The organism is Advenella sp. RU8, assembly GCF_048381675.1.
In the GTDB taxonomy this organism is placed as follows: Bacteria; Pseudomonadota; Gammaproteobacteria; order Burkholderiales; family Burkholderiaceae_B; genus Advenella.
The window spans coordinates 1-177,357 of the sequence record NZ_JBLWIS010000006.1; the positions used below are offsets into that span (position 1 = coordinate 1).

Sequence of the window (177,357 nt, forward strand, 5' to 3'; positions counted from 1 at the left end):
TAACCAGCCAGCATACACAAACTCGTTACCACGCCGGAGCGTGGGAACGAGCAACGAGCAAGTAATACTACCTGCAAGCTTGCCTCTGTAAAATTCAAGAACGACGCTCTTGACCCTCTAGGCAGGCCAGCTTTCCTGACTTTAATCCTTGCCCTATGCTGACAGGTGCCTGCAAGGGCAGGTATAATGCGCACAGTTCGTCTATTGGGTTAGGTCAAGCAAGTCTATTTGAGCATAACCAGATTAAGAATAAACGGAGAACATGCTCATGAAAACATTGCCTGTACAGACCGTCAATCAGTCTAGTCAGACCACGAAAAGCGCTGTCTATTATTTTTGTGCCGTATTAATTGGAGTTTTGACCGGGATCGTTGGTGGCGTGTTTCATCAATCGCTCCAAGGAGTCACCAGTTTGACCGCTCATTTGCCCTTCTTGCTGGGGCTGGAGGGGCCCTTGCTGTATTTGTTTATGGGGCTTTTTTCCGCCCTGATGTTCTGTGGCGCGGTTGCATTAGTCCGTTCTTTTGCACCCGAGGCCAGTGGCTCGGGTGTGCAGGAAGTGGAAGGCGCAATGGCGGGTTTGCGACAGGTGCGCTGGCAACGTATTTTGCCAGTTAAATTCATGGGTGGTATCTTGGCTTTAGGTGCCGGATTGGTGGGTGGGCGTGAGGGGCCGACGATTCATATGGGGGCTGCTATCGCCCAAGCTATTAGCGCCCGGTTTGCTTTTGGGGTTCAAGAAGCACGCGCCTTGTTAGGGGCGGGGGGAGCTGCCGGCCTGACTGCCGCATTTAATGCACCGCTAGCATCCATGATTTTTATTCTGGAGGAAGCCCGTAACGTTTTTCCGAATACGGCCCGTACCTATACGGGTGTTATCATTGCATGCGGCTGTAGTGCCGTGATAACGATGCTGATGTCCGGTACGACACCCTTCATGGCGCTCACTGCTACGCAAATGCCATTAGAGTTTCTGCCTGTATTTGTGCTGTTGGGTGTGATATTGGGCGTGGCGGGAGTAGTATTTAATAAAACCATTCTGTTTGGACTGGATAAAGCACAGGATATTGGTTTGCGCGTGTCCCCTTATTTTTTACCTGCTTTGCTGGGGCTTGTTATTGGTCCTTTGGTCATTGCATTTCCAGCGGCGACGGGGGGTGGCGAGTCGCTGGTTATGACGATTGTCAATCATCCTTTGCCAGTGGGTTTATTGGGACTCGTGGTACTTATACGTTTTTTTGCTACCGCGGCAAGTTATTCTTCCGGGGCGCCATCTGGTGTTTTTGCACCGATTTTGGCTTTGGCTACCTCATTAAGTGTATTTTTATTAGGATTGCTTGAGTTGGTGATGACCGTGCCCCCAGGGGCAATCGTGGCATTTGCCGTGGCGGGTATGGCAGGCCTGTTTGCCAGTACGATCCGTGCCCCTTTAGTGGGCATGGTTTTGGTGGTTGAGTTAACCGGTACTTATGCATTGATAATGCCGGTTTTGTTAACCGCAGTCACTGCGAACCTGATTGCGGAAAGCCTGGGCGGAAAACCGCTGTATGAGGTATTGCTAGCACGCACCTTGAGGTTAGCCAAGTCGAGTACCTAGTGGCAGATTGCGACTGGTGGTACTCGACATACTGAAAAACTCAGGACATTTGGCTGAGCATTTTCCGGAAACGGTTGAGTGAGAACACAAACAGGACAAAGCCAATAATAAAAAGGTAAAGAAATTGTGTCCACACAACTTCAAAGTCCGCACCGCGATAAAGAATGGCCTGGCCCAATGAGACAAAGTGGGTAGTAGGCGCCAGCAACATGATGTCCTGTACAAATTGGGGCATGCTTTCCCTTGGGGTACTGCCTCCTGAAAGCATTTGTAAAGGTAGCAGAACCAGCACCATCAGGAGTCCGAACTGGGGCATGTTGCGTGACAAGGTTGCCATGAATATGCCCAGGGAAGTCGTGGCAAACAAATGCAATGCCGCACCCGCAAGAAAAAGCATGATTGAACCTTCAATTGGTATTTTTAGTGCATCTTGGACAATCATCTGCAGTGAAAATGCCGATGAAACCAGAACTACCAGGCCCATTGACCATATTTTGGAAAGCATGATTTCAGTGGGGGTCACGGGCATGACCAACAGGTGTTCGATGGTGCCGTGTTCACGTTCGCGGATAAGGGCTGCCCCGGTCAGGATAATCGAAAGCATGGTGATGCTGTTGATGATTTCCATCAAGGCACCAAACCAGGAACGTTCCAGGGTTGGGTTGAAGCGCATTCGCAAGGCCAGATCCACCATGGGGGCCTCGGTGGCTTTGTAGCCCTGAACAAACTCCGCGACTTCACTGTTGACAATTTGCTGGATATATCCGCTTCCGGTAAATGCCTGTGACATTCGGGTGGCGTCTACGTTTAGCTGGATTTCCGGTTGCTTGCCTGCCAGTACGTCTTTCTGGAAATCAGTGGGGATATTAAGCGCGAAAGTAAAACGGCCCTCATCCATGCCGGAATCCATCTCATTGATGGAAATCATTTCCGGATGGGTAAAGCGAGGAGGGAAAAAGGCACTGACGATCCGGCCGGATAATGGGGAGCGGTCTTCATCAACAATCGCGATGGGGGCCCCATGCAGGGTTTCTGGCATGGCCGTTGCTGCGGTATAGACCGAAACGGTGAAAGTATAAATAATCAGGAACAGCATAATCGGGTCCCTGATAAGGCTCCAGAATTCTTTGATGCCTAGGCGATAAACATTTTTGAAATTGGGCATGATCAGCTGTCCTGTTTTTTCAGTAATGCAATGGACAGCAGCAGAATAAACATGGCTGCCACCAACAGAGGCCAGTAATAAAAAAAGAGGTCCTGAAAGCCGAGTGCCTTGTTGAAAATGCCCCGGCTGATCATGAGGAAGTAGGTGGTTGGAAAAATGTGGCCAATGAATGCGGCAAAACCCTCAAGGGCGGAAACCGGATTGAGCAGGCCGGAGAACTGGATAGCGGGCAACAGTGTTCCGATCATGGTAAAGAACATGGCGGCAATCTGGCTTTTGGTGAATGTTGAGGAGAACAGTCCTACCCCGGTGGCAAACAGAACGTACAGAAAGGCAGCTAGCAAGAGTGCCAGGAAATTACCCTTGATGGGAACATCAAAAACCGTGACCGCCAGAAAAGACATGAGCAGGAAGTTCATCATGCCAAGGATGACATAAGGCACCTGTTTGCCCAGCAGGAATTCGCTGCGGGTAACCGGTGTAACGTACAGGTTGATAATTGAACCGAGTTCTTTTTCCCGTACCACCGCCAGGGCGGAAAGCATGGCCGGGATCATGAGCAGCAGCAGGGGTATGACAGCCGGTACCATGGCTGGCAGGCTTTTGACATCGGGGTTATAGCGGAACCGGGTCTGAACCTGGGCCAGGAGCGTACTTGTCGGGTCTATGCCCAAACGTTCCGTGGCCATGGTGGCCAGCCAGCCTTGGTGCATCCCCATGACATAGCCTTGGACGGTTTCTGCCCGTTGCGGATTGGCGCCATCAACCCATGCGCCGATTTCCACTTTTTTTCCTTGCTTGATATCGCGGGCAAAGCCTGGGGGTATCTCTATTGCTAGCACGATTTCGTTGCTACGCATGCGCCGGTCAAGATCGGCATAGTCCTTGATAGGGGGCTTTTCAATAAAATAGCGGGAGCCGGCCAGGTTGAGCGTATAGTTTTGGCTTAATGAGGTTTGGTCCCGGTCCAGTACGGCAAAAGTCAGGTCTTCCACGTCCATGCTGATGCCATAGCCCATAATGAACATGAGAATGGCGGTTCCAAGCAGGGCAAGGGTACGGCGTACCGGATCACGCTGCAATTGCAGGGTTTCAAGCCGGGTATAACTGAAAGCTCTTGAAAAGCTGAAGCCTCTAAACCCGGGCGATTCCGGTTTGGGTTCAGGGGAGGGGGAGGCATGTTCGGGTGCTGCTTGCGATGCTGGTGTTTTACCTGCATTTTCTTCGGAAACCGCATCTTCCAGATAGGCAATGAAGGCTTCTTCCAGCGTTTGGGTACCACGTTGTTGCATCAGTTCTGCCGGTGTACCGCTAACCAGCACCTTGCCTGCATGCATGAAGGAGATGCGGTCGCAGCGTTCGGCCTCATTCATGAAGTGGGTGGAAATAAAAATGGTTACCCCGTCTTTGCGGGCCAGGTCTATCATGAGTTGCCAAAACATATCCCGTGCAATCGGGTCCACACCTGAAGTGGGCTCATCCAGGATGAGCAATTCAGGCCCGTGAACCACAGCAACAGCCAGGGACAGTCGCTGGCGTACACCCATGGGCAGGTTGTCGGGCAAGGCGTTAACTGCATCCGCAAGGTCAAAGCGCTGGATCATGGCTTCAACACGGGCAGGAATTTGTGCTTCGGGTACCTTGAAGAGGCGGGCATGCAGCACCAGGTTTTGCTTTACCGTCAGTTCCGAGTAAAGGGAAAAGGCCTGCGACATATAGCCTACCCGGCGCCGGGTATCAATGTCTTTGGGGTTAACCTCTTGGCCAAACAGCCAGGCCTTGCCTTCAGAGGCCTCTAGCAGCCCCGTCAGCATTTTCATGGTGGTGGATTTACCGCAGCCGTTGGAGCCCAGAAAACCGAAAATTTCACCCTTTTGGATGCGAAAATTGACATGGTCAACCGCCACAAAATCACCGAAGCGCATGGTTAAATCTTGTGCTTCAATGGCAATGTCGGCATTCTCATCATTGAATGGAGGGATGGCAATGGCATGGTGCGCTACCCTTTTTTCTTCGGGGAGCAGCTTGATGAAGGCCTCTTCCAGTGAACTGGAGCCGGTTTTTTCATGCAGTTCATGGGGTGTCCCGGTTGCCAGCACCTTGCCATCATCCATGGCAATCAACCAGTCGAAGCGGTCGGCTTCTTCCATATAGGCGGTTGCCACAATCACACTCATGTGTGGCCGGTTTTGCCGGATACGATTGATCAGGTCCCAGAACTGGCTGCGGGCCAGTGGATCAACACCGGTAGTTGGCTCGTCAAGAATCAATAAGTTTGGGTCGTGAATCAGGGCACAGCACAAACCCAGTTTTTGCTTCATGCCCCCGGACAGTTTGCCTGCCGGGCGGGATAAAAAAGGATACAGGCCGGTGCTTTGGGTAAGGTCATCAATCCGCTTGCGTCGTTCCTGTTCATCGTGACCGAACAGGCGGGCAAAAAATTGAAGGTTTTCTTCAATAGAAAGGGTGGGGTAGAGGTTTTTACCTAGCCCTTGGGGCATGTAGGCAATATGGGGACAAACCTGGCTGCGGTGTGCTGCATCGGCCATGCTGCCATTTAATACCTGCACGCTACCGGACTGAATGGCACGGGCACCGGCAATGAGGGATAAAAGACTGGATTTGCCAACACCATCGGGGCCAATGAGTCCCACCATCATGCCTGCTGGAATAGTCAGGCTGATATTGTCCAGTGCCTGCTTTTTGCCGTAGCTTAGGCTGACCTCATGCAGGCTGGCTACCGGTGTATTCATGGCTTGCTTACTCCGGCAGCTTTACGCTTAAATGTTCGGGCCAAGGCTTGTTCTGGTCCAGTTTGATCCAGGCCATGCCTGGCAGGCCTGTCTTGACTTGTTCAAGATGTTTTTGCAGCAGTTCGGGGGGGATTCGAGCCTTGACGCGGAACATGAGTTTTTGGCGTTCACTGGCGGTTTCAACGGTTTTGGGGGTGAACTGTGCTGCGCTGGCCACAAAAGAAACCTTGGCCGGGATGACGTACTCTGGGGCGGCATCAAGGACAATATGTACATCGGTACCCAGGGCAATGCGTCCCACTACGGTTTCGGGCAGGAAGAAAGTCATATAGACATCGTTAAGGTCGATGACATTCAGGATTTTGCCACCGCCACCCACAACTTCGCCTGGCTGGGCAATGCGAAACTGAACGCGTCCGTCACGTGGTGACTTCAGGATGCTGTCATCAATATCAGCCTGGATGCGCTTGATGGCTGCTTCTGCCGCAAGTACTGCCGACTCTGCGCCGATTACCTGGGCCTTGGCTGCCTTGATGGCTGCCTGTGCGGCATTGAGTTGGGCGTTTGCTGCATTCAGTCCTGCTTCGGTGCTGCGTGCCGCTGAACGGTCATCGTCAAGGGTTTGTTTGGGTATGGCACCTCGGGCCGCCAGGGTTTCGGTTCGGCTCAGGCGTTGTTTGGCCAGGGTGAATTGACTTTCACGCTGTGTGACTACCGCCTGGCTGGCGGTGTATTCGCTTTCACGGGCGTTAACCTGTACTTTGGCAATGTTCACATTGTTCAATGCCTGCTGATGCTCTGCCTTTGCCTGCTCAAGCTGGGCTTTCAGGACATCAATTTGCATGTGGGCCAGGGGTTGGCCTGCCTTGATGAAGTCTCCTTCGTTGACCTGGATTTCCTGGATGCGCCCGGCGAGCTTGCTGGAAATATCCAGTTCGGTTGCCTCGATGCGGCCATTGCTGCTGATAAATCCATCAAGCTGATTGTTGGACTCGGCCTGTTTCCAGTAATAGACGCCGATGGCAATAGCCGCAAGGATAATAATGACGGGGATAATCGGTTTTTTGTTTGATGCGCGCATTGAGAAACTCTGATGGCAGGAAACCAGGATGTCATCATGAGACGGTCAAGCCTGGCGGAATGATGACAGGTGAGGTATTGGTTTTAGTAGCCAAAAACTTCGATGGCTTTCTGGATGATGACATAAATCATGACGAACAGGCCTAGGCCCATGACGACAATGCCCGGATTATGGTCTTTCAGGCCGATACCGATAAAAACAATAATAATGCCAATGACAAAAACAAGGTGTAAAGGTATATCACTGAAAAACATGGTGCATCCTAATTTTAATGACAGTCACAGGGTTATGCCCAACTGTAGATAGGGCTGCCTATTTTTTATCTGTTAAGTATATCAAATGCACATAAGGCATTTATTAAAAAGAAAATTTTAAGGGTTAAAAGAAACAGTACGTAAATGCGGATTTAAACCAGCCGGAAAGCAGTGGGGGAGCAGGGGAAATAGGTTGGACAGGCCCACGCAGCTGTTAGGTTAGCGTGGGCCGTTTGATTATTATTGGCGGGCCTGGCGGGCTGTCGCCAGGGAATGGACGGGATAAGTGCTGCGCCAGGGGTTGATATCCAGGCCGCCCCTTCGGGTATACCGCGCATACACAAAGAGTTTGGTGGGCTGGCAGTGTTTCAGGATGTCACAAAAAATCTGTTCCACGCATTGCTCATGAAAACCGTCATGGTTGCGGTAAGAAATAATGTATTCCAGCAGGCTTGCGTGGTTAATTGCCGGCCCTTCATAACTGATTTGCAGGCTACCCCAGTCGGGTTGCCGTGTGACCGGGCAGTTGGATTTAAGCAGGTTCGAGACCAGGGTTTCATGCGCGATGGTTTCAGGTTCGCATTGAAGCAGGCTTGCCGCAGGCTCATAGTGCTTGGGGACTATATCCAGTTCGTCAATGAGCGTGCCATCAAGATTGTGTATGCTTTGCTGTTCAAAATTGTCTGGCTCGACTAGCAGGATTGAGACCGGAGCGCCGCTGGCGGCAGATAAATCTTTTTGCAGGTGGGCCAGCAGGTTTTCTGACGATTCCAGCCGGGTCTGGTTAAATGAATTCAGGTAAAGCTTAAAAGATTTCGATTCGATGATGTTGGGTGCGGCTGCATCAAAAGTAAATGTGGCCATGGCTACCCGTGGCTTGCCTTTGGGATTTAGCCAGGATAGCTCGTAGGCAGTCCAGATATCGGCACCATACCACTGGGGGTGCGGCTGCAAAGAAAGTTGCGCCCTGCCAGTAGAGCGGGGAATCGGAAACAGAAGGGATGGGTCGTATTGATCCGGGTATTGCGTTTCTTTTCCCAAAGGAGCCTGGTGAAGTTCACGATTGGTCATGGCTGGCGAACAATTAATTTTGAGGTTGTATGAAAATGGTTTTGTTGCGTGAGACAGACTGGATTTGATCAGCTTGCACTGCGTTTTCCGGCTCAAGATCGGGAAAGGTTTCTGAGTCAAAGGCCTTGTCACCGTTTTCATCGGCCAGCCCGGTAGGCTTGAGGCCGACAAAATCAAACAGCTGGCGATCCATCAAATGTGAGGGGGTAACCGCAGACAGGGATTTGAATATATTCCATACTTTTTTGGGGCTTTCTTTTTCCCATGCCCGGATCATCTGGTTGATCTCCTGTCGTTTCAGGTTTTCCTGGGAGCCGCACAGGTTGCATGGAATGATGGGGAACTGTTTCATTTCGGCATAGGCAATCAGGTCTTTTTCGGCGATATAGGCAAGTGGCCTGATGACCGTATGTTTGCCATCGTCGGAAACCAGCTTGGGCGGCATGGTTTTAAGTTTGGCTGCATAAAACAGGTTCAGGAAGAAGGTCGCCAAAATATCATCCCGATGATGACCAAGGGCAATTTTGGTTGCGCCCAGCTCATCGGCTACACGATATAAAATACCGCGCCGCAGTCGAGAGCATAATGAACAGGTTGTTTTGCCTTCCGGAATCAGTCGCTTGACGATGGAATAGGTGTCCTGGTTTTCAATATGAAAAGGAACCCCGATTTTTGTCAGGTACTCGGGCAGGATGTGCTCGGGAAATCCGGGTTGTTTCTGATCCAGGTTGACGGCCACAATGTCGAATTTGATGGGGGCTCGTTTTTGCAGGGTCAGGAGGATATCCAGCATGCCGTAAGAGTCTTTGCCACCCGAAAGGCAAACCATCACTTTGTCGCCATCTTCAATCATGTTGTAATCAACAATGGCGGTAGCCGCTTCCCGGATAACTCGTTTGCTTAGCTTGTTGTTTTCAAGGCGGACTTTTTCGGCAGCTGCGCCACTATGCTCGGTACTCATGTTTATCTTCCTGCAACAACTTCGATGCCAACCGCATCACAATCGGCAAAAGCCATGGGTTTGCTGATCCTGAGCATGACTTTCTGGACCTCAGGGAAATCTTTCAGCAAACGGTTGGCGATCATGTCGCCCAGTGATTCAACCAGGTGAATGTGTGCACGGGTACATTCTTCGATAATGGCTTCACGTAGTTTGCGATAATCAAGAACGCTGCTGATATCGTTGTCATTCAGTTGTCTGGGGACATGAATATCTATTTCTGCATCAATATGCAGGGGTTGGGTTGCACGCAGCTCATGTTCAAGAATGCCAATACGGGCATCAAGGGCAAGGCGAGAGAAGAATATACGACGAGTTGACATAGAATTAAGGTTAATATGTAGCGACAAAGAATAACGCGTTTTCTTTGCAATTTATCAAGGGCTTAATTGTAGTGGTTATCTCATTTGAAGAGGCTACAATGAGGCCTTCAAGGTAAAGAAAATCATTGATTTTTCATGGAAAAAAGGATTTGGCTTAATGCAACCGGTTGTATATGATGCGATTGTGATTGGCGCAGGCCCTGCGGGCGCTTCTTGCGCAGTATGGCTTGCCCATTTGGGCTTTTCCCCGTTAATTCTTGATGCCTCTGAGCAGGTGGGGGGCTTGGCTGCACATAACCCCTTCGAAGATGCATGGAACGTAACCGCTCCCGGGTTGACCGGCGAAGAGGTGGCGGTGCAGATCAAGCGTAGCCTTGATGGTGCCAGGGTACCCGTACTATTGAAAATGCGGGTGGATAGGGTGGAGATTATCGAAGATCCCGGGCAGATCAATACTTTGTTGAACAAGGCGGATAACCATGAAACAGCGGTTTTTCAAAAACTGTTTCGGGTTTACTTTGATGGTCATTCTCTCCTGTCACGCTTTGTGGTAGTGGCCAGTGGCGTCACCGCCCGTTTTCCAACCGAATTGGCCAATCAAAAATATGATCATGTCTTGGTTGGACCCGGCAGGCATATCTCGAAATATGAGTTTGCCAACAAGAAGGTCGCTGTCTTGGGAGGCGGTGACAATGCTTTTGAAAATGCCATTTTTGCGCAAAAAAGAGGCGCCTTGTCGGTGGATATTTATGCCCGTCATGTCAGGGCACAAAAACAATGGTTTGAATCCCTGGCACAAAACCGGATTCATACCGGAGAGTATGTGTTTGATCCGCTAGCCAGGACCGTAAACGGGCATCAGTATGATGTGGTTATGGTATTTTACGGCTGGCAGGCGCAGCTTAATGGCGTGGAAAGCCTGGGTCTTTCTTGCAGCGAAAAAGGCTATGTCAATACAAATGTACATACCGCCGAAACGAATGTGCCGGGAGTGTATGCGATTGGGGAAGTGGCTAACCGCCATCATCCCTGTATCATTACGTCCATGGCAGACGGGGTAGTAGCCGCCAAGGCTATACAGCAGAGGCTGGAGCAGGAAGAACTTGAGTTGGTTCGCTAAGCAAGAGCTAAGGGCGTGCGCTGGCACGAACCTGGTCTATAGACTTGCAAAGCCCGGGCAGGGCACGAATCAGCCGTGCTGTAGGGCGAAATAAAATATCGGGATGTTGGGTAACAATGTCCCGCTGTTCAAATGCAAACCCTTTGTTGTTGAAAAAGGCCAGTATGTCTTTGGGCGTTTCTTCCTTGGCAGCGCCAGCCAGTATGAGTTGTGGCCTGCGCTGCATAATGCTTTCCATACTTACAATAGGAGAAGGGGTATTAAGGTCTTTGAAAATATTGTAGGCACCGCACACTTGCAGCATTTCATTCAGGATAGGCTTGCCCCCCAGCGTGTAAAGCGGCGTGTTACCTAAGAAAATATAAACAGGAACAAGGGTTCGGGCGCTGTATTCGTCACGGGTATGGCTAATGATTTCTTCCAGTTCATTAGCCAGTGGCCGGGTTTGTTCCAGCGTGCCGGCAAGCGTGGCAATTTGCAAAAGGTCTGCTGTGATGTCTGCCAGTTTTTCTGGCTGAAGAGACAAAACCGGTACCATGCGTTCAGCCTGTTGAAGCCCTGAAACGGGCAAGCCACCAGAGGACCAGGCCACAACCAGGTCGGGTTTCAGGCTAAGCAATAACTCGGCATTGGGGCGCAGGCTGTCGCCAACACTGGGAATGTTGTTTGCTGCGGGTGGGTAGTTGCTGCCTTTGGCTACGCCAATCAGGTTTTCTTCAGCCTGAGCTGAAAATATAAGTTCTGTAGCATGGGGCGACAGGCTAATAATACGCTTTGCCGTGTCCGGCAAGGGGGCGCTTAAAGTGCCTGCCCGGGTGGGCAGGGCAGCATTCCATGAACCGGCCAGAAGGCAAATGCCGGTGAAAAGCCAGTGATGAAGCTTCATGTTTTTGATCCGAAAAAGCCTGCTTGTATATATGCAGGTTCATGGTTTTCAAACCTGCAGACAGCTTGGGTGGTCCAGAAAATCCATCAGCCGATTCCGGTTCTCCCTGCCAATGAGATAGGCAGGGAGAACCGGAAACTCATGGCTAGCCTGTTACATGCGCCAAGCCAAGTTTAGAAATACATTGGAGCCCTGGGTATTGTATCCGTAGGCAGTATTGTATTTCTTGTCGGTTACATTGTTCCAGAAGATCTGGCCCTGCAGGTTTTTGTTGAATTGGTAGGACGCATGCAGGTTGAGCAGGCCGTAGCCCCCCAGTTTTTTGGCATCAGTGTTATGTTTGTCATCATAGCGTTTGCTGACAAATTGATAGCTGGCACCCAGTTCGGCATTGTCCAGCTTATGGGTAACCGAGAGACGATAAACCTGCTTCGCCCTGCGGACCAGGGTTTTTCCGCTGATGTCATCTTTGGGATTCAGGAAATCGGCGCCGGCGCTGAGCAGGGTGTTGCCAAACTGGTGGGAGGCTTCCAGTGACAGGCCGCGAATCGTGGCTTTTTCTGTATTTTCAGAGGTGCAGTTGAACATCGCATCGCATACGTAAGGATTGATCAGGTCTCTGAATTTGTTCTGGAAGATCACCAGGCCTAGTTGGGTGTCATCGCTTTGGTAGCGCAGGCTGGCCTCGATGTTTTTGGATTTCTCCGGTTTCAGGTTGGGATTGCCCTGGTAGCCCCAGCTAAGTGGCGTGTACAGGTCGGCAAAGGTTGGTGCACGAAACCCGGTGCTGGCTGCGACTCCCAGCTTGAGCGAAGAGGTCAGGTCGTAGTCATAGCCCAGGCTACCTGTGGTTTTGTCGCCATAACCGGAAATATTGTCGTTGCGGACGCTGGCCTGCAAGTGATGACGGTCAAAATCACCCCGGTAGATCAGGCCAATCGCATTGGTGTCACGGTGTTGGCGGGTTAAGATGGAAGTGCCACCTGCCCGTTCGTCAAGGTGCTCCAGTACCAGTGAGAGTGAATTGTTCTTGTCTAGCTTAAGGTTGTTTTGCCAGCTGTATTGGCGCTGGATGGTCCCTAATTCGGAGCGGCCATAAGAGGCTTGGGAGTCATAGTCGCTTTTGCTGTAGCCAAAACTCAGGATGCTTTCCCAGTTATCGGTGATTTGATTGGTACTGCTTAGTGTATACGCTTGCTGGCGGGTAATGCCGTAGGTATCCGCATAATACTCTCCGGAATCAAAGTCACCATGGTTATAGCCATGCAGGAAAGTCAGGTCAACCCGCTGGCCGGGATTCCATTCATAACCCAACGAACCGGTCAGGCTGGTTTGGGTATAGCCATCGTCATCGGGATTGTAAGTGTAAGGGCCTGAGTCAGGATTGGTGGCATTAAAGCCGTCGCTGGATGCATAGCTGGCTGCCAGGCTATAGTTCCAATTATTTTGTGCCCCGGAAAAACCGAAACCGGCCTTGAACGTGCTGTCGGTGCCGACTCCAAAATTGCCAAAGGCACTGAAGGGGCGGTCTTGTCCGCCGGGTTTGGTAATGATGTTAATCACGCCACCCATGGCGTTCGACCCATACAGGCTGCTGGCTGCACCACGAATGATTTCAATCCGTTCAATGGTACTGGGGTCAATGGCTGACCAGTGAGTGGAGCCTGACATGTTGTCATTGATGCGCATGCCATTGACCATGACCAGCGATTGCTGGGGGCTTGCGCCACGCATATAAACGCCAGAAAGCGTTTGTGGCCCACCCGAGTTATAGATTTGAAGACCCGGCTGCCTGGACAGAATATCAGTCAGGGGTTGCATGCCGGAATTTTGCAGTGTTTCAGCCTGAATTACTGTCACATCACCAATGACCTTATCCAGCGGCTGCGTCATGCGGGCAGGGGTGGCAACAATGGTGTCCAGGACAGTGGGATTAACGGCAGGGCTGGTTGGGGTTTGGGCAAAAAGCAATGTCGGTGCGAAACAGGCAGTCAGTGCCAGCGCACGAGGGTGGAGCGTAAAATTCATTTAAATGGCCTTCACAATATGTGCGACCCCGCACATAGGAATTGGAGAATGTTTATTGTTTGGCTGGTATCGGGCTGGTTGCGGGTAATTGAATACCTGGCAGCTTACCGTTGCGGGGGCAGCACAGGCTGAATATGACGGTGTAGTGAAGTGACCGGCTTTATTTCCTGTTTCCCATTTAACTTTCACAGATACGAACGACCTGAAAGCACCTTGCAATAAGGGCGATACTGTAACACAGCCATAATATTTAGTACACTAACGGCCATGACAATTTAATTTTCAGGTCCAACGTGTCTTATCCTAAACTTCCATATCCGCTTTCCGCCTATACAAAGGGTGCCGAATTTGTACGTCAGCTGGGTTCCGGCCGCATTCTTGTCCTTGATGGCGCCATGGGAACCATGATCCAGCAATATAAACTTGGCGAATCCGATTTTCGTGGTGAGCGGTTTGCTGATCATGGCAAGGATGTAAAGGGCAATAACGAGCTCTTGTCACTGGTGCGTCCCGACCTTATTCTGGATATCCATCGCAAGTATCTGGCCGCAGGTGCCGATGTGATTGAAACCAATACATTCGGAGCAACAGCGGTTGCCCAGGGTGACTATGATTTAGCCAGCCTGGCCTATGAGTTGAACCTTGAATCGGCCAAGCTGGCGCGTCAGGCCTGTGATGAGTTCAGCACGGCCAAACATCCGCGTTTTGTGGCGGGTGCATTGGGCCCACAGCCCAAGACGGCTTCCATTTCTCCCGATGTGAATGACCCGGGTGCGCGCAATATTACTTTCGAGGAATTGGCCGAGGCCTATACCGAACAATTAAATGGTCTGCTTGATGGTGATATTGATATTGTCCTGATTGAAACCATTTTCGATACCCTGAATGCCAAAGCTGCCATCTTTGCGGTGGAAAACGTCTTCGAAGCACGTGGCGTACGCCTGCCTGTCATGATTTCAGGCACGGTGACCGATGCTTCCGGACGTATCCTTTCCGGGCAAACCGTCGAAGCTTTCTGGAACTCGATCCGCCATGCCCGTCCTGTTACGATTGGATTGAACTGTGCGCTGGGAGCAGCACTGATGCGCCCCTACGTGGCCGAGCTTTCAAAACTTAGCGATACCTATGTTTGTGTGTACCCCAATGCGGGTCTGCCCAATCCCATGAGCGATACCGGCTTTGATGAGACACCTGCCGACACCTCTTCTTTGCTGGCAGAGTTTGCCCGGGCCGGTTTTGTGAATATGGTGGGTGGCTGTTGCGGTACTACGCCCGAGCATATTCAGGCGATTGCGCAAAGCGTGAAGAGCCTGCCAGCCCGTGAAGTGCCTCTGGTGCCAGTTAAAACCCGCCTGTCTGGCCTGGAAGCACTGAATATTGATGATGATTCTTTGTTTATCAACGTTGGCGAGCGGACCAACGTAACGGGTAGCAAGGCATTCTTGCGCCTGATTCGTGAAGAAAAGTTTGATGAGGCGCTGTCAGTGGCCCGTCAACAGGTGGAAAACGGTGCGCAAATTATTGATATCAACATGGATGAAGCCATGTTGGACTCCAAAGCCAATATGCGCCGGTTCCTGAATTTGATAGCCTCCGAACCGGATATCGCCCGTGTGCCTGTCATGATTGACAGCTCCAAATGGGAAGTCATTGAGGAGGGCTTGAAGTGCGTACAGGGTAAGCCAATCGTCAACTCTATTTCCATGAAAGAAGGCGAAGAAGCTTTTCTTGAGCATGCCCGTTTGTGCCGTAAATACGGGGCAGCCGTGGTCGTGATGGCCTTTGATGAACAGGGCCAGGCGGATACCCTGCAACGACGTAAGGATATTTGTGGCAAGGCCTATCGCTTGCTAACCGAAGAGCTGGATTTTCCGGCCGAGGATATTATTTTTGACCCCAACGTCTTTGCCGTAGCTACTGGTTTGGATGAACATAACAATTATGGCCTTGATTTTATCGATGCCGTTAAATGGATTCATGAGAACCTGCCTCATGCCCGAATTTCTGGTGGTATTTCCAACGTAAGTTTCTCGTTCCGTGGCAACGAAGCGATGCGAGAGGCGATTCATACCGTTTTCCTTTACTACGCGATTCGTGAAGGCTTAACGATGGGTATTGTGAATGCCGGCATGTTGGGCGTGTATGCCGACCTTGATCCTAAAATCAAGGATCTGGTTGAAGACGTTATTTTGAATCGTGCCTCTCCGCTGGGTAAAACCGATCCTGCCGATGAACGGACACCAACTGAAAGGCTGGTTGAGTTTGCCGAAACCGTCAAGGGTGGCAGTGGTGCTAAAAAAGTGGAAGATTTGGCCTGGCGTGAACAGGATGTTGAAAAGCGCCTGGCTCATTCGCTGGTGCATGGCATTACCACGTTTATTGTTGAAGACACTGAAGAAATCCGCCAGAGGATTGCCGAACGCGGAGGACGTCCCATCGAGGTCATTGAAGGTCCCTTGATGGATGGCATGAATATTGTGGGCGATCTTTTTGGTGCCGGTAAAATGTTTTTGCCACAGGTGGTCAAGTCTGCCCGAGTCATGAAGCAGGCCGTGGCGCATCTGGTGCCTTACATTGAAGAAGAAAAGCGGCAGATTGAAGCCCAAGGGGGTGATGTCCGCGCTAAAGGAAAAATGGTGATTGCCACTGTAAAAGGCGATGTGCACGATATTGGCAAGAATATTGTGGCCGTGGTCATGCAGTGCAATAACTTTGAAGTCGTGAACATGGGCGTGATGGTGCCTTGTGCCGAGATCCTGGCCAAGGCCAAGGAAGAGAATGCCGATATCGTTGGCTTGTCGGGCCTTATTACACCCAGCCTGGAAGAAATGGCTTATGTGGCCTCTGAAATGCAGCGTGATCCCTATTTCCGTGAGCGGAATATTCCACTCATGATTGGTGGCGCCACGACCAGTCGGGTTCATACCGCGGTTAAAATTGCCCCCCATTATGACGGCCCGGTCGTTTACACCGCCGATGCCAGCCGTGCTGTTGGCGTGGCTACACAACTGGTGTCCGAGCAGGCCGAATCCTTTATTCGTGAAACGGCTGAAGAATACGAAAAAGTGCGGGAGCGCCATGCCAACCGGAAAGCCACGCCGATTATTCCGCTGTTGGAAGCCCGCAAGGCCAAGCCACAAATTGACTGGCAAAACTACACCCCGCCCAAGCCTAAATTCATTGGCCGTCGTACGTTCAAGCAGTATGATTTAAGTGAAATTGAAAAATTCATCGACTGGACGCCGTTTTTCCAGACTTGGGGCTTATTTGGGCAGTTTCCGGCTATTCTAGATGACAAGGTAGTGGGTGAGCAGGCCCGTAAGCTTTATGAAGATGGCAAGGCCATGCTGAAAAAGGTTATTGAAGGCCGTTGGTTGACCGCCAGTGGCGTGGTGGCGTTTTACCCAGCCAATACGGTTAACCATGAAGACATTGAGGTTTATAAAGATGAGTCCCGTTCCGAGGTCCTCTTTACCTGGCGTAACCTGCGCCAGCAAACCGCCAAGCGTGAAGGGGTGGACAACAAGTGTCTGGCCGACTTCATCGCCCCCAAAGAAAGTGGTGTTAAAGACTATATTGGCTTTTTTGCCGTAACCGGTGGCTTGGGCATTGAGGTCCATGAAAAGCGCTTCGAGCAGGAGATGGATGATTATTCCAGCATCATGCTCAAGGCACTGGGCGATCGTCTGGCAGAAGGCCTGGCTGAATGCCTGCATGCCCGGGTACGGAAAGACCTGTGGGGTTATGTGCCCGATGAATCACTCGGCAATGAAGAAGTCATCGCGGAAAAATACCAGGGTATCCGTCCTGCTCCGGGCTATCCGGCGTGTCCTGAACATACCGTCAAACGGGCCATGTTTGATGTCTTGCAGCCCGAGGAAATCGGCATGCAGCTAACCGAAAGCCTGGCCATGTATCCGGCATCCAGCGTTTCCGGTTTCTATTTAAGCCATCCACAGTCCTCCTATTTTAATGTGGGCAATATAGGTGAGGACCAATTGAAGGATTATGTTGAACGCAGTGGCCTTGATGAAGAGGAAGTGCGCAAGGCCCTGATGAGCAGTCTTGGGTAAAACCGGCCATGGTTACCAAGTCCGGAGTACCGGCCAATAAACAGGTGTTGGGCGAATTCGTTCGTAATGCCCGTTCCAGGGTAACACCCCAAATGGCCGGACTCAGCCATGGGCAGCGTCGTCGCACCCCGGGACTGCGCCGAGAAGAGGTTGCACAACTATGTGATATTAGTGTCACTTGGTATACCTGGATCGAGCAGGGGCGCGATGTCTCCGTTTCCAGTGCAGTATGGTCCCGCCTGGCCGATGTCCTGCATATGACCAAGGCGGAGCGGGCCTACCTGTTTGAGTTGGCTGAAGTGACTGATCCGGACCACGGCAAAGCACAGCATGGCAGCCTGCCTTTATCGCTGCAGGCTTGCGTCAATAATTGTGCCGGGCCGGCTTATATCCTTGATCGTTGCTGGAATATCCTGTTTTTCAATCAGCCACTGGATACGCTTTTCAATCATTGGCCCAGTTGCCAGCAAGCGCCAAATTTACTCCGCTTCATTTTTCAAAACCCTGATGCCTCCAAGGTGGTCGTTAATTGGGAGCAACGCGCGCGCCGTTCGGTCGCCGAATTCAGGGCCGATATTGGTGCCCATCTAGATGAACCGGATATCAGCCAGATTATTGAGGAATTACTGGCCTCCAGCGAACTGTTCCAGCATTGGTGGTCAAGACAGGCGGTGGTTGAGCGTGAGGGCGGGGTACGTGAGTTCATGAATCCGGAAAAGGGCTATCTGGAGTTTGAGCAGATTACCTTCAGGCTGGCTACCCATCAGGATTACAAGCTGGTGATGTTATTGATAAAACCCGATTAACGCCACACCATCAAATATTCTACAAATTATTGCGGATTGTTATTAAAATGTAGATATTGACCATCCTTCTTAATATAAAAAACCATTGCAAACCAACAAGATAGTGGTTTTTTTGGATTTTCTTGCTTTATAAAAGGAGATCTTGGTAGTGCTTGTATTTGACTTAGTGTGTTAGTATTCGCAGCGGAAAGCGTATTAAATTTAATATATGTTTTTTAACCATATATTCTTTTGATCATACTTGCCGTGATTCATCATCAAGAACACAGATTCCAATAGGAGAAGTACATGAATTATCGTTTAACACGTCTTGCCGGTGTTCTGGTCGCCGGATCCATTATGGCAGGTTGCGCAACACAAGGTGGTAATACTGCCGCGGGTGGTGGCATTGGTGCTTTAGTAGGGGCTGGCTTGGGAGCGCTGATTGGTGACAGCTCGAAAGCGGCAGGTATTGGTGCCGGTATCGGTGCGGTAACCGGTGCAATTGTGGGCTATAACTGGGATCGTATTGTTGGCAAGGTTGACCAGGCCGGAGGCAAACAACTGGGCGTTTCAACTACCCAAATGCCCGATGGTAGCCTGAAAGTCAATATCCCTGACGGTGCTACGTTCGATATCAGTCAAGCCACGCTTAAACCGGCCATTTATCCAGTCCTGAATGCATTGGCAACCTCCATGGTTGAAGAGCCAACGTTGCGCCTGAAAGCAGTCGGCCATACCGATAGTACCGGTTCCGCTGCCTTTAACCAGACCCTGTCTGTCAACCGCGCTTCCAGCGTGGTCAATTACCTGGCTTCTCAGGGTGTTGCATCTGGCCGGATGAGTGTAGAGGGTCGTGGTCCTAACGATCCGATTGCTGATAACAGTACACCTAGCGGACGTGCCATGAACCGCCGCGTTGAGCTTTATCTGTACGCTGTTCGCTAATCCAGGATAATAAGCCTTGCCCGCATGCGGGCAAGGCAAACCCTGATATAAAGACCCTTGATACGAAAGTACAAGGGTCTTTGGCATTTTATTTAGCTGTTGGCATGGCGAACTCGGCACCTTTGGCCATGCTTTCGGGCCAACGCTGCATGATGGATTTTTGGCGGGTGTAAAAACGAACGCCTTCTTCCCCATAGGCATGCATATCACCAAAAAGACTTTTTTTCCATCCGCCAAATCCGTGCCAGGCCATCGGCACCGGAATAGGTACATTAATGCCAACCATGCCCACCTGAATGCGCCTGCCAAACTCCCGCGCCGTATGTCCGTCGCTGGTAAAGCATGAAACGCCATTGCCAAACTCATGATTGTTGATCAGTTCAATGGCTTCACCCAGATCCTTGACCCTTACGCAGGAAAGTACGGGACCAAAGATTTCTTCCTTGTAAATACGCATTTCGGGCGTGACATGGTCAAACAGGGTTCCACCGGTGAAAAAACCGTTTTCATGTCCGGGAACACGGTAGCCGCGTCCATCCACAACAAGGGTGGCGCCTTCCTGGATGCCCGAATCAATATATGATTCAATTTTTTCCAGTGACTGACGGGTCACGATGGGTCCCATTTCGGCCTCTAGATGCATGCCATCCATGATTTTCAGGTTGCGGGCTCGCTCTGCAAGCATCGGAATCAGGCGGTCACCTACATCACCGACCAGCAAGGCAACGGAGATGGCCATGCAGCGCTCACCAGCAGAACCGTAGCCGGCACCAACAAGGGCATCTACGGCAAGTTCCAGATCGGCATCGGGCATCACGACCAGATGGTTTTTGGCGCCACCCAATGCTTGTACCCGTTTGCCGAAATGGGCGGCTTGCTCACTGATATAGTGTGCGATCGGGGTGGATCCTACAAAGCTGATGGCGGCAATATCCGGATGCTCAAGCAAGGCATCAACTGCCGGTTTTCCGCCTTGAATGACATTGAAAACGCCATCAGGAAGCCCTGCTTTTTTAAACAAATCGGCCATGAACAGGGATGCGCTGGGGTCTCGTTCACTGGGCTTGAGAATAAAAGTATTACCTGCCGCAATCGCAATCGGGAACATCCAGCAGGGGACCATGACGGGAAAATTGAAAGGGGTAATACCGGCCACTACCCCTAAAGGCTGGCGCATGGTCCAGTTGTCGATATTGGTGGATACCTGGTCTGTGTAGTCACCCTTAAGCAATTGGGGGATACCGCAAGCAAATTCGATGATATCAATGCCTCTGGCGACTTCGCCCTGGGCATCGGTAAAAACCTTGCCATGTTCGGCAGTAATGATGGCTGCCAGGGTATCGGCATTCTCCTGTATCAGACTAAGGAACTTGTTGATGATGCGGGCCCGGCGAATGGGCGGGGTATTTGCCCAGTCATGCGCGGCAGCCTTGGCAGCGGCAACGGCCTGATCCACTTCCCAGGCACCGGACAGCACCACGTGACGGGTAACGGCACCGGTTGAAGGATTATAAACAGCCTGTTTCTCGACACCGTTTGGTGTTGATTTCTGGCCATTGATATAGTTGACGATATCTTCATTGCCCGTGTAGGCAGGGGTCGGGTTGATCACAGTCTTGCTCCTTTGGTGAATGATGTTTATATGCAGTATAGATAGGTGAAGAAAGTCAATCAATATCAAAATACTGGATTTATTGTTCATATTATTGGACAATAAAGTAATGGATATACGAAAAATAGAACCGCTTTGGTCACACATTTTCTGGTTGGGCATTCTTGAGTCAACCGGTAGCTATACGGCTGCTGCCCAGCGTCTGGGTGTTAGCAAGGCCGCCATGAGTCAACGTATCCAGGAGCTTGAGAAAGCCATGGGGATCATGCTGGTTCGGCGTACGACTCGCAGCGTCCGTTTAACTGAAGCCGGTCGTGCATTGGTAACTTTTACCCGCCCGGCTTTTGCCGACATAGAAACCGGCTGTGAAAAAATCCGGGAACTGGCCGAAGAGCCCAGGGGTGTGATCAGGGTTACGGCGCCGGTCGCATTGGCGCGGCAGCAAATTATTCCCCGCTTGCCGGTGTTCATGCATCAATACGCTGAAATCAAAATTGAAATTGAATTATCGGATCACATCAGCGCCCTTGCCCAGGAAGGTTTTGATTTGGCGATCAGGCATACGTCTACCGTTCCGGAAACCCATGTGGCCTGGAATTTGTGCCAGACCCAAACCTTGCTGCTGGCAAGTCCTGGCTATATCAAAAAGCATGGCATGCCAGTGCATCCTGATGATCTTGTCCGCCATAATTGCCTGTGCTATCTGCGTTCAGGTTCTTTGCCTACCTGGCATTTTGAACGAAGGAAAGGCGGGGGCGAGAGGGTTAGTGTGCCGGTGAACGGTTCTTTTTCTGCCAATAACAGTGAAACACTCCGGGAGCTGGTGCTGGCGGATTTGGGTATTGCCGCCATACCCGATTTTTCAGTCGTTGCTGAGTTGAAGAAAGAAAGGCTGGTGCCGGTCTTGCCGCAATGGAAGCCGGTTAGTGTATTTGGGGAAAACATTTACGCGCTTCGGCCGTACAGCCCGCATGTGCCCAATATTATCCGTCTTTTTGTTGATTATCTGAAGGCAGCGTTAAAGAACGATTCATTCATTTAATCTTGAATCAAAAAGTCAAATTTTGTCTCTGAAACGGGCTCTCCTGCAGGGTTGTAGATTCTTTCACTGAACAGGGTTTTTCCACTTTTATGTATCGCGATAATGGTTGAGCAGCGCGTGCCATAATCGGGGCTGACAATGAACGGGCTGCTGAGCAGCCGTTCACGTTCCAGAGAAAGTCCGGTGTTGGGCAAATCATGATCGGGGGGCCGGGTATTGTCACGTAAAATATCAAAAATATCGGGCAATTGGTCTGGCAGGAAATCAAGCTCAATGCTGTCCAATGCCTTGCGCAGCCGCTCTGCCTTGGGCCACGGGGTATCCATCAGGTGGTTGGACAGGACATGGCTGCCCTGCTGCAGTTCCACGGGTTGGGCCTGGAGACCGCGATTACTGATATAAATACTTCTATCCCGATTGCCCACCACCAGGTTGAAGGCATTGTATTGTTTTCCCTTAGCCAAAATCGTGCTGGCATAATCAAGGGCCGGCATATCGTTTAGCAGGAATTCACTCACCAGATAGCCGCGGCTTGGCGCGGCTGGCATGATCGAATGGATATCCCGGTAATTGGTGAGCAGGGCAAACCGGCCATTTTTATTAAGGCCAAGCCAGGTTCCGCCCGCCTCGCAGTCTATGCCGGCAATAAGGTCTGGCTTGTTTTTCCACGGGGCTGCCGCCAATGCCTTGCGGTGGTGAAACTCATCCCGGTTGGCGGCGATGAAAAGCGGCCACTCGGGATGCTTCTTGATTGATAGGTAGGCAATACACATAAAATTGTTTTCCAGTAATAATCAGACCCTGTCTTCCCAGTCTATCCATTCAACAATGTATGCATTCAGATAGCCATTGACGGCTTGTCCGATTGTTGGAAAAAAACGCTCATTGCCAAAGCGCTCTGACAGGCCGAACTTGCGCAACTTATCCCTGACCGGATCTTTCATTTCAGCAAAGCACAGTTCTATACCGGCTGCTTTCAGTTGTTCGTCCAGTTCAACCAGCATGTCGGCAGACGTGACATCAACATTGGTCACCGGTTCGGAGGTAATGACAATCCGTCGAACGGCATGTGGTGATTTGCTAATGGAGTCAAGGACGCAATGATGGAAAAGTTCAGCATTGGCAAAGAAAAGCGGCGCATCCCAGCGAAGCAGGATCAATCCAGGTATAAGCCGTGCTGTTGGATGGCGGCTGATATCATGATAGCCCTTGAGTTGATCGACCCGGCCAAGAATCGCGTAGTGTGGTCGCCAGCCATCCCATAAATATTCCAGGATGGCAATGGTGATTGCGATGCCGATGCCGGGTAAAACACCAAATACGGCGACTCCTGCAAAGCAAACAATAGAGAGCCAGAATTCCCATCTTTGAATCTGGTAAATGCGCTTGAGATCTTTAAACTCAAAAATATTGATGATAGAGGAAATGACCACAGCGGCCAGGGTCGGGGCCGGCAGGAAATAAAGCAGGTTGGGTGCCAAAACCAAGAGCAGGCCCACAATAACGGCTCCGGTAATGCAGGCTAATTGGGTTTTTGCCCCTGCCGCCTCAGATACCGGCGTGCGCGAGGCGCTGCTGCTGATGGGGAAACCTTGAAAGAAACCGGTGAAAAAATTGGCAACACCCAGCCCGAAAATTTCCTTGTTGGGGTTGATGTAGTTATTGTATTTGGCCGCATAGGTGCGGGATAAAATGCTGGTTTCCGAGCTCGATAACAGGGCAATCGCGCCGGCACCCAAAATCACCGGAATCACGTCATCGTTGCTGATCAGCGGTAGGGTGAAGGCGGGTAATCCTTCTGGCAATGTTCCCAGGATTTGAACGCCATGCTGGTCAAGTCCGAAGTACGCAACCACAATGGTTGCCAGGGCCAGTACCAGCAATGGACCGGGGAAATGCCTGAAGCGCTTGAGAATTAGCAACAGGGCAAGTGAAGTGCCTCCGATGATAAGGGAGGTGTTATTGGCTTGCGCGTTGGCCAGTGCCAGCCAGATTTCTTGCAGTTTGGCAAAAATTCCGCTTGAGTCCACCGATATTCCTGTCAGGGCAGGTGTTTGGCCTATAAGCACAGTCAGTGCAATACCGTTCATGTAGCCGTAGCGGATAGGCTTGGAGATCAGTTCGGTAATAAAGCCAAGTTTCAGAAGGCTGACAAGGATGGTAATAATGCCGGAAATAATGGCCAGCGCACTGGCCAGGGTGACTAACCGCTCGGGGTTGCCTGCCGCCATCGGCACAATAATTGCAAAGATGATGCCTGCCAAGGCAGAGTCGGGGCCAATCACAATTAAACGGCTGGGCCCGAAAATGGCATAAGCGAGCAAGGGGATAATGGTGGCATAGAGACCATAAATGCCGGGCAGCCCGGCTGCAATTGAATAGGCAATGCCAATCGGAATCAGTACGGTGGCAAGGACCAGGCCAGCTGCCAGGTCATGTCGAAGCCACTCCTTGCGATAGTGAAGCAGTGTGTGAAGACCGGGCATCCATGCTAATAGGCCAGTAGTTTCATCTTTGCTAGAAGGCAAAGGTCCACCAGAGGGAGGTGACGGAAGGGGCTCTTGATTGCTTTTTGCCATGTTCAATTTGAAAAATCAGTAGGTATACGCTTTAATCATTGGTATTGTAATGAAAATGTTTCATAATTGACTGGATTATGTTTTTTGGCTTGATGTTCATCCCTTTGCGTGGTCAATGTACCCGGGTAAGTATAGGAAATTTTTTATGAATCGAAACGATCGTTTTCAGGAGCTGGTGAATACAGCCGCCAACCTTGAAAAAAAGCATGTTTGTGTCGTTGTTCACCCTTGCGATGAAGTTTCCCTGTCCAGTGCCGTACAGGCAGGCAGGTTAAACCTTTTTATCCCGGTCTTGGTGGGACCTGAAGAGCGGATTCGTCAGGTGGCCCTGGAAAATTCCCTGGATATCAGTGGCTTGCAAATTATTAACACCGAACACAGCCATGCGTCGGCCGATGCGGCGGTAGCCGAAGTACAGGCAGGCAGGGCAACGCTGATGATGAAAGGCAGCTTGCATAGTGACGAGTTGCTGCATTCGGTATTGTGCTATAACGGTGGCCTGCGTACCGAACGCCGAATATCCCATGTTTTTGTCATGGATGTGCCCAGCTACGATAAACTGCTGTTCATTACCGATGGTGCGATTAATATTTTTCCGACTTTATGTGAAAAAGCCGATATTATCCGTAACGCGATAGACCTGCATCTTGCCCTGGGGCTGGATACCCCTCGTGTGGCCATCCTGTCGGCCGTAGAGCAGATCACTGAAAAACTGCAAAGCACCATTGATGCGGCAGCCCTATGCAAAATGGCTGATCGGGGGCAAATCAAGGGGGGCATCCTGGATGGTCCGTTGGCCATGGATAATGCCATTAGCCCCGAGGCCGCCCAAATCAAGGGCATTCAATCCGCAGTGGCCGGTCATGCCCAGATTTTGGTGGTGCCAGATCTGGAAGCCGGCAATATGCTGGTGAAGAATTTGACGTTTTTGTCCGGTGCCGATGCGGCAGGGATTGTGTTGGGTGCGCGCGTCCCCATTATTCTTACCAGCCGGGCAGACAGTGAGCGAACCCGTTTGGCTTCATGTGCGGTTGCAGTGGTATATGCTGACAGTTTGCTGAAAAAAAAGGCAATTGGAAAATAATGAGCGGGTTGACGATGCAAGACACAATTTTAGTCATGAATGCCGGAAGTTCAAGCTTGAAATTCCATGTGTATGAAACTGATGGCCTCAATGCGCTTGAGTTTGCTTTTGGCGGGCAGGTATCGGGTATTGGTGGCAAGCAGCCATTTTTCAAGGTTAAGGGCAGAGACCAAAAGGTCCTGATAGAGCAGGCGCTGCAGCCGGAACAGGCACAAAACCTGCAACTTTCCCAGCGTGTCGTTGGTGATTGGCTGGGTACCGTTATTACCAAAGAGCCACTGGCCGTGGGGCACCGCATTGTGCATGGTGGCCCTGATTATGATCGCAGTGTCATGGTGAATGATGAGGTGCTAAGAAAGCTGGATGCCCTGGTGTCGTTGGCTCCCCTACATCAGCGCAACAACCTGGAGCCGGTTCATGTGATTTTTGAGAATTGGCCGCATATCAGGCAGGTGGCCTGTTTTGATACCGCTTTCCATCGTTCCAAGCCTGAAGTGGCAGACCGCTTTGCCTTGCCCCAGTTTTACTATAAGGAAGGCATTCGCCGTTATGGCTTTCATGGTCTGTCGTATCAATATATCGCTGGAAAACTGCGCCAGGATTATCCTGATCTGGCGGCGGGCAGGGTGGTGGTGGCCCATTTGGGCTCTGGTGCATCGGCATGCGCCATGAAAGACGGTCGCAGTCTGGAGTCCACCATGGGCTTTACCGCGCTGGATGGCTTGCCCATGAGTACCCGTTGTGGCCAGATGGATGCTGGAGTGGTGTTATGGATGCTTGAGCAGGGCATGACACATGATGAAATCCAGCACCTGCTTTATAAGGAATCGGGATTAAAGGGCTTGTCCGGCATCAGTGCCGATGTTCGTGACCTGCAGGATAATCCTGATCCGCGTGCAAAGTTGGCCATGGCGTATTTTGCCTACCATATTGCCAAAGGCATTACAGGGTTGCTGACCGCAACCCAGGGGCTGGATGCCCTGGTGTTTACTGCCGGTATTGGTGAAAATAGCCCGCTAGTACGACAAAAGGTATGTGAGCACTTGGCCTGGCTGGGTATTCGCATTGACCCGGTCCGCAATGAAAGTAATCAGTCGTGCCTGAGCACCAATGACAGTAAAGTCGGTGTTTATATCATTCCCACCAACGAAGAATGGGTGATTGCACAGCAAACGCTTGCCTTGATTACCAAGGGGCATGGCCAGGCAGTTACCTGAGCGGGTATCTTGCCATCAATCGATAGCTTGTATGGACAGCCTTGCCATAATGAGCTAGACTGCCAGCATCTTGTCGGGGTGCCTTGCCCATTATGGTAAGGCTGAGAAAACACCCGTGAACCTGATCCAGTTCGTACTGGCGGAGGAAATAGGATGCGTTTTACTGGCCTGTCCATGGCCGGTATTTCTTCATGGTTTCCTTTTGCCCACCACGCAATGATCAGAATAATTATCCATTGCTGTGCTAAAGGAGTCGTTTTCAATTATGTCACCGGGAATCAGCCTGCAGAATATAGGCTTGGGTTACGCAGGCCAACCTTTGTTCAGCCGTTTGGATGGTCACTTCAAGGGCGGGTGTTGGCATAGCATACTGGGTCGCTCCGGGGTTGGCAAAAGCAGCTTGCTGCAAAGTATTGCGGGCTTGTTAAGCGGTACGGCACTGACCGGTCATATTGAGGCCGATGATGGGTTGCCTTTGCATGACAGGATTGCCTGGATGGGACAGCGTGATGCTTTGTTGCCGTGGCTTACGGTAGAGCAAAATGTGTTGCTGGGGGCCCGTTTGCGTAAACAGGTCTCGGCCCAACACCAGGAACGCGCCAATGCGATGCTTGGGCAGCTTGGCTTGGGTGGCCTGGCGCAAAGCAGGCCCGAACACCTGTCGGGTGGCCAGCGGCAGCGTGTGGCACTGGCCCGTACCTTAATGGAAGACAAGCCAGTGGTGTTAATGGATGAGCCATTCTCGGCATTGGACGCCATTACCAAGCTCCAATTACAAGATTTGGCCGCTACCTTGCTGCATGGCAAAACCGTATTGTTGATTACCCACGATCCACTGGAAGCGTTGCGTTTAAGTGACCATGTCTGGGTCATGACAGAGCGCCCGGTGGTCTTGAAAATGATGTTTGCCATTGATACGCCGGCACCGCGTGCCCTGGAGGATACGCAAATATTATCCTGGCAGGGGCAATTGCTGGCCTATTTGCAAAAAGACCAGGAGGGGCCTGTCCTGTGAATATCCATAAAACCTCTCCCGGGCTACGGCTGTTGCTGATTACCGCTGGCCTGCTGGCCTTGTGGCAAACCGTTGTATTGCTGACCAATGCTCCGCATTTTATTTTGCCAGGCCCGTTACGGGTATTGAATGCCTTGTGGGAGCAACGTTCCCTGATTGCCGGACATGCCCTGGTCACGCTGGCTGAAATTATCATGGGTATGGTGCTGGGATGCCTGTTGGGATTTGCCAGTGCCATGCTGTTGCAATGGTCACGATCGTTCAGGGTATGGCTGTTGCCGGTGCTGATTGTAAGCCAGGCCATCCCGGTGTTTGCCCTGGCACCGATTCTGATGATCTGGTTGGGTTATGGCATGGCCTCCAAGGTGGTCATGGCAGCCATTGTTATCTTTTTTCCGGTGACTTCGGCCTGTTATGACGGTTTGCAGCGCACGTCCCGTGACTGGTTGCAACTGGCGCAAACCATGGGGGCAAGCCATGCGCAGGTGCTATGGCAAATCCGTCTGCCAGCGGCCTTGCCATCACTGGCATCGGGTTTGCGGGTGGCAGCCACGGTAGCCCCTATTGGTGCGGTAATCGGAGAGTGGGTTGGCTCCAGCAACGGGCTGGGCTACTTGATGCTGCACGCCAATGCCCGCATGCAGGTGGATACCGTATTTGCCTCGCTGATTGTGCTGGCCTGCCTTTCATTGCTGTTGTACTTTAGTGTTGATTACCTGTTGCGCAAATTGATTTGCTGGCAGGCATAAATTATTTTAATTTAAAACTAACCTTTCGTAAGATGAGAACGTTCAGGAAGAATATGAAAAATTCAGTTTCAGGTAAAAAATGGCTGGCCGCGTGTGCTGTTAGCCTGTTTGTCAGTGCCCAGGCCTTGGCCCAAGACAAGGTTACGCTTTTGCTGGACTGGTTCGTCAACCCCGATCATGCGCCTATTGTGGTTGCTGAAAAGAACGGTTATTTTGCCGAGCAGGGTTTGGCGGTGGAGATACAGGAACCGGCAGATCCTTCAATGCCCCCCAAGCTGGTGGCGGCAGGCAAGGCGGATATGGCAGTGACTTACCAGCCCCAGTTGCATATGCAAATTGATGAAGGCTTGCCCCTGACACGCGTATCCACCCTGATTGCCACTCCCCTGAATACCTTGGTTACGCTTAAAAGCAGCAACATCAAGTCAATTGCCGATTTGAAAGGCAAGAAAATCGGATTTTCCGTGGGAGGCTTTGAGGATATCCTGCTAAAAGTCATGCTTGGGGCAAAAGGCCTGACGGTTGATGATGTGGAGCTGGTGAATGTGAACTGGTCATTGTCTCCTTCTTTGATTACCGGCAAGGTTGATGCCGTGGTGGGAGCATTCCGTAATTTCGAGCTGAACCAGCTTGATATTGAAAACCATCCCGGCCATGCTTTCTATGTTGAAGAGGAAGGGGTGCCTGCCTATGATGAGTTGATTATGGTGGTCAACAACAAAGACCGAGATCATGATAAATATCGCCGTTTTAACGTGGCACTGGAAAAAGCGGTGCAGTTCATTGTGAATCACCCCGATGAGGCATGGACAGTTTTCAAGGACTATAAACCCAAGGAACTGGATAATGAACTTAACCGCCGGGCCTGGAAAGATACCTTGCCACGTTTTGCCTTGCTGCCGGGCGCACTTGGCCAACGACGCTATGAAACCTTTGCCCGTTTCATGCAGGAACAGGGCCTGATTAAAAACAAGGTACCGGCACTGGCTGATTACGCGATTGAACCTTGATTACTTATTGACACGAGTCAGTGCGAGGCAACCCCCGGTCTTCAGGCAAGGCAAGGGTACCGTTAATTAACTGAAACAGTAAAACAGTCATAGTGTTTATTACTGTTTTACTGTTAATACTTCAAGTTTGTTTTATTTTCCAGGAGCTTTTTGGAAATGTCATATTTTGAGCAGCTAAAGCAATCATGTGCCGAAGATTGGCAGGCCTATACACAACATGAGTTTGTGCGCCAGTTAGGGGCGGGAACGCTGCCTGCGGAAAGTTTCCGGCATTACCTGAAACAGGACTACCTGTTCCTGATCCAGTTTACCCGTGCATGGGGACTGGCCGTATATAAAAGCGATAACTTTGCCGATATGCGTTACGGGCAGGCGGGCATCAATGCATTGCTTGACCTGGAAATCGGGTTGCACATTGATTACTGCAAGGAGTGGGGCATCAGCGAGCTGCAATTGTTGGAAGAAAAGGAATCTTCCGCCTGTGTGGCCTATACCCGTTTTGTACTGGATCGTGGCTTAAGCGGTGGGCTGGCTGAATTGCATGCCGCCTTGGCGCCTTGCATGATGGGCTATGCCGAAATTGGTACTTGGCTGATGCAGCAACCGTTTACCAAGCTGGAAGGTAATCCCTACCGGAAGTGGATAGAAATGTACGCTGGCCAGGAGTTTCAGGATGCCATTGAGGTGGAAAAAGAGTTGTTAGAGCGCTTGTGTGCCGATTTGACCGAGGTAGGCATGAATCGGGTAAAACAAACGTTTGGCACTGCCACCCGCATGGAAGTCGCATTTTGGGAGATGGGGTTATGGCGTTTGATGTAGGTTGCTTGGCGCAATACGATTTTAGGTAGTGGAGTCGTCTTGTTATTGATATTAAAAATTAATATGTTATTTATGCATATAATCATATAATAACAATTAATTTTAATTATTATTTTTCGGGTGCTATTCTCTTAAAACAATTTCTGGACTGTTGTCAGTAAGTTATTTTGAGAGAAGCCGATGAAAAAATATATAACCCTAAATAAAATAGCAAAATCATTTGCTGTGGCAGGTATGGCCATATTATGCAGTGTGGCTCATGCTGCGGATTGGCCATCAAAAACCATTACCTTGATTGTGCCATTTCCTCCAGGGGGTGGTGCCGATACCATTGGCAGATATTATGCAAAAGAATTGTCTAACGCTTTGGGGCAGCCAGTAGTGGTTTCCAACAAACCGGGTGCCGGCACTGCAATTGCAGCCGAAGCGGCGGCAAAGGCCAAACCGGATGGTTATACCTTATCGGTCGCAACGACTGGACAGCTAACGATATTGCCGAATCTGGCAAAAGAAATTCAGTTTGATCCTATTAAGGATTTTGTGCCTGTGTCATTAGTGGCTTCTGTTCCTAATGTGATTGCCGTTAATCCAAAGGTTAATGTTGATTCATTGCAGGATTTAATCGCATTGGCAAAAGAAAGGCCGGGTGCCCTTACTTATTCTTCATGTGGCAATGGAACATTATGTCATTTGACGGGAGAGTTGTTTAAAAGTCTGGTGTCAGTGGATTTATTACATGTTCCCTATAAGGGCAGTGCACCGGCCATTACCGGTTTGCTTGGCGGAGAGGTAGATGTATCAGTAGATACGCTGACCATTTTGGCGCCTCATATCAAGAGCGGGAAAGTGAAAGGATTGGCGTTAAGTACACAGAAACGTTCGCCGTTATTGCCCGCGGTTCCTACTGCTGCGGAAGCTGGTTTGAATGATTTTGAGGTTTCGGGCTGGTTTGGAATTGTTGCTCCTGCAAATACTCCTCAGGAAATTGTTGATAAATTAAATTTGGAAATCAAGAAAATATCAGAGCTGCCGTCCACCGAAGACAGTTTCATAAAAAACGGCATCACGGTTGAATATAGTACCTCAGCTGATTTTTCAAAAATGATCAGTCGTGATTTTGGTAAATGGAAAGATATTATAGGAAAGGCTGAGATCCAGTTGAATTAGTGGATGGAAAACAGATAATCCGGATTTATTGTTTTTGCTGCAGAATACAAAAGGACATGCCAATGCATGTCCTTTTTATTGATGGCAGGTCTAGCAGGGGTTGCCGGACCTTTGTTTGAGTTAATTCAGGGTTTCAGATTTGGCAAGGCGGTTGGACGGCAGGAATGGCATGCCGTTATTAACGCGTTGATAGCTGTGCTGAGTGCGTTTTTCAGCATTGTTTTTGCTTTCGGCTACGGTTACGGTGTGACTGGAAAATTCTTCACGAAGTCTGGTTAATAGTTTCATATTTTTTCTCTTTATAAAAATAATTGTTGATAATGCTTTGGTGTGAGCAAACGTCTCGGATTTGCCCCCAGTTTTATTTGCAACAAAACGAAGAAGCATTGATAGATTACCCCGTTATTATTGCAATTTTATGATTTATGTTTTTTTTGCAAGCCCGAATGGAGAGATTGCTGGTTTTTTTATGTGCTTATATAATAAATCGCTATAAGTGCTTGGTTTTATTGCCTTATTTTTTAAGCGATTTACCCAAGTATACCTTTATTTTGAAAATTAAGCAAGTTGTTTTGAATGATGCTTTAGATAGTTGATTTTCATGGTTTTTTTGGTTTTTCGAAAAAATGTCTGCGTCAATGTGGATTAATCTGGATTTTCAAGTTTTGCCAAGTAAAAATCAAGGCTGCTGTTGGCGGGGTATCTGTTTTGATGGGGTATTTTACGTATGGATCCAGGCATCCACTTCAGCAGAAAAAAACGGCTACCGGGGAAATATTCAATGAGTTTCCTGACCGCATCGCTGATACCTTATTGATTGTCGCCTTGCTTTCATTCACTACCCGCTTTTTGATTGGGGCTTTGCCACGCTGGCAGGTCAGGCAGCCCCAAAACCTGCTGCTGTTAATGTACTTGTTGCTGGTGGTTCAATTTTTGTTCCCTGAAAGATACTTGTCAAGCGGGAGTGTGCCAGAGCAGATTCCTGCATAAAGGACATAAAAAAAACCGGACGTATGGTCCGGTTAAAGAGGGTTGTTGGTGTAATGGCTAGTTTTTAATGGCCTGCATGGTTAATATCAATAGCGTGCATCCTTGGGTTTGTTGCCTTTGGCCCAGTCATTGACTTTACCCGGGAAGTCGGGGCGAGGCATGTGGGTAAAGTACTCGGCAATGTCTACCGCTTCCTGGTCGCTTAAGACGTTGCCTTGGCCCCAGGCTCCATGCTTTTGCACACCCATCGGCATATTGTATTTAATAAAAGCGGCTGCCTTGTAGGTGCGTGCCATGCCTGCACCGATATTGAAGGACTCATCTCCCCATAATGGCGGAAAAACAATATCCCCCCGGCTGTCTTTCAGGCCTTCACCATTGTCTCCATGACAGCTTGCGCATTGTGCAGCGTACAGCGCCCTGCCATTGACAGGATCAGGAACCAGTTCTTCATTGATTTTGCCGGCATTCTGTATTTTTACCTTCAGCGCTTTGGGTACTTTCTGGCCAACCCAATCAACATACGCAATCATGGCTTTCATTTCACGCGAGTTCGGGTCCAACGGCTTGCCATTCATGGAGCGCTGGAAACAGCCGTTGATGCGGCCGGTCAGGTCAACTTCTTTGCCCGCGCGTGGCATCACTTTTGGATAGCTGTTGGATGTCGTGAAATAAGGTGCGCCCATGTTTAACTTGCCTTGCGCCACGTGACAGCTGCTGCAGTTCATTGAGGCACCGACATGTTGAGGCAACAGTCGTTTGGTTTCATTCATTAGCCGTTTGCCATACATGATTTCCTCAGCGTTGGGTTCCTGGGCAATGGTGGTGTCATCAGGAATTTGGTATTGACCGACGACATTTTTGTCTTTATCCAAAATATCAAAGCTGATGGGTTTGGCGTCAGTCAGGGAGGGAGACTGGACCAGATAAACACCCGCACCGATGGCGATGACGGTTGCTGCCATGACAGACCATTTGATAATTTTATTCATGTTGATCTCCTGTTGCGGTGATATGGGGAGCTTTGCCTGAGATGAAATGGCGTATTTTTGCGATCTCGCCTGCATCAATCAGCGGTGCCTGGTTGGTCCAGCTATTGCGGATAAAGTTAATGACCTCGGCTATATCCTGGTCGCTCAGGTGGTTGAATGCGGGCATGCTGAAGGCCATTCTGTCAGCGGGTGTATCAGGCATTTTGCCGCCCTCCAGGGTGATCTGGATAACCGATTGGGCATTATTGGCGAAGACTGCGCTGTTTGCATCCAGGGCAGGAAAAATACGTGCTACGCCTTTGCCGTCAGCCCGGTGACAGGTGGTACAGTGTTCTGTGTATAAAACGGCGCCACGGCTGGTGTAGTTGCCATTAAGCAGTTCCTCGGTTGTGGTATCCGCTTTGGCAGGCAAGCTTATTTCCCTGCCCTTGACGGGCGGCAGCTGTTTCAGGTATTTGGCCATGCTGGCAATATCTTCAGGTGTGAAGTATTGGGTGCTATGTTGTACAACATCAGCCATGGCACCAAAAGCGGCAACCTTGTCGGTGCGGCCGGTAGACAGGAATTGTTCCAGTTCTTCCTGGCTCCAGGATGCCAGCCCGCGGGCTTCTCCACGCAGGCTCTTGGCTCGCCAGCCGTCAATCACGGCACCCGAAAGGAAATCATCGCCATCGCTCAGGCTCAGGGCCAGTTCTTGATAGGCAATCCCACGAGGCGTATGACAGGCACTGCAATGGCCCGGTCCTTCTACCAGATAGGCGCCACGATTGATCACTTCATCGGCGTTGGGGTCGGGCACAAAATCCCGTTCAGACGCAAACACCAATTGCCACCAGGCCATGGGCCAGCGCCAGTTCAATACCGGCGGTATGGTGGAAGCAGCATTTTGTTGCTTGACCGGTTTGACCTCAGACATGAAATAGGCATAAAGGGCCTCCAGATCTTCGTCAGGCATAATCACATAAGACGGATAGGGCATGGCGGGATACAAGGCCTGTCCATCACCACGAACACCGTGCTTGACAGCGCCGATGAATTGCGCCAAAGAGTAATTGCCGATACCTGTTTCAGGATCGGGCGTAATATTGGTGGAGTAAATCGCGCCAACCGGCGTCTCCATGGCCAGTCCACCCGCATATTCGGCACCGTTTGGGCTGGTGTGACAGGCTACGCAGTCTGCAGTCCGGGCAATATAAGCGCCACGTTTGATCAGCGCTTTATCGTTGATATCTACTTTTGTAGCGGTATCCGGGACTCTGGTCTGCGGAAGGATGGCTGCGCCACCATAAGCCACGACGAATAGAACTGCGGCGGCCATCAGGCTTTTATGCAGTGTTCTCATGTTAAATTCCTATAAAAATGACAACGTTCCAAAGTAAGACGGCGGGGCCAATTGCCTGATGCCAGTTCAAACCGGGGGTTGATAGGGCCATTTTCGGAAATAGACGAAACCGTTGATATTGTGGAACTCCACATAAGCCGGGTGGTTTTGATTTAGGACAAATAAACAATGAAATTTTCCTGCAGGCATTTTTACCAGATGTTGTTGCTGTTCTGTATGGTGGCTTATTCGGGCGTGCTTTCTGCCAAAACCTGGTATGTAGGCATACTGGCACCACGTGGGGTAGAAGTAGCCCAGCAGGAATGGCAACCATGGTTGAATTGGCTGTCTGCACAATGGGAAAATGAAACGTTTATTTTGGTGCCTATGAAGCTGGCGGATGCGGAACAGATGATTGCGGATAACAGAGTCAACTTTGTGCTGGCGCCACAGGCGCAGTTTTTATCCATGAAAACGGGGGCGGAAATGCGTTGGCTGGCTACCTTGAATCGAGTGGATGATACGCAGCCAAAGGCTGCCGAGTTGGTCGGTAGTGCATTATGGGTCCGCAAGGACAGTGGTTTGCGTGATATAACCCAGTTGCACGATAAAACCATTGCTGCGGTACAGGAAAATGCCTTTGGCGGTTTTTTGCTGGCTTATAAATTGCTGCATGATGCGCAATTGCGTGAAAATCGGGATTATGCATTGGTATTCACCGATTATCCCATTGACCAGACCTTATTGTTGCTTGACCGGAAGCAGGTGGATGCCGCTATTGCCCCTTTGTGCCTGATGGAGGAAATGCACGCTCAAGGTATTCTGGACCGCTCGCACTTTCAACTCTTGCATCCGGTCAATAACCAGAGTGCCTGTGCGGGCAGTACCGAGCTTTTCCCTAACTGGTCATTGGCGGCTTTGCCAGATGTGCCTGATGCCCTGGCCACCAGGGTAGGTTCGTTGTTATTGCAGAATCGTGCTGGCGCTTCATTGCCGGGATGGTCTCCGGTGGTGGCTTCAACCCGGGTAGAGGAAATTTTGCACAGTATTCGCCGGCACCCTTTTCAGCAATCGGTCTGGATTGGCATTCAGGACTGGGTGGCTGAGTACAAAACCTGGGTTGGGTTGGCCTTATTGCTTGTTTTGCTGTCTTTCCTGAATTATGGCTGGGTAAGTTGGCTGGCCTGGCGCAGGCAAAAACAGATAACGCAGGCTTATGAGCGAATGCGTACCTATGAGCGAATGATGATGCATGCAGACAGGTTGAATATTCTTGGAGAAATGGCGTCAGGCGTCGCGCATGAGGTGAACCAGCCGGTTTCGGTGATCAGGCATTATGCCGAAGGGACCCGGTATCGCTTGCAAAAGCAGCAAACAAATTCAGAAATGATTCCGGTGCTGGATAAAATCATAGAACAGGTTGAGCGCATTACACAAATTATTGAGAATTTGCGTAAATGGGTCAAATCCGATCGCAATTATCAGAGTATGCCGGTGAATATTGCCCAGGCTGTAGGCAAGAGCATTCAGTTTGTGCGTTTGCAAAATGAACGGCACCCTATGGATATACATATCGATATCCCGGCTGACTTGGTATTGGTTACCGTGCCCAGTGTGATAGAACAGGTGTTGGTGAATAGCTTGCTGAATTGCTGGCAACAGCAGGCCACACAGGTTGATATTTCCATTCGGCACTTTGACGATGGTTTTTTAGGTATCGCAATTATGGATAATGCCGGTGGTTTTTCCCAAGAGCAGCTTGACTTTCCCTTTGTTCCTTTCCGGACCAATAAAGAACAGGGGCTTGGATTGGGGCTGGTGATCTGTGAGCGCTTAATGCGCGTGATAGGGGGGAACCTGTTGCTGGATAATCGCGGTGATGGTGTTGCCGGTGCCATGGTCACCTTGAAATTGCCAATTAAAGAGAATGCGACAAACCAGAAGGAGCTGAAGCGTAACGATGAGCGCTAATACTGAGACTTTACCTATCCATATAGTCGATGATGATGTTTCGGTAAGGGAGGCTTTGCTTTTCTTGCTACAAAGCCTTGGCTATGATGCTCGTACCTGGCCTGATGGGCGTTCTTTTCTGGAAGGGGCTGATATTGGCAAGGGAGGTGTTGTTATCCTTGATATTCGTATGCCGCATTTAAGTGGGGAGGAGCTTTACCAGCATTTGCTTGAGGCCAATAGCACCATGGCGGTGATTGTTCTTACAGGTCATGCCGATGTGCCCATGGCTGTTAATATGTTGAAAAAAGGGGTCGTGGATTTTCTACAGAAACCGGTTACGCTGGCGCAGATGGATGTTGCCCTTGGGAACGCGCTGGCGCAGGCTGAACAGAACCGGCGTTCCGGTCATTTGCGAGCGCTTTATGAATCTTTGTCGCCAAGGGAGAAGCAGGTGACGGACTTGGTTTTGCAAGGAAAAACGAACAAGGTGATTGCCGATGAGCTTTATATTGCCGTGCGTACCGTAGAAGTCCAGCGATCCAGTGCCATGCAGAAAATGCAGGTGGATAACCTGCCCGACTTTGTCCGGGCGGTTAACCAGGCCTGCATGAAGAAATAAAAACGGCCTTAATACTTGATATTCAACATTGCCCAGGCAGTACGGCCGGGTTCGTTGATACGGGTGTTGGCTGCATAGCCAAATGAGCCGACACCCGCCAGGTTCAGGTGCTCGCTGTAGGTTTTATCAAACAGGTTGTCGATACCTACAGTCAGCTTGATCTTATCGTTAAAGGCATAGCCGGCATTCAGGGCCAGTGTGCCAAAACCTGCGCTGGGGCCAAAGTCTTTGCTGGCAACATTACCCTGATTGGTGGCGTAGCGTTTTTGTGGGGCAACCAGGCGCCATAGCGCACCGGCAGACCATGAGCCATCATCATACTGCAGGCTGATCCGTGCCTCGAGGGGGGGCATTTGTGCCATGGGGCGACCGTCATCACTGTTTTTGCCCCAGGCATAGGCTAAAGTGCTACTGATCTTGAGGGAATCAGACATATCGTAGGATGCGCCCATTTCCGCACCCATGATACGGGCATTGACATTACGGACCTGCTTCACGCCGCTACCGGCAGAGGCATAGTCGAACAGGATGAAGTCGTTAATGTAGCCGAAATAGCCCGAAAACCAGGCTTGTAAGCGGTCGCCCGTGTATTGGGCGCCAAAATCAAGCTGGGTTGTTTTTTCGGGCTTGATTCCCTGAAAGGCGTTAACCGAGCCTTTGGGGCCGGCACCGGGAGAGACCAGTTCCCAGAAATCGGGGAAGCGCTCAGTGTGTCCTATGCCCACATAGACCGTGGATGAAATGCCGTCCAGGTCATGTTCGTAGCGCAGGAAACCGCTGGTCAGCGTGTCATCACGCTTGTAGTCTGTGGTCAGTGAGGCCTGTCTTTGGTCTTTGGCTGTGGCATGGTCAAAACGCAGGCCACCAATCAGCCTGCCTGATTCTGATGTGTGCCAGGTCAGCTCTCCGAACAGTCCGACATTGCTGAATTTGGCATTGTCATTCCAGGGCATGTCGGTAGCGGGAATCCATTGCATGCCTTGGCGGGCAAACTTGCGCAATTCATGTTTGCTTTCCTGGAAATCCAGGCCGGTAACCAGGCTTAGCTTGTCATTGAAACGGAAAGTGCCCGCTGCCCGACCACCCCAGGTGGTGCGCCTTGGATTGGATTCCATTTTCATGGTGTAGGGTCTCAGGCGAAAGTTGTCCATCACGTGATCGGCCTGGTTATAGTAAAGCTGGGCTTCAAACTCATCAAGTACGGAACCGATGTTTGTCTTTTTGAAGCGCAGGCCATAACTTTTACGTTTGAATTTTGTGCCATCCATGCCGCGGGTTGCATAGGCGGTTTTTGCATCGCCAGTGCCAGCGGTCAACTCCAACAGTGTGTTTGCATCAGGCGTGAGGCCCAGGGTGAGATCGGTATTCCATTTATCCCAGCGTGAATGCACTTTATTTCCATCACCGTCTTTATAATCCTGGGAGTGTGAATGATTGGCAGTCACGCGGGCATAGAATTTGTCATTGCCCGCCTCCAGGTCTGCTGTCTGGTCATTGCGTCCCCATGAGCCTCCGACCAGGGTTCCCTGGAAGTTGATGTTTTTACCCTCTTCAAAGGTGGGTGGGGTTCGGTCAAAGCGCACGGTTCCCGCTGAGGCGCCTGGCCCCCAAATAACGGTTTGTGGGCCTTTGGTGACCGTCAGTACATCAAAGTTTTCGGGGGAGATATAAGAGGCGGGATTATCCATGCGGCCGCCGCAGGCGCCAGGCATTGATGAACCATTAGTCAGTATGTTAATGCGTGAGCCGAACATGCCGCGTAAAACCGGGTCACCATTGGAACCCCCGTTACGTAAAGCTGAAAAACCAGGGATGGTTTTCAGGTAATCGGTGGCGTCACTGGCGGGAAGGGGCTGGCGTGGCAGTTTTGGGTCTGTGGTATAAGTAAGCGGGGAGTCAGGGTTGACTTGGGTAACCAGGATTGTTTCAAGCTGGGTAACGTCGGCTGTTTTTTGTGCCATGACGGGTTCGGCCAGGGCTACTAGCAAGGTGGATGAAAGCAGGGTATAGGAAAATGCGGGAAAACGGTTATAGGATTTCATGTTTCTGTATTTGTTGAAAATTGGATAGACACCGTTCCAGCATTGCCTGATAAAAAAAAGAAAACACACGGCACATGATGCTTGCACAAAAAACAGGCAAGGTCAGTACGGGTTTATATCAGGCAAGGGAATGCAGGAAAACGGTGAGATTAATCAGGCAAGTACAGAAGGAGGGGCGCGCGGACCTAAAGGAGAGCCGCGGATATTGAAAACCGGATAGTGGGTGTTGTTGAATGCAAATAGCCTGACCATGGCTGGTCTGGCGATAAGCGGATCAGGTAGTGGGGGTGGGTCAATGAAAAATTGCTGGGCGAGTATCCCATACGGGCATTCGTTGGCAATGGTGGTTTCACTGTCTGGCGTAGCGGTGTCGCCAATGGGAACCTGAATGGTATAAAAACCGTGTTCGGGGTTACAGATGGTCAGGGTCATGAACCCCGATGCCGTTGCATTGGATGCCGGCATATAACCAATCGGAATGAGGCTGCGCAATACCAGGGCCAGCAAGAGGAAACAGGCGGCAATGCGCGTTTTCCAGTGTGATGGCGGGTGAGGTGTTTTCAAGGTGCTGAGCATTATTGGATTCTAATAATGCTTGCAATTGGCGTCAATTAATGAAAATTGTATTGATAACAGTAATGATGCATATCAAATCTAATGTTGTGATTTGTCATCACAGTTTAATTTTTATCATTGTAAATGCGAATAGGCCAGGCAATGCCGCAGATTACCTGGCCGATAAAAATTACATAATGGTGGCTTCGGGCTCGGCGCCGATAATTTCCTTGATGGTGTTGTTTTCACCCATGATGGCTACTTTAGGTTGATGGTTTGCGGCTTCGTTGGCATCAACATACACATAAGACATGATAATGACGATATCGCCTTTCTGAACCAGGCGGGCTGCCGCACCATTAAGGCAGATTACGCCACTGCCACGTTGGCCCGGGATAATATAGGTCTCAAGGCGGGCACCATTATTGTTGTTGACAATATGCACCTTTTCATTGGCAAGCATGCCAACGGCATCAAGGATATCCTGGTCGATGGTTATGGAGCCGACGTAGTCTAAATTCGCCTCGGTCACTTGAGCGCGGTGAATTTTGCTATTCATCATCATTCGAAACATTTGTTTGTTACCTTTTTACAAAACACAAAACTTGCGGTATTCATTAAAAAAATATAGATGCATGGGCCCCTTGGCATGATATTTCGGGTAACAATGAGGGGCGAGGGGTGCAAATATAAATGGGACAGTGCTAATTATATGATTTGCTGAGCAATTTTTTTGCCTGTCAGGCATAACGGGTTGAAAATATTCAGGCAGCCCGCTGGCTAAGAAAAAACCGGACCGATGGGGTTACCATCGGTCCGGTTTTTCATGAGTTGCAGATTACCTAAAGGCGGTGGTCATGCCCAAGAGGGCCAGACCTGCCACTTGCCATCTTAAGCCTGGGCTTCAGCTTTGGCTTTAAGTTTACGGCTGGCGAAGAATTTGCCCAGCAGCACAATGGTAAGGGCACCAATAACTTCAGCGGCCAGTTTCAGCGTGCCTGAAGGCTCGCCAATTTTTTCCACGATGAAAATATCGGTTAACAGCATACCGCCAGCAATCCAGCCCAACAAAGCGGCACCTAAAGTAATCACGACAGGGAATTTGTCGATCAGTTTCAAGACGATTGTGCTACCCCAGATAATGATAGGGACGCTTACGATAAGGCCAAAGACCACCAGGCCAATCTGGTGATCGGGGTTGGCGGTTTGGGCCGCGCCGGCAATCGCAATCACGTTGTCCAGGCTCATGACGAAGTCAGCCACGATAATGGTTTTGACTGCCGCCATAATTGACGTACTGCCTTCAATATTGCCATGGGCATCATCTTCGGGAATCAGTAACTTAACGCCCACCCACACCAACATTAAGGCCCCGACAATTTTCAGGAAAGGAATCGTTAATAAGGTGAGTGCAAAAGCAATCAGGACGACACGCAGGCCAATGGCACCGGCGGTACCCCATAAGATGCCTTGCATACGCTGTTTTTTGGGTAGGTTGCGGCAAGCCAGGGCGATAACCACGGCGTTGTCACCACCAAGCAAAATGTCAATCAGAATAATCTGGAAGATTGCCGCCCAGCTTAGTGTTTGTAAAAATTCAAGCATCAGTTACCCTTTGAAATAACAAAAATTGGAAAGAGAAACGGATCTGGCTTGAGTCTGTCCATGCGTATTCCATATAGATGAGGGGAATGGTACGCATAAAAAAACAAAAAGGCCTGATCCATCAGGACACAGGCCGTCTTTTAGAGAGAAGACGCACCTTGCCCGTAATGGCAAGGTCTTGCTTGCAACAGTTGGACTGTTACCCGGGCACCGGACGTTTGCGTAACAGGCAAACCATCGAAATGACGATGCGGCGGAAGAAAGCTACTCCCCTTGATTGGCGTAATTATATGGGATGTTTGAGGGAAGTCAAGAAATAATTGAATTGATTATGGTAAACCCCAGTGTTGATGAAATGGGCTTGCCTAACGATATCTAAATTCAATGTTACGATGTTGGTCATTTACGCCAGGCCAAACAGTGCCTGCCTTGATGGTTGAGCGGTACAGTTATCAGGTACGGCAGGCAGGTGGGATGGCTGGCTATTGGTACTTTTTTTTTGTAATAGGGGATTTGAATGTGGAATGAACGGTTTGCAGGAGAAGAGTATGTTTATGGTACTGAACCCAATGATTTCCTGAAAGAAAACAAAGCCTTGTTTGATACGCCGGAAACGCCGCAAAAGATTTTGTGTGTTGGCGAGGGGGAAGGGCGTAATGCGGTGTTTTTGGCGCAAATGGGTAATCAGGTCTGGGCGCTGGATTATGCGCAATCGGGTCTTGAGAAAACCCGTAAATTGGCTGCTCTCAGGCAGACAGAAGTACATACCATCCATGCCGATCTTACGATGCATGAGTTACCTGAAGCAGAATATGATGCCGTGATCATGATTTTTTGCCATCTGCCTTCGGTAAACCGGCCTTTTTTGTATCAACAAATCCGTAAAACCCTTAAACCCGATGGAGTGTTATTGGCCGAGCTTTATACGCCCGATCAGCTTGAGTATCGCACCGGTGGTCCGGCCAATCCGGATATGCTGGTCACCGCAGAGGAGCTGGCGCAGGCTTTTGCATCCTATTCCATTCTGGAAAGCAGGGAGTGTGTGCGGGAAATTCATGAGGGCCAGCTTCATACAGGCAAGGGTGCTGTCGCTCAGTTTATTGCTCGCAAAGCCTGAGACCCCGGGCGTCGCGCAAAGGAAGCCTTGCCCACGGGCAAGGCTTGTCAGTAATGTCTTACGCAAAAAAATGCCAATCCATCTAATGGCCTGATCATCTAGTTAACCGGTCATATGTATATTGACAGGCGCCTGCTTCTTGAAGAGTAAAATAAGACCGTGTTTAATACGGGCGTGGCCTGGTGAGTATCCGGAGAAAATGATGAGTCAGCTGAAAATCGATATAGCAACCTTACTGGACAAGATTCGTGCCAGCACGCCATTGGTTCATCATATAACTAATTATGTCACGGTCAATGACTGCGCCAATATGACCCTTGCGATCGGCGCTTCGCCCGTCATGGCGGACAGCATCCGTGAAGTAAAGGACATGGTTTCTATTGCTTCAGCACTGGTTATTAATATCGGAACCCTGAATGAAACAACCGTCACTTCAATGTTGGCAGCTGGCAAACAGGCCAATGAGCAGGGCATTCCGGTGGTATTGGACCCTGTCGGGGCGGGTGCCACGCCTTATCGAACTGAAGCGGTCCGTTTGTTGCTGGCGCAGTTAAGATGCTCGGTCATCCGGGGAAATTTGTCAGAAATGAAAGTGTTGGCCGGACTGGATGAGCAGACCCGGGGGGTTGACGCTGCCACGTTTTTTGATGGGGACAGGGAGGCAATGCAGGTGTTTGCAAAGAAGGTGGCCCAAAAATTGAATGCGACCATTGCGATTACCGGTGCTATTGATGTTGTTTCAGATGGAACGCAGGTGTGTTTTATTGAAAACGGTCGCCCTGAGATGTCCCGTGTCACGGGAACGGGCTGTATGTGCAGTTCCCTGGTGGGGGCATTTTTATCGGTGACAGATTCTCCGTTTTTGGCAGCGGTTGCCGCGGTGTCGTGCATGGGGATTGCCGGAGAAATTGCCCATGAAAACCTGCAAAAGCAGGAAGGCAATGCCAGCTATCGCAACCGGATCATTGATGCAGTTTTTAATTTGACGCTTGATCAGTTTGGGAAGCGTGCAAGGATAATGGCATTTATTTAGATAATTAATGAGTTTTATGCATTAACTGGTGAGATAAGATCGTTTGACCGTAAGCAGGACAGGAACATAGAATTGCCTGAATTCTTCCTTTTTTGTCTTTGCTGTATGAGCGGGGCAATTTGATTTTTAACTTGTTTGGCAGCTATTAATGACTATTACTCAATTTATCTCTGCAGATGAAATCCGCTCCCGTTTTTCCAGGGCCATGTCCGACATGTATCGTGAAGAAGTGCCTCTGTATGGAACACTGCTGGACATTGTGAGCGAGGTTAATGCGCAGGTTTTGAAAAATAATCCTCAATTGCGGGAAAGTCTTGCCGATACCAATGAACTGGCCCGACTGGATGTTGAGCGTCATGGGGCAATTCGTTTAGGAAAGCCCGAGGAATTGCATACCATGCGCCGTGTGTTTCGTGTCATGGGCATGTATCCGGTGGGTTATTATGACCTATCGGTGGCCGGTGTGCCTGTACATGCAACGGCTTTCCGGCCTATCGACGAGGCATCTCTTAAAATCAATCCTTTTCGCGTGTTTACTTCTTTGCTGCGTCTGGAGTTGATCGAAGACGCCTCGTTGCGATTGACGGCAACTGAGATTCTTGCAAAAAGACAGATTTTTTCAGGTGAATTAATCCACCTGCTAGCGCAACATGAAGCTGGCAAGGGGTTCTCGGATGAAGAGGCAGAGCGGTTTGTATCAGAGGTCAAGGAAATTTTCCGCTGGCACCAGGAAGCGACCGTTTCAAAAGAAATGTATCGGCAATTGCATGATGCACATCGCCTGATTGCAGACGTCGTGTGTTTCAAAGGTCCACATATCAATCATTTGACGCCAAGAACATTGGATATTGATGCGGTCCAGGCGCAGATGCGTTTGCAGGGAATGGATCCGAAAGCCGTGATTGAGGGGCCACCCAAACGGCAGCATCCTATTTTGCTGCGTCAAACCAGTTTCAAGGCACTTGAGGAAAAGATCATGTTTGCAGGAGATCAGCAAGGCGGCACGCATACGGCCCGCTTTGGCGAGATCGAGCAGCGTGGTGTTGCCCTGACGCCTAAAGGTCGTGCTTTGTACGATAGTTTGCTGGAACAGGCACGTAGCCATAATAATGAAGGCAGTGCAGGCTCAGCCTATGGTGATCGCCTGGCGGCCGTTTTTCAGTCATTCCCTGATGACCTTGAGCAGTTGCGTAAAGAACAGTTGGCTTTTTTCCGCTATGAAATGAAGGATGAGGACCTGTTCAGGCAATTGGCAGAGAATGGCGAGACAAGGTCACTGGATGCATTGCTGGCAGCGGGTGCGATTGTGGCCGAGCCAATCGTGTATGAAGATTTTCTGCCTGTGAGTGCGGCCGGTATTTTCCAGTCAAATCTTGGCGGTACCGAGCAGAAGCATTATGCAGCGCATTCATCCAGGGCCCGGTTTGAGGAAGATCTTGGGGTTCCGGTGCAAGATGAAATGAAGCTGTATGAACAGGTCAGCCAGCAGTCTGTCACACGGCTGTTCCAGATGCTGGAAGCGGCAACAGCCAACCCGTAGGCGGATCAATCCTGGAGGGCGGTGTAGCTGGCAGCCTGTTCCTGCAACCATGTCCTGAACAGTTCTAGCGGTTTGCCGTGACTGAATTCGGTGGGATAAACCAGGTAATAGGCGCCCGCTTCCTGGCTGGTCGAGGCGAAGGGGGCAATCAGGCCCGATTGTTCGAGCCTGTCTTCGATAAAAAAACGGGGAATAAGGGCAATGCCCATTCCTGCCGCGGCACCGCTGATGAGCATGGTATGCAGTTCATAGCGAACGCCTTCCCTGGATTTCGGAGTATCAATGCCATGTGAGTTGAACCAGTGGTGCCAGCCATTCGGGCGGGTAGTGGAGTGCAGAAGCGGATATTGCAACAGGTCTTTTGCGTGCTTGACGGGTTCTTTCAGCAGTTTGGGTGAGCACACGGGAATGACTTCCTCTCCAAACAGATAGTCTGCCGAGGTGCCCGGCCAAGTAGGTGTGCCATAGTGGATGGCAGCTTCAAAGTGGGTTTGGCTGAAATTGAAGGCTTCGGTGCGAACACCCATATTGATAAAAATGTCGGGATGGCGTTGATGGAATTCGGGCAGGCGGGGAATCAGCCAGTGTGAGGCAAAGGTGGGCAGAACCGCCAGTTCAAGATGGCCGCCCCGGGAGCCAAAGGCAATTAGGTTAAGCGTGTTACGATCCAGGTCTTCCATGGGTTGGCGGATCTGGCTGGCATACAGTGAGCCTGCGCGGGTAAGCAGAACTCTTTGTTTCATGCGTACAAACAGCCGTACGCCCAATGTGGATTCTAGCGTTGCAATTTGCCGCGAGATGGCGCTTTCTGTCAAAGACAGTTCTTTGGCTGCCAATGAAAAATTTTCATGCCGGGCCGCCGCCTCAAAGGCGGAAAGGGCGGACATACTGGGTATTTTGAATTTTCTCATGAGCGTGTGCGATGTAGCTAGGGCAATAGCGTCCAATCTCACTCCTGAAGTGATAAGTAACGCTTGTTCAAGTTTCATGTCCTTGAACGCGTGTTACCCGACAGAATCAGGAGTAATGAAAATCAAGCGTGGTTGGGGGTTGTAATTGCCAACAAGTCCTGCAAAGCCTCTAGCAAGGCTTCTCTTGAAGTACTGGCATCCAGTACGGGAATTTTTCCCTGTTCAACGGCTGCCGGCTTTTTCAGGCTATTAATATAGTCATCCCAGTTGGCAAGCTTCCATTGGTCCCGGGGGTCTCCACGGTGGATAATACGCGCTTTGCGAACCGGATGGGGCAAGTCTAGCCAGACATGGTATAAGCGCGTGTTTTCCGGCAGACCCAGGGCTTGTGCTGAAAATAGCGCCCCGGTTGCCAGTTCACGGCTCCAGGGGCCCGGGAATACCACATTCAGGCCCAGTGCCAATTGCTCTTTGCCAATCAGCAGGGTGCTTTTGTATTGTAAGTCACGTATTGTTTCCTTGAAAAAAGGACTGTCCCGGTCATTCGGGTCTTGGCCACAAGCCTCTAGAAAAGGGCCGGTCCAGTATTCACCAACGGTATCTTTGTCCAGTACACACCAGGTGTGTTGCTGTTCCAGTTGTTGTTGAATAAACAGTGTGGTCAGGGCAGATTTGCCGGTGCCGGCATGACCCAGAATGAAAAGTGCGCAAGGGGCAGGCATGAGTGTCCTTAAAGCAAGACGGTTTGCAGGTTAAAAAATCCGGTGAATTGCGCCGGATAACGTGAAATGACCATTATAAGTCTTGCGGCTTTGTTTGCCGATGAATTTACCGATGCGGGTAAGCTTAGCCGGCCTGTGTCATGATGGCGGAACCGCATTCGGGTAAAATTCGCAAGGGTAGTTGCTGCTTGTCCAGCCAGGCTTGCAGGCTTGCAGCAGCAGGCGTTGCTTGCTGTTCAGGTCGAACGGGGTGAGCATAATCTGCCCACATCAACATGGTAAGTGCCTGTAGCAGCAGGCCAGGCTCTTTTTTGAAAGGCAAAATCTGGCGCAGGTCATGAAAAGATTGCGGCCCTTTTTTCAGGGTGGCCAGTAAGGGTGAGAATATTTCAGCAGGACCGGGAATGCTGCCAATCGATGTTTTGAATTCAAGGGGGCCCGGCGCGGGCATTTTGGGAAGCGCCTTGAAAACGGTTTTGTCCATCAGACCGAGATGATTGGCGGCATCCAGTGTTTGCGGGCTTGATTGAAAAACATCCAGTCGCTGGTGCTGGTTGCGTGCCATGTCCTTGACAGTTTCCCGCAGGGCATGGCCAGGCAGGTTTTTCAGGATCGGCTGTAAATTGCCCGGAATGGACAGGGTATCCAGATTTTCAAAGCCATTGGCACTGCCAATGAAGCTGACGCCGGTTTGGCTGACAATACGATGTACGTCGGCCGAATGCTGGGGATTCCAGTGCTCGGTCAGGAATTCATGTGCCAGATAGGCGGGTAATTCTTTTTCAAGTTCAAGCAGCTCTTTTTGAATTTCCGGGTTGTCCACGAACAGGCCTGCCCCCTTGTTGGCCAATGTGCGCAGTAGCGTCATGCCGTTATTGATGCCTTGTATGGAACCGCCTTTCGTGATTTTTGCGGCCTCATAAAGTACTTTTTGCATGGCCGTCAGGCGTGCGGCACCGGGGTAACACATATAGTGCAAATACACCAGGCCTTGTGGTATAAGCGATTGGTGAATCAGTTGCAGAATGCCGGCCTGAGCCTTGGGCGGCAACCATGACCAGGTACCGTGGCTGACGATAAAGTCAAATTTTTCGGTGTTTTTTTCAGCAAATTCATCGAACCCGGCTTCAATAAAACGGATGTTTTCAATCTTCAGGGCTTTTGCCACTGCCTGTGCGCCAGCAATATGCGTTTTATTGAAATCAACCCCCACAAATTGTCCGACCGGGTTGCTGGCAGCGGCAACCAGCAGGTTGATGCCAGGGCCGCAGCCTAATTCGCAATAGCGGTAAGCTTTGTCAATATCCGGCACGGAGCAGCCTAGTGTTTTGATGGTTTGGCATAGCCACACCGGCTGCATTTCCTTGTGAAAATGAAGTGGGTAGGAAACGTCAATTATATAACCGTCACGATGTTGCGTCATTGGCATCTTGCTGGGTCCGGGGGAGTTCGAAATTATATCTCTAAAAACAATAGGGAATTTCGGTATCATGCCCGAAATTCCCTTTCGCAAAGGTGACTTTAGCCTTAGAAGCGGGCTGTCAATCCCATATAGTAGGTCCGGCCATTGCCGTCACCATAATCATCATCGGTTCTGGCGATATTATTGGTCAGGTTCTGGATGCCGGCACGCAAAGACAGGTTTTTGTTAACGGCATAGGTAGCGCCGATATCAAGCGTGGTGTTGGCATAGGCAAAATGATTGGCAGCGGTCGAGTCTGCTGGCGGTGTATAGAGCTGCTTGCCAATATACTGGACAGAGGCATAGGTGGACAGTTTTTCTGTAGCCTGCCAGTCAAGCAAGGCGTTTGCTGTCCATTTCGGGGTCATGTTCAGCCAGCTGCCGGTGGTTTTGTTTTTTGACTTGATCATGTAGGTGGCATTGCCGCTAAATCTTAAGTCATCCATAATGGGCAGGCCAAATGAAGCTTCCAGGCCCGCGGTTTCACCTTCTTCAATATTGAATTGCTGGGTGTACCATGTGCCGTTGATTTCGCCCAGAACGCCATTTTGGATCATATCCTTGATTTTGCTGTGGAAGTAGGTCAGGTCAAACGAGTAACCGGCCTGGTCAAAAGCCACGCCCAGCTCATAGTTTGTACTGACTTCGGGCTTCAGGTTGGGATTACCAATCATGTAGCATTGACCACCGGTATAGCCCAAGGGACGCAGTGAAGAACAACCCATTCCCATGGAAGAGGTGCCCGAGGTCAGTGAACGCTCTTTCAGGTTGGGGGCGCGAAAGCCTTTTGAGACACCGCCCTTGATGGTCCAGGCTTCGGTAGGATGATAAACCAGATATCCACGTGGGCTGACATGCAGGTCAAATTCGTCTGATTTGTCGCCACGGACGCCCAGGGTCAGGATCAGGTCGTCCCGCAGGAAAATCTGGTCTTCAACAAAAAGCGACCATGCCCAGCCCTTGGGGTTTTTCTCGGCAGTGACGGTGTCTCCATCCGGCAGCAGTACGCTTAGGATATTGCCGATGTTGCTGGGGTTTTCAACTTGCTCCCGTTTGTATTGGGCCCCCACCGTCAGCCAGTGTTCTACGCCAGCAGTACTAAAGGGCATGTCAACCTTGAAGTCCACAACGTGTTCTTTGGACTTCGCACCCAATTGGTCTCCGTCACCTTTGTTTTTATAGCTGTTGGAGTACAGATCCAGTTTGGTGCGGACTTCACCGAAACGGCCTTCATGTCCGATACCAAAATAAGTGTGACGCATGTCAGAGCCAAAGATTTCATCGGTCACGTCATTACCGGCTTCGCGCTGGGCTTCGCGCAGGGCCAGGTTGGGTAACTCTTCCGCCCTGTTGCGTCCAAATGAGCCGTCCAGATAGAAGCTGTGGTTTTCGTTCAGTTGCCAGTTGAGTTTGGCATTCATATTCTGGTTGGCAGAGCCACTGGAACCGCGCGAGCCTGTATCGGGCTCGCGATTGGTATAACTACCACCCAGCCGGATGCCCAGGCTTTCCGTAAGGGGGCCGCTTATATTGAAGCTGTGTGAGTGAGTATCGCCGGAAGTGCCGGAGTCGGGGATGCTCAGGTTATTGGTTAGCGAACCGCTCCAGACGTTGTCGATTTTGCGGGTAATAATGTTAATGACGCCGCCCATGGCTTCAGAGCCGTACAGGGTGGACATGGCGCCGCGCACGACTTCGATTCTGTCAATGGCATCGGGCGACAGCCAGTCAAGGTCCTGGGGAATGGTGTCAGGGCGGTGTCCAAGCAGGTTGGAGCCGCCAATGCGCTTGCCATCAACCAGAATCAGGGTGTATTTGTCGGGCATGCCACGGAAGGCGATTTTTGATCCGGCTCCGGCAGGTGCAAAGCCACCGGTAACACCTGGAATGGTGCCTAGCACTTCTGCAATGCTGGCGTTGGGTTTGCGATCCAGTTCTTTACGTGTAATGACACTGACGCTGGCAGGTGCATCACGGATTTCACTTTCAACACTGCTGGCTGAGGCGAAGATGGTTTCGAGTTCAACCGCAGCATCATCATCTGCAATGGTATTGTCCTGTGCGTAAGCGGAAGTGGCAGCCATTGCCAACAAAATTGCACTGGCCAAACGGTTCAGTTTGAAAGAAGGGGACATCCTGGGGGGCTCCAAAATATACAAGAAATATTAAATAAGGTTAATCACGGATCGTGACGGCTGGCAGAGAGGCAATCCAAGCGGGCTGATTATTTTCAATTTTGTTGATGAGGCGGTCTGTGACGAAGCTGAAGCTTTTGCCTGATAGATGCCGGATTGGGTTATTGTCCTGCTCATGTCATGAATAATAGGTACAAAGCTAATTTTATTAATACTGATATTGATAATGATTATCATTAAATATATAACATGAGAATCAAAATCCTGTAAAGAGTTATGTGGCAACAGGACCTTGTTTTGTTGTTTTTCATCAAGATGGGCTGGCCAAGTCGTGCGGGTGAATTTTGTCTGTCCTGAATAGAAAGATCGTATTATTTAATCAGTTTTGCTACACTAAACGGCAGTCTAACCAGTAGAAAGGCATTTCATGAAACTAGCGTTGTTGCTAACGGTTCCCGTTTTTTTTATTGTGGCCGGCTGTGCCAATCCGGTTAAAATCGTGACCCCGCTTACCGAGGCCGAAAAACAAACCTTGACGTGCAAGGAAATTGGCAGGGAGTCCGACCGATTGAATATTTTGTTGAGTCAGTTGCGTCATGGCAATGAGCCACTGTTTGGCAATGATCCCGCCCGTGTGCAAGAGGGAGAGCAGGCTGCGCAATTGCGGTTGAACCAGATTCGTGAGTTAAGTGTCCAAAAATTGTGTGTTTTTGGTTAAATATAATTAAGTCCGGATTGAGAAATCCATATGCCTTTTAAGAGTAAGTGAATGAAAAAATTAATGATTCTTCCATGTTTGCTGTTGGCCGCTTGTGCCAATGGTCCGGTTGATGATAGTAAGGCCGCCGAATGCGCCCAGGTGCAGTCCCGGATTATCCAGCAGCCTGGCATTCCTGGTACCACTAACTTTCTGTCGCGTGCCAATGCTGAAGTTCGTGCGGATTCCGAGCGTGAGCGGGCCCGTCGTATGGGTTGTCTTAAGTAAAACGGCTTTAAAAACCAATCACTCTACGGAGTGATTTTTTTTGCCATCAGAACCCCTTCATTGGCTAATTGGTCGGCGCGTTCATTCCCGGGATCACCGGCGTGTCCCTTGACCCATTTCCATGTAATGTCATGTTTCGCCACCTGTTCATTCAGTTCCAGCCATAAATCCACATTCTTGACCGGTTTCTTGTCGGCGGTTTTCCAGTTGCGCCTGATCCAGCCGTCCATCCATTCGGTAATGCCTTTTTGGACATATTGCGAATCAATGTGCAGCAGCACTTTACAGGGGCGTTTCAGGGCTTTAAGGGCCTGGATGACGGCGGTCATTTCCATCCGGTTATTGGTGGTTTCGGTTTCTCCACCGCAAAGCGTTTTTTCATGGGGGCCTTGCCTTAGCAGAACGCCCCACCCACCCACGCCGGGATTGCCCTTGCAGGCTCCGTCAGTCCATATTTCTACTGTTTTTTTATCCATTTTCAATATTGAACAATTGCGTGATATCTCTTTGGCTAATAATGGCAGGCCTTCTGTTTGCCAAAGGTTTTTTGCGTTTTTTCTTTAATAACGGCCCTACAAGGTGCATGCCGCGTGCCCGTTTTTCAGCTGAAAGCAAATAGACGCCACCGGCGACGGGCCACCAGCGATCTCCTGCCTTATTCATGAAATCCCAGCGTTTAAGCCACTTTTCTGATTGGCAGGCAGGAGTATAACAGCCGAAATGACCCCGGTCGATGTCGAGGGATAATAATTTGAACCAGTCTTTCAGGCGACGTACCGACACCATGTTGCGGTGATGAATCGGCATCCAGGGATTAAGGAACGGCATGCGATTGCGAAGGCCCCACAAGCTGTTGGGATTAAAACCGGTAATGACGACCCGGCCTTCGTAAACCAGCACCCGTTCTACTTCCCGTAAAATTTGGTGGGGATCCTGTGAACATTCCAGAATATGGGGCAGGATAACCAGGTCCAGGCTGCAATTGGGGAAGGGGAGTTGATCAAGGCGGCCATGAATGATTTTGGGCTGATTGGCCAATGTTACATTTTTTTCTGATTCATCCGTTAAAATCAATTTCGACCTGATCCGGTTATTGCGCAGAAAATCCCATGCAGGCAAGCCTATTTGCAAGGCATTGAAACCAAACGCGTTGGCAACGATTTGGTCAAACTTTTCCATTTCCCATCTAATGACAGTTTGACCGGGATCAGAGTTCAGCCATTGCGTAAGGTTTAAAATCTGCGAATTGGTTTGTGCCACGCCTGCCTCGGGGTAAGTGTAAATATTTCTTGAAACATTTAAGTATTGGATATGACCAGTAAAATTCTGCCCATCAGTGCCTTTAACGATAATTATATCTGGATAATTGTACAGGGTAACAATGCCGTGGTTATTGATCCCGGCCAGAGCGAACCGGTGCTTAAGGTGCTTCAGGCGAAAAACCTGAATTTGCAAGCCATTTTGGTCACCCATCATCATGCTGATCATGTAGGGGGGATTGCAGGTTTGCGTGAGCATACCCATGCAAAAGTCTATGGGCCGGCCACCGAAATCATTCCTTTCTGCGATATACCGCTACAAGAAGGTGATACCGTCGCCATAGACGGTTTTTCCTGGTTCCTTTCCGTACTTGAGGTTCCCGGTCATACTTTGGGACATATTGCCTATTTCGGTTACCTTAACCCGGATGAGCCCGTGCTGTTCTGTGGAGATACCCTGTTTGCGACCGGTTGCGGCAGAATATTTGAAGGCACTTCTACGCAAATGAACCAAAGCATTGATAAATTTAGAAAGTTGCCTCAAAATACGCTGATATTTTGTGCTCATGAGTATACCTTGGGTAATATTGAATGGGCCTTGGCAGTAGAAGGGGATAATCCTGATTTGCAGCAATGGTCACAAGAAGCGCGCTTAATCAGGGGTCAGCAAAAGCCTACCGTTCCCACCACGGTGGGGCATGAACTCAAGACCAATCCGTTCATGCGGGTTGATCAAGCATCAGTTATTAATGCAGCACAGGCAAAAGCCGGGCGCAGTTTGAGCGCCCCTGATGAGGTGTTTGCCGTGTTGCGTGATTGGAAGAATTCATTCTAAGGAAATTCATGAAATTAGTTAAGCTTGCCGTTTTAGCTTCAGTTGTGGTTTTGACCGGGTGTGCGTCCTCCGGCAATTCTTCCAAAAATTATTCATCATCATACGGACAACAAAAAGATGTCTGGGAGCGAATCCGTAAAGGATTCAAGATGCCAGACCTGCAAGATGAGAGGGTTGATTACTGGACCAATTACTATGCTGCCCGTCCTGCTTCCGTGCAAATAATGGCGCAGCGTTCAAGCAAGTATATTCATTACATTACCCAGGAACTGGAACGGCGCAACATGCCATCCGAGTTGGCTTTGTTGCCGTTTGTTGAGAGTGCCTATAATGCAAAAGCGGTGTCCAGCGCAAAAGCGGCGGGGTTGTGGCAATTCATCCCAAGCACCGGTACGCATTACGACCTGACACAAGACTGGTGGAAAGACGAAAGACGGGATCCCGTTGAGTCCACGCATGCCGCCCTGAACTACCTGTCTTACTTGCACGGTTTTCAGGACAACGACTGGCATTTGGCATTGGCCTCTTACAATTGGGGAGAGGGTGCGGTTAAACGGGCGCGTGAACGTAATGCCGGTTCAGGCTTGGGCACCGACTACCTGTCATTAAGAATGCCCAAGGAAACCCGCGATTATGTACCAAAGTTACAAGCCATTGAAAATATCATAAGGAATCCGGCTCGCTACGGTATCAAGTTGCCTGATGTGCCAGACCAGCCTTATTTTGAAAAAATCCGTCCTAACCGGGATATTGATATAGATGTTGCCGCACGGCTGGCTGAAATTTCCCTTGAGGAGTTTCGTGCGCTGAACCCATCGTTCCAACGCAATGTATTACTCGGGGAACACAACCCGCAAATTCTGTTGCCTAAAAATAAAGTGGCTGTTTTCAAGCGGAATCTTGACAATTACAAAGGAGCACTTTCTGCATGGGATGGTTATACGCCGGCTCCAGGCGAGTCTCTGGCCAGTATCGCAGACAAACATGGTATTTCTCTGGACAAGCTGAAGTCGCTAAATGGTTATGGTGCAAAACAGTCGGTTGCGCTGTCATCCAGAACCATGATCGTGCCACGCAACTCGGGTAACTCACCGGCTGCGCCATCTGTGATTACGCCAAACGATATCATGGCACCTGCCATTAACACGGCTGCGCCCGCTATGCTGGCCAGCAACGATAATGTAGCAAGCGCTTCTGGCATGTCTCCAACCGTGCCAGCCCAAGTTACTGCACCGGCTCCTTCGCTTGTGCGTAATAACAGGCCTGCGCTGGCAGCTGCATCAGCCGTCAGCACTGATCCTCTGGCTGATATTATTTATTCAAGAAGTGACCGTCCTGTATTGGCTGCCGGGGTGCGTGCGGTGCCGGTGGCTGCTTCAAAATCAGCGGTTCCTGCGGCAATTGCACGTCCTGCGGTATATAAGCGTCCAGCGGTTGTCGCCGCAGCCAAGACCACTGGCAAGCCGGCCGTGCGCACGGCCTCTTTAACCAAGCCAGCCCCTAAGGCCGTTGCAAAGAAAAAGGTATCTGTTCACAAAGTGGCCAAGGGAGATACACTTTACTCTTTGGCAAAACGTTATAATACGTCCGTTCAAGATTTGAAAGCGTTGAATAATATGAGTGGCACAGCACTGAAGCCAGGGGCGTCGCTACGTATTCCCGGTGCAGGAAGCCGTGGCTAGGCCGAGCTGAACCGGTAAATTTTCAAGATGAAAATTGCGTAAAACTTTTGGGTTACGCAATTTTTTTATAATAATTCCGTTTTGCAAAATAGGATAAGAAACAATGGGTTTTCTTGCAAATAAAAGGGTCCTGGTCACAGGCGTCATTTCCAATCGTTCCATTGCTTATGGCATTGCGCGTGCCTGTCATCAGCAAGGTGCCGAATTGGCATTCACTTATGTCGGAGACCGTTTCAAAGACCGTGTCACAGAGTTTGCCGCCGATTTTGGCAGCAATATCGTAATTCCTTGCGATGTTGCTTCAGATGAAAGCATTGATAGCGCGTTTGCCGAACTGGCAACGCATTGGGATGGCCTGGACGGGCTTGTGCACTCAATCGGATTTGCACCCAGGGAAGCGATTGCCGGCAATTTTCTGGAAGGCATGACCCGTGAAAACTTCCGTATTGCCCATGATATTTCAGCCTACAGTTTTCCGGCCATGGCAAAGGCTGCGTTGCCATTGCTGCAGGCACGGCAGGGTTCAGTGCTTACCATGACCTACCTTGGCGCAGAGAAATCCATCCCGAATTACAATACCATGGGATTGGCCAAAGCCTCTCTGGAAGCCAGTGTCCGTTATCTGGCCAGCGCGCTGGGCGAACAGGGTATCCGTTCCAATGCGATTTCTGCCGGTCCCATCAAGACTTTGGCTGCCAGTGGCATTAAAGACTTTTCGGTTATCCTGAATTTCGTTGAAAAACATGCACCGTTGCGTCGCAACGTTACCATTGAAGATGTCGGCAACACGGCAGCCTTCCTGTTGTCTGAATTGGCAGCAGGCATAACTGGCCAGGTAGTTCATGTTGATGCCGGTTTCTCGGCCGTTGTTCCAGGCATGGCCTAAATGTTTTTCTGGGGTTGTCAATAAAATGCGTCAGATTATTCTTGATACCGAAACCACTGGTCTGGATCCTGACCAGGGGGATCGCGTTGTTGAACTTGGTTGCGTAGAAGTCATCAACCGGGAATTAACCGGGAATAATCTGCACCTTTATTTCAACCCCGACCGTGACAGTTCGCCCGAGGCATTGGCGGTTCATGGCTTGACAACCGAATTCCTGTCACAGCACAGCCGTTTCAAAGATGAAGCACAGCGAATTGCCGCTTATCTGGAAGGCGCGGAAATCATCATTCACAATGCCGCTTTTGATACCAAATTCCTGAATGCCGAGTTTGCCAGGGTAGGCATGCCCAGCGTCAATAGCATCGCGGGCCAGATTACCGATACCCTTGCCATGGCACGGGAACGATTTCCTGGCAAGCGCAATAACCTTGATGTCCTGTGCGAGCGATTTGATATTTCCAACAAGCACCGTATCCTGCACGGCGCCTTGCTGGACGCAGAGTTGTTGGCTGAAGTCTGGCTGGCCATGACACGAGGCCAGTTTGGCTTGCTTATTGAAGAGGCAGGCGAACAGGGTACCCAAAAAAAATCCTTAGGTACACAGGTACTGGATCATCTGGTGCTGCCGGTTATCAGGCCCTCTGGTCCGGAGTTGCAGGCGCATCAGGAATATCTCGATGCGCTGGACAAAGCATCCGGAAAAACCTGTTTATGGCGTGAGTTGGCCTAATCCTGTTCTTTGGGAACCGTACGGCTGCCTTCGCCTATTTCCCGTTGCATCAGGACCGTATCAATCCATCTATTATGTTTGAAGCCCGTATTGGGCTGAATGCCTGTCAGGGTAAAGCCGTGACGCTTGTGCAGATTGATGGAAGCCAGGTTTTCGGTTCCGCCAATGACGGCAATCATCTGGCGCCATGGTCCCCGTTCACACGCTTTGATCAAGGCTTTCAGCAACTGGCTGCCAATTCCTTTTTGTGCCATGTCATGGCGCAGGTAAATGCTGTTTTCCACCGTGAACCGATAGGCAATGCGTGGACGGTAGGCTGAAACATAACAATAGCCAACCACCTCATTGTTGTAGACGGCAACCAGATAAGGGAAGCCGGCAGCGGTGATTTTTTCATAACGTTGGTGCATTTCTGCCATGTCAGGGACCTTTTCTTCAAAGGTGGCCATGCCATAAAGCACGTGGTGTGCATAGATGGACTGAATAGCGGTTATATCACCAGCCTGTGCGGGGCGGATGTGGCAGGTATTGGCTTGCATGATTGATCTGGGTGTAAATTGAAAAATAATTGTTTACAATCAAATAAACTAGCATAAAATCACATAACCGAAAAGGATAAAGAGTACGATGTCTTTGTGTCCTTTAAACAGTTCATTCTAGAGGAATCCATGTCTACACCGATTACACCCTTAAGTGATACCGTCGCAGTTGCACCTCAGTTAAGCCCCGGAGACATGCAGGCTGTCAAGGCTGCCGGTTTCAACAGTGTCATTATCAATCGTCCAGATTTGGAAGGTGGTGATTCACAGCCTCTTTCAGCCGAAATCATCAAGGCTGGGCAAGAGGCTGGCCTCACAGTGGTGTACCAGCCAGTAGTCAGTGGTGCCATGACCCAGGAAAATGTAAACCAGTTTCATGAATACCTGGAATCCTTGCCAACCCCCATTCTTGCTTTTTGCCGTACAGGAACCCGTTGTACACATTTGTACAATGCTGCCAAACAAATATCCTAGTCCAAAGGAGCTCACTCTATGTATAAAAAAATATTGCTGCCTATCGATGGTTCAGAAATTTCTGCACAAGCTGCAAATTCCGGTATTTCTTTTGCCCGGCAAATTGGCGCCGAGATCGTCACAATCAATGTAACCCAACCGTTTTCAACACTTATCGGTTTTGATGGCATGGCTGCTTCATATGCCATTTCTGACGGTGATTACGAAGAGGCGGCTAAAAAAGAGGCCGAGCAATACCTGAAGCCTGTTCTTGAGCGGGCCGAAACGGCAGGTGTCAAGGCTACTTCCATCGTTACCTCCAATTACAGCGTGGCCGACGGTATCGTGGAAGCTGCCAAAGAGCATCAATGTGACCTGATTTATATTGCCAGCCATGGCCGCAGTGGCCTGTCACGTCTGTTGTTGGGTAGCGTCACTGTCAAGGTCTTGTCTTTGGCCCACACCTCGGTGCTGGTATATCGTGTCAAGGAAAGCACCTGATCTTCAGTCCGTTTTTAGATAAGCATTAACGGTTCAATCAGCCGCCTTTTTCCGCCAAAGGAACAAGGCGGTTTTTGTTATCCAGAACATTTATTTTTTTTAAGGGCGTGTAATGATACACTTTCCTTTTATACAGGCTTATTTCAAGGAGAAATCATGACAATTAAAATTGGCGATAAAGTTCCAGACGGTACATTGACAGAGTTTATTGAAACCGCTTCCGAGGGATGTTCCCTGGGGCCAAATGCATTCAAGGTATCTGAGCTGGTCAAGGGCAAGAAAATTGCCCTGTTTGCGGTACCTGGTGCCTTTACGCCTACATGTTCTGCCCAACATCTGCCCGGTTATATAGAACTGGAAAGCCAGCTTAAAGCCAAGGGGATTGATGAAATCTGGTGTGTGGCGGTTAATGACGCATTTGTAATGGGGGCCTGGGGCCGCGAACAGAATGTACAAGGTAAAGTGCGCATGCTTGCCGATGGTTCGGCAACCTGGACTAAAGCCATGGGCCTTGATCTTGATCTGGCTGCCAGGGGTTTGGGTGTGCGTTCACGCCGTTACTCTGCTGTTTTGGATGATGGTGTCGTTACCCTGCTGAATCTTGAAGAGGGTGGTGCCTATGAAGTGAGTGATGCAAAGACACTACTGGCACAGTTAGGCTGATTTTTTTGTTGTTTGCAAGGCCCCCGCAATGGCAGGGGCCATTTCCTGTTATGAATTGTGGGTTGCAGGTGTCCGGGTATGATTGCATTGTTTTTGTCCTTTTTGTCGCTTTATACCGCAATTCTTTTCCTGTCGCTGGGAACAGGTTTATTCAATACTTATATAGCGCTGTCCCTTACAAAAAATAATGTCAGCGAAGTCTGGGTGGGCCTTCTGATGGCAGCCTATTATGCAGGGCTTGTTCTGGGGGCGCGTACCGGGCACAAGCTGATTGTCTATGTAGGGCATATCCGGGCTTATGCGATTGCGGCGGCCATCGTGACGATCATGGTTTTAATGCAAACCATCGTGTCCGATATTACCTTATGGCTGGTTTTCCGGGTTATTGTGGGCATGGCCATGGTAACGCAGTACATGATTCTTGAAAGCTGGCTGAACGATCAGTCTGATTCGACGACTCGTGGCAGTATCTTTTCCTTTTACATGATTATGTCCAGCCTGGGTCTGGTGTTTGGCCAGGCATCAATTTCCATTTTTCCGTCATTGGACCATACGCCTCTTATTGTCGTGGCTATTGCAACGGCCCTTTGCCTGATACCGGTCGCCATGACCCGACGGGTTCACCCGGTGATCCATTCGCAGGCCCCCATCAAGCTGCAGGTATTTTTCAGACTGGTTCCCATGTCTTTGTTTATTCTTTTCATGGCAGGCTGTATTACCGGCACATTTTATAGTCTGGCGCCGGTATATGGCATTAAGTTGGGTTTGGATACCAACCAGATTGCCATCTACCTGTCTGTTTGCGTGATCGCCGGCGTGTTGTTCCAGTGGCCAATGGGTTGGCTGTCCGATCGTGTTGATCGGGTCAAGCTGATTGGCATTAATGTTTTTCTGCTAACCCTGGTAACGATTCCCATGTATGGATATTGGGAGATTCCATTTTCACTGTTGATGGTATTGGTGGCGATTGTGGGGGTTTTGCAATTTACCATCTATCCATTGGCGACTGCGTTTGCCAACGACCATGTGGAACCTTCTTTGCGTGTTGGCTTAAGTGGCGTCTTGCTCATGATTTACGGAGTGGGTGCAGGGCTGGGGCCTGTCGTGGCAGGAAAATTGATGGACGTAGGGGGTGCAGGGATGTTCTATATCTTTACATCAGCCTGTGCATTGGTATTGACCTTGTTCATTAGCCGCCAAAAAGTGTCTGGTAAATACCGTGTCCAGCAAGCGCCTTTTGTGCCCATGCCGGTTGATATCCAGCCTTCACCTGCAGTTCTGGAACTTGACCCGCGTGTTGATCGCAGTATCGATATCTCTGCAGATGAAGCGAAAATGGAGAAAGTGATCGAGCAGCTTAAAGCGGATGAAGAGCAGGAGCGCTTGGAGCGGGAACAGTTAGCGCGGGAACAGTTAGAGCAGGAACGACAGGAATCAAATGAGATAGAAGCAAGAGCAGAGGCAGATGAAGGACGGCAAGCCAATAAACGGGATGCCGGGTTTGAGACGGATTCGGCCGTTGCTGATGCAGATCTAATGGCTGACGGAAAGCGGTGATCGGCCGAACCCTGGCAAAATGCCCCCTGTTTTTCTAGGGGGCAGCAGGCGTCATTAATTAATAACCCAATAATAAAGGCAGAATACGGCCAGCATGGCAAGGACAATCCCTATTGCATTGATCAGGCTGATTTTTTCCCTGAAAACCAATGCGCCCGTTAGGGTGCCAAGGCTGATGACGCCAATATTCATGCTGGTAAAGACCAGGGTCGGGTTTTCGCTGAAGTGCTGGTGTGCCTTGATGTAGAAAAGGATATTGCCAAAATTCAGGCAACCCAGGAGCAGGCCGCCCGCAGCATTACGCAGGCGCCATGATGCCTTGCTGGCAAATAAATAAAAAAACATCAGCAGGCCGGCCAAGGCAAAGGCAATAAACAGCCCGGTTGGGAAAGCGGTACCGGTTTTGGCCATTTGTTTGAACAGGATGTCTATGACGCCATAACCAAGCCAAACCATTAGCAGGTATAGCGCACTGCTGCGGGTTTGCAGGGCGGTAGTGCTGCTGGCAGGGCGCCAGAGCAGGCAAAACAGCGCAATGAAGGCGATTAGAAGGCTAATGCCCCGTGGCAACGACAGGGTTTCTCCAAAAATCGTGAATGAAGCGATTATCGGCAGGAACAATGACAGTCTTTGTGCGGCATCAGCACGAACAATGCCGGCAAATTCAACTGCCTTGAACATGGCCAGGAAAATGAGCGGTAATAATATTCCCAAGATGGCAAACAGTTCCCAGGGCAAGGCTTGGATGCTGGCACCCGAGAGCTTGGGCTGCAGCAGCAGCCAGCATAAAGCAATGGCCGTGACATAATTGAAGGCAATCGCCTGCTTAATGTCAATCGCATGTTGCCGGGCTATTTTCAGCAGGACGGACACCGTCACGCTGCATAAAATGCTTAAGATGAGATAAATCATGATGTGCTTTTCTTGTTGCAGGGTGGTTTAAGGGTGCAGATTGACGCCTGTTGCCTTCAGGTTAAGCCGTTCCAGTAAATGTTGGTCGGCTTGTACCTGGGGGTTGCTGCTGGTAAGCAGTTTTTCTCCATAAAAAATAGAGTTTGCACCTGCCAGGAAACACAAGGCCTGAATGCCATCAGTCATTTGCTCTCGTCCGGCGGACAGGCGTACAGATGCCTTGGGCATGGTAATGCGGGCCACGGCAATCGTGCGGATAAATTCAAACGGGTCCAGGTCTTCATTGCCGGATAATGGGGTACCTTTTATTTTGACCAGGTTGTTAATGGGTACTGATTCCGGATAAGGATCCAGGTTGGCCAGCTGGGCGATCAGGCCCGCACGTTCCTGGCGGGATTCTCCCAGGCCGACAATGCCGCCGCAGCACACGTTGAGTCCGGCCTTGCGTACGCTTTCCAGGGTTTTCAGACGATCTTCATAAGTCCGGGTGGTGATGATTTCACCGTAAAACTCCGGAGAGGTGTCAAGGTTGTGGTTGTAATAGTCAAGACCGGCATCACGTAATTGCTCTGCCTGGCCTTCTTCCAGCATGCCCAGGGTGACACAAGTCTCCAGGCCCAGGCCTTTGACGGCTGTGATCATTTTGGCAATTTCATCCAGTTGGTGTGGCTTGGGATTACGCCACGCCGCACCCATGCAAAAACGTTGGGCACCATTGTTCCGGGCGATTTTGGCTACCTTAACCACTTCTTCAAGTGGCATGAGTTTTTCTGCCTTGACTTCGGTGGTGTAGCGTGCCGACTGGGGGCAGTAGGAACAGTCTTCGGCACAGCCACCGGTCTTGATGGATAGCAGGCTGGATAACTGGATTTCATTGGGGCGGTGGTGGGTGCGATGAATTTGTTGAGCCTGAAATAACAGATCCATGAAGGGCCGTTCAAATAAACCGACAATTGATGTGATATTCCACTTGGTATTCTGATGGGAAGCGCTTTGTTGTGTTAATGTATTCATTTGCAGTTATTCACTTAAGTAAATATTGAGATTGGCCCATCCTAAAGTTGCAAAGGTAAATAATCAATAACTTCACACAAGCGTGTTTTTTGTTTTTTAGCGTAAGTAATGCCTGTTATTGCTGATTTTCTTGTGTTTTGAAGTTGTTTTGCAGATTACTTAAGTATGGTCAATATTTTTTGCTTCGTTTTTTGAAATTTTTGTTTGTGGAACATGTCGTTCAAAGACTATTCGCGTCGTTTAAGTGGGAAAATAAGAACTAAGGATGCAAATTCATCACTGGCTTATTATTTGACATTTATTGCCGGGGCAATCAATGCAGGCGGTTTTTTGGCTATTGGCCAATATACTTCGCATATGTCGGGTATTGTTTCGGGCATGGCCGATTCCCTGGCCTTGTGGAACTGGACCATCGTGTTGTCTGGCCTGGGCGCTTTCATGGCTTTCACGGCAGGAGCCGGTTCAACGGCCATTATCATCAATTGGGCCAGACATTCTTATTTGCGAAGCGAATACGCCCTGCCCATTTTGCTGGAAGCCATGATGCTGATCCTGTTTGGGGCACTTGATGGCATGCAGTGGTACTATGATTGGCTCTGGACGTCGGTAACCGTGGCGGTGTTGTGTTATATCATGGGCCTGCAAAATGCCATCATTACCAAAATGTCCCATTCTGAATTCCGAACCACCCATGTTACCGGGATGGTTACCGATATAGGCATAGAATTGGGCAAGCTGTTTTACTGGAATCCGGACAAGGGTGATCCCAAAAAACCAATCGTCAGGGGAGACCGGCAAAAGCTCAAGCTGCTAAGTACATTGGTGTTGCTGTTTTTTCTCGGGGGAGTAACCGGTGCTTTCGGTTTCAAGCACTTGGGCTTTACATTTACGGTGGTTCTGGCTTCCATTCTTGTGTTAATTGCCAGTGCGCCCATACTTGATGATATTCATGCCGCAAAGGTTTTGTTAAGGCGGCGGCGCCATCACGAGCCTGAATTGGGTAAGAGCGAAAATCATCCTGAATGAATGTTGTCCGGCTTATTTTGGATGCTCCTCAATATTCAATTGGACTATTCTCTATTCCGTGCGCAAAGATGCAAGGGTCAATGAATATTGGGCATAATAAAGCAGGAAGGATCGGGTTGCCACAATAAAAGGGTGTCTAAGTGTCTTTTATTCCTCAGGAATTTCATGCTTTTATATATACGGCCTGGACGGTGTATATTGTCGCGATCGGCGGCTGGATTCTATTGCAGAAAAGATCTCCGGTATCCACACTTACCTGGATTCTTACCCTAAGTCTTATTCCTGTTCTGGGATTTTTCATTTATTACTTGTTTGGCCCCAAGAAAATCATCCGGCACCGGCTTAGCCGTCGCCGCAGCAAGCAGATTGTTGAGCGCAACTATGCAATTTGGGATCCTTTCATCCTGTCGGAAGATTTTCCCGAAGAATATAAGTCAATGGCCCGGCTGATTTTCAATATTACGAATATCCCCTTGTGCCATTCGATGGATTACCGCCTGCTGTCCGAAGGCGCAAAAACCTATGATGCCATTTTTGATGCCATCCGCAAGGCTGAAAAATATATCCTGCTCGAATACTATATTTTCGAGACTGACCAGACCGGTCAGGCCATGCGGGATTTACTTACAGAAAAAGTCAAAGAGGGCGTAAAGGTTTATTTGCTGGTTGATGCGCTAGGCTCTTCGCGGCTGACTCGTCACTTCATGCGCGATTTTATCCAGGCGGGTGGGGAACTGGGTTTTTTTCATAATATCACCTGGCGTCGCCTGTTTTCCCTGATCAATTTCCGCAATCACCGGAAAATCGTTGTTTGTGATGGCTTGATCGGCTTTACCGGTGGTGTCAATATTAGTGATGAGCAGGATTTAAGAAGAAACCCGAATGCTTACCATGATGTGCATATACAGGTGGATGGCCCGGTTATTGCCTGGCTTGAAAGCATTTTTATTGAAGACTGGCATTACTCGACCGGCGACCTTTCTTTAATCAGGACCTTGAGAAAGGTCGAACGCAACGATATTGACGTGGGGCGTGTGGTGAAGGAACCTTCCCAGGCTTATCGCATGCAGGTTATCCCTTCGGGGCCTGATTCCGATTTTGCACCCATTTTGCGGGTTATGTTGTCTGCCATGTATCGGGCCCGGCAGCGCATTTATTTAACCACCCCCTATTTTGTGCCTGATGATGCTTCGCTGTTTGCCCTGACCTCTGCCGCTCTCAGGGGTGTGGATGTGCGTTTGTTGGTGCCCCGGAAAAGCGACAATCTGGTGGTCACGCTGGCCACCCAATCCTGGTACGATGATCTGATCAAGGCAGGTATCCGGATCTATGAATATACGCCACGCATGCTGCATACAAAGACCCTGGTCATTGATGAAGACTTGTCTTTTATTGGCAGCGCCAATTTTGATTATCGCAGTTTTTACCTGAATTTTGAGGTTTCGGTACTTTGCTATGAGCCCAAGGCCAATGCACTGCTGGCCCAGGAGTTTTATGAAACTTTGCAGTCTGCCGAGGAAGTTGTGCCCGGGAAGCAAGGTTTTGCTTATCGTCTTTTGACCTCTACGGTCCGTTTGTTTTCCCCATTGCTTTAATTTGAATCTAAAGAGTATTTTATGTCTGATAGTTGTCTTGTCGAAATCCTGAAAGAAAGTCGTCCGGTATTTTCCGGGGCAGTGGTCAAGTTGTCGGTTGATACCGTGGAGTTGCCCAATGGCAAGCAGGCTACCCGTGAGGTGGTACGCCATTGCGGTGCGGTTTGTGTATTGGCTGTCAATGCCGATGATAAAGTGGTCTTGGTAAAGCAGTTTCGTCATCCGGTTGGCGATGTGCTGCTTGAAATTCCGGCTGGCAAAATGGATATGGATGGAGAGAGCCCCGAACAATGTGCCTACAGGGAACTGGCCGAAGAAACGCCTTATACTGCCCAGTCCATGAGATTGATCCAGAAATTCTATACAGCCCCCGGATTCTGTGATGAGCTGATGTACCTGTATGAAGCCATGGGCATTACAGAGAATAGTGAACTGGAGACGGATGAAGACGAATTTGTCCAGACCGTCTTGTTAAGCCGGCAGGAAGTCAGGCAGGCCATTCAAGACAGAAGTATTCAGGATGCCAAAACCTTGATTGCTTTGCAAAACTGGCTGCTGAACTGAAACCGGCCCGGGTTTTGAAGTATAAGTGCTTATGGTTAAAGGCCCTGCTGGCAGGTTGTGCGTGCAGGGCATAAAATGCTGGCATGATAAAGTCATATGTGAATTATCTGATCCATTTCAATTATTAAATCCACCATTCAAAGACAATTACTAATGAGTACACAGGAACTTCGTTCATTTATCAGGGATTTACCCAAGGCAGAATTGCATTTGCACATAGAGGGCACGCTTGAGGCCGAGATGATTTTTGCCTTGGCCGAGCGTAATAAGGTCCAGTTGCCTTATGCCAATATAGAGTCATTGAAGCAAGCCTATCAGTTCACCGACTTGCAGTCTTTTCTGGACCTGTATTATGCCGGTGCCGCTGTCTTGCAAACCGAACAGGATTTTCATGACATGACCTGGGCTTATCTGCAACGCGCAGCTGCAGATGGGGTGGTGCATGCCGAAATCATGTTTGATCCGCAAACGCATACGAGCCGCGGGGTAAGCATTGAAACGGTATTTGACGGTTTGGCCAGTGCCTTGCGGCAAGGGCAGAAAGAGCTGGGTATCAGCAGTAGCCTGATCCTGAGTTTTCTGCGCCATTTAAGCGAGGCGGATGCTTTTGCCACGCTTGAGCAAGCCTTGCCTTTGCGCAGGCAATATGAAGACCTGTGGTTGTCGGTTGGGCTTGATTCGTCTGAAAACGGGAACCCGCCTGAAAAATTCCGGAAAGTTTTTGCCCATTGCAAGGAGTTAGGCTTCAGGCGGGTAGCCCATGCCGGAGAAGAAGGGCCGGCTGCTTACGTACGTGATGCCCTGGACCTGCTGCACGCTGAGCGGATTGATCACGGCGTGCGCAGTGAAGAAGACCCTTTGCTGATGCAGCGCTTGCAAGAGGAGCAGATTTCGCTCACGGTCTGCCCCCAGTCGAACCTGAAATTATGCGTAGTTTCTGATATGAAACAGCATAACCTGAAACGGATGCTGGAACAGGGCCTGTGCGTAACCGTTAATTCGGATGATCCGGCTTATTTTGGCGCTTATTTACTGGACAACTATATGGCAGTGGCAGAAGCGCTGGATTTGTCCAGAAGTCAACTGGTGCAATTGGCCCAAAATAGCATGGACGCCCGGTTTTGATATTGTCATTGGCAGCGGCGGTTTGCCGCTTGCCGTTCAGGCTTTGCCGGGGCTATGTACCCAGTGTTGGTACAATTTTTGTGCCAACCCGTCAAGAATAAATCCAAGTGCGCCAATCAGCACAATGACGGCCATCAGTTCAGAGTAGGCAAGCCGGTCACGGGTGTCCAGAATAAAATAGCCCAGTCCCGAGCTGACGCCCAGCATTTCGCAAGGTACCAGGACAATCCAGATAACCCCAATAGCCAGGCGCACGCCGGTCAGGATATGGCCTAAAACGCCAGGCAGGATAATTTTCAGCAAAACTTCCTTGCGGGTAGCACTTAAACTTTTGGCCAGCATCAGCCAGCGCGGGTCCAGTTGTTTAACGCCGGAAGCGGTATTCAGGATAATGGGCCACACTGCGGCAAAGCTTAGCAGGAAGTAGATGGGGGCGTCGCCAATGCCGAAAACCATGACGGCAATGGGCATCCAGGACAAGGGTGAAATCATGCGCAGGAATTGGAATGCCGTACTGGTGGAGTTTTCCAGCGCGCGTGAGGAGCCAATCGCAAGCCCCACCGGAACCCCGATCAACAAGGCAAAGCCAAGGCCAACCAGTACTCGTTGTAGGCTGGTTAAGGTATGCAGGGTAAGCTGGTTTTGTGCCAGCAACTCATACAGGCTGCGAAACGTTTCAGCGGGACTCAAGAGGCTGGCCAGTGAAATATTGCTCTCCAGCCAGCTGGTTCCCAGCCCCCAAAGGGCAATCAGTATGAGCAGCCCGCCCATGCCCAGTGAAAAGCGTGCACTAATATTGGGTTGTTTGGTGATAGGGTACATGATGTGGTTTTCCTGTGAAGCCAGCCCTGCAACCAAGGGATTGCAGGGTGTAATGACTATCAGCTTGTAATAATCTCTTCCCGTGTAAAGGATTCAAGTCCAAACTTTGGAAGACCGCCATTGTCAAGAATGGCTTTTTTCACAAAGCGGTCGTCAACCAGGTCACTGGCCACAAAGGCCGGATCTAGCGCTTGCAGGAAATCGTTCTGGCCGGAAACCAGGGTGGTTTTAAGTTTCCTGACCAGTTCCTCGGTATAGCTGGGAAATGGATAGGGCTGGAAATCAATCCGTTTTTCGTTCCATTGCGTATTGACGATTGCTCCATTGCTTTCATACAGTTCGCGGTTCAGTAATTCGGGTACCAGAACTTGGGACAAGGCTTCACGTGAATGCGGGGTATAGCGTCGGTCGTGATCCTTGGACAGGATATGGGCCGTTTCGCTGCGGTTATCCTGTATCCAGGCCTGGGCTTTGACGACGGCATTAACCACTTTCTGGGTCCATTCGGGACGCTGTTGCAAATCCTGTTCATGCATCAATACGACACAGCAGGCATGGTCTTTCCAGACGTCACCGGTAAAACGCAGGATTTTGCCTACTTTAAGGACTTCAGCCGAGGCATTGAAGGGTTCGGCAACGGTGTAGCCGGCAATCTGTTTGTTGGCCAGGGCTGGCACCATGTCTGACGGTGACATGACTACCAGTTTGACTTGCAGGGAGGAAGGATTGCCTTCGCTGATGGGTTCAAGGCCCTGGCTCTTGAGCAGGTGCTGCAATACTACGTTGTGCAGGGAATACCAAAATGGAATGGCGACGGTTTTGCCACCAAGGTCTTTAATTTGATTGATTTCGTGTAAAACCGTCAGGCCAGATCCGGACATGTGGTTCCAGGCAACCACTTTGGCCTTGGATTGGCTACCATAGCGCGCCCAGATGGTCATTGGGGCAAGTAGGTGCACCACGTTGACCTGGCCGGCCAGAAAGGCTTCCACCAGTTGCGCCCAGCTGCGGAACATGCGGGGTTTTTCCACCTCGAGTCCCTGTTCCTGGTAGTATCGCAGGTGGTCGGCGACCAATAATGGCGTGGCATCGGTAATTGGCAAATAGCCAATTCTTACCGGCGCATTGGGATCGGCAGCACGGGCCAGATTGTGCATTTGCAACAAGGGCAAGGCGCCCATGGCAGTAAACAGGCCGGACAGTTTCAGGAACTGGCGGCGGGTTTCCGAAGTGGTATTGTTAGTGTCTTTCATGTGTCTTCTCTGGGCTCGCTTTGGCGGCTGTTTTTTTGGGGTTTCAGGCCGCCTGGACGGCGATGTCGGTGGAGGTTTTGTTGCGTGCTTGCCTGAGCAATTGAATGATTTCTACCCTGATCTGTGTAAGCTCGGGGGAAATGGTGTCACGGGGGTGAGGGTGGTTGATCTGCCACTGGCCAATCTGGCGGCCAGGCATGTCGCCGATCAGAATAATACGGTCCGCAACAATCAGGGCCTCATCGATGTCATGGGTCACCAGAATCGCTGCCGATTGGTGTTTTTGCGTGACTTGGAGCAGAAGTTCCTGCATTTCAGCGCGGGTGATTTCATCCAGGGCGCTGAAAGGTTCGTCAAGCAGAAGAATTTCGGGGTGACGCGCCAGGCTGCGTGCCAGCGCCACGCGTTGGGCCATGCCACCGGATAATTCTGCCGGATAGCGCAGCCGGGCGGCAGTCAGGTTGACCTCTTCAATCGCTGCCCTTACGCGGGTAGCGATTTGTTCCTTGCCAATGTTGGGCTGATGCTTGAAATCCAGGCCAAACCGGACATTTTCTTCCAGGTTCAGCCAGGGTAACAGGCTGGGATCCTGAAAAACGAAACTTAAGCGAGGATGGGGGCCTTGTAAAAGTTCATCCTTGACCTTTACGGTTCCCTTGTCGGCATTTTGCAGGCCCGCCAGTACGCGTAGCAGGGAAGATTTACCTACTCCGCTGGGACCCAGAATGGCTACAATTTCACCTTCGGACAGTTGCAGGGAGAAGTCGCGCAACACTACCAAGGGCGATTGTTTGGGCCTGTGGTAACTGAGTTGGATTTGTTGGGCATCCAGAACGATTGGCCTGGCTGACGGGGCGGAGCTTGCCATGAGGTATCCTTGCTTAATCAGGGATAAGGTAGAAATCGGCTTTGGTGACGCCGCAGTCGGGGCATTCCCAGTCATCAGGAATGTCCTCGAATTTGGTACCGGGTGGAAGTCCATGCTCGGGAAGGCCAAGGGCTTCATCGTAAATCAGGCCGCAAGGGCCGCACATCCACTGTTTCATTATGCTGCCTCCATTTCGGTTTGCTGTTCAAGATCGTGAATTTCCTTGCGCAAATGCTTCAGGGCCGGTGTAACGATAGCGACAAAGATGGCCTCACGCAGGCGACGTTGCGCAGGGTGACGCATCAGGTAGCCTTTGGCGCCGGCGTGTAGCAAGGCTGACTGGGCTGCCGCAAGGGTAGCTTCAGAACCGTTGGCACGGGCGCGTAGGATATCAATAATGCGGGCTGTACCGTTTTCCGCCTGTGACGACAGAATGGCAATCTCTTTTCTTTGGCTATCAAGGTTGGCAGCCAGTTCATTTTCCTGTTCATCCAGGTAAATGTTGACATGTGCGGTGGTGACATTGCTTTCACGGATGGTTTTCAGGCTGCCCTCTATAATGCCAAAGCCAATGCCCAGTTGCCCCAGAACAAAACCGGGTTTGATGCGGCTGATAAACGCCTTGAATTGATCGGGGTGTGCCAGCACGTCATCGGCATTGATGCGAACATTTTTGAATCGCATGTTCAGGGTTTGGGTACCTTCAAGCCCGGAAAACTCGGGGCAGGGGTTCAGGGAAAGTCCTTCGCTGTCACCGCGTACCGCAAACATGATATAGCCTTCTTCTCCGACCGATGCCGCCACAATGGCCAGATGTGCCGTGCCGATATTGGAAACCCATGGCAGGGAGCCACTAACTACGTAGTCATCGCCCTCGCGTACGGCGGTTAGATGGATTTTTTCTATCCCGGCAAGGTGCTTGACGGTGTTGGACATGCCGGTGCCAGACAGCAACTTGCCCTGTGCCACCTGGGGCAGGTAACGGCGTCTGACGGTTTCATTGGGGGCATGCAGCAAATACCAGGCGCAAGTGGACTGACACCAGGTAAGGAATGCCGTGGAGCCGCATTCACGGCCAACCGCAGCGGTAATGTCAATCTGGGTATTCAGGCCCAGTTCAATACCACCATATTCTTTTGGAATCGCTGCAGAAAATCCGCCCAGCTCGCCCAGCTTGTGCAGGAATTCGGCGGGGTAAACCCCTTCCTGGTCTATGGCACTGGCCAGCGGGGCCAATTCGGTTTTTACCAGACTGGCAACGGATGCTAAAAGAGCGGTAGTATCGGTTTGACTCACAACGATATTCCTTACGGGCAGAGAAGAATAAACAAGGGATCAGGCAAAAGGCTGCAATTCTGGATTAATGGGTGTTTTGGCCAGATTGTTGGCATAGTTGCACAGGGTAGCCAGGCTAACGCCCAGCACCGCATCCAGTGCATTGGCTTGTGTATAGCCGGCGGCCAGGAAATCATTAAGCTGTTCATCGGATACCTGACCCTTGTTTTCCATCAGGGCAATGGTAAATTGGGCCAGGGCGTTCAGTTTTGGATCGCTAAGCGCCTGGGTGTTGCGCAAGGCCTGGAGAAGTTCTTCGGGCATCAGGTTTTTTTTGCGGGTGATGGCGGTATGACCGGCAACGCAAAAACCACAGCCATTCAATGTGGCGGCGGTAATCTGTACGACTTCTCGCTCGGCGTCGGTTAAGCCATTGCGGGCATTGATGCCACCCACGACCTGATAAGTTTCCAGTGCGGTAGGGGCATTAGCCAGTACGCCGATCAGGTTAGGGATAAAGCCATTGTTTTTCTTGACGTTGTTCAGGCGTTCGCTGGCTTCGGCAGGCACGGTTTCAAGTGTGTGAATAGTTAAGCGGCTCATTATTTTAAACTTTAAATAAATGGGTTTATATTACCTATAAGTATAATGAGCGCTGTTATGTATGAAAAAGAATAAGTAGTAATTTGCATATACGTTATTGTTATGAAGGAAGCAAGAAGATCCCGTTTCATTGTTGGTGCGCTGGTTTTATTTTGTCTGTGTTGGTCGTGGACTGTTTGTATGGCCGGAGCTTGCGGGATAAGATGGTGTTCCAGATCAATGCTCTTGAGTAGCGTTGACGGGAATGGATTGGGGGATAGTGAAGCGGGCCTGGGCTCTGTGGGAACTTGGTGAGGTCTTGGGTATATCCGACAATGAATAGTAATAGTCGAACAGCATTACTCATGCACAGGGCACGAATGTGGTGGTTATAAATTTGAAATAAAACAGAGGGGGATATAAATGAAGTGGCGGAGCGGACGGGACTCGAACCCGCGACCCCCGGCGTGACAGGCCGGTATTCTAACCAACTGAACTACCGCTCCGCAGCGGTATGATAAAGTCAAACATCAAACTTAAAAAGTTTGGCGTCCCCTAGGGGATTCGAACCCCTGTACCCACCGTGAAAGGGTGGTGTCCTAGGCCTCTAGACGAAGGGGACAGGACTTGGTCTAACAAAATTAATACTACGTATGGTGTAGCATTAAAAAGGCCCTGATAAATAGTCAGGGCTTTTGAAACTTTTGGCGGAGCGGACGGGACTCGAACCCGCGACCCCCGGCGTGACAGGCCGGTATTCTAACCAACTGAACTACCGCTCCGCAGCGATATGCTAAAGTCAAACATCAAACTTAAAAAGTTTGGCGTCCCCTAGGGGATTCGAACCCCTGTACCCACCGTGAAAGGGTGGTGTCCTAGGCCTCTAGACGAAGGGGACAGGACTTTGTGTAACACTTACTACTTTACAACTTACTTCGCTAAACCTTTCCAAGGAAAGTTGGTGGAGATAAGCGGGATCGAACCGCTGACCTCTTGCATGCCATGCAAGCGCTCTCCCAGCTGAGCTATACCCCCAAATGAGTGACTAGCGAAGAATTAGAATTATGCATGAGTCCGGGCTTTTGTGCAAATCTTTTTTGTGGTCTATGTACAAAAAAGCCACATTTCAGTTTATTGATACTAAAAGTGATGTTTTTTTGCCAATAAAATGTTGTTTGAGCTTGTTTGAAAATTTTTTTATTGAAAAAAAGAAAAATCTTATTTGAATAAATAATGGCGTTTAAGGTTTTTTTCTGAAAAAGACGCCCAGGCCAATGCAAAGCAGGGACAGCACAAGCACCAGGCTGTTTCCGGCACGCGCGTAAAGGGTGTAACCTTGGGTGCCCTGTACCTGTACATCTAATACGCCAGGAATGGTGGTGGGCAGGGCCGCAATCAGGTTTCCACTGGCATCTATGGCTGCGGTTGTTCCGGTGTTGGTGGCACGTACCATTGGGCGTGCAGTTTCCATGCTGCGCATGCGGGCTATTTGCAAGTGTTGGCCCAGGGCGAAGGTATTGCCAAACCAGGCCAGGTTGCTGACATTAAACAGGATGCTGGCACCCGGAGAACCATCGGGGCGGGCAAACAGGGCGGGCAGCAGCTCTTCGCCAAACACGTCCTCATAGCAGATATTAGGTGCAAAAACCTGGTCCTGGACCACGAAGTTACGCTGGGTAGAGGTACCTCGGTCAAAGTCGCCAAGCGGTATGCCAATGGCGTGAACAAACCAGCGAAAGCCGTAGGGAATGAATTCGCCAAAGGGAACCAGATGCTGTTTGTCATAAACCGGCAGCCCCAGGCCGGACATCAGGGCTTCAACACTGGTATTGCCATCAAGGGCGATCACGCTATTGGTGACACGCTCGCCACGATGATCCAGGGTATGCAGGGGAACGCCCATGAAAAAAACACTTTGCGTGTGTTCGGCCAGTTGGGCGACCGATTGCCAGAAATGTGGGCTCATCCTGTTCTGGAAGCCTGGAATAATGGTTTCCGGGAAAATGATGACTTTTGGAGGGGCTTCGGGATCAGCGGGCTCAAGCAGGGCGAGATCAAAGTTTTCATTCATGCTTTCCATCATGGTGTCAGGATGAAACTTGCGGTCTTGTGAAATATTGCCCTGGACCAGCCGGATGGAAATGGGGTTGCCATGCGGCTGATGCCAGGCAATTTGTTTCAAGCCTAAACTGATGATGAATACGCCCGCAATGGATGCCAGGCAGAAGATGGATTTTTTGGGTTGTGCTTTTTGCAGGAAAGCAAGGCACGCCACCAATAGTGCGGACACCAGTGCTGCCATGAAACCCACCCCGTAAGCGCCCAAGACGGGCGCCCAGCCGGACAGGACGCTATCGGTGTGGGCATAACCCGTGCTGTTCCAGGGGAAACCGGTAAATATGAAGCTGCGCAACCATTCTGACAGCGCCATGCTGCCAGCCCAGACAAGTACAAAGCTGACTATATGATTGCGTGACAGATAGCGCGTTATACCCGCAGCAAGGACGGGATAAAGACTTAAATAGGCTGACAGCAGGAAGACCGCGGTGGCCGCTAACGGTGCGGCCAGTGCCCCGTAGGTATTCATGCTGATAAACAGCCAGTAAATGCCCGTGCAAAAATTGCTGATGCTGAACCAGGCGGCAGACCAGGCTGCCTGGCGAATGCTATTGGCCTTAAGTACATACCAGGCCAGTATGGCCAAGGTAATGATTTGGGTTGATGACAGGCTCCATGCAGGAAGCGGGGAAGCGGAAAAACTCAGGGCGTGCAAGACGCCCGCTGCAAGCAATAAAAGCCGGTGCATCATGGTTTAATTGTCTTTGTTGGGAACCGTGGAGGGGGTTGAACGTTTGACATGCAGCCATAAGGCCCTTCGTGCATCGGCGCGCAAGACCCGGAACCTTAGGTTTTCGTAGTCATGCGTGTCTCCACGTTGGGGGATATGGTCCAGTTCAGCCGCTAGCCAGCCACCGATGGTGTCATATTCATCTTCGGGAATATTGCTGTTGATGGTTTCATTGAAGTCGCTGATTTCGGTAATGGCCATGACTCGCCAGGCATTTTCCGATTCGGGGAAAATGGTCTGTTCGGCTTCTTCATCGTATTCGTCTTCAATATCGCCAACGATTTGCTCAAGGATATCTTCCATGGTGATAAGGCCGGTTATGCTGCCGTATTCATCGATGGCGATGGCCAGGTGATTGCGGTTTTCCTTGAAGTCGCGCAACAGCTGGTTGAGTTTTTTCGTTTCAGGTACAAAATAGGCGGGCCTGATCAGGTTGCGGATTTTAAGGTTGGGTTCATTGAAAAAACGCAGTAAATCCTTGGCCAGCAGGATACCGATAATATTGTCACGCTCATTTTCATAAACAGGAAAACGGGAGTGTGCCGTCTCGATAATGGTGGGCAGGAGTTCCTGCAGGGATTGTGATGCATCAAGGATGTCCATGCGCGAGCGGGACACCATGATGTCGCTGACATTTTTTTCGGTCACTGAAATGGAGCCGAGGATCATCGTGTAGGAGTCATCATCAAGGATTTCCTTGTCATGCGCGGCGCACAGGATTTCCTGAATGTCCTCACGATCTTCGGGCTCGCTTTGGCCAATAAGGGTTTTAAAACGCTGCAATAAAGAGCGTGTGGCTGATTTCTTGGCTGACTTTAATTCCGGGTCAGCCTCGCTGGAAGGGTATGGGTCTGTTGACATCTCTGGACGTCTAGTTAATGGGAATTCAAGCATAACTCAAAATTATTGTTTTTTGATGAATTTTCGGCTTGTTCATTGAAAATGCCTGAAGTCCCCTTTAACCGTGTTTATTTTTTGCCCCTCATCCGCGTTCCAGGTAAGGGTTTTCGATATGTAAACGTGCCAGGATGGCAATTTCCAGGTTTTCCATGTGTTCGGCTTCTTCGTTATCGATATGGTCGTAGCCAAGTGCATGAAGGGTACCGTGAACAACCAGGTGGGCGGCATGGTTTTTGAAGGGTTTGCCCTGTTCGGTCGCTTCTTTTTTGAGGACATCAAGGCACAGGATGATATCGCCGTGGGCGGTCCCTTCCGGATCGACGCCATATTCAAAGGTCAGTACATTGGTAGCGTAATCTTTGTCGCGGTAGCTGGCATTCAGTGCCCGGCCTTCTTCGGTGTCTACCAGGCGCAGGTTCAGTTCGGCACGCTGGAATGCTTCGGGGTCGTCCGCCCATGCGGCCTGAACCGCTTTCAGGGCCCAGGCGCGCAGCTGCTGGCGGGACAGCTCTGGCGCTTCGACGGCATATTGAACGGTAAAGCTAAGTACGGGTTCTGGCATGATGATTAACGATAATGGGGTTGGGAAGAGGTTGGACTGGTCGCCGCTTCCGATTCATCGTAGGCATCAATGATGCGTGCGACCAGCGGGTGACGGACCACGTCTTTGCTGGAAAAGCGTGAAAAAGCAATGCCTTCGACCGATTGCAATACCTGCATGGCATGGGACAGGCCGCTTTTTTGTCCTTTGGGAAGGTCCACTTGTGATGGGTCTCCGGTAATAATAGCCTTGCTGCCAAATCCGATGCGGGTCAGGAACATTTTCATTTGTTCCGGTGTGGTATTCTGGGCTTCGTCAAGGATGACAAAGGCATGGTTAAGCGTGCGTCCACGCATGTAGGCCAAAGGCGCAATTTCGATGGTTTGTTTTTCGAACAGGCGCTGTACTTTTTCAAAACCCATCAGGTCGTAAAGCGCGTCATACAAGGGGCGCAGGTATGGGTCTACTTTCTGTGCCAGGTCACCGGGCAGAAACCCTAAGCGCTCACCGGCCTCGACCGCCGGTCGGGTCAGGATGATGCGCTGTACGTTTTCACGCTCCAGCGCATCAATCGCACAGGCGACTGCCAGCCAGGTTTTGCCGGTACCGGCCGGCCCGGTGCCAAAGGTAATGTCATTGCGCAGGACATTATTCAGGTATTGGCGCTGGCTGGGCGTCCTGGGACGCAAGTCGCTGCGCCGTGTACGCAGGATAATGGTTTCGCTTTCATCATCCAGTGGCGGCAGGTCATCCGGTTCTTCGGGCCGGCTTGCAGCAGGCACTCCTTTGTGGGGAGACGCTTTCTGCTCTACCAGGCCCAGCTGGATGTCATCAATCGTCAGGTCTTTATGGCGGGCTCGCCGATGAAAAATCTCGATGCTGTTGCCCGCTTTCAGGGCCTGTTCACCCTCTAGCGTGATGCGATTGCCGTTACGTCCCAGCTTGACCCCCCAAGCCTGGGCGATTTGCCGCAGGTTTTCATCAAGGGGGCCGCACAGGTTGGCCAATTGCATATTGTCACCATCAAGGGTGATGATGACCGGTTGGTTGCGTTTGACAGCCATTAGCTAACCTGCTCGCTGGTTACCACCTCGCCACGCAGTGAGTTGGTGTAGACATCGGTGATGCGTACATTGACGATTTGGCCAATGAGGCGTTTGGGTGCGGAAAAATTGACGATCCGGTTGTTTTCGGTACGTCCGGTCAGCTCGTCTTTGTCGCGGCGGGATTCGCCTTCAACCAGGACCGGCTGAATCGTGTTGAGCATGCCATGGCTGATGGCCTTGGCCTGTTTGTTGATTTGCGCCTGCAGGCGTTGCAGGCGCTTGAGTTTGACCTCGTAGGGGGTGTCATCATGCAGGTCGGCAGCCGGGGTGCCGGGGCGACGTGAGTAGATGAAAGAAAATGAAGTGTCAAAATTGACGTCTTCAATCAGTTTCAGGGTGGTTTCAAAGTCGGCATCGGTTTCACCGGGAAAACCCACGATGAAGTCGGAAGACAGCGTCAGGCCAGGGCGTGCCGCATACAGTTTGCGGGCAATCGCCTTGAACTCAAGGCCGGTATAACCCCTTTTCATGGCGGCCAGGATACGGTCGCTGCCGGTCTGGATGGGCAGGTGCAGGAAAGGCACCAGCTTGGGCAGGGCACCGTGCGCTTCAATTAAGCGGTTGGTCATTTCCTTGGGATGGGAGGTGGTATAGCGGATGCGTTCAATGCCCGGAATCTCATGGACATATTCAAGCAGCATGGCGAAGTCGGCGATTTCACCGCTGTCTCCCATGGTGCCACGGTAGGCATTGACGTTCTGGCCCAGCAGGTTGACTTCTTTCACCCCTTGGTCTGCCAGGTCGGCCACTTCCTGCAGGACGTCTTCAAACGGACGGGAAATTTCTTCGCCACGGGTATAGGGAACCACGCAAAAACTGCAGTATTTGCTACAGCCTTCCATAATGGAAACAAATGCCGACGGGCCATCAACGCGAGCCGGTGGCAGGGCGTCGAATTTTTCAATTTCGGGAAAGCTGATATCTACCTGCGAACGGCCGGTTTCTTGGCGCTTGTTGATCAGGTCTGGCAGGCGGTGCAGGGTCTGGGGACCGAACACGACGTCTACATAAGGGGCACGGCGAATGATGGTAGCGCCTTCCTGGCTGGCGACGCAACCGCCTACACCAATCACCAGATTGGGTTTTTTCTGTTTGAGCTGGTTGGCGCGTCCCAGGTCGGAAAAAACTTTTTCCTGGGCTTTTTCACGGATTGAACAGGTGTTGAACAGGATGACGTCGGCATCTTCCGGATCGTTGGTCAATTCCAGGCCCTGGTTTTCACGCAGGACATCGGCCATTTTATCTGAGTCATATTCATTCATCTGGCAGCCGAAAGTCTTGATGTAAAGCTTGCGGATGCTGCCATCGGGGGCGGCCAGGGAAGACAGGGGGGATTCAACAGGCTTAACCGTTTCGGGGTTAAGGCCGGCGCGTTTGATATTGGTTTCTTGCATAGTTGGATACCGGTGCGGGTTTGAGCCCGGGGGCAAAAAAAGGAAAAGCAGATTGTACTCTTATTGTCGCTCTTTTTTCTATCTGTTTGTTTTTGCATTGAAAAATGAGCGTTAATTAAATTGCCCCCAAGAAACCGGTGATAGGCGGTTGTTGGGGGCAATTTAACGGCTAAGTCTTTAACTAACCCTTTTATTGAAGGGCAACTTAATGAAGCCTGGGCTTAGCCTTCGATGATTTCGGCAGCCGGGTCTTCTTTTTTGGGTGCTTTTACCATGTCTTCCCGTTTGACGCCCAGCCACATGGCAATGGAAGCGGCCACAAAGACTGAGGAATAAATACCAAACCAAATACCAATGGTTAGGGCCAGCGAGAAGTAATGCAGGGTGGGGCCGCCAAAAAAGAACATGGCCAGCACCATCATCTGGGTAGAACCATGGGTAATAATGGTCCGGGAGATGGTTTGGGTAATGGAGCTGTCAATGACTTCACGAACACTTGTTTTGCGCTGTTTGCGGAAGTTTTCACGAATCCGGTCCATGATAACCACCGATTCGTTGACCGAATAGCCCAGTACCGCCAGCACGCCAGCCAGTACGGGTAAAGAGAACTCCCATTGGAAAAAGGCAAAAAAGCCCAGGATGATCACCACGTCGTGCAGGTTGGCAATCATGCCGGCGATGGCGAATTTCCATTCAAAGCGGAAACCCAGGTACACAATAATACCCAGGACCACAAAGAAAAACGCCTTCAGGCCATTGCTGAACAATTCACTACCCACCTGTGGTCCGACGAACTCAACCCGGCGCAGTTCGACGCCGGGGTCAACCTGTTGCAGGGCTTGCATGACTTTTTCACTTTGCGCGGCTGAGGTGACCCCTTCCTGAATGGGAAGGCGGATCATGACGTCTTGTGACGTGCCAAAGTTTTGTACCTGGAAGTCGGTATAGCCCAGGGACGCGACCGATTGGCGGATCGAGTCCAGTTCGGCAGGTTGCTGGTAATTGACTTCCATGACGGTCCCGCCGGTAAATTCGATCGACAGGTGAAAACCGCGGGTAACGATGAAAAATACCGCCAGTGCGAAAGTAATGGCACTGATCACGTTAAGGATCAGGGCGTACTTCATGAACGGTATGGTTTTACGGATTCTGAATAATTCCATTTTAATTCCCGGCTCCTGAACCGCTCGGGTTCAGGAACATTGTTTACGTGTTAAGCCTTGCTTGCGGGTGAATGCATTTATTTCTCTGCATCCGGTTTCCAGACAGTACCGATGGCCAGGGTCTTGAGCTTTTTACGGCTGCCATACCAAAGGTTGACCAGTGCCCGGACACCCACGACGGAAGAGAACATGGAGGTCAGGATGCCAAGGGTATGCACCACGGCAAAGCCACGGATGGGGCCACTACCAAAGGCCAGCAATGCCAGACCAACAATCAGGGAGGTCAGGTTTGAGTCAAGAATGGTCCCCCATGCCTTGTCAAAGCCGATGTTGATCGCCTGTTGAGGTGAAGCACCGTTTCGCAGTTCTTCGCGGATCCGTTCATTGATCAGCACGTTCGCGTCAATCGCCATGCCCAGGGTCAGGGCCAGCGCAGCAATACCTGGCAGGGTAAGCGTGGCCTGCAGCATGGAGAGCAGTGCCAGCAGCAGCAATACGTTGAAGATCAGACCCAGGGAGGAGAAAATGCCAAACAGGTGGTAGTAAATAATCATGAATACGGCAATCATGATGAAGCCGTACAGGGTGGAATCAAACCCTTTCTTGATGTTTTCCGCACCCAGGCTTGGGCCAATCGTGCGCTCCTCGATAATGCTCATGGGCGCGGCCAATGAACCGGCACGCAGCAACAGGGATACGTCGGCCGCCTGCTGGGCCGTCATGCTGCCTGAAATTTCAACTTGTCCGTTGGGGATTTCACTGCGAATAACCGGTGCGGTCACGACTTGTCCACGGTTGTTTTCAAACAGGATAATCGCCAGCCGTTTGCCAATGTTATCGCGGGTGGTATCGCGGAAAATGCGGGCTCCCTTGTTGTCCAGGGTCAGATTGACGGTAGGTTCCTGGGTTTGCTGGTTACGGCCGGCCTGGGCGTTTTCCAGGTTTTCACCAGTCAGCAGGACCTGGCGGCGCACCAGAATGGGACGGCCATCACTGTCCTTGAAAGACTCCAGTCCGAATGGCACCGTGCCACTGGCCAGGGCAGACATGGCTGCGGGGGAGTCATCGACCATGCGCAATTGCAGGGTGGCGGTACGGCCAAGAATTTCCTTGGCTTTGGCCACATCCTGGATGCCGGGCAACTGGACAACAATACGGTCGTTGCCCTGTTGCTGAATCACCGGTTCGGCAACGCCCAATTCATTGATGCGGTTATGCAGGGTAAGAATGTTTTGTTTGAGGGCGGTTTGCTCTACCCGGGCGATTTCGCTTGGGCTGATTTGTCCGGTCAGGATGAATTTGCCATTGTCGACAGATTCGGTAAAGGTCAGTTCATTGATGCGGTTGCGGAACGCACCGACGGCTTTGTTGCGGTCGTTCTCGGAGGCAAAAGTGGATACAATGCTGGCGCCTACCTTGTTGACGGATTCAACCTCTATTTTCTGATCGCGCAGAATGCTGCGGATGTCGGTGGTCAGGGTGTCGTAGCGCGATTCCAGGGCGCCTTTCATGTCAACCTGCAGCAGGAAGTGGACGCCGCCACGCAAGTCAAGGCCCAGGTACATGGGGTTTGCGCCAAGGTTGGTCAGCCAGTCGGGCGATCCGGACAGCAGGTTCAGGGCAACCGTATAATCGGGCTCTTGTGTATTGGTATTCAGGCTGCGCTCAAGAATGTCTTTGGCCTTGAGTTGGTTGTCGGTGGAATCAAAGCGGATGCGGATGGTGCCCACCGGACCATTTTGCTGAAAATAGGAGCCCGTGTAAGGAAGGTTATTCTGTTTAAGGATATTGTCAACGCGGCTTAACAGTTGTTGATCGACCTTGAGTGTAACGTTTGCGCTAGAAACCTGGACAGCAGGCGATTCCCCGAAAAAGTTCGGGATGGTGTAAATAATACCGATTACCAATGCAACCAGTACCATTAGGTATTTCCAGAGAGGATAGCGGTTCATGCCGTAGCCGTATAAATATGTTGATTAAAAAAAGAAAGCCCTTAAAAAATTAAGGGCAGGGCAGCCTTATAGGGATTTGATGGTGCCTTTGGGCAGAATATTGGTAACGGCTCCGCGCTGCAGCAGGACTTCAACGGGTTTTTCGGCCAGTTCAGCCACTTCAATGGTAATGTAGTTGTCGGTTACCTTGCTGACTTTACCCAGCAGGCCACCTGAAGTAATCACTTCATCACCTTTGGCCAGTGCTTCGACCATGGCTTTATGTTCTTTCTGGCGTTTCATTTGTGGGCGGATCATCATGAAATAAAGCACCACAAACATGAGGATGATTGGTAAAAAGCTTGCCAATCCACCTGCGGCACCCTCGGGGGCGGCTTGAGCGATAATAAGTTGTGATAAATCTGTTGCCAGCATGGGGTAACTCCAAAAAAATAATTATATTAACGGGATATTGTAGCGGAACTTGATTATTCGATGCCTCTTGCGCGATCTTTTGCGAATTGTTCTTTCCATTGTGCAAACGTGCCGTTTTCCAGTGCCGTGCGCATTTCTTTCATCAGGTTCAGATAGTAATGCAGATTGTGAAGGGTGTTCAGGCGGGCACCGGTAATTTCATTGGCTTTTTGCAGGTGATGCAAGTAGGCGCGGGAAAAATGGCTGCAGGTATGGCAGTGGCAGCTCGGATCCAGTGGACGGGTATCATCCTTGTAACGGGCGTTACGGATCTTGATGTCGCCAAAGCGGGTAAACAGCCAGCCATTGCGGGCATTGCGTGAAGGCATGACGCAGTCAAACATGTCAACGCCGTTGGAGACACCATCAACCAGGTCTTCGGGGGTGCCCACGCCCATCAAGTAACGGGGGGCATTTTCAGGCAGTTGATGCGTGATGTGCTGCAAAATACGCAACATGTCTTCTTTGGGCTCACCCACTGACAGGCCGCCGATGGCATAGCCATGGAATCCGATATCGGTCAGCCCGGCGAGGGACTCATCGCGCAGGGACTCATACATGCCCCCCTGGACAATGCCAAACAGGGCGTTGGGGTTTTCCAGTTTGTTAAAGGCGTCCTTGGAGCGTTTGGCCCAGCGTAGCGACATGCGCATGGAACGGGCCGCCTCTTCTTGCGTGGCCGGCCGGCCATCAATCATGTAGGGCGTGCATTCATCAAATACCATGACGATATCGGAATTCAGGGAGCGCTGGATGCGCATGGACTCTTCGGGTGTCAGCAGCAGCTTGGCGCCATCAATGGGTGAAGAGAACTTTACGCCTTCTTCGGTTATTTTGCTGCGCAGGTCACTGAGGCTGAAGACCTGAAAGCCACCGGAATCGGTCAGGATGGGCTTGTTCCATTGCATGAATTGATGCAACCCGCCGTGTTTTTCAATCACCTCGGTACCCGGACGTAGCCAAAGGTGGAAAGTGTTGCCCAGAATAACCTGGGAGCCGATTTCTTCGAGCTCGTGCGGCAACATGGCCTTGACACTGCCATAGGTGCCTACCGGCATGAACATTGGCGTTTGCACGGTGCCATGGTTCAGGGTAATGCTGGCGCGTCGGGCCTTACCTTCGGTTTTTAACAGTTCAAACTTGAGTCCTGACATATCTTTTCTATATAAATAATTTTGATCGGGGCAGATGGGCTGCGTTTGGTTTAGGCGCGTGGCGAGATGAACATGGCGTCACCATAGCTGAAAAAACGGTATTGTTGCTGGATGGCATGTTGATAGGCATGGCGCATGGTGTCAAGCCCACAGAGGGCAGAAACCAGCATGAGCAGGGTGGATTGGGGCAGGTGAAAATTGGTAAGGAGCCCGTCAATGACCTGGAACTCGTAGCCTGGGGTAATGAACAGGCGGGTATCGGCCGAGTGGGCAAGCGGACATTTTGGCCCGGCCAGGCCACCTTGATGGGCTGCCGATTCCAGCGCACGCACGCTGGTCGTGCCTACGGCAATCACGCGTCCACCGTTGGCCCGGGCTTGTAAAATGGCATCCACGGTTTCCTGTCCAACGGTATACCACTCGGCATGCATGATATGGTCTTTTAGCTGTTCAACCCGTACCGGCTGAAAGGTGCCTGCACCCACATGCAAGGTGACAAAGGCACAGGCAATACCGGCGGCTTTTAGTTCCTGTAACAGGGCATCGTCAAAATGCAGGCCGGCAGTCGGTGCGGCTACCGCACCGGGTTCCTGGGCGTAGACGGTTTGATAGCGCTGTTCATCGGATGAATCGGCGTCGTGCTGGATATACGGTGGCAAAGGTGTTGCACCGTATTGATCCAGCAGGTCCAGCACATTGCCAGGAAAGCGAAGGTCAAACAATTCACCTTCGCGGCCAAGCACTTCCGCTTCAAAGGCGTTTTCAAAAACCAGCCTGGTGCCTGGCTTGGGTGATTTGCTGGACTTGATGTGTGCCAGGGTGCGGGTAGGTTCGATAATGCGCTCGATCAGGGCTTCGATTTTTCCGCCACTTTGTTTTTGACCGTGCAGGCGTGCCTTGATGACCTTTGTATTGTTAAAGACAAGCAGGTCGTTGGGTTTGAGCAGTTTCACGATATCGGGAAAGGCAAGGTCGTGCAGCTGGTCTTGCGGGTCGATATGCAACAGGCGGCTTTGTCCGCGAGAGGCAGGAGGTGTTTGGGCGATAAGCGCTTGTGGCAACTCATAATTGAAGTCGGCAACAGTTAGCGTATTATTGATCTGATACATGAAAACAGCAAAGGTAAATGGAAAAATATCGGAGGGCGTATTATCATTCGGCATGGTCATCGCCGCGGAAGGGGTTATTATAAAGCGAGTTTAACCCTACGCCATTGAAATGAATGGATCGGGAAAGTTATGCCCCTTTCCAAGGCTGGCAGACCGAATATATTGATTTGTGAATCCATCGGAGAAATTATGGCCATCCACGAGATCCGGCACCCCCTTATCAGACATAAACTGGGCATCATGCGCAGTGCAGATCTGAGTACCAAAAGTTTTCGCGAACTGGCCCAGGAAATTTCGGCATTGCTTACTTACGAGGCCACTAAAGACTTTCCGCTTGAAAATACGACCATCAAGGGGTGGTGCGGAAATGTGGTGGTGGAAAAGATTGCCGGCAAGAAAGTGACGGTGGTGCCTATCTTGCGTGCCGGTATTGGCATGCTGGAAGGCGTTCTTTCTTTGATCCCGGGTGCCAAGGTCAGCGCAGTAGGCATTGCCCGCAATGAAGAAACCCTTGAGGCCGGCACTTATCTGAAAAAACTGGTGGGTGACCTGGACCAGCGGATTGCCCTGATTATCGATCCGATGCTGGCTACCGGCGGTTCCATGGTGGCAACCATTGACATGCTGAAGGCGGCTGGTTGCCGCGAGATCCGCGCTCTGGTTCTGGTGGCGGCACCGGTGGGCATTGAAAAAGTGCTTAGCCTTCATCCTGATGTGGATATTTATACGGCTTCAGTTGATGAGGGTTTGAACGAAAATGGCTATATCATTCCCGGTTTGGGTGATGCCGGTGACCGGATTTTTGGCACCCGGCAGAAAGATTAAGGTGTCATCCACCAGGCAGTTTTTATATTGGGGCGATTCGCCTGTTGCCTTGTTGTTATACATGAAACAATAAGTTGACACTTTTTTTAAGTGTTTTATCTAGGGTGATTCCCAAAAATCATATATGATGTTTCGAACCCCTTAACTTTTTGGAGAAAGCAAATGGCCGTACGAAAAAGTCTGGAGCAAACCGAAGAGCAGTTGCTGGAAAGCCTGCGCAAAAGTATTGAAGATGCTGAATCGTTGTTGAAAGAGGCCGCAGGTGCCGGTGAAGAAAAAGCGCATGAATTAAGGGCAAGGGCGATGAATGCCATTCACCGGGCGACTGACAGCTTCAAGGAAACCCAGGAAAAAGCGATTGTCCAAAGCAAGGAAGCCGTGCGGGTGACCGATGAGTACGTACATGAAAATCCATGGCGCTCAATTGGCATGGTGGGTCTGGCCGGCTTGTTGTTGGGTGTTATCATTGGTCGTCGTTAAGCATTATTAAAGGGTATCGCCTTTATGACCGTCAGGCATGATCTGAAAAATGCGGTTGGCAGCCTGTTTAAAATCGCTGCCACCCGCATGGAGTTGTTTGGGCTTGAAGTGGCCGAAGAAAAAGAGCGTATGCTGGGCATGCTGTGGTTGAGCATGTTTGGTTTCGTTTTTTTCATCTTGGCCCTCATGAGCGCAACTGTATTGGTTGGCCTGTATTTTTGGGGTACCGAATACCGTTTTGTCGTGTTGCTGGGGCTGGTGTTGTTTCATACCCTGGCTGCACTGGCCTGCTTTTTCTATGTCCGTTCCTGTCTCATCAGGAAAAATCTGCCGTTTTCTGCAACGGTCAAGGCCTTGCAAGATGATGCGCAGTGTCTGCGGGGCAACACGGCAGCAGCCACAGAGGAGCGCCCATGAACCGAAAAGAACGGGAGTTGCACAAACAGTTGCTGGTTGCCCGGATAGACGTCGAGCGGGAAATTGCCAGCCTGAGCTTCAGGAAACTGAGCCTCTCGGCTTCTCCGCGTGCGCTGAGGCAGCAATTGTGGCAAAGCGGCAGCCTGGGCTTATCCCGCATGACTGGCATTCCTTCAACCTTGTTTGCTTACCTGGAAAAGAACCCACGTCTTAGCCTGCTGGTTGGCCGGTTTTTGCTGCGCTCCAGCAAAACCCGTTCAAAAGTGCTTAAGCCGGTGGTGCTGGCGGCGGTTTCCTGGTTTGTGTACCATAAATTCCAGAGTCGGGAAAGCAAGTCGCCTTCCCGCCAGCCGGTGGCTACAAACCCAGATCCTTCCATAGAGAATCCACCCGGGTTTTGACATCAGGATCCCGCTGGATGGGGGTGCCCCATTCCCGTTGGGTTTCGCCTGGCCATTTATTGGTGGCATCCAGCCCCATTTTGCCGCCCAAGCCAGAAACCGGAGAGGCAAAGTCCAGGTAATCAATGGGGGTGTTTTCCACCAGTAGCGTGTCGCGTACCGGGTCCATCCGGGTTGTCATGGCCCAGACGACTTCTTTCCAGTCTCGGGTGTCTACATCGTCATCAACCACAATAATGAATTTGGTATACATGAACTGGCGCAGAATGCTCCAGACACCAAACATGACGCGTTTGGCATGGCCTGCATACTGTTTGCGGATGGAAACCACCGCCAGCCGGTAGCTGCAACCTTCCGGTGGCAGGTAGAAGTCGACGATTTCAGGTAATTGCTTGCGTAGCAGGGGAACGAACACCTCGTTAAGGGCAACCCCCAGTACAGCAGGCTCATCGGGTGGTTTGCCGGTGTAGGTTGAATGGTAGATGGGGTTTTTGCGCATGGTAATGCGCTCAACCGTAAATACCGGGAACCAGTCCTGCTCGTTGTAATAGCCGGTATGGTCGCCATAAGGGCCTTCCAGTGCCATTTCGTAAGCGGATTGTTTGGGTGGCGTCATGCCTTCGGGGACCGCGGGTGCCAGGGCCCGTGGATCGGATGATGGCAGGATATGCCCTTCAAGGACGATTTCTGCCGAAGCGGGAATGGATAAATCACTGCCAATCGCCTTGACCAGCTCTGTGCGCGAGCCGCGTAGCAGGCCGGCAAACTGGTATTCCGACAGGCTGTCGGGAACAGGCGTCACGGCACCCAGGATGGTGGCCGGGTCTGCCCCCAGCGCAACGGCGATGGGAAACGGCTTGCCCGGGTTAGCTAGCGCGAAATCACGGAAATCAAGGGCACCGCCACGATGTGACAGCCAGCGCATGATTAATTTATTGCGGCCAATCAATTGCTGGCGGTAAATGCCAAGGTTTTGGCGCTTGGCAAGTGGGCCTTTGGTAATGACCAGGCCCCAGGTAATCAGGGGCGCCACATCGCCCGGCCAGCATTTTTGGATTGGCAGGCGGTTAAGGTCAACGTCATCGCCTTCAAAAATAATTTCCTGGCAGGGGGCGTGGCGATGCATTTTGGGCGCCATGTCCCACAGGGCCGATTTAAGCATGGAGACTTTGCCAAAAGCGTCTCTCAGGCTTTTGGGGGCTTCAGGCTCACGCAGGGTAGCCAGCAATTCGCCAATTTCCTTAAGGGCGCTGGTGCTTTCGGCTCCCATGCCCCATGCAACCCGCTGGGGGGTGCCAAACAGGTTGGCAAGAACCGGTATGTCAGAAAGCTGGCCATTGTGCATGGTTTTTTCAAAAAGCAGGGCGGGCCCTTCCTTGCGCAATACGCGATCGCTGATTTCCGTCATTTCAAGATGGGTGGAAACCGGTATTTGAATGGCTTTCAGGTTATTCAGTTTTTCGAGCTGACTGAGGAAGTCACGCAGGTCACGGTATTTCAATTTATTCGACCTATCAGAAGTTTGATAAAGAAGATTCATTATAGGGTATCCGGTGGCCATTGGCGCATGCCGCATCTTATTTATTACTGTTGAACTAAACGTGCGTAATTCTCCACCTATCATCTCTGATTTAGGTGGAGATGTAAGCACTCACGTCCTATCAGGGCGTTCCTGTTTTTCGATATACTGCCTAATCGTGTCAATAGTGGCACCACCCGTCGTCAGTAAACAATATGCCCTGGTCCACAGTACAGGTTTCCAGTAAAACTGGGCTAAATGCGTTGCAAATTCCTTTCTCATTAAACGGCTGGTGACCGTTTTCAGATTATTGATAAACTTGCTTGGCATGATATTAGGGTGCATATCAAGCAGTAAATGAACATGATCGGCTTCGCCATTGAACGCCAGCAACTGAACTTCCCATTTTTGGCAAAGGTTGGTAATCATAATTTTGAGCCTGTCAAGCATATCGTCCGTAAAGCACTTTCTGCGGTATTTAGTGACTAACACTAAATGGTAAGTAAGTTTATAAACACAGTGGTAATGTGATTTTATCTGATTATTCATCATTGACACCAAGTATAAATAATGCTAGTTTATACCTATATTTCACTAGCCTGACAAGCGATGCTAAAAGCCTATAAATACAGGATTTATCCAAACCGGGAACAAGCCTTGTTGATTGAAAAGCATTTTGGCTGTAGTCGTTTTGTGTTCAATTGGTCGCTGGCATTGCAAAAACGCTATTATGCGATGTTCAAAAAATCGTTAACACGCACCCAAATCCAAAGTCAGCTCGTCAAGAAAAAGAAAAAAGCTAAATACGCCTGGTTGAATGAAGTGAATAGCCAGTCGTTACTGAACGCCTTATTAAACGTCTATACCGCTTTTACTGGCTTTTTCAAAGGAAGTGCCCAGTTTCCACGTTTCAAATCCAGGAAAATTCCACAGCGTAGCTACCAATGCCCCCAACATTGCACCTTGGACTTTGTGCAAGGCGTTATCCATCTACCCAAGCTCAAGGGCATTAAAGCGGTCTTTAGCCGTGAATTCGTGGGGAAAGTCAAAACCGTTACGATTAGCAAAACGGCCACGGGCAAATATTATGCAAGCGTACTGGTTGAGAACGACGAGGTATTGCCAACACCGACTACCATTGAGCCCAATTTGACCGTTGGCATTGATTTAGGCATTCGTCACCTGCTCACCTTGTCAGACGGCAGTAAATTTGACAATCCAACGCATTTAGCCAAAGCAGGCAAACGCCTTGCCATACAGCAAAAAATCTTTGCCCGCAAACACAAGGCCAGTAAGAACTATCAAAAACAGAAACTAGCCGTTGCCCGTATTCACGAAAAAGTACGTCACCAGCGCCTGGACCTACACCATCAAATCACCCATAGTCTTATCTGTGAGAACCAAGCGACAAGCTATGCCTTAGAGGATTTAGGTGTAAAAAACATGGTAAAAAACCGTAAACTGGCCAAAGCGATGAGTGATACAGGCTGGGGGCAGTTTGTCACCTTGCTTACTTACAAGGCAAAGTGGTACGGTAAAAACATACTCAGGGTAGACCGGTTCTTTGCCAGTAGCAAAATTTGCTCACATTGTCATCATAAGCTAGAGCGTTTGCCGTTGTCTGTGCGTGTTTGGACGTGTCCTGGCTGTCACGCCCGGCATGACCGTGATATCAATGCAAGCAACAATATACGCGCCCAAGCGTTAGCTGATGTGGCAGGACTTGCTACTGCATAAAGAGTTCCCCCAATACAATACTTATCAGCGTAAGTGTATTGGCGAAAGGTAGCAATGCAGATTGCTATGGGTCGCAAAGATTCCCCCAGCATAGCCGGTAGGCTTGATGGTGGGAATGTGTCAATATAAGTCAAGAGGCCACGCTTTTAACTGCTGAGCTCGTGGGAAATGGGCGGCGAGTTTTAATGAGATATTTGGATGGTGAAAAAATTGATCCTGAAACGATTGCCGGCTTATTGTTATTGATAAGTCATGTTTGAGATAGGTAAATTAATAAGGAAATGGCTATTATGCTGGATTTACAAAAAACCAAATTAGCAGTAGAGCAGGCTTATCAGCAGTTTAGCCAGATACCTGGCGGTGCTAATGCCGACTACATTCCTTTTTTAGCGAATATCCCCGGCAATTTGGCGGCTGTTGCTGTAGTTACGACTCGGGGGGATGTGGTTTCAGCCGGTGAGGCGCAGTATCGTTTTGCGATTGAGTCAATTTCCAAAGTGTGTACTTTGGCTTTATTGCTGGAGGATTGGGGATCAGAAGTTGTACAAGAAAAAATAGGTGCAGAAGCTACAGGTATGCCATTTAATTCCGTAATGGCGTTGGATTTACATGGAGGCAAACCTTTGTCCCCGTTGGTGAATGCAGGCGCGATAGCGAGCACCAGCTTGGTCAAGGCCCATTCCGTAGAAGAGCGTTGGCAACGCATATTGTTGATGCAGCGCCAAATGGGCTCAGGACAAATTGCATTATCTGCCGAGTTAAACGAATCGGAACAAAGCACTAATTCTCACAATCGTGCGATAGCATGGTTATTGCACTCAGCGGGTTATATGTATTGTGATCCCATGGAAGCTTGTGATGTGTATACGCGTCAATGCTCTACTTTATTAACGACTGTTGAACTGGCGACCATGGGAGCGACCTTGGCCTCGGGTGGTATTAATCCATTAACGAAAGAAAGGGTATTGAAACCTGAAAACACGCCTCGTATTTTGGCAGAAATGACCATGGAAGGTCTGTATGACAGTTCAGGTGATTGGGCTTATACCGTGGGTTTACCAGGTAAAAGCGGTGTTGGCGGTGGTATTTTGGCTGTGGTTCCGGGTGTCATGGGTATTGCTGCTTTTGCACCGCCCTTGGATAAAGTGGGAAATAGCGTACGTGGACAGAAAATGGTTGCTGCCGTAGCCAAGATATTGGGCTTTAATTTGTATAAGGGAGCTTAATGTGCCTGACATCCCGCTCTCCTGGTTGCTCCCTAAAAAGCAGCCCCGGCGTTTAAGCGTATATGGCAACCTGGTATATGGTTTTCAGGTTATAGTCAGGCTTTGTCCGTTTGTTGAAAATGAATGATGGCTTTGTTTGATATCAGCCCGCAAGCCCGACAGGTTCGTCAGGGTATTGTTTCTTTTTTTCATGACTTTATTCGCTTGATGGTCATGTATCTTGGCATTGCGGCGATGGTGCTGGTAGCGGCCATCTTCATCTTGCCAGCAGCACAGGATCGGTTCCAGCAGGTGAGGCTGGCGGTGCTTGATGCGCTTGAACCCGATAACTCCATGGTGTCCGAGCAGGATTTTCTTAGCCTGTTTGCGGTGAACGATCAATATGAGCGATCCAGGCAAGATGTTTCTACAGAGATCGTGAGCGGAGAAGAAGCCGCAACGGAAAAGGGCTTTTTTGCCAACCTGACGATTGACCAGCCGCAGTTCAGCCTGCCTGGTGTGCCCGCACACGAGGCGCAGTTGTTAAGGGATTACATTGCCCGCAAGTTCAAGGTGGCCCGAAATGTTACTGGCTCGCTGATTCTTACCGTTTATGAAAACGCCCGTGAAAAAGACCTTGACCCCCTGCTGGTGTTGGGAGTCATTGCGGTTGAGTCACGTTATAACCCTTTCGCTGAAAGTCATGTGGGCGCACAAGGGCTGATGCAAGTGCTTACCCGGGTGCATGCCGAAAAATTTGATGAGTTTTATGGCGGCAAGCTGTCTGCCCTGAATCCGGTGGCCAATGTGCGCGTGGGTACCCGGATATTGCGTGATTGCATCAAGCGCAGGGGGTCGGTGGACGGCGGACTGGCCTGCTACGTTGGGGCAACAGGCCCTAATGGCGGCAGTGGTTATGCCGCAAGGGTCCAGGCTGAGCGCCAGCGCATTGCGCTTGAATCAGGGATTCCTTTAGGCAAGAACCTGGGGCAGTTCTATTGATTGTCTGTCCGCCAGTTTTTGCAGGAAAGGCTCCATCCGGGCAATCGCTTCTTTCAGTCGATCCAGGCCGGTTGCATAAGAAATGCGAATCATGCGGCTGGCATGTTCCGGTCCGAAATCAAGGCCGGGAATGACTACCACACCGGTTTCATTCAACAAGCCCCGGGCAAATGCTTCACTGTCATTGGCATAATAGCTGATATCGGCATAAATGTAGAAGGCGCCATCGGGTACGACCGGTACTTTCAGCTTCAGTCGTTCAAGCTCTGGCAGCAGATAATCCCTGCGCTCTTTAAAGGCAAGCCGGCGTTTTTCGTAAATGGCCATGGCTTCATCGGTAAAACAGGTGATGGCTGCATGCTGGGCCAGGGTAGGGGGGCAAATGCAAAGACTGCTGGCGAGCTTTTCTACAGCGGGCACAATGTCTTCAGGAACGATCATCCAGCCCAAACGCCAGCCGGTCATGTGAAAATATTTTGAAAAACTGTTGATGACGATAATGTCCGGGTCAATCGCCAGGGCCGAAATCGGCTCACGGTCATAACTCAGTCCCAGATAAATTTCATCCATGATGACCAGGCCGTTACGTGCTTTGACCGCCTTGAATATTTTTTTCAGTTCTTCAGGATCGACGGACGTGCCGGTAGGGTTGCTAGGGGAGGCAATCAAGACGCCACGGGTTTTGCTGCTCCAGTTGGCAATGATTTTTTCGGCTGAAAGCTGAAACCGTTCTTCTGCCGTGCAGGGTATCAGGCGGGGCCTGGCGCCGGCACAAATGATAAAGTTGCTGTTGGCTGGATAGGCCGGGTCTGGCATCAGGATTTCATCACCCGGGTTCAGTGTGCTTAGGCAGGCCAGGGACAGGGCGCCAGAGGCTCCTGAGGTGATAATCACCTGCTCGGGATTGACGCGGGCACTAAATTTTTTTTGGTAATAATGGGCAATTTCCGCCCGTAATTGAGTGATGCCCAGTGCCGGGCTGTAACCGCTTAAACCGGCCTCTGCTGCATGGTTAAGGGTTTCCACAACGATGGAGGGGGCGGTGAAGTCGGGCTCACCAATTCCAAGGCTGATAATATCTTGTCCTTGCTCTTTCAGCTTTTGGGCTGTTTTGGTAACTTCCACAGCCTGAAAAGTCAGGGCTTCTTCTATTCGGTTGGCAATACGTGACATTGTAAGCTCGGTGGCAAAAAATAAAACAGCAGACACTAGCCGAAATCAGGGCAATTCGGCTGAATATAATAGGGATTGTAGTTTGTGAATGGCATCCCGTCATTCACATCCGTGGTGTAGCACTTAAAATGTGCCAGTTTGTTTAATTGTTTTCAGGTGGCAATGTCATTATGACCATGAATCGTCGTGCGTTTTTGAGTTTTGGCAAAAAAGCGGTCAGCCAGAGCCCATGGCAAAATTTTTGTCAACGGGTTGCCCGCTCTGTCAAGGGGCAAATCCGGGATCAGGGTGAGCTTGAGGGGTATGGTGCCGCGTCGGTAACCATCAGCCGGCTTGCCGATGCACTGCATTTACAGGCGCTGTGTGCTGAATATGATGCTGCTATGGTACTGGACGGGATTGCCGTGCGGGATAACGTGATTGGCCGTTCATGCCTGAGTGTCAGGCTTGAACCCGCTTTGTCGCAAGTGGAGCCCTTGGGCGATAATGCCTGCCTGGCCCAGCCGGCAGCTACCGCTGGCCAGTTGCTGGCAATGGGGTACTGTCAATTTGAGCATGTACCGGCTGAGGTGACGCTTGCGCACTGGCTGGCAAGCCCGGAATATCATGATGTCAGGCCCGGTTATACCCATACTTCGGGGCTGGAGCGGATTCATGTTATGTTTGCTGACGGTAAAACCGCTGTTTTGGGTGGTTTTGGGGTTAATGACGAGTCTCCGCTTTCCATTCCAAGCTTGCAAAGAATTATTCCCAATCTGTTTGAGCTTTTGCGTGAAGACGATGTTGAATGGAGCCTGGGCTTGGCGTGTTGGCCTTTTTCATATCGACTGGATGCGCTCAAGGCCCTGCATGCGGATATCAACCTGGCCCGCTTGTTTTTGGGGCACCGGGCAACGCTGGTTTGGGCCCAGGAAATGGTGATTCGCAAAATGCCCCAGGCACCGTTGGTAACGCCGGGGAAGGCCGTGTTAAGCGAGCAGGAGAGGGAGCGCCTGGTGCATTCGATTACCCATGTGGAAGGCAGGGTCAAGGGATTGTTTGATCCGTCCGGCCTCTTTCTTTATTTGGACGAGTGTCTTTGAGCGCTCCGTAAAAGGCCGTGAAGGCGTCTTTAGGGAGCAGGCGCACAAATTGAGTGATTCATCGTGCAATTCATGCGTATTTTTCGTATGATAGAGAGCTCAATACTCATACACTAGTCAGTACAGGATTCAAAAATGGATGAAAGTTTACGCGCTGCTGCTTTGGAATATCATAAAAAAGGCCGTCCTGGCAAGATTTCCGTAACGCCAACCAAACAATTGTCAAACCAGCGCGATCTGGCGCTGGCTTACTCGCCCGGTGTGGCGGCTGCGTGCGATGAAATCGTTAGCAATCCAGCCAATGCGATTCAATATACTGCCCGTGGTAATTTGGTTGGTGTGATTACCAACGGAACGGCCGTGCTGGGATTGGGCAATATCGGCCCTCTGGCTGCGAAGCCTGTAATGGAAGGTAAAGCCGTCCTGTTCAAGAAATTTGCCGGTATCGATGTTTTCGATATCGAAATCAACGAGAACGATCCCGATAAACTGGTCGAGATCATCGCCGGCCTCGAGCCCACTTTTGGTGGTATCAACCTTGAGGACATCAAGGCGCCAGAATGCTTTACGGTAGAGAAAAAACTGCGTGAGCGCATGAAAATCCCGGTTTTTCATGATGACCAGCACGGTACAGCGATTACGGTTGCTTCCGCCTTCCTGAACGGCCTGAAGGTGGTTGGCAAGGATATCAAGAAAATTAAACTGGTTACATCCGGAGCAGGGGCTGCTGCACTAGCTTGCCTTGACTTGTTGGTTGATCTAGGCTTGCCGGTTGAAAATATCTGGGTTACAGATATTGAAGGGGTGGTTTACAAGGGACGCAAGGAATTGATGGACCCTGCCAAAGAGCGTTTCGCTCAAGAGACCCCATTGCGTAAATTGGGTGAGGTCATTGAAGGTGCTGATGCTTTCCTGGGCCTGTCGGCAGGTGGTGTTCTTAAGCCTGAAATGCTGTTGAAAATGAACAATAACCCGCTGATCCTGGCGCTGGCCAACCCAAGTCCTGAAATCCTGCCTGCGGATGCGCATGCCGTGCGTGATGATATCGTGATGGCCACCGGCCGCTCCGATTATCCCAACCAGGTCAATAACGTGCTTTGCTTCCCTTATATTTTCAGGGGTGCGCTGGACGTAGGTGCGACAACGATTACCCGAGGTATGGAAAAAGCGGCGGTATACGCCATTTGCAAATTGGCCCAAGAAGAGCCAAACGATATTGTGGCAACTGCTTACGGTGGCAACCAGCTTGATTTTGGGCCTGGCTATCTCATTCCCAAACCCTTTGATCCTCGCTTGATTGTCAGGATTGCCCCCGCCGTTGCCAAGGCGGCAATGGAAGACGGTGTGGCCACCCGCCCCATTGAAGACCTGGGTGCCTATGCAGAACAGCTGCAGCAGTTTGTCTATCATTCCGGTTCTTTCATGAAACCCATGTTCTCACTGGCCCGTTCATATGTCCGCGAAGGTGGCAAATCCCGTATCGTGTTTACCGAAGGCGAAGACGAGCGTGTTTTGCGTGCGGTACAGGTTCTGATCGATGAGAAAATTTGCCGACCCATCCTGGTTGGTCGCCCCTCTGTTCTTGAAAGCCGGATACGCCAATTTGGCCTGCGAATTCGTTTAGGTGAAGACGTTGATGTGACCAACTCTGAAAATGATCCACGCTTCAAACAGTACTGGACGACTTACTGGGAAATGATGAATCGCAAAGGCGTGACCCAGGAATTTGCCCGGGTTGAAATGCGCCGTCGCTTGACCTTGATTGGTGCCATGATGGTCAAGCTGGGTGATGCTGATGGCATGATTTGCGGTACGGTTGGTACTTACGCCAATCACCTGCGCCTGGTTGATCAGGTCATAGGTAAAGTGCCAGGTGTTTCAACCTACGGCGCCATGAATATCCTGCTGATGTCCGAGCGAACCGTTGCCGTGGCTGATACTCATGTGAATGCCGATCCTACCGCCGCTGAAATCGCTGAAATTACACGGATGGCGGCTGAAGAAATGCGTCATTTGCAAATCGAGCCCAAGGTTGCTTTATTGTCCAGTTCCAACTTCGGTACTGATAACCCGATGTCTGGCTCCAAGATGCGTGACGCCCTGGATATCATCCGTGAGCAGGAACCCGGGCTGGAAATTGACGGTGAAATGCATGCGGATGCAGCGCTGGACGAAGATGTCCGCAAGCGTATTCTGCCATCCAGCACCCTTACGGGCAGTGCCAACCTGTTGATTTGCCCCAATGTGGATGCGGGTAACATTGCCTATAACCTGCTTAAAACATGTGCCGGGGGTAACGTGGCAGTAGGGCCGTTCCTGCTGGGGGTCAATGCGCCTGTTCATATCCTTACAGCCAGTTCGACAGTGCGTCGTATTGTCAATATGGCGGCCCTGACGGTGGTCGATGCCAATACGCCCCGCCAAAAATTCGCCGGCATCTGACCGTATCGGTTCGCACCGGGAAGCACCTGTTGGATTGGTGTTTACCGGTGGCGGAGCCAAGGCGGCTTATCAGGTAGGGGTGCTTTGGGCCCTGCTCGATATCCTTGATCCCCAGCGCAGTCCCGGTTTTCGTAATCCGTTCCAGATTATTTGCGGATCTTCCGCCGGGGCAATCAATGCAACGGGGTATGCCTGTCGGGCCGCTTTTCCACATGCTTCAGTCAGGCGCCTGCGTCATATCTGGAGCAATATTAAAACCAGTCAGGTCTACCGTTCTGATCCGGTTGGGGTTTTTGGTAATGCAACCCGTTGGCTGTCCCTGCTCATGTTTGGTTGGGCCAGCCCGTTCATCAGGTCCCAAAGTCCCAAGTCTTTGCTTGATAACCGGCCTTTGGCCCAATTGCTGGGCCGGTTCATGCATTTTGACAATCTCAGGCATAACCTTGCCAATCACGATTTGTCCGCCCTTGCCATTACGGCAACCAGCTATACCACGGGCACTCATTTAACGTTTTACCAGTCCAAACATACCATGCAGGAATGGCAAGGTGTCCGGCGAAAATCGCTTGCCTGTGACATTAACTTGTGCCATTTAATGGCGTCCAGTGGTATCCCGTTTGTTTTTCCTGCTCAATGTCTTCCGGTCCAGAACCATACCGAGTGGTGTGGTGATGGGTCCATGCGACAGTTGGCACCCATTAGCCCGGCGATTCATCTGGGGGCTGAAAAGGTGGTGGTCATCAGCACGACCGATCACAACCGGCAGGAAGCGGTTTCTTTGGATCACTGTTCGGAGAATTATCCAACGCTGGCGCAATTGGGTGGACATGCCCTTTCTGATATTTTTGTGGATGGCCTTTCGATTGATCTTGAGCGAATTCATCGCATCAATTCCTTGTTAAAGGCTATTCCCAAAGAGGCTGATGACCGGCCCGCCTTGAAAACCATTGATGTTCTTACGCTAAGTCCTAGCAAATCTATTGACGAAATTGCCATGATGCATTTAAATTGCATGCCACAGACCGTGCGTGCGTTTTTACGTGTGTTGGGCGTCTCTTCAAAAGGTGGCGTTCATACCGGAAGTATAGTAGCCTCTCATTTATTATTTGAGGCAGATTTTACAACAGAGTTGATAAATCTTGCTTATATGGATACGATGCAGCGAATAGATGAAATTAAGGCGTTTTTTAATGAGGGCGCATCATGAGTAAGAAATCAGAAAATATTTTAACGACGATTCTGTCCTCAGGCGGAGAAATCAAGGCTAAAACAGAGAAGATGGAAGAGGTTGCTTCCTTGGCTGAAGAAATGGGCCTGGCATTTTTTGCCGCCGATTGTGACAAGGCAAGGAATCGTTCTGCTATTTTAAGGGCGTTGGCCAAAGCCGTGGATTATCCGGTTTTCTTTGGTAACAACATGGATGCCTTGCTGGATTGTTTGGGAGAGACCCTCCTGGACCAGAAAAAGGGCATGGTGCTTTGGATTAAGAACCTGCACTCGGGTGATCCATCCCTGGCCGAGGATGCCCAGGATATTCAGGGTATCCTGAAGGATACCCTCGAGTTTGCCACAGACAAGGAACGGATTTTTGTATATTCAATCGAGCACGTGGGCAAGCATTCCGATCCGGAGCCCGGTGTGGCGCCTGCGCCTTACGCAGAAAGCCAGGGCAAATAAACGCCAATAAACAAGCGGAAAGTTGTTTTTCCGCTTTGGGCTGCCCCTGGCGCCTTCAAACCCAGTCCATTAATGCCGAGCAGGCCGCCGTAAGCGCAAGGCCAGCCGTTTCCGTGCGCAGGACCCTTGACCCATAAGTAACCTGGCTGGCGCCACTTTTTGTGAGTGCATCAAGCTCTCGCTTGGACCATCCCCCTTCCGGCCCCACAATCAGGCAAATTTCCTGGATGTCAGGCTGCGTCTTCAAATAAGCGGCCAGACTGGTGCCACCTTCCGGGTGACACAGCAGCTGGTGTGCCAGATGGGCATGATCGGCTATAAACTGCGCCAGGGTTTGCAGGGGTTCTATTTGCAATATCCGGTTCCTGCCGCATTGCTCTCCGGCTGAAACAGCCACTTTTTCCCAGTGATCCTGGCGCTTTTCAAGGCGATTGCCGCTTAAGTTCAGCACGCTACGTTCGGCCTGGACGGGAATTAAATGCTGTACTCCCAACTCGCTGGCTTTTTCAATGATCCAGTCCATTTTGTCGCCCGAAGGCAAGCCCTGGACCAGGGTGATTTTGCCTTTGAGTTCGTGCTCTTGTGCATTGAAGTGTTTGATATCGGCCATGGCTTTGCCGTTCATGAATAACAGTTCGGCATGGTATTGCCCCTGCTTGCCGTCAAACAGGATGATTTCGTCACCTTCACGCAGGCGCAGGGCCCGGGAGGCATGGTGGGCGACATTGTCGGGCAGTGCGATGGTTTGATGAAGGGGCAGCGGGATAGGGCAATAAAACCGGGGAGTAGCCATTGAAATAAACAGTATGAATAAACAGGTTAATCCTGATTGACAGGGGCAGGTCATAAGCCTGTGCGAAAATTTATCCTTGCAGGCAAGCCAATTGCAAGGATAAATTTTACTTTATACAGGCAGTCGGCAAAGTGCAAGGTTTAGAGTGCTAAAATTATAGGTTATTGAAAAAATTTGTTCGCAAGAATTCATAGGACACACATGAAGAATACTGCCACAAGCAATAATCCGTCACTTCTTTCAAATGCAATCCGTGCACTTGCCATGGATGCCGTGCAAAAGGCAAACTCCGGTCACCCCGGTGCCCCCATGGGTATGGCGGAAATTGCACAGGCTTTATGGACCCGCCATTTGCGTCATAATCCGCAAAATCCGGCCTGGTTTGATCGTGACCGCTTCGTGCTGTCCAATGGTCATGGTTCCATGCTGTTATATGCCTTGCTGCACCTTACCGGTTATGATCTTTCCATCGAGGAATTGAAAAATTTCCGCCAGTTGCATTCCAAAACACCGGGCCATCCTGAAGTGGGTGTTACCGCTGGTGTGGAAACCACCACCGGCCCCCTTGGACAAGGTATTGCCAATGCCGTCGGTTTTGCCTTGGCCGAGCGTCTGCTGGCCCTCGAGTTCAACAAGCCTGGTTTGCCGGTTATTGATCATTTTACCTACGCTTTTGTGGGTGATGGCTGCCTGATGGAAGGTATTTCCCACGAAGTGGGTTCATTGGCCGGTACCCTCAAGCTGTCCCGTCTGATTGTCCTTTACGATGATAATGGTATTTCCATCGATGGCCAGGTTGAAAACTGGTTTGCCGATGACACGCCCAAACGCTTTGAAGCATATGGCTGGAACGTTATCCGTGATGTAGATGGCCACGATGTTGATGCGGTTGATCGTGCCATTGCACAGGCCAAGGAAACGGCGCTGGCTGGTAATGTTGGCCCCACCCTTATCTGTTGCAAGACGGTTATTGGTAAAGGTGCTCCTAATATGGCCGGTTCTGAAAAGGTTCATGGCTCGCCGCTGGGTGCTGCCGAGATCGAAGCCACCCGTGCCGCGATTGGTTGGGACCTGCCTGCCTTTGAAATTTCCGATGAGGTTTACCAGGGCTGGAGCCAGGTAGAGCGTGGCCTCCAGTTGCAAGGCGAGTGGCAAGCACGTTTTGACCAGTATGCACAGGCTTTTCCTGACGAAGCCAAAGAGCTGGCCCGCCGCATGAATGGTGAACTGCCCGCCGACTTTGCCGATAAATTCAATGCTTACCTGCAATCAACCGTTACCAAGGCTGAAACAGTTGCCTCACGCAAGGCTTCACAGTTTGCAATTGCGGCCTTGGCTGAAATCCTGCCCGAGTTTCTGGGTGGCTCCGCCGATTTGACCGGATCCAACTTTACCGACTGGAAAGGTGTAGCGCCGGTTCGTGCTACCAGCAGTGGCCTGCAGTTTGGCCGTCATATCAATTATGGCGTGCGTGAATTCGGCATGGCCGGCATCATGAACGGTATTGCCTTGCATGGCGGTTACCTGCCATTTGGTGGCACTTTCCTGACTTTTTCCGATTATTCCCGTAACGCGATTCGCATGGCTGCACTAATGAAGCAGCGTGTGGTGCATGTTTTCACCCATGATTCGATTGGTTTGGGTGAAGATGGCCCCACCCACCAGTCCGTCGAGCATGCCGCCAGCCTGCGTCTTATCCCCAACCTGGATGTTTGGCGTCCTTGCGATACCATCGAAACCGCTATCGCCTGGAAGGCTTCGGTAAGCCGCCCGGCCAGCGTGGGTACAAATGTACAGCATGGTGGTCCCAGTGCCTTGCTGCTGTCACGTCAAAACCTGCCTTTTGTTGAGCGTAGCCCTGAAGTGCTGGCCAATATTGAAAAAGGTGGCTATGTATTGCGTGATGCAGACCAGGCCAAAGCCATTATTATTGCCACTGGCTCTGAAATTGAAATTGCCCTGAAAGCCCAGGAATCCCTGGCCAGTGAAAATATTCCGGTACGTGTGGTTTCCATGCCAAGTACCAATGTATTTGACCGCCAGCCAAAAGCGTGGAAAGATTCTGTCTTGCCAAAAGATTTGCCTTGTGTGGCTGTAGAGGCAGGCGTTTCTTCCATCTGGTATAAATATACCGGACGTGATGGCGTCGTGGTAGGTATTGACACCTATGGCGAATCGGCACCCGCTGGCGTTTTATTCAAGCACTTTGGCCTAACTTCTGAAAAAGTGGCCGACGCTGTCAAACAAGTTTTATAAACCAGGAGAGAATGTAATGACCATTCGTGTTGCAATCAATGGATACGGTCGTATCGGCCGCAACGTACTACGTGCCCACTACGAAAGTGGCAAATCACATGATATTGAAATTGTCGCTATCAATGACTTGGGTGACCCTAAAACCAATGCTCATTTAACCCAGTATGATACCGCCCACGGAAAGTTTCCTGGCACGGTAACGGTTGATGGCGATTTCATGGTTGTTAACGGAGACAAAATCCGTGTGTTGGCAAACCGCAACCCGGCAGAACTGCCATGGGGTGAGCTGAATGTTGACGTAGTGCTGGAATGTACCGGTTTTTTCACCAGCAAAGAAAAAGCCAGTGCCCACCTGAAAGGCGGTGCCAAAAAAGTCATCATTTCCGCTCCCGGTGGCAAAGATGTTGACGCAACCGTGGTTTATGGCGTTAACCATCAAGTCCTGAAAGCGACCGATACCGTTATTTCCAATGCATCTTGCACCACCAACTGCCTGGCTCCGCTGGTTCAGCCTTTGCACGAAGCCCTGGGTGTTGAAACCGGTTTGATGACCACTGTTCACGCCTACACCAATGACCAGGTGCTGACAGACGTTTACCACGAAGACCTGCGTCGTGCCCGTTCTGCCACCATGAGCATGATCCCGACCAAAACCGGTGCTGCTGCTGCCGTTGGCCTGGTATTGCCCGAATTGAATGGCAAACTGGATGGCTACGCGATCCGCGTTCCCACGATCAACGTTTCCATGGTAGACCTGTCTTTCATCGCCAGCCGTGAAACAACCGTTGAAGAAGTTAACGCTATCCTGAAAACCGCTTCCGAAGGTGCCTTGAAAGGTATCCTGGATTACAACGAAGCACCGTTGGTTTCTATCGACTTCAACCATAATCCGGCATCAAGCTCATTTGATGCTACCCTGACTAAAGTTTCCGGCAAGCTGGTTAAAGTTGCCTCTTGGTATGACAACGAGTGGGGTTTCTCCAACCGTATGCTTGATACCACTGTTGCCTTGATGAACGCCAAATAATCAGTTCATTTTGCAACCCACGAAAAACGGCATCCGGTTCTTCAAGATGCCGTTTTTCCTTATCACTATCAATATTGTCAAATCACAATGAATGGATGCGCGGTCTGCATGAAATGGCCTGCTCCATGCAGACGATAATCATAAACTAAGGACCTGCAAAAATAATGGTAAACGTTCAAACGCTTTCCGCACTGGCCAAGGCGGACCAACTCAAGGGTAAACGCGTGTTTATCCGTTCTGACTTAAATGTTCCCTTGAATGATCAGGGCGTTATCACTGAAGATACCCGTGTCCGGGCTTCGGTACCCGCCATTCAAATGGCTCTTGAAGCCGGCGCTGCCGTATTGGTTACTTCCCATTTGGGTCGTCCCACTGAAGGCACCCTGACTGATAAAGACAGTTTGGCACCCGTGGCTGCCCGTTTGTCCGAATTGTTGGGCAAGCCTGTTAAGTTGCTTCAGGACTGGGTTGATGGCGGTTTCGAAGTTGCGCCAGGACAGGTTGTGTTGCTGGAAAATTGCCGCGTTAATGTGGGCGAGAAAAAGAATAGCGAAGAACTGTCGCGTAAAATGGCAGCGCTTTGTGATGTATATGTGAATGATGCGTTTGGTACGGCTCACCGTGCCGAAGCAACTACCCATGGCATGGCCCGTTTTGCACCGGTGGTTTGTGCCGGTCCGCTGCTCGAGGCTGAACTGGCTGCCTTGGGCCGTGTGTTGCAAAACCCCAAGCGTCCGATGGTTGCCATCGTGGGCGGTTCAAAAGTATCCAGCAAGCTTTCCATCTTGCAAGCTTTGGCCGAACGCGTGGATCAGCTGGTTGTGGGTGGTGGTATTGCGAACACTTTCATGCTAGCCAGTGGCCTGAATATTGGCAAGTCCCTGGCAGAACCCGATCAGGTAGAACAGGCTAAAACCGTGATTGATATCATGGCCAAGCGGGGTGCCGGTGTGCCTATTCCGGTTGATGTGGTTTGTGGTAAGTCTTTTTCCGCCGATACCCCCGCCACTGAAAAAGCCGCTACCGAAGTGGCCGATGACGACATGATTTTTGATATTGGTGAGCAAACCGCCAATACCCTGGCAGATATCCTTAAAAAAGCCGGAACCATCGTCTGGAACGGTCCGGTGGGTGTGTTCGAGTTCGACGCTTTTGCCAATGGCACGAAAAAAATTGCCGAAGCGATTGCCGACTCTGAAGGCTTTTCCATTGCTGGTGGTGGTGACACCCTGGCTGCGATTGCCAAGTTTGGCATTGCCGACAAGGTTGGCTATATCTCTACCGGTGGCGGTGCTTTCCTGGAGTTCCTCGAAGGCAAGACATTGCCTGCCGTCGATATCCTGCAACAACGGTTTGCCGAATAATTTTTTACCAGACAAGTAAAACTTTATTACATTTCAAACTGATGCCATAATAAGCGTTCAGAATAGAACGTAAAATTATGGCATCAGCCGATGCCCTTCAGGAATAATAGGGGTAGGGGAAATGTATAAAAGACATTTTGTGTCCTTGGGTTTTGTGTTGCTGGCGGGTACGATTTCTGTCGTCCAGGCGGCAGAAATAGCGTCACTGATACCCACCGGGCGCATTAATGAAGTCAGCAGCGTCAAGGCCCGTTTCAGTGAGCCGGTGATTCGTCTCGGACGTGCAGACAGCCCCGATCCCCTGTTGGTCAAGTGTGATCATCCTACCCTGAAAGGCCATGGCAAATGGAGCGATCCATCCAATTGGTCGTATGATTTTGAAGGCAGGGTGCCTTCTGGCGTCACTTGCACTATTACACCCAATGCCGATTTCCGTGACCTGCAAGGCAAGGCTGTACAGTCAAACTCCAAATACACCTTCAATACGGGTGGCCCTCGTGTTGATTATGTGGTTCCCTATGGTGACCAGGTTGATGAAGAGCAGGCTTTCGTCATTAATTTTACGGCTCCTGTCAACCCGCAGTCCCTGGCCCAAAAGGCCGTTTGCACGGCAACCGGCTACGGTGAACAAATTCCTGTCCGTGTCTTTGACCAGCAAGAAAAGCTGGAATTATTAAAAGGATCCCTGGATTATCTCTTGGATCGTGCCGGGCAGGTTGAAGTGGTGCAATGTAGCCGCCGCTTGCCTGCCAGTGGCAAAATGCAACTGTTTATCGATAAAGGCCTTAAGGGGCAAAGTGGCTTGTTGTCCGAGCTGCCTTATGAACGCAATTATGAGGTCAGGGAGCCATTCAAGGTCAGTTTCAGTTGCCTGCGTGAAAACCAGAACCAGGCATGTATGCCTGTCAAACCTGTTTCCTTAAGCTTTAACGCACCGGTGCCACTTGAACAGGCCAAGGCTATCCAATTAGAAGTGGGTGGCAAAATTCATTCCCCTTCATGGCAAGACGATGATGATGCCCCCGAGAATCTGGTTGAGAGCGTCAGGTTTATGCCGCCATTCCCTGAGAATGTAGCAATGCGGGTCATATTGCCAGCCGATTTTCGGGATGATGCGGGCAGGGTATTAAGCAATGCCAGCCAGTTTCCCCTAAAAAGCAGCTTTGGACGTACCCCACCGCTGGTGAAGTTTGCCTCATCCACGTTTGGCATCATAGAAATGCATGCTGAAACCGAGCCCGGCAAATCACTCAAGGAACAGCCTGCCTTGGTGCCATTGACGGTACGCAATGTGGAAAGCAACTTGCAGGCGGATGATCATCTTGTTTCTCCCGGGCAGGTCAGCGATTTTGTGCCGCAATCCGACCAGGATGTGTTGAACTGGTTTTACCGGGTTCGCCGTCTGGAAGAGGCCCGCTACAGTCCGGCCAATATCCGGGCCATCATGAATGACCAGGCCATTAACTGGGGCAATGAAGACCAGAAAACAGAGATTGACACCCGTTCGGTTTCCATTCTTTCCAATAAGGAAGGCGTTACTAAAGTTGATTTGCCCGCGTCAGGCAAAAATAACGAGCGTGAGTTTGAAGTGATCGGGCTGCCTTTGCGGCAACCCGGTTTTCATGTACTGGAGGTTAAGTCAGCGCATTTGGGGCAGTCCTTATTGAAAGACCGCAACCTCATGTATGTGCGTACATCGGTTTTGCTTACCAATATGGGCGTACACGTCAAGAAAGGCAAGGATGATTTCCTGGTCTGGGTAACCACGCTTGATGATGCCAAGCCGATTGCCAATGCACAGGTCAATGTGCTGGCCTGTGATGGACAGGTGGTGGCCGGCGGGCAAACCGATGAACAGGGGATCTGGCACTTGCGCAAAGCCGTTAAAGGCAAGGATTACTGCGAAAGCAATGGCATGAGCGGTTATTTTGTGTCTGCCCGTCTTCCTGAAAATCACCCTATGGCGAATGGCGTTCCCGATTACTCCTTCGCATTCACCAGCTGGGACCGGGGTATTGAGCCTTGGCGCTTTAATGTTCCGATGGGCTACAGCAGCGATCTGCTTGATCTTAAAACCCATACTGTATTTGATCGCAGCCTGTTCCGGGCCGGTGAAACCGTCTCGATGAAACATTTCATCCGTACCGAAACCCGGGATGGCTTTGCCTTGCCTGATGTTGAACGCAGGCCCAAACAGCTTACCATTTCGCATATAGGCTCATCCGACACTTATGAAATCCCTGTGGAATGGCAGCCTACTCCTAGCGGTGGATTAAGCGCGGTTTCAAGCTGGACGATTCCCAAATCGGCCAAGCTGGGCGAATACGAAGCACGCTTCGATAGCGTAGGAAATGATTATTTTTCCGGGGCCAATTTCCGGGTCGAGGCCTTTAAATTGCCACTACTGACCGGTAGCCTTAAAATTGTCCAGCCCGGGCAGGAAGGAAAGGCAATTGTTGCACCGCATAAACTTGACCTGGATCTGCAGCTTAATTATATTGCCGGCGGGGCAGCGGGGATGTTGCCGGTAACGGTTTCTGCCATGGCACGTGACCGTTCGGTCAGTTTTGCCGATTACACTGATTTTTCTTTTGAGCCGCCACGCAGTTTACAGGAAGATAATGCGTATGGGCAGCCGGATTCTGCCGTTAAGCTGTTTGTGGATAAAAAACGGCTTGTGCTGGATGACAAGGGCGGAGCACGGGTAGAAATTACCCCGGTTCCAGAGGTTAAACAAGCCAAAACCTTTACCTTTGAAGCCAGCTTCATGGATCCGAATGGTGAAATCCAAACCCTGAGCCAGCAGGTTGCGGCGTGGCCGGCCAATATAGTGGCCGGTATTCGTACCGGTTACTATATTGAAAAGGGCAAAAATGCAAAAATCACGGCCCTGGCCCTGACGCCTGCCGGCAAGCCGGTTGGACAAACCGATATTCGCGTCCAGGCCGTCAAATACACCTCCCATACCGTGCGCAAGCGTCTGGTAGGCGGTTTCTACAGTTATGATACGCAGCAACTAAGTCAGGATATGGGGACGGTTTGTGAAGGCCGCACCGATAAAGACGGGCGTCTTGAATGTGAAGTTGCCCTTGCGGAAACCGGGCGCCTCAGCCTGATCGCAGAAGTTCGTGACGAACAGGGAAATCAGTCCCGGGCCGAATCAGGAGTGTGGGTGATTGGTCAGGAAGAACTCTGGTTTGCCGGTGAAAACAATGATCGCATAGATATTATTCCCGAACGCAAGGAATACTCGGCCGGTGACAAGGCCAGGTTTCAGGTGCGGATGCCATTCCGCCAGGCCACTGCATTGCTTGCCGTAGAGCGGGAAGGGGTGCTGGAAGCCAGGGTGGTGAATATTGATGGGAAGGACCCAACAGTCAGTATTGATATCAAGCCCGAGTGGGGACCCAATGTTTATGTTTCCGTATTGGCTTTGCGGGGAAGGGTCCGTTCGTCACCGGGCCTGTCCCTGTTCAATTGGGGCAAGGATACCGAAGAAGTTGCGGCACCGACGGCCATGATTGACCTGGCCAAGCCGGCCTTTCGTTTTGGCTTGACGGATATCCGGGTGCAAAGCCCGGCGCACAAGCTGTATATCCAGTTAAGTGCCAACAAGGAGCAATACAAAATCCGTGAAACCGCCCAGGCAACCATCAAGGCGGTATTGCCCGATGGCAAGCCGGCGGCAGGGGCTACCGTGGCGGTTGCTGTGGTGGATCAGGCCTTGCTTGAGCTGTCAGACAACCCAAGCTGGGAATTGCTCAAGGGCATGATGGGGATTCGTCCTTATAGTGTTGAAACGGCAACGGCACAATTGGAAATTGTCGGACGGCGCCATTATGGCCGTAAGGCCCTGCCACCAGGGGGCGGCGGCGGTATTGGTGCCCCTACCCGGGAGTTGCTGGATACCCTGTTGCTTTGGAAGCCCGATATCGTGCTGGATGAACAGGGGCAGGCGACCATTGATATCCCGCTTAATGATGTTATTTCCCGCTTTAAAGTAGTGGCGGTCGCTGATCATGGTGCACAACTGTTTGGTGATGAGGCGGTTTTCATCAATACCACCCAGGATCTGCAAATCATTTCAGGCCTGCCACAAGTGGTACGTGAGGGAGATCGTTATCAAGCCATGGTAACGGTTCGCAATTCAAGTATCCGGGACATGAAAATGCGGGTTCAGGCCAGCTTTACCGGTACTGCGGTGCCAGCACAGTCATTGCCCGCCCGTGAGCTGGCCCTGGCAGCCGGTAGTTCCGGACAAGTAAGCTGGGACGTTTTGGTGCCTACCTCGGGCTCCATTCAGGACAACCTGAAGTTGACCTGGACCTTGCGGGTTGCCGAAACGGAAACCGGTGATGCGCTGGATCAGTTGCGGTTCACGCAGGCCGTGTCACCGGCAACGCCGGTCACGGTACGCCAGGCAGCCTTGTTATCTGTAACGCCTGAAGCGCCCGTGAACGATTTGCAGTTGCAGGTACCGCCAGAGTCCTTGCGAAAATCAGGCCGGGTTGTGGGCGGGGTACAGGTCCAGCTACAGCCTACGTTGTCCAACGGTTTGCAGAATGTCCGTAAATGGTTCAATAACTATCCTTATACTTGTCTTGAGCAGGTATCTTCCATTGCCGTTGGCCTGCACAGCCCCGAAAAATGGCAGGCCATCATGGAACAGTTGCCGTCTTACCTGGATCAGGATGGCTTGGCCATGTATTTCCCCAGTGCTGTCCTGAACGGTGATGTAGTGCTGACCGCATACCTGGTTTCTATGGCCGATGAGGCGCAAAAACTGGGGATTGTGGATGGTATTCCTGCCGCCTACCGTGAACGCATGCTCGAGGGCCTGCAAAATTACGTATTGGGTAAATTGCGCCGTAATACGTGGGCGCCGGTCAATGACAATGTTGAACGACGCGTGCTAGCCCTTGAGGCGCTTTCCCGCTATGGCATGGTCACGCCTTCCCTGCTGACGGCAGTCAAACTGGATACCCAGAACTGGTCAACCGCAGCGCTTGTCGACTGGATGAATATCGTTACCCGCGTCAAGGGCATGCCCAACCGCGCACAGATGCTTGAACGGATTCGTCACGCATTGATCGCGCGCATGGATCGCCAGGGCACGGCGATGGTTTTTGCCGATACCGGGCGTAACTCGTCCTGGTGGCTCATGCTTAATAATGAAGCGAATATGGCTAAGCTATTGCTAGCGGTCATGGGCAACAAGGCATGGGAAAACGATATTCCCTACATGTTGCAGGGCCTGTTGCAAATGCAGCAGCAAGGCGCATGGTCGACCACCACGGCCAATTTGTGGGGAACGCTGGCTGTCGGACAATTTTCCCGAAAATTTGAAAAAACGCCGGCGCAGGGTAGTGTGAATATGACACTGGTGCCACAAAGCGGAGAAACCCAGTCCTGGGATAATTTAAGCCTCAATCAAAAAGTGTTTGCTCCGTGGTCCAATGCCGGCCAAGAGTCCCTGTCTCTCGCCAAGCAGGGGCCAGGCCGGGTATGGGCAACGGTCAGTGCCCTGGCGGCGGTGCCTGTTACGCAGCCTGCCTACGCCGGTTACGTGATTGAAAAAAACATCGAGCCGGTCAGCCGTGCTTCAGAAACACAATGGGGCGTGGGTGATGTTTATCGGGTCAAGCTCAGCATCAAGGCCAAGTCGGCCATGAACTGGGTGATTGTGTCCGACCCGGTTCCTGCTGGTGCCACCATACTTGGCAGTGGCCTGGGCCGCGACTCGTTGATCAGCACGGTTGGTGAAAAAAATGATTATTGGGATGGTCCCAGTTTTGTAGAGCGGCAAGCGGATGTTTATCGTGCCTACTACCAGTACCTGCCTGCCGGTGAGTCGGTGGTGGAATATACCGTGCGCCTGAATACGCCTGGCCAGTTCGTATTGCCTCCTACCCGTGCCGAAGCCATGTATGCGCCGCATGTTTATGGTGAGTTGCCGAATACGAACGGCTTCGAGGTAAAAGGGCAATAAGGCATGAAGGAGGGGCGCCGCTGGTTGCGTATCCTGGGCCTGTTTGCCATGACCATAGTCGTGGTCATGGCGCTGGCCTTTTTCATGATGCGGTTCCTGGTTGCCCGGCAAGAGATACCGGCCTTTGAAAAGGTCAGGGATGGCTATCGTTCATCTTATGTTTCCTTGCTAGATCGTCAGGGCCACCTGCTACAGCAGCAACGGCAGGATTTTCAGGCGCGTCGAGGTGAGTGGACCAGTATTGCGGATATCTCGCCTGCCATGCTGGATGCCCTGCTGGTTTCCGAGGACAAGCGGTTTTATGCCCATCATGGCGTGGATGCCCTGGCTCTGCTGGGTGCTGCTTATAAACGGCTGATTGAGGGCCATAGCGGTGGCGCTTCTACTTTAACCATGCAGCTGGCGGGTCTTCTGGATGAGCGTCTTTTCCGGCAAAAACGAACCCGTAGCTATCGGCAGAAAGTCAGGCAGATAATTATGGCCCAGGCGCTGGAACAACACTGGAGCAAGTATCAGATACTTGAAGCTTATCTTAACCTGGTGCCGTTTCGGGGCGAGTTGACAGGCATTTCCAGTGCATCCCGTGCGTTGTTGCAAAAATATCCTGCCGGTATCAATCATCGTGAAGCCGCCATGCTGGCCGCTCTTTTGCGGGCTCCTAATGCATCGGTGCAAACCGTTACCTTGCGGGCCTGTGGTATTTTGCGCCGGCAGGCGTTTGACCAGGATTGTGCTTATCTGGAACGTTTTGTGGCGCATTACCTGGCCAATCAACAGCAGTCTTTGCTGAATGACCCGTCACTGGCACCGCATTATGCCAGTCATTTGCTTGAACGGTACAAACAAAGCGGGCAGGAAATTCCGGCGGACATTACCAGTACACTAAACCGTGATTTGCAGCGTTATGCATTGCAAAGCATCAGGCGTAATCTCAAGCCTTTGCAAAAGCATAATGCCAATGATGCCGCCGTCATCGTGCTTGATAACCGCAGTGGCCAGATCCTTGCCTACATTGGTTCGTCCGCTGACCTGGCTAGTGCGGTTCATGTGGATCATGTGCGAGCCTTGCGCCAGGCAGGTTCAACCCTGAAGCCTTTTCTGTATGCACAGGCCATAGACCAGCGACGCCTGACCGGTGCTTCCCTGCTTGATGACAGTCCGGTTAATCTGGATACTGGCTCGGGCCTGTACGTTCCGCAAAATTATGACCGCCAGTATTCCGGTTGGGCCAGTGTCAGGGTGGCGCTGGCTTCCTCCTTGAATATTCCGGCTGTTCGCGCCCTGACCATGGTTACGCCAGATGCCTTCCAGCATTTGTTAAGCGGCCTGGGGCTGCCGCTGGAACAGTCGGGTGATTACTACGGATACAGCCTGGCTTTGGGTAGTGCCGAGGTTTCCCTGCTTAGCCTGACCAATGCTTATCGGGCCCTGGCGAATGGGGGCGTGTATACCGAGGTTAACTGGGCCTTGCCTGGGACAGAAAATACATCGCTTACTTCCGGCAAACCGCTGGTGACTGCTCCAACGGCCTGGATTATTGGTGATATGTTGTCAGATCGTCAGGCACGAGCCCGCACTTTTGGGCTGGATAGCGCTTTAAGTACTCCTTTCTGGAGTGCAGTTAAAACGGGTACCAGTAAAGACATGCGTGATAACTGGACGATCGGCTGGTCGCAGGATTATACCGTTGGGGTTTGGGTAGGCAATAGTAGCGGCGCCAGCATGTATGATATTACCGGTGTTTCTGGTGCCGGACCCATTTGGCATGATGTGATCGGGTACTTGCACCAAAACCGGCCCAGCCTGGCGCCCAGGATGCCAGCAGGGGTCGTGGCCAAACAGGTGGTTTTTGATCAGGATCTGGAGCCGACACGCACCGAATATTTTTTGCCTGGAACCGAGCTTTCGCAGGTTTCCCTGGCGACCTCATTGCAGTCAGGGCAAGTCCAGCCCCTCTTGATCAGTCATCCGGCCGATGCCACCATCATTGCGCTGGATCCTGATATTCCGGTTGACAACCAGCGTCTTATGTTGCGAGCGGGAAATCCGGCCGGAAGGGTAACGCAAACTGTGAACTGGTATATGAATGGACAGTTTTTGGGTAATGTCAATCCCTATGCCTGGTTGCCGATGCCGGGCCGGCACCGGCTGGAAATCAGGGATGAACAGAACCGGGTGATTGATGCTGTTGTCATACAGGTTCGTGGTGCCCGTCTTGCAAAATAAGATCTGCAGTCAAACTTGATTATTTTAAATACATAGTTTATTTTTTATTTTAAGACGGTATTGGTTTTTTGGTTTAACAGTGCGGCATACCCCTGTTTTGTGTCGGGCCAGCGCAAGTGAAAGCCGCTACCCAACAGCAGGGCGTTACTGAGTTTTTTATTGCCAATGCCTGCCGGTGGTGCACCTTCTGGCGGGCAGGGAACTTGCATGGAATTTGCCAGAAAGTCATAGAGTTCATCGATTGGCAGAGGCGTGTTGTCATTAACCACGTAGCAGGGAGCCGGTTTTTCCAGACCCAGGCAATGCACAATCGCGGCGGCGGCGTCTTCAATATGAATGCGGTTGGCGAAATGTTTGTCATGGCGGGGAGCCCGGGTTTGGCCGGCTCGAATCCGATCAAGGAGTTGTGGCTTTTCAGGGCCGTAAAGTCCAGACAACCTTAAGGCGATGGTTTCATGGTCAAGCGCATGCAAGCGTTGTTCGGCTTCCAGCAAAACCCGGCCATTTGCACCTAGCGGCAACAAGGAGGTGTCTTCATTCACCCAGTTTCCATGATGCTCTCCATAAACCGCACTGGAAGAAATAAAAACAATTCGCCGAAGCTGTTTTTTGTCCAGCGCATCGAGCAGATTTTGCAGCCCTTGTATGAAAATGTCACGATACGCGGCCTCTGTTCTGTGCGCCGGCGTAGGGCAATAGATAATATCGCTGATGTTTTCAGGCAATTGTTCTTTTAATCCTTCGTGGCATAGGTCGGCCTGAATCCATTTTATTGCCGGTCTGGTGATTTCGCCTGAGATTGGCGGGCTGGGCGGATTTCTTCTTAAGCCATAAACCGTATGGCCTTGTTGTAGCAGCAGTTGCGCAGCTCTCAGGCCAAGATCACCGCATCCGGCAATCAAGATGTGTCTGGTGGGGATCGGGCTTGCTATTTGATTGCTTGACATATTCTAGAGGGCAGTTGGGTAGGATTGGCGGTTGTGTAAGGTAAATGCACGCTTTTGATGCAGTCAAAGGCTGAATACGGAACCGGTGCCGGTTTTGTTGCGGCAAGTGCCAGTTTTGTCCATTTTAAGTAATCTGGGGCATAATTACCGGGTTGATTCCAGAAAATTTGTGAGAAATATGCATTTAGCTTCTGATTTTTCCCGCCTGAAAGTGGCTGTAGCCCAATTCCCCGCCGTCAATGATATCGAGGCGAATAAAAAATATATCCAGGATTTGACTGGGCAGGCCGTTTCCCAAGGGGCCGAATTACTGGTTTTTCCCGAGGCGGCCATGTGTTCGTTTGGTTCTGATTTGCCAACCTTAAGGGAAATTGCCCAACAGCATTCTCCCGGATTTATTGCCTTCATGCAGGATCTGGCGCACAGTTACAAGATGCATATCATCGTGGGAGTCCTTAGCTTAAGCGATGACCCTGCGGAAGCACGGGTAACGAATCAGCTGCTGGTGATCAATCCTGAGGGGGAGGTCATTGTTCGCTATACCAAATTACATGTTTATGATGCTTTTAATTTCAAGGAATCAGATAAGGTAAAGCCGGGGGATATTAAAGCGGATGGTTCCGAACTTGGTTTATTCAAGGTTAAAGATTTTACGATTGGCCTGGTCAATTGTTATGACTTGCGTTTTCCAGAGCTTTCCCGTGCCCTGGCGGTCAAGGGGGCTGATGTTATTTCAGTTAGCGCAGCCTGGATTGCCGGGCCTTACAAAGAAAATCATTGGGAAATCCTGCTAAGGGCACGGGCGATTGAAAATACCTGTTACGTGCTGGCTTCCGGGCAGACGGCTACCCGTTGTACCGGCAATAGCATGATTATCGATCCGATGGGTAGTGTGATTTCCGGTTGTGCTGACCAGCCCGGGCTGGCGGTGAACGTGTTGGAAAAAGGCCGGATACAGCAGGTAAGAAGCATCTTGCCTTGTCTTGAAAACCGGCGTCTTTAATTTTGAAGTGTTTTTAAGATTAAATGAAAAGGGCCCGTGCAAGACGGGCCCTTTTCAGGCAGCGGCCTTTGTGGGCCCGCCTGCCTTGGTTAAATTAACCTTCCTGTTTGTTTTTCAGGCGATCGGGTTCGTATTCACCCCACAGCACATTCAGAATGGCCAGGGCGATGGCAAACCCAATACCTAAGGTCCAGGCAAAATACCACATAGCAAACTCCTGTAAAAATATCAATTTGATTAGTAAACGGAATGTTTGTTTTCACGAATATAAGCCGTTGTTACTTTTCCTCTCATGATGCTGTAGGCCCAACGGGTATACAAAATAATGATGGGCATGAAGATGACAACTGCAATCAGCATGACAATCAGGGTGAAATGGCTGGATGAGCTGTCCCATACGGTCAGGCTGGATGCCAGGTGGCTTGATGAAGGCATCATGAACGGGAACATGGATATACCGGCGGTACCGATAATGCCGGTAATGCCAAGCGCGGAAACAAAGAACGCGGCAAAGGTTTTACCTTTTTTGGCCAGTAACAGGGCACCCAGGATACCGACATAACCCAATATGGGAATCAGAATGGTGAGTGGCCAGCGCTGGTAGTTGGCCAGCCATGCACCGGTTTCACGCACTACTTCCTTGGTTAAGGGGTCGGGGCTGGCAGCCATGTTGATGGCTGAAGTAATACGGTAGCCATCTATGCCGAAAGCCACCCAAATACCGGCCAGGGTAAAGCAGACTACGGTAACCAGGCCACTAATGATCATCCAGGACTTTGCCCGGGTGTAGATGGGGTCTTCGGTGCGGTGCATCAGGTAAACAGAACCGTGGAAAGTGATCATGCCGCTGGCAACGACCCCGCAAAGCAGGGCGAAGGGGTTAAGCAAGGCCCAGAAACTACCTGTGTATGTGGGGTTAAGGATGCTGTCATATTGGAAAGGCACGCCTTGCAGCAGGTTGCCAAAGGCCACGCCAAAAATGACCGGTGGAATGAAGCTGCCTACAAATAGACCCCAGTCCCAGGTTTTACGCCAGGTGGTGTTGGTAAGTTTGCTGCGATAGTCAAAGCCGACCGGACGGAAGAACATTGACCACAAGACAGCCATCATGGCCCAGTAGAACCCAGAGAAGGCAGTCGCGTAAATCATGGGCCAGGCGGCAAAAATGGCGCCGCCTGCCGTAATGAACCAAACCTGGTTCCCGTCCCAGTGAGGGGCTACGGTGTTGATGACGGCACGGCGTTCATCATCGGTTTTTCCGACAAAAGGAAGTAGTGTGCCTACGCCCATATCATGGCCGTCCATGACGGCAAACCCGACAAGGAGGACGCCAATCAGCAGCCACCAGATGAACTTCAATATTTCATAATCAATGAGGTTTTCCATAATGTGGCTCCTTAGTGGTTGGACTCATGGGCATAACGACCGGTACCCAGGCTGCCGGGACCCTGCCTGGAGAAACGGATCATGAGATATATTTCAACAATCAGCAGAATGGTGTAGAACGCGATGAATCCTGCCAGTGAGCCATAGAGGGAACTGGTGCTGAGCGTGGAAACGGACAGGTGAGTTGGTAGAACGCCGTAGACTGTCCAAGGCTGGCGTCCGAATTCGGCCACGAACCAGCCTACCTCGCCTGCGATCCAGGGTAATGGCAGGGAGTACAGGGCTAGTTTGAGCAACCATTTTTTCTCCGCAAAGTTACCTTTGACTGAAGCCCAAAAAGTGGCGATAAAGATGAACATCATGAAGAAGCCAAGACCCACCATGGCACGGAATGACCAGAACAGGGGTTTGACAGCAGGAATGGTATCTCTGGCAGCCTGGGCAATCATTTCAGGCGTGGCCTGGGCGACATCGGCTGTGTAGCGTTTAAGCAGCAGGCCAAAACCAAGGTCTTGTTTGTGTTGCATGAAAGTATCCATGGCTTCCTGGTCATCGCGGTTCGCCCGCAGTTTGTCCAAGGCCACTACGGCTTGCTGGCCAGACTCGATACGGCCGTGGTTTTCCTTGATGATATCGTGAATGCCAGGCATGACTTCAGTGGTGGAGCGGGTGCCAATCAGGCCCATTACCCATGGGATTTGAATTGCCCAGTCATTTTTCATTTCTGCATCATTAACGGATGCAATCAAGGTAAAGGGGGCGGGAGCCGGTTCGGTTTCCCACATGCCTTCAATTGCGGCCATTTTGGTTTTTTGAGCCTTGCCAATCGAGTAGCCTGACTCGTCACCCAGGACGATAACGGAAAGGATAGAGGCGAGACCAAAAGCGGCGGCAATGCGAAAACTGCGTTTGGCAAATTCGACATCCTGTTTTTTCAGCAGATACCAGCTGGAAATTGAAAGCACGAACATGGATGCCGTTACATAACCGGCAGAAACCGTATGCACGAATTTGTTTTGGGCTTCGGCGTTGAAAACAATCGTCCAGAAATTGTCCATTTCCATCCGCATGCTTTCAAAGTTGAATTCGGCCCCGATAGGGTTTTGCATCCAGCCATTGGCAACCAGGATCCAAAGGGCGGACAGGTTGGTGCCGACGGCCATTAAAATGGTGACCACCAGATGCTGTTTGCGTGACATGCGCTCCCAGCCAAAAAAGAACAGGCCGACAAAGGTTGACTCTAAAAAGAAAGCCATGAGGCCTTCAATAGCCAGTGGGGCGCCGAAAATATCTCCCATGTAGTGGGAGTAGTAAGCCCAGTTGGTGCCGAATTGAAATTCTAGCGTGAGGCCTGTGGTTACACCAAGGGCGAAGTTGATGCCAAAGAGTTTGCCCCAGAAGCGGGTCATGTCCTTGTAAATAACCTTTCCGGTCATGACATAGGCGGATTCCATAATGACAAGAATCCATACCAGGCCAAGTGTTAGTGGCACGAACAGGAAGTGGTACATGGCTGTCAAGCCAAATTGCAGCCGTGATATGTTGACTAATTCATCCATTCGGATTTACTCCTTGAAGCTAGTGCTGGAATGAAGCGGGGGGATGGGTGTCACAGGAGTGACACGCACCTTAAATAAATGCAATGAGAAATTTCCGGATCAGGAAAAGAGAGGAGGCGCCTGGCTACGGTTGGGCCGCCAGCGGATGGTACGAAACAGCAGTTGCCATTCGTAGCTGACAAAGGTAATGATTTGACGGGCGATGAACCCGAGGAGCAGGATACAGGCCAGCGTGACAATGGCCGCTTGCAATTCTGAGAGAAGACAGAACAGGCAGTGGATGTTTGTGGTGTGTGCGGAAGAATCCTGGTCTGGGGAGGTATTGTTGATGATCAGGGTTTTGCCGTTCCCGGACGAGTCGCAGATTTCGATGGTGAACGGGGAAAGGGAGTCATTGTGCAGGAGTGATGAAACAGAAGGGGAAACCGCTACCAAGGTCATCACGATGAGGACGACCCATGAGGCAAAATAGAGAGTGCGGTTTTTGTTGCGGTTCACAATGATGTTGACTAATAAAGCATGTTAAACAAATTGTAAACGCAACGAAAAAAAATGACTTTGCTAAATCTCAAAAGTTTCTTGATTTAGATTAATTTTTTTTGCAGCCAGTGTTTTTCTTGAATGATGCCATTGTCTGATGGGGTTTTCATTAGGCGAGCAACCAGGGTATGGGGTAGAAAATATCAGGCATGGCAGGAAGTTTAAATTCGGGGACTCAAAATTTGCAGGTCGGGGGTAAACTTGGGTAAAAATTCACAAACCCACGTAAAATATGGGCAATTCGGAAATTTGACATAGATCCATTAGGAGAATCTCACATGGCATTAGTTTCAATGCGTCAGTTGCTCGACCATGCAGCCGAAAACGGCTATGGCATCCCTGCATTCAACGTTAATAATCTTGAACAGGTCCAGGCCATCATGGAAGCGGCCAAAGAAACCAATAGTCCCGTTATCATGCAAGCCTCTGCCGGTGCCCGTAAATATGCAGGTGAAGGTTTTCTGAAATACCTTATCCAGGCAGCAGTTGAAAGCTACCCTGAAATTCCTGTGGTCATGCACCAGGATCACGGCCAGTCTCCTGAAATTTGCCAGGGTGCCATCAATCTGGGTTTTTCCAGTGTCATGATGGACGGTTCCCTGATGTCAGACGGCAAAACCATTGCCGATTATGAATATAACGTGGATGTCACCAAAAAAGTGGTGGACATGGCCCATAAGCTGGGTGTTACCGTTGAAGGCGAACTGGGTTGCCTGGGTTCTCTTGAAACCATGGAAGGCGACAAGGAAGACGGGCACGGTGCTGATGGCAAACTAACCATCGACCAGTTGCTGACCGACCCTGAGCAGGCTGCTGATTTTGTACGCCGCACCCAGCTTGATGCCCTGGCAATTGCCATTGGAACCAGTCACGGCGCGTATAAATTCACCCGCAAGCCTACCGGAGACATCCTGTCGATCCAGCGCATCAAGGAAATCCATGCCCGCCTGCCCAATACCCATTTGGTGATGCATGGCAGCTCCAGCGTGCCCCAAGAGTTGCTGGCTGAAATCCGCGAATTCGGTGGCGACATGAAAGAAACTTATGGCGTTCCTGTGGAAGAAATCCAGGAAGCCATTAAATATGGCGTTCGCAAAATTAATATCGATACCGATATCCGTCTTGCCATGACGGGTGCCATTCGTCGTTTCCTGGCCGAAAATCCTTCTAAATTCGACCCGCGCGAATACAACAAGCCTGCCCGTGAAGCAGCGAAACAAGTGTGTATTGCGCGTTATGAAGCGTTTGGTACGTCAGGTAATGCCAGCAAAATCAAGCCGGTCAGCCTGTCTGAAATGGCTTCCTTGTATGCTGCCGGTAAACTGGCCCAGCAAGTTAAATAAACCAGTGTTTGCATAAAAGGCAAATGCCGGTATTAAAAATCCCGCCTTGCATTCATTTGGGGCGGGATTATTAATTTAAAGCGTTAAAATACTGGGTTTGATCCGTTATGGTTTTGCACCATAACGCAAAATCCATTCCAACCGAAAACTTAAGGGTTACAAGTGGTTACTGCACTTCATCAATCAACCATCAAATCATTACCATTGCTGGCACGCGGTAAAGTACGTGACATGTATGCCGTGGGTGATGATAAGCTGCTTATCATTGCCAGCGACCGCATTTCCGCGTTTGACGTCATTCTTGATGATCCGATTCCGGGCAAAGGCAAGGTACTTACCGAATTAACCGAGTTCTGGCTGAAAAAACTGGCGCACATCATTCCCAATCACTCTACCGATGTGAAACCCGAAGAAGTGGTGGCCCCCGATGAGATTGATCAGGTCACAGGCCGTGCCGTGGTGGTTAAACGCCTAAAACCTGTGTTGGTTGAAGCGGTTGCCCGCGGTTATCTGATTGGTTCCGGCTGGAAGGATTACCAGGCAACCGGTACGGTTTGCGGCGTGAAGTTGCCCGCAGGCCTGAAACTGGCTAGCAAATTGCCTGAGCCTATGTTTACGCCTGCCGCCAAGGCCGAGTTCGGTTCACACGATGAGAACGTGGATTTTGCCCATGTGGTGAAGGAAGTGGGCCAGGAAATGGCAGAAAAAATTCGGGACATTACCCTGAAACTCTATACGGAAGCCGCCCGTTTTGCCGCGGAAAAAGGCATTATTATTGCCGACACCAAATTCGAGTTCGGCCTGGATGAAAACAACCAGCTGTATTTAATGGATGAAGTGCTGACCCCTGATTCTTCCCGTTTCTGGCCGGCTGACAGCTATCAGGAAGGGATCAGCCCTCCTTCATTCGATAAACAGTTTGTGCGCGACTGGCTTGAAACCCAGCCTTGGGACAAAACAGCACCGGCTCCCCGCCTGCCACAAGACGTACTCGAGAAAACCGCCGCTAAATACCGTGAAGCGGCAGACCGCCTGCTGGCTTAAGAAAAGGAACATCATGAGCGACAATATCAAGCCGGTTGTAGGCGTTATTATGGGTTCTTCCAGTGACTGGGATATCATGCAGAATGCGACCCGGATACTTGAAGAGTTTGGCGTGCCCTACCAGGCACAGGTTATTTCAGCCCATCGCATGCCGCATGATATGGTGGCTTATGGTGCCCGTGCCTACAACGACGGTATCCGTGCCATTATTGCCGGTGCTGGTGGCGCAGCCCATCTTCCAGGCATGATGGCCGCCCTGACCGAAGTGCCGGTGTTTGGCGTGCCGGTGCCATCCCGCTATTTGAAGGGCGAAGATTCGTTGTTGTCGATTGTGCAAATGCCCAAAGGTGTGCCGGTCGCCACGTTTGCCATTGGTGAGGCCGGAGCGGCTAATGCTGCCTTGCATGCCATTGCAACACTGGCCATGACCAATCCTGAACTGCGTGAAAAATTGCTGGCTTTTCGTGAAAAACAAACGGCCGCCGCCCGCGCAATGACCCTGCCACCTACGGCTTAGTTTTTCTGCAATTAAAAGAATTGATCTCTTATGACTAATACTGTAACGACTTCTGCTGTTGTTTATCCCGGCCAGTGGCTTGGCATGTTGGGTGGTGGGCAACTGGGCCGCATGTTCTGTCATGCGGCGCAAAGCATGGGGTATAAAGTGGTAGTGCTTGATCCTGCCCAGGACAGTCCGGCCGGAACCGTTGCCGAAAAACAGGTATACGCAGCCTATGATGATGTAAAAGGGCTGGATGAGTTGGCTGCGCTGACGCGTGTGGTAACTACCGAATTTGAAAATGTACCTGCGGCCAGCCTTAAACAGCTGTCGGTCAATTGCCGGGTCAGTCCCGGTGCGGCGGCAGTGGCCGTGGTGCAAGATCGTATTGCTGAAAAAGCGTTTATCGCTTCTCAGGATATTCCGGTTGCACCTTATGCCGAAGTGCGCTCTGCCGCTGATCTTGAAAATGCCGGACAGCAGCTGTTTCCAGGCATTCTCAAGGCTGCCCGCCTGGGTTATGACGGTAAAGGGCAGGCTCGTGTAACTAATGTTCAGGAGGCCCTTGCTGCTTTTGATTCGTTTGGCAATGTGCCTTGCGTGCTTGAAGCCATGCTGCCCCTGAAAGAAGAAATTTCGGTGGTCATGGCGCGTGGTTTCAATGGTGAGGTCGCGGTTTTCCCAATTGGTCAAAATACCCATGTGAATGGCATTTTGGCCACCACCGTGGTTAACCCCGGACTGATTGCCGAAAACATTCAGGTCCAGGCCAAGCAGGCGGCCATTAAAATCGCCGAAGGCCTGAACTATTTTGGTGTTTTGTGCGTTGAGTTTTTTATTCTTGAAGATAACAGCTTGATTGCCAATGAGGTGGCGCCCCGTCCGCATAATAGTGGCCATTACACCATGAATGCCTGTGCCAGCAGCCAGTTTGAGCAGCAGGTGCGGGTCATGGCCGGCATGCCTCTGGGTTCAACCCAATTGCTGGCCCCCGCCATTATGCTGAACATTTTGGGCGACAGCTGGTTCCACCCCGAAACGGATGCCTTTGCTGAGCCGGCATGGGACAAGGTCTTGGCCTTGCCTGGCGTATCCTTGCACCTGTATGGCAAAAGTGAAGCCCGCAAAGGTCGAAAAATGGGTCATGTCAATATCGTGCATGAAAACTTTGACACGGTGCTGGCCCATGCCCGCCAGGTCAGTGAAATCCTCAATTTAAGCCAGGTATTGTAAATGCACCCAGACCAGGAGCAAGAGGTTTACAGGGCGGCTACCAGGCTGCTGCAAGGCGAGCTGGTTGCCTTTCCCACCGAAACGGTTTATGGCTTGGGTGCAGATGCCGAAAACCCGCAGGCGGTTGACAAAATTTACCAAGCCAAGGGCCGGCCCTCAAACCATCCGGTTATTGTGCACGTGGCACCCGAGGCAGATTTGTCTTACTGGGCCAAGGATATTCCCGAAGAAGCCCATCAACTCATCAATGCCTTCTGGCCTGGCCCTCTAACCCTTATTTTGCAACGCGCTACCCATATTCCTGACGCGGTCAGTGGCGGACAGGACAGCATTGGTATTCGTTGCCCGTCGCATCCTGTTGCCCAGGCCCTGTTGCGGCAATTTGCCGGGCTCAAGCTGTCAGGACAAGGGGGAATTGCCGCTCCTTCGGCCAACAAGTTTGGCCAGGTGTCGCCCACTTTGGCAGAGCACGTTATTAGCGAGTTTCCTGAAGAAGTGGCCAAGGGCATGCCCGTTCTTGAAGGGGGTGCCGCCGAGATTGGCATAGAATCAACCATTGTTGATTTGTCCCGGATCCAGCAGGGCGTTGGGGCGGTTTTGCTACGGCCCGGCCATATCAGTGCCAAGCAGATAGGCGAGGTGCTGGGTTATGCCCCACAATTGCCCGATAGCCATGCACCCCGCGTATCGGGTACGCTTAAGGCGCACTATGCACCACGTACCCCTTTAATGTTATTTACCGCCCAGGAGTTGGCGCAAGGCACACTACAAAACCGGGTGCCTGCCGGACAGAAATGGGCGGTTTTTGTTTTTGATGTCGGCCAGCAGCCGGAAACGGCCGGCATAGACTGGTTTGCGGTTTCCAATGATCCGGTACAGTATGCCCATGAGCTTTATGCTTTTTTGCGCCAGGTAGACCGCTTGGGATATCAGCGAATCTGCATACAGGCCTTGCCTGAAGACCAGGGCTGGGAGGCGGTGAATGACCGTTTGCAAAGGGCTGCTGCGGCTTTCCCTAGGTGACATTTTTACCAAACACGATTATGATTATCCGGTTATGAATAACCGGATAATTTTATGATCCAGTTTACCGGCATTGATGAAATCGTCGCAATCCGGCGAGAGATCCATGCACATCCAGAGCTTTGCTATGAAGAGCATCGTACCGCCGCACTGGTAGAGAAAAAATTAAAAGAGTGGGGCATAGAATGTACAACCGGCGTCGGGAAAACCGGTGTGGTAGGCAGCATCAAGTCAGGAACTTCGAGTAAAACCATAGGCTTGCGGGCAGACATGGACGCCTTGCCCATGCAGGAAGAAAATAATTTTGCCCATCGCTCCCGCCATGATGGAAAAATGCATGGCTGTGGCCATGACGGGCATACAGCCATTTTGCTGGCTGCCGCAAAACATTTAAGCGAAAACCGTAATTTTGATGGTACGGTCCGGTTTATTTTCCAGCCAGCCGAAGAGGGTGGTGCCGGCGCCAAGGCCATGATTGAAGACGGGCTGTTTGAACGTTTTCCCTGTGATGCCGTGTTTGGCTTGCATAACTGGCCTGGCATGCCTGAAGGCAGTTTTGGCTATCGGGCCGGACCTTTGATGGCCTCGAGCAATGTTTTTCGCATCAATATACGGGGCAAGGGCGGGCATGCTGCGGCACCGCAAGACAGTGCCGACCCGGTTCCGGTCATTGCCCAACTGGTGCAGGCGTTGCAAACGGTGGTGTCACGCAATATCCGTCCCATTGATGCCGCTGTATTGTCGATTACCCAAATCCATGCCGGAACGGCAAGCAATGTGATTCCCGACCATGGCTGGATTGGTGGTGCGGTTCGCGCTTTTACTGATGAGGTGGTAGACCTGATCGAGGCGCGCATGAATAAGCTGGCAGCACAAATTGCCGAAGCATTTTCCTGCACCAGCGAAGTTATTTTCGAGCGACGTTATCCTGCCTTGGTCAATAGTGAAGCAGAAACCAAGCTGTGTGCCGAGGTCATGCGCAGCTTGTATGGAGAAGAAAAAAGCGCTGAATATGTGTTTGAGCATGAACCGGTCATGCCATCCGAGGATTTTTCCTTCATGTTGCAGGAAAAGCCTGGCTGTTATGTATTCCTGGGCAATGGCGACGGATCCCACCGCCAGCCGGATCACGGCCTGGGGCCTTGCCTGTTGCATAATCCCAGTTATGACTTTAATGACAACTTGCTGGGCATAGGCGCTTCTTTTTGGGTCAGGCTGACAGAAAAGTATCTGGGTTAATCAACCTTAAGCGCTTAATCTAAAGGACACGAGTTGAATATTATCCTGGCTTCCGAGTCGCATGAATATGCCGATAACTGGTTGAAAATCATCAAGGCAAAATACCCCCATTGGCATGCTTTTGTCTACCAGCCAGGAATGCCACACCCTGGTGTGGCGGTTACCCGGGCAATTGTCTGGAAACCACCCGTTTCATTGTTTACAGACTATCCCGGGCTGAAGCACCTGTTCAATATGGGGGCGGGCGTAGATGCCATTTTGCGGCAACCTGGCTTGCCGGCCGACATTCAGGTTATCCGCCTTGAAGATGCCGGAATGGCCGATAAAATGCTGGAATATGTCATTCATTTCTTGTCAAAAATGACCCGTCCTTTTGATCAATATGCCCGTTTTCAGCAACAGCAGCAATGGAAGCCCCTGCCAGAGCAGGCTTCCAGCCAGATGGCCGTGGGGGTGATGGGTCTGGGGGTTATTGGGCAGAAAATCGCGCAGGCACTGGCCGGGTTGGGATATACGGTGCATGGCTGGTCCCGTAGCGAACGAAAACTGCAGGGTGTATCTACGTATGCCGGTGAAACAGGATTGTCCGCTTTTTTAAAAAATACGCGTATCCTCATTAATGTATTGCCACTGACACAGCAAACCCGGGGCATTCTTAACCGGCAAACCTTGGGCCAATTGCAGGCACCAGCGGGCCTGATCAATATTGGCCGTGGCGAACACCTGCATGAAGAAGACCTGCTTGAACTGATGAAATCGGGCCATATTGGCAAGGCGGTACTTGATGTTTTCAGTACGGAACCTTTGCCTCATGGACATCCCTTCTGGCTGCATCCCGACATTATTGTGACACCGCATATTTCCGGTCCTACCAATGATGAGCTTGCCCTGGCCCAGATCAGCCTGAAAATTGCCGATCTTGATCATGGTCGGGAAATGGGTGGCGTTGTGTCAAGGGAAGCGGGTTATTAAGGCTTGCGCATTTGCCATCAACACGGCAATGCACAATTGCGATTGCCGTTGGTGAGGTTATCAGGTTAGCGCAAAATAGGCGGCAAAAATAATCAGCAAAATAATAATAAACCGGAGTACCGAGATCGTATTTTTAGGCCCAGTTGTATAGGGGATTTGTTCGGGGATGTCAGCAACAGGATCTGGGCTGGCAGTTGTTTCTGTTGCCGCTTCATGTGGACTGGCCGACGCGGGTTCTGGCTCTGGTGATTCGCCTGATGGACGGGTTAATGATTCCAGTAATTTTTTCTGATTGGCCCTGATGAGTGCTTCCAGGTCTGGCAAGGGCCAGAGGTTCTCTGCGCGACCGGTTAACACCATGAAAGGGTCAACGTTGGGGGCTTGAAGTTCTTCGAGAATACCTTTGATTTCAAATTTCAAATCGCTGTCAGCGGCCAGCTTATCGAGTGGCATGCCTTCTTTGAGTTTTTGCCAGTCGCGGGCACGATTTCGCAGCATGAAACGCCAGTCTTCTCCAGAGGCTTGTTCAATTTCTGACAATTGGGTGGTTCGGAGGATGATAAAGGCCCCGGTCATTTTTTCTTGCAGGAAAACATCAAATTTTTTCAGGATCGGGTGCCATTGTTCCGGCAAGATGTTTGCAAGGGCTTCCAGTCGATGGGTCCAGTGCCTGAGCGCTTCATTGGTAGGGGCGCTTAGATAGGGATAGGTTTTTTCCGGATCATCACCGATGCGGGCTGTCTGGATATGGGTATCGTCAAACAGGGCCCACCAGAACAGTGCGGGCCAATGACGGGCCTGAAGCTCAAGAACCATATCTTGCTTGAAAACATTATGCAATGCAATATTATCGCCATCAGGAATGGACTCATGGCTTAACAGATTGGCAAGATAAACAACGTCCTGCATGTTGGGTTCCTTATGCTTTTTTAAAGTTCGGTGTATTTTTTGGCATTGCCCCGTGCTTTGTCCAGCGGGTATTTAATGTCATTAAGTGCCAGCTTTTCTGCCGCAGCCTCTAGGATATCAATATCAAGCACCCGGCTAATTGTTAATAAATACAGGAAAACATCGGCTATTTCGTGCTTTACCGCCTGCAGTTTCTGGGGGTCAAGCCGCAAGGACTCTTCTTCTGTCATCCATTGAAAAATTTCCAGCAATTCAGCGGCTTCAACCGTAAGGGCCATGGCAATGTTTTTGGGAGAGTGATATTTGTCCCATTCTCTTTCATGGGCAAATTGCCTGAGCTTTTGCTTGATATGATCAAGATCAGCAGCCATTTTCTTCCTTAAATATGAACAATTATAAATGCATAAAAGCAGCCGGCTATTTTCCGGCTGCTTTGGGTGGATGGTGAAGTAAAGATTTATGGCTTGATGGCGATCTTCAGCACGCCGTCACGCTGGTTGGCAAAAAGGTCATAGGCCTCGACAATGTCGTCGAGTTTGTATTCATGGGTTACTAGCGCTTCAAGGTTGACCCGGCCGGATTCGACGATCTTGAGCAGGCGACGCATTCTTTCCTTGCCGCCGGGGCATAGTGCGGTAACGATTTTGTGATCGCCAAGGCCCGCGGCAAATGCACTGACCGGAATGGTCAGGTCTTGAGAGTAAACGCCCAGGCTGGACAGCGTGCCGCCCGGTTTCAGGACGCGAAGTGCCTGTTCAAAGGTGGCTTGGGTACCCAGTGCTTCAATGCTGACATCCACTCCACGACCGGCGGTCAGTTTCATGATTTCGTCAACCACATCGACTTTTTTGAAGTTAAGGGTAACATCGGCACCCATTTGGCGGGAAATTTCCAGGCGTTCGTCGACACCGTCTACGGCGATAATGGTGGCAGCTCCACGCAGTTTTGCGCCAGCGGTGGCACACAGGCCAATAGGGCCCTGGGCGAAGATGACAACCGTGTCACCAATTTTGATGTCGCCATTTTCAGCACCCTTGAAGCCGGTTGACATGATGTCGGGGCACATGAGTACCTGTTCATCGGTCAGGGCATCGGGTACCGGCGCCAGGTTGGCCTGCGCATCGGGGACCAGTACATATTCGGCCTGGGTGCCATCGATAATGTTACCAAAACGCCAGCCACCGGTTGCCTTGTAGCCGTGGCAGGCGCAAGTGCCACTGGCGGTCAGATAGCCGCCATCTTGTGAAGGGAATCCGTCCTGGCACGCATACGAGGTGAAGCTGGGACAAATGGCGCCGGCAATGACCCGTTGTCCTTCTTGGTAGCCGGTTACGTTACTGCCCAGTTTTTCAATGATGCCCACTGGTTCGTGGCCAACGGTCAGTCCGGGTGCAACCGGATATTCACCTTTCAGGATATGAACGTCTGTGCCGCAGATGGTGGTGGTGGTAATGCGCAGGAGTGCGTCGTTGGGGCCAACATCGGGGATGGCTTTTTCCTGGATTTCGATTCGGCCAGGCGCAACAAAAACAGCAGCTTTCATGGTAGACATGGTAGTCCTCCTAGGTGAGATGGCTTAAAGGGGAGTACAAGATACTTCACTCCACTGTGTATGACTATACAACTATACAATCCAAAAATGACAGGATATCTAAGCAATTTTAAGGTTTTGTTGTTCGAGGACTAGTCAATTAAGGTCAACAGAAAGGGCTGGCAAGTTAGAATACGATGTTATCAATTAAAGTAGATGCTGACGTGGTTTATTCAGTCAAGGAAATATTCAAGACATTGCAGGGAGAGGGCGCGCAGGCCGGGCGTACGGCCGTATTTTGTCGCTTCTCAGGTTGCAATTTGTGGTCGGGCCGTGAACAGGATCGTGCCGGTGCACAATGCACTTTCTGTGATACCGATTTTGTCGGTACCGATGGCACTGATGGGGGCAAGTACGCCTCGGCCCACGCGCTGGCAGCAAAGCTGGCCATGATTTGGGGGGCGGGAACTGAAAACCGTTTTGTGGTTTTTACCGGGGGAGAACCCCTGTTGCAACTGGATGACGACCTGATTCGGGCGGTGCATGAACAGGGATTTGAGATTGCGGTGGAAACCAATGGCACCTTGCCTGCCCCTGACGGCATTGACTGGATTTGTGTCAGCCCCAAGGCTGGTACAACACTGGTCCAGACCCGTGGCAATGAGCTGAAGCTGGTATATCCGCAACCAGGTATAGACCCTGCGCAATTCGAGCATCTGGATTTCCAGCAATTCTGGCTCCAGCCCATGGATAACCTGGTGCAGCGTGAGAATACCGCACAGGCCATTGCCTGGTGCCTTGAGCATCCACGCTGGCGTCTAAGTACACAAACCCATAAAATTATAGGAATACGATAGTGGCAAGCAATGCACTGGTACTTTTTTCCGGAGGCCAGGACTCAACGGCTTGTCTGGCCTGGGCATTAAGCCGTTTTGACCGGGTAGAGACCGTTGGATTCGATTATGGCCAGCGTCATCATGTGGAACTGGCATGCCGGCAAAACGTGATCGCTGAAATTCGTCGGCAGTTTCCCGATTGGAATGCCAGGCTGGGACAAGATCATCTGCTGGATCTGGGCTTGCTGGGGCAAATTTCAGATTGTGCCCTTACCAGCGAAACCGAAATCCGTTTTGCCGAAAGCGGCTTGCCCAATACGTTTGTGCCTGGCCGCAATCTTATTTTCCTTACTTTTGCTGCCACGCTGGCTTATCGCCGCAACCTTGGGGTTTTAGTAACCGGTGTGTGTGAAACCGATTACTCCGGTTATCCCGACTGCCGTAGCAACACCATGCAGGCTATGCAACTGGCGCTTAACCTGGGTATGGAACAGCAATTCAGGATAGAAACACCGCTGATGTGGCTGGACAAGGCACAAACCTGGCAGCTGGCTGCCGATTTGGGCGGAGAAGCGCTGCTGGACATTACCCGCGAGCACAGCCATACCTGTTATTTGGGCGAGCGCAATCGGCGTTTTGATTGGGGTTATGGCTGCCGTACTTGCCCCGCCTGTGAGCTGAGGGCAAAAGGATACGAAACATTTATGAAAGCATATCAGGGGGAGGTTGGTCGATGATACGCATTACACGAAAAATGGAGTTTGATGCGGGTCATCGCATTCCAGACCATCGCAGCCAGTGCCGTAATTTGCACGGGCACCGTTATGTCCTGGAAATTACCCTTGAAGGCGAAGTGCGTGATACGCCCGGACAGTCAGACAACGGGATGGTGCTTGATTTTTCCGATATCAAGACGATTGCCCATGAGCGGGTGGTGGGGCCGTGGGATCATGCTTTCCTGGTTTGTCAAAGCGATACTGCAGTACTGGCGTTTCTTAAGTCAATGCCTGATCATAAAACGGTTGTGACCAGCAAAGTGCCAACGGCGGAAAACCTTGCGCAACTGGCTTTTGATTTGCTGGCTCCTGCATTTGAACAGCGCTATGGCAAAGACCTGGTCTTGCATCGGGTGAGGCTGTATGAGACGCCCAACTGCTGGGCCGATGCTACCAGGAAGACGGTCTCCTGTTAATTGGTTTTTTTATGGCATGCCCTGTGGCATGCATGGCTCGGGCGGGTTGTCCTTGATGTGCTAAGATGCCCGGTTTTTAATGGTTTTGAAGAAAAAATATTTATGAAAATCAGGTCTTTTATACTGGAAGACGGCGAAGCCGTTATCCGTTTATGGAATGAGTGCGGTTTGGTCAGGCCATGGAATGATCCCCGGAAAGATATCGAACGCAAACTGACGACCCAGCCAGAATTGTTTTTGGTTAGCGAGAAAAATGGGGTGGTGGTAGGTTCGGCCATGATCGGTTACGAGGGGCACCGGGGATGGGTTTATTACCTCGCGGTTGATCCGGCATGTCAGGGGCAAGGTATTGGCCAAGCCTTAATGCAAGAGGCCGAAAACCGGCTAATTGAAAGGGGTTGCCCCAAGATTCAGTTATTGGTGCGCAGCAATAATAGTAAGGTGCTGGCTTTTTACGAAAAGCTGGGATATGAGGTTGGTGATGTGCTTATGTTGGGCAAGCGGCTGATTCCTGACGAATAAGAGGGTTAATTTGAAGGATGCTTATATAAGCAGCGAATAAGCGTGTATATTTATCCTATCAAAATATCATCAAGATCAAGGAGATATAATGGCTTATGAATTCCACTCCCCCTCAGAAACCAATAGCGTCATTGTGGGCGGCGGTACGATGGGAACCGATATTGCCACGGTATTGCTGCGTGCAAAGTCCCGCTGCACCATAGTAGAACCCAGCCAGCTTCAACATGAAGGGATATGCAACCGTATCGCACAAAACTTGCAGGCTATCGGACGTGAAGAAAACCGTTCACTGCTTTCAGTTGTTGCTTCTCTTGAGGAAATTGACTGGTCGGGCGTGCATCTGGTGATTGAGGCAATTCCTGAAGATCTGGCGCTCAAGCAAGCGCTGTTCAAGGATCTTGAGCGCCTGGCAGGGGCTGACGTCATTTTATGCAGTAACAGCTCTAGTTTTCCGATCAGTGATATTGCCGAAGGCCTGCAAACGGCAGAAAGGATGGCCGGCTTGCATTTTTTCATGCCAGCACATATTGTGCCACTGGTTGAGGTGGTACTGGGCAAGCAAACCAATCCCGAGGTGGGGGCGACTCTGGTGGCCCTGATGAAACGCTGTGGTTCGGTGCCGGTCCTGATCCGCAAAGATGTGCCCGGTTTCCTCGCCAATCGCCTGCAACATGCTATTGGCCGGGAAGCTTATTCGCTGATCCAGTCGGGTATTGTGACCGCTGAAGATGTGGATGCCGCCGTGCGTTTTGGATTTGGTTTTCGGTATTTGGCGGCTGGCCCGATTATGCAAAAGGAAATTGCCGGTTGGGATGTTCATGCTGCGGCTGCCGCAACCATTTACCCTGACCTGTCAAATGCGGCAATGCCTCCCGCAGTCTTGACTGACAAAATAAAAAATGGCAACTATGGCATGAAAACGGGGGAAGGTTTCTATACATGGACACCAGAAACCATGCAAGAGGAAAAACAGCGTTACGATCAGGTATTAAGGCAAGGGCTTGAAATTTTGTCCAAAGACCTTCCTGAAATTGAACCCTGAACCGGAATTTTTCACTAAAATCCTGTTGGTCTTGCCTGACGGGGACAATGGGGTGATAATCTGGTTTTTCATGCTAAAACTTGGGCGCTGAAAGTACGGGAATATGCGGTTTTTTTTCCAATAAATATCTGTTTTTACAAACAATAATTTGGATTTTCCGATTGTTTCCTATTATCCGAATTAAATTGCCACAAAATGAATGTGCTGGTTCTGTAAAAGGTGTAACATTCAGCCTGATATTATCTTTAGAGGAGTGTAAAATGAATAAACCAAATTCTGGCAGTCGCCTTAAATTTGGGTTTGTTGCGTTAATGGCATTAACGTTTGCTGGATGCTCATCAATCAGTAACGTCAGTTCAGACGGAGTTACCGAAGATCCTGTCTGGCCAAATGTTGAAAGCGTTACCTTAAATAACAAGCAGGGTACTTACCCCAATTTTTATAATTTGACACAGGTCCGTTCTGGCGTAACCAAAGACCAACTCTATTATTTGCTGGGCCGCCCGCACTTTAGTGAAGGCATCAGTGCAAAAGAATGGGATTACCTCTTCCATTTCCATACCCCTGACATGGGTGTCAATAATGTCACAACCTGCCAGTTCAAGATTCTTTTCGACACCGACAGTATTGCCCGCAGTTTTTATTGGCGTAGCGTAGGCGAAGGTGCCGGTTGCCCGCCAGGAAGTGCCAAACAGTCATATACACTAAGTGCAGATGCTTTGTTTGAGTTTGACAAATCAACACTAAGCGCCATTACAACAGGCCGTCAGGAACTGGACAATCTTGCCCAAAGCTTAAGCAATGCGAAGGACGTGACCGGTATTACTATTGTTGGTCATACCGACCGCTTGGGTAATAGCGGTTATAACATGAAGCTGTCACAGGCCCGTGCAGAAACCGTTGGCAACTATCTGGTTAGCCAGGGTATTCCGGCTAACATGATCCAGGCTTATGGCGTGGGCGATTCACAACCTGTTGTGCAATGTGATGGTGGTGGCCAAGAGCTTATCAACTGTCTGGCGCCAAACCGTCGTGTCGTCATTACCGTAGACAACAAGCAATAAAACAGGCTGTTTCTTCATAATTATTCAAGTCTGAACCATATTTACACCCGTACCGCATAACTTTTCTAAAGTTATGCGGTTTTTTTATATGCCTTGTAGAAAATGCTGGCATATGATGTTGTTTATCAAAACATTGTGAACAATAGTTAATTGCGATTTGGTTTGATATAAAACAATACTGCCTATCAACTCTCAAGTTACCATAGTCTCAAGCTTTAAATAAAGATATTAAAAACTCATTACGGGGAATTGGTAAGTATCCTTATTAAATTTTTTTTAAAAGGCTACTTATATTTTTTAAGAGAGGTTGTATTATGGTGAAAATGAAAAAATCCATTGCTAGCTACGCGCTGGCATCAATATTATGTCTGGCCGGCAGTGCTGGTGTCATGGCCCAAGACAAAGCGGCAGAGGCCACCAAAACGGAACGCTACAAACCCAACAATGAATTGATTGTTGCCATTGAGCCTGCAAGTGGTCAGAATCCTGCAGAAGTCGAGCTGGGTAAAAAACTGTTCTTTGATCCCCGTTTGTCACGGTCGGGTTTCATTTCCTGTAACTCTTGCCATAACCTGGGCATGGGCGGCAGCGATAACCTGCCTACCTCAATTGGCCACAACTGGCAGGAAGGTCCTATCAACTCACCAACCGTATTGAACTCCAGCCTGAACTTTGTCCAGTTCTGGGACGGTCGTGCGGCAGACTTGCGTGAGCAGGCTGGTGGTCCCATTGCCAACCCGCTGGAAATGGCTTCCTCACATGACCTGGTGGTGAATATTCTTGAGTCCATTCCTCAATACAAGGAAGAGTTCAAAAAAGTATATGGTACCGACACCATCACGATTAATGAAGTGACCAAAGCACTGGCAGTATTTGAAGAAACCCTGGTAACGCCTAATGCACCCTTTGACCGTTGGTTGAAAGGTGATGAAAATGCCATTAATGACCAGGAGCTGCGTGGTTATCTGACCTTTAAGGAAAGCGGTTGCGTTGCCTGTCATAATGGAGCCAACGCGGGCGGATCCTCATTCCAGAAAATGGGTCTGGTCGAGCCGTACGTTACCGATAACGAAGCCGCCGGCCGTGCCGGTGTGACCGGTAAAGACGTTGACCGTATGATGTTCAAGGTGCCTACCCTGCGCAACGTGGAATTGACCTATCCGTACTTCCACGATGGTGCGGCCAATACATTGGCTGAAGCGGTGGACATTATGGGAAGACTGCAGTTAGGCCGCAAATTTACAGACAATGAAATTGAAGATATTGTCGCCTTCCTGAAAACCCTGACCGGTGAGCAGCCACGGTTTGAAATGCCTATCCTGCCACCTTCCAGTGATTTGACACCCCGTGCCAAACCTTTTGAATAAGGGATAGCAAAGGTTAAATGGCAGTGCTGTGAGCGGCTGCCATTAACAAGTCTCGATTAAAAAACACCTGTTTCGTCTTGGCGAACAGGTGTTTTTTTGCAGAAAAAGATACATGATAGTAAAAAACGTCAAAGCGGTTTGACTGGCTGTTGAAATTATCAAGCCGTTTTTTACGTGAAGCGGGGGTAAGAGTGCAAAGGGTGTGATGCAGGCCAATCATTAAACGGACGCGGGTTTATATTGCTCGCCTAGCAATTTGTGTTGGTTTTGATACAGCCACTTTTTGTTTTTAAGACCAGAAAATCATTCCGTGAGTATATTCACTTACAATCATTGATAATTCAAATGGAAATTATCAAGAGATATTCGGAGAATATGAATGAAGCTTTATTATTCAACAACATCCCCTTTTGTGCGCAAAGTGATGATGGTGGTGCAAGAGTTGGGTTTGCTTGATCAACTGGAAAAGGAGACGGTACAGGTCCATCCGGTTAACCGTTTGCAATCGCTTATAGTTTCCAATCCACTCGGGCAAGTCCCCACCCTGATTACCGATGATGGCCAGGCCCTTTATGACAGCCGGGTTATTTGTGAGTATCTGAATGACAAAGCCAATGGCCGCCTGTTTGGCGACCAGCAGAGCCGCTGGGGAATCTTGTCCGAATTGGCTGCGCTGGATGGTTCGCTGAGTGCTTTGGTGACTGCCCGCTATGAAATCAGTGTCAGGCCTGTCGAGTTGCAGTGGTTGGCCTGGGTTGATGCTCAAATGGACAAGACCCGCACGACACTGGAATATTTCGAAGGCAAGGCTGATACACTTGAAGGCCGGGTGGATATCGCCATTTTTGACCTGGCCTGTTTATTGGGTTACCTTGATTTCCGCTTCGCCCACTTTGACTGGCGCAAGCTTTATCCCAAGCTGGATGCCTGGTATGCGCAGTTCTCGCAACGTCCATCCGTAAAAAATACAGCACCCGTATAACGTTGAATTTATCCCGATTTGACCCGCATACCTTACGCGTTTTTCTTCTGGCGGCCCAGCACTCAAGCCTGACCAAGGCCGCCCAAGAGACGCATCTTACCTTGTCTGCCGCCAGCAAGCGCATTTCAGAGCTTGAAAAACAGCTGAACTGTAGCCTGTTTGTCAGGCAACCCAGGGGCCTGGCGCTGACTTCGGCCGGGCACTCGCTGGTAGAGCATGCGCAATCGGTTATCAGTGCCATTAACCGTATGGCTACTGATATGGAAGACTACGCGGCAGGTTTACGGGGGCAGGTCCGGATATGGGCCAATACGTCTTCAGTCATTCAGTTTTTACCTGCCGACCTGGCCCGGTTCACACGGAAAAATCCTGCCATTCGCCTGAATCTTGAAGAAAAATTGAGCCATGAAATTATTTCGGCCCTGACCCAGGAAAAAATCGATATCGGGATTTTTGCCGATAATGTGCCCAGTGGCCAGGTACAAAAAAGTGTCTACCAATGCGATCGCCTGGTCTTGCTGGTGCCCCAATTCCATGTGCTAAGCCAGTCTCCACCGGTTTATTTCAGGGATGTGCTGGAGTATGACTTTGTCGGCTTGTCTGATGGCAGCTCGCTGCTGGTTCTCATGCAGGAAGCGGCATTGGTGGCTGAAAAATCATTGCGCCTGCGGGTACAGGTAAGCAGTTTTGATGCCATTTGCCGCATGATCGAGGCAGGATTGGGCATTGGCCTCTTGCCCCGTTCTTCGGTGCGCCCGGAGATTCTTGGTAAAGGATTGCATGCCGTGGAGTTGCTTGACAGCTGGTCTGAACGGACCTTGTGGATTGGGGTGCGTAATGAGCAGGCCCTGACGCCAGATGCCCAACGTCTTTTTTCTTTCCTGAAAGAAAGCCGTTATGCAAGTGATTTAAAATAAAAAAAGACGTTCACTTGAATTTCAGGAAAGGGTAGTTTAGAAAATAATGATTTTCAAGCGGGATATTTTCTTTCATTATATTGTTGAGTTGAAAGTAATGAAAGGTAATTGAAATGTCAAAACCGCTTGAAGGTATCAAAGTACTTGAGTTGGGTCAGCTGATTGCTGGTCCTTTTGCCTGCAAAATGCTGGCTGAGTTTGGGGCGGAAGTCATCAAGATAGAACCCCCCGAAACCGGTGACCCGCTACGCAAATGGCGTTTGTTGCATGAAGGCACCTCCGTCTGGTGGGCTTCTCAATCAAGAAACAAACAATCCGTCACTTTGGACCTGCGCCAGAAAGAAGGGCAGGATGTGATCCGGCTTCTGGTCAAGGAAGTTGACGTGCTGGTGGAAAACTTCCGTCCAGGAACCCTTGAGAAGTGGGGGCTGGGTTGGGAAGAGCTGAAACAGATCAATCCTAAACTCATCATGCTCCGTGTTTCCGGTTATGGTCAAACAGGACCATATAAGGATTTGCCGGGTTTTGGCGTGGTGGGTGAGGCCATGGGTGGCCTGCGTCATCTTAGTGGAGAACCGGGCCGTCCTCCGGTACGGGTGGGGATTTCGATTGGTGATTCGCTTTCCGCCTTGCATGGCGTGATTGGGGTGTTGCTGGCTTTGCGTCATCGGGACCAGAATAACGGCAATGGGCAGGTCATTGATGTCGCCTTGTACGAGTCTGTCTTTAACATGATGGAAAGCATGATGGCGGAATACTCGATTTTTAATGAAATCCGCCAGCCTGCTGGAAGCAGTTTACCAGGTATCACGCCAAGCAATGCTTACCGTTGCGCAGATGGCAAGTACGCCCTGATCGCAGGAAATGGTGACAGCATTTTCAAGCGTCTCATGGCGCTTATCGGGCGCAATGACATCGCCGAAGATCCTGCTTTTGAACATAATGACGGCCGCTCCAAACAGGCCGAATACATTGATGGCGTGATTGGACAATGGGCCGCTCAGCATAGCCTGGATGAAGTGCTTGAGGCCTTGCATCAGTCCCGTATTCCCGCAGGCAAAATTTACGATGTTGCCGATATTGCACAAGATCCACATTATCAGGCACGCGAGATGTTGATTCAGGGCGAGCTTGAGGATGGGACTGCAGTTACCCTGCCGGGAATTGTGCCAAAGCTAAGTGAAACGCCCGGAGAGGTTCGTCGCAAAGCACCCACACTGGGACAGGATACGGCCAAAGTGCTGGGTGAGTTGGGCATAGATGAGCAGACCCAACAGCAATGGCGTGCCAAGGGCATTATTTAAGACGGGATGAGCATGATGCAGAAAAAACGTATTTATATACAGGAAGTGGCCTGTCGTGACGGGTTTCAAAATGAAGCCGCGTTTATACCCACAGATGACAAGATCGAGATCATCAATCGCTTAAGTGATTGTGGCTTTGCCAAAATTGAAGTCACCTCATTTACTTCGCCCAAGGCGATTCCCGCCTTGCGGGATGCCGAAGAGGTCATGCACCGGATCCAGCGTAACCCCAATGTGGTGTATACCGTACTGGTACCCAATTTGCGTGGTGCTGAACGAGCGATGTCCTGCGGGGTGGATGAAGTCAATCTGGTGATGTCCGTCAGTGAAACGCATAATCAATCCAATTTGCGCATGACACGCGAGCGTTCTTTTGAACAGTTGGCCGGTATTATTGGGGAGGTCAAATCCACGCCGGTAGCGATTAATATTTCCCTGTCCTGTTCTTTTGGTTGTCCCATGGAAGGTGATGTACCCCAAGATGAAGTCTTGTCCTGGGCCGACCGTTTTGCCGAACTGGGTGTGCATGGCATTACCTTATGTGACACCACTGGCATGGCGTATCCAACGCAGGTCAGGGCGCTGTTTGAAGACTGTAAGGCGCGTTTTCCCGCGCTGGAATTAACCGCGCATTTCCATAATACGCGTGGCATGGCTTTAGCCAATGCCAATGCGGCCATTGAAGCGGGCATTAACCGATTTGATGTGTCTTTGGGCGGTTTGGGTGGATGTCCTTATGCGCCCGGCGCTTCGGGCAATGTGTGCACGGAAGAGATGGTGCACATGTTGGAATTGATGGGGATGGATACGGGGGTTAATCTGGAGCAGCTTTTACAGGCCAGCGCTTTGTTACCTGGCCTGATTGGGCATGATGTACCCAGCCAGATCCTGAAAGCGGGCCCACGCCTGAAATTACATAATCCTGTCGGTTCGATGGCGAGGTCGCAATGAGTTATCCTAAAACTTTGTTTGAGAAATTATGGCAACGCCATGTGGTGGAAGAAAATGATGAGGGGCCATCGTTACTATATATAGATCGTCACCTCGTTTACGAAGTGACGAGTCCTCAAGCATTCGAAGGCTTGCGGTTGTCAGGGCGTAAGCCATGGCGTAGCGATACCGTGATGGCCAGTGCCGACCACAACGTTCCAACGGATCCATCCGAGCGTGAGATGGGGGTGGATGGTATTCAGGACGTACTGTCGCGCATCCAGGTAAAGCAACTGGGCAAGAACTGTGACGAGTTTGGTATTACGGAGTTCCGTCTGGACGACAGGCGGCAAGGCATCATTCATGTCATTGGTCCGGAGCAAGGGGCCACTCTTCCAGGGATGACCGTGGTCGCGGGCGATTCGCATACAAGTACACATGGCGCATTTGCAGCCTTGGCATTTGGTGTAGGAACCTCAGAGGTAGAGCACGTATTGGCTACACAGTGCTTGCCGATGCAGCGCATGAAGCCGATGTTGGTGAAAGTCGAAGGTGAGCTGCCAGATGGTGTAACGGCAAAAGATCTTATTCTTGAAATTATACGAAGAATTGGAACAGCGGGAGGCACCGGCTACGCCATTGAATTCGCTGGCAGCACGATCCGCGGCCTTTCCATGGAGGGGCGTATGACTCTCTGTAATATGGCTATTGAAGCGGGGGCCCGCGTTGGCTTGGTGGCGGTTGATGAGAAAACGATTGAATATCTGAAAGGGCGACCTTTCTCACCCAAGGCAGAGCAGTGGGCCCAGGCCGAAGCTTACTGGCGTACGCTTCAAAGTGATCCAGGTGCCGTCTTTGAACGTACTGAAGAAATCGACGCCAGCCAGTTGCTGCCTATGGTCAGTTGGGGCACTTCACCGGAGATGGTTGTTCCCATCAATGGTGTTGTGCCTGACCCTTCGCATGAGCCTGACCTGGTTCGTCGGGCAGGGATGGAGCGTGCATTGGCGTATATGGATCTTAAGGCCGGGACGCCCATCCGCGACATCAGGCCTGATAAAGTGTTCATCGGGTCCTGTACGAATGCCCGTATTGAGGATCTGAGGCTGGCTGCATCCATCGTCAAGGGTAAACGCATCGCAAGTACGCTGCGACAGGCATTGGTGGTGCCGGGATCAGGTCTGGTCAAGGAGCAGGCAGAAAAAGAAGGTCTGCATCGCATATTCCTGGATGCCGGCTTCGAATGGCGTGAGCCGGGGTGTTCGATGTGTCTGGGCATGAACAGTGATCGTCTTGGAGAAGGAGAACGTTGCGCCTCTACTTCAAACCGTAATTTTGAAGGCAGGCAAGGCTCGGGAGGGCGTACCCATTTGGTCAGCCCGGCGGTTGCCGCGGCTACCGCGATTGCCGGTTATTTTGTTGATGCTACACATGTTCACGGGAGTCTATGATCATGGAACCTTTTATCTCTTTCGAAGGACTGGTTGCACCGCTTGACCGTGCTAACGTGGATACGGATGCCATTTTGCCCAAGCAGTTCATGAAGTCGATTTCACGTACCGGTTTCGGTCCTAATCTCTTTGATGAATTGCGATACCTGGATCGGGGCGAACCAGGCCAGGATGTGTCGAAAAGGCCGTTGAATCCCGAGTTTTCTCTTAACTTGCCTCGTTACAAAGGCGCTTCTATCTTGCTGACGCGTCAGAATTTTGGTTGTGGCTCCAGTCGTGAGCATGCACCATGGGCTTTGCATGATTATGGCTTTCGGGTGTTGATTGCCCCAAGCTTCGCCGATATTTTTTTCGGCAACTGTTTCAAGAATGGCATGTTGCCTATTGTTTTACCTGCCAAGGTTATCGATGAGCTGTTCAGTGCGGTATACCTGACCCCGGGTTATCGCTTGAGGATTGACCTGTCATCCCAGCGTGTGATGGATTCTGCAGGAAACACGTGGCATTTTGATATTGAAGCAAGCCGGAAAGAGAGCCTTATGAAGGGTCTTGATGATATTGGGATAACACTTTCAAAAGCAGCGGTAATCCGCAGCTATGAGGCGGTCCGAAAGCAGCAGGAGCCTTGGCTGTTCCCCTCAAAGGCCTAGGTTTTTCACTGGATTTTAAGCGAGACCGATCGGTTTTGAGTGAAGGGTACCTGCAGTAACTGTGTTTTCCTGACGTACGCTTGGGAATAGTTCAGGTGCCTTGAGTAAAAATGGCGATGCCAATAAAGGCATCGCCATTTTTTCAGGCAGTTTGCCATGAACCGGCAAACTGCTTTGGCTTGACACTTATTCCATTTTAATCGTGGTATTTACGCCTTGGGCATGGTGGGCCCAGCGGGCGGTGATGGATTTGGTTTGGGTCCAGAAGCTGACGGCCTGTTTGCCGTTGGGGCCCAGGTCACCCAGTTTTGAACCGCGTGAGCCGGTAAAGCTGAACCATGCCACGGGTACGGGAATGGGGATATTGATGCCAATCTGGCCCACATCGACATTGTTCTGGAAGTAACGGGCATCGCCACCGCTCTGGGTAAAGATGGCCACGCCATTGCCATTGGGATTGGCATTAATGAATTCAATTGCTTCATCCAGGGTATCCACGCAAACCACACACAATACCGGGCCAAAAATTTCTTCCTGGTAAATACGCATCTCGGCTTTGACACCGGCAAAAATGGTAGGGCCGACAAAGTTGCCGTTTTCATAGCCTTCAACCGTAATATCGCGGCCATCCAGCAGCAATTCGGCGCCCTCGTCGATACCGGCCTGAATCAGGCCGCGCACCCGTTCACGGGCCGCTGGCGAAACCAGCGGGCCAAGGTCTGCCGCGCGGTCGGTACCGACATTAACCTTGAGTTTTTTGCTGCGCTCAACAAAATCGTCCAGCCATTCTTTGGTCTTGCCAACCATCACGGCCACAGACGTTGCCATGCAGCGCTGTCCGGCAGCACCAAAAGCTGCACCCACTAATTGGTTAAGAGCAACCTCTTTGTCGGCATCAGGCAAAATGACGCAATGGTTTTTGGCGCCCATCATGGCCTGGCAGCGTTTGCCTGCGTTGGATGAACGGCGGTAAATTTCAGTGCCCACACGGGTGGAGCCAATGAACGATACCGCCTTGATATCGGGATGTTCACACAGGCGGTTGGCCACTTCAGGTCCACCGTGAACGACGTTCAGGACACCGGGTGGTAAGCCAGCCTCAAGGGCCAGCTCGGCCAGGAACAATGAGGAACTCGGGTCTTGCTCGGATGGTTTCAGCACAAAGGTATTGCCACACGCTACCGCAATCGGGAACATGAAGCAGGGCAGCATGATGGGAAAGTTGAAGGCGGTAATGCCGGCACAAACGCCTAAAGGTTGGTTCAGGGTATAAACATCAATGCCCGATGCCGCATTTTCGGCATATTCGCCCAATTGCAGGCTCACAATCGAGCAGGCGTGCTCAATGACCTCAAGGCCGCGGCCAACCTCGCCTTCGGCGTCGGGCAGGGTCTTGCCGTGTTCCAGGGTAATCAGTTCGGCCAGTTTGCCGGCGTTTTCACGAACCAGTTGCTGCAGTTTCAGCATGATACGCATGCGGGTGCCCTGGCCGCTATTGCGCCAGGTCTTGAAGGCTTGCTTGGCACTGGCAACCGCCTGATCCACTTCGTCAAGCGTGGCAAAAGGCACCCGGGCAACCACTTCCTGGTTGGCCGGATTCACCACATCGTGCCAAACCGCAGAGACGGAGCGGACTTTTTCACCATTGATAATCAGGGGTACTTCTGGGATGGAACGCATTATGTAATCCTTTTACTGTTTAAGAAGAGAGCAGCTTGATTCGGAAAGGGGCTGGAAAGCTTCTGCGGCCGGAATAGTGGCGAGCAGTTTCGAGTAATCCCATTCGCTTTGTTTTTCAGACGGTTTTTTGACTTCATACAGATACATGTCGTGAATTACACGGCCATTGGGCTGGATGGAGGCGTTGTGCATGATGGGGTCTTCAATCGGGATCTCGCGCATTTTGGCGGCTACTTTATCCCCTTCGGTAGACTTGGCAGCAGCGACTGCTTTCAGGTAATGCAGCACGCTTGAATAAACGCCGGCCTGAGTCATGGTAGGTTTCAGGTTATTGAATTCTTTGGCGAAACGATTAGACCAGGCACGGGTATTATCATCAAAGTCCCAGTAGAAACCGTCAACATAACTGAGTCCCTGGGCGTTTTCATTACCCAGGGCCCGCAGGTCAGACAGGAAAATCAGCAGTGAAACCAGGCGCTGTCCGCCATCGGTAATACCAAATTCCTTGGCCTGTTTGACCGCATTGACGGTATCCTGGCCTCCGTTAGCAAGCGCCACCACATCGGCTTTGGAGCTTTGGGCCTGCAGCATGAAAGAAGCGTAATCGGAATTGTTCAAGGGGTGGCGTACGGCACCATTGATCTTGCCGCCCAGTGATTCCACCATTTTTGAGGTATCGGCTTCAAGTGAGTGGCCAAAGGCATAGTCAACCGTGAGGAAATACCATGACTTGCCACCCGTGGCCATGGTCGCCTTGGCGCCACCAACCGATTGTGAATAAGTGTCAAACATCCAGTGAAATCCCACCGGAGAGCATTCTTTATTGGTCAGGGCCGTGGTGGCCGGACCGGAAAACAGGACCACCTTGTTCTTTTCCCGGGCAATATTCTGCACGGCTAGCGCAACGGCCGAGTTGGTCAGGTCGGCAATGGCGGTTACGCCCTCACGATCAAACCACTCCCTTGCCTTGGCGGCGCCCACATCGGCCTTATTCTGGTTGTCGGCTGAAACAAGATCGATTTTCATGCCCTTGCATTCTGCTGCCAGGCAGTCATTGATGGCCATTTTGGCGGCCGCCACCGATCCCGGGCCACCCATCGAGGCATAGGTGCCGGACATATCGGTAAGTACACCGATTTTGACGGGTGGAAGGTCATTGGCGCTGGCCATTGAGCTGAACGCCAAAGCACAGCTTAACGCAAGCGAGTGTGCGTGGATTTTCATGGTTTGTCTCCGGTTTTTTCATTCGTTTTAATAAGTCTCTTTGGACCAAATACAGTTTGATGTGTAGAAATTAAAATTGCAATATAAAATATGCACATATCTTGTTCAAAAATGCACATATGAAAACACTTGATTGGGATGGTCTGCGGTATTTTCTGGAAGTGGCAAGAACCCAGCGGGTTAGCGCAGCGGCCGTACGCCTGGGTGTTGAGCACACTACGGTGGCCAGAAGGATTCGCCAGCTTGAAACGCAACTGGATACTTTGCTGTTTGACAAATCCCGTTCGTCAGGGTTTGTCCTGACCGCAGCCGGTCATGAATTGCTGGCCCACGTCGAGCAAATGGAAAGCCAGTTGTTTAATGCCAGGGAGAAGGTAACCGGAGTGGGAGAGTCCCTGTCGGGCCATATCAGGGTGGCCGCCACTGAAGGTTTTGGCAGCTATATTATTACGCCCCTGTCGATGCAGTTCCGGCAACAATATCCTGATATAACTCTTGATGTCCTGCCAGTGCCGCGTTTTGTCAGCCTGACCCGCCGTGAAGCCGATATCGCCATTACGATTGAACGCCCTTCACGCGGACCTTATGTATGTAGCAAACTGTGTGATTATTCGCTGATGCTGTATGGCACGCGTGAATATTTGCAAAACCATGCGCCCATCCGGCACCAGGATGACCTGAGGTTTCACCCGGGCATCAGTTATGTTGAGGAACTGATTTATAGCGACCAGTTACGCTATCTGGAAGATGTGCTGCCTTTGAACAACGTTGTTTTCAAAAGTACCAGCATTATTGCGCAATATTATGCCTGTTTGCAGGGGCAGGCACTGGCCATCTTGCCATGCTTCATGGCAGCCCAGAACCCGCATCTGGTCGCCATTTTGCCAGAAGATATCCATGTCCAGCGCAGTTTCTGGATGTATTTTCATGAAGACCTGAAGCGCCTGAAGCGCATAACCGCTTTTTGTGATTTTGTAAGAAGTGTGGTAGAAAGGAATGCAGGATTAATGAAAGGAACAAGCAAGGCCTTGTTCGTATTTTAACAACAACGGAGAATACTTATGTACATGACTTTGCGGGCAGAAGACGGACACGTTTTTGATGCTTATGTGGCCGGAGAGGAGACTGCCCGTGCGGGAATAGTGGTCATTCAGGAAATTTTTGGTGTCAATAGCCATATACGTGATGTGGCCGACTTTTTTGCCGCACAGGGTTATCGTGTTATCGCCCCGGCCCTGTTTGACCGGGTTCAGTCCAAAGTAGAGCTTGGCTATACCCACAAGGATGTCCAGAAAGGCCTTGATTTACGCAGTGAAATCAGCCAGGAGCAGGTGATGCAGGATATTGCTGCAGCCGTTAAGGCATTGGCACCACAGTCCAGTGTTGGGGTTGTAGGCTATTGCTGGGGAGGCACGCTGGCATGGCTTGCCGCATGCAAGATTGCGGGTGTCAAGGCGGCTTCATGCTGGTACGGCGGTGGTTTGGCACAGGTTGCCAATGAGCAAACTACCATGCCGGTGCAAATGCATTTTGGCGAACTGGATAAATCCATTCCTGCAAGCGATATCGAGCTTATTCGCAAAGCTCAGCCGAATGTTGAAATGTTTGTGTATGCTGGTGTTGATCATGGATTTGGTTGTGATCAGCGCGGCTCTTATGATAAAGCGGCAACCGAATTGGCCCGTCTGAGAACAATTTCGTTTTTTACGAAACATTTATAAAAAAATGCACGAGGTGGCTATGAAAATCCATAAAATTTTGTTTGCAGTCCTATTGGTTGCTGGGTCAGGCGCCCATGTCGCTGCCAACGTGCCAGCACTTACCGTAGCAGAAGAACCGGTGCTTTTTTTGGAGCAGCCGCCTGTTTTTGGCAAGGTGCCTGAGAGTGCCGTTGTCATTTCCTCGCAAATGCCGCTTTCCTGGTTTGACGGCAACCGGCCGGTTAGACAAACGCAGCAAGCCATTGCGTTGCTTGAGCAAGCCGGGCTGCAGGGCCTGAACCCGGCCGATTACCCTACGCAAAGCCTGAAGCAGCAACTGGCACAAGCCAAGGGCGGGCAGTTGAGTAGTGAGCAGGTCGCCCGTCTTGATAACAATATCAGCCGGGTCATGCGGGCGTATGTCAAAGATCTTAAAAATGGCCGGGTTGACCCCGCCAGTGTAAAACAGAAATTCAACCGTATTCCCATTACCGATGCGCAGGCGGATGCCTTGCTGCAAAACGCCTTGCAACAGGATAACCTGGCCAGTTTGCCCGAATCCATTACCAGTCCCATACCTATGTATGGCAGCTTGCTTAAGGTGTTGGCCCATTATAAAACCCTAGTTGGTAACCCGGCCTGGCAAACGCCTTTGCCCTCCCTTAAGGGCAATGGCCTTAAACCCGGCCAGCCCTATGCCGGACTAGCCGTTGTGCAGGCACGCCTTGAGGCCTTGGGAGATTTGTCTCCGGGTGCCGCAGTGCCTGCTGTTTACGATTCCAGGTTGGTTCAAGGCATAAAAAACTTCCAGGAGCGACACGGACTGGAGCCGGATGGGGTAATTGGTAAAGGTACGCTGGAACAGTTGGCGGTAACCCCCGGGCAACGTGTCAGGCAAATTGAAATCAGTCTTGAGCGATTGCGCTGGACACCCCTCACCACTCATCCGCGCATGATTGTGGTGAATGTGCCCGAGTTCATTTTGCGGGGTTATAACGTTAAGATGGGCAAGATAGAACCACAAATTGAAATGAAAGTCATTGTGGGCAAGGCATTCAATACCAGTACCCCCTTGTTTGATGGCGAAATGAAATTCATCGAATTCAGCCCATACTGGAATATCCCTCCTTCGATTGCACGCAGTGAAACCATTCCGCGCCTTCGCAGGGATCCTGGTTATTTAAGCCGCCAGGGAATGGAGTTTGTGCTGGGCAATGGTGTGTCAACGGTCGTCAGTGAAGCAAACATAAATGCGGTATTGGCGGGCAAGGCCCGGATCCGACAGCGTCCCGGCCCACAAAATGCCTTGGGAGATATCAAATTCATCTTCCCTAACAACATGAGCATTTTCCTGCACCATACGCCATCCGTCGGGTTGTTTGACCGAACCCGCCGCGATTTCAGCCATGGCTGTATCCGGGTCGAGGCACCGGTTGAGCTGGCACAGTTTATCTTGGTCAACCAGCCTGAATGGACGGCACCGCGCATCAAATCGGCGATGGAGGCCAGAAAATCGAATACAATTAAGCTTGAGGAGCCGATTCCTGTTGTTCTGGCATATAGTACCGTCGTGGTGAAAAATAATAAAACGTACTTCTTCCCTGATCTTTACGGGCAGGACAAATTGCTGAACCAGGCTCTTCTGCGTCATACGCAGCAACAGGCCTCTAAGCCTTTGCTTGCGTCCAATCCTTAAAATTACCAGGAGAATGTATAGCATGTTGTTGCATACACCTCATACCAGACGCCAGTTTTTGCGAACCACCCGAAAACTGGCGCTGACAGGTGCAGTATTTTCAATCGCCCCATCTGTCAATGCCGGTTTGTCACTTGGCGCCAACAATCACCTTCTTGCTCTCGACCATACGCATACCAATGAAAAACTGTCTGTGGTTTATCGTTTGGGTGACCGGTATGTCAATTCGGCGCTTACCCGCCTGAACCGTTTTCTGCGCGATCATTATTCAGGTACCGTCGGTATTATGGATCCGGCACTTTACGATATTCTTAATGGTATCAAAGTAGCTTTGCGTACCGATATTCCTTACCAGATTATTTCTGGTTACCGCGATCCGCATACCAACGAGCGCTTGCGTAAAACCCGTGGTGGTGGCGTAGCCAAGAAAAGCCTGCACATGCAGGGAAGGGCATTGGATATTCGCATGCCCGGTGTGCCACTTGATGAATTGCGTGATGCAGCACTGTCGCTAAAAGCTGGCGGTGTGGGTTATTACCCGGACAGTCGGTTTGTACATGTGGATACCGGCGGCATCCGCAGTTGGTAATTCATTACCAAATAAAAAAATATTAATGTGCCCGTCCGGTTTTGGTCCGGGCACAGCTCTTGGTTTGCAAAGTTAGTGTCAATGTCTTCCTATTCCCTCCGTAAATTATTACCCTCTGATATTGATGCCATCGTTAGCATACAGCGGCAGGCATATTTGGCTGAGTTGTGTGAAAGAAAAGAAGTGCTGGAAAGCAAGGTTAAGGCTGCCATAGCGCCAGAAACCAGTTGGGGGGTATTCAGGGGCGCCGAATTATGTGGTTATGCGATTGCCTATCCATGGAGCGATGGCCTGACACCGGTTTGGGATCATCCTTATGCCGCTTTTCAGGGGCCCTGCAACAGTATTTATATTCACGATATAGCCGTTGCCACGCCTCACCTTCGCTGCGGACTGGCTGAAAAAATGCTGCTTTGCCTTTTTGATCGGGCCGCTTTGTTGGGATTGAATAAAGCCCTTCTTATTGCTGTCCAAGGAGCCCATCAGTACTGGCAGCGGTTTGGTTTTGAAGTTTGTCAGCAACTGTCGACAAAAAGTTTTGGCGATGATGCCTTGTGCATGCAGCGTAATCTCTTAACTTCATGATACAAAAGCTTAAAATAAACCAGCCAAATGTGCGCAACTATTTATTTGATAAATTTTTGTGCGGTGCGGTAAAATGAGCGGCTTAAAGATGAGACATTATTTCCACAAAAGATATTTTGTTGGCTTGGTTGTTTAATTTCACCATGGTTTATCTGGATTTCAGTGTAAATAAATGCCAAACCTTTTGATTTTCAATGTTTTTCCTTGAATAATCATGGTTGGTGAAATTTTTTTGTACATTTTCTTTAAGATCGGATATAACTATTGGTTTATTGGAAATAATAATTGTTTCAAATAACATAGTAAACAATTAGGGTTGATGAGATGAAATTTGCAGATTTCAAGCCTGGCCAGGTGTTTGAACAGGGCCCAAGGCGTGTTACACAAGAAGAGATACTTGCTTTTGCCAAAACTTATGATCCGCAATGGTTTCATATTAATCCTGAAAAAGCGGCAGACAGTCATTGGGGTGGCTTGATTGCCAGTGGCTGGCATACCTGTGGCATGGCCATGAAAATGGCCGTCGATGCGGTGCTCGGAGAATCCGAATCATTCGCCTCTCCGGGCCTGGATTACGTGAAATGGCTTAAACCGGTGCGCCCCGGTGATGATCTGTTCTGGAAAGGAATTATCAAGGCCAAGCGCGAATCCAATTCACGCCCCGGCATTGGCATTATCCTCTGGAGTTGGGAAGTGACCAACCAGAATGGGGAGACTGTCCTGGAACTGGATGCTACCAATTTATTTGATATTTCAGGACAGGAAAAGGACAAGGCTTAAGCATTTTTCCATCAGTATCAGTACAGTCTATCCATTAAGTTTGATATTTAAAACGTTATTTTTTCGATATGAATAGACGGATATTGCATTAATACAGATGGTAATATTTAAAGCATGAAATAGTCTTAAAAAAGAAAAAGCCCTTGCGTCGCAATGATGCAAGGGCTTTGGCAATATGCAGCAGGTGATCAGGATTTTTTTGTCATGATGCTGCGCATGAAACCGTATGGTTTTTCAACAATACTATCAATAAAAAGCCTGCAGACCGGTTTGGGCACGACCCAGGATCAGGGCGTGAATGTCGTGGGTACCTTCGTAGGTATTAACCACTTCAAGATTGACCAGATGGCGGGCTACGCCGAACTCGTCGGAAATGCCGTTACCGCCCAGCATGTCACGGGCCAGTCGGGCAATATCCAGTGCCTTGCCGCAAGAGTTGCGTTTCATGATGGAAGTGATTTCAACGGCAGCGGTGCCTTCGTCTTTCATGCGACCCAAACGCAGACAACCTTGCAGTGCCATGGTGATTTCGGTTTGCATGTCGGCCAGTTTTTTCTGGATCAGCTGGTTTTGTGCCAGTGGGCGGCCAAACTGCTTGCGATCAAGCGTGTACTGGCGGGCAGTGTGCCAGCAGGCTTCTGCAGCACCCAATGCACCCCAGGCAATACCAAAACGGGCAGAGTTCAGACAAGTGAAGGGGCCGCGCAAGCCGCTGACGCCGGGCAGCATCTGATCATCGGGTACTTCCACTTCATCCATCACGATTTCGCCGGTAATGGATGAACGCAGGCCCACTTTGCCGTGAATAGCGGGTGCGGTTAAGCCTTTCATGCCTTTTTCAAGAATGAAACCGCGGATTTTGCCATCGAATTCACCGCCAACACAGCGTGCCCATACAACGAATACATCGGCAATAGGTGAGTTGGTGATCCACATTTTATTGCCGGTCAGACTGTAGCCGTTACCGGTTTTGGTCGCACGGGTTTCCATGCCATCAGGGTCGGAGCCGTGGTTGGGTTCGGTCAAGCCGAAGCAGCCAATCCATTCGCCAGTGGCGAGCTTGGGCAGGTATTTCTTTTTCTGGGCTTCGCTGCCGAATTCATTAATGGGGACCATCACCAAAGAAGACTGCACGCTCATCATTGAGCGGTAGCCGGAGTCAATGCGTTCTACTTCACGGGCAACCAGGCCGTAAGACACATAGTTCAGGCCAGAACCACCGTATTCGGTTGGAATGGTCACGCCTAGCAGGCCCAGCTCACCCATTTCCCGGAAAATGGAAGGATCGGTTTTTTCGTGACGGAAAGCTTCCAGGACGCGAGGTGCCAGTTTGTCCTGGCAGTAGGCGTTGGCGGCATCACGAATCATGCGCTCTTCATCGGTTAACTGCTCGTTAAGCAATAAAGGATCGTCCCAGTGGAAAGAAGGATTTGAAGACATGGTATTGACTCCTGAAAGTGGATGATTTTATGGTTTTACAATGTTCAATAGGCATTCTATGTGCCATTTATTCACATGGCAATTGATAAAAACGCACAATATGGTGCAATATAGTCACTTTAAACTGTCTGAAAGGAAAAAACATGCGTAAAGGGGTGCCCAATCTGGGGGCGTTGCAGGCATTTGAGGCATCTGCCCGTCTGGGATCTTTTTCCCGGGCTGCCGAGGAGTTGTCTCTGACGCACAGTGCGGTGTTCAGGCAGGTGGCAGGGCTGGAAGAGCGGTTGGGCGTGTCATTGTTTACCCGGGTACGGCGGCGGATTGTGCTGACTGAACATGGCGCTGAATATGCAGCAAGGGTCAGGCACCATCTGGAACAATTGCAAAAGGACACTTTCGGCCTGATCAGCCGTGCCGGGATTGGCCGCAGCCTGCATATTGGTACGCTGCCCACGCTGGCTACCACCTGGTTGATTCCCCGGTTGGCGGATTTTCAGCGGCTGTATCCTGATATCGACATTAGCCTGTCCGTTAAGACAGCGCCTTTTTTATTTAAGGATTACCCTGTGGATGCCGCTATTTATCATGCCGAGCAACCCTGGAACAATACCCATAGCATTCGTCTGTTTTATGAACAGGAATTAATTCCTGTGTGTTCATCACAGTTGCTGGCCAGGGTTAAAAGCAAGGGGGTAAAAGCATTGCCCGAATTGACACACCTGCACATGGTGACGCGCCCTGATGCCTGGATGCAGTGGTATGAGCATAATCGTTATGATTATGAAGCGCAGATATTGGCAGGCCCACGGTATGAGGAGTTTAGTATGCTACTGGCGGCAGTAGATGCCGGTTTGGGCATGGGGCTGTTTCCTGCGTTTATAGCAAAAGGGCATATTAAAAGCGGACGTTTTGTGATGCCGGTGCCAGCCGTACTGCCAGTAGAAAAATCATATTATTTTGGTTATCCCGATGACCGGAAGGCATCAGAGGCGCTGAATTTATTTGAGCAATGGCTGGTAACGCAGGCATTGCAGCCAGCCTGAAACTAGATGGGCAGTTTTAGCGTTTTCACGCCCCTTGTTCCACGCTCCCGCATGGGAACAAGGGGCGTGCTTTTATTTGAAGATGACGGTTTTATGCCCGTTCAGCAGAATGCGATGCTCAACATGGAGCTTCACCGCACGAGACAGCACCAATGATTCGGTATCACTGCCAACCTGGGTCAGGTCATCCGCGGTCATGGTATGGTCTACGTACTGGATATCCTGCTCGATAATCGGGCCTTCATCCAAGTCAGCCGTCACGTAATGGGCGGTGGCGCCAATGATTTTTACGCCACGGGCATGGGCCTGGTGATAAGGACGTGCTCCCTTGAAGCTGGGCAGGAAGCTGTGGTGAATGTTAATGGCACGTCCTTGCAGTGCCTGGCATAAATGGTTGGACAATATCTGCATGTAGCGGGCCAGCACTACCAAATCCACCTTCAGGTCTTCTACCAGCTGGATAATCTGTTGTTCCTGTGCCGCCTTGGTTTCCGGGGTAATGGGCAGGTAATGGAACGGAATGTCGTAAGAGTTGGCCAGGGATTCGTAGTCACGGTGGTTTGAACCAATGCCCACGATCTCAACGGGCAATGAACCGTGGCGGGCACGAAACAGCAAGTCATTCAGGCAATGCCCCTGCTTGCTGACCATGATCAGGACGCGGGCTTTTTGTTGGGCTTTATACAGGTTCCAGTTCATATGGAACTGTTCACCCAGGGGTGCGAATTTTTGTTGAAGGCTGTTCAGGTCTTGTGCGGTGTTCAGTGAGAAATGCACGCGCAGGAAAAACCGCCGGGTTTCTTCATCGCCAAATTGTTGCGAATCCAGAATATTGCCATTCAGTTCAAGCAGGAGGCCGGAAATGGCATGCACAATGCCAGTACGGTCGGGACAGGAAACGGTAAGGATGTAATCTTTTTGCATTTTAATGGGATGATGGGTTAAGTGCTTGCCAGACCTGGTCTGCCAAAGCCAGGCAGGAGGTCAGGCCGGGTGATTCGATGCCAAACAGGTTAACCAGATTGGCGATGCCGTGTTGGGCTGGTGTCGAGATCATGAAATCGGCAGCGGCTTCATCGCGGGAAACGATTTTCGGGCGAATTCCCGCATAACCTGGTTCAAGGCTGTCATCGGGCAGTTCTGGCCAGTAACTGCGTACGGCGGCATAAAACTGCTTGGCACGGATGGGATTAACGGCATAATCTTCTTCATCTATCCATTCGGTGTCAGGGCCAAATTTGGCCTGGCCCCCCAAGTCTAGTGTGAGGTGAACACCCAAGCCTGACTCATTGGGCATGGGGTAAATGAGATGGGAGAAAGGTGCCTTTCCGCTTAAGGTAAAGTAATTGCCTTTGCAATAGTATTCGGGAGGAATAAATGCCGGGTTGAGACCTTTGAAATGGCGGGCAAGGCTGGGCGCATGCAGGCCGGCGGCATTAATCAGGGTGTTGCAGCGCAGGTGCATGGTTTCGGCACCGCCGAAGGTGCAATGGAATGTTCCGTCTTCTTCTATTGCCACGCTTTCAAGTGGGGTATGGAAAACACATTGTCCACCATGGTTTTCAAGGTCGCCTTGCAGGGCCAGCATTAGGCCGTGGCTGTCGATAATGCCCGTGGAAGGAGAGAGCAGGGCTGCTTCGCAATGCAGCCTGGGTTCCAGGGCCAGGACTTCTTGCCGGTTCAGTTTTTGCAGGTCATTGACCTGATTGGCTTTTGCCTGGGCCAGTATTTTATCGAGCTGTGGCAGCTGTGCTTTTGAGGTGGCCACCAGCAGTTTGCCAAGGCGCAGATGATGAATGCCGCGTTCTTCACAATAGCGGTACAGCATTTCTTTACCTTGTACACATAACCGGGCTTTCAGGCTGTTGGTAGGGTAATAAATGCCGGCGTGGATCACCTCCGAATTGCGTGAGCTGATGCCCATGCCAATCGCTTCTTCGGCTTCAACCAATAACACTTCTTTGCCAGCCATCGCCAGTTTACGGCCAATGGCAAGGCCCACCACGCCCGCACCAATAATAATGCAGTCAATGTCTACACTCATTTTCAGGCCTTGTTGAGAATGGCTTGCGGGGTCAGGTCAAAACTGCCGGCATGGTAAACCAGTGGCAAGCTGTGGGTATGGCCGCAACGCTCCACTTCACCAATCAGGATCATGTGATCCCCTTCATGGTAGCGGTTGCGGCTGTAACATTCAAACCAGGCAGCGCAGCATTCCTTGTCCAGTTTTGGCAGCCCATATTCATTGATCGAGTAGTTGCCTCCGGCAAAGCGCTCTTCAGAGGAACCCTTGGAGAAACGGCGGGCCAGATCAAGCTGCTCGGCCGCCAGTACGTGAATAATATACCGTTCGGTTTGTTCAAACGCCCGGATATTGGACGATTCTTGGGTCAGGCTCCAGAGCACCAGAGGGGGATTAAGGGAAACCGAGTTGAAAGAACTCACGGTTAATCCGATCGGCTTGCCCGTCTCGGGGTGGGTAGTGGTGACGATGGTAACACCAGTGGCAAAGCGGCCCAATGCCGTTCTAAAAGCGGGAGAATCAAAATCGGGAGCACGTAAGCTCATGGGTAAACCTTGTGAATCAGAAAAAAACGGGATATCAGGGCGATAGCCGGGTGAATGTCCAGTTTCCATTATTGTCTTTACTGTATTTGATGCGGTCGTGCAGGCGTGAGGGCCGGCCTTGCCAGAATTCGATGGTTTCGGGAACAATCAGGTACCCGCCCCAGTAGGGAGGTTTGGGAATATTGCTGCCGAATTTTTCCTTGAAATGCTGCTCTCTCGCTTCAAGTTCTTCACGGCTGATGGGACGGCTCTGGATGGAAGCCCAGGCACCAATGCGCGAGTCTTCGGGACGGCTGTTGAAATAGTCGGTGGAGTCCTGTTCGGACAGCTTGACGACATGACCGTTGAGATGAACCTGTCTTTGCAGGGGAAGCCAACAGAACAGGGCGCTGATATTGGGGTTCGCGCTTAGTTCTTTGCCTTTATTGGATTCGTAGCTGGTAAAGAATACCAGCCCTTCGTTATCGAAACCCTTTAACAGGACCGTGCGGGAGGACGGTTTGCCTTCAGCGGAAACCGTTGAAACGATCATGGCATTCGGCTCAAGGATTTCTCCTTGGCGAGCGTCTTCGAACCAGTTGGAAAACTGGGTGATGGGGTCGGAGGCCAGCTGTGATTCGAGTAAAACGTTTCTTTCGTACTTTTGGCGCAAATCGGCGATAGACATGGCGGTGAAATGAGTCCGTAAAAAAGGTTAGTTTACAGCACTGCAGCGACCGTGATTACGGTTTGGCAATGCGTTGCTTAATAAGTTCAGCCAGTTCAAAAAGATCTTCATCTTTTATGCTTGCCCGGGCCAGTGCATTGGCGGTTTCCAGGACATATTCGGGGCAAGGACCACAAGTGCCGGAGGCGTTCAAAACAATATCAAGGGTTTCTTCCCGGGTAAGCCCTTGTACGTAGGCATGGCTGTTGATGTCCATTACAAAGGCAAGTGCGGTAATTGGCCCCAGCATGGTTTCACACCTGATCCACTTTGGAATGTAGGCACCAGAGGGCATTTCACGTTTCCAAAGCAGTCGGAACTGTTCATGAATGTTGTCATTGTGCAGTTTGAAAACCTTGCCTTGGCAGGTTCCACCAAAATCAAGGCCAAATACCAGCCCTGGCTGCTCGGGTGTTCCGCGGTTGACGCTGGACCACAGGCACAACGAACGATGGTAACCCTGCAGGGTGGCCAGGCGGTCTTCCTGAAAACGGAATTCCGGGCGCCAGATTAATGATCCGTAGCCAAACACCCAGATCTCATCGGGAGACGGGTGTTCGGCAAGGGTTTGGAGCATGGATAATTCGCGTTCTTCATCGGTCCACAGGCGGAATTTCTGGATATGTTCAATGGCCTTGTGCAAGGCGGTGGGAAGAGGAGTCTTCACTTTTAATTCAATTTAAAAATGTACGTTAAAATAACCTGACTTCAGTATAGGACAAAAGAGACACAAATGAGTATGCAGGAAAGTAATAATGAGCGTCGCTTTGGTGGCTTGCGCCGGCTATATGGTGAAAAAGCAACGCAAACCCTTGCCGGTGCTCATGTCATGGTGGCAGGCATTGGTGGCGTTGGTTCCTGGGTTGTCGAGGCCCTGGCCCGCTCCGGTGTTGGCCAGTTGACGCTGGCCGATCTGGACCATGTGGCTGAATCCAATGTTAACCGGCAGATTCATGCCTTGAGCCAAACCATGGGTATGGCCAAGGTGCAAGCCATGGCAGAGCGCGTTGAAGGCATCAATCCTGAATGCCAGGTGCATCAGTTTGAGGATTTTGTTGATGTCAACAACATTGACGGATTGCTTGATGCCAGGCGCCCTGATGTTTTTATAGACTGTACTGACCAGGTCTCAGCCAAGATTGCCATGGTGTTGGCCTGTCGCCAGCGTAAAATTCCCTTGATCATGTGCGGGGGGGCGGGAGGCAAGACCAATCCCCTGGCTTTGTGTGCCGGAGACCTTTCGCAGGCCCGCAACGATGCGCTCTTGGCCCGTTTGCGTAATATTCTGCGCAAGCAGCACGGTTTTGCCAAAGGCTCGGACCATAACGGCAAGGCCCTGAAACGGGTTCCCAAAATGAATGTGGATTGTTTCTGGTTTGACCAGCCGGCCATTTTGCCAGACCTGTGGTTAGCTGGTAAAAATGAGGCAAGCCAAGCGGGCGACGCTCCGCTTCAGGGGCTATCCTGTGCCGGTTACGGGTCTTGTGTTACCGTGACTGCCACCATGGGCATGGCGGTTGCCAACGCGGGTATTGCCCGACTGCTGAAATAGCGGTTACTTGCCTTGTTCAAGGCCCAGACATTCAAAGCACGGGTATTCAATACCCGGACGAGCAAAACCCGGTATATACTTCTCAGGGCACAATAAAATCATCAAAAATCACTCAAGCCATGTAACACCCAAATTATCAATCACTTCCCGGCAACCCTGACTCCCCTAAATAATCAAGAGATAAATCAACATGAAAAAGCGAATGCTCACATTATCATTATTATTGCTGCAGATGGCGTTGCCATTGTCTGTTTCTGCGGGGGGGACAGGGAAAAGTGATCCAGGCGTCACGCCAACAGCCGTGCAGCTTTGGGCCCCCTCTGCCTCTGCAAATAAAATTGTGGTGATCAGCGATTTACACCTTGGGATTGATGACCGTTATTCTGAAACCGTTAAAAATCGCACGCTACTGGTAAATTTTCTTGAACAGCTTGAAAATACCCCGGATGTGCGTGAAGTCGTCATTAACGGTGACTTCTTGGATGACTGGTACCTGCCCCTTGCCTACGAGAGATATAACGATCAGGGAAAATTTTACCAACAGGTGATCGCCAATAATCAGGATGTTATGGATGCCTTGAATAAGCTGATTAAAAAGGGGATCAAACTGGTTTATATACCCGGCAATCACGATATGCTGCTGGAAAGCGGGATTTTGGCTGAGGCGTTACCGGGAATCGTGCAAGCACGTGATGCGAAAGGTTTAGGGGCATATGTGACCGGTGATCGCCAGGAAATTCTCATCGAGCATGGTCATCGTTATGATGCTTTCTCGGCACCTGACAGCGTCTCCAATAAGGAGCTGTGCCAAGATGGAGAGACGCTTCTGCCGCCGGGATACTTTTATGCCCGTGTTGCCGCCAGCTGGATATTGCAGGGCAAACCTGTCATCAAAAAAATCTATCCTGTGATTGTCGATATTCCTGATCCAGTCGCCAATCCTGACCAGTACGGTGCGTATCTTTATTACAAAGTATTCAGCTCCGAATTTTCACGTATTACCCAGATAGAGGGGTTTGAAGACAAGGTCTTTGATTTGGGCATTGCCTGCTTTAATGGCAGTTATTCTATTCAGGATTTTTATCCGGTGCAGCAGCAAGATGGTACGATCTCAGCGCCTTTGCTTTATAAAAACTTTCAACGAACCTGGGACGAACGTCAGAAGATCAATCAGGTTGGCGTGAAAAACAGCTTTGCTGAAGCGGCAGCTGGGACGCTTAGCCCGGATTACTATTTCGACCAGGCCAAGGCGCAATATCTGCAAAATCCGGATAAAGCCATTGATGTAGTAGTGTTTGGCCACACCCACTTGCCCGATATGCGGGCAGTGGGCAATAAAAAATATATCAACGAGGGCACCTGGATTGATCATAATACTGTCTATCCTGATGCGGCCAGAACGTTCGCCGTCATTACAACCGGAAAGGACACCGATGCTGCCATTTACGGTTATATGCCTGACGGAACCATCGTCGACATTTCCAAGCAGGTGAGCAAGGATTAACTGCCCGCCCTTTGTATCCCTTCCATGAAGTCAAACAGTACCTGCCCGGTATGAGAGTTGTCCCGGGCAGCCATCAGGCTTTCGGGGGTTCCTGCGGCGACCACTTCACCCCCTTCGGTTCCTCCTTCAGGGCCCATATCCACAATCCAGTCAGCCTCGGCCATGATGTCCAGGTTGTGCTCAATGACCACAACGGTATTGCCGGCATCCACCAGACGATGCAAAACATGAATCAGTTTTTCCACGTCGGCCATGGAAAGGCCAACGGTGGGCTCGTCCAGCACGTACAGGGTATGGGGACGGCTGGAGGCACGGCCGGTTTTAATTACCCCTTCATCCAGCCTTGCCTTGACCAGTTCGGTCACCAGCTTGATGCGTTGCGCCTCGCCGCCAGAAAGCGTGGGAGAGGGGTGCCCCAAGGTCAGGTAGCCCAAGCCAACGTCCTGTAGCAATTGCAGGCTGCGGAACACTTTGGGATGGGCGGCAAAATATGGCAGGGCATCGTCAATTTCCATGCGCAGTACTTCACCCACGGTTTTGTCGCGCAGGCGTATGCCCAGGGTGTCGCTATTAAAACGATTGCCATTGCAGGCCTCGCAGTGAATTTTGACATCAGGCAGGAAGCTCATTTCAATGGTGCGCATGCCTTGCCCTTCGCAAATCGGGCAGCGTCCTTCCCCGGTGTTGAAGGAGAAGCGCGAGGCGTTCCAGCCACGGATCTTGGCATCCCGGGTTTCGGCAAATTGCCTGCGCACGTCATCCCAGAAACCCACGTAGGTGGCAGGGCAGGAACGGGGTGTTTTGCCAATCGGGGTCTGGTCTACTTCCAGAACCCGGTCCAGGGGCTCCCAGCCGTCTATTCGTTCACAACCTTTCCAGTTGGGTTCATTTTTGCTGCCAATGAACTGCTTAAGATTATTAAGCAAGACATCACGGGCCAGGGTGGATTTGCCTGAACCGGATACGCCGGTAATGACGGTAAGGCGGTTAAGCGGCACGGCTGCGGTCACGTTTTTCAGGTTATGCAGATTGGCATTCCTGACGGTTATGAAAGCGGTATCTTCGCTAATGGGGCGTCGTGCCTGCATGGGGTGGGGAATGGGCTGGGCCAGGTATTTGCCGGTTAATGAATTTGGGTTGCTAGTAATGTCCTGGTAACTGCCCTGGGCCACCACCGTACCGCCCCGTACGCCGGCACCGGGGCCAATATCAATAATATGGCTGGCGCGGCGAATGGTGTCTTCATCGTGCTCAACCACCACCAGGGTGTTGCCATTGCCTTCAAGGCGGGCCAGGGCATTGAGCAGGATCCGGTTGTCGCGCGGGTGCAGGCCAATGGTGGGTTCGTCCAGAATATAGCAGACCCCTTGCAGGTTGGAACCCAGTTGGGCTGCCAGGCGAATGCGCTGTGCTTCCCCGCCGGACAGGGTGGGGGCGGAGCGGTCCAGACCCAGGTAGCCCAGCCCCACTTCTTCCATGAAGGCCAGGCGGTTCCTGATTTCCGACAGAATGTCACGGGAAATGTCGGCTTCCCGTTTATTCAAGCTTAAATTGTTAAAGAAGGCCAGGGCTTCTGAAACCGGCAGGGTGGTCAGTTCGGTAATGGCCTTGTTTTGCCATTGCACGGCACGGGCATTGCGGTTCAGGCGCAGGCCATGGCATGAAGGGCAATCTTGCAGTGCTTCTTCTTCCTCTTCACTGGTGTTCACCCAGCTGGCTTCCTCACCGGTTTGCTCGGCATCAAAACCGCTGATTTTCAGGCCGGTACCAAAGCAATCCGGACACCAGCCATGTTTTGAGTTGAACGAGAACAGGCGTGGATCGGGTTCGGGAAAGCTGATGCCGCAGGAAGGGCAGGCACGTTTCACCGAGAAGTGTTGCTGGTGCAGATGGCGGGTTTGCAGGGGATTGTTGCGATCCAGTTCCCAGATGATGCTCATGCTGCCCTGACCATGCTCAAGGGCCTTATGCAGGGCCTCTTTCAGGTCATTTTCATTGTTTACGTCTACCACGAAGTCGGCAATCGGCAACTCTATGGTGTGTTCTTTATAGCGGTCCAGTCGTGGCCAGGGCTGTACGGGAATGAAGTCGCCATCTACCCGCAGGTGGGTATAGCCTTTGGACTGGGCCCATTTGGCCAGGTCGGTGTAATAGCCTTTGCGGGCCGTGACCAAGGGGGCCAGGATACCAATGTGCTGGCCCTTGTGCGCTTGTAAAATCCGGGAAAAAATCTGTTCGGGCGTTTGCGGTTCTACCGGTACATGGCAGTCGGGACAGAACTGGGTGCCCAGTTTGACATACAGCAGGCGCAGGAAATGGTGGGTTTCCGTCATGGTGCCAACCGTTGATTTTCGGCCACCCCGGCTGGTACGCTGTTCAATCGCTACGGTAGGCGGAATCCCATAAATGGCGTCCACGTCTGGCTTGCCTGCCGGTTGCACCACTGCGCGGGCATAGGCATTAAGAGACTCCAGATAGCGGCGCTGGCCTTCGTTGAACAGAATGTCGAAGGCCAGGGTAGACTTGCCCGAACCCGATACGCCGGTAATGACGGTAAAGGTGTTGTGGGGGATATGCACATTGATGCCTTTGAGATTGTGCTCGCGGGCATTCATGATGTCGATTTTATCCGGCCTGGTCATGTGGTTGGCTTGCTGGCGCAGGGCGGTACCCAAGTAGGCCGGAGAAACCTCGTTCAGGCTAGCGGGTGCCGGGCTGACAATGCTTTGCTCATATTCACGCAGGGCTTGTCCAGTGCTGGAAGTGGCATGTTGCATGATATCGGCAGGCGTACCTTGGGCAACTACCTGACCGCCGGCTTCACCCCCATCAGGACCCAGGTCAATAATCCAGTCTGCTGCCCGGATGACATCCAGGTTATGTTCAATAATCAACAGGGAATGGCCGGCAGCCAGCAGTTTACGGAAGGCTCGCATCAGGCGGGCCACGTCATCAAAATGCAGTCCGGTAGTGGGTTCGTCAAACAGGAACAGGCTGCCTTTTTTGGCCACCTTGGCGCTGGAAATGCCACTTCGAGCGGCCGTGGCAAGATGGCCAGCCAGTTTAAGGCGCTGGGCCTCTCCACCCGACAGCGTAGGTACCGGCTGGCCAAGCGTCAGGTACTCCAGGCCCACATCCAGGAGTGGCATCAGGCTGGTTTGCACTTCACGTAGTCCCTTGAAAAAATCCAGTGCCTCATGCACGGTCATGGCCAGCACTTCATCAATGGATGCCTTGCGGCCCAGGTGTTCAACTTTTACTTCCAGTATTTCAGGCCTGAAACGTTTGCCATCGCAATCGGGGCAGCGCAGGTATACATCGGACAGGAACTGCATTTCCACATGCTCGAAACCGGTGCCTCCGCAGGTGGGGCAGCGGCCATCTCCGCTATTGAAACTGAAGGTGCCTGCGGTATAACCCCGTTCGCGGGAAACCGCTGCCTGGGCAAACAGCTTGCGGATCGCATCAAAAGCACCCACGTAGCTGGCCGGGTTGGAACGGGCGGTTTTGCCAATGGGTGACTGGTCTACCATGACTACATCAGCCAGTTGCTCGGCCCCCAGCAGGCGGCTGAAGGGTCCGGGGGCTTCGGTGGGCTTGCCAAAATGCTTCAGCAGGGCGGGATGCAAAACATCCTGTATCAGGGTGGATTTGCCGGAACCAGAGACGCCGGTAATGCAGACCAGACGCCCCAGCGGGAACGACACATCGCAGTTTTTAAGGTTATTGGCCTGAACCCCCTCAAGGATGAGTTTTGGGGTATTGTCGCTCACCGGCATGGGCAGTGGCGACTCTACCTTCAGCTTGCCACTCAGGTATTGCCCGGTTAGTGAAGAGGCCGAACGCAATTGCTCGGGGGTGCCATCAAAAATGATTTCACCACCCCGTTCACCGGGGCCCGGGCCAATATCCAGGATCCGGTTGGCTGCCACCATGACTTGCGGGTCGTGTTCAACCACGACCAGGGTATTGCCGGCATCGCGCAGGCGCAGCATGACCTGGATAATGCGGTGCATGTCACGCGGGTGCAGGCCAATAGAGGGCTCATCCAGCACAAACAGCGTATTAACCAGGGATGTACCGAGGGCCGTTGTTAAATTGATGCGTTGCACTTCGCCACCCGACAGGGTCCGGCTTTGGCGATCCAGGCTAAGATAGCCCAGCCCAACATCGCAAAGAAACTTCAGGCGCGAGCGGATTTCCGACAGTACCAGGGTCATGGCGGCATCGTTTTCTTCACCCAGCTTCAGTTGCTGGAACAGGGCATGAACCCGTTCTATGGGCAGTTGCATCAAGTCATGAATGGCCAGGCCACCCAGTTGGGACAGTTGTTCCTGGCTCCAGGTGGCACCTACCGGCTTGAAGCGCTTGTAGTTGCCATAAAGCGGGTCATCCTGGCGGGTATCGCCCAGGCGCCACAGATTGGCATCGGGTTTCAGGCGTGAGCCATGGCAGGCGGGGCAGGGCGTGTAGCTGCGGTATTTGGACAGCAAAACACGCACGTGCATTTTGTATGATTTGGTTTCCAGCCAGTCAAAAAAACGTTGTACACCGTACCACTGGTGTTTCCAGGCAGAAGCGCCACCTTTCCATTCGGGGTCACCGTAAAGGACCCAGTTTTTTTCCGCCTGGTTAAGGTGGTTCCAGGGCGTTGTTGTACGAATGCCAGTTTTTTTGGCATATTGCATCATTTCGGTTTGGCACTCGCTGTAACTGGGCGTTTGCCAAGGTTTGACGGCCCCTTCTTCCAGGGACTTGCTTTCATCGGGAATCACCAGGCCATAGTCAATCCCCATGGCCCGCCCAAAGCCGCGGCAGGTTTCGCAGGCGCCCAGGGGAGAGTTGAAGGAAAACGTGCTGGGCAAGGGGGCGGAATAGGTAATGTCACAGTGGGCACAATGCAACTGATCACTGAATTTCCAGGTATGAAGGGGGGCGTTTTCGGTGCTTAATGCATAAATCGAGCAATGTCCGTTGCCATATTTGAGGCATGCCTCTAGCGCTTCCATGACTCGGGATTCCTCAGCATTGGAAAACCGCAGCCTGTCCTGCACCACATACAGCACGCGTTGGGTTTCGGAAACCGGTTTTTCTTTCTTTTTCTTGTCTTTGACTATGCGGGTGACTGTACGGGCTTCTTCGGTATGAATCCGGGTATAGCCCTGTTGTTCCAGGTATTCCTTGATTTCTGCTTCGGCATAGTTAAGGGGTACAAGGACTGGGAAGGTGATGATCAGTCGCGGGTCACCGGCTTGGGCGGACAGGTTTGCCAGGGCCTGGTAAATGCTTTCCGGATTGTCTTTTTTTACTTCACGGGCGCAACAGCGACAGTACAGGCGGGCGGCACGGGCGTAGAGCAGTTTCAGGTGGTCGTTCAGTTCGGTCATGGTGCCCACCGAGCTGCGCGAATTACGCACGGGATTGGTTTGGTCAATTGCGATGGCGGGCAAAATGCCGTCTATGCGTTCTACCTGGGGCTTGTCCATGCGGTCCAGGAATTGGCGGGCATATGGGGAAAAGGTTTCCACATATTTACGCTGGCCTTCGGCATACAGGGTATCAAAAGCCAGGGAGCTTTTACCCGACCCGGAGACCCCGGTAATCACGGTGAATTCTCCGGTGTTGAAAGTGACATCGAGGTTTTTAAGGTTGTTCTGGCGTGCGCCGACGATCTTGATTTGAGAACTCATGTGAATGGATACCGTTATGCTTAAAGGCTTTTGGGCTTGTAGCCGGAAATTTTCATGAAAAAATGGATACTGTTCAAATATCCAGATTCATTATATGACGGCTTTGCCGCCTTTGCCATGAAACCCTGCTGTGGACACGGGTGAATTGTGCCTGAATACCAGGTATTAACTGTTAGAATTGAAGCTTGGCAATATTATTGTAAAGGCGGAATATGTCAGGCGAATCATCACAACATGCAAGTTTGCCCGTGGGGATTACCATGGGAGATGCAGCAGGGATTGGCCCTGAGCTGGTGGTAAAACTGTTTGTGCGCGGCTTGCCGGCACCTGCGCTGGTCTACGGAGACGCTGGCAGTTTGTCGCGAGCCGCCGGTTTTTTGCAGGCAAGTCACATCGTGGTCCAGGAATTTCCCAATATTGATGCCTGGAAACAGGCAGGGGCACAGACAGGCGCGCAAGGGTCTGGTCCTATACATATTCCTGTCATTAGTTGTGCTTCGCCTATTCCGGCAGACCTGCCAATGGGCCGGGCCTCTGAAGTTGCCGGCTTGGGTGCTTATGCCTACCTTTGCAAAGCGATTGACGACGCCATGTCCGGGCAAATTGCCGCCATTGTGACGGCTCCGCTGCATAAAGTATCGCTCAAAATGGCGGGTGTCAATTACCCTGGCCATACCGAAATTCTGGCGCAACGTTCCGGTGCAGGGCATGTCGGCATGATGCTGCTTAACGATGAACTCAGGGTATTGTTGGTAAGTATTCATATCCCGTTGTCAGAAGTGCCACAACATATTACTCATGACAATGAGTGCAACGCCATCTTGCTTGCGCACCAGGCCTGTCTTCAATTGGGCATTGCCCAACCCCGTATTGCCGTGGCCGGGTTAAACCCGCATGCCGGAGAAGAAGGTCGTTTTGGCCAGGAAGATATCAATATCATTGCCCCTGCCATTGCCTGCATGCAAGAGCAGGGCATGCAGGTAAGTGGCCCCTACCCGGGAGACACCATATTCATGCGGGCCCGCAGGGGTGAGTTTGATATTGTGGTGACCCAGTACCACGACCAGGGCCTCATCCCCGTGAAATACCTGGGGGTTGACAATGGTGTTAACGTGACCGTTGGCTTGCCTTTCATTCGTACTAGTGTTGATCATGGCACTGCATTTGATATTGCCGGAAAGGGTATTGCCGATGAGTCTTCTTTGCGGGTGGCTTTCGAGTTGGCCCTGAAAATGAAAGTATCTATTGATAAATAGACATAATTCCAGTAAACTAGCAGGCTAACCAATTTATCTGGAGAATCTCATGGCTGAAGTCAAGCGCGTCCGTCGTAATACTCTTGAGCGCCGCTGCCTGGGTAAAGCATTCAAACGTTTGTTTGTTAGCTCACCAAAAGGCGTGTTCAAAATGCTAGAAAAAGTAAAACGTGTTTAATGCTTGTAATGCGTTAAGCAAGTTTTGCCCGTAAGGCAAAAATTCAAGGCCGTTGTCACACGACAGCGGCCTTTTTAATGTAGCGCCTTGGTTTTTAATGTCAATTACGCATTTTACGATTCCCTACAAGTTGGCCATCATTAACGTGGCAAACTAATACATCGTTTGGTTTAGCAGCCATTAATAAAAAGCTCGATCGTTAATTATTTTCAGCCATGACAGACAATCAGTTTTCGTTTACGGTGTTGACGCCGACTTATAATCGGGCACACACCCTGTTGCGTGCTTATGAGTCGCTTTGTAATCAGCATTTTAGTGATTTTGAATGGCTTATTATTGATGACGGTTCTACCGATAACACCCGTGCTCTGATAGAGCAATGGCAAGAGAATTCACCCTTTCCCATTCGCTATGTCTGGCAAAGAAACCAGCATAAAAAAACCGCCTTCAACAATGGTGTCAAGCAGGCTTGGGGACGTTTGCTGGTTGTCCTTGATAGCGATGATACTCTTCCGCCAGATGCACTTAGCCAGATGTGGGCGTGCTGGCGTTCTATCCCAGCAGAACAGCGTGAGGGTTATATTGCCGTGACCGGCCTGTGTGCCCGTCCAGACGGCAGCATCGTCGGCGACAAATACCCCGAAGATGTCATGGACATGACTTCCATGGACATGACTTTCCGGTATGCGGTAAAAGGTGAAAAGTTTGGCTGCATGCAAACAGAGGTGCTGAAGTATTTTCCCTTCCCTGAAAATATCGACGGTTTTGTGCCTGAAAGTATTGTCTGGCGAGCGATTGCCCGCAAAGGGTATCTAACCCGTTTTGTGAATCAGGTATTTCGGGTTTATCACGACACAGAAGGCTCCCTGTCTGAAGAGGGGGCACAAACAAGTAAAAAACATGCCCTGGGGCTGTTGTTACTGGCGCGCGATACGGTTGTGGAATGTTTGCCATGGTTCAGGTACCAGCCTGTCGCCTTTTTAATGGCGGCGGCACGTTATACCCGTTTTCGCCTGCATTTGCGGGCCGGGGGGGGTAAACTGCCCGGCCTGGCCCACTTGCGCGGATTGATGCCTGTTTTGCTGGTGGCGTCCATGTATCCCGTTGGGCTATTGCTCTACCTGCGGGATAAAAAACAGGATTAATGCAGTGTCGGTGCGGGCGGGTTGTTTTCCGGCCCGTTATCGCTGTCGTCGTCTTCGTCCCAGTTATCTTCAGCACTGGGTAGTTCTTCATCGTTAATGGCAAACGGCAGCATTTCTTCCAGTGTTTCAGCCCATTGCACCTCTTCGCCCGTATAGTCAATGCGAATGAAACGGATGTTTTCCTGCTCAGTCAGTTGGATACCCCACAGGAACTCACAGGCATAAACTTCTTGCTGCCAGTCATCAAGGCCACCGGCATTGCCCAGCAGACGTGCAGACGGGCCACCCATCTGGATATGAACGATTTCTTCATCTTCCGCTGCGTCGTTAATGTCCAGCGGAACGCCAAACATTACCCATTCAAAACCGTCTTCAGATAAATCCACTTCGGCCAGAACCGGTTTGCCCATGTAGGCGCTAAGGGCATCGGCAGTTTTGCCAAGGAGTTCCAGTTCAAGTTCGGTAAAGGTAAGCATGTTGATCATATATAGGTAGGAGTGGATTCAATCCACTGATTGTACTGGATTTTCAGTGCCTCCCGAGTCCTTGCCCGATTCTCCAAACGGACAATACGTTTGGAAATGGCTACAATGGGTTCTTTTCATATTTACGCATATAAAAATGGCCCAATACGTCTATACCATGAACCGAGTCGGTAAAATCGTGCCCCCAAAGCGGCAGATTTTGCGTGATATCTCCCTGTCTTTTTTTCCGGGTGCCAAAATCGGCGTCCTTGGCCTGAATGGCTCTGGCAAATCAACCCTGCTTAAAATCATGGCTGGTGTCGACAAGGACATCGAAGGCGAAGCTATTCCGATGCCTGGCCTGAATATTGGCTATTTACCGCAAGAACCCCAGCTTAACCCCGATCACACCGTCAGGGAATCGGTGGAAGAAGGGCTGGGCGCGGTGTTTACCGCGCGTAAACGCCTTGATGAGGTTTATGCTGAATACGCCGAGCCGGATGCCGATTTTGACAAGTTGGCTGCCGAGCAGGCTGAGCTGGAAGCGATTATTGCGGCAGCGGCAACCAGTGGGGCCGATGACATTGAGCACCAAATGGAAATTGCCGCCGATGCCCTGCGCTTGCCTGCCTGGGATGCCAATATCGGACACCTTTCAGGTGGTGAAAAACGCCGTGTTGCCTTATGCCGCCTGTTGTTGTCAAAACCCGACATGTTGTTGCTGGACGAGCCCACCAACCACCTGGATGCGGAAAGCGTTGAGTGGCTTGAGCAATTCCTGCAAAAATTCCCGGGTACGGTCGTGGCGGTTACTCACGACCGTTACTTCCTGGACAATGCCGCGGAATGGATTCTTGAGCTTGACCGTGGTCACGGTATTCCATGGAAAGGCAACTACAGCTCATGGCTGGAACAAAAAGGCAACCGTTTGCAGCAGGAAGAATCTGCTGAGTCTGCCCGCCAGAAAACCATCAAGAAAGAATTGGAATGGGTGCGCCAGAATCCCAAGGGACGCCAGGCAAAATCGAAGGCACGTTTGGCCCGCTTCGAGGAGCTGTCTTCACATGAATACCAGAAGCGCAATGAAACCCAGGAAATCTTTATTCCAGTAGCAGAGCGTCTGGGCAATGAAGTGATTGAATTTGTAAACGTCAGTAAGGCCTTTGGTGACCGCCTGCTGATAGATAACTTGAGCTTTAAGGTGCCACCAGGTGCCATCGTAGGTATTATTGGTCCTAACGGTGCCGGTAAATCTACCCTGTTCCGAATGATTGTCGGTCAAGAGCAGCCCGATTCCGGAGAGGTCAAGATAGGTCAAACGGCCAATATCTCTTTTGTGGACCAGTCGCGCGAAGCCCTGAGTAATGATAAAAACGTGTTTGATTTCATTTCCAATGGTGCAGACTTGCTAACAGTCGGCAAATTTGAAATGCCTGCCCGTGCTTATCTGGGACGTTTTAACTTCAAGGGTTCTGACCAGAATAAGATGGTCGGGCAATTGTCGGGGGGGGAACGTGGACGCTTGCACTTGGCAGCCACGCTGATCAAGGGCGGCAATGTTTTGCTGCTTGATGAACCATCCAACGACCTTGATGTGGAAACCTTGCGTGCCCTGGAAGATGCATTGCTGGAGTTCGCGGGCAGTGTGATGGTCATTAGCCATGATCGCTGGTTCCTGGACCGGATCGCGACCCATATTTTGGCTTTTGAAGGAGATTCGCAGGTTGTGTTTTTTGATGGCAACTATCAGGAATATGAAGCAGACAAAAAACGTCGCCTGGGTGAGGAAGGAGCTAAACCCAAGCGAATTCGCTATAAAGCATTGAAGTAAATTTCAGTTGGTGTCAAAATCTCTTGGTATTAGTATATTGATACAATTTAAACAGTAAAAATATAGCTAAAACGGTGGAATTTTGAGAACCTGTCAGCAACAGGATAATGTTTTAACCATTGAGTATCTGGCCAATGCCTTAAGGAGTTTAAGAAATGAATACACAAAAAGTAAGTAAAGTAATGCTGGTTGCGGTTGTTGCAGCGGTGTTAACCGGTTGTGGCAATATGAGCACACGCGATAAAAGCACTATTGGTGGTGCAGCCATTGGTGGTGTCGCTGGTGCTGTGCTTACTGGTGGCAGCGGTTGGGGTACCGTCGGTGGTGCCGCAGTGGGTGGCGTTATTGGTAACCAGGTTGGTAAATAAGCCCCTATAAATACGCTGTGAACCGGTACTTTGGATTTGCCGGTATCAAGCCCAAAACCCGAACATTTACGGATGTTCGGGTTTTTTTTATGGGGGGCTGTTTGTGAAAAGTGTGGTTGATTTCACTGACAATGTTAAGAATTGATAAAAGAAGATTTTTTTGTGTAACAAAGAAGGGTGAGTACTTATTGAAAGATAACCATGCTTAACAATTTTTTTCAGAGCTTTTTTAAAAAACTGTCATATAAGGATGATTTGTATTCGTTGTATTGATTGAAATTTGATTTAATCAAAACATTTTTTTTTTTAATAAAAATAAAAAAAATAAATCAGCCAAATGATATTGGCTTAATTGTGAAGTATTGCAAATTGAATTATCTGTTTATATTTACTACAGTCGATCCCTTAACATGCCTATAACAAGTTGTTTTCATTATGAAATTACTCTTGGCATGGGCATTGCTAATGTTCAAGATGCTGGCTTAATTTGGGTTAGTTTCCAACTGAAATAATTTTAATTTACAGTTCAAACCAACCAATCGTGTCGGCAGATATACATATTTGAAAGGATCGGTTGTGAATCGTATTTATAAAAGCATTTGGAATGAGCAAACAGGTACCTATGTCGCTGTTTCAGAAAACGTTAAGGCAAAAGGCAAGCGTAGCGGATCATCTTTGCTGGTTGGGACGCTTTTGGCTGTGACTGTGGGGGCTTCAGCACAGGCACAGACTATTACTGTAGGGGATAATGCTCCTGTCACAGGAAATATAATTGAGTTTTCAAGTGGTAGCGGAACGATCAGTGGTTTAAACGGCTCATTTGATATTTCACAACTCAATAATGCGAATTTGGCGGTAACAGCAGGACAGTTGAATACTGTTAATCAGGCAGTGATTGCAAATACTAGTGATGTTGCAACGCTAGAAGGTCGTGTGTCAACGGCAGAAGGCGAGATCGATACCCTGCAAACTGGCTTAGGTACTGCCAATACCAATATCTCTGGTCTAACCTCCCGCGTGTCAACAGCTGAAGGCGAGATTGATACTTTGCAAACTGGTTTAGGGACTGCCAACACCAACATTTCCGGCCTAACAACCCGTATGTCAACGGCTGAAGGTACTATTGCATCACAGGGAACCCGTCTGACGGCAGCGGAAGGAAATATTACAATCCTACAAACAAAATTATCCGATTTGGGCGTTTCAGATACTACGCCAGGCATCAAATATTTCCGTGTCAATTCAGATAAAGCAGATGCTTCAGCGACGGGTGTTGATAGTGTCGCCATTGGCCCTCAGGTGCTAGCTTCGGGCTTAAATAGTGTTGCACTTGGCTTTATGACTCAGGCGCAAGCGGAAAATAGCTTTGCGGCAGGTTTTAAGGCAATCGCTACATCAACCGGTGCTATTGCGCTTGGAGAAGAAGCCAATGCAAATGCAGAAAACGCTTTCGCTGCAGGTACGGGGGCAGAGGTAACAGCAGAAGGTACTGACGCCATTGCGTTTGGTTCAGGTGCTAAAGCGGGTGGCGCTGCACCTGGTGCTGGTGGTGAGGCTGCCGTATCAATTGGTCGTGATAGCCTAGCCAGCGGTACTAGTTCGGTGGCATTGGGTGATGCGGCCAAGGCGGCAGCAGGTAACGCGACGGCATTGGGTGGTGGGGCACAGGCTAATGCTGGCAACAGTATTGCGATAGGTAGTGCGAAAGCCGAGGCGGCCAATGCTTTTGCAGCCGGTAATGGCGCTTATGCAGGTTCAGTAGGTGGTATTGCACTGGGTACTGGAGCGGGAGTGGGTACTGTAAGTACGACTTCTGACGATAGAACCGATCATATCGCCATTGGCACCAACGCAGGGCAAAGATCAGCAGGAGGCCAGAACCTGGCAGTCGGCGCCAATGCCGGCTCAGATATAAGCGGTTACTGGAACGTGGCTATTGGTAGTGGGGCAGGATCCAATTTAGGTGGGAACTCAAACGTTTCGATTGGTGAGTTGGCGAATAACGGAGCAGGTATTACTGAACATGCGGTTGCTATTGGCGGTAACACCAAGGCAGATACGGATGCCGTATCAATTGGATACGATGCGTCTTCTGAAGATACTGGTGTTGCCCTTGGTTCGCAGTCAACAGCAGCTGCAGGAGCAGTAGCTATAGGTCGAAATACGACTGCAGAAGGCGGAAGTGTAGCGCTTGGTATCGGCTCGTATGCACGTGCTACCGATGCTGAGGGAGTGGGTTACCTGACAGGTAGTGGTTTTACTGATGGTACGGTAGTATCGGTGGGTAATACGAATCCGGCTACCGGTCAACGTACAACACGTCGTATTGTGAATGTGGCTGATGGGTCTCAGGATTATGATGTGGTAAACGTTCGTCAGTTGAAAGGCGCTCAGCAGGAAGTTGCCAATTTGGTTGGTGGCAATGTTACCGTGGATAGTAATGGTGCTTTTGGTGGTTACGTTATTGAACTTGAGGATACATCAGGCGTTAAACATCAATACAAAACAGTGGCCGAAGCAATTAATGCTGTTTCTAGCGGTGCGATCAGTGTGCTTCCCGGTGATGCGGTTATTTACAATCCAAATGGTACTGTGACGGTTGCAAATGGTGTGCTTCAGGGTGATGCTGTTAACGTGGCTCAGCTAGAGAAGGCTATTGCGGAGAATGGCGTTAGATACTTTAGTGTCAACTCTGACAATCCTCTTAATCGGGATAATACACAGGCGACCGGTATTGACTCGATCGCGATTGGTCCTGATTCACATGCTTTACAAACCTCATCTTTGGCTGCTGGTCATTTGGCACGTGCGGCAGGCGAACAGAGTGTTGCAATCGGCCATTCGGTTGAAGCACATGCTGCTAATTCCACGGTGGTAGGTAACCACAGTCAAGCCTATCATGAGGGTGGCGTGGCAATTGGAGAGGATGCGGAAAGTCATGGAGAAAACTCCATTGTGATGGGTACGGGAGCACGTTCTCATCCGAAAACAGCGGGTGCCGCACCGAATAATACGATTGTGATTGGTACGAGCGCGGAAGCCACTGCAGATAATGGCATCGCTATTGGTCAGGATGCTGAAACTATTCAGCTGCGTGGTATAGCCCAAGGTTATAAGGCTTATTCATCAGCCGATGATGCGATGGCTTTTGGTAGTAATTCTTTGGCTAGTGGTGTGAGCTCCCAAGCCAGTGGTACTAATGCTGTGGCTAGTGGCCTGAATGCCCAGGCCAGCGGTACGGATGCCAGTGCCAGTGGGTTGAATGCGGTTGCTACTGGTACTGGTGCGGTGGGTTATGCAACAGATGGTATCGCCATGGGTACTGGGGCGGTGTCAGGCTTCAGCGATCCATACAATCAGGATCCAGAGCGCAACACCGCAGGGATCGCAATTGGTAATCTGTCTAAGGCAGATCAACAACATGCCTTGGCGCTGGGTGTAGAAGCCGAGGCGCGGGCCAAGTCAGCCACGGCTATTGGAGATGGTGCAGAAGCGACTACGTCTGCGGAAAATGGTTTGGCTGTGGGTACTGGTGCTCGGGTTGATGCTAAACAGGCTGCCGCTTTTGGTTATGAAGCACAAGCCACAGGCCTTAATGCATTGGCAGTTGGTGCCAATACTGATGCGACTGGCCTGGACGCGTCCGCTGTTGGTAATGGTGCTCAAGCCACGGCAGATAATGCTTTGGCGGTGGGTAACGCTAGCAAGGCCAATGCCCTGAATGCGTCTGCATTTGGAAGTGGTGCTCAAGCCACGGCAGACAATGCGCTGGCGCTGGGTCAAGGTGCCAAGGCAAGCAATGAGGGCTCCGTTGCCTTGGGTAGTGGATCTGTTACCGCGACTGCCGTTGGTACTTCCAATGTGGTAGTTGATAAGAATACCTATAACTTTGCAGGTGTGAGTCCGACAGCAACCGTGAGTGTCGGTTCTGTTGGTGCAGAGCGTACCGTTACCAACGTTGCGGCTGGTCGTCTTTCTGAAACATCAACGGATGCTATTAATGGCAGCCAGTTGTTTGCCACCAATCAGGCAGTGACTGCCTTGGGTGACAACCTGGATACGGCAGGCCAGAGCATGGCGGATGCGCTGGGAGGAAACTCAAGTTATGATTCTGAGACCCATAAGGTGACTGCAAACCTAAACGTACGTGGTACCGACTATGATAACGTGCAGGATGCGTTAGGGTATGTTGCACAGGGTTGGGATGTTGGTGTTAATGGTGAAGTAACCGAGAACGTAGCCCCCGGTGGTTCAGTTGATTTCAGCAATACCGATGGCAATATTGTTATAACCCGTAATGGTACAGATTTGCAGTTTAATCTGGCGAAAGAAATCAAGATTGGTAATCCAGGTAATCAGACGGTCATTAACGAAGGCAACATTACGACTAACAATCTTACCGTTGGTGGTGTTACCAAATTGGGTGACAAATTTGTCGTGAACAACGATAACAGTGTTACTTATGAAGGCGTTGAAATCGCCAATAAAAATGACGGCTTGCTGTTTGCCGGCAATACCGGTGGCAATATTACCAAGACCTTGGGTGACACTACGCCTTTGAAAATCTCAGGTGAGCTGGATTCCAGCGAAGCGTCTACGGGTGCCAATCTGCGGGTGGATAGTAATGGTGGTCAGTTAAACCTGGTCATGGCGCGTAACCTCACTGATCTGGATAGTATTACCATTAATAATGGCCCGGTTATTAATTCCAGTGGCATTAATATGGGTGGAAAGAAAATTACCAACCTTGCCCCCGGAACAGATGGTACTGACGCGGTTAACGTAAACCAATTGGAAGCAGTGAAAACGATTGCCAATACAGGCTGGAACGTCACCACGAATGCCGATGCGGCTACTTCCGAGAATGTAGCACCGGGTACGACGGTTGATTTTGACAATACCGATGGCAATATCGTGATTGCGCAAGAAGGTACTGACCTGACTTTTGATCTGGCTGACGATATTGAAATCGGAAACAGCATCACCGTTGGCGATACCATTATCAATGGTGATCGCATTACGGTTGGTGGTGATACAACGAACCAGACGGTGATTAACGAAGGTAGCGTGACGACTAAGAATCTGACCGTGACTGGTGAAACCAAACTGGGTGACAACTTCGTTGTCAATGTCGATGACAGCGTGACTTATAAAGGTGCGGAAATTGCCAATCTGGATGATGGCCTGAGCTTTGTGGGTGATGATGGAACCGTGGTTTCGCGCAAGCTGAATGAAACCCTGGGCCTGACCGGTGGTGCTACGGGAGCTCTTTCTGACAACAACATTGGTGTGGTGGCTGATGGCACGGGTGCCCTGAGCATTCAGTTGGCTAAAGATCTGGCTGGCCTGAATAGTGCTACCTTTACCAATGGTACCAATACAACCATCATTAACAGTAGTGGCTTAACCATTACCGGTGGCCCAAGCGTAACGGTTACTGGCATTGATGGTGGCAATAAACAGATCACGGGTGTGGCTAGCGGTTTGGGTGGTGTCGACCTGGCTGATGCCACGGGTGATACCTTGACCAACGCGGCCAATATTGGTGATTTGCAAACGGCAACCAAAAACCTGACCACAGCTGGCTTGAACTTTGTCGGTAACCAGGGAGATGAAATCCATAAAGATCTGGGTGGTACCCTGAATATAGTGGGTGGTCTGGATAATAAGGCAGCGGCTTCGGATGCCAATCTTCGTGTGGATAGTGAAAATGGTGAGCTGCGCATCAAACTGGCTACCAGCCTGACCGATCTGGAAAACATCCAGGTTGGCAAGGATGGAGTTGACGGAGTCGATGGCAAGATTGGCGTGAATGGCAAGAACGGTGCTTCTGTGGTGCTGAACGGGGCTGATGGCTCGATTGGCCTGACCGGTCCAAGCGGTGCCAAGGGTGAAGCCGGTGCCAGCACTAATATTAGCGTCAAAAACGGTGCCCCCGGTGTTGATGGTGCCCCTGGCACAACCACTACCCGTATTGTGTATACCGATGGCAAGGGTAATCCTCAGGAAGTGGCCAACCTTAACGATGGCTTGAAGTTTGCCGGTGATGACGGCAAGACGGTTACCCGCAAGCTGAATGAAACCTTGGGCTTGACCGGTGGTGCCGCGGAGGCTGACTTGACTGGCGAAGGCAACATTGGTGTGGTCCAGAACGGTGATGGTGGCCTGAGCATTCAGTTGGCTAAAGATGTTGATCTGACTGAGGAGGGTAGCCTGAACGTTGGCGATACGCAGGTTAACGATAAAGGCTTGGTGGTGCATGATGTTACGGCCAATCCAACGGCAACTACCAAGGTAGAGGCGGGCAGGATTGAACTGTTTGCTAATCCGGTAGGAGGCCCGGCCAATACTATCGTGATTGATGCTAACAAGGGTGATATCACTGGATTGAGCAATCGTGACCTGGCTTCGGCTGACTTTGCAAAAGCCGGTCGTGCGGCAACCGAAGAGCAGCTTCAGTTGATCAGTGAGGGTCTTACAGAGACCGGTTTGAACTTTGTGGGTAATGATACAGACCCAAGTAAAGTGATCCATAAAGATCTGGGCCAAACGTTAAGTATCGTTGGTGGTCTGGATAACGCTGCCGATGCTTCTGATGCCAACCTTCGTGTTGACAGTGAAGACGGTAAACTGCGTATCAAACTGGCACAAAACATCAAGGTTGATAGCGTAAATGCCGGTGGTACTTTCATTAACAGTAATGGCTTGAGCTTTGTTGATACAAAAGGTGTCCAGTTACCCAATACCGTTGTCATTAATTCGAATGGTATCAATATGGGTAACAACAAGATTACCAATCTTGCTGCTGGTACAGCGGGTACGGATGCGGTTAATTTTGATCAGTTAAAGGCATTGGGTGAGTCAGTCCAGAATATTTTTGGCGATAACGTTACCCTGAATGCTGATGGCACCCTTTCGATGACAGGAAGCTACACCATTAATGGCCAAGAGTTCTGGACAGTAGAAGACGCGATTAACAAACTGGCTGAAGGCTGGAAAGTCACGGTTAGCGATCCGTCTGGCCAGAATCCGGGTACGGGGTCCGGATCTGGTGCCAGTTCTGGCTCTGGTTCTAGTGGTAGTGGAACTGGAACTGGAACTGGCACTGGCACTGGAACTGGAACTGGAACTGGCACCGGAACCGGAACCGGTGGCCCGGCAGATATCTTGCCAGGTGACCAGTTAACCCTGGTAGCCGGTGACAATGTTGATATTGTTCAGAAACCGAAGAAAGATGGCAATGTCGGTATTGAAATCTCGGTTGATCCCAACTTGGTGGTTGATTCTGTCACGGCTGGTAAAACAGTGATGGATGATAGTGGTGTCAAGGTGGGTGACAACGTCAAGCTGGGTGATACAGGTTTGACGGTGGTTGGTGGCCCTACCGGTGATTTGGCCTTTACTGCCGATAAAGTGGATGTTGGTGGTAATAAAATCCAGAACGTTGCTGACGGCATTATTGCCGATGGCAGCAAAGATGCCGTTAACGGTGGCCAGATCAAGGATATCAGCCAGTCTGTGGCCGATGCCCTGGGTGGTGGTTCAACAGTGAAGCCTGATGGTACGGTCAGTGCACCAAGTTACACGGTTGGTAACGAAGACAAAGTCGTTAATAATGTCGGCGATGCCATCAGTGAACTGAACAAAGGCTGGACACTGAATGCCGGTGGCAATAACACCCAGGTTCAATCCGGTGATGTTGTCAGCTTGGTCAATACCGACAATAACATTGTTATTACACAGGTTATTGACAGCGGTGTGGTTGATTTTGCCCTGAGTGACACCATTAACGTGACAACTGTTAACGCAACTACCGTAAACGCTTCTACCTTCAAGGCAGGCAATACGATTGTGAACGGTGAGGGTCTGTCATTTGTTAACGATGCCGGTGACAAGGTTGGCCCAAGCGTTTCTGCCGGCGGTATTAATGCGGGTGGCACCACCATTACTAACGTGGCGGCAGGTGTCAATGATACTGATGCTGTTAACGTAAGCCAGCTTAACGGCGTAGCTAATAATCTGACTAACCAGATCAACTCGGTGCGTGGTGACCTGAATCGTGTAGACAAGGATGCCAGAGCGGGTACCGCGTCTGCGGCGGCCATGGCCAACTTGCCACAAGCTTACTTACCTGGCAAGAGCATGTTTGCGGTTGCTTCTGCGGGTCACCGTGGAGAGCAAGGTTATGCGGCAGGTTTATCAACCATCTCTGATAACGGTAAATGGGTATTAAAAGGTTCGGTTTCTGGTAATAGTCGTGGTGACGTTACTTACGGTGCCGGTGTGGGTTACCAGTGGTAATTTTGCATTAGCCTGAAATCATGGCTTGGGTCACACATGAAAGTGTGTGGCCCTGGCGCTAAAACGTTTAACTATTAAGGAAATGTTAATGAAGCTTTTTCAATACAAAACAAGTATCGTTGCGGTAGCGGCAGCCTTGGCGTTAACGGCATGTGGCACCATGAGCAATGTCAGTAAAGATGGCACTGCCGATGAGCTGGTATGGCCCAATGTGGATTCCGTTAAATTTGATAACGATCAGGGTACTTTCCCTGTTTTGGGCGCACTTGCCCAGGTTCGTGAAGGTGTGACGCGTGACCAGCTGTATTATTTGCTGGGTCGCCCGCACTTTGCGGAGGGCTTCAGGGTTAAAGAGTGGGATTACCTGTTCCACTTCAACACCCCCGGTCAGGGCGTGAATAACATCAGCACTTGTCAGTATAAAGTGTTGTTTGACTCCAACCTGATCGCCCGTAACTTCTACTGGAAACCGGTAACCGAGGGTTCGGTTTGCCCGGACGGCCAGCAGCAGGAAAGTTATACCCTGAATGCCGATGCACTGTTTGCGTTTGATAAATCAGACTTGAATAACATCACTTCAGGCCATGCAGAGTTGCAAAAACTGGCACAACATTTCAGTGGGCGTCAGGATATTGCCTCAATTACCGTGATTGGGCACACCGATCGCTTGGGTTCAGATGCGTATAACCAGCGTTTGTCACAAAACCGTGCGGCAACCGTTGGCAATTACCTGGTGTCGCAAGGGGTTTCTGCCAATCTGGTACAGACACGGGGTATGGGCAAGTCGCAACCTGTCGTTCAGTGTGATGGCAGTGGGGCACAGTTAATTCAATGCCTGGCACCTAACCGTCGTGTTGAAATCCAGGTGCAAAGGAATTAAAACGGCAATAAGGTTTGTGATTTAGTAAAAAACGCTGTATATTCAAAAAAACGCTGTATATTCAAAAATATGCAGCGTTTTTTTATGGGCTACTCCATGATTTTTAATTAAAAATTGCTAAAAGTGGATTCGCTTTGTTAAGTCAGGGGACTAATTCAAATTATTTTTTAGAGTTAATAAAAAATTTTATTGTGTTGTTATTTTGTGTTTATGAAACTTGTTGATTATTGTCAATATAAAGTTTTAGAAATTACATTATTGTTTTTATATGTAATATTTGTTTTGAATTGTTTTGTTTATCTTGACGGTGTATTATATGCTACTGGTGTCATTTTAAAAAAGACAATCCTTGTTTTTTTTTATCAATTGATATAGTGCTGTCGTTTGAGTTTAAACATGCTTGAGATCAAACAGGCAGATAATTTTATTTAAAAGGGGATGTAATGAATCGTATTTATAAAAGTATCTGGAATGAAAAGCTAGGTGCTTATGTCGCCGTTTCTGAAAATACCAAATCCAAAGGGAAGCGTAGCGGTGCATCAGTTTTAACCAAAACACTGGTGGCGTCAGCGTTGGCTTTTTCCGGGGCTGTGGCAATGGCTCAGGCTGTTACGGGCGACAGCTTGATTATAAGTGGTGATGGAAATGTTTCTGGTGGTTTTGTTGTGCAAGGCGATGCCCGGGTAGATGGATCTACCTTGTTGGTTAGCGGTGCAACTATAAATAATGGTTTGAATGTAACGGGAGATACATCTCTGGGCAATGCCGGTGTCAATGGTACTTTAGGTGTTACTGGTAATTCAACCGTTGGCGGTAATTCAACCGTTGGCGGTAATTCAACCGTTGGCGGTAATTCAACCGTTACCGGTAATTCAACCGTTACTGGTAATTCAACCGTTGGCGGTAATTCAACCGTCGGTGGTAATTTGGGTGTGGCGGGTAATACTTCCCTGGCC

At 50.7% G+C, this 177,357-nt stretch carries 153 protein-coding genes, 5 tRNA genes and 2 riboswitches; of the genes, 87 read left to right on the top strand and 71 right to left on the bottom strand.

From position 1 onward, the window contains the following. The first annotated feature begins 268 nt into the window (after positions 1–268). The gene (gene clcA, locus ACM5Q9_RS08820; protein ID WP_418144366.1) at positions 269–1,597 is read left to right on the top strand and encodes a H(+)/Cl(-) exchange transporter ClcA; all 1,329 of its coding nucleotides are present in this window, start codon (positions 269–271) and stop codon (positions 1,595–1,597) included. A 40-nt stretch (positions 1,598–1,637) separates the two neighbouring features. On the opposite strand, the gene ACM5Q9_RS08825 is transcribed toward clcA, so the two are convergent. The 7 genes from ACM5Q9_RS08825 to folB all read right to left on the bottom strand — a co-directional run bounded on the left by ACM5Q9_RS08825 (position 1,638) and on the right by folB (position 9,244). Continuing rightward, the gene (locus ACM5Q9_RS08825) at positions 1,638–2,762 is read right to left on the bottom strand and encodes an ABC transporter permease (RefSeq protein ID WP_418144367.1); all 1,125 of its coding nucleotides are present in this window, start codon (positions 2,760–2,762) and stop codon (positions 1,638–1,640) included. 2 nt (positions 2,763–2,764) lie between these two features. Next, the gene (rbbA, locus tag ACM5Q9_RS08830; protein WP_418144368.1) at positions 2,765–5,515 is read right to left on the bottom strand and encodes a ribosome-associated ATPase/putative transporter RbbA; all 2,751 of its coding nucleotides are present in this window, start codon (positions 5,513–5,515) and stop codon (positions 2,765–2,767) included. Between the two features lie 7 nt (positions 5,516–5,522). Continuing rightward, the gene (locus ACM5Q9_RS08835; RefSeq protein WP_418144369.1) at positions 5,523–6,596 is read right to left on the bottom strand and encodes an HlyD family secretion protein; all 1,074 of its coding nucleotides are present in this window, start codon (positions 6,594–6,596) and stop codon (positions 5,523–5,525) included. An 83-nt stretch (positions 6,597–6,679) separates the two neighbouring features. Continuing rightward, positions 6,680–6,850: a hypothetical protein gene (locus tag ACM5Q9_RS08840; protein ID WP_418144370.1), complete on the bottom strand. Its 171-nt coding sequence runs from the start codon at positions 6,848–6,850 to the stop codon at positions 6,680–6,682. A gap of 240 nt (positions 6,851–7,090) precedes the next feature. Next, positions 7,091–7,921: an NADPH-dependent 7-cyano-7-deazaguanine reductase QueF gene (queF, locus tag ACM5Q9_RS08845; RefSeq protein WP_418144371.1), complete on the bottom strand. Its 831-nt coding sequence runs from the start codon at positions 7,919–7,921 to the stop codon at positions 7,091–7,093. A 13-nt stretch (positions 7,922–7,934) separates the two neighbouring features. Continuing rightward, positions 7,935–8,882: a tRNA 2-thiocytidine(32) synthetase TtcA gene (ttcA, locus tag ACM5Q9_RS08850; protein WP_418144372.1), complete on the bottom strand. Its 948-nt coding sequence runs from the start codon at positions 8,880–8,882 to the stop codon at positions 7,935–7,937. Between the two features lie 2 nt (positions 8,883–8,884). After that, the gene (folB, locus tag ACM5Q9_RS08855; protein ID WP_418144373.1) at positions 8,885–9,244 is read right to left on the bottom strand and encodes a dihydroneopterin aldolase; all 360 of its coding nucleotides are present in this window, start codon (positions 9,242–9,244) and stop codon (positions 8,885–8,887) included. Between the two features lie 157 nt (positions 9,245–9,401). On the opposite strand from folB, the gene ACM5Q9_RS08860 reads away from it, so the two are divergent. Beyond that, positions 9,402–10,364 (top strand): NAD(P)/FAD-dependent oxidoreductase, encoded by a 963-nt coding sequence (locus ACM5Q9_RS08860; RefSeq protein WP_418144374.1) that lies wholly within the window; start codon positions 9,402–9,404, stop codon positions 10,362–10,364. A gap of 7 nt (positions 10,365–10,371) precedes the next feature. Here the strand turns inward: ACM5Q9_RS08860 and ACM5Q9_RS08865 are convergent, their stop codons facing one another. Together ACM5Q9_RS08865 and ACM5Q9_RS08870 are read right to left on the bottom strand one after the other, a co-directional pair. Beyond that, positions 10,372–11,250, bottom strand: coding sequence for an ABC transporter substrate-binding protein (locus ACM5Q9_RS08865; protein ID WP_418144375.1), 879 nt, complete (start codon positions 11,248–11,250; stop codon positions 10,372–10,374). Between the two features lie 153 nt (positions 11,251–11,403). Then, complete coding sequence (locus tag ACM5Q9_RS08870) at positions 11,404–13,278, bottom strand: TonB-dependent receptor domain-containing protein (protein WP_418144376.1); 1,875 nt, start codon at positions 13,276–13,278, stop codon at positions 11,404–11,406. A 43-nt stretch (positions 13,279–13,321) separates the two neighbouring features. Continuing rightward, positions 13,322–13,499: riboswitch (cobalamin riboswitch) on the bottom strand. 72 nt (positions 13,500–13,571) lie between these two features. Here ACM5Q9_RS08870 and metH point away from each other — a divergent pair. From metH to ACM5Q9_RS08885, 3 genes are all read left to right on the top strand, one after another. Beyond that, entirely contained in the window at positions 13,572–17,351 is a 3,780-nt protein-coding gene (metH, locus tag ACM5Q9_RS08875) for a methionine synthase (RefSeq protein ID WP_418144377.1), read from the top strand. Positions 17,352–17,359: 8 nt separating this feature from the next. Then, positions 17,360–18,157, top strand: coding sequence for a helix-turn-helix transcriptional regulator (locus tag ACM5Q9_RS08880; protein WP_418144378.1), 798 nt, complete (start codon positions 17,360–17,362; stop codon positions 18,155–18,157). A gap of 288 nt (positions 18,158–18,445) precedes the next feature. Further along, the gene (locus tag ACM5Q9_RS08885) at positions 18,446–19,084 is read left to right on the top strand and encodes an OmpA family protein (protein WP_418144379.1); all 639 of its coding nucleotides are present in this window, start codon (positions 18,446–18,448) and stop codon (positions 19,082–19,084) included. A gap of 88 nt (positions 19,085–19,172) precedes the next feature. Here the strand turns inward: ACM5Q9_RS08885 and ACM5Q9_RS08890 are convergent, their stop codons facing one another. Continuing rightward, positions 19,173–20,693, bottom strand: coding sequence for a CoA-acylating methylmalonate-semialdehyde dehydrogenase (locus ACM5Q9_RS08890; protein ID WP_418144506.1), 1,521 nt, complete (start codon positions 20,691–20,693; stop codon positions 19,173–19,175). Positions 20,694–20,805: 112 nt separating this feature from the next. Between ACM5Q9_RS08890 and ACM5Q9_RS08895 the strand changes: the two genes are divergently transcribed. Beyond that, positions 20,806–21,738, top strand: a complete 933-nt coding sequence (locus ACM5Q9_RS08895) for a LysR family transcriptional regulator (protein ID WP_418144380.1) — start codon at positions 20,806–20,808, stop codon at positions 21,736–21,738. Here ACM5Q9_RS08895 and ACM5Q9_RS08900 read toward each other — a convergent pair. Then, positions 21,735–22,511, bottom strand: a complete 777-nt coding sequence (locus ACM5Q9_RS08900; protein ID WP_418144381.1) for an NRDE family protein — start codon at positions 22,509–22,511, stop codon at positions 21,735–21,737. The genes ACM5Q9_RS08895 and ACM5Q9_RS08900 overlap by 4 nt on opposite strands. A 21-nt stretch (positions 22,512–22,532) precedes the next feature. Next, complete coding sequence (locus ACM5Q9_RS08905; protein ID WP_418144507.1) at positions 22,533–24,224, bottom strand: SulP family inorganic anion transporter; 1,692 nt, start codon at positions 24,222–24,224, stop codon at positions 22,533–22,535. Between the two features lie 238 nt (positions 24,225–24,462). Between ACM5Q9_RS08905 and ACM5Q9_RS08910 the strand changes: the two genes are divergently transcribed. The 7 genes from ACM5Q9_RS08910 (at position 24,463) to ACM5Q9_RS08940 (ending at position 31,378) form a co-directional block, all read left to right on the top strand. Then, positions 24,463–25,401 (top strand): phosphate acetyltransferase, encoded by a 939-nt coding sequence (locus ACM5Q9_RS08910; RefSeq protein ID WP_418144382.1) that lies wholly within the window; start codon positions 24,463–24,465, stop codon positions 25,399–25,401. Positions 25,402–25,415: 14 nt separating this feature from the next. Next, complete coding sequence (locus ACM5Q9_RS08915) at positions 25,416–26,618, top strand: acetate/propionate family kinase (RefSeq protein ID WP_418144383.1); 1,203 nt, start codon at positions 25,416–25,418, stop codon at positions 26,616–26,618. A 64-nt stretch (positions 26,619–26,682) separates the two neighbouring features. Then, a riboswitch (TPP riboswitch) is annotated at positions 26,683–26,783 on the top strand. A 100-nt stretch (positions 26,784–26,883) separates the two neighbouring features. Then, positions 26,884–27,633 (top strand): ABC transporter ATP-binding protein, encoded by a 750-nt coding sequence (locus ACM5Q9_RS08920; protein WP_418144384.1) that lies wholly within the window; start codon positions 26,884–26,886, stop codon positions 27,631–27,633. Beyond that, positions 27,630–28,382: an ABC transporter permease gene (locus tag ACM5Q9_RS08925; protein ID WP_418144385.1), complete on the top strand. Its 753-nt coding sequence runs from the start codon at positions 27,630–27,632 to the stop codon at positions 28,380–28,382. Before ACM5Q9_RS08920 ends, ACM5Q9_RS08925 begins: the two co-directional genes overlap by 4 nt. A gap of 53 nt (positions 28,383–28,435) precedes the next feature. Beyond that, a complete protein-coding gene (locus tag ACM5Q9_RS08930; protein WP_418144386.1) occupies positions 28,436–29,392 on the top strand; it encodes an ABC transporter substrate-binding protein in 957 nt (318 codons plus the stop codon). Positions 29,393–29,548: 156 nt separating this feature from the next. Further along, positions 29,549–30,211 carry a thiaminase II gene (gene tenA / locus ACM5Q9_RS08935; RefSeq protein ID WP_418144387.1) on the top strand — a complete coding sequence of 221 codons (663 nt, stop codon included), beginning with the start codon at positions 29,549–29,551 and terminating at the stop codon, positions 30,209–30,211. A 180-nt stretch (positions 30,212–30,391) separates the two neighbouring features. Then, positions 30,392–31,378, top strand: coding sequence for a Bug family tripartite tricarboxylate transporter substrate binding protein (locus ACM5Q9_RS08940; protein WP_418144388.1), 987 nt, complete (start codon positions 30,392–30,394; stop codon positions 31,376–31,378). 120 nt (positions 31,379–31,498) lie between these two features. On the opposite strand, the gene ACM5Q9_RS08945 is transcribed toward ACM5Q9_RS08940, so the two are convergent. Further along, entirely contained in the window at positions 31,499–31,666 is a 168-nt protein-coding gene (locus ACM5Q9_RS08945; protein ID WP_418144389.1) for a hypothetical protein, read from the bottom strand. A 423-nt stretch (positions 31,667–32,089) separates the two neighbouring features. On the opposite strand from ACM5Q9_RS08945, the gene ACM5Q9_RS08950 reads away from it, so the two are divergent. After that, entirely contained in the window at positions 32,090–32,368 is a 279-nt protein-coding gene (locus ACM5Q9_RS08950; RefSeq protein ID WP_418144390.1) for a hypothetical protein, read from the top strand. 86 nt (positions 32,369–32,454) lie between these two features. Here the strand turns inward: ACM5Q9_RS08950 and ACM5Q9_RS08955 are convergent, their stop codons facing one another. After that, positions 32,455–33,360, bottom strand: coding sequence for a c-type cytochrome (locus ACM5Q9_RS08955; protein WP_418144391.1), 906 nt, complete (start codon positions 33,358–33,360; stop codon positions 32,455–32,457). Beyond that, on the bottom strand, positions 33,353–34,702 hold the full coding sequence (locus tag ACM5Q9_RS08960; RefSeq protein WP_418144392.1) for a c-type cytochrome: 1,350 nt from the start codon (positions 34,700–34,702) through the stop codon (positions 33,353–33,355). The genes ACM5Q9_RS08955 and ACM5Q9_RS08960 overlap by 8 nt, the downstream gene beginning before the upstream one ends. 168 nt (positions 34,703–34,870) lie before the next feature. Between ACM5Q9_RS08960 and ACM5Q9_RS08965 the strand changes: the two genes are divergently transcribed. Both ACM5Q9_RS08965 and ACM5Q9_RS08970 read left to right on the top strand, forming a co-directional pair. Further along, a complete protein-coding gene (locus tag ACM5Q9_RS08965; protein ID WP_418144393.1) occupies positions 34,871–36,652 on the top strand; it encodes a sensor histidine kinase in 1,782 nt (593 codons plus the stop codon). Then, positions 36,642–37,253, top strand: coding sequence for a response regulator transcription factor (locus ACM5Q9_RS08970; protein ID WP_418144394.1), 612 nt, complete (start codon positions 36,642–36,644; stop codon positions 37,251–37,253). The genes ACM5Q9_RS08965 and ACM5Q9_RS08970 overlap by 11 nt, the downstream gene beginning before the upstream one ends. A gap of 8 nt (positions 37,254–37,261) precedes the next feature. On the opposite strand, the gene ACM5Q9_RS08975 is transcribed toward ACM5Q9_RS08970, so the two are convergent. From ACM5Q9_RS08975 to ACM5Q9_RS08990, 4 genes are all read right to left on the bottom strand, one after another. After that, on the bottom strand, positions 37,262–39,295 hold the full coding sequence (locus ACM5Q9_RS08975) for a TonB-dependent copper receptor (RefSeq protein ID WP_418144395.1): 2,034 nt from the start codon (positions 39,293–39,295) through the stop codon (positions 37,262–37,264). A gap of 153 nt (positions 39,296–39,448) precedes the next feature. Continuing rightward, on the bottom strand, positions 39,449–39,871 hold the full coding sequence (locus ACM5Q9_RS08980; RefSeq protein WP_418144396.1) for a DUF2946 family protein: 423 nt from the start codon (positions 39,869–39,871) through the stop codon (positions 39,449–39,451). A gap of 169 nt (positions 39,872–40,040) precedes the next feature. Beyond that, positions 40,041–40,424 carry an aspartate 1-decarboxylase gene (gene panD / locus ACM5Q9_RS08985; protein ID WP_418144397.1) on the bottom strand — a complete coding sequence of 128 codons (384 nt, stop codon included), beginning with the start codon at positions 40,422–40,424 and terminating at the stop codon, positions 40,041–40,043. Between the two features lie 317 nt (positions 40,425–40,741). Further along, on the bottom strand, positions 40,742–41,455 hold the full coding sequence (locus ACM5Q9_RS08990) for a TerC family protein (RefSeq protein WP_418144398.1): 714 nt from the start codon (positions 41,453–41,455) through the stop codon (positions 40,742–40,744). Between the two features lie 517 nt (positions 41,456–41,972). On the opposite strand from ACM5Q9_RS08990, the gene ACM5Q9_RS08995 reads away from it, so the two are divergent. The 3 genes from ACM5Q9_RS08995 to ACM5Q9_RS09005 all read left to right on the top strand — a co-directional run bounded on the left by ACM5Q9_RS08995 (position 41,973) and on the right by ACM5Q9_RS09005 (position 45,145). Next, the gene (locus tag ACM5Q9_RS08995; RefSeq protein WP_418144399.1) at positions 41,973–42,572 is read left to right on the top strand and encodes a class I SAM-dependent methyltransferase; all 600 of its coding nucleotides are present in this window, start codon (positions 41,973–41,975) and stop codon (positions 42,570–42,572) included. A 202-nt stretch (positions 42,573–42,774) separates the two neighbouring features. Further along, positions 42,775–43,605, top strand: coding sequence for a hydroxyethylthiazole kinase (thiM, locus tag ACM5Q9_RS09000; RefSeq protein ID WP_418144400.1), 831 nt, complete (start codon positions 42,775–42,777; stop codon positions 43,603–43,605). Positions 43,606–43,753: 148 nt separating this feature from the next. Then, complete coding sequence (locus ACM5Q9_RS09005; protein WP_418144401.1) at positions 43,754–45,145, top strand: VOC family protein; 1,392 nt, start codon at positions 43,754–43,756, stop codon at positions 45,143–45,145. 5 nt (positions 45,146–45,150) lie between these two features. Here the strand turns inward: ACM5Q9_RS09005 and ACM5Q9_RS09010 are convergent, their stop codons facing one another. From ACM5Q9_RS09010 to ACM5Q9_RS09025, 4 genes are all read right to left on the bottom strand, one after another. Further along, complete coding sequence (locus ACM5Q9_RS09010) at positions 45,151–46,056, bottom strand: LysR substrate-binding domain-containing protein (RefSeq protein WP_418144402.1); 906 nt, start codon at positions 46,054–46,056, stop codon at positions 45,151–45,153. Positions 46,057–46,178: 122 nt separating this feature from the next. Continuing rightward, positions 46,179–46,778 carry an AAA family ATPase gene (locus ACM5Q9_RS09015; protein WP_418144403.1) on the bottom strand — a complete coding sequence of 200 codons (600 nt, stop codon included), beginning with the start codon at positions 46,776–46,778 and terminating at the stop codon, positions 46,179–46,181. 124 nt (positions 46,779–46,902) lie between these two features. Beyond that, positions 46,903–48,201, bottom strand: coding sequence for a class I SAM-dependent methyltransferase (locus ACM5Q9_RS09020; protein WP_418144404.1), 1,299 nt, complete (start codon positions 48,199–48,201; stop codon positions 46,903–46,905). 104 nt (positions 48,202–48,305) lie between these two features. Next, entirely contained in the window at positions 48,306–50,375 is a 2,070-nt protein-coding gene (locus tag ACM5Q9_RS09025; protein WP_418144405.1) for a TonB-dependent receptor domain-containing protein, read from the bottom strand. Positions 50,376–50,802: 427 nt separating this feature from the next. Here ACM5Q9_RS09025 and ACM5Q9_RS09030 point away from each other — a divergent pair, with 427 nt between their 5' ends. Both ACM5Q9_RS09030 and ACM5Q9_RS09035 read left to right on the top strand, forming a co-directional pair. Then, a complete protein-coding gene (locus tag ACM5Q9_RS09030) occupies positions 50,803–51,093 on the top strand; it encodes a hypothetical protein (RefSeq protein WP_418144406.1) in 291 nt (96 codons plus the stop codon). Between the two features lie 51 nt (positions 51,094–51,144). Further along, complete coding sequence (locus ACM5Q9_RS09035; RefSeq protein WP_418144407.1) at positions 51,145–51,360, top strand: hypothetical protein; 216 nt, start codon at positions 51,145–51,147, stop codon at positions 51,358–51,360. A gap of 23 nt (positions 51,361–51,383) precedes the next feature. Here ACM5Q9_RS09035 and rnhA read toward each other — a convergent pair whose 3' ends face one another. Continuing rightward, positions 51,384–51,836, bottom strand: coding sequence for a ribonuclease HI (rnhA, locus tag ACM5Q9_RS09040; protein ID WP_418144408.1), 453 nt, complete (start codon positions 51,834–51,836; stop codon positions 51,384–51,386). Further along, a complete protein-coding gene (locus ACM5Q9_RS09045) occupies positions 51,829–52,539 on the bottom strand; it encodes a class I SAM-dependent methyltransferase (RefSeq protein ID WP_418144409.1) in 711 nt (236 codons plus the stop codon). Before ACM5Q9_RS09045 ends, rnhA begins: the two co-directional genes overlap by 8 nt. A gap of 132 nt (positions 52,540–52,671) precedes the next feature. On the opposite strand from ACM5Q9_RS09045, the gene gloB reads away from it, so the two are divergent. From gloB to dnaQ, 4 genes are all read left to right on the top strand, one after another. After that, complete coding sequence (gloB, locus tag ACM5Q9_RS09050) at positions 52,672–53,454, top strand: hydroxyacylglutathione hydrolase (RefSeq protein WP_418144410.1); 783 nt, start codon at positions 52,672–52,674, stop codon at positions 53,452–53,454. Positions 53,455–53,462: 8 nt separating this feature from the next. Further along, a complete protein-coding gene (locus tag ACM5Q9_RS09055; RefSeq protein ID WP_418144411.1) occupies positions 53,463–55,136 on the top strand; it encodes a transglycosylase SLT domain-containing protein in 1,674 nt (557 codons plus the stop codon). Positions 55,137–55,239: 103 nt separating this feature from the next. Beyond that, the gene (gene fabI / locus ACM5Q9_RS09060) at positions 55,240–56,022 is read left to right on the top strand and encodes an enoyl-ACP reductase FabI (RefSeq protein WP_418144412.1); all 783 of its coding nucleotides are present in this window, start codon (positions 55,240–55,242) and stop codon (positions 56,020–56,022) included. Positions 56,023–56,047: 25 nt separating this feature from the next. Beyond that, entirely contained in the window at positions 56,048–56,752 is a 705-nt protein-coding gene (gene dnaQ / locus ACM5Q9_RS09065; protein WP_418144413.1) for a DNA polymerase III subunit epsilon, read from the top strand. Here dnaQ and ACM5Q9_RS09070 read toward each other — a convergent pair. Then, on the bottom strand, positions 56,749–57,291 hold the full coding sequence (locus tag ACM5Q9_RS09070) for an N-acetyltransferase family protein (RefSeq protein WP_418144414.1): 543 nt from the start codon (positions 57,289–57,291) through the stop codon (positions 56,749–56,751). The two genes, dnaQ and ACM5Q9_RS09070, sit on opposite strands and share 4 nt — an antisense overlap. Positions 57,292–57,420: 129 nt before the next feature. On the opposite strand from ACM5Q9_RS09070, the gene ACM5Q9_RS09075 reads away from it, so the two are divergent. From ACM5Q9_RS09075 to ACM5Q9_RS09090, 4 genes are all read left to right on the top strand, one after another. Further along, the gene (locus ACM5Q9_RS09075) at positions 57,421–57,765 is read left to right on the top strand and encodes a TIGR01244 family sulfur transferase (protein WP_418144415.1); all 345 of its coding nucleotides are present in this window, start codon (positions 57,421–57,423) and stop codon (positions 57,763–57,765) included. Positions 57,766–57,783: 18 nt separating this feature from the next. Further along, a complete protein-coding gene (locus ACM5Q9_RS09080) occupies positions 57,784–58,245 on the top strand; it encodes a universal stress protein (RefSeq protein ID WP_418144416.1) in 462 nt (153 codons plus the stop codon). A 156-nt stretch (positions 58,246–58,401) separates the two neighbouring features. Continuing rightward, a complete protein-coding gene (locus ACM5Q9_RS09085; RefSeq protein WP_418144417.1) occupies positions 58,402–58,908 on the top strand; it encodes a peroxiredoxin in 507 nt (168 codons plus the stop codon). Positions 58,909–58,986: 78 nt separating this feature from the next. Next, on the top strand, positions 58,987–60,465 hold the full coding sequence (locus ACM5Q9_RS09090; protein WP_418144418.1) for an MFS transporter: 1,479 nt from the start codon (positions 58,987–58,989) through the stop codon (positions 60,463–60,465). Positions 60,466–60,519: 54 nt separating this feature from the next. Here ACM5Q9_RS09090 and ACM5Q9_RS09095 read toward each other — a convergent pair whose 3' ends face one another. Both ACM5Q9_RS09095 and bioB read right to left on the bottom strand, forming a co-directional pair. Next, on the bottom strand, positions 60,520–61,377 hold the full coding sequence (locus tag ACM5Q9_RS09095) for an EamA/RhaT family transporter (protein ID WP_418144419.1): 858 nt from the start codon (positions 61,375–61,377) through the stop codon (positions 60,520–60,522). A 27-nt stretch (positions 61,378–61,404) separates the two neighbouring features. Continuing rightward, the gene (gene bioB, locus ACM5Q9_RS09100; protein WP_418144420.1) at positions 61,405–62,391 is read right to left on the bottom strand and encodes a biotin synthase BioB; all 987 of its coding nucleotides are present in this window, start codon (positions 62,389–62,391) and stop codon (positions 61,405–61,407) included. A 291-nt stretch (positions 62,392–62,682) separates the two neighbouring features. On the opposite strand from bioB, the gene ACM5Q9_RS09105 reads away from it, so the two are divergent. From ACM5Q9_RS09105 to ACM5Q9_RS09120, 4 genes are all read left to right on the top strand, one after another. Beyond that, complete coding sequence (locus ACM5Q9_RS09105; RefSeq protein ID WP_418144421.1) at positions 62,683–63,417, top strand: YoaK family protein; 735 nt, start codon at positions 62,683–62,685, stop codon at positions 63,415–63,417. Positions 63,418–63,557: 140 nt separating this feature from the next. Further along, a complete protein-coding gene (gene cls / locus ACM5Q9_RS09110) occupies positions 63,558–65,012 on the top strand; it encodes a cardiolipin synthase (RefSeq protein WP_418144422.1) in 1,455 nt (484 codons plus the stop codon). 21 nt (positions 65,013–65,033) lie between these two features. After that, entirely contained in the window at positions 65,034–65,576 is a 543-nt protein-coding gene (locus ACM5Q9_RS09115; RefSeq protein ID WP_418144423.1) for an NUDIX hydrolase, read from the top strand. 153 nt (positions 65,577–65,729) lie between these two features. Beyond that, positions 65,730–66,701: an adenosine deaminase gene (locus tag ACM5Q9_RS09120; RefSeq protein WP_418144424.1), complete on the top strand. Its 972-nt coding sequence runs from the start codon at positions 65,730–65,732 to the stop codon at positions 66,699–66,701. A gap of 36 nt (positions 66,702–66,737) precedes the next feature. Here the strand turns inward: ACM5Q9_RS09120 and ACM5Q9_RS09125 are convergent, their stop codons facing one another. The 21 genes from ACM5Q9_RS09125 to queA form a co-directional block, all read right to left on the bottom strand. After that, entirely contained in the window at positions 66,738–67,523 is a 786-nt protein-coding gene (locus ACM5Q9_RS09125; protein WP_418144425.1) for an ABC transporter permease, read from the bottom strand. A gap of 59 nt (positions 67,524–67,582) precedes the next feature. Continuing rightward, positions 67,583–68,776 carry an ABC transporter substrate-binding protein gene (locus ACM5Q9_RS09130; RefSeq protein WP_418144426.1) on the bottom strand — a complete coding sequence of 398 codons (1,194 nt, stop codon included), beginning with the start codon at positions 68,774–68,776 and terminating at the stop codon, positions 67,583–67,585. 43 nt (positions 68,777–68,819) lie between these two features. Beyond that, positions 68,820–69,644: an ABC transporter ATP-binding protein gene (locus ACM5Q9_RS09135; protein ID WP_418144427.1), complete on the bottom strand. Its 825-nt coding sequence runs from the start codon at positions 69,642–69,644 to the stop codon at positions 68,820–68,822. A gap of 13 nt (positions 69,645–69,657) precedes the next feature. Continuing rightward, positions 69,658–69,822 (bottom strand): rubredoxin, encoded by a 165-nt coding sequence (locus ACM5Q9_RS09140; RefSeq protein ID WP_189385316.1) that lies wholly within the window; start codon positions 69,820–69,822, stop codon positions 69,658–69,660. Further along, complete coding sequence (locus tag ACM5Q9_RS09145) at positions 69,822–70,940, bottom strand: acyl-CoA dehydrogenase family protein (RefSeq protein ID WP_418144428.1); 1,119 nt, start codon at positions 70,938–70,940, stop codon at positions 69,822–69,824. The genes ACM5Q9_RS09140 and ACM5Q9_RS09145 overlap by 1 nt, the downstream gene beginning before the upstream one ends. Before the next feature lie 39 nt (positions 70,941–70,979). Beyond that, complete coding sequence (locus ACM5Q9_RS09150; RefSeq protein WP_418144429.1) at positions 70,980–71,522, bottom strand: carboxymuconolactone decarboxylase family protein; 543 nt, start codon at positions 71,520–71,522, stop codon at positions 70,980–70,982. 408 nt (positions 71,523–71,930) lie between these two features. Continuing rightward, positions 71,931–72,007 (bottom strand) — tRNA-Asp (locus ACM5Q9_RS09155). 40 nt (positions 72,008–72,047) lie between these two features. Then, positions 72,048–72,123, bottom strand: a tRNA-Glu gene (locus ACM5Q9_RS09160). A gap of 83 nt (positions 72,124–72,206) precedes the next feature. Then, a tRNA-Asp gene (locus ACM5Q9_RS09165) sits at positions 72,207–72,283 on the bottom strand. A gap of 40 nt (positions 72,284–72,323) precedes the next feature. Continuing rightward, a tRNA-Glu gene (locus tag ACM5Q9_RS09170) sits at positions 72,324–72,399 on the bottom strand. A gap of 61 nt (positions 72,400–72,460) precedes the next feature. Continuing rightward, positions 72,461–72,536 (bottom strand) — tRNA-Ala (locus ACM5Q9_RS09175). Positions 72,537–72,741: 205 nt separating this feature from the next. Then, the gene (gene lnt, locus ACM5Q9_RS09180; RefSeq protein ID WP_418144430.1) at positions 72,742–74,310 is read right to left on the bottom strand and encodes an apolipoprotein N-acyltransferase; all 1,569 of its coding nucleotides are present in this window, start codon (positions 74,308–74,310) and stop codon (positions 72,742–72,744) included. 3 nt (positions 74,311–74,313) lie between these two features. Further along, positions 74,314–75,210 (bottom strand): HlyC/CorC family transporter, encoded by an 897-nt coding sequence (locus ACM5Q9_RS09185; protein WP_418144431.1) that lies wholly within the window; start codon positions 75,208–75,210, stop codon positions 74,314–74,316. 121 nt (positions 75,211–75,331) lie between these two features. Next, on the bottom strand, positions 75,332–75,811 hold the full coding sequence (gene ybeY, locus ACM5Q9_RS09190; protein ID WP_418144432.1) for an rRNA maturation RNase YbeY: 480 nt from the start codon (positions 75,809–75,811) through the stop codon (positions 75,332–75,334). Between the two features lie 5 nt (positions 75,812–75,816). Beyond that, complete coding sequence (locus ACM5Q9_RS09195; protein WP_418144433.1) at positions 75,817–76,854, bottom strand: PhoH family protein; 1,038 nt, start codon at positions 76,852–76,854, stop codon at positions 75,817–75,819. After that, positions 76,854–78,290 (bottom strand): tRNA (N6-isopentenyl adenosine(37)-C2)-methylthiotransferase MiaB, encoded by a 1,437-nt coding sequence (gene miaB, locus ACM5Q9_RS09200; protein WP_418144434.1) that lies wholly within the window; start codon positions 78,288–78,290, stop codon positions 76,854–76,856. The genes ACM5Q9_RS09195 and miaB overlap by 1 nt, the downstream gene beginning before the upstream one ends. A 221-nt stretch (positions 78,291–78,511) precedes the next feature. Further along, positions 78,512–79,453 (bottom strand): protein translocase subunit SecF, encoded by a 942-nt coding sequence (gene secF / locus ACM5Q9_RS09205; protein WP_418144435.1) that lies wholly within the window; start codon positions 79,451–79,453, stop codon positions 78,512–78,514. A 77-nt stretch (positions 79,454–79,530) separates the two neighbouring features. Next, a complete protein-coding gene (secD, locus tag ACM5Q9_RS09210) occupies positions 79,531–81,405 on the bottom strand; it encodes a protein translocase subunit SecD (protein ID WP_418144436.1) in 1,875 nt (624 codons plus the stop codon). 66 nt (positions 81,406–81,471) lie between these two features. After that, the gene (gene yajC / locus ACM5Q9_RS09215; RefSeq protein ID WP_302890984.1) at positions 81,472–81,819 is read right to left on the bottom strand and encodes a preprotein translocase subunit YajC; all 348 of its coding nucleotides are present in this window, start codon (positions 81,817–81,819) and stop codon (positions 81,472–81,474) included. A gap of 53 nt (positions 81,820–81,872) precedes the next feature. Continuing rightward, positions 81,873–83,012, bottom strand: a complete 1,140-nt coding sequence (gene tgt, locus ACM5Q9_RS09220) for a tRNA guanosine(34) transglycosylase Tgt (RefSeq protein WP_418144437.1) — start codon at positions 83,010–83,012, stop codon at positions 81,873–81,875. Between the two features lie 50 nt (positions 83,013–83,062). Beyond that, positions 83,063–84,121: a tRNA preQ1(34) S-adenosylmethionine ribosyltransferase-isomerase QueA gene (gene queA, locus ACM5Q9_RS09225; protein WP_418144508.1), complete on the bottom strand. Its 1,059-nt coding sequence runs from the start codon at positions 84,119–84,121 to the stop codon at positions 83,063–83,065. A 189-nt stretch (positions 84,122–84,310) separates the two neighbouring features. Here queA and upp point away from each other — a divergent pair, with 189 nt between their 5' ends. The 4 genes from upp (at position 84,311) to ACM5Q9_RS09245 (ending at position 86,244) form a co-directional block, all read left to right on the top strand. After that, positions 84,311–84,946, top strand: coding sequence for a uracil phosphoribosyltransferase (gene upp, locus ACM5Q9_RS09230; RefSeq protein WP_418144438.1), 636 nt, complete (start codon positions 84,311–84,313; stop codon positions 84,944–84,946). A gap of 162 nt (positions 84,947–85,108) precedes the next feature. Further along, the gene (locus ACM5Q9_RS09235) at positions 85,109–85,426 is read left to right on the top strand and encodes a DUF883 family protein (protein WP_418144439.1); all 318 of its coding nucleotides are present in this window, start codon (positions 85,109–85,111) and stop codon (positions 85,424–85,426) included. 24 nt (positions 85,427–85,450) lie between these two features. After that, positions 85,451–85,843 (top strand): phage holin family protein, encoded by a 393-nt coding sequence (locus ACM5Q9_RS09240; RefSeq protein ID WP_418144440.1) that lies wholly within the window; start codon positions 85,451–85,453, stop codon positions 85,841–85,843. Next, positions 85,840–86,244: a hypothetical protein gene (locus ACM5Q9_RS09245; protein WP_418144441.1), complete on the top strand. Its 405-nt coding sequence runs from the start codon at positions 85,840–85,842 to the stop codon at positions 86,242–86,244. Before ACM5Q9_RS09240 ends, ACM5Q9_RS09245 begins: the two co-directional genes overlap by 4 nt. On the opposite strand, the gene ACM5Q9_RS09250 is transcribed toward ACM5Q9_RS09245, so the two are convergent. Then, a complete protein-coding gene (locus ACM5Q9_RS09250; RefSeq protein ID WP_418144509.1) occupies positions 86,201–87,745 on the bottom strand; it encodes a UbiD family decarboxylase in 1,545 nt (514 codons plus the stop codon). The genes ACM5Q9_RS09245 and ACM5Q9_RS09250 overlap by 44 nt on opposite strands. 150 nt (positions 87,746–87,895) lie before the next feature. Further along, positions 87,896–88,315: an IS200/IS605 family transposase gene (gene tnpA, locus ACM5Q9_RS09255; protein ID WP_418144442.1), complete on the bottom strand. Its 420-nt coding sequence runs from the start codon at positions 88,313–88,315 to the stop codon at positions 87,896–87,898. A gap of 57 nt (positions 88,316–88,372) precedes the next feature. Between tnpA and ACM5Q9_RS09260 the strand changes: the two genes are divergently transcribed. The 3 genes from ACM5Q9_RS09260 to ACM5Q9_RS09270 all read left to right on the top strand — a co-directional run bounded on the left by ACM5Q9_RS09260 (position 88,373) and on the right by ACM5Q9_RS09270 (position 91,707). Next, positions 88,373–89,500: an RNA-guided endonuclease TnpB family protein gene (locus ACM5Q9_RS09260; RefSeq protein ID WP_418144443.1), complete on the top strand. Its 1,128-nt coding sequence runs from the start codon at positions 88,373–88,375 to the stop codon at positions 89,498–89,500. 290 nt (positions 89,501–89,790) lie between these two features. Continuing rightward, on the top strand, positions 89,791–90,726 hold the full coding sequence (gene glsA, locus ACM5Q9_RS09265) for a glutaminase A (protein WP_418144444.1): 936 nt from the start codon (positions 89,791–89,793) through the stop codon (positions 90,724–90,726). 126 nt (positions 90,727–90,852) lie between these two features. After that, on the top strand, positions 90,853–91,707 hold the full coding sequence (locus tag ACM5Q9_RS09270; RefSeq protein ID WP_418144510.1) for a transglycosylase SLT domain-containing protein: 855 nt from the start codon (positions 90,853–90,855) through the stop codon (positions 91,705–91,707). Here ACM5Q9_RS09270 and ACM5Q9_RS09275 read toward each other — a convergent pair. After that, on the bottom strand, positions 91,678–92,880 hold the full coding sequence (locus ACM5Q9_RS09275; protein ID WP_418144445.1) for a pyridoxal phosphate-dependent aminotransferase: 1,203 nt from the start codon (positions 92,878–92,880) through the stop codon (positions 91,678–91,680). The two genes, ACM5Q9_RS09270 and ACM5Q9_RS09275, sit on opposite strands and share 30 nt — an antisense overlap. A 170-nt stretch (positions 92,881–93,050) precedes the next feature. Here ACM5Q9_RS09275 and ACM5Q9_RS09280 point away from each other — a divergent pair, with 170 nt between their 5' ends. From ACM5Q9_RS09280 to ACM5Q9_RS09295, 4 genes are all read left to right on the top strand, one after another. Next, a complete protein-coding gene (locus ACM5Q9_RS09280) occupies positions 93,051–93,962 on the top strand; it encodes a hypothetical protein (RefSeq protein ID WP_418144446.1) in 912 nt (303 codons plus the stop codon). Positions 93,963–94,097: 135 nt separating this feature from the next. Next, a complete protein-coding gene (locus ACM5Q9_RS09285) occupies positions 94,098–96,404 on the top strand; it encodes an NADP-dependent malic enzyme (RefSeq protein WP_418144447.1) in 2,307 nt (768 codons plus the stop codon). Further along, the gene (locus ACM5Q9_RS09290; RefSeq protein ID WP_418144448.1) at positions 96,367–97,611 is read left to right on the top strand and encodes a patatin-like phospholipase family protein; all 1,245 of its coding nucleotides are present in this window, start codon (positions 96,367–96,369) and stop codon (positions 97,609–97,611) included. Before ACM5Q9_RS09285 ends, ACM5Q9_RS09290 begins: the two co-directional genes overlap by 38 nt. After that, the gene (locus tag ACM5Q9_RS09295) at positions 97,608–98,081 is read left to right on the top strand and encodes a barstar family protein (RefSeq protein ID WP_418144449.1); all 474 of its coding nucleotides are present in this window, start codon (positions 97,608–97,610) and stop codon (positions 98,079–98,081) included. Before ACM5Q9_RS09290 ends, ACM5Q9_RS09295 begins: the two co-directional genes overlap by 4 nt. Positions 98,082–98,136: 55 nt before the next feature. Here ACM5Q9_RS09295 and ACM5Q9_RS09300 read toward each other — a convergent pair whose 3' ends face one another. Continuing rightward, positions 98,137–98,874, bottom strand: coding sequence for a 16S rRNA (uracil(1498)-N(3))-methyltransferase (locus ACM5Q9_RS09300; RefSeq protein ID WP_418144450.1), 738 nt, complete (start codon positions 98,872–98,874; stop codon positions 98,137–98,139). A 201-nt stretch (positions 98,875–99,075) separates the two neighbouring features. Here ACM5Q9_RS09300 and tkt point away from each other — a divergent pair, with 201 nt between their 5' ends. The 5 genes from tkt to pbpC all read left to right on the top strand — a co-directional run bounded on the left by tkt (position 99,076) and on the right by pbpC (position 111,736). Next, the gene (gene tkt / locus ACM5Q9_RS09305) at positions 99,076–101,130 is read left to right on the top strand and encodes a transketolase (RefSeq protein ID WP_418144451.1); all 2,055 of its coding nucleotides are present in this window, start codon (positions 99,076–99,078) and stop codon (positions 101,128–101,130) included. 16 nt (positions 101,131–101,146) lie between these two features. Continuing rightward, positions 101,147–102,157 carry a type I glyceraldehyde-3-phosphate dehydrogenase gene (gap, locus tag ACM5Q9_RS09310; RefSeq protein WP_418144452.1) on the top strand — a complete coding sequence of 337 codons (1,011 nt, stop codon included), beginning with the start codon at positions 101,147–101,149 and terminating at the stop codon, positions 102,155–102,157. Positions 102,158–102,321: 164 nt separating this feature from the next. Beyond that, positions 102,322–103,521 (top strand): phosphoglycerate kinase, encoded by a 1,200-nt coding sequence (locus ACM5Q9_RS09315; RefSeq protein ID WP_418144453.1) that lies wholly within the window; start codon positions 102,322–102,324, stop codon positions 103,519–103,521. Between the two features lie 121 nt (positions 103,522–103,642). Then, positions 103,643–109,510 (top strand): alpha-2-macroglobulin family protein, encoded by a 5,868-nt coding sequence (locus ACM5Q9_RS09320; RefSeq protein WP_418144454.1) that lies wholly within the window; start codon positions 103,643–103,645, stop codon positions 109,508–109,510. Positions 109,511–109,513: 3 nt separating this feature from the next. Beyond that, a complete protein-coding gene (gene pbpC, locus ACM5Q9_RS09325) occupies positions 109,514–111,736 on the top strand; it encodes a penicillin-binding protein 1C (RefSeq protein ID WP_418144455.1) in 2,223 nt (740 codons plus the stop codon). A 44-nt stretch (positions 111,737–111,780) separates the two neighbouring features. On the opposite strand, the gene ACM5Q9_RS09330 is transcribed toward pbpC, so the two are convergent. Beyond that, on the bottom strand, positions 111,781–112,683 hold the full coding sequence (locus tag ACM5Q9_RS09330; protein ID WP_418144456.1) for an NAD-dependent epimerase/dehydratase family protein: 903 nt from the start codon (positions 112,681–112,683) through the stop codon (positions 111,781–111,783). Positions 112,684–112,861: 178 nt separating this feature from the next. Between ACM5Q9_RS09330 and ACM5Q9_RS09335 the strand changes: the two genes are divergently transcribed. Then, complete coding sequence (locus ACM5Q9_RS09335) at positions 112,862–113,686, top strand: carbon-nitrogen hydrolase family protein (protein ID WP_418144457.1); 825 nt, start codon at positions 112,862–112,864, stop codon at positions 113,684–113,686. A 94-nt stretch (positions 113,687–113,780) separates the two neighbouring features. Here ACM5Q9_RS09335 and cydX read toward each other — a convergent pair whose 3' ends face one another. The 4 genes from cydX to ACM5Q9_RS09355 all read right to left on the bottom strand — a co-directional run bounded on the left by cydX (position 113,781) and on the right by ACM5Q9_RS09355 (position 117,129). Continuing rightward, positions 113,781–113,894: a cytochrome bd-I oxidase subunit CydX gene (gene cydX, locus ACM5Q9_RS09340; protein ID WP_418144458.1), complete on the bottom strand. Its 114-nt coding sequence runs from the start codon at positions 113,892–113,894 to the stop codon at positions 113,781–113,783. A 29-nt stretch (positions 113,895–113,923) separates the two neighbouring features. Then, positions 113,924–115,060 (bottom strand): cytochrome d ubiquinol oxidase subunit II, encoded by a 1,137-nt coding sequence (cydB, locus tag ACM5Q9_RS09345; RefSeq protein ID WP_418144511.1) that lies wholly within the window; start codon positions 115,058–115,060, stop codon positions 113,924–113,926. Positions 115,061–115,083: 23 nt separating this feature from the next. Then, positions 115,084–116,631 carry a cytochrome ubiquinol oxidase subunit I gene (locus ACM5Q9_RS09350; protein WP_418144459.1) on the bottom strand — a complete coding sequence of 516 codons (1,548 nt, stop codon included), beginning with the start codon at positions 116,629–116,631 and terminating at the stop codon, positions 115,084–115,086. Between the two features lie 99 nt (positions 116,632–116,730). Further along, positions 116,731–117,129, bottom strand: a complete 399-nt coding sequence (locus tag ACM5Q9_RS09355; RefSeq protein WP_418144460.1) for a DUF2946 domain-containing protein — start codon at positions 117,127–117,129, stop codon at positions 116,731–116,733. Between the two features lie 320 nt (positions 117,130–117,449). Between ACM5Q9_RS09355 and fba the strand changes: the two genes are divergently transcribed. The 7 genes from fba (at position 117,450) to ACM5Q9_RS09390 (ending at position 124,524) form a co-directional block, all read left to right on the top strand. Next, positions 117,450–118,514, top strand: a complete 1,065-nt coding sequence (gene fba / locus ACM5Q9_RS09360) for a class II fructose-bisphosphate aldolase (protein WP_418144461.1) — start codon at positions 117,450–117,452, stop codon at positions 118,512–118,514. 162 nt (positions 118,515–118,676) lie between these two features. Further along, entirely contained in the window at positions 118,677–119,558 is an 882-nt protein-coding gene (locus ACM5Q9_RS09365) for a phosphoribosylaminoimidazolesuccinocarboxamide synthase (RefSeq protein WP_418144462.1), read from the top strand. A 13-nt stretch (positions 119,559–119,571) separates the two neighbouring features. Next, a complete protein-coding gene (gene purE, locus ACM5Q9_RS09370) occupies positions 119,572–120,075 on the top strand; it encodes a 5-(carboxyamino)imidazole ribonucleotide mutase (RefSeq protein WP_418144463.1) in 504 nt (167 codons plus the stop codon). Positions 120,076–120,105: 30 nt separating this feature from the next. After that, on the top strand, positions 120,106–121,290 hold the full coding sequence (locus ACM5Q9_RS09375; RefSeq protein WP_418144464.1) for a 5-(carboxyamino)imidazole ribonucleotide synthase: 1,185 nt from the start codon (positions 120,106–120,108) through the stop codon (positions 121,288–121,290). After that, positions 121,291–122,313 (top strand): L-threonylcarbamoyladenylate synthase, encoded by a 1,023-nt coding sequence (locus tag ACM5Q9_RS09380; protein ID WP_418144465.1) that lies wholly within the window; start codon positions 121,291–121,293, stop codon positions 122,311–122,313. A 54-nt stretch (positions 122,314–122,367) separates the two neighbouring features. Next, positions 122,368–123,552: a M20 aminoacylase family protein gene (locus ACM5Q9_RS09385; RefSeq protein ID WP_418144466.1), complete on the top strand. Its 1,185-nt coding sequence runs from the start codon at positions 122,368–122,370 to the stop codon at positions 123,550–123,552. 33 nt (positions 123,553–123,585) lie between these two features. Next, entirely contained in the window at positions 123,586–124,524 is a 939-nt protein-coding gene (locus ACM5Q9_RS09390) for a 2-hydroxyacid dehydrogenase (RefSeq protein ID WP_418144467.1), read from the top strand. 60 nt (positions 124,525–124,584) lie between these two features. Here ACM5Q9_RS09390 and ACM5Q9_RS09395 read toward each other — a convergent pair whose 3' ends face one another. The 3 genes from ACM5Q9_RS09395 to ACM5Q9_RS09405 all read right to left on the bottom strand — a co-directional run bounded on the left by ACM5Q9_RS09395 (position 124,585) and on the right by ACM5Q9_RS09405 (position 126,985). Continuing rightward, positions 124,585–125,433, bottom strand: coding sequence for a hypothetical protein (locus ACM5Q9_RS09395; protein WP_418144468.1), 849 nt, complete (start codon positions 125,431–125,433; stop codon positions 124,585–124,587). Between the two features lie 20 nt (positions 125,434–125,453). After that, positions 125,454–125,804, bottom strand: coding sequence for a nucleotide pyrophosphohydrolase (locus tag ACM5Q9_RS09400; protein WP_418144469.1), 351 nt, complete (start codon positions 125,802–125,804; stop codon positions 125,454–125,456). Positions 125,805–125,890: 86 nt separating this feature from the next. Beyond that, positions 125,891–126,985, bottom strand: a complete 1,095-nt coding sequence (locus ACM5Q9_RS09405) for an NAD(P)-dependent alcohol dehydrogenase (RefSeq protein WP_418144470.1) — start codon at positions 126,983–126,985, stop codon at positions 125,891–125,893. Between the two features lie 203 nt (positions 126,986–127,188). Between ACM5Q9_RS09405 and queE the strand changes: the two genes are divergently transcribed. The 13 genes from queE (at position 127,189) to leuD (ending at position 139,221) form a co-directional block, all read left to right on the top strand. After that, on the top strand, positions 127,189–127,821 hold the full coding sequence (gene queE, locus ACM5Q9_RS09410) for a 7-carboxy-7-deazaguanine synthase (RefSeq protein ID WP_418144512.1): 633 nt from the start codon (positions 127,189–127,191) through the stop codon (positions 127,819–127,821). Next, on the top strand, positions 127,821–128,537 hold the full coding sequence (gene queC, locus ACM5Q9_RS09415; RefSeq protein ID WP_418144471.1) for a 7-cyano-7-deazaguanine synthase QueC: 717 nt from the start codon (positions 127,821–127,823) through the stop codon (positions 128,535–128,537). Before queE ends, queC begins: the two co-directional genes overlap by 1 nt. After that, positions 128,534–128,992 (top strand): 6-carboxytetrahydropterin synthase QueD, encoded by a 459-nt coding sequence (gene queD, locus ACM5Q9_RS09420; RefSeq protein ID WP_418144472.1) that lies wholly within the window; start codon positions 128,534–128,536, stop codon positions 128,990–128,992. Before queC ends, queD begins: the two co-directional genes overlap by 4 nt. A 102-nt stretch (positions 128,993–129,094) precedes the next feature. Further along, on the top strand, positions 129,095–129,514 hold the full coding sequence (locus tag ACM5Q9_RS09425) for a GNAT family acetyltransferase (protein WP_418144473.1): 420 nt from the start codon (positions 129,095–129,097) through the stop codon (positions 129,512–129,514). A gap of 88 nt (positions 129,515–129,602) precedes the next feature. Then, entirely contained in the window at positions 129,603–130,556 is a 954-nt protein-coding gene (locus ACM5Q9_RS09430) for a 3-hydroxyacyl-CoA dehydrogenase family protein (protein WP_418144474.1), read from the top strand. A gap of 260 nt (positions 130,557–130,816) precedes the next feature. Beyond that, entirely contained in the window at positions 130,817–131,620 is an 804-nt protein-coding gene (locus tag ACM5Q9_RS09435) for an OmpA family protein (RefSeq protein ID WP_418144475.1), read from the top strand. A 389-nt stretch (positions 131,621–132,009) separates the two neighbouring features. After that, positions 132,010–132,987, top strand: a complete 978-nt coding sequence (locus ACM5Q9_RS09440) for a cytochrome-c peroxidase (RefSeq protein WP_418144513.1) — start codon at positions 132,010–132,012, stop codon at positions 132,985–132,987. 379 nt (positions 132,988–133,366) lie between these two features. Continuing rightward, positions 133,367–133,969, top strand: a complete 603-nt coding sequence (locus ACM5Q9_RS09445; protein ID WP_418144476.1) for a glutathione S-transferase — start codon at positions 133,367–133,369, stop codon at positions 133,967–133,969. Between the two features lie 2 nt (positions 133,970–133,971). Further along, entirely contained in the window at positions 133,972–134,886 is a 915-nt protein-coding gene (locus tag ACM5Q9_RS09450) for a LysR substrate-binding domain-containing protein (protein ID WP_418144477.1), read from the top strand. Between the two features lie 113 nt (positions 134,887–134,999). Continuing rightward, the gene (locus ACM5Q9_RS09455; RefSeq protein ID WP_418144478.1) at positions 135,000–136,190 is read left to right on the top strand and encodes a CaiB/BaiF CoA transferase family protein; all 1,191 of its coding nucleotides are present in this window, start codon (positions 135,000–135,002) and stop codon (positions 136,188–136,190) included. A 15-nt stretch (positions 136,191–136,205) separates the two neighbouring features. Then, positions 136,206–137,141, top strand: coding sequence for a hydroxymethylglutaryl-CoA lyase (locus tag ACM5Q9_RS09460; protein WP_418144514.1), 936 nt, complete (start codon positions 136,206–136,208; stop codon positions 137,139–137,141). After that, a complete protein-coding gene (gene leuC / locus ACM5Q9_RS09465) occupies positions 137,138–138,571 on the top strand; it encodes a 3-isopropylmalate dehydratase large subunit (protein ID WP_418144479.1) in 1,434 nt (477 codons plus the stop codon). The genes ACM5Q9_RS09460 and leuC overlap by 4 nt, the downstream gene beginning before the upstream one ends. A 2-nt stretch (positions 138,572–138,573) precedes the next feature. Then, positions 138,574–139,221, top strand: coding sequence for a 3-isopropylmalate dehydratase small subunit (gene leuD, locus ACM5Q9_RS09470; protein ID WP_418144480.1), 648 nt, complete (start codon positions 138,574–138,576; stop codon positions 139,219–139,221). 186 nt (positions 139,222–139,407) lie between these two features. Here leuD and ACM5Q9_RS09475 read toward each other — a convergent pair whose 3' ends face one another. After that, positions 139,408–140,901 carry a CoA-acylating methylmalonate-semialdehyde dehydrogenase gene (locus ACM5Q9_RS09475; protein WP_418144481.1) on the bottom strand — a complete coding sequence of 498 codons (1,494 nt, stop codon included), beginning with the start codon at positions 140,899–140,901 and terminating at the stop codon, positions 139,408–139,410. Between the two features lie 12 nt (positions 140,902–140,913). After that, entirely contained in the window at positions 140,914–142,125 is a 1,212-nt protein-coding gene (locus ACM5Q9_RS09480; RefSeq protein WP_418144482.1) for an ABC transporter substrate-binding protein, read from the bottom strand. A gap of 119 nt (positions 142,126–142,244) precedes the next feature. Between ACM5Q9_RS09480 and ACM5Q9_RS09485 the strand changes: the two genes are divergently transcribed. The 6 genes from ACM5Q9_RS09485 to ACM5Q9_RS09510 all read left to right on the top strand — a co-directional run bounded on the left by ACM5Q9_RS09485 (position 142,245) and on the right by ACM5Q9_RS09510 (position 147,475). Then, positions 142,245–143,168: a LysR family transcriptional regulator gene (locus ACM5Q9_RS09485; RefSeq protein ID WP_418144483.1), complete on the top strand. Its 924-nt coding sequence runs from the start codon at positions 142,245–142,247 to the stop codon at positions 143,166–143,168. Between the two features lie 18 nt (positions 143,169–143,186). Beyond that, positions 143,187–143,846 carry a dienelactone hydrolase family protein gene (locus ACM5Q9_RS09490; protein WP_418144484.1) on the top strand — a complete coding sequence of 220 codons (660 nt, stop codon included), beginning with the start codon at positions 143,187–143,189 and terminating at the stop codon, positions 143,844–143,846. A 19-nt stretch (positions 143,847–143,865) separates the two neighbouring features. Further along, the gene (locus ACM5Q9_RS09495; RefSeq protein ID WP_418144485.1) at positions 143,866–145,521 is read left to right on the top strand and encodes a L,D-transpeptidase family protein; all 1,656 of its coding nucleotides are present in this window, start codon (positions 143,866–143,868) and stop codon (positions 145,519–145,521) included. A 22-nt stretch (positions 145,522–145,543) separates the two neighbouring features. After that, positions 145,544–146,110, top strand: a complete 567-nt coding sequence (locus ACM5Q9_RS09500; RefSeq protein WP_418144486.1) for a YcbK family protein — start codon at positions 145,544–145,546, stop codon at positions 146,108–146,110. Between the two features lie 81 nt (positions 146,111–146,191). After that, a complete protein-coding gene (locus tag ACM5Q9_RS09505; RefSeq protein WP_418144487.1) occupies positions 146,192–146,695 on the top strand; it encodes a GNAT family N-acetyltransferase in 504 nt (167 codons plus the stop codon). A 324-nt stretch (positions 146,696–147,019) separates the two neighbouring features. Next, positions 147,020–147,475, top strand: coding sequence for a MaoC family dehydratase (locus ACM5Q9_RS09510; RefSeq protein WP_418144488.1), 456 nt, complete (start codon positions 147,020–147,022; stop codon positions 147,473–147,475). A gap of 246 nt (positions 147,476–147,721) precedes the next feature. Here the strand turns inward: ACM5Q9_RS09510 and ACM5Q9_RS09515 are convergent, their stop codons facing one another. Continuing rightward, positions 147,722–148,915: an acyl-CoA dehydrogenase gene (locus ACM5Q9_RS09515; RefSeq protein ID WP_418144489.1), complete on the bottom strand. Its 1,194-nt coding sequence runs from the start codon at positions 148,913–148,915 to the stop codon at positions 147,722–147,724. Positions 148,916–149,058: 143 nt separating this feature from the next. On the opposite strand from ACM5Q9_RS09515, the gene ACM5Q9_RS09520 reads away from it, so the two are divergent. Continuing rightward, entirely contained in the window at positions 149,059–149,958 is a 900-nt protein-coding gene (locus ACM5Q9_RS09520; RefSeq protein ID WP_418144490.1) for a LysR substrate-binding domain-containing protein, read from the top strand. A 72-nt stretch (positions 149,959–150,030) separates the two neighbouring features. On the opposite strand, the gene purU is transcribed toward ACM5Q9_RS09520, so the two are convergent. The 5 genes from purU to ACM5Q9_RS09545 are packed head-to-tail and all read right to left on the bottom strand — an operon-like array spanning position 150,031 to position 153,809. Continuing rightward, on the bottom strand, positions 150,031–150,882 hold the full coding sequence (purU, locus tag ACM5Q9_RS09525) for a formyltetrahydrofolate deformylase (protein WP_418144491.1): 852 nt from the start codon (positions 150,880–150,882) through the stop codon (positions 150,031–150,033). Position 150,883: 1 nt separating this feature from the next. Further along, positions 150,884–152,002: an NAD(P)/FAD-dependent oxidoreductase gene (locus tag ACM5Q9_RS09530; protein WP_418144492.1), complete on the bottom strand. Its 1,119-nt coding sequence runs from the start codon at positions 152,000–152,002 to the stop codon at positions 150,884–150,886. A gap of 2 nt (positions 152,003–152,004) precedes the next feature. Next, positions 152,005–152,526, bottom strand: a complete 522-nt coding sequence (locus ACM5Q9_RS09535; protein ID WP_418144493.1) for a flavin reductase family protein — start codon at positions 152,524–152,526, stop codon at positions 152,005–152,007. A 34-nt stretch (positions 152,527–152,560) separates the two neighbouring features. Next, positions 152,561–153,193: a pyridoxamine 5'-phosphate oxidase gene (gene pdxH, locus ACM5Q9_RS09540; RefSeq protein WP_418144494.1), complete on the bottom strand. Its 633-nt coding sequence runs from the start codon at positions 153,191–153,193 to the stop codon at positions 152,561–152,563. Between the two features lie 55 nt (positions 153,194–153,248). Then, positions 153,249–153,809, bottom strand: coding sequence for a gamma-glutamylcyclotransferase (locus ACM5Q9_RS09545; RefSeq protein WP_418144515.1), 561 nt, complete (start codon positions 153,807–153,809; stop codon positions 153,249–153,251). 162 nt (positions 153,810–153,971) lie between these two features. Here ACM5Q9_RS09545 and ACM5Q9_RS09550 point away from each other — a divergent pair, with 162 nt between their 5' ends. Both ACM5Q9_RS09550 and ACM5Q9_RS09555 read left to right on the top strand, forming a co-directional pair. Then, on the top strand, positions 153,972–154,784 hold the full coding sequence (locus ACM5Q9_RS09550; protein WP_418144516.1) for a ThiF family adenylyltransferase: 813 nt from the start codon (positions 153,972–153,974) through the stop codon (positions 154,782–154,784). 190 nt (positions 154,785–154,974) lie between these two features. After that, positions 154,975–156,288, top strand: a complete 1,314-nt coding sequence (locus ACM5Q9_RS09555) for a UDP-2,3-diacylglucosamine diphosphatase (protein ID WP_418144495.1) — start codon at positions 154,975–154,977, stop codon at positions 156,286–156,288. On the opposite strand, the gene uvrA is transcribed toward ACM5Q9_RS09555, so the two are convergent. Further along, complete coding sequence (gene uvrA / locus ACM5Q9_RS09560) at positions 156,285–161,978, bottom strand: excinuclease ABC subunit UvrA (protein ID WP_418144496.1); 5,694 nt, start codon at positions 161,976–161,978, stop codon at positions 156,285–156,287. The two genes, ACM5Q9_RS09555 and uvrA, sit on opposite strands and share 4 nt — an antisense overlap. A gap of 212 nt (positions 161,979–162,190) precedes the next feature. Between uvrA and pdxA the strand changes: the two genes are divergently transcribed. The 3 genes from pdxA to ACM5Q9_RS09575 all read left to right on the top strand — a co-directional run bounded on the left by pdxA (position 162,191) and on the right by ACM5Q9_RS09575 (position 164,557). Continuing rightward, positions 162,191–163,234 carry a 4-hydroxythreonine-4-phosphate dehydrogenase PdxA gene (gene pdxA / locus ACM5Q9_RS09565; protein ID WP_418144497.1) on the top strand — a complete coding sequence of 348 codons (1,044 nt, stop codon included), beginning with the start codon at positions 162,191–162,193 and terminating at the stop codon, positions 163,232–163,234. A gap of 49 nt (positions 163,235–163,283) precedes the next feature. Then, positions 163,284–163,412: a hypothetical protein gene (locus ACM5Q9_RS09570; RefSeq protein ID WP_418144498.1), complete on the top strand. Its 129-nt coding sequence runs from the start codon at positions 163,284–163,286 to the stop codon at positions 163,410–163,412. A gap of 215 nt (positions 163,413–163,627) precedes the next feature. Next, complete coding sequence (locus tag ACM5Q9_RS09575) at positions 163,628–164,557, top strand: glycosyltransferase family 2 protein (RefSeq protein WP_418144499.1); 930 nt, start codon at positions 163,628–163,630, stop codon at positions 164,555–164,557. Here the strand turns inward: ACM5Q9_RS09575 and ACM5Q9_RS09580 are convergent. Then, positions 164,554–165,033 (bottom strand): hypothetical protein, encoded by a 480-nt coding sequence (locus ACM5Q9_RS09580; RefSeq protein ID WP_418144500.1) that lies wholly within the window; start codon positions 165,031–165,033, stop codon positions 164,554–164,556. The two genes, ACM5Q9_RS09575 and ACM5Q9_RS09580, sit on opposite strands and share 4 nt — an antisense overlap. A 145-nt stretch (positions 165,034–165,178) precedes the next feature. On the opposite strand from ACM5Q9_RS09580, the gene ettA reads away from it, so the two are divergent. The 5 genes from ettA to ACM5Q9_RS09605 form a co-directional block, all read left to right on the top strand. Further along, a complete protein-coding gene (ettA, locus tag ACM5Q9_RS09585; RefSeq protein WP_418144501.1) occupies positions 165,179–166,852 on the top strand; it encodes an energy-dependent translational throttle protein EttA in 1,674 nt (557 codons plus the stop codon). 155 nt (positions 166,853–167,007) lie between these two features. Next, a complete protein-coding gene (locus tag ACM5Q9_RS09590) occupies positions 167,008–167,220 on the top strand; it encodes a glycine zipper 2TM domain-containing protein (protein ID WP_418144502.1) in 213 nt (70 codons plus the stop codon). Between the two features lie 576 nt (positions 167,221–167,796). Continuing rightward, entirely contained in the window at positions 167,797–175,521 is a 7,725-nt protein-coding gene (locus tag ACM5Q9_RS09595) for a YadA-like family protein (RefSeq protein ID WP_418144503.1), read from the top strand. An 88-nt stretch (positions 175,522–175,609) separates the two neighbouring features. After that, positions 175,610–176,401 (top strand): OmpA family protein, encoded by a 792-nt coding sequence (locus tag ACM5Q9_RS09600; RefSeq protein ID WP_418144504.1) that lies wholly within the window; start codon positions 175,610–175,612, stop codon positions 176,399–176,401. Between the two features lie 443 nt (positions 176,402–176,844). Further along, positions 176,845–177,357 (top strand): ESPR-type extended signal peptide-containing protein (locus ACM5Q9_RS09605; protein ID WP_418144505.1); only part of this gene is annotated, 513 nt, incomplete at its 3' end.

Coding starts and splice junctions, on each gene's coding strand:
- ACM5Q9_RS09545 (WP_418144515.1), bottom strand. CDS start 153,809: ATGCTCCAAACCCTTGCCGAACACCCGTCTCCCGATGAGATCTGGGTG.
- ACM5Q9_RS09095 (WP_418144419.1), bottom strand. CDS start 61,377: ATGATTTATCTCATCTTAAGCATTTTATGCAGCGTGACGGTGTCCGTC.
- ACM5Q9_RS09020 (WP_418144404.1), bottom strand. CDS start 48,201: ATGACGCAACATCGTGACGGTTATATAATTGACGTTTCCTACCCACTT.
- ACM5Q9_RS09080 (WP_418144416.1), top strand. CDS start 57,784: ATGTATAAAAAAATATTGCTGCCTATCGATGGTTCAGAAATTTCTGCA.
- ACM5Q9_RS09400 (WP_418144469.1), bottom strand. CDS start 125,804: ATGGCTGCTGATCTTGATCATATCAAGCAAAAGCTCAGGCAATTTGCC.
- miaB (WP_418144434.1), bottom strand. CDS start 78,290: ATGCAAGAAACCAATATCAAACGCGCCGGCCTTAACCCCGAAACGGTT.
- ACM5Q9_RS08910 (WP_418144382.1), top strand. CDS start 24,463: ATGAATCGAAACGATCGTTTTCAGGAGCTGGTGAATACAGCCGCCAAC.
- ACM5Q9_RS09120 (WP_418144424.1), top strand. CDS start 65,730: ATGAGTACACAGGAACTTCGTTCATTTATCAGGGATTTACCCAAGGCA.
- ACM5Q9_RS09055 (WP_418144411.1), top strand. CDS start 53,463: ATGAAATTAGTTAAGCTTGCCGTTTTAGCTTCAGTTGTGGTTTTGACC.
- ACM5Q9_RS08900 (WP_418144381.1), bottom strand. CDS start 22,511: ATGTGTATTGCCTACCTATCAATCAAGAAGCATCCCGAGTGGCCGCTT.
- ACM5Q9_RS09375 (WP_418144464.1), top strand. CDS start 120,106: ATGACTAATACTGTAACGACTTCTGCTGTTGTTTATCCCGGCCAGTGG.
- leuC (WP_418144479.1), top strand. CDS start 137,138: ATGAGTTATCCTAAAACTTTGTTTGAGAAATTATGGCAACGCCATGTG.
- dnaQ (WP_418144413.1), top strand. CDS start 56,048: ATGCGTCAGATTATTCTTGATACCGAAACCACTGGTCTGGATCCTGAC.
- ACM5Q9_RS08885 (WP_418144379.1), top strand. CDS start 18,446: ATGAATTATCGTTTAACACGTCTTGCCGGTGTTCTGGTCGCCGGATCC.
- bioB (WP_418144420.1), bottom strand. CDS start 62,391: ATGAATACATTAACACAACAAAGCGCTTCCCATCAGAATACCAAGTGG.
- ACM5Q9_RS09280 (WP_418144446.1), top strand. CDS start 93,051: ATGACCATGAATCGTCGTGCGTTTTTGAGTTTTGGCAAAAAAGCGGTC.
- ACM5Q9_RS09440 (WP_418144513.1), top strand. CDS start 132,010: ATGGCCCAAGACAAAGCGGCAGAGGCCACCAAAACGGAACGCTACAAA.
- tgt (WP_418144437.1), bottom strand. CDS start 83,012: ATGTCAGGACTCAAGTTTGAACTGTTAAAAACCGAAGGTAAGGCCCGA.
- ACM5Q9_RS09300 (WP_418144450.1), bottom strand. CDS start 98,874: ATGGCTACTCCCCGGTTTTATTGCCCTATCCCGCTGCCCCTTCATCAA.
- ACM5Q9_RS09530 (WP_418144492.1), bottom strand. CDS start 152,002: ATGAGTGTAGACATTGACTGCATTATTATTGGTGCGGGCGTGGTGGGC.
- ACM5Q9_RS09045 (WP_418144409.1), bottom strand. CDS start 52,539: ATGGAAAAGTTTGACCAAATCGTTGCCAACGCGTTTGGTTTCAATGCC.
- ACM5Q9_RS09035 (WP_418144407.1), top strand. CDS start 51,145: ATGAAAAAATTAATGATTCTTCCATGTTTGCTGTTGGCCGCTTGTGCC.
- tnpA (WP_418144442.1), bottom strand. CDS start 88,315: ATGATGAATAATCAGATAAAATCACATTACCACTGTGTTTATAAACTT.
- ACM5Q9_RS09295 (WP_418144449.1), top strand. CDS start 97,608: ATGAGTAAGAAATCAGAAAATATTTTAACGACGATTCTGTCCTCAGGC.
- ACM5Q9_RS09350 (WP_418144459.1), bottom strand. CDS start 116,631: ATGGATGAATTAGTCAACATATCACGGCTGCAATTTGGCTTGACAGCC.
- pbpC (WP_418144455.1), top strand. CDS start 109,514: ATGAAGGAGGGGCGCCGCTGGTTGCGTATCCTGGGCCTGTTTGCCATG.
- ACM5Q9_RS09480 (WP_418144482.1), bottom strand. CDS start 142,125: ATGAAAATCCACGCACACTCGCTTGCGTTAAGCTGTGCTTTGGCGTTC.
- ACM5Q9_RS09515 (WP_418144489.1), bottom strand. CDS start 148,915: ATGTCTTCAAATCCTTCTTTCCACTGGGACGATCCTTTATTGCTTAAC.
- ACM5Q9_RS09150 (WP_418144429.1), bottom strand. CDS start 71,522: ATGAGCCGCTTAACTATTCACACACTTGAAACCGTGCCTGCCGAAGCC.
- ACM5Q9_RS09185 (WP_418144431.1), bottom strand. CDS start 75,210: ATGTCAACAGACCCATACCCTTCCAGCGAGGCTGACCCGGAATTAAAG.
- upp (WP_418144438.1), top strand. CDS start 84,311: ATGGCCATCCACGAGATCCGGCACCCCCTTATCAGACATAAACTGGGC.
- ACM5Q9_RS09285 (WP_418144447.1), top strand. CDS start 94,098: ATGGATGAAAGTTTACGCGCTGCTGCTTTGGAATATCATAAAAAAGGC.
- ACM5Q9_RS09140 (WP_189385316.1), bottom strand. CDS start 69,822: ATGAAACAGTGGATGTGCGGCCCTTGCGGCCTGATTTACGATGAAGCC.
- ACM5Q9_RS09240 (WP_418144440.1), top strand. CDS start 85,451: ATGACCGTCAGGCATGATCTGAAAAATGCGGTTGGCAGCCTGTTTAAA.
- ACM5Q9_RS09570 (WP_418144498.1), top strand. CDS start 163,284: ATGGCTGAAGTCAAGCGCGTCCGTCGTAATACTCTTGAGCGCCGCTGC.
- ACM5Q9_RS09235 (WP_418144439.1), top strand. CDS start 85,109: ATGGCCGTACGAAAAAGTCTGGAGCAAACCGAAGAGCAGTTGCTGGAA.
- ACM5Q9_RS08960 (WP_418144392.1), bottom strand. CDS start 34,702: ATGAGAACACTGCATAAAAGCCTGATGGCCGCCGCAGTTCTATTCGTC.
- ACM5Q9_RS09580 (WP_418144500.1), bottom strand. CDS start 165,033: ATGCTTACCTTTACCGAACTTGAACTGGAACTCCTTGGCAAAACTGCC.
- ACM5Q9_RS09290 (WP_418144448.1), top strand. CDS start 96,367: ATGCCAATACGCCCCGCCAAAAATTCGCCGGCATCTGACCGTATCGGT.
- queD (WP_418144472.1), top strand. CDS start 128,534: ATGATACGCATTACACGAAAAATGGAGTTTGATGCGGGTCATCGCATT.
- ACM5Q9_RS08895 (WP_418144380.1), top strand. CDS start 20,806: ATGGATATACGAAAAATAGAACCGCTTTGGTCACACATTTTCTGGTTG.
- ACM5Q9_RS09030 (WP_418144406.1), top strand. CDS start 50,803: ATGAAACTAGCGTTGTTGCTAACGGTTCCCGTTTTTTTTATTGTGGCC.
- ACM5Q9_RS09575 (WP_418144499.1), top strand. CDS start 163,628: ATGACAGACAATCAGTTTTCGTTTACGGTGTTGACGCCGACTTATAAT.
- ACM5Q9_RS09270 (WP_418144510.1), top strand. CDS start 90,853: ATGGCTTTGTTTGATATCAGCCCGCAAGCCCGACAGGTTCGTCAGGGT.
- uvrA (WP_418144496.1), bottom strand. CDS start 161,978: ATGAGTTCTCAAATCAAGATCGTCGGCGCACGCCAGAACAACCTTAAA.
- queA (WP_418144508.1), bottom strand. CDS start 84,121: ATGTATCAGATCAATAATACGCTAACTGTTGCCGACTTCAATTATGAG.
- ACM5Q9_RS09505 (WP_418144487.1), top strand. CDS start 146,192: ATGTCTTCCTATTCCCTCCGTAAATTATTACCCTCTGATATTGATGCC.
- tenA (WP_418144387.1), top strand. CDS start 29,549: ATGTCATATTTTGAGCAGCTAAAGCAATCATGTGCCGAAGATTGGCAG.
- panD (WP_418144397.1), bottom strand. CDS start 40,424: ATGTTTCGAATGATGATGAATAGCAAAATTCACCGCGCTCAAGTGACC.
- rnhA (WP_418144408.1), bottom strand. CDS start 51,836: ATGGATAAAAAAACAGTAGAAATATGGACTGACGGAGCCTGCAAGGGC.
- ACM5Q9_RS09510 (WP_418144488.1), top strand. CDS start 147,020: ATGAAATTTGCAGATTTCAAGCCTGGCCAGGTGTTTGAACAGGGCCCA.
- thiM (WP_418144400.1), top strand. CDS start 42,775: ATGAGTCAGCTGAAAATCGATATAGCAACCTTACTGGACAAGATTCGT.
- ACM5Q9_RS09550 (WP_418144516.1), top strand. CDS start 153,972: ATGCAGGAAAGTAATAATGAGCGTCGCTTTGGTGGCTTGCGCCGGCTA.
- ACM5Q9_RS08970 (WP_418144394.1), top strand. CDS start 36,642: ATGAGCGCTAATACTGAGACTTTACCTATCCATATAGTCGATGATGAT.
- gap (WP_418144452.1), top strand. CDS start 101,147: ATGACCATTCGTGTTGCAATCAATGGATACGGTCGTATCGGCCGCAAC.
- ACM5Q9_RS09405 (WP_418144470.1), bottom strand. CDS start 126,985: ATGTCTACCATGAAAGCTGCTGTTTTTGTTGCGCCTGGCCGAATCGAA.
- ACM5Q9_RS09590 (WP_418144502.1), top strand. CDS start 167,008: ATGAATACACAAAAAGTAAGTAAAGTAATGCTGGTTGCGGTTGTTGCA.
- ACM5Q9_RS09425 (WP_418144473.1), top strand. CDS start 129,095: ATGAAAATCAGGTCTTTTATACTGGAAGACGGCGAAGCCGTTATCCGT.
- ACM5Q9_RS09535 (WP_418144493.1), bottom strand. CDS start 152,526: ATGAGCTTACGTGCTCCCGATTTTGATTCTCCCGCTTTTAGAACGGCA.
- ACM5Q9_RS08980 (WP_418144396.1), bottom strand. CDS start 39,871: ATGCTCAGCACCTTGAAAACACCTCACCCGCCATCACACTGGAAAACG.
- ACM5Q9_RS09070 (WP_418144414.1), bottom strand. CDS start 57,291: ATGCAAGCCAATACCTGCCACATCCGCCCCGCACAGGCTGGTGATATA.
- ACM5Q9_RS09500 (WP_418144486.1), top strand. CDS start 145,544: ATGTTGTTGCATACACCTCATACCAGACGCCAGTTTTTGCGAACCACC.
- ACM5Q9_RS08835 (WP_418144369.1), bottom strand. CDS start 6,596: ATGCGCGCATCAAACAAAAAACCGATTATCCCCGTCATTATTATCCTT.
- pdxH (WP_418144494.1), bottom strand. CDS start 153,193: ATGTCTATCGCCGATTTGCGCCAAAAGTACGAAAGAAACGTTTTACTC.
- ACM5Q9_RS09485 (WP_418144483.1), top strand. CDS start 142,245: ATGAAAACACTTGATTGGGATGGTCTGCGGTATTTTCTGGAAGTGGCA.
- ACM5Q9_RS08950 (WP_418144390.1), top strand. CDS start 32,090: ATGGGGTATTTTACGTATGGATCCAGGCATCCACTTCAGCAGAAAAAA.
- ACM5Q9_RS08930 (WP_418144386.1), top strand. CDS start 28,436: ATGAAAAATTCAGTTTCAGGTAAAAAATGGCTGGCCGCGTGTGCTGTT.
- fba (WP_418144461.1), top strand. CDS start 117,450: ATGGCATTAGTTTCAATGCGTCAGTTGCTCGACCATGCAGCCGAAAAC.
- ACM5Q9_RS09115 (WP_418144423.1), top strand. CDS start 65,034: ATGTCTGATAGTTGTCTTGTCGAAATCCTGAAAGAAAGTCGTCCGGTA.
- pdxA (WP_418144497.1), top strand. CDS start 162,191: ATGTCAGGCGAATCATCACAACATGCAAGTTTGCCCGTGGGGATTACC.
- ACM5Q9_RS09385 (WP_418144466.1), top strand. CDS start 122,368: ATGATCCAGTTTACCGGCATTGATGAAATCGTCGCAATCCGGCGAGAG.
- rbbA (WP_418144368.1), bottom strand. CDS start 5,515: ATGAATACACCGGTAGCCAGCCTGCATGAGGTCAGCCTAAGCTACGGC.
- ACM5Q9_RS09260 (WP_418144443.1), top strand. CDS start 88,373: ATGCTAAAAGCCTATAAATACAGGATTTATCCAAACCGGGAACAAGCC.
- tkt (WP_418144451.1), top strand. CDS start 99,076: ATGAAGAATACTGCCACAAGCAATAATCCGTCACTTCTTTCAAATGCA.
- ACM5Q9_RS09090 (WP_418144418.1), top strand. CDS start 58,987: ATGATTGCATTGTTTTTGTCCTTTTTGTCGCTTTATACCGCAATTCTT.
- ACM5Q9_RS09380 (WP_418144465.1), top strand. CDS start 121,291: ATGCACCCAGACCAGGAGCAAGAGGTTTACAGGGCGGCTACCAGGCTG.
- ACM5Q9_RS09335 (WP_418144457.1), top strand. CDS start 112,862: ATGCATTTAGCTTCTGATTTTTCCCGCCTGAAAGTGGCTGTAGCCCAA.
- ACM5Q9_RS09490 (WP_418144484.1), top strand. CDS start 143,187: ATGTACATGACTTTGCGGGCAGAAGACGGACACGTTTTTGATGCTTAT.
- ACM5Q9_RS09435 (WP_418144475.1), top strand. CDS start 130,817: ATGAATAAACCAAATTCTGGCAGTCGCCTTAAATTTGGGTTTGTTGCG.
- ACM5Q9_RS09125 (WP_418144425.1), bottom strand. CDS start 67,523: ATGTACCCTATCACCAAACAACCCAATATTAGTGCACGCTTTTCACTG.
- purE (WP_418144463.1), top strand. CDS start 119,572: ATGAGCGACAATATCAAGCCGGTTGTAGGCGTTATTATGGGTTCTTCC.
- ACM5Q9_RS09025 (WP_418144405.1), bottom strand. CDS start 50,375: ATGTCCCCTTCTTTCAAACTGAACCGTTTGGCCAGTGCAATTTTGTTG.
- ACM5Q9_RS09320 (WP_418144454.1), top strand. CDS start 103,643: ATGTATAAAAGACATTTTGTGTCCTTGGGTTTTGTGTTGCTGGCGGGT.
- secF (WP_418144435.1), bottom strand. CDS start 79,453: ATGGAATTATTCAGAATCCGTAAAACCATACCGTTCATGAAGTACGCC.
- ACM5Q9_RS09015 (WP_418144403.1), bottom strand. CDS start 46,778: ATGCCTGCCCCTTGCGCACTTTTCATTCTGGGTCATGCCGGCACCGGC.
- ACM5Q9_RS08870 (WP_418144376.1), bottom strand. CDS start 13,278: ATGAATTTTACGCTCCACCCTCGTGCGCTGGCACTGACTGCCTGTTTC.
- ACM5Q9_RS08920 (WP_418144384.1), top strand. CDS start 26,884: ATGTCACCGGGAATCAGCCTGCAGAATATAGGCTTGGGTTACGCAGGC.
- ACM5Q9_RS09195 (WP_418144433.1), bottom strand. CDS start 76,854: ATGGCTGTCAAACGCAACCAACCGGTCATCATCACCCTTGATGGTGAC.
- ACM5Q9_RS09135 (WP_418144427.1), bottom strand. CDS start 69,644: ATGGCAAGCTCCGCCCCGTCAGCCAGGCCAATCGTTCTGGATGCCCAA.
- ACM5Q9_RS08965 (WP_418144393.1), top strand. CDS start 34,871: ATGAAATTTTCCTGCAGGCATTTTTACCAGATGTTGTTGCTGTTCTGT.
- queF (WP_418144371.1), bottom strand. CDS start 7,921: ATGACCAATCGTGAACTTCACCAGGCTCCTTTGGGAAAAGAAACGCAA.
- ACM5Q9_RS09010 (WP_418144402.1), bottom strand. CDS start 46,056: ATGAGAAAATTCAAAATACCCAGTATGTCCGCCCTTTCCGCCTTTGAG.
- ACM5Q9_RS08880 (WP_418144378.1), top strand. CDS start 17,360: ATGGTTACCAAGTCCGGAGTACCGGCCAATAAACAGGTGTTGGGCGAA.
- ACM5Q9_RS09430 (WP_418144474.1), top strand. CDS start 129,603: ATGGCTTATGAATTCCACTCCCCCTCAGAAACCAATAGCGTCATTGTG.
- ACM5Q9_RS08905 (WP_418144507.1), bottom strand. CDS start 24,224: ATGCCCGGTCTTCACACACTGCTTCACTATCGCAAGGAGTGGCTTCGA.
- ACM5Q9_RS08975 (WP_418144395.1), bottom strand. CDS start 39,295: ATGAAATCCTATAACCGTTTTCCCGCATTTTCCTATACCCTGCTTTCA.
- ACM5Q9_RS09475 (WP_418144481.1), bottom strand. CDS start 140,901: ATGCGTTCCATCCCAGAAGTACCCCTGATTATCAATGGTGAAAAAGTC.
- secD (WP_418144436.1), bottom strand. CDS start 81,405: ATGAACCGCTATCCTCTCTGGAAATACCTAATGGTACTGGTTGCATTG.
- fabI (WP_418144412.1), top strand. CDS start 55,240: ATGGGTTTTCTTGCAAATAAAAGGGTCCTGGTCACAGGCGTCATTTCC.
- ACM5Q9_RS09085 (WP_418144417.1), top strand. CDS start 58,402: ATGACAATTAAAATTGGCGATAAAGTTCCAGACGGTACATTGACAGAG.
- ACM5Q9_RS09005 (WP_418144401.1), top strand. CDS start 43,754: ATGACTATTACTCAATTTATCTCTGCAGATGAAATCCGCTCCCGTTTT.
- ACM5Q9_RS09275 (WP_418144445.1), bottom strand. CDS start 92,880: ATGTCACGTATTGCCAACCGAATAGAAGAAGCCCTGACTTTTCAGGCT.
- ettA (WP_418144501.1), top strand. CDS start 165,179: ATGGCCCAATACGTCTATACCATGAACCGAGTCGGTAAAATCGTGCCC.
- ACM5Q9_RS09395 (WP_418144468.1), bottom strand. CDS start 125,433: ATGCAGGACGTTGTTTATCTTGCCAATCTGTTAAGCCATGAGTCCATT.
- ACM5Q9_RS08860 (WP_418144374.1), top strand. CDS start 9,402: ATGCAACCGGTTGTATATGATGCGATTGTGATTGGCGCAGGCCCTGCG.
- ACM5Q9_RS08940 (WP_418144388.1), top strand. CDS start 30,392: ATGAAAAAATATATAACCCTAAATAAAATAGCAAAATCATTTGCTGTG.
- ACM5Q9_RS09555 (WP_418144495.1), top strand. CDS start 154,975: ATGAAAAAGCGAATGCTCACATTATCATTATTATTGCTGCAGATGGCG.
- clcA (WP_418144366.1), top strand. CDS start 269: ATGAAAACATTGCCTGTACAGACCGTCAATCAGTCTAGTCAGACCACG.
- ybeY (WP_418144432.1), bottom strand. CDS start 75,811: ATGCCAGAACCCGTACTTAGCTTTACCGTTCAATATGCCGTCGAAGCG.
- ACM5Q9_RS09315 (WP_418144453.1), top strand. CDS start 102,322: ATGGTAAACGTTCAAACGCTTTCCGCACTGGCCAAGGCGGACCAACTC.
- ACM5Q9_RS09495 (WP_418144485.1), top strand. CDS start 143,866: ATGAAAATCCATAAAATTTTGTTTGCAGTCCTATTGGTTGCTGGGTCA.
- cydX (WP_418144458.1), bottom strand. CDS start 113,894: ATGTGGTATTTTGCCTGGACCTTAGGTATTGGGTTTGCCATCGCCCTG.
- yajC (WP_302890984.1), bottom strand. CDS start 81,819: ATGCTGGCAACAGATTTATCACAACTTATTATCGCTCAAGCCGCCCCC.
- ttcA (WP_418144372.1), bottom strand. CDS start 8,882: ATGAGTACCGAGCATAGTGGCGCAGCTGCCGAAAAAGTCCGCCTTGAA.
- ACM5Q9_RS08955 (WP_418144391.1), bottom strand. CDS start 33,360: ATGAATAAAATTATCAAATGGTCTGTCATGGCAGCAACCGTCATCGCC.
- ACM5Q9_RS08995 (WP_418144399.1), top strand. CDS start 41,973: ATGTGGAATGAACGGTTTGCAGGAGAAGAGTATGTTTATGGTACTGAA.
- folB (WP_418144373.1), bottom strand. CDS start 9,244: ATGTCAACTCGTCGTATATTCTTCTCTCGCCTTGCCCTTGATGCCCGT.
- ACM5Q9_RS09075 (WP_418144415.1), top strand. CDS start 57,421: ATGTCTACACCGATTACACCCTTAAGTGATACCGTCGCAGTTGCACCT.
- ACM5Q9_RS09245 (WP_418144441.1), top strand. CDS start 85,840: ATGAACCGAAAAGAACGGGAGTTGCACAAACAGTTGCTGGTTGCCCGG.
- ACM5Q9_RS09330 (WP_418144456.1), bottom strand. CDS start 112,683: ATGTCAAGCAATCAAATAGCAAGCCCGATCCCCACCAGACACATCTTG.
- ACM5Q9_RS09520 (WP_418144490.1), top strand. CDS start 149,059: ATGCGTAAAGGGGTGCCCAATCTGGGGGCGTTGCAGGCATTTGAGGCA.
- purU (WP_418144491.1), bottom strand. CDS start 150,882: ATGCAAAAAGATTACATCCTTACCGTTTCCTGTCCCGACCGTACTGGC.
- ACM5Q9_RS08865 (WP_418144375.1), bottom strand. CDS start 11,250: ATGAAGCTTCATCACTGGCTTTTCACCGGCATTTGCCTTCTGGCCGGT.
- ACM5Q9_RS08825 (WP_418144367.1), bottom strand. CDS start 2,762: ATGCCCAATTTCAAAAATGTTTATCGCCTAGGCATCAAAGAATTCTGG.
- glsA (WP_418144444.1), top strand. CDS start 89,791: ATGCTGGATTTACAAAAAACCAAATTAGCAGTAGAGCAGGCTTATCAG.
- gloB (WP_418144410.1), top strand. CDS start 52,672: ATGACCAGTAAAATTCTGCCCATCAGTGCCTTTAACGATAATTATATC.
- ACM5Q9_RS09600 (WP_418144504.1), top strand. CDS start 175,610: ATGAAGCTTTTTCAATACAAAACAAGTATCGTTGCGGTAGCGGCAGCC.
- ACM5Q9_RS08990 (WP_418144398.1), bottom strand. CDS start 41,455: ATGCTTGAATTTTTACAAACACTAAGCTGGGCGGCAATCTTCCAGATT.
- ACM5Q9_RS09455 (WP_418144478.1), top strand. CDS start 135,000: ATGTCAAAACCGCTTGAAGGTATCAAAGTACTTGAGTTGGGTCAGCTG.
- ACM5Q9_RS09460 (WP_418144514.1), top strand. CDS start 136,206: ATGCAGAAAAAACGTATTTATATACAGGAAGTGGCCTGTCGTGACGGG.
- leuD (WP_418144480.1), top strand. CDS start 138,574: ATGGAACCTTTTATCTCTTTCGAAGGACTGGTTGCACCGCTTGACCGT.
- lnt (WP_418144430.1), bottom strand. CDS start 74,310: ATGATGCACCGGCTTTTATTGCTTGCAGCGGGCGTCTTGCACGCCCTG.
- ACM5Q9_RS08945 (WP_418144389.1), bottom strand. CDS start 31,666: ATGAAACTATTAACCAGACTTCGTGAAGAATTTTCCAGTCACACCGTA.
- ACM5Q9_RS09445 (WP_418144476.1), top strand. CDS start 133,367: ATGAAGCTTTATTATTCAACAACATCCCCTTTTGTGCGCAAAGTGATG.
- ACM5Q9_RS08915 (WP_418144383.1), top strand. CDS start 25,416: ATGCAAGACACAATTTTAGTCATGAATGCCGGAAGTTCAAGCTTGAAA.
- ACM5Q9_RS09130 (WP_418144426.1), bottom strand. CDS start 68,776: ATGAAAGACACTAACAATACCACTTCGGAAACCCGCCGCCAGTTCCTG.
- ACM5Q9_RS08840 (WP_418144370.1), bottom strand. CDS start 6,850: ATGTTTTTCAGTGATATACCTTTACACCTTGTTTTTGTCATTGGCATT.